The 224,919-nt window shown below is 63.3% G+C and carries 209 protein-coding genes and 3 pseudogenes (1 of these 212 only partly in view); 113 read left to right on the top strand and 99 right to left on the bottom strand.

Annotated elements, in window-relative coordinates; genetic code table 11:
* Both ACIPZ5_RS09960 and ACIPZ5_RS09955 read right to left on the bottom strand, forming a co-directional pair.
* A protein-coding gene (locus tag ACIPZ5_RS09960; RefSeq protein ID WP_343596798.1) for an AraC family transcriptional regulator crosses the window boundary here: on the bottom strand, positions 1-190 show its beginning. The gene continues 629 nt to the left of window position 1, outside the view; the window shows 190 of its 819 coding nt (coding positions 1-190); its start codon is at positions 188-190; the stop codon falls past the left edge of the window.
* Between the two features lie 10 nt (positions 191-200).
* On the bottom strand, positions 201-743 hold the full coding sequence (locus tag ACIPZ5_RS09955) for an XRE family transcriptional regulator (protein ID WP_343596800.1): 543 nt from the start codon (positions 741-743) through the stop codon (positions 201-203).
* 152 nt (positions 744-895) lie between these two features.
* Here ACIPZ5_RS09955 and ACIPZ5_RS09950 point away from each other — a divergent pair, with 152 nt between their 5' ends.
* Together ACIPZ5_RS09950 and ACIPZ5_RS09945 are read left to right on the top strand one after the other, a co-directional pair.
* Entirely contained in the window at positions 896-1,678 is a 783-nt protein-coding gene (locus tag ACIPZ5_RS09950) for an aldolase (protein ID WP_400808160.1), read from the top strand.
* A 32-nt stretch (positions 1,679-1,710) separates the two neighbouring features.
* A complete protein-coding gene (locus ACIPZ5_RS09945; protein WP_400808158.1) occupies positions 1,711-2,604 on the top strand; it encodes a dihydrodipicolinate synthase family protein in 894 nt (297 codons plus the stop codon).
* A 121-nt stretch (positions 2,605-2,725) separates the two neighbouring features.
* Here the strand turns inward: ACIPZ5_RS09945 and ACIPZ5_RS09940 are convergent, their stop codons facing one another.
* From ACIPZ5_RS09940 to ACIPZ5_RS09930, 3 genes are all read right to left on the bottom strand, one after another.
* Positions 2,726-4,144, bottom strand: coding sequence for a short-chain fatty acid transporter (locus tag ACIPZ5_RS09940; protein ID WP_261940256.1), 1,419 nt, complete (start codon positions 4,142-4,144; stop codon positions 2,726-2,728).
* Between the two features lie 148 nt (positions 4,145-4,292).
* Positions 4,293-4,949, bottom strand: coding sequence for a CoA transferase subunit B (locus ACIPZ5_RS09935; RefSeq protein WP_027916751.1), 657 nt, complete (start codon positions 4,947-4,949; stop codon positions 4,293-4,295).
* Positions 4,950-4,984: 35 nt separating this feature from the next.
* Positions 4,985-5,683, bottom strand: coding sequence for a CoA transferase subunit A (locus ACIPZ5_RS09930; protein WP_085676930.1), 699 nt, complete (start codon positions 5,681-5,683; stop codon positions 4,985-4,987).
* Between the two features lie 140 nt (positions 5,684-5,823).
* On the opposite strand from ACIPZ5_RS09930, the gene ACIPZ5_RS09925 reads away from it, so the two are divergent.
* A complete protein-coding gene (locus ACIPZ5_RS09925) occupies positions 5,824-6,729 on the top strand; it encodes a LysR family transcriptional regulator (protein WP_261940257.1) in 906 nt (301 codons plus the stop codon).
* Positions 6,717-7,538 (top strand): aldo/keto reductase, encoded by an 822-nt coding sequence (locus ACIPZ5_RS09920; protein WP_400808154.1) that lies wholly within the window; start codon positions 6,717-6,719, stop codon positions 7,536-7,538. Before ACIPZ5_RS09925 ends, ACIPZ5_RS09920 begins: the two co-directional genes overlap by 13 nt.
* A gap of 111 nt (positions 7,539-7,649) precedes the next feature.
* Here ACIPZ5_RS09920 and ACIPZ5_RS09915 read toward each other — a convergent pair whose 3' ends face one another.
* From ACIPZ5_RS09915 to lexA, 4 genes are read right to left on the bottom strand one after another with little or no spacing between them, the layout of a single operon-like run.
* Complete coding sequence (locus ACIPZ5_RS09915) at positions 7,650-10,730, bottom strand: error-prone DNA polymerase (RefSeq protein ID WP_400808152.1); 3,081 nt, start codon at positions 10,728-10,730, stop codon at positions 7,650-7,652.
* Entirely contained in the window at positions 10,727-12,145 is a 1,419-nt protein-coding gene (locus tag ACIPZ5_RS09910) for a DNA polymerase Y family protein (RefSeq protein WP_343596816.1), read from the bottom strand. The genes ACIPZ5_RS09915 and ACIPZ5_RS09910 overlap by 4 nt, the downstream gene beginning before the upstream one ends.
* Positions 12,146-12,151: 6 nt before the next feature.
* Positions 12,152-12,772, bottom strand: a complete 621-nt coding sequence (imuA, locus tag ACIPZ5_RS09905) for a translesion DNA synthesis-associated protein ImuA (protein WP_313712112.1) — start codon at positions 12,770-12,772, stop codon at positions 12,152-12,154.
* On the bottom strand, positions 12,772-13,389 hold the full coding sequence (gene lexA / locus ACIPZ5_RS09900) for a transcriptional repressor LexA (protein WP_261940262.1): 618 nt from the start codon (positions 13,387-13,389) through the stop codon (positions 12,772-12,774). The genes imuA and lexA overlap by 1 nt, the downstream gene beginning before the upstream one ends.
* 95 nt (positions 13,390-13,484) lie before the next feature.
* Between lexA and ACIPZ5_RS09895 the strand changes: the two genes are divergently transcribed.
* From ACIPZ5_RS09895 to ACIPZ5_RS09885, 3 genes are all read left to right on the top strand, one after another.
* Positions 13,485-14,147: an HAD family hydrolase gene (locus ACIPZ5_RS09895; RefSeq protein WP_400808147.1), complete on the top strand. Its 663-nt coding sequence runs from the start codon at positions 13,485-13,487 to the stop codon at positions 14,145-14,147.
* 167 nt (positions 14,148-14,314) lie between these two features.
* The gene (locus ACIPZ5_RS09890; protein WP_400808144.1) at positions 14,315-15,043 is read left to right on the top strand and encodes a DUF899 domain-containing protein; all 729 of its coding nucleotides are present in this window, start codon (positions 14,315-14,317) and stop codon (positions 15,041-15,043) included.
* Between the two features lie 122 nt (positions 15,044-15,165).
* Complete coding sequence (locus tag ACIPZ5_RS09885) at positions 15,166-16,746, top strand: diguanylate cyclase (protein ID WP_400808142.1); 1,581 nt, start codon at positions 15,166-15,168, stop codon at positions 16,744-16,746.
* On the opposite strand, the gene ureG is transcribed toward ACIPZ5_RS09885, so the two are convergent.
* The 8 genes from ureG to ACIPZ5_RS09845 are packed head-to-tail and all read right to left on the bottom strand — an operon-like array spanning position 16,709 to position 22,271.
* Positions 16,709-17,332, bottom strand: coding sequence for an urease accessory protein UreG (ureG, locus tag ACIPZ5_RS09880; RefSeq protein ID WP_027916761.1), 624 nt, complete (start codon positions 17,330-17,332; stop codon positions 16,709-16,711). The genes ACIPZ5_RS09885 and ureG overlap by 38 nt on opposite strands.
* Before the next feature lie 11 nt (positions 17,333-17,343).
* Complete coding sequence (locus ACIPZ5_RS09875) at positions 17,344-18,018, bottom strand: urease accessory protein UreF (protein WP_261940266.1); 675 nt, start codon at positions 18,016-18,018, stop codon at positions 17,344-17,346.
* On the bottom strand, positions 18,018-18,563 hold the full coding sequence (locus tag ACIPZ5_RS09870) for a HupE/UreJ family protein (protein WP_343596831.1): 546 nt from the start codon (positions 18,561-18,563) through the stop codon (positions 18,018-18,020). The genes ACIPZ5_RS09875 and ACIPZ5_RS09870 overlap by 1 nt, the downstream gene beginning before the upstream one ends.
* A 23-nt stretch (positions 18,564-18,586) precedes the next feature.
* A complete protein-coding gene (gene ureE / locus ACIPZ5_RS09865) occupies positions 18,587-19,078 on the bottom strand; it encodes an urease accessory protein UreE (protein WP_343596833.1) in 492 nt (163 codons plus the stop codon).
* 10 nt (positions 19,079-19,088) lie between these two features.
* Positions 19,089-20,792, bottom strand: a complete 1,704-nt coding sequence (gene ureC, locus ACIPZ5_RS09860; RefSeq protein ID WP_261940269.1) for an urease subunit alpha — start codon at positions 20,790-20,792, stop codon at positions 19,089-19,091.
* Positions 20,789-21,106: an urease subunit beta gene (locus ACIPZ5_RS09855; RefSeq protein WP_261940270.1), complete on the bottom strand. Its 318-nt coding sequence runs from the start codon at positions 21,104-21,106 to the stop codon at positions 20,789-20,791. Before ACIPZ5_RS09855 ends, ureC begins: the two co-directional genes overlap by 4 nt.
* A 19-nt stretch (positions 21,107-21,125) precedes the next feature.
* Complete coding sequence (locus ACIPZ5_RS09850; RefSeq protein WP_027916767.1) at positions 21,126-21,428, bottom strand: urease subunit gamma; 303 nt, start codon at positions 21,426-21,428, stop codon at positions 21,126-21,128.
* A 9-nt stretch (positions 21,429-21,437) separates the two neighbouring features.
* The gene (locus tag ACIPZ5_RS09845) at positions 21,438-22,271 is read right to left on the bottom strand and encodes an urease accessory protein UreD (protein WP_343596838.1); all 834 of its coding nucleotides are present in this window, start codon (positions 22,269-22,271) and stop codon (positions 21,438-21,440) included.
* A gap of 271 nt (positions 22,272-22,542) precedes the next feature.
* On the opposite strand from ACIPZ5_RS09845, the gene ACIPZ5_RS09840 reads away from it, so the two are divergent.
* The 5 genes from ACIPZ5_RS09840 (at position 22,543) to ACIPZ5_RS09820 (ending at position 26,756) form a co-directional block, all read left to right on the top strand.
* Positions 22,543-22,920: a glyoxalase superfamily protein gene (locus ACIPZ5_RS09840; RefSeq protein ID WP_343596840.1), complete on the top strand. Its 378-nt coding sequence runs from the start codon at positions 22,543-22,545 to the stop codon at positions 22,918-22,920.
* Complete coding sequence (locus tag ACIPZ5_RS09835; RefSeq protein WP_400808136.1) at positions 22,917-23,276, top strand: hypothetical protein; 360 nt, start codon at positions 22,917-22,919, stop codon at positions 23,274-23,276. Before ACIPZ5_RS09840 ends, ACIPZ5_RS09835 begins: the two co-directional genes overlap by 4 nt.
* A gap of 265 nt (positions 23,277-23,541) precedes the next feature.
* Positions 23,542-24,561 carry a branched-chain amino acid aminotransferase gene (locus ACIPZ5_RS09830; RefSeq protein ID WP_013972500.1) on the top strand — a complete coding sequence of 340 codons (1,020 nt, stop codon included), beginning with the start codon at positions 23,542-23,544 and terminating at the stop codon, positions 24,559-24,561.
* A 145-nt stretch (positions 24,562-24,706) separates the two neighbouring features.
* Positions 24,707-25,387, top strand: coding sequence for a response regulator transcription factor (locus ACIPZ5_RS09825; protein ID WP_060507416.1), 681 nt, complete (start codon positions 24,707-24,709; stop codon positions 25,385-25,387).
* Positions 25,365-26,756: a HAMP domain-containing sensor histidine kinase gene (locus ACIPZ5_RS09820; protein WP_261940273.1), complete on the top strand. Its 1,392-nt coding sequence runs from the start codon at positions 25,365-25,367 to the stop codon at positions 26,754-26,756. Before ACIPZ5_RS09825 ends, ACIPZ5_RS09820 begins: the two co-directional genes overlap by 23 nt.
* A gap of 34 nt (positions 26,757-26,790) precedes the next feature.
* Here ACIPZ5_RS09820 and cysS read toward each other — a convergent pair whose 3' ends face one another.
* Complete coding sequence (gene cysS, locus ACIPZ5_RS09815; protein WP_261940274.1) at positions 26,791-28,173, bottom strand: cysteine--tRNA ligase; 1,383 nt, start codon at positions 28,171-28,173, stop codon at positions 26,791-26,793.
* Positions 28,174-28,182: 9 nt separating this feature from the next.
* A complete protein-coding gene (locus ACIPZ5_RS09810) occupies positions 28,183-29,886 on the bottom strand; it encodes a glutamine--tRNA ligase/YqeY domain fusion protein (protein ID WP_400808131.1) in 1,704 nt (567 codons plus the stop codon).
* 236 nt (positions 29,887-30,122) lie between these two features.
* Here ACIPZ5_RS09810 and ACIPZ5_RS09805 point away from each other — a divergent pair, with 236 nt between their 5' ends.
* Both ACIPZ5_RS09805 and lpxH read left to right on the top strand, forming a co-directional pair.
* A complete protein-coding gene (locus ACIPZ5_RS09805; protein ID WP_400808128.1) occupies positions 30,123-30,623 on the top strand; it encodes a peptidylprolyl isomerase in 501 nt (166 codons plus the stop codon).
* Positions 30,620-31,342, top strand: coding sequence for a UDP-2,3-diacylglucosamine diphosphatase (gene lpxH / locus ACIPZ5_RS09800; RefSeq protein WP_400808126.1), 723 nt, complete (start codon positions 30,620-30,622; stop codon positions 31,340-31,342). The genes ACIPZ5_RS09805 and lpxH overlap by 4 nt, the downstream gene beginning before the upstream one ends.
* Positions 31,343-31,465: 123 nt before the next feature.
* On the opposite strand, the gene ACIPZ5_RS09795 is transcribed toward lpxH, so the two are convergent.
* On the bottom strand, positions 31,466-33,778 hold the full coding sequence (locus tag ACIPZ5_RS09795) for an acylase (protein ID WP_400808123.1): 2,313 nt from the start codon (positions 33,776-33,778) through the stop codon (positions 31,466-31,468).
* Positions 33,779-33,979: 201 nt separating this feature from the next.
* Between ACIPZ5_RS09795 and ACIPZ5_RS09790 the strand changes: the two genes are divergently transcribed.
* A complete protein-coding gene (locus ACIPZ5_RS09790) occupies positions 33,980-34,354 on the top strand; it encodes a fe2+ zn2+ uptake regulation protein (RefSeq protein WP_343596857.1) in 375 nt (124 codons plus the stop codon).
* Positions 34,355-34,393: 39 nt separating this feature from the next.
* On the opposite strand, the gene ACIPZ5_RS09785 is transcribed toward ACIPZ5_RS09790, so the two are convergent.
* On the bottom strand, positions 34,394-34,582 hold the full coding sequence (locus ACIPZ5_RS09785; RefSeq protein WP_003248064.1) for a hypothetical protein: 189 nt from the start codon (positions 34,580-34,582) through the stop codon (positions 34,394-34,396).
* Between the two features lie 148 nt (positions 34,583-34,730).
* On the opposite strand from ACIPZ5_RS09785, the gene ACIPZ5_RS09780 reads away from it, so the two are divergent.
* The 4 genes from ACIPZ5_RS09780 (at position 34,731) to ACIPZ5_RS09765 (ending at position 37,161) form a co-directional block, all read left to right on the top strand.
* Positions 34,731-35,189: a hypothetical protein gene (locus ACIPZ5_RS09780; protein ID WP_343596859.1), complete on the top strand. Its 459-nt coding sequence runs from the start codon at positions 34,731-34,733 to the stop codon at positions 35,187-35,189.
* A gap of 232 nt (positions 35,190-35,421) precedes the next feature.
* The gene (locus tag ACIPZ5_RS09775; protein ID WP_400808120.1) at positions 35,422-35,802 is read left to right on the top strand and encodes a Mor transcription activator family protein; all 381 of its coding nucleotides are present in this window, start codon (positions 35,422-35,424) and stop codon (positions 35,800-35,802) included.
* Positions 35,803-35,862: 60 nt separating this feature from the next.
* A complete protein-coding gene (locus ACIPZ5_RS09770; RefSeq protein ID WP_400808118.1) occupies positions 35,863-36,531 on the top strand; it encodes a DUF2589 domain-containing protein in 669 nt (222 codons plus the stop codon).
* Positions 36,532-36,591: 60 nt separating this feature from the next.
* Complete coding sequence (locus ACIPZ5_RS09765) at positions 36,592-37,161, top strand: DUF2589 domain-containing protein (protein ID WP_400808115.1); 570 nt, start codon at positions 36,592-36,594, stop codon at positions 37,159-37,161.
* Positions 37,162-37,166: 5 nt separating this feature from the next.
* Here ACIPZ5_RS09765 and ACIPZ5_RS09760 read toward each other — a convergent pair whose 3' ends face one another.
* The 3 genes from ACIPZ5_RS09760 to ACIPZ5_RS09750 are packed head-to-tail and all read right to left on the bottom strand — an operon-like array spanning position 37,167 to position 43,284.
* A complete protein-coding gene (locus tag ACIPZ5_RS09760) occupies positions 37,167-40,841 on the bottom strand; it encodes a translocation/assembly module TamB domain-containing protein (protein WP_400808112.1) in 3,675 nt (1,224 codons plus the stop codon).
* A complete protein-coding gene (locus ACIPZ5_RS09755) occupies positions 40,838-42,580 on the bottom strand; it encodes an autotransporter assembly complex family protein (protein WP_261944322.1) in 1,743 nt (580 codons plus the stop codon). The genes ACIPZ5_RS09760 and ACIPZ5_RS09755 overlap by 4 nt, the downstream gene beginning before the upstream one ends.
* 53 nt (positions 42,581-42,633) lie before the next feature.
* A complete protein-coding gene (locus tag ACIPZ5_RS09750; RefSeq protein WP_343596939.1) occupies positions 42,634-43,284 on the bottom strand; it encodes a GNAT family N-acetyltransferase in 651 nt (216 codons plus the stop codon).
* Between the two features lie 163 nt (positions 43,285-43,447).
* Here ACIPZ5_RS09750 and xthA point away from each other — a divergent pair, with 163 nt between their 5' ends.
* On the top strand, positions 43,448-44,260 hold the full coding sequence (xthA, locus tag ACIPZ5_RS09745) for an exodeoxyribonuclease III (RefSeq protein WP_079227856.1): 813 nt from the start codon (positions 43,448-43,450) through the stop codon (positions 44,258-44,260).
* 115 nt (positions 44,261-44,375) lie between these two features.
* On the opposite strand, the gene ACIPZ5_RS09740 is transcribed toward xthA, so the two are convergent.
* Positions 44,376-45,128 carry an anti-sigma factor family protein gene (locus ACIPZ5_RS09740; protein WP_400808107.1) on the bottom strand — a complete coding sequence of 251 codons (753 nt, stop codon included), beginning with the start codon at positions 45,126-45,128 and terminating at the stop codon, positions 44,376-44,378.
* Complete coding sequence (locus tag ACIPZ5_RS09735; RefSeq protein WP_343596945.1) at positions 45,125-45,646, bottom strand: sigma-70 family RNA polymerase sigma factor; 522 nt, start codon at positions 45,644-45,646, stop codon at positions 45,125-45,127. The genes ACIPZ5_RS09740 and ACIPZ5_RS09735 overlap by 4 nt, the downstream gene beginning before the upstream one ends.
* 130 nt (positions 45,647-45,776) lie before the next feature.
* Here ACIPZ5_RS09735 and ACIPZ5_RS09730 point away from each other — a divergent pair, with 130 nt between their 5' ends.
* The 4 genes from ACIPZ5_RS09730 (at position 45,777) to ACIPZ5_RS09715 (ending at position 49,270) form a co-directional block, all read left to right on the top strand.
* Complete coding sequence (locus ACIPZ5_RS09730; RefSeq protein ID WP_400808105.1) at positions 45,777-46,823, top strand: catalase family peroxidase; 1,047 nt, start codon at positions 45,777-45,779, stop codon at positions 46,821-46,823.
* Positions 46,820-47,353 (top strand): cytochrome b, encoded by a 534-nt coding sequence (locus ACIPZ5_RS09725; protein ID WP_343596949.1) that lies wholly within the window; start codon positions 46,820-46,822, stop codon positions 47,351-47,353. Before ACIPZ5_RS09730 ends, ACIPZ5_RS09725 begins: the two co-directional genes overlap by 4 nt.
* Positions 47,354-47,440: 87 nt before the next feature.
* Positions 47,441-48,646 (top strand): MFS transporter, encoded by a 1,206-nt coding sequence (locus ACIPZ5_RS09720; RefSeq protein ID WP_400808102.1) that lies wholly within the window; start codon positions 47,441-47,443, stop codon positions 48,644-48,646.
* A gap of 78 nt (positions 48,647-48,724) precedes the next feature.
* Positions 48,725-49,270 carry a cupin domain-containing protein gene (locus ACIPZ5_RS09715; RefSeq protein ID WP_054887330.1) on the top strand — a complete coding sequence of 182 codons (546 nt, stop codon included), beginning with the start codon at positions 48,725-48,727 and terminating at the stop codon, positions 49,268-49,270.
* Positions 49,271-49,308: 38 nt separating this feature from the next.
* Here ACIPZ5_RS09715 and ACIPZ5_RS09710 read toward each other — a convergent pair whose 3' ends face one another.
* A complete protein-coding gene (locus ACIPZ5_RS09710) occupies positions 49,309-49,902 on the bottom strand; it encodes a 2-hydroxychromene-2-carboxylate isomerase (RefSeq protein ID WP_400808100.1) in 594 nt (197 codons plus the stop codon).
* Between the two features lie 26 nt (positions 49,903-49,928).
* Positions 49,929-50,660 carry an SDR family oxidoreductase gene (locus ACIPZ5_RS09705; protein WP_261940290.1) on the bottom strand — a complete coding sequence of 244 codons (732 nt, stop codon included), beginning with the start codon at positions 50,658-50,660 and terminating at the stop codon, positions 49,929-49,931.
* A gap of 87 nt (positions 50,661-50,747) precedes the next feature.
* On the opposite strand from ACIPZ5_RS09705, the gene ACIPZ5_RS09700 reads away from it, so the two are divergent.
* Together ACIPZ5_RS09700 and ACIPZ5_RS09695 are read left to right on the top strand one after the other, a co-directional pair.
* Complete coding sequence (locus tag ACIPZ5_RS09700) at positions 50,748-51,311, top strand: TetR/AcrR family transcriptional regulator (RefSeq protein WP_400808098.1); 564 nt, start codon at positions 50,748-50,750, stop codon at positions 51,309-51,311.
* On the top strand, positions 51,298-51,891 hold the full coding sequence (locus tag ACIPZ5_RS09695; protein ID WP_400808095.1) for a DUF4157 domain-containing protein: 594 nt from the start codon (positions 51,298-51,300) through the stop codon (positions 51,889-51,891). The genes ACIPZ5_RS09700 and ACIPZ5_RS09695 overlap by 14 nt, the downstream gene beginning before the upstream one ends.
* Before the next feature lie 61 nt (positions 51,892-51,952).
* On the opposite strand, the gene ACIPZ5_RS09690 is transcribed toward ACIPZ5_RS09695, so the two are convergent.
* Positions 51,953-52,957: a bile acid:sodium symporter family protein gene (locus tag ACIPZ5_RS09690; protein ID WP_261940292.1), complete on the bottom strand. Its 1,005-nt coding sequence runs from the start codon at positions 52,955-52,957 to the stop codon at positions 51,953-51,955.
* Between the two features lie 107 nt (positions 52,958-53,064).
* On the opposite strand from ACIPZ5_RS09690, the gene ampC reads away from it, so the two are divergent.
* From ampC to ACIPZ5_RS09675, 3 genes are all read left to right on the top strand, one after another.
* Positions 53,065-54,201 (top strand): class C beta-lactamase, encoded by a 1,137-nt coding sequence (gene ampC, locus ACIPZ5_RS09685; protein WP_400808092.1) that lies wholly within the window; start codon positions 53,065-53,067, stop codon positions 54,199-54,201.
* A gap of 304 nt (positions 54,202-54,505) precedes the next feature.
* On the top strand, positions 54,506-54,838 hold the full coding sequence (locus ACIPZ5_RS09680; RefSeq protein ID WP_261940294.1) for a hypothetical protein: 333 nt from the start codon (positions 54,506-54,508) through the stop codon (positions 54,836-54,838).
* 89 nt (positions 54,839-54,927) lie between these two features.
* On the top strand, positions 54,928-55,350 hold the full coding sequence (locus ACIPZ5_RS09675) for a group II truncated hemoglobin (protein ID WP_400808088.1): 423 nt from the start codon (positions 54,928-54,930) through the stop codon (positions 55,348-55,350).
* On the opposite strand, the gene ACIPZ5_RS09670 is transcribed toward ACIPZ5_RS09675, so the two are convergent.
* The gene (locus ACIPZ5_RS09670; RefSeq protein ID WP_261940296.1) at positions 55,341-55,643 is read right to left on the bottom strand and encodes a hypothetical protein; all 303 of its coding nucleotides are present in this window, start codon (positions 55,641-55,643) and stop codon (positions 55,341-55,343) included. The genes ACIPZ5_RS09675 and ACIPZ5_RS09670 overlap by 10 nt on opposite strands.
* A 571-nt stretch (positions 55,644-56,214) precedes the next feature.
* On the opposite strand from ACIPZ5_RS09670, the gene ACIPZ5_RS09665 reads away from it, so the two are divergent.
* From ACIPZ5_RS09665 to ACIPZ5_RS09655, 3 genes are read left to right on the top strand one after another with little or no spacing between them, the layout of a single operon-like run.
* Positions 56,215-56,709, top strand: coding sequence for an Hcp family type VI secretion system effector (locus ACIPZ5_RS09665; protein WP_400808085.1), 495 nt, complete (start codon positions 56,215-56,217; stop codon positions 56,707-56,709).
* A 10-nt stretch (positions 56,710-56,719) separates the two neighbouring features.
* On the top strand, positions 56,720-57,565 hold the full coding sequence (locus ACIPZ5_RS09660; protein WP_400808083.1) for an RNase A-like domain-containing protein: 846 nt from the start codon (positions 56,720-56,722) through the stop codon (positions 57,563-57,565).
* Positions 57,566-57,587: 22 nt separating this feature from the next.
* Positions 57,588-57,947: a hypothetical protein gene (locus tag ACIPZ5_RS09655; protein WP_400808080.1), complete on the top strand. Its 360-nt coding sequence runs from the start codon at positions 57,588-57,590 to the stop codon at positions 57,945-57,947.
* Between the two features lie 207 nt (positions 57,948-58,154).
* Here ACIPZ5_RS09655 and ACIPZ5_RS09650 read toward each other — a convergent pair whose 3' ends face one another.
* The 3 genes from ACIPZ5_RS09650 to ACIPZ5_RS09640 all read right to left on the bottom strand — a co-directional run bounded on the left by ACIPZ5_RS09650 (position 58,155) and on the right by ACIPZ5_RS09640 (position 60,026).
* Complete coding sequence (locus ACIPZ5_RS09650; RefSeq protein ID WP_261940297.1) at positions 58,155-58,343, bottom strand: hypothetical protein; 189 nt, start codon at positions 58,341-58,343, stop codon at positions 58,155-58,157.
* Between the two features lie 136 nt (positions 58,344-58,479).
* The gene (locus ACIPZ5_RS09645; RefSeq protein WP_003253898.1) at positions 58,480-58,800 is read right to left on the bottom strand and encodes a YbjQ family protein; all 321 of its coding nucleotides are present in this window, start codon (positions 58,798-58,800) and stop codon (positions 58,480-58,482) included.
* Positions 58,801-59,138: 338 nt separating this feature from the next.
* Positions 59,139-60,026 (bottom strand): EamA family transporter, encoded by an 888-nt coding sequence (locus tag ACIPZ5_RS09640; protein ID WP_400808076.1) that lies wholly within the window; start codon positions 60,024-60,026, stop codon positions 59,139-59,141.
* Positions 60,027-60,259: 233 nt separating this feature from the next.
* Between ACIPZ5_RS09640 and ACIPZ5_RS09635 the strand changes: the two genes are divergently transcribed.
* Positions 60,260-61,657 (top strand): purine-cytosine permease family protein, encoded by a 1,398-nt coding sequence (locus ACIPZ5_RS09635; protein WP_400808073.1) that lies wholly within the window; start codon positions 60,260-60,262, stop codon positions 61,655-61,657.
* Between the two features lie 267 nt (positions 61,658-61,924).
* Here ACIPZ5_RS09635 and ACIPZ5_RS09630 read toward each other — a convergent pair whose 3' ends face one another.
* Together ACIPZ5_RS09630 and ACIPZ5_RS09625 are read right to left on the bottom strand one after the other, a co-directional pair.
* On the bottom strand, positions 61,925-62,680 hold the full coding sequence (locus ACIPZ5_RS09630) for a class II aldolase/adducin family protein (protein ID WP_343596980.1): 756 nt from the start codon (positions 62,678-62,680) through the stop codon (positions 61,925-61,927).
* 63 nt (positions 62,681-62,743) lie between these two features.
* Positions 62,744-63,787, bottom strand: coding sequence for an ABC transporter substrate-binding protein (locus ACIPZ5_RS09625; protein WP_343596982.1), 1,044 nt, complete (start codon positions 63,785-63,787; stop codon positions 62,744-62,746).
* 186 nt (positions 63,788-63,973) lie between these two features.
* On the opposite strand from ACIPZ5_RS09625, the gene ACIPZ5_RS09620 reads away from it, so the two are divergent.
* From ACIPZ5_RS09620 to ACIPZ5_RS09580, 9 genes are all read left to right on the top strand, one after another.
* Positions 63,974-65,926, top strand: a complete 1,953-nt coding sequence (locus tag ACIPZ5_RS09620; RefSeq protein WP_343596984.1) for an FAD-dependent oxidoreductase — start codon at positions 63,974-63,976, stop codon at positions 65,924-65,926.
* Positions 65,927-65,965: 39 nt separating this feature from the next.
* Complete coding sequence (locus ACIPZ5_RS09615; RefSeq protein WP_261940303.1) at positions 65,966-66,568, top strand: helix-turn-helix domain-containing protein; 603 nt, start codon at positions 65,966-65,968, stop codon at positions 66,566-66,568.
* Between the two features lie 82 nt (positions 66,569-66,650).
* Positions 66,651-66,935 (top strand): hypothetical protein, encoded by a 285-nt coding sequence (locus ACIPZ5_RS09610; protein ID WP_400808069.1) that lies wholly within the window; start codon positions 66,651-66,653, stop codon positions 66,933-66,935.
* A 132-nt stretch (positions 66,936-67,067) separates the two neighbouring features.
* Complete coding sequence (yghU, locus tag ACIPZ5_RS09605; RefSeq protein ID WP_400808067.1) at positions 67,068-67,907, top strand: glutathione-dependent disulfide-bond oxidoreductase; 840 nt, start codon at positions 67,068-67,070, stop codon at positions 67,905-67,907.
* 136 nt (positions 67,908-68,043) lie between these two features.
* A complete protein-coding gene (locus tag ACIPZ5_RS09600) occupies positions 68,044-69,747 on the top strand; it encodes an amidase (RefSeq protein ID WP_400808064.1) in 1,704 nt (567 codons plus the stop codon).
* Between the two features lie 184 nt (positions 69,748-69,931).
* Positions 69,932-70,609 carry a PAS domain-containing protein gene (locus tag ACIPZ5_RS09595; RefSeq protein ID WP_343596993.1) on the top strand — a complete coding sequence of 226 codons (678 nt, stop codon included), beginning with the start codon at positions 69,932-69,934 and terminating at the stop codon, positions 70,607-70,609.
* Positions 70,606-71,535, top strand: a complete 930-nt coding sequence (locus tag ACIPZ5_RS09590; protein ID WP_400808060.1) for a pyridoxal-phosphate dependent enzyme — start codon at positions 70,606-70,608, stop codon at positions 71,533-71,535. Before ACIPZ5_RS09595 ends, ACIPZ5_RS09590 begins: the two co-directional genes overlap by 4 nt.
* Before the next feature lie 486 nt (positions 71,536-72,021).
* On the top strand, positions 72,022-73,119 hold the full coding sequence (locus ACIPZ5_RS09585; protein WP_085676983.1) for a carboxynorspermidine decarboxylase: 1,098 nt from the start codon (positions 72,022-72,024) through the stop codon (positions 73,117-73,119).
* A gap of 33 nt (positions 73,120-73,152) precedes the next feature.
* Positions 73,153-74,397: a saccharopine dehydrogenase family protein gene (locus tag ACIPZ5_RS09580; RefSeq protein ID WP_054903974.1), complete on the top strand. Its 1,245-nt coding sequence runs from the start codon at positions 73,153-73,155 to the stop codon at positions 74,395-74,397.
* A 275-nt stretch (positions 74,398-74,672) separates the two neighbouring features.
* Here the strand turns inward: ACIPZ5_RS09580 and ACIPZ5_RS09575 are convergent, their stop codons facing one another.
* Positions 74,673-75,719 carry a class I SAM-dependent methyltransferase gene (locus tag ACIPZ5_RS09575; RefSeq protein ID WP_313712686.1) on the bottom strand — a complete coding sequence of 349 codons (1,047 nt, stop codon included), beginning with the start codon at positions 75,717-75,719 and terminating at the stop codon, positions 74,673-74,675.
* Positions 75,720-76,249: 530 nt separating this feature from the next.
* On the opposite strand from ACIPZ5_RS09575, the gene ACIPZ5_RS09570 reads away from it, so the two are divergent.
* The 9 genes from ACIPZ5_RS09570 (at position 76,250) to ACIPZ5_RS09530 (ending at position 86,538) form a co-directional block, all read left to right on the top strand.
* Entirely contained in the window at positions 76,250-77,578 is a 1,329-nt protein-coding gene (locus tag ACIPZ5_RS09570) for a UDP-glucose dehydrogenase family protein (RefSeq protein WP_400808056.1), read from the top strand.
* Positions 77,575-78,549 (top strand): NAD-dependent epimerase, encoded by a 975-nt coding sequence (locus tag ACIPZ5_RS09565; RefSeq protein WP_343597005.1) that lies wholly within the window; start codon positions 77,575-77,577, stop codon positions 78,547-78,549. Before ACIPZ5_RS09570 ends, ACIPZ5_RS09565 begins: the two co-directional genes overlap by 4 nt.
* A 35-nt stretch (positions 78,550-78,584) precedes the next feature.
* The gene (locus ACIPZ5_RS09560; RefSeq protein WP_400808053.1) at positions 78,585-79,328 is read left to right on the top strand and encodes a glycosyltransferase family 2 protein; all 744 of its coding nucleotides are present in this window, start codon (positions 78,585-78,587) and stop codon (positions 79,326-79,328) included.
* On the top strand, positions 79,325-79,597 hold the full coding sequence (locus ACIPZ5_RS09555; RefSeq protein WP_261940314.1) for a lipid-A-disaccharide synthase N-terminal domain-containing protein: 273 nt from the start codon (positions 79,325-79,327) through the stop codon (positions 79,595-79,597). The genes ACIPZ5_RS09560 and ACIPZ5_RS09555 overlap by 4 nt, the downstream gene beginning before the upstream one ends.
* 3 nt (positions 79,598-79,600) lie before the next feature.
* A complete protein-coding gene (locus ACIPZ5_RS09550; protein WP_400808051.1) occupies positions 79,601-81,157 on the top strand; it encodes an ArnT family glycosyltransferase in 1,557 nt (518 codons plus the stop codon).
* A complete protein-coding gene (locus ACIPZ5_RS09545; RefSeq protein WP_400808048.1) occupies positions 81,154-82,116 on the top strand; it encodes an SdiA-regulated domain-containing protein in 963 nt (320 codons plus the stop codon). Before ACIPZ5_RS09550 ends, ACIPZ5_RS09545 begins: the two co-directional genes overlap by 4 nt.
* A gap of 91 nt (positions 82,117-82,207) precedes the next feature.
* Complete coding sequence (locus tag ACIPZ5_RS09540) at positions 82,208-83,428, top strand: putative DNA modification/repair radical SAM protein (protein ID WP_400808046.1); 1,221 nt, start codon at positions 82,208-82,210, stop codon at positions 83,426-83,428.
* Positions 83,419-84,258, top strand: a complete 840-nt coding sequence (locus ACIPZ5_RS09535; RefSeq protein ID WP_400808044.1) for a TIGR03915 family putative DNA repair protein — start codon at positions 83,419-83,421, stop codon at positions 84,256-84,258. The genes ACIPZ5_RS09540 and ACIPZ5_RS09535 overlap by 10 nt, the downstream gene beginning before the upstream one ends.
* A 123-nt stretch (positions 84,259-84,381) precedes the next feature.
* Positions 84,382-86,538, top strand: coding sequence for a TonB-dependent siderophore receptor (locus tag ACIPZ5_RS09530; protein ID WP_400808041.1), 2,157 nt, complete (start codon positions 84,382-84,384; stop codon positions 86,536-86,538).
* Between the two features lie 7 nt (positions 86,539-86,545).
* Here ACIPZ5_RS09530 and ACIPZ5_RS09525 read toward each other — a convergent pair whose 3' ends face one another.
* Positions 86,546-87,397 (bottom strand): type 1 glutamine amidotransferase domain-containing protein, encoded by an 852-nt coding sequence (locus tag ACIPZ5_RS09525; protein ID WP_400808038.1) that lies wholly within the window; start codon positions 87,395-87,397, stop codon positions 86,546-86,548.
* Between the two features lie 97 nt (positions 87,398-87,494).
* Between ACIPZ5_RS09525 and ACIPZ5_RS09520 the strand changes: the two genes are divergently transcribed.
* Positions 87,495-88,433 (top strand): LysR family transcriptional regulator, encoded by a 939-nt coding sequence (locus ACIPZ5_RS09520; protein WP_400808035.1) that lies wholly within the window; start codon positions 87,495-87,497, stop codon positions 88,431-88,433.
* Here ACIPZ5_RS09520 and ACIPZ5_RS09515 read toward each other — a convergent pair.
* Positions 88,420-89,076, bottom strand: a pseudogene (locus ACIPZ5_RS09515) (OprD family outer membrane porin); the annotation flags it as partial. The gene ACIPZ5_RS09520 and the pseudogene ACIPZ5_RS09515 overlap by 14 nt on opposite strands.
* Here ACIPZ5_RS09515 and ACIPZ5_RS09510 point away from each other — a divergent pair.
* The 4 genes from ACIPZ5_RS09510 (at position 89,069) to ACIPZ5_RS09495 (ending at position 92,909) form a co-directional block, all read left to right on the top strand.
* On the top strand, positions 89,069-89,209 hold the full coding sequence (locus ACIPZ5_RS09510; protein WP_343597159.1) for a hypothetical protein: 141 nt from the start codon (positions 89,069-89,071) through the stop codon (positions 89,207-89,209). The pseudogene ACIPZ5_RS09515 and the gene ACIPZ5_RS09510 overlap by 8 nt on opposite strands.
* A 121-nt stretch (positions 89,210-89,330) precedes the next feature.
* Positions 89,331-91,397: a maltose alpha-D-glucosyltransferase gene (treS, locus tag ACIPZ5_RS09505; RefSeq protein WP_400808032.1), complete on the top strand. Its 2,067-nt coding sequence runs from the start codon at positions 89,331-89,333 to the stop codon at positions 91,395-91,397.
* A gap of 174 nt (positions 91,398-91,571) precedes the next feature.
* Positions 91,572-92,198, top strand: a complete 627-nt coding sequence (locus ACIPZ5_RS09500) for a riboflavin synthase subunit alpha (RefSeq protein WP_400808030.1) — start codon at positions 91,572-91,574, stop codon at positions 92,196-92,198.
* Positions 92,199-92,207: 9 nt separating this feature from the next.
* Complete coding sequence (locus ACIPZ5_RS09495; RefSeq protein WP_400808027.1) at positions 92,208-92,909, top strand: YoaK family protein; 702 nt, start codon at positions 92,208-92,210, stop codon at positions 92,907-92,909.
* Between the two features lie 3 nt (positions 92,910-92,912).
* Here the strand turns inward: ACIPZ5_RS09495 and proP are convergent, their stop codons facing one another.
* The 3 genes from proP to ACIPZ5_RS09480 all read right to left on the bottom strand — a co-directional run bounded on the left by proP (position 92,913) and on the right by ACIPZ5_RS09480 (position 96,150).
* The gene (gene proP, locus ACIPZ5_RS09490) at positions 92,913-94,415 is read right to left on the bottom strand and encodes a glycine betaine/L-proline transporter ProP (RefSeq protein ID WP_261940323.1); all 1,503 of its coding nucleotides are present in this window, start codon (positions 94,413-94,415) and stop codon (positions 92,913-92,915) included.
* A gap of 330 nt (positions 94,416-94,745) precedes the next feature.
* On the bottom strand, positions 94,746-95,720 hold the full coding sequence (hemB, locus tag ACIPZ5_RS09485) for a porphobilinogen synthase (RefSeq protein ID WP_027916845.1): 975 nt from the start codon (positions 95,718-95,720) through the stop codon (positions 94,746-94,748).
* Positions 95,721-95,943: 223 nt separating this feature from the next.
* Entirely contained in the window at positions 95,944-96,150 is a 207-nt protein-coding gene (locus ACIPZ5_RS09480; protein WP_400808024.1) for a hypothetical protein, read from the bottom strand.
* A gap of 112 nt (positions 96,151-96,262) precedes the next feature.
* Here ACIPZ5_RS09480 and ACIPZ5_RS09475 point away from each other — a divergent pair.
* A pseudogene (locus tag ACIPZ5_RS09475) lies at positions 96,263-96,373 on the top strand (TetR/AcrR family transcriptional regulator); the annotation flags it as partial.
* Between the two features lie 27 nt (positions 96,374-96,400).
* Here the strand turns inward: ACIPZ5_RS09475 and ACIPZ5_RS09470 are convergent.
* The 6 genes from ACIPZ5_RS09470 to ACIPZ5_RS09445 all read right to left on the bottom strand — a co-directional run bounded on the left by ACIPZ5_RS09470 (position 96,401) and on the right by ACIPZ5_RS09445 (position 108,488).
* Entirely contained in the window at positions 96,401-100,759 is a 4,359-nt protein-coding gene (locus tag ACIPZ5_RS09470) for a S8 family serine peptidase (RefSeq protein ID WP_400808601.1), read from the bottom strand.
* 1,170 nt (positions 100,760-101,929) lie between these two features.
* A complete protein-coding gene (locus tag ACIPZ5_RS09465) occupies positions 101,930-102,688 on the bottom strand; it encodes a hypothetical protein (RefSeq protein ID WP_343597028.1) in 759 nt (252 codons plus the stop codon).
* Between the two features lie 27 nt (positions 102,689-102,715).
* Positions 102,716-104,134, bottom strand: coding sequence for an HlyD family type I secretion periplasmic adaptor subunit (locus ACIPZ5_RS09460; protein ID WP_343597030.1), 1,419 nt, complete (start codon positions 104,132-104,134; stop codon positions 102,716-102,718).
* Complete coding sequence (locus ACIPZ5_RS09455) at positions 104,131-106,272, bottom strand: type I secretion system permease/ATPase (RefSeq protein WP_343597153.1); 2,142 nt, start codon at positions 106,270-106,272, stop codon at positions 104,131-104,133. Before ACIPZ5_RS09455 ends, ACIPZ5_RS09460 begins: the two co-directional genes overlap by 4 nt.
* A 324-nt stretch (positions 106,273-106,596) precedes the next feature.
* Positions 106,597-107,490: a PA4780 family RIO1-like protein kinase gene (locus tag ACIPZ5_RS09450; protein ID WP_343597032.1), complete on the bottom strand. Its 894-nt coding sequence runs from the start codon at positions 107,488-107,490 to the stop codon at positions 106,597-106,599.
* A gap of 95 nt (positions 107,491-107,585) precedes the next feature.
* Positions 107,586-108,488, bottom strand: coding sequence for a LysR substrate-binding domain-containing protein (locus tag ACIPZ5_RS09445; RefSeq protein WP_343597034.1), 903 nt, complete (start codon positions 108,486-108,488; stop codon positions 107,586-107,588).
* A 105-nt stretch (positions 108,489-108,593) separates the two neighbouring features.
* Between ACIPZ5_RS09445 and ACIPZ5_RS09440 the strand changes: the two genes are divergently transcribed.
* Together ACIPZ5_RS09440 and ACIPZ5_RS09435 are read left to right on the top strand one after the other, a co-directional pair.
* Entirely contained in the window at positions 108,594-110,330 is a 1,737-nt protein-coding gene (locus ACIPZ5_RS09440; protein WP_343597036.1) for an amidohydrolase, read from the top strand.
* 93 nt (positions 110,331-110,423) lie between these two features.
* The gene (locus ACIPZ5_RS09435; protein WP_400808020.1) at positions 110,424-111,170 is read left to right on the top strand and encodes a TorF family putative porin; all 747 of its coding nucleotides are present in this window, start codon (positions 110,424-110,426) and stop codon (positions 111,168-111,170) included.
* A 4-nt stretch (positions 111,171-111,174) separates the two neighbouring features.
* On the opposite strand, the gene ACIPZ5_RS09430 is transcribed toward ACIPZ5_RS09435, so the two are convergent.
* Positions 111,175-111,606, bottom strand: coding sequence for a multidrug/biocide efflux PACE transporter (locus ACIPZ5_RS09430; RefSeq protein ID WP_261940328.1), 432 nt, complete (start codon positions 111,604-111,606; stop codon positions 111,175-111,177).
* A 435-nt stretch (positions 111,607-112,041) separates the two neighbouring features.
* On the opposite strand from ACIPZ5_RS09430, the gene ACIPZ5_RS09425 reads away from it, so the two are divergent.
* Positions 112,042-113,379, top strand: a complete 1,338-nt coding sequence (locus ACIPZ5_RS09425) for a DUF1254 domain-containing protein (RefSeq protein WP_343597040.1) — start codon at positions 112,042-112,044, stop codon at positions 113,377-113,379.
* Positions 113,380-113,421: 42 nt separating this feature from the next.
* The gene (locus tag ACIPZ5_RS09420; RefSeq protein ID WP_261940330.1) at positions 113,422-114,909 is read left to right on the top strand and encodes a DUF1254 domain-containing protein; all 1,488 of its coding nucleotides are present in this window, start codon (positions 113,422-113,424) and stop codon (positions 114,907-114,909) included.
* Here ACIPZ5_RS09420 and ACIPZ5_RS09415 read toward each other — a convergent pair.
* Positions 114,902-115,054 carry a hypothetical protein gene (locus ACIPZ5_RS09415; protein ID WP_343597043.1) on the bottom strand — a complete coding sequence of 51 codons (153 nt, stop codon included), beginning with the start codon at positions 115,052-115,054 and terminating at the stop codon, positions 114,902-114,904. The genes ACIPZ5_RS09420 and ACIPZ5_RS09415 overlap by 8 nt on opposite strands.
* A 184-nt stretch (positions 115,055-115,238) precedes the next feature.
* Positions 115,239-115,610 (bottom strand): MerR family transcriptional regulator, encoded by a 372-nt coding sequence (locus ACIPZ5_RS09410; protein WP_343597045.1) that lies wholly within the window; start codon positions 115,608-115,610, stop codon positions 115,239-115,241.
* Positions 115,611-115,682: 72 nt separating this feature from the next.
* Between ACIPZ5_RS09410 and ACIPZ5_RS09405 the strand changes: the two genes are divergently transcribed.
* The 3 genes from ACIPZ5_RS09405 to chrA all read left to right on the top strand — a co-directional run bounded on the left by ACIPZ5_RS09405 (position 115,683) and on the right by chrA (position 119,173).
* Positions 115,683-116,747, top strand: a complete 1,065-nt coding sequence (locus ACIPZ5_RS09405) for an SDR family oxidoreductase (RefSeq protein ID WP_400808015.1) — start codon at positions 115,683-115,685, stop codon at positions 116,745-116,747.
* A gap of 121 nt (positions 116,748-116,868) precedes the next feature.
* Positions 116,869-117,810 carry a chromate resistance protein ChrB domain-containing protein gene (locus tag ACIPZ5_RS09400; RefSeq protein WP_400808012.1) on the top strand — a complete coding sequence of 314 codons (942 nt, stop codon included), beginning with the start codon at positions 116,869-116,871 and terminating at the stop codon, positions 117,808-117,810.
* Complete coding sequence (chrA, locus tag ACIPZ5_RS09395; protein ID WP_400808009.1) at positions 117,803-119,173, top strand: chromate efflux transporter; 1,371 nt, start codon at positions 117,803-117,805, stop codon at positions 119,171-119,173. The genes ACIPZ5_RS09400 and chrA overlap by 8 nt, the downstream gene beginning before the upstream one ends.
* A 66-nt stretch (positions 119,174-119,239) precedes the next feature.
* Here chrA and hutH read toward each other — a convergent pair whose 3' ends face one another.
* The 4 genes from hutH to ACIPZ5_RS09375 form a co-directional block, all read right to left on the bottom strand.
* Positions 119,240-120,763: a histidine ammonia-lyase gene (hutH, locus tag ACIPZ5_RS09390; protein WP_261940335.1), complete on the bottom strand. Its 1,524-nt coding sequence runs from the start codon at positions 120,761-120,763 to the stop codon at positions 119,240-119,242.
* 12 nt (positions 120,764-120,775) lie between these two features.
* A complete protein-coding gene (locus tag ACIPZ5_RS09385) occupies positions 120,776-121,609 on the bottom strand; it encodes a glycine betaine/L-proline ABC transporter ATP-binding protein (RefSeq protein WP_261940336.1) in 834 nt (277 codons plus the stop codon).
* Entirely contained in the window at positions 121,606-122,457 is an 852-nt protein-coding gene (locus ACIPZ5_RS09380; protein ID WP_400808004.1) for an ABC transporter permease, read from the bottom strand. Before ACIPZ5_RS09380 ends, ACIPZ5_RS09385 begins: the two co-directional genes overlap by 4 nt.
* Before the next feature lie 75 nt (positions 122,458-122,532).
* Positions 122,533-123,501 (bottom strand): ABC transporter substrate-binding protein, encoded by a 969-nt coding sequence (locus tag ACIPZ5_RS09375; RefSeq protein WP_261940337.1) that lies wholly within the window; start codon positions 123,499-123,501, stop codon positions 122,533-122,535.
* Between the two features lie 174 nt (positions 123,502-123,675).
* Between ACIPZ5_RS09375 and ACIPZ5_RS09370 the strand changes: the two genes are divergently transcribed.
* The 3 genes from ACIPZ5_RS09370 (at position 123,676) to ACIPZ5_RS09360 (ending at position 126,136) form a co-directional block, all read left to right on the top strand.
* Positions 123,676-124,590, top strand: a complete 915-nt coding sequence (locus tag ACIPZ5_RS09370; protein ID WP_261940338.1) for a LysR family transcriptional regulator — start codon at positions 123,676-123,678, stop codon at positions 124,588-124,590.
* Positions 124,591-124,790: 200 nt separating this feature from the next.
* Complete coding sequence (locus ACIPZ5_RS09365; RefSeq protein WP_060507494.1) at positions 124,791-125,486, top strand: 3-oxoacid CoA-transferase subunit A; 696 nt, start codon at positions 124,791-124,793, stop codon at positions 125,484-125,486.
* 8 nt (positions 125,487-125,494) lie between these two features.
* Positions 125,495-126,136 (top strand): 3-oxoacid CoA-transferase subunit B, encoded by a 642-nt coding sequence (locus tag ACIPZ5_RS09360; protein ID WP_085677045.1) that lies wholly within the window; start codon positions 125,495-125,497, stop codon positions 126,134-126,136.
* A 122-nt stretch (positions 126,137-126,258) separates the two neighbouring features.
* Here the strand turns inward: ACIPZ5_RS09360 and ACIPZ5_RS09355 are convergent, their stop codons facing one another.
* From ACIPZ5_RS09355 to ACIPZ5_RS09325, 7 genes are all read right to left on the bottom strand, one after another.
* Positions 126,259-126,978 (bottom strand): IclR family transcriptional regulator, encoded by a 720-nt coding sequence (locus ACIPZ5_RS09355; protein WP_261940339.1) that lies wholly within the window; start codon positions 126,976-126,978, stop codon positions 126,259-126,261.
* On the bottom strand, positions 126,978-127,172 hold the full coding sequence (locus ACIPZ5_RS09350) for a hypothetical protein (RefSeq protein WP_400808000.1): 195 nt from the start codon (positions 127,170-127,172) through the stop codon (positions 126,978-126,980). The genes ACIPZ5_RS09355 and ACIPZ5_RS09350 overlap by 1 nt, the downstream gene beginning before the upstream one ends.
* A 34-nt stretch (positions 127,173-127,206) precedes the next feature.
* On the bottom strand, positions 127,207-128,229 hold the full coding sequence (locus ACIPZ5_RS09345; protein ID WP_261940340.1) for an amidohydrolase: 1,023 nt from the start codon (positions 128,227-128,229) through the stop codon (positions 127,207-127,209).
* A gap of 20 nt (positions 128,230-128,249) precedes the next feature.
* On the bottom strand, positions 128,250-129,512 hold the full coding sequence (locus ACIPZ5_RS09340; RefSeq protein WP_261940341.1) for an OprD family porin: 1,263 nt from the start codon (positions 129,510-129,512) through the stop codon (positions 128,250-128,252).
* Between the two features lie 119 nt (positions 129,513-129,631).
* Positions 129,632-130,504 carry an ABC transporter permease gene (locus ACIPZ5_RS09335; protein ID WP_400807995.1) on the bottom strand — a complete coding sequence of 291 codons (873 nt, stop codon included), beginning with the start codon at positions 130,502-130,504 and terminating at the stop codon, positions 129,632-129,634.
* Entirely contained in the window at positions 130,497-131,312 is an 816-nt protein-coding gene (locus tag ACIPZ5_RS09330; RefSeq protein WP_261940343.1) for an ABC transporter ATP-binding protein, read from the bottom strand. The genes ACIPZ5_RS09335 and ACIPZ5_RS09330 overlap by 8 nt, the downstream gene beginning before the upstream one ends.
* Positions 131,312-132,343 carry an ABC transporter substrate-binding protein gene (locus tag ACIPZ5_RS09325; RefSeq protein WP_343597066.1) on the bottom strand — a complete coding sequence of 344 codons (1,032 nt, stop codon included), beginning with the start codon at positions 132,341-132,343 and terminating at the stop codon, positions 131,312-131,314. The genes ACIPZ5_RS09330 and ACIPZ5_RS09325 overlap by 1 nt, the downstream gene beginning before the upstream one ends.
* 205 nt (positions 132,344-132,548) lie before the next feature.
* Here ACIPZ5_RS09325 and ACIPZ5_RS09320 point away from each other — a divergent pair, with 205 nt between their 5' ends.
* Together ACIPZ5_RS09320 and ACIPZ5_RS09315 are read left to right on the top strand one after the other, a co-directional pair.
* Entirely contained in the window at positions 132,549-133,469 is a 921-nt protein-coding gene (locus ACIPZ5_RS09320) for an SMP-30/gluconolactonase/LRE family protein (protein WP_261940345.1), read from the top strand.
* A 45-nt stretch (positions 133,470-133,514) separates the two neighbouring features.
* Positions 133,515-134,849 (top strand): MFS transporter, encoded by a 1,335-nt coding sequence (locus ACIPZ5_RS09315; RefSeq protein ID WP_261940346.1) that lies wholly within the window; start codon positions 133,515-133,517, stop codon positions 134,847-134,849.
* A 4-nt stretch (positions 134,850-134,853) separates the two neighbouring features.
* On the opposite strand, the gene ACIPZ5_RS09310 is transcribed toward ACIPZ5_RS09315, so the two are convergent.
* Positions 134,854-136,035 carry an MFS transporter gene (locus tag ACIPZ5_RS09310; protein WP_400808599.1) on the bottom strand — a complete coding sequence of 394 codons (1,182 nt, stop codon included), beginning with the start codon at positions 136,033-136,035 and terminating at the stop codon, positions 134,854-134,856.
* Between the two features lie 125 nt (positions 136,036-136,160).
* Complete coding sequence (locus tag ACIPZ5_RS09305; protein WP_261940347.1) at positions 136,161-136,838, bottom strand: RraA family protein; 678 nt, start codon at positions 136,836-136,838, stop codon at positions 136,161-136,163.
* Positions 136,839-137,063: 225 nt separating this feature from the next.
* On the opposite strand from ACIPZ5_RS09305, the gene ACIPZ5_RS09300 reads away from it, so the two are divergent.
* Complete coding sequence (locus tag ACIPZ5_RS09300; RefSeq protein ID WP_400807989.1) at positions 137,064-138,041, top strand: hydroxyacid dehydrogenase; 978 nt, start codon at positions 137,064-137,066, stop codon at positions 138,039-138,041.
* An 82-nt stretch (positions 138,042-138,123) separates the two neighbouring features.
* The gene (locus tag ACIPZ5_RS09295; protein ID WP_343597069.1) at positions 138,124-139,458 is read left to right on the top strand and encodes an MFS transporter; all 1,335 of its coding nucleotides are present in this window, start codon (positions 138,124-138,126) and stop codon (positions 139,456-139,458) included.
* 86 nt (positions 139,459-139,544) lie between these two features.
* Here the strand turns inward: ACIPZ5_RS09295 and ACIPZ5_RS09290 are convergent, their stop codons facing one another.
* The 3 genes from ACIPZ5_RS09290 to ACIPZ5_RS09280 all read right to left on the bottom strand — a co-directional run bounded on the left by ACIPZ5_RS09290 (position 139,545) and on the right by ACIPZ5_RS09280 (position 143,059).
* Positions 139,545-140,828, bottom strand: a complete 1,284-nt coding sequence (locus ACIPZ5_RS09290) for an OprD family porin (RefSeq protein WP_400807987.1) — start codon at positions 140,826-140,828, stop codon at positions 139,545-139,547.
* A gap of 72 nt (positions 140,829-140,900) precedes the next feature.
* Complete coding sequence (locus tag ACIPZ5_RS09285; protein ID WP_400807984.1) at positions 140,901-141,224, bottom strand: hypothetical protein; 324 nt, start codon at positions 141,222-141,224, stop codon at positions 140,901-140,903.
* Between the two features lie 65 nt (positions 141,225-141,289).
* Positions 141,290-143,059 (bottom strand): cyanophycinase, encoded by a 1,770-nt coding sequence (locus ACIPZ5_RS09280; RefSeq protein WP_400807982.1) that lies wholly within the window; start codon positions 143,057-143,059, stop codon positions 141,290-141,292.
* A gap of 363 nt (positions 143,060-143,422) precedes the next feature.
* Between ACIPZ5_RS09280 and ACIPZ5_RS09275 the strand changes: the two genes are divergently transcribed.
* The 7 genes from ACIPZ5_RS09275 to ACIPZ5_RS09245 all read left to right on the top strand — a co-directional run bounded on the left by ACIPZ5_RS09275 (position 143,423) and on the right by ACIPZ5_RS09245 (position 149,604).
* Positions 143,423-144,199, top strand: a complete 777-nt coding sequence (locus ACIPZ5_RS09275) for an ABC transporter substrate-binding protein (RefSeq protein WP_261940353.1) — start codon at positions 143,423-143,425, stop codon at positions 144,197-144,199.
* An 11-nt stretch (positions 144,200-144,210) separates the two neighbouring features.
* Positions 144,211-144,900 (top strand): ABC transporter permease, encoded by a 690-nt coding sequence (locus ACIPZ5_RS09270; RefSeq protein WP_343597076.1) that lies wholly within the window; start codon positions 144,211-144,213, stop codon positions 144,898-144,900.
* Positions 144,901-144,910: 10 nt separating this feature from the next.
* Positions 144,911-145,606, top strand: coding sequence for an ABC transporter permease (locus ACIPZ5_RS09265; protein WP_261940355.1), 696 nt, complete (start codon positions 144,911-144,913; stop codon positions 145,604-145,606).
* A 9-nt stretch (positions 145,607-145,615) separates the two neighbouring features.
* Entirely contained in the window at positions 145,616-146,728 is a 1,113-nt protein-coding gene (locus ACIPZ5_RS09260; protein WP_400807978.1) for a succinylglutamate desuccinylase/aspartoacylase family protein, read from the top strand.
* Positions 146,729-146,747: 19 nt separating this feature from the next.
* Positions 146,748-147,515, top strand: coding sequence for an ABC transporter ATP-binding protein (locus ACIPZ5_RS09255; protein ID WP_261940357.1), 768 nt, complete (start codon positions 146,748-146,750; stop codon positions 147,513-147,515).
* A 119-nt stretch (positions 147,516-147,634) separates the two neighbouring features.
* Positions 147,635-148,561 carry a MurR/RpiR family transcriptional regulator gene (locus tag ACIPZ5_RS09250; RefSeq protein ID WP_261940358.1) on the top strand — a complete coding sequence of 309 codons (927 nt, stop codon included), beginning with the start codon at positions 147,635-147,637 and terminating at the stop codon, positions 148,559-148,561.
* 188 nt (positions 148,562-148,749) lie between these two features.
* Positions 148,750-149,604 carry a LysR family transcriptional regulator gene (locus ACIPZ5_RS09245; RefSeq protein WP_261940359.1) on the top strand — a complete coding sequence of 285 codons (855 nt, stop codon included), beginning with the start codon at positions 148,750-148,752 and terminating at the stop codon, positions 149,602-149,604.
* Positions 149,605-149,618: 14 nt separating this feature from the next.
* Here the strand turns inward: ACIPZ5_RS09245 and ACIPZ5_RS09240 are convergent, their stop codons facing one another.
* The 13 genes from ACIPZ5_RS09240 to ACIPZ5_RS09180 all read right to left on the bottom strand — a co-directional run bounded on the left by ACIPZ5_RS09240 (position 149,619) and on the right by ACIPZ5_RS09180 (position 164,202).
* Positions 149,619-150,416 carry a cyclase family protein gene (locus tag ACIPZ5_RS09240; RefSeq protein WP_400807974.1) on the bottom strand — a complete coding sequence of 266 codons (798 nt, stop codon included), beginning with the start codon at positions 150,414-150,416 and terminating at the stop codon, positions 149,619-149,621.
* Positions 150,413-151,399 (bottom strand): NAD-dependent epimerase/dehydratase family protein, encoded by a 987-nt coding sequence (locus ACIPZ5_RS09235; protein WP_400807971.1) that lies wholly within the window; start codon positions 151,397-151,399, stop codon positions 150,413-150,415. Before ACIPZ5_RS09235 ends, ACIPZ5_RS09240 begins: the two co-directional genes overlap by 4 nt.
* Complete coding sequence (locus ACIPZ5_RS09230; protein ID WP_400807968.1) at positions 151,390-152,382, bottom strand: fumarylacetoacetate hydrolase family protein; 993 nt, start codon at positions 152,380-152,382, stop codon at positions 151,390-151,392. Before ACIPZ5_RS09230 ends, ACIPZ5_RS09235 begins: the two co-directional genes overlap by 10 nt.
* On the bottom strand, positions 152,379-152,951 hold the full coding sequence (locus ACIPZ5_RS09225) for a cupin domain-containing protein (protein WP_261940363.1): 573 nt from the start codon (positions 152,949-152,951) through the stop codon (positions 152,379-152,381). Before ACIPZ5_RS09225 ends, ACIPZ5_RS09230 begins: the two co-directional genes overlap by 4 nt.
* 11 nt (positions 152,952-152,962) lie before the next feature.
* Positions 152,963-153,736 carry an SDR family NAD(P)-dependent oxidoreductase gene (locus ACIPZ5_RS09220; protein ID WP_400807966.1) on the bottom strand — a complete coding sequence of 258 codons (774 nt, stop codon included), beginning with the start codon at positions 153,734-153,736 and terminating at the stop codon, positions 152,963-152,965.
* The gene (locus ACIPZ5_RS09215; RefSeq protein ID WP_400807963.1) at positions 153,733-154,923 is read right to left on the bottom strand and encodes an MFS transporter; all 1,191 of its coding nucleotides are present in this window, start codon (positions 154,921-154,923) and stop codon (positions 153,733-153,735) included. Before ACIPZ5_RS09215 ends, ACIPZ5_RS09220 begins: the two co-directional genes overlap by 4 nt.
* Positions 154,913-157,381, bottom strand: coding sequence for an RND family transporter (locus ACIPZ5_RS09210; RefSeq protein WP_400807961.1), 2,469 nt, complete (start codon positions 157,379-157,381; stop codon positions 154,913-154,915). Before ACIPZ5_RS09210 ends, ACIPZ5_RS09215 begins: the two co-directional genes overlap by 11 nt.
* A 3-nt stretch (positions 157,382-157,384) precedes the next feature.
* Positions 157,385-158,446, bottom strand: coding sequence for a WD40/YVTN/BNR-like repeat-containing protein (locus ACIPZ5_RS09205; RefSeq protein WP_400807958.1), 1,062 nt, complete (start codon positions 158,444-158,446; stop codon positions 157,385-157,387).
* 54 nt (positions 158,447-158,500) lie between these two features.
* Complete coding sequence (locus ACIPZ5_RS09200) at positions 158,501-159,868, bottom strand: DUF1329 domain-containing protein (RefSeq protein WP_400807956.1); 1,368 nt, start codon at positions 159,866-159,868, stop codon at positions 158,501-158,503.
* Between the two features lie 14 nt (positions 159,869-159,882).
* Positions 159,883-161,553, bottom strand: a complete 1,671-nt coding sequence (locus tag ACIPZ5_RS09195) for a DUF1302 domain-containing protein (protein WP_343597096.1) — start codon at positions 161,551-161,553, stop codon at positions 159,883-159,885.
* Positions 161,554-161,645: 92 nt separating this feature from the next.
* Positions 161,646-162,770 carry an FAD-dependent oxidoreductase gene (locus ACIPZ5_RS09190; RefSeq protein WP_400807953.1) on the bottom strand — a complete coding sequence of 375 codons (1,125 nt, stop codon included), beginning with the start codon at positions 162,768-162,770 and terminating at the stop codon, positions 161,646-161,648.
* A gap of 139 nt (positions 162,771-162,909) precedes the next feature.
* Positions 162,910-163,248 carry a Rieske (2Fe-2S) protein gene (locus ACIPZ5_RS09185; RefSeq protein WP_400808596.1) on the bottom strand — a complete coding sequence of 113 codons (339 nt, stop codon included), beginning with the start codon at positions 163,246-163,248 and terminating at the stop codon, positions 162,910-162,912.
* 12 nt (positions 163,249-163,260) lie between these two features.
* Positions 163,261-164,202 carry a VOC family protein gene (locus ACIPZ5_RS09180; RefSeq protein ID WP_400807951.1) on the bottom strand — a complete coding sequence of 314 codons (942 nt, stop codon included), beginning with the start codon at positions 164,200-164,202 and terminating at the stop codon, positions 163,261-163,263.
* Positions 164,203-164,477: 275 nt separating this feature from the next.
* Here ACIPZ5_RS09180 and ACIPZ5_RS09175 point away from each other — a divergent pair, with 275 nt between their 5' ends.
* The gene (locus ACIPZ5_RS09175; RefSeq protein WP_400807948.1) at positions 164,478-165,416 is read left to right on the top strand and encodes a LysR family transcriptional regulator; all 939 of its coding nucleotides are present in this window, start codon (positions 164,478-164,480) and stop codon (positions 165,414-165,416) included.
* Positions 165,417-165,596: 180 nt separating this feature from the next.
* Positions 165,597-166,754 carry a S9 family peptidase gene (locus tag ACIPZ5_RS09170; RefSeq protein WP_261940374.1) on the top strand — a complete coding sequence of 386 codons (1,158 nt, stop codon included), beginning with the start codon at positions 165,597-165,599 and terminating at the stop codon, positions 166,752-166,754.
* 126 nt (positions 166,755-166,880) lie between these two features.
* On the opposite strand, the gene ACIPZ5_RS09165 is transcribed toward ACIPZ5_RS09170, so the two are convergent.
* The 4 genes from ACIPZ5_RS09165 to ACIPZ5_RS09150 form a co-directional block, all read right to left on the bottom strand.
* Entirely contained in the window at positions 166,881-168,233 is a 1,353-nt protein-coding gene (locus ACIPZ5_RS09165; protein WP_400807946.1) for a sensor histidine kinase, read from the bottom strand.
* The gene (locus ACIPZ5_RS09160) at positions 168,209-168,874 is read right to left on the bottom strand and encodes a response regulator transcription factor (RefSeq protein ID WP_261940376.1); all 666 of its coding nucleotides are present in this window, start codon (positions 168,872-168,874) and stop codon (positions 168,209-168,211) included. Before ACIPZ5_RS09160 ends, ACIPZ5_RS09165 begins: the two co-directional genes overlap by 25 nt.
* A gap of 74 nt (positions 168,875-168,948) precedes the next feature.
* Positions 168,949-169,359: a hypothetical protein gene (locus ACIPZ5_RS09155; RefSeq protein ID WP_343597106.1), complete on the bottom strand. Its 411-nt coding sequence runs from the start codon at positions 169,357-169,359 to the stop codon at positions 168,949-168,951.
* Positions 169,360-169,375: 16 nt separating this feature from the next.
* Positions 169,376-170,140, bottom strand: coding sequence for a hypothetical protein (locus ACIPZ5_RS09150; RefSeq protein ID WP_343597108.1), 765 nt, complete (start codon positions 170,138-170,140; stop codon positions 169,376-169,378).
* Between the two features lie 279 nt (positions 170,141-170,419).
* Here ACIPZ5_RS09150 and ACIPZ5_RS09145 point away from each other — a divergent pair, with 279 nt between their 5' ends.
* Positions 170,420-171,298 (top strand): LysR family transcriptional regulator, encoded by an 879-nt coding sequence (locus tag ACIPZ5_RS09145; protein WP_400808593.1) that lies wholly within the window; start codon positions 170,420-170,422, stop codon positions 171,296-171,298.
* A gap of 20 nt (positions 171,299-171,318) precedes the next feature.
* On the opposite strand, the gene ACIPZ5_RS09140 is transcribed toward ACIPZ5_RS09145, so the two are convergent.
* Complete coding sequence (locus ACIPZ5_RS09140; protein ID WP_343597110.1) at positions 171,319-171,780, bottom strand: Rid family hydrolase; 462 nt, start codon at positions 171,778-171,780, stop codon at positions 171,319-171,321.
* 264 nt (positions 171,781-172,044) lie between these two features.
* Here ACIPZ5_RS09140 and ACIPZ5_RS09135 point away from each other — a divergent pair, with 264 nt between their 5' ends.
* Positions 172,045-172,731 (top strand): hydrolase, encoded by a 687-nt coding sequence (locus ACIPZ5_RS09135; protein WP_343597112.1) that lies wholly within the window; start codon positions 172,045-172,047, stop codon positions 172,729-172,731.
* Positions 172,732-172,905: 174 nt separating this feature from the next.
* Complete coding sequence (locus ACIPZ5_RS09130; RefSeq protein WP_343597157.1) at positions 172,906-173,292, top strand: AraC family transcriptional regulator; 387 nt, start codon at positions 172,906-172,908, stop codon at positions 173,290-173,292.
* Positions 173,293-173,327: 35 nt separating this feature from the next.
* Here the strand turns inward: ACIPZ5_RS09130 and ACIPZ5_RS09125 are convergent, their stop codons facing one another.
* On the bottom strand, positions 173,328-174,278 hold the full coding sequence (locus ACIPZ5_RS09125) for a GlxA family transcriptional regulator (RefSeq protein ID WP_400807940.1): 951 nt from the start codon (positions 174,276-174,278) through the stop codon (positions 173,328-173,330).
* 106 nt (positions 174,279-174,384) lie between these two features.
* Between ACIPZ5_RS09125 and ACIPZ5_RS09120 the strand changes: the two genes are divergently transcribed.
* Together ACIPZ5_RS09120 and ACIPZ5_RS09115 are read left to right on the top strand one after the other, a co-directional pair.
* The gene (locus ACIPZ5_RS09120; protein WP_343597114.1) at positions 174,385-175,182 is read left to right on the top strand and encodes an SDR family oxidoreductase; all 798 of its coding nucleotides are present in this window, start codon (positions 174,385-174,387) and stop codon (positions 175,180-175,182) included.
* 132 nt (positions 175,183-175,314) lie between these two features.
* Positions 175,315-176,322, top strand: a complete 1,008-nt coding sequence (locus ACIPZ5_RS09115) for a zinc-binding alcohol dehydrogenase family protein (RefSeq protein WP_343597116.1) — start codon at positions 175,315-175,317, stop codon at positions 176,320-176,322.
* A gap of 93 nt (positions 176,323-176,415) precedes the next feature.
* On the opposite strand, the pseudogene ACIPZ5_RS09110 reads toward ACIPZ5_RS09115, so the two are convergent.
* The 6 genes and pseudogenes from ACIPZ5_RS09110 to ACIPZ5_RS09085 form a co-directional block, all read right to left on the bottom strand.
* A pseudogene (locus ACIPZ5_RS09110) lies at positions 176,416-176,520 on the bottom strand (hypothetical protein); the annotation flags it as partial.
* Between the two features lie 34 nt (positions 176,521-176,554).
* Positions 176,555-177,796, bottom strand: coding sequence for a cytosine deaminase (gene codA / locus ACIPZ5_RS09105; RefSeq protein ID WP_400807936.1), 1,242 nt, complete (start codon positions 177,794-177,796; stop codon positions 176,555-176,557).
* Positions 177,797-177,800: 4 nt separating this feature from the next.
* A complete protein-coding gene (locus tag ACIPZ5_RS09100; RefSeq protein WP_400807934.1) occupies positions 177,801-179,018 on the bottom strand; it encodes a PucR family transcriptional regulator in 1,218 nt (405 codons plus the stop codon).
* Positions 179,015-180,280, bottom strand: coding sequence for a cytosine permease (gene codB, locus ACIPZ5_RS09095; protein ID WP_400807932.1), 1,266 nt, complete (start codon positions 180,278-180,280; stop codon positions 179,015-179,017). Before codB ends, ACIPZ5_RS09100 begins: the two co-directional genes overlap by 4 nt.
* A gap of 243 nt (positions 180,281-180,523) precedes the next feature.
* The gene (locus tag ACIPZ5_RS09090) at positions 180,524-181,420 is read right to left on the bottom strand and encodes a DUF2950 domain-containing protein (protein ID WP_400807930.1); all 897 of its coding nucleotides are present in this window, start codon (positions 181,418-181,420) and stop codon (positions 180,524-180,526) included.
* On the bottom strand, positions 181,417-182,892 hold the full coding sequence (locus ACIPZ5_RS09085) for a DUF3300 domain-containing protein (protein WP_400807927.1): 1,476 nt from the start codon (positions 182,890-182,892) through the stop codon (positions 181,417-181,419). The genes ACIPZ5_RS09090 and ACIPZ5_RS09085 overlap by 4 nt, the downstream gene beginning before the upstream one ends.
* A 240-nt stretch (positions 182,893-183,132) precedes the next feature.
* Between ACIPZ5_RS09085 and ACIPZ5_RS09080 the strand changes: the two genes are divergently transcribed.
* Positions 183,133-183,390 (top strand): hypothetical protein, encoded by a 258-nt coding sequence (locus tag ACIPZ5_RS09080; RefSeq protein ID WP_261940391.1) that lies wholly within the window; start codon positions 183,133-183,135, stop codon positions 183,388-183,390.
* 7 nt (positions 183,391-183,397) lie between these two features.
* On the opposite strand, the gene ACIPZ5_RS09075 is transcribed toward ACIPZ5_RS09080, so the two are convergent.
* Both ACIPZ5_RS09075 and ACIPZ5_RS09070 read right to left on the bottom strand, forming a co-directional pair.
* The gene (locus tag ACIPZ5_RS09075) at positions 183,398-184,039 is read right to left on the bottom strand and encodes a VIT1/CCC1 transporter family protein (RefSeq protein ID WP_400807923.1); all 642 of its coding nucleotides are present in this window, start codon (positions 184,037-184,039) and stop codon (positions 183,398-183,400) included.
* A gap of 26 nt (positions 184,040-184,065) precedes the next feature.
* Positions 184,066-184,278: a hypothetical protein gene (locus tag ACIPZ5_RS09070; RefSeq protein ID WP_400807921.1), complete on the bottom strand. Its 213-nt coding sequence runs from the start codon at positions 184,276-184,278 to the stop codon at positions 184,066-184,068.
* A 114-nt stretch (positions 184,279-184,392) separates the two neighbouring features.
* Between ACIPZ5_RS09070 and ACIPZ5_RS09065 the strand changes: the two genes are divergently transcribed.
* The 7 genes from ACIPZ5_RS09065 (at position 184,393) to ACIPZ5_RS09035 (ending at position 191,258) form a co-directional block, all read left to right on the top strand.
* Complete coding sequence (locus ACIPZ5_RS09065; protein WP_400808591.1) at positions 184,393-184,647, top strand: thioesterase family protein; 255 nt, start codon at positions 184,393-184,395, stop codon at positions 184,645-184,647.
* A gap of 221 nt (positions 184,648-184,868) precedes the next feature.
* Complete coding sequence (locus ACIPZ5_RS09060; RefSeq protein ID WP_400807919.1) at positions 184,869-187,853, top strand: T6SS effector BTH_I2691 family protein; 2,985 nt, start codon at positions 184,869-184,871, stop codon at positions 187,851-187,853.
* 3 nt (positions 187,854-187,856) lie between these two features.
* Positions 187,857-188,750 (top strand): hypothetical protein, encoded by an 894-nt coding sequence (locus tag ACIPZ5_RS09055; RefSeq protein ID WP_343597135.1) that lies wholly within the window; start codon positions 187,857-187,859, stop codon positions 188,748-188,750.
* Positions 188,751-188,928: 178 nt separating this feature from the next.
* Positions 188,929-189,180, top strand: a complete 252-nt coding sequence (locus ACIPZ5_RS09050; RefSeq protein WP_343597137.1) for a hypothetical protein — start codon at positions 188,929-188,931, stop codon at positions 189,178-189,180.
* 78 nt (positions 189,181-189,258) lie between these two features.
* Complete coding sequence (locus ACIPZ5_RS09045; protein ID WP_261940399.1) at positions 189,259-189,642, top strand: VOC family protein; 384 nt, start codon at positions 189,259-189,261, stop codon at positions 189,640-189,642.
* Between the two features lie 104 nt (positions 189,643-189,746).
* Entirely contained in the window at positions 189,747-190,466 is a 720-nt protein-coding gene (locus tag ACIPZ5_RS09040) for a TorF family putative porin (protein ID WP_261940400.1), read from the top strand.
* Positions 190,467-190,616: 150 nt separating this feature from the next.
* Positions 190,617-191,258, top strand: a complete 642-nt coding sequence (locus ACIPZ5_RS09035; protein ID WP_400807915.1) for a cupin domain-containing protein — start codon at positions 190,617-190,619, stop codon at positions 191,256-191,258.
* An 878-nt stretch (positions 191,259-192,136) separates the two neighbouring features.
* Here ACIPZ5_RS09035 and ACIPZ5_RS09030 read toward each other — a convergent pair.
* Complete coding sequence (locus ACIPZ5_RS09030) at positions 192,137-193,024, bottom strand: LysR family transcriptional regulator (protein ID WP_261940402.1); 888 nt, start codon at positions 193,022-193,024, stop codon at positions 192,137-192,139.
* Positions 193,025-193,150: 126 nt separating this feature from the next.
* Here ACIPZ5_RS09030 and ACIPZ5_RS09025 point away from each other — a divergent pair, with 126 nt between their 5' ends.
* The 8 genes from ACIPZ5_RS09025 (at position 193,151) to dctM (ending at position 201,779) form a co-directional block, all read left to right on the top strand.
* A complete protein-coding gene (locus tag ACIPZ5_RS09025) occupies positions 193,151-193,990 on the top strand; it encodes a MaoC family dehydratase N-terminal domain-containing protein (RefSeq protein ID WP_400807912.1) in 840 nt (279 codons plus the stop codon).
* A gap of 21 nt (positions 193,991-194,011) precedes the next feature.
* The gene (locus tag ACIPZ5_RS09020; protein ID WP_261940404.1) at positions 194,012-195,175 is read left to right on the top strand and encodes an acyl-CoA dehydrogenase family protein; all 1,164 of its coding nucleotides are present in this window, start codon (positions 194,012-194,014) and stop codon (positions 195,173-195,175) included.
* 10 nt (positions 195,176-195,185) lie between these two features.
* A complete protein-coding gene (locus tag ACIPZ5_RS09015) occupies positions 195,186-196,535 on the top strand; it encodes an MmgE/PrpD family protein (protein WP_400807909.1) in 1,350 nt (449 codons plus the stop codon).
* An 18-nt stretch (positions 196,536-196,553) separates the two neighbouring features.
* Positions 196,554-197,753 (top strand): CaiB/BaiF CoA-transferase family protein, encoded by a 1,200-nt coding sequence (locus ACIPZ5_RS09010; RefSeq protein ID WP_261940406.1) that lies wholly within the window; start codon positions 196,554-196,556, stop codon positions 197,751-197,753.
* Entirely contained in the window at positions 197,750-198,568 is an 819-nt protein-coding gene (locus ACIPZ5_RS09005) for a CoA ester lyase (RefSeq protein ID WP_261940407.1), read from the top strand. The genes ACIPZ5_RS09010 and ACIPZ5_RS09005 overlap by 4 nt, the downstream gene beginning before the upstream one ends.
* Positions 198,569-198,793: 225 nt before the next feature.
* Positions 198,794-199,792, top strand: a complete 999-nt coding sequence (locus ACIPZ5_RS09000) for a TRAP transporter substrate-binding protein (protein ID WP_400807906.1) — start codon at positions 198,794-198,796, stop codon at positions 199,790-199,792.
* 71 nt (positions 199,793-199,863) lie between these two features.
* Positions 199,864-200,496 (top strand): TRAP transporter small permease, encoded by a 633-nt coding sequence (locus ACIPZ5_RS08995; RefSeq protein ID WP_261940409.1) that lies wholly within the window; start codon positions 199,864-199,866, stop codon positions 200,494-200,496.
* Positions 200,496-201,779 carry a C4-dicarboxylate TRAP transporter large permease protein DctM gene (gene dctM / locus ACIPZ5_RS08990; RefSeq protein WP_400807903.1) on the top strand — a complete coding sequence of 428 codons (1,284 nt, stop codon included), beginning with the start codon at positions 200,496-200,498 and terminating at the stop codon, positions 201,777-201,779. The genes ACIPZ5_RS08995 and dctM overlap by 1 nt, the downstream gene beginning before the upstream one ends.
* 217 nt (positions 201,780-201,996) lie before the next feature.
* Here the strand turns inward: dctM and ACIPZ5_RS08985 are convergent, their stop codons facing one another.
* From ACIPZ5_RS08985 to pobA, 3 genes are all read right to left on the bottom strand, one after another.
* Positions 201,997-202,878 (bottom strand): LysR substrate-binding domain-containing protein, encoded by an 882-nt coding sequence (locus ACIPZ5_RS08985; RefSeq protein WP_261940411.1) that lies wholly within the window; start codon positions 202,876-202,878, stop codon positions 201,997-201,999.
* Positions 202,879-202,948: 70 nt separating this feature from the next.
* Positions 202,949-204,751 (bottom strand): gamma-glutamyltransferase, encoded by a 1,803-nt coding sequence (ggt, locus tag ACIPZ5_RS08980; RefSeq protein ID WP_400807901.1) that lies wholly within the window; start codon positions 204,749-204,751, stop codon positions 202,949-202,951.
* Positions 204,752-205,050: 299 nt separating this feature from the next.
* Positions 205,051-206,238, bottom strand: coding sequence for a 4-hydroxybenzoate 3-monooxygenase (pobA, locus tag ACIPZ5_RS08975; protein WP_261940413.1), 1,188 nt, complete (start codon positions 206,236-206,238; stop codon positions 205,051-205,053).
* Positions 206,239-206,367: 129 nt separating this feature from the next.
* Between pobA and ACIPZ5_RS08970 the strand changes: the two genes are divergently transcribed.
* From ACIPZ5_RS08970 to ACIPZ5_RS08960, 3 genes are all read left to right on the top strand, one after another.
* On the top strand, positions 206,368-207,246 hold the full coding sequence (locus tag ACIPZ5_RS08970; RefSeq protein WP_400807898.1) for a helix-turn-helix domain-containing protein: 879 nt from the start codon (positions 206,368-206,370) through the stop codon (positions 207,244-207,246).
* Positions 207,247-207,376: 130 nt separating this feature from the next.
* On the top strand, positions 207,377-207,775 hold the full coding sequence (locus ACIPZ5_RS08965) for a MerR family DNA-binding transcriptional regulator (RefSeq protein ID WP_027920364.1): 399 nt from the start codon (positions 207,377-207,379) through the stop codon (positions 207,773-207,775).
* A gap of 14 nt (positions 207,776-207,789) precedes the next feature.
* On the top strand, positions 207,790-208,689 hold the full coding sequence (locus ACIPZ5_RS08960) for a hydroxymethylglutaryl-CoA lyase (protein ID WP_400807895.1): 900 nt from the start codon (positions 207,790-207,792) through the stop codon (positions 208,687-208,689).
* 532 nt (positions 208,690-209,221) lie between these two features.
* On the opposite strand, the gene ACIPZ5_RS08955 is transcribed toward ACIPZ5_RS08960, so the two are convergent.
* The gene (locus ACIPZ5_RS08955) at positions 209,222-209,740 is read right to left on the bottom strand and encodes an MgtC/SapB family protein (RefSeq protein WP_261940416.1); all 519 of its coding nucleotides are present in this window, start codon (positions 209,738-209,740) and stop codon (positions 209,222-209,224) included.
* A 196-nt stretch (positions 209,741-209,936) separates the two neighbouring features.
* Between ACIPZ5_RS08955 and ACIPZ5_RS08950 the strand changes: the two genes are divergently transcribed.
* From ACIPZ5_RS08950 to ACIPZ5_RS08930, 5 genes are all read left to right on the top strand, one after another.
* Complete coding sequence (locus ACIPZ5_RS08950; RefSeq protein WP_054887438.1) at positions 209,937-210,176, top strand: DUF3203 family protein; 240 nt, start codon at positions 209,937-209,939, stop codon at positions 210,174-210,176.
* A gap of 122 nt (positions 210,177-210,298) precedes the next feature.
* The gene (gene ccoG, locus ACIPZ5_RS08945) at positions 210,299-211,669 is read left to right on the top strand and encodes a cytochrome c oxidase accessory protein CcoG (RefSeq protein ID WP_400807890.1); all 1,371 of its coding nucleotides are present in this window, start codon (positions 210,299-210,301) and stop codon (positions 211,667-211,669) included.
* 39 nt (positions 211,670-211,708) lie between these two features.
* The gene (gene mapR / locus ACIPZ5_RS08940; protein WP_400807887.1) at positions 211,709-213,118 is read left to right on the top strand and encodes a GntR family transcriptional regulator MpaR; all 1,410 of its coding nucleotides are present in this window, start codon (positions 211,709-211,711) and stop codon (positions 213,116-213,118) included.
* A 56-nt stretch (positions 213,119-213,174) separates the two neighbouring features.
* Positions 213,175-214,812, top strand: coding sequence for an ATP-binding protein (locus tag ACIPZ5_RS08935; RefSeq protein WP_400807886.1), 1,638 nt, complete (start codon positions 213,175-213,177; stop codon positions 214,810-214,812).
* A 63-nt stretch (positions 214,813-214,875) separates the two neighbouring features.
* On the top strand, positions 214,876-216,939 hold the full coding sequence (locus tag ACIPZ5_RS08930) for a PAS domain-containing protein (protein ID WP_400807884.1): 2,064 nt from the start codon (positions 214,876-214,878) through the stop codon (positions 216,937-216,939).
* Positions 216,940-216,949: 10 nt separating this feature from the next.
* On the opposite strand, the gene ACIPZ5_RS08925 is transcribed toward ACIPZ5_RS08930, so the two are convergent.
* A complete protein-coding gene (locus tag ACIPZ5_RS08925; protein ID WP_261940422.1) occupies positions 216,950-217,696 on the bottom strand; it encodes an SDR family oxidoreductase in 747 nt (248 codons plus the stop codon).
* A 164-nt stretch (positions 217,697-217,860) separates the two neighbouring features.
* On the opposite strand from ACIPZ5_RS08925, the gene ACIPZ5_RS08920 reads away from it, so the two are divergent.
* The 4 genes from ACIPZ5_RS08920 to ACIPZ5_RS08905 are packed head-to-tail and all read left to right on the top strand — an operon-like array spanning position 217,861 to position 224,379.
* Positions 217,861-220,416: a type VI secretion system Vgr family protein gene (locus tag ACIPZ5_RS08920; RefSeq protein WP_400807882.1), complete on the top strand. Its 2,556-nt coding sequence runs from the start codon at positions 217,861-217,863 to the stop codon at positions 220,414-220,416.
* On the top strand, positions 220,413-222,428 hold the full coding sequence (locus ACIPZ5_RS08915; RefSeq protein ID WP_400807879.1) for a DUF3274 domain-containing protein: 2,016 nt from the start codon (positions 220,413-220,415) through the stop codon (positions 222,426-222,428). Before ACIPZ5_RS08920 ends, ACIPZ5_RS08915 begins: the two co-directional genes overlap by 4 nt.
* Entirely contained in the window at positions 222,425-224,107 is a 1,683-nt protein-coding gene (locus ACIPZ5_RS08910) for a DUF2875 family protein (protein ID WP_400807877.1), read from the top strand. Before ACIPZ5_RS08915 ends, ACIPZ5_RS08910 begins: the two co-directional genes overlap by 4 nt.
* Positions 224,108-224,109: 2 nt before the next feature.
* The gene (locus ACIPZ5_RS08905) at positions 224,110-224,379 is read left to right on the top strand and encodes a PAAR domain-containing protein (protein WP_400807874.1); all 270 of its coding nucleotides are present in this window, start codon (positions 224,110-224,112) and stop codon (positions 224,377-224,379) included.
* Positions 224,380-224,919 lie beyond the last annotated feature (540 nt).

The following is a 224,919-nucleotide window of genomic DNA, read 5'->3' as shown; positions in this document are numbered from 1 at the left end:
CCGTGGTACCGGCCGTCACCTCGAGCTGGCTGGCGCCGCTCAGGTAGGTGCTGCGCCCCCCGGTGATCACGCCGATGGAAAAGCTCTCATGGGAATGGGCGGCGTAGCAGACCTTGCGCCCATCCCCCACGCGCCGGGCTTCGACGAAGGGCAATGCCGGATCCCGCCAGAACCGCGACACCTCGATCATTGCCCTGCCCTCATTCGTCGCTGTGGTGCACCACCACCAGCAGCTGCGCTGGCTGCTCGCCGACCGAGCGCAGGCGGTGCGGTGTCTGGGCGTTGAAATGCAGCGCATCGCCCTGCTCCAGCAACACCCGTTCATTCATGAAATCGACTTCCACCTGGCCGGCATGGACGAACAGAAACTCCTCACCTTCGTGCTCCTTGAAAGTCGGGTCGCTGAATTCGGTCGGCGGCTGGATCAGGAACGGCAACAGGCTGCGCTGCCCGACCTGGTTGGTCAACGCCGCATAGCCAGGCCCGTGACCATCGCCCACCAGCGCCTGGCGCTCGCCCTGGCGCACCAGGCTGTAGCGGCCCTGCCCGGCCTGCTCCTCGGCGAACAATTCCTCGACGTTGACGTTCAGCGCCCGCGCCAGCTTAAGCGCAGCAGCGATCGACGGCGTGTTCAGGCCGCGTTCCACCTTGGACAGGTAGCTCTTGGTCATGCCGGATTTATCGGCCAGCGCCTCCAGCGTGACACCCAGTTTCTTTCTCAACAGTTTCAATCGGTTAGACATGCGACGCGCTTTTCCCGGATCCACAGGCTTGCTTATGACACTTTGTGTCATATAGGATTATTTGTGTCATTCGCTAGCCCGTTGCTCAACCGACCAAAGCTTAGCAACGGGCCAGCGCCGACATCGCTCATCACGCCACAGAGGAATCCCCCATGGCCAAGACCCTGACACAAAGCAAGGACCAACTGGTCCAGCAGGCGCTGACGCAGATGCAAGGCTCGCTTGCCGATAATACGTGGACTGTACGGGAAAAGCTGGCCCTGACCTGCCGAATTCTGTTCGATCACGGCCACGACTCCGGTCTGGCCGGGCAGATCAGCGCACGCGGCCCGCATCCCGGTACCTTCTACACCCAGCAACTGGGGCTGGGTTTCGACGAAATCAGCGCCAGCAATCTGCTGCTGGTCAATGAGGACCTTGAGGTGCTCGAAGGCCAGGGCATGCCCAACCCGGCCAACCGCTTCCACAGCTGGGTGTACCGCGCCCGTGCGGATGTGAACTGCATCATCCACACCCACCCGACCCACGTTGCTGCCCTGTCGATGCTGGAAGTCCCACTGCAGGTTTCGCACATGGACCTGTGCCCGCTCTACGACGATTGCGCATTCCTCGAAGCCTGGCCGGGCGTGCCGGTGGGCAATGAGGAAGGCGAAATCATCAGCGCCGCGCTGGGTGACAAGCGCGCCATCCTGCTCTCGCACCATGGCCAGCTGTCCACCGGCACCAGCATCGAGCAGGCCTGCGTGTACGCCCAGCTGATCGAGCGCGCCGCGCGCCTGCAGCTGCTGGCGATGTCGGCCGGCACCATCAAACCCATCGCCCCGGCACTGGGCCGCGAAGCCCACGACTGGATCGACCGGCCCAAGCGCCATGCCGCTGCCTTCAACTACTTTGCCCGGCAGAGCCTGCGTGTTCACGCCGACTGCCTGAACTGACCCCAGATCGCCTTGCTTGCGGAGCCCGAATCATGACCACCGAATTCCACGGCATCATCGGCTACACCATCACCCCCTTCAGCGCAGGCGGCGAACAGCTCGACCTGCCCGCGCTGGGCAAGTCCATCGAACGCCTGATCGACGGCGGCGTACAGGCCATCGCCCCGTTGGGCAGTACCGGCGAAGGTGCCTATCTCAGCGACAGCGAATGGCAGCAGGTGGCCGAGTACAGCCTCGCCCGCATCGACAAGCGAGTGCCCAGCATCGTCAGCGTCTCCGACCTGACCACGGCCGGCGCCGTGCGCCGCGCCCGCTTTGCCCAGGCCCACGGCGCCGACGCGGTGATGGTACTGCCGGCCGCTTACTGGAAACTCAGCGAAGCCGAGATCCTTCAGCACTATCACACCATCGGTGATGCCATCGATATCCCGATCATGCTCTACAACAACCCTGCCACCAGCGGCACCGACATGTCGGTGGAGCTGATCCTGCGCATCGTCCGCGAAGTGGCCAACGTGACCATGGTCAAGGAGAGCACTGGCGACATCCAGCGCATGCACAAGCTGCAGCTGCTTGGCGAGGGCCAGGTGCCGTTCTACAACGGTTGCAACCCGCTGGCGCTGGAAGCGTTCGTGGCCGGGGCCAAGGGCTGGTGCACGGCGGCGCCGAACCTGATTCCGGCGTTGAACCAGGCGCTGTACCAGGCGGTACTGGAGGGAGACCTGGCGCAGGCCAGGGAACTGTTCTACCGGCAGCTGCCGCTGCTCGACTTCATTCTCAAGGGCGGGTTGCCGGCGACGATCAAGGCAGGCTTGGGGCTTACCGGGTTGCCGGTGGGTGAGCCACGGCGGCCGGTGTTCGGGCTGGATGAGCCAGGGCGCGCGACCTTGGCGGCATTGTTGCAAGGACTCGGCATCAAAGACTGACGTGTTCTCCTGTGGGAGCGGGCTAGCCCGGGAACACCGGCGAAGCCGGTGCCAGGCACTGCAGCGCCTGCTTCGCGGGTCAAGCCCGCTCCCACAGAAGTCAGCCGTCTCAGCCTTTACCTCATGGCATCACCGGCGGCACATACTGCAACGTGGTACCCAGTGCCCACAGCAACACCAGCACCAACGGCACATGCACCAGCAACTGCACGAACGAAAAGCCGATCAGGTCGCGCGCCTTGAGCCCCAGCACGCCCAGCAGCGGCAGCATGTAGAACGGGTTGATCAGGTTCGGCAGCGCCTCGGCGGCGTTGTAGATCTGCACGGCCCAGCCCAGGTGATACTGCAGGTCGTTCGCCACCAGCATCACGTACGGTGCTTCGATGATCCACTTGCCACCGCCAGACGGAATGAAGAAGCCCAGCACCGCCGAGTACACGCCCATCAGCAGCGCGTAGGTGTCATGGGTGGCGATCTGGGTAAAGAACAGCGAAATGTGGTGGGCCAGGGTCTGTTCATCCACACCTTTGACCTGGGTGAGGATCGCGGCGATCGAGCCATACAGCGGGAACTGGATCAATACCCCGGTGGTGGTCGGCACGGCACGCGCCACGGCATCGAGGAAGCTGCGCGGGCGCCAGTGCAGCAAGGCACCGAGCATGATGAACAACAGGTTGTAGGTGTTCAGCCCGGAAATCGCGGTAATCGCCGGTTTGGTGGCGAACTCCTGGTACAGCCAGCCGCCAGCCAGGGCCACCAGCATCAGAATCAGAATCGGGCTGTGCTCCAGCCACTCGCCCGGGCGGGTACGCTTGGGGGCCGGCGGCGCGGTGAAGCTGGGGTCGACGCCACAATCTTCGGCGCTGCGCGCGCTGGTCGGGCCAGGTGCCGTGGCATAGGCGATCACCAGCGAGACGACCACCAGGGCCGCCAGCATCACCCCGGACTGCCAGAGGAAAATGGTCTCGGTAAACGGGATCACGCCGGTGATCGACAGGATCGAAGGCGGCAGGCTGGCCGGGTTGGCTTGCAACTGCGCGGCCGAGGACGACAGGCCCAGCGCCCAGACAGCACCCAGGCCCAGGTAGGCAGCAGCACCGGCGGCGCGATAGTCCATCTTCAGCTCGGTACGACGGGCCAGGGCTCGGACCAGCAGGCCGCCGAACACCAGCGACAGGCCCCAGTTGAGCAGCGAAGCCAGCATCGAGATCAACGCGACCCAGCACACCGCAGAGCGGCCATTGCCGGGGATGCGCGCGAGGCGGTCGATCAGCCGGGCGGCGGGTGGCGAGCTGGCCACCACGTAGCCGCCAATGACCACGAAGGCCATCTGCATGGTGAACGGGATCAGGCTCCAGAAGCCATCGCCAAAGGCCTTGGCTGTGTCGGTCGGTTTGGCACCCATGGCCAGGGCGCCGATGCACACCAGCAGCACGGCCAGGGCGGCGAATACCCAGGAGTCGGGGAACCAGCGCTCGGCCCAGTTGGAACAGCGCAGGGCAAAGCGGGCGGAGCGGCTGTCTTGGATTTCAGCGGCCACAGTTACTTCCTTTTATTGGTTTTATCGGATGTTTCAGCAAAAACGCAAAAAACCTGTGGGAGCGGACTTGCCCGCGAATGCGGCGGTGAATGTACCGGCGCATTCGCGGGCAAGCCCGCTCCCACAGGGATAACTTGTACCTTCTATGTCAGAAGGTCATTTCCTTGACATCGTCCGGCACGATCAGCTTGCCGGCGGTTTTCTCGATGATTTCTTCGACGCTGACCCCCGGCGCGGTCTCGCGCAGGATGAAGGCGCCGTCTTCGATCTCCAGGTAGGCCAGGTCGGTCAGCACCTTGCGGATGCAGCCGGCACCGGTCAGCGGCAGGCTGCAGCGCGGCAGCAGCTTTGACTCGCCATCCTTGGAGGCGTGGGTCATGGTGACGATGATGTTCTCGGCACCGGCCACCAGGTCCATGGCGCCGCCCATGCCCTTGACCAGCTTGCCGGGGATCATCCACGAAGCAATGTTGCCTTCCACGTCCACCTCGAAGGCACCCAGCACGGTAAGGTCGACGTGGCCGCCACGGATCATGGCGAACGATTGCGCCGAGTCGAAGATCGATGCGCCACGGCGGGCGGTGACGGTCTGTTTGCCGGCGTTGATCATGTCGGCATCGAGGGTGCTTTCGGTGGGGAATTCACCCATGCCGAGCAGGCCGTTTTCGGACTGCAGCATCACGTCCATGTCGGCCGGTACATAGTTGGCCACCAGGGTCGGGATGCCGATGCCGAGGTTGACGTAGTAGCCGTCCTTCAGTTCACGGGCGACGCGTTGCGCCATCTGTTCGCGGGTCAGTGCCATGGTCAGGATCTCTTTGTTGTTCTGATGGATGGCGCTCAGGCCTTGACGGTGCGCTTTTCGATACGTTTTTCGAAGGTGCCGACGATCACCCGGTCGACGAAGATGCCCGGGGTATGGATCTCGCTGGGCAGCAGCACGCCAGGCTCGACAATCTCTTCCACTTCGACCACGGTGATCTTGCCGGCAGTGGCCGCCAGCGGGTTGAAGTTCTGCGCGGTGTTGCGGTACACCACGTTGCCGTAGTGGTCGGCCTTCCAGCCCTTGACGATGGCGAAGTCGCCGGTGATGGACTCTTCGAGGATGTACTTGCGGCCTTTGAACTCGCGCACTTCCTTGCCGTCGGCAACCGGGGTGCCGTAGCCAGTGGCGGTGTAGAAGGCCGGGATGCCGGCGCCACCGGCGCGCATCTTCTCGGCCAAGGTGCCTTGCGGGGTCAGTTCGACTTCCAGCTCGCCGCTGAGCAGCTGGCGCTCGAATTCGGCGTTTTCGCCGACGTAGGAGGCAATCATCTTGCGGATCTGCCGGTCTTCCAGCAGCACGCCCAGGCCGAAGCCGTCGACGCCGCAGTTGTTGGAGACCACGGTCAGGCCCTTGACGCCACGGCGCTTGATTTCGGCGATTAGGTTTTCGGGGATGCCGCACAGGCCAAAGCCGCCGGCCAGTACCGTCATGTTGTCGGTCAGGCCTGCCAGGGCCTCTTCATAGGTTGCTACGCGCTTGTCCAGTCCGGCCATGCTGATCCGCCTTTTGTAGTTGTTGAACCGACGAGGCTGTCGGTGAGCGTGTGCAGCCATCTTCACCGCTGGCGACTGATTTGTTAATTTTGTTTTCATCATCGATTGATAACTTTTTCAAAACAGCGATCGAGGCTGTCATGAACGTCAAGCAACTGCGCGCCTTCGTCACCGTCGCCAAGTACCAGAGCTTCGCCCAGGCCGGTGAACAGCTGCATGTGTCACAACCGGCCCTGAGCCTGACCATCAAGGCGCTGGAGGACAACCTTGGGGGTGCCCTGCTCACCCGCACCACCCGTAGCGTCAGCCTGACCGCCGAGGGCGAGGTGCTGCTGCCGCTGGCCCGGCGCCTGCTGGCCGACTGGGACGACACCGAAGAGATGCTGCGCCAGCGCTTCACCCTGCAGTTGGGCCGCGTCTCGGTGGCGGCCATACCGGCCTTTGCCGGCAACCTGCTGCCACATTCGCTCAAGGTGTTCCGCCAGCGTTACCCCAAGGTCAACGTCACGGTGCATGATGTGATCAACGAACAGGTGCTGGAACTGGTGCGCCACCGCCGCGTCGAACTGGGCATCGGCTTCGAGCCGGAAAACACCGAAGGCCTGAATTTCCACCCGCTGTACATGGACCGCTTTGTCGCCGTGGTGCCGGCCGATTCACCGCTGGCCCTGCAAACCGAGGCGACCTGGGCGCAGCTGCTGGCGCAAGACTTCATCGCCTTGCAGCGCCCGTCGGCGGTGCGCCTGCTGCTCGAGCAATACGTCGCGGCACGCCACGGCAAGCTGGCGGTGGCGTTCGAAAGCCACCAGCTGTCGACCATCGGCCGCATGGTCGCCAGCGGCCTGGGCGTCAGTGCGGTACCGGCACTGTGTATCAACCAGATGCAGGAACTTGGCGCACGTTGCGTGACCCTGGTCGAACCTGCCGTGGAACGGCGCATCGGCGTGATCGCCCTGGCCGACCACAAGCTTTCCACCGCAGCCCAGGCGCTGCTCGAGGTACTGCTTTCCACTACCCAGACTCCGGAGGTGACATGCGTTACGTGAAACTGGCAGGTTGCAACGTGCCGGCCATTGGCCAGGGCACCTGGTACATGGGCGAAGACCCGACCCGCAAGGCCGCCGAAGTGAGCGCCCTGCAACAAGGTATCGAACAGGGCCTGACCTTGATCGACACCGCCGAAATGTATGCCGAGGGCGGCGCCGAGCAAGTGGTCGGCCAAGCCATTGCCGGGCGCCGTGACCAGGTGTTCCTGGTCAGCAAGGTCTACCCGCACAACGCCAGCCGCCGTGGCGTGCCTGAAGCCTGCGAACGCAGCCTGAAGCGCCTGGGTACCGAGGTGATCGACCTGTACCTGCTGCACTGGCGTGGTCAGTATCCGCTGGCGGAAACGGTCGAAGCGTTCGAGCGCTTGCGCGAGCAGGGCAAGATCCGCCATTGGGGGGTGTCCAATTTCGATGTCGATGACCTGCGCGAACTGCACAATCCGGCTTGCGCCACCAATCAGGTGCTGTACAACCCGGCGCAGCGCGGCATCGAGTTCGACCTGTTGCCGTGGAGCCGCCAGCGCGGCTTGCCAACCATGGCCTACTGCCCGCTGGCCCAGGCCGGGCGGCTGTTGCAGCACCCGGTACTGAGCGAGATTGCCGAGCGCCATGGGGCGACACCGGCGCAGGTCAGCCTGGCCTGGGTGACGCGGGAGAATGATGTGATTGCCATTCCCAAGGCGGTGTCATCGGAACATGTGCGGTTGAATGCGGCTGCGGGGGCATTGACCTTGACCCTTGAGGACCTGCGGGCGATCGACCGGGCATTCCCGGCGCCGACGCGCAAGCAGCATCTGGCGATGGTCTGATCGACCGAGTTGACCCCTTCGCGGGCAAGCCCGCTCCCACAGGAATTCAATAACCTTCAGGTTCAGTGATCTCTTGTGGGAGCGGGCTTGCCCGCGAAGAGGCCATCAATGTCAGTGAAAATCCCGGCTTTTCACATCCAGCCCCTGCAGCAAGGGGCTGATGTCTTCCAGCCGCCGTGCAATCAGGTGCCGAACCCCGTTCTCCTGCTCCAGCCGCCCACTCACCTTGAGCAGCTGCGACCCCACCAGCGCTCGCCGTTGCCGCTCGGCCAGGTCACGCCAGACCACCACATTGACCATGCCATGTTCATCCTCAAGGGTGACGAAAGTTACCCCGCTGGCGGTCTGCGGCCGTTGCCGCCCCACCACCAGGCCGGCCACGGCAATCGCATCGCCATGCTCGACCCCCGCCAGCTCACTGGAACTGCGACAGCCCAGCGCCCGCAGCCGTGGGCGCAAGAGCCTCAGCGGATGCGGGCCCAAGGTAGTCCCCAAGGTGTGGTAATCGGCAACCAGATCCTCGCCAACCGTTGGCGCGGGCAACGCAACTTCCACCTCCGGCAAAGCCTGCACCTCGGCGAACAGCGGCAACTGCGGCTGCACCGCCGCCACCTGCCAGCGCGCCTGGTGCCGGTCTCGCGCCAGCGCTCGCAGCGCGCCCGCATCGGCCAGCCGGGCGCGGGCACGGCTGTCGAGGCCGGCACGCAAGCACAGGTCTTCGACATCCCGCCAGGGGCGCTGTGCCCTCGCCTGCTCCAACCGGCGGGCATCGGCCTCGCTGAAGCCACGGACCTGGCGCAAGCCAAGGCGCAGGGCCAGTGCGCCTTGGGGGTCAGGTTCCAAGGTGCAGTCCCATTCGCTATGGAACACATCCACGGGGCGGACCTCGATCCCTTGCCGGCGCGCCTCCTGCAGCAACTGGTCCGGGCTGTAGAAGCCCATGGGCCAACTGTTGATCAGCGCACAGGTGAAGATCGCCGGCTCATGGCACTTGAGCCAGCTGCTGGCGTAACACAGCAAGGCGAAGCTGGCCGCGTGGGACTCGGGGAAGCCGTAACTGCCAAAGCCTTTGATCTGCTCGAAGATACGCTCGGCGAACGCCAGCTCGTAACCGTTGCGCAGCATGCCTTCGACCAGCCGCTGGCGATGGGGCTCCAGCCCGCCGTGGCGCTTCCAGGCCGCCATGCTGCGGCGCAGCTGGTCGGCCTCGCCGGGGCTGTAGTCGGCGGCGACCATGGCCAGCTCCATCACCTGTTCCTGGAACAAAGGCACGCCCAGTGTGCGCTCGAAGACTGCCTTGAGCTTTTCCGAGGGGTAGGTCACCGGCTCCTGCTTGAGGCGTCGGCGCAGGTAAGGGTGAACCATGTCCCCCTGGATCGGCCCGGGGCGCACGATGGCAACCTCGATCACCAGGTCATAGAAGGTGTTGGGCCTGAGTCGCGGCAGCATGGCCATCTGTGCCCGCGATTCGATCTGGAATACGCCCATGGTCTCGGCGCGGCTGATCATCGCGTAGGTCGCCGGGTCTTCGCCGGGGATGGTCGCCAGGCTCAGTTGCCGCCCGCGATGCCGCTGCAGCAGGTCGAAACAGCGGCGCAAGGCACTGAGCATGCCCAGTGCCAGCACATCGACCTTGAGCAGGCCGACCATGTCCAGGTCGTCCTTGTCCCACTGGATCACCGTGCGCTCGGCCATGGCGGCGTTTTCCACTGGCACCAGCTGGTCCAGTGGTTGTTCGGATATGACGAAGCCACCCGGGTGCTGGGACAGGTGGCGGGGGAAGCCGATCAGTTCACCGGCCAGGACCAGGATGCGCCGCAGTGACGGGCTGCCCGGTTCGAAACCGGCCTCTGCCAGCCGTTGATCGTCCGGGATACGGTCGCTCCAGCGGCCGCAGCACTTGGCCAGGGCATCCACCTGGTCGGCCGGCAGGCCCAGCACCCTGGCCACATCACGCACCGCCCCGGCAGCATGGTAGGTATTGACCACGGCGGTCAGTGCAGCGCGGTGTCGGCCGTAACGGCGGAACACGTACTGGATCACCTCTTCGCGCCGGTCATGCTCGAAGTCCACGTCGATATCGGGCGGCTCGTTGCGCTCGCGGGACAGGAAGCGCTCGAACAGCAGACGATGCTCCATCGGGTCGAGCTCGGTGATGCCCAGCACGAAGCACACCACCGAGTTGGCGGCAGAGCCACGCCCCTGGCAGAGAATATGCTGGCTGCGGGCAAAGGCGACGATGTCATGCACGGTGAGGAAATAGCGCTCGTAACCGAGTTCCTCGATCAGCGCCAGTTCTTTGTCCAGCACCGCGCGCACCTTGCTGCTCGGCCCTGCCGGCCAGCGCAGGGGCAAACCCCGCTGGCACAATTCGCGCAGCCAGCTGGTGGGCGTCTGGCCCTCGGGCACCAGCTCACGCGGGTACTCGTAGCGCAGTTCCCCCAGATCGAACCGGCAACGCTCGGCGATGACCAGGCTCTCGGCCAGCAGGTCTGCCGGGTACAGTTCGGCCAGTTGCTCCAGAGCACGCAGGTGGCGCTCGCCATTGGCAAACAGATAGCGCCCCGCCTCGGCCACGTTGCAGTGCTGCCGGATCGCGGTCATGCAGTCCTGAAGCGCCCGCCGGCCGCGCACGTGCATGTGCACGTCACCACAGGCTACCGCGCGCAGGCCCAGCTGTGCAGCCAGTTCGCGCAAGCGGGCCAGGCGCCGGTGATCATCGCTGCCGCGGTGCAGGTGTACGCCCAACCACAAGCGATCGGCAAACACGCCATGCAGCCAGCGGCCAGCCGCCTGGTCATCGGGATCATCGGCAATCCATAGCGCCAGCAACCCCTCATGGTGCTGCTGCAGATCGTCAGCGAACAACTGGTAGTCACCCTTTTCGGCCCGCCGTCGGGCACGGGTTATCAGGGCACACAGGTTCTGGTAACCCGTGAGGTCCTGCACCAGCAATACCAGTTTGGGGCCATCCTGCAGACGCACTTCACTGCCGATGATCAAGCGCAACTGCTGCGACTTGGCCGCCTGCCAGGCGCGAACGATACCTGCCAGGGTGCACTCGTCGGTAATCGCCAGGGCCTGGTAGCCCTGCTCGCGGGCGCGGCGGAACAGCTCTTCGGCGCTCGATGCGCCGCGCTGAAAGCTGAAATTGGACAGGCAATGCAGCTCGGCGTAGCCCGGCGCGCTCATGCGAACCAGCCTTGCAGCCACAGCGGGCCGGGTTGAGCCAGGTCTTGATAGGCCCAGCCCCGCAGGCCATCGCGGGTTTCGATGCGGTAGTAGTCGCGGCGCACGTCGCCACCGTCCCACCAGCCCGACTCGATGCGCTCGGCTTGGCCCAGCAGCGTGTGGCCAGCCGCTTCCAATGCCTGCGGCGTGGGCAGCAACCAGCCAGGGCGGCTACCGGGCAAGGCCGGCAGGCTGCCCTGGGCGCCCTGCTCCGCTTGCTGCCAGGCGCATTCGGGGCGATGGTCGGCCTCGGCGCGCAGGCCTTTGACGGCGTCATCACCCAGGCGTGCACGCAGGCGTTCGCGCAGTTGCTCCCAGGGCTGGGCCTGCTTGGCGCGTGGGTCGAACAGTGCTTGGTGCTGGGGCACGAAGGCTGGCAGGTCGTCGGCGACCAGCCGCAGGTTGCGCACCGGTGCCGGGATACGCAGCGGCTCCAGGCGCCCGCGTGCCAGTTCGAAGAGCATGGCGGCATCGCGCTCGGCGGCCAGCAGGCCGACTTGCAAGCGAGTGTCCGGCCCTTCGACGTGCTCCAGGTACAGGCAGAAGCGCTGTACGCCGCAGTCACGCCCGGCGAGGAAGGCGGCCAGGTCATTGAGCATGCGCCGCAGCGGGAACAGCAAGGCCTGGTGCGACTCGACGTCGAAGTTGAGTTCAAGGCGTGTTTCGAAACGGTCCGGCGGCTGGTAGAAATCCAGGCCCATGGAACGCAAGCCGAGCAATTGGTCCAGGTGCAACTGCACCTGGGCAGAAAAACGCCTGGCCAGCGCATCGCGCGGCAAGGCCAGCACCTGCCCTAACTGGCGCAACCCCATGCGGGCAAAGGCTTCGGCTGCCTCCGCCGGCAACCCGACCCGCTCGATTGGCATGCGTGCCAACGCCGTCCGGGTCTGTTCGGCGCAGGTCAGGGCCAGGCCGTCATGGCCGTTGGCAAGCATGCGGGCCGCTACCGGGTTGGTCGCAAGCACGATGCGCTGGCGCAAGCCCAGTGCAGCCAGTTCCTCGCGCAAGCGGGCCTCGAACAATGGCCAAGGGCCGAACAGCTGCAAGCTGGAGCCGACCTCAAGCAACAGGGCACGTGGATAGTGAAGGCTTACCTGGGCACTGAACCGATAGGCCCAGGCCGCCAGCAACTGCTGCAATTGCTCGATGCGGGCCGGGTCAGCCTCGACACAATGAAAGCCATCGGCCAGGGCCCGCGCGGCGGTCAGCGTCTGCCCCGCCCGCAGGCCAAGCGCTGCCGCTGCAGGATTGACGGCTTGCAGCATGCGCCGCTGAACGGGCCCACCGATCAGCACCAGTGGCGTATCGGCGTCGTCACGCTCGCGCAGGATCGAGTCCAGCGCCAGCTGGGGCAGGAGAATGCAGGCCCAGAGCATGGTGCATCAGCCCCGCCCTGGGCAGGCGATGGGCATGGCCGGTGGCATACCGCCACGGCACTTGAGTACGCGCCATTGCGCCGGACGCGTATCCACGGCAATACGCAGCGCGGCGGGCGACGGGTTGTGCGCAGCCTGTTGTGGCCGACAGGCGAAGGCCAATGCCTGCCCGGTCTCGGCGGCCACCTGCAGGCGGCGCAGGGCGCGGTCATCGGCACGCTCCGGCCAGCACAGCACCGCTGCGCAACTGCCGGAGCGCAAGCATTGTTCGGCCGCCCACAGGGCATCGGCCTGCCCGGCATCGACCTGCACCAGCCAGCGCAGGTCCACACCCGCAGCCTGCCAGGCCGGCGCATAGGGAATGAACGGCGGCGCCACCAGCACCACCCGCCCGCCTTCAGCGGTCAGGCGTGACAGCGATGGCCAGAGCAGTTGCAACTCGCCACAGCCTGGGCTGGCCAGCAGCAACTCGCTGAGGGCTGCGGCCGGCCAGCCGCCATCCGGCAGGCGTTGGTCGAGCATCGCATGCCCCGTGGGCTGCAAACCGGCCGGGCGCGCCTGGCCCTGCCGCCCGCGCCAGACCTGGCGTTGGTCGAGCAGCCGATCGAGATCGACCACCGCGCCCATCAGTCACGCCTCAACAGGCCACAGAACACGCCTTCTATGAAGAACTCGCGCTCAGGCCCCACGTCGATCGGCGCATAGGCCGGGTTGCGCGGCAACAGCCGGTAACCACCCGGCTGGCGCTGCAGGCGTTTGATGGTGACCTCGCCGTCCAGGCGCGCGACCACGATCTGGCCATCACGCGCCTCGCCCTGCTGGCGGATGCCGACCAGGTCACCGTCGAATATGCCATCGTCGATCATCGAATCACCGCGCACCTTGAGCAGGTAGTCCGGTGTGCGGCGGAACAGGCTGGGGTCGAGCAGCAATTGCTCGTGAATGCCCAGGTCCGGGCCGATCGGCGCACCGGCTGCCACCTGCCCCAGTACGGGAATTTCGAGGATTTCCGGACGGCGCAGGGGCTCGGCCAGGCGAATGCCCCGCGCCTGGTTGGGCGTGACGTCGATATAGCCGGCCTGGCACAACGCGGTGATGTGCTTGCGCGCAACGCTACGCGAAGCGAAACCGAAGCGGCTGGCGATATCGGCCAGGCTCGGTGGCTGGCCGTGGTCGGCAATGCGCTCGCGAATGAATTCGAGGATTGCACGGCGTTTTGGGGTGAGATTGTCCATGGAGCACATTTGTACTCTTTTTGGCGCACACTGAACAGCCCCCTTTGTCGTCAGGTTTGGTTATCATCCCCGGGCGTTTGTTTTTTTGAATTCCTGGATACCTGATGCTGACTGCCCTGCTGTTCGATCTCGATGGAACCTTGACCGACACCGACACCCTGCATTTGCAGGCCTTCCGCCAACTGCTTCATGACTATGACGGCCGCGAGCTGACCCAGGAACAATTCGATGCCCAGGTCAGCGGCCGGGCCAATGGCGAACTGTTTGCCGATTTGTTTCCACTTGCCGATACCACCGAGCGCCAGGCGCTGGCCGACCGCAAGGAAGCGCTGTTTCGTGAGCTGTCACCCGTGCTGCAGCCCATGCCCGGCCTGCTGCGCCTGATGGACCATGCGCGGGCCTGGGATATCGGCATGTGCGTGGTGACCAATGCGCCGCGGCTGAATGCCGAGCACATGCTCACCGCCATGGGGCTTGGGGAGCGCTTCGAGCATGTGCTGGTGGCCGAGGAGCTGGAGCGGCCCAAGCCGGATCCGCTGCCCTATCTGACCGGGCTGCAGCGCCTGGAGGCGATGGCGGGTGAGGCTTTGGCGTTCGAGGATTCGTTGCCGGGGGTGGCTGCGGCGAGTGGGGCCGGGATCTTTACCGTGGGGGTGGCCACGACCCACACGCCGGAGCGGTTGATGGCTGCCGGGGCGAAACTGGTGGTGAAGGATTTCAATGATCCAGCGCTGTGGGCGTTGATCGAGACCCTGTGCTCGCCTTGAGTTATTGATTGGGGCACAAATCGAGCGCCGCGCGGGCGGCGCTCGATCTCACAGGCGCCACACATCTCCAGCCAGGCCCCCAGACCACTCATCGCCCATCCACCAGGACTGTCGATTCCCTTCCCGTCAAATCGACCACTAGCTGAACCCCCAGCGGAGTCAGCACCATGAGCCCCCCCGATCAGAAACACCCGGTCGCCTCACGCGCCCAATGGCTGGCCGCCCGCCGCCAGCTGTGGCTGCACGAAAAAGCCTTCACCCACCAACGCGATGAGCTGGCTGCCGCCCGCCGCGCCCTGCCCTGGGTCAAGGTCGAACAGCCCTACCGCTTTCAGGGCCCGGACGGCGAGCTGAGCCTGGCCGACCTGTTCGCCGGTCGCAGCCAGCTACTGGTCTATCACTTCATGTTTGCCGAGGGCTGGAGAGAAGGCTGCCCTGGCTGCTCGTTCCTTGCCGATCATTTCGATGGCGCCAACCTGCACCTGGCCCATCACGATGTCTCGCTGGTCGCCGTGTCGCGCGCGCCCTATCGCGAGTTCCAGGCGTTCCGCCAGCGCATGGGCTGGCGCTTCCCCTGGTATTCATCACACGGCAGCGGTTTCAACGAGGACTTCGGCGTCAGCGTCGGCAGCGAAGGCCAACGCCAGTACAACTATGAGCCGTACACCGGCAACGAAGCCGAGCTACCGGGCCTGAGCGCCTTCTACAAAGACCCGGATGGCACGCTCTACCATACCTACTCCACCTACGCCCGCGGCCTGGACATCCTGGTCAACACCTACAACTTCCTCGACATCGCCCCGCTGGGGCGCAACGAGGCCGGGACCATGGACTGGGTCCGGCATCACGATCGCTACCAGGGCCAGCCCGGCAAACCCCATTGCTGCCATGAGTGATCCGCCCGCCAGGTGCCGCCCGCAGGACCACGGCGGCGCTTGGGCAGCAGCCGGGCAGAAACCGGCCATACTTGAGCCCGTCGCCCTTGCCAGACAGGCCCGCCATGCCCAAGCGCTTGCCCATGATCGACCTGCGAACTCTGGTACTCGGTATCGTCGTGCTGGCGTGCCTGGCGACCCTGGGCAATGTGCTGTATGTCGCCTATCGGGTGCAGCTCGACACCCTGGTGCACTTTTCCCTGCAGGCCAACCAGGCCTATGCCAGCAAGGTGGCTTCGAGCATCACCGAATTCCTGCGCTCGGCCCGCAGCCACCTGACCTACAGCGCCAGGCAGCTTGCCGGCGGCCTGGGCGACCCGGCGTTGCTGCATGCCGAAGCCAAACGCCTGCAGGCCCAGGATCTGGATTTCAACTCCATCATCATCGTCAACGCTCAGGGCCGTGTGCTAGAGGCCTACCCCGATACCCGCCAGATTGCCAGCCACCATCGGCATTCGCTGGAAATTCGCCAGGCAGTCGATGCCCGTTTGCCGCGGGTCAGCCACGCCTATACCTCGCGCAGCGGTGACCTTGTGGTGTTCATTTCCGAACCGATCTTCGCCACCGACGGGCAATACCTCGGTATCGTGGGTGGCTCGGTGTTCCTCAAGAAGGAAAGCGCACTGAACGCGGTAATCGCCCAGCATTACCAGCTTGACGGCACCTTCGCCTTCGTCGCCGATGCCAACGAACGCCTGCTCTACCACCCCGACCCAGAGCGCATCGGCACCCTGGCCACCGGCAGCCCGACCATCGAAGCGGCCTTGCGCGGAGAGAGCGGTAACCTGGATGCGCCCAACTACATCGGCATCCCCATGCTCGCCGGCTTCGCCCCGGTGCCTGATGCGCACTGGGCCGTGGTCGCCCAGCAACCCCGTGAGCTGGCCCTGGCGCCCTTGCATGAGTTGATGCGCAAGGTGCTGCTGTACATTCTGCCGGCCAGCCTGATCGGCTTTCTGCTGATGTTGTGGATGTCCTACTGGCTGATCAAGCCACTGCGCCAGCTGGCACATGGCGCCACGCACCTTTCGGCCAAAGAGACCGGCGATGAACTGCGCAACATCGACGCCTGGTACGTGGAGGCCGCTGCCATCCGCCGCGCCCTGCTCACCGCCGAACGGCTGTTGCAGGAAAAATTCGGCAAGCTGCGCCAGGAAGCCCAGAGCGATGCCCTCACCGGCCTGGCCAACCGCCGTGCGCTGCACCTGGTACTGGACACCTTGATGGAGGGCGAACGGGCATTCGCCGTGCTGGCCCTGGACATCGACTTCTTCAAGCGGGTCAACGACACCTACGGCCATGATGCCGGCGATGACGTACTCAAGCACCTGAGCGAACTGCTGCGGCAGAATTCCCGCCAGCATGACCTGCCCTGCCGGGTCGGCGGCGAAGAGTTCACCATGCTGTTGCCGGACACCACCCTGGCCGATGCCCGGCGTATTGCCGAGCGCATCCGTGAGGCGGTCGAACAGGCCGACACGCCCCACTGCGGCACGCTCACCCTGTCGGTCGGCGTGGCCTGCCGCCAGCCCGACACCGAGCTGGCCGAAACCCTGCTCAAACAGGCCGACGAGATGCTGTACAAGGCCAAGCAGAATGGCCGAAACCGCGTCGAGGTGCTGGACTTCAGCCCCTCACACCCAGCATCCCTCGCTCGACGATGAAGTCGATCACCGCCTGCAGGCCTTCGCCCTTTTTCAGGTTGCTGAAGGTCCAGGGGCGCTGCGGGCGCATACGCTGGGTGTCACGCTCCATCACTTCCAGCGAGGCCCCCACGTAGGGCGCCAGGTCGGTCTTGTTGATCACCAGGAAGTCCGACTTGGTGATGCCAGGGCCGCCCTTGCGCGGGATCTTCTCGCCCTCGGCCACGTCGATGACATAGATGGTCAGGTCGGCCAGCTCCGGGCTGAAGGTGGCGCTGAGGTTGTCGCCACCGCTTTCGACGAAGATCACTTCGAGGTTGCCGAACTTGCGCGCCAGCGCTTCGACGGCAGCCAGGTTCATCGAGGCGTCCTCGCGGATGGCAGTGTGCGGGCAGCCACCGGTCTCGACGCCGACGATACGCTCAGGTTCCAGGGCACCGGCCTCGGTGAGGATGCGTTGGTCTTCCTTGGTGTAGATGTCATTGGTCACCACGGCGATCTGGTAATGATCGCGCATGGCCTTGCACAGGCATTCGAGCAGCGCGGTCTTGCCAGAGCCGACCGGGCCACCGACACCGACGCGCAGGGGTTGCTGATAGCTTTGCATGTTGGCAGTCCTCAGGAACGGAATAAACGGGTGTATTGGGTTTCGTGACGCGAAGAAGCGATTGCCAGCAGCGGCAGGCCACCGCCGAGCTGGTCATCGGCCAATGCCAGGGCCTGATCCAGCACGCCGGGCAGTTCTGCGCCCAGGTCGCGCAGCAGGGTCTGCGCCGCCTGCTGGCCGAACGGCACCAGCTTGACCCCGGCCATCACCGCACCCTCGAGCCAGGCGAAGGCGTGCCCAAGGGCAAGTTGAGGCAGCGGAATCTGCCAGTGCACGGCGAGCCAGGCCATGCCGCCGAGCTGGCTGAGTTCGAGGCTGGCGCGCCAGGCCGGGTCCTGGCCCAGCTGCCAGCCATCGAGCAGACGTGCCAAGGCCGAGCCGCGTTGCTGTTCTTCCAGGCGCAGTTCGGCCGTTTCGCGATTGGCCAGCAGGAAGCTGCTCCAGTGTGCGAAGGCTGCCGCATCGCCCAGCTCGCAGGCACGGTACAGGCGCGCCAGCACGGGCCAGTCCAGACACGCCAGGGTGTCATGCAACTGTTCGCGTTGCCAGGCGCTGAAGCTGGCGGTATCACGCACCCAACCCGCCTCGACGGCCCACTCCAACCCTTGCGAGTAGGTGAAGCCACCCACCGGCAGGCCGGGGCTGGCCAGTTGCAGCAGGCGCAGCAGTGCCAGGTCGCTGTTCATCAACCGGCCAGCACCAGGGCGGCACCGGCCAGCATGCCGCCACCGAAGGCTTTCTGCAGGCCGCTGTGGCGGCGCAGCAGGCAGCCGACGCCGAAGCCGACTGCCAGCAGCAGGCCGCTGACGGTGACGAAGCCGGCGCTGAACATCCAGAAGGCGCTCGGCGTGGCCTCGACGCCATGAGCCCAGCCGTGGAACAGGGCAAACACCGGCATGGCCAGGGCCAGCAGCATCTGGCGGCTCGGCAGCAGTACGGCGGCGGCGGCCACCAGCACCGACACGGCAATCAGGGTTTCCATGCCCAGCACATCGCCGAACAGGTGGCCACACACGGCACCGGCGAACATCGAGGCCAGGGTGGCCAGCGGCAAGGTCAGGTTGCGCCGGGTCAGCGCGGCCAGCACACCGGTGCCCAGCAGCATCAGCAGGTGGTCGAGGCCAGTCAGCGGGTGCAGCAGGCCGTCGTGCAACGGGCTGCCGTCGTGACCCGGGTGGGCGAAAGCCGGCAGTGCGACCATCAGCAGGGCAAGGGCGAAAATCTTTTTCATTGTGGGCTCCTTAGATGAGGGATTCAGGAATGGGCTGGCAGGCGTACGAACGGATGGTCGTTGCCGTGGCTGTGGCTGTGGCCGTGTGGTGCGCTCTGGTAGGCACCGGCTTCCGGCTCGAACGGCGCCTGCTCGGTTTCCACCGTCAGGCCCAGGCCGCGCAGCATGTCGTCGAGTACATGGTCGTGCTGGTAGCGAAGCAGGCCCGGCTCGATCTGCAGGGGAACGTGGCGGTTGCCCAGGTGATAGGCGGCGCGGGCCAGCAAGTGCGGGTCGGCACAACGCACGGTCGATACCGTTTCAGGTGCAGCCAGTACGCGGATCACCTGGGTTCCCGAGGCATCGGCGAGCAACTCGCCACCACGCAGCAGGTGGCCACGTTCGAGCATCAGGCCGGCTTCGCGGCCGTCGTCGAGGGTCACGCGCAGGCGGCTCTTGATACGGCTGTCGACGTCCAGGGTCACGCTGCCGGTGACGGTGTCGCAGGCCTCGATCCGGCGGGTCAGGACAATCATCTTCACTCCTTCAGAACAGGAAATAACGCTGGGCCAGCGGCAGTTCGCTGGCCGGTTCGCACACCAGCAATTCGCCGTCGGCGCGCACCTGGTAGGTCTGCGAATCGACTTCGATCACTGGCTGCAAGGTGTTGTGGACCATGTCGGCCTTGCGCACCCGGCGGCAGCCATGTGCCACGCCAATCAGGCTCTGCAGCCCCAGTTCCTGGTGCAGGCCACGGTCCATGGCGGCCTGGGGCAGGAAGGTCATGCGCGTGGCGTGGCGGGCCGCGCCCATGGCGCCGAACATTGGCCGGTAGTGCACCGGCTGCGGGGTCGGGATCGAGCCGTTGATGTCGCCCATCGGCGCTGTGGCGATCATCCCGCCCTTGATCACCAGGGCCGGTTTGACTGCGAAGAAGGCCGGCGACCACAGCACCAGGTCGGCCAGCTTGCCCACCTCGACCGAACCGACTTCATGGGCGATACCATGGGTCAGCGCCGGGTTGATGGTGTACTTGGCGATGTAGCGCTTGACCCGGAAGTTGTCGCTGTAGTCGGTGTCAGGCGCCAGTGGGCCGCGGCGCAGCTTCATCTGGTGCGCCACCTGCCAGGTGCGCAACACCACTTCGCCGACCCGGCCCATGGCCTGGGAATCGGACGAGGTCATGGCAAAGGCGCCCATGTCGTGGAGGATGTCCTCGGCGGCAATGGTCTCGCGGCGGATGCGTGACTCGGCAAAGGCCACGTCCTCGGCAATGCTCGGGTCCAGGTGGTGGCAGACCATGAGCATGTCCAGGTGCTCGTCGACGGTATTGACCGTGTAAGGCAGGGTCGGGTTGGTCGAGGACGGCAACACGTTGGCCTGCCCTGCCGCACGGATGATGTCTGGCGCGTGGCCACCGCCGGCCCCTTCGGTATGGAAGGTGTGGATGGTGCGGTCGCCGATGGCGGCCAGGGTGTCTTCGATGCAGCCCGACTCGTTCAGGGTGTCGGTATGGATCGCCACCTGGATGTCCATCTCTTCGGCCACGCCCAGGCAGCAATCGATGGCGGCCGGGGTCGAACCCCAGTCTTCGTGCAGCTTGAGGCCCACGGCGCCGGCGGCGATCTGCTCGCGCAGCGCTTCGGGGCGCGAGGCGTTGCCCTTGCCCAGCAGGCCGATGTTGATCGGCAGGCAATCGGCGGCCTGGAGCATCCGTGCCAGGTACCAGGGCCCTGGTGTGCAGGTGGTGGCATTGGTGCCGGTGGCCGGGCCGGTACCGCCGCCAATGAAGGTGGTGACGCCGCTGGTCAGCGCTTCTTCCACCTGCTGCGGGCAGATGAAGTGGATATGCGAGTCGATGCCACCGGCGGTGACGATCTTGCCCTCGGCCGCGATCACTTCGGTACCCGGGCCGACCGGTACGTTCACGCCCGGTTGCACGTCGGGGTTGCCGGCCTTGCCGATGACCGCGATGCGCCCGTGCTTGACGCCGATATCGGCTTTGACGATGCCCCAATGATCGATGATCAGGGCATTGGTCAGCACCAGGTCCATGGCCTCGGCAGCGAGCATCTGGCCCTGGCCCATGCCGTCGCGGATGACCTTGCCGCCACCAAACTTGACCTCTTCGCCATAGACGGTGAAGTCCTTCTCGACCTCCACCCACAGCGCGGTGTCAGCCAGGCGCACGCGGTCGCCGACAGTGGGGCCGAACATGTCGGCGTAGGCCCGGCGGGAAATACGGCTCATGCCCTGCCCTCCAGCGCACCCATCACTTTGCCCTGGAAGCCATGTACCTCACGCTTGCCGGCATAGGCCACCAGATGCACGGTACGCGACTGGCCCGGCTCGAAGCGCACGGCAGTACCGGCGGGGATATCGAGGCGAAAACCACGGGTCGGTTCACGCTCGAACACCAGCGCATCGTTGACCTCGTAGAAGTGGTAGTGCGAACCGACCTGCACCGGGCGGTCGCCATGGTTGGCCACGCTGACGCTCACCGTGTCACGGCCGACGTTGAGTTCGATGTCGCCGGCGGCGACCTGAATTTCACCTGGGATCATGCTGGGCTCCTGCTCCAGGTCAGACGATAGGGTCGTGCACGGTCACCAGCTTGGTGCCGTCGGGGAAGGTCGCTTCGACCTGCACGTCATGCAGCATCTCGGCGACGCCCTCCATGACCTGCTCGCGGCCGATCACTTCGCGGCCCAGGCTCATCAGCTCGGCCACCGTGCGGCCATCGCGGGCGCCTTCGAGCACCGCAGCGCTGATCAGCGCCACCGCCTCCGGGTAGTTGAGCTTCAGGCCACGGGCCAGGCGCCGTTCGGCCAGCAGCGCGGCGGTGAACAGCAGCAGTTTGTCTTTCTCTCTCGGGGTCAGCTCCATGGCGCTCTCTCAAGTGGCCCAGATGCGCGGCGGGCACGCGGCCAGGCCGATAACGGCCGGGCGCAGGGCATGCCAGAGGCGCTGCAGGGTGTGTTGCAGGTGTTGGTTGTCGTGATCGAGCAGGCGGATCACCAGCAGCGAGCCGAGCAAGGTCGCGCCTGCGGGGGTGTCGAGTTCATCGAGCAGCGCGCGCACCTGCTCCAGCACAGCCGGGGTCGCGGGCGCCGCACAGAAGGTGGCGACCAGTGGGTGGCCGCCGACCTTGGCCAGTTGCCCGCCTGCGATGCGCAGGCGCTCGTGCAAGCCGGGGTCGCCGGGCAACTCGATGCACAGCCGGCTGTCCAGTGCGCCTTGCTCGAAGCGCTCGTGCATCACTGGCCGGCCCAGGCACAGGGTTTCCCAGGCCAGCAGCCTGGCGCCGGGTTCGAGGGTGAAGCGGCTGTCGAGGCTGGCGCGCGCGCCGTTGAAGAAGATGCTGTCCTGGGGCAGCCATTCCAGGGTGCTGCCGGCCTGCAGGTGGAAGCGCTGGGCCAGCCGCGCGGTGGGGCCGATGCTGCGGTAGAACTTGCTGGCGCCCGGCATGGTCAGCAACGCGTGGCTACCTGGCTCGAGGTGGATGTCCAGCTCCAGGCGGTCGCCAGCGACGATGCCGCCGGGTGGGTGCAGCACATAAACGTGGCACGGTGCACCCTCCGGATAGAACGGGCGCTGCACCAAAAGCGGGCCGAAATGCCGACGCGCACCAAGACGAGTCACGCCATGGCGCTCGACGAAGCGCAACTGCAGGTGGGCGCTCCATCCTGCGTCTTGTTCAGATTGTTCCACCTGCTTTGCCAGTAACATCCTATAGCCCTTGATTTCCGTGGCTTGCCGACTGACCAAGGGCGCTGGTGCCATATAGCGTGACGCTGGCAGGCTGACCACTCGATCAAATTTCGCTGCCTGGATATAGCAGGTTGCGGGCCAACTACGCAGGTGAATGCAGATGAAACCTTCCCGAGGAAGGCTCTGGCATGGGGCATACGGGGTTGCAACGCACATTGCAGGGGCGGCACTTGGCCCTGTTTCGGTGCTGCGCTAAAGTCTGTGCTTTACCGTCGGCCAAGGAACCGCCATGCCCCTCGCCCCTGCCATTCCGGTCCTGCGCATCTTCTCGGTGGACAAAGCCAAGGAGTTCTACCTGGACTTCCTGGGCTTCCAGCTCGACTGGGAACACCGCTTCAGCCCTGACTTGCCGCTGTACGCGCAGATCCACCGTGACGGCCTGATCCTGCACCTGAGCGAACACCATGGTGACGCCTGCCCGGGTTCGACTGTGTTCGCCCGTACCGAGGACCTTCTGGCACTGCAGCGCGAACTGCTGGACAAGCAGTACGGCTATGCCCGCCCCCAGGCCGAGCGCGTCGACTGGGGCTTGCAGATGCAGATTCGCGATCCGTTCGGCAACCTGTTGCGCTTCTGCCAGCAAATCGACAACGAGGCAGACCAGTGAACGCCATGAGCAAGCGCGACCTCGCCCGCCTGGAGCGCGAACTGGTCACTTGCCTGACCGATGCCTGCGAAACCGCCAAGGCGGAGATTGTCGGGTTCAGTTGGCTGACCCATCGGCTGGACCCGGATGATTATCCGGCCAGCCTGCGCATTACCTGGGTATTTGAACGTGAGGCCGATAAAGCAGCGGCGCTGGCCGGTGAGGCCAGGACTCGCATCCTGGCGCTGACAGCGCAGGCGCTCGATGAAGCGGGCGTGACGCTCGATCACGTGGCCTGGCATGTGCGCTTCGACAGTGAAGAGGCCTGCAGTCGCAGTCATGCCGGGGACTGGAACAGGCGCCTGCAGCAACGCTGAAGCTGGATGGGCGCTGTGTTGCCTGGGCCGGCCTCTTCGCGGGCAAGCCCGCTCCCACGGGTGCATCACAGACCTCAAAACTTGCACGGTACCTGTGGGAGCGGGCTTGCCCGCGAAGAGGCCGGCCCAGACAATCGAGAGCTTCCAGATAATGGCCAATTCGTGACTGGCCGTTCCCGATCCGCGATGGATGTATTATCGTGGCGAGGTGCGCATATAACAGCAACCCGAGCGATCGGGTGTTTGCAAGACAATCGAGGGTGTCATGAGTAACGAAAGCATTAACTGGGACAAGCTGGGTTTCGACTACATCAAGACCGACAAGCGCTACCTGTCCGTATGGCGCAATGGTGAGTGGGACAAAGGCACCCTGACCGAAGACAACGTGCTGCACATCAGTGAAGGCTCCACCGCCCTGCACTATGGCCAGCAGTGCTTCGAAGGCCTCAAGGCCTACCGTTGCAAAGACGGCTCGATCAACCTGTTCCGCCCCGACCAGAACGCCGCCCGCATGCAGCGCAGCTGCGCGCGCCTGCTGATGCCGCAGGTGCCGACCGATGTGTTCATCGAAGCGTGCAAGCAAGTGGTCAAGGCCAACGAGAAGTTCGTCCCGCCGCACGGCAAAGGTGCCCTGTACCTGCGCCCGTTCGTGATCGGCACTGGCGACAACATCGGCGTGCGCACCGCCCCCGAGTTCATTTTCTCGATCTTCGCCATCCCGGTCGGCTCGTACTTCAAGGGCGGCATGAAGCCGCACAACTTCCAGATCTCCAGCTTCGACCGTGCCGCCCCTCAGGGCACTGGCGCAGCCAAGGTCGGTGGCAACTACGCAGCCAGCCTGCAACCCGGTGCTGAAGCCAAGAAGGCCAACTTCGCCGACGCCATCTACCTCGATCCGCTGACCCACACCAAGATCGAGGAAGTCGGTTCGGCCAACTTCTTCGGCATCACCGCCAACAACGAATTCGTCACCCCGAAATCGGCCTCTGTATTGCCAGGCATCACCCGCCTGTCGCTGATGGAACTGGCGCAATCGCGCCTGGGCCTGACCGTGATCGAAGGCGACGTCGAGATCAACAAGCTCGACCGCTTCATCGAAGCCGGCGCCTGCGGCACCGCCGCCGTGATCACCCCGATCGGTGGCATCGAGTACAACGGCAAGCTGCATGTATTCCATGACCTGGAAAAAGTCGGCCCGGTCACTCAGAAGCTCTACAACGAGCTGACCGGCATCCAGAGCGGCGACGTCGAAGCGCCTGCCGGCTGGATCGTCAAGGTCGCCTGAGCCGCCGCGCCACGCTGATCGACGGGGCATGCCAGACAATGGCATGCCCCGTTTTGTTTTACCCGGCGTAGATGAATTTTTCTTAAATCGCCGTTTGGCTATTCTTTGGCACAATCAAGTCTCCATTAGACGCCCAGGAACGAGCATGCCACGCGTACTGACCATCGAAGACGACGCCGTCACCGGCCAGGAAATCGTCGCCGAACTCTCCAGCCACGGCCTGGATGTGGATTGGGCCGACAACGGCCGCGAAGGCCTGGCCAAGGCCATCGCCGGCGGTTACGACCTGATCACCGTCGACCGTATGCTGCCCGAGGTCGATGGCCTGACGATCGTCACCACCCTGCGCAACCTAAAAATCGCCACCCCGATCCTGATGATCAGCGCCCTCTCCGACGTGGATGAGCGCGTGCGCGGCCTGCGCGCCGGTGGCGACGATTACCTGACCAAGCCGTTCGCCTCCGACGAGATGGCGGCGCGGGTCGAAGTGCTGCTGCGGCGCAACAGCGTGCCCATGACCCAGACGCGCCTGCAGGTCGCCGACCTGCAGCTCGACCTGATCAGCCACGAGGCCCGCCGCGGCGAGCATACCCTCAACCTGCTGCCCACCGAGTACAAGCTGCTGGAATACCTGATGCGCCACAGTGGCCAGGTGATCACGCGGATGATGATCTTCGAGGAAGTCTGGGGTTACCACTTCGACCCTGGCACCAACTTGATCGACGTGCACATCGGTCGCCTGCGCAAGAAGATCGACTCCCCCGGCCAGTCGCCGCTGATCCGTACGGTACGGGGCTCGGGCTATGCCATTGCTGAACCCGTCTAAGGGTTGGAGTTCTTCAACCAGCCGTCTGTTGGCGCTGTACAGTTTCCTGTTCGTGGCCTGGAGCAGCATCCTCATGGGGGTGCTGTACTTCGAGGTCTCCAGTTACCTGAACAAGCTCACCCGCCATTCCATGCTGCAGCGCCAACACCTGTTCGCGCACATGAGCGGCAAGCAGCTGGACGACGCCCTGGTCGCCAGCCAGGCCTTCGAAGAGCGCAGCTTCGATGCCTATGGCCTGTTCGATGCCCAGCTCAACCCAGTGGGTGGGCGCATCCGTGCGATCCCGCCGGACCTCGGCCTGGACGGCAAGGTGCACGAACTCAAGCGCTGCCTGGACGCCGACGACCCGCACATGCCCCGTGACAGCTGCGATGCCGTGGCAATCAAGGTGCAGGATGGCCGCTGGCTGGTGCTGTTCCGCGACAATGGCTCGCTGTTCGTGGTTACCCGCATCATCCTGCATGCGTTGCTGTGGGGTATCTCGCTCACCCTGATTCCGGGGTTTGCCGGTTGGTACCTGCTGCGCCGCCGCCCGCTCAAGCGCATTCGTGCGATTCAGGCCCAGGCCGAGCTGATTGTCGCCGGCGACCTCACTCACCGTTTGCCGCTGTCGGCACGCCGCGACGAGCTGGACATGCTGGCCGATATCGTCAATGCCATGCTCGACCGCATAGAACGGCTGATGCATGAGGTCAAAGGCGTATGCGACAACATCGCCCACGACCTGCGCACGCCCCTCACCCGCCTGCGGGCGCAGCTGTACCGCATTCGTCAGCACAGCGCGCACGACTCAGCACAAGCGGAGGCGCTGGACCAGGCAATCGGCGAAACCGACACGCTGATGGCGCGTTTCCGCGGTTTGTTGCGAATCAGCGAGCTGGAAGACCGTCAACGTCGCGCCGGTTTCGTTCAGCTCGACCCGCACGATTTGCTGGTGGAACTGCACGACTTCTATCTGCCACTGGCCGAGGACGGCGGCATTCGCCTGAATCTTGACCAGCCTGCGCAATTGCCGGCACTGCATGGTGACCGCGAGCTGCTGTTCGAAGCGCTGGCCAACCTGGTGGGCAATGGCATCAAGTTCACGCCCGAAGGCGGCCGGGTTGCCATCACGGCGACACAGGATGAACTGGGCGTACACATCGCCATCGAAGACAGCGGGCCGGGGATTCCTGAAGAGGAACGGGCTGCGGTGCTCAAGCGCTTCTATCGAAGCGAGGAAGGCCACCGCCACTCCGGGTTCGGGCTGGGGTTGTCGATCGTTGCGGCGATCGTTGACCTGCACGGGTTCGGGCTGGAGATAGGCGAGAGCGAACTGGGCGGGGCGAAACTGGTGTTGCACTGCCCGTTGGCCGGGTTGCCTAGATAACCATTGGGGCTGCCTTGCAGCCCCAATTGCGTGATCAGTCAGCCAGGCGCCAGGTAGTTGCGCCCTTGCTGTCTTCCAGCACCACGCCCATGGCCGTGATCTGGTCGCGGATACGGTCGGACTCAGCCCAGTTCTTGTCTGCACGGGCCTGCAGGCGCGCCTGGATCAAGGCTTCCACTTCAGCCGCATCGACCTTGCCTTCGGCACCGGCACGCAGGAAGTCATCGGCCTCCAGCTGCAACACGCCCAGCACATCACCCAGTTCACGCAGGCGACCAGCCAGGCCTGCCGCCGCATCGACATCGCTGTCACGCAGGCGGTTGATCTCGCGCACCAGGTCGAACAGCACGGCACAGGCTTCCGGGGTGCCGAAGTCGTCGTTCATGGCCTCGCTGAAGCGCTCGACGAACGCTTCGCCACCCTTGGCAGCCACCCGCGGCAGGCCGCGCAGGGCGTGGTAGAAGCGCTCCAGGGCACCCTTGGCATCGCGCAGGCTGTCTTCGGAGTAGTTGATGGCGCTGCGGTAGTGGCTGGCCACCAGCAGGTAACGCACCACCTCCGGGTGATACTTGTCGAGCACGTCGCGGATGGTGAAGAAGTTGTTCAACGACTTAGACATCTTCTCGCCATTGATACGGATCATGCCGCAGTGCATCCAGGCATTGGCGTACTGCTTGCCGGTGGCCGCTTCGCTCTGCGCGATCTCGTTCTCGTGGTGCGGGAACTCCAGGTCGCTGCCGCCACCGTGGATGTCGAAGCTCTCGCCCAGGCAGCAGGTGGACATCACCGAGCACTCGATGTGCCAGCCCGGACGGCCCGGGCCCCACGGCGAATCCCAGTAAGGTTCGCCCGGCTTGACGCCTTTCCACAGGACGAAGTCCAGTGGATCCTGCTTGGCCTCGTCGACCTCGATGCGGGCACCGATGCGCAGGTCTTCGATCTTCTTGCGCGAAAGCTTGCCGTAGCCGACGAACTTGCCGACCCGGTAGTAAACGTCGCCGTTGCCGGGCGCGTAGGCGTAGCCCTTGTCGATCAGAGTCTGGATCATCGCGTGCATGCCGGCGATATGGTCGGTGGCACGCGGCTCCAGGTCCGGCTTGAGGATGTTCAGACGGCGCTCGTCTTCATGCATCGCGTCGATCATGCGCGCGGTCAGGGCGTCGAACGCCTCGCCGTTTTCGTTGGCGCGATTGATGATCTTGTCGTCGATGTCGGTGATGTTGCGCACATAGGTCAGCTCGTAGCCGCTTTTACGCAGCCAACGGGTTACCAGGTCGAACGCCACCATGCTGCGGCCGTGGCCAAGGTGGCAGTAGTCGTACACGGTCATGCCGCACACGTACATGCGCACCTTGTTGCCATCCAGCGGCTTGAAGGCTTCCTTGGTCTTGCTCAGCGTGTTGTAGATGGTAAGCACGGCGGTTCCTTAGCTGCCCCAGGAGTCACGCAGGGTGACAGTGCGGTTGAACACCGGACGACCCGGCTGGCTGTCCTTCAGGTCGGCGCAGAAGTAACCTTCGCGCTCGAACTGGAAGCGGTCCTCAGGCTGAGCTTGGCCCAGCGATGGCTCGGCTCGGCAGCCCGTCAGCACTTGCAGCGAATCCGGGTTGATGTTGTCGAGGAAGCTGCCGCCATCTTCGGTCTTCTCCGGGTTGGCGGAGCGGAACAGGCGGTCGTACAGGCGTACTTCGCACTCGACGCTGCCTTCGGCCGGTACCCAGTGGATCACACCCTTGACCTTGCGGCCTTCCGGGTTCTTGCCCAGGGTGTCCGGGTCGTAGGAGCAGCGCAGTTCGACGATGTTGCCGTCGGCATCCTTGATCGCCTCGTCGGCGCGGATCACGTAGCTGCCGCGCAGGCGCACTTCGCCGGCTGGCTCCAGGCGCTTGTAGCCCTTCGGCGGCTCTTCCATGTAGTCATCGCGGTCGATGTACAGCTCGCGGGCGAACGGCAGCACGCGCACGCCCATGTCTTCCTTCGGGTGGCGTGGCAGTTCAAGCTGCTCGACCTGGCCTTGCGGATAGTTGGTGATGACCACCTTCAGCGGGCGCAGCACGCACATGGCGCGTGGCGCGGTGCGGTCGAGGTCGTCACGGATGCTGAACTCGAGCATCGACATGTCGACCACGCCGTCGGAACGGTTGGTGCCGATCATATCGCAGAAGTTACGGATCGACGCCGGGGTGTAGCCGCGGCGGCGGAAGCCCGACAGGGTCGACATGCGTGGATCGTCCCAGGCGCTGACGTGCTGTTCGTCGACCAGCTGCTTGAGCTTGCGCTTGGAGGTGATGGTGTAGTTCAGGTTCAGGCGGCTGAACTCGTACTGGCGCGGGTGCGCCGGTACCGGCAGGTTGTCGAGGAACCAGTCGTACAGCGGGCGATGGCCTTCGAACTCGAGGGTGCAGATCGAGTGGGTGATGCCTTCGATGGCGTCCGACTGCCCGTGGGTGAAATCGTAGTTCGGGTAAATGCACCACTTGTCACCGGTCTGGTGGTGGTGGGCATGGCGGATGCGGTACAGGATCGGGTCGCGCAGGTTCATGTTCGGCGAGGCCATGTCGATCTTGGCACGCAGCACGCGCTCGCCGTCCTTGAACTCGCCGGCCTTCATGCGCGCGAACAGGTCGAGGTTTTCCTCGACGCCGCGCTCGCGGAACGGGCTGTTCTTGCCAGGCTCGGTCAGGCTGCCGCGGTATTCCTTGGCCTGATCAGGGGTCAGGTCGCAGACATAGGCCTTGCCACGCTTGATCAGCTCAACGGCCCAGTCGTGCAGCTGGTCGAAGTAGTTGGAGGCATAGCGCACCTCGCCGGCCCACTCGAAGCCCAGCCATTTGACGTCGCTCTGGATGGCGTCGATGTATTCCTGGTCTTCCTTGGCCGGGTTGGTGTCGTCGAAGCGCAGGTGGCAGACGCCGCCGAACTCCTTGGCCAGGCCGAAGTTGACGCAGATCGACTTGGCGTGGCCGATGTGCAGGTAGCCGTTGGGCTCCGGCGGAAAACGGGTGACGATGCTGCTGTGCTTGCCCGAGTCCAGATCGGCCTGGATGATCGGCCGCAGGAAGTTCGCAGGGACAGCGGGGGCGCCTTTGGCAGCGGCGTTGGGCGCGTTGTCGGCAGTGGGCTTGCTCATAGGATCCTTGAATGCACGTGTCCGGCCTGGGTAGGCCGATTGAATCAAAGGGCCTATCATAGCCGAAGCAGTCAAGCTGCTGACAGCCGGGCACCGACAAACTGGCGCGATTTATCGCGAACCGTGCAAAATGGTCGCTGTGCGCCATGTGTCGCGGTTGCCCGATCCTGCGTCAGGTGACTAAACGCGCCCTGCGCAGCCAATTTCCCGTATGCCTTGAAAGAGCGAATTTCAGCATGTCCAAAGTCAAACTGACCACCAACCACGGCGACATCGTTCTGCAACTGAACGCCGAAAAAGCGCCGCTGACCACCGAAAACTTCGTTCAGTACGTCAAGGATGGCCACTACAACGGCACCTTGTTCCACCGTGTGATCAAGGGCTTCATGATCCAGGGCGGCGGCTTTGAGCCTGGCATGAGCCAGAAGAAGACCCGCGCCAGCATCCAGAACGAAGCTGACAACGGCCTGAAGAACACCAAGTACAGCATTGCCATGGCCCGTACCATGGAGCCGCACTCCGCTTCGGCCCAGTTCTTCATCAACGCCTCCGACAACGACTTCCTCAACCACAGCGGCAAGAACGTGCAGGGCTGGGGCTACGCCGTGTTCGGCGAAGTGACCGAAGGCCGTGAGATCGTCGACGCGATCGAGAAAGTCGCCACCGGCTCCAAAGCGGGCCACCAGGACGTACCGAAAGACGACGTGATCATCGAGAAAGCCGAGATCATTGAGTGATCCTGCTGATCTCCGATCTGCATTTGCAAGAAGAACGCCCGGACATTACCCGGGCGTTTCTTGATCTGCTCGACGGCCGCGCCCGTCACGCCAAGGCGTTGTACATCCTCGGTGACTTTTTCGAAGCGTGGATCGGCGACGATGCCATGACCCCGTTCCAGCAGTCGATCTGCCAGGCCCTGCGCCAGCTCAGCGACAGCGGCACGGCGATCTACCTGATGCACGGCAACCGCGACTTCCTGATTGGCCAGGAATTCTGCACGGCTGCCGGCTGCACGCTGCTGGCCGACCCGAGCGTGATCGAACTGGGCGGTGAGCAGGTATTGCTGATGCATGGCGACACCCTGTGCACCCGCGACCTGGCCTACATGAAGATGCGCCGCTATTTGCGCAACCCGGTGAGCCTGTGGATCCTCCGGCATCTGCCGCTGGCCACCCGGCAGAAACTGGCGCGCAAACTGCGCAGTGAAAGCCGTGCGCAGACGCGCATGAAGGCCACCGAGATCGTCGACGTCACGCCGGAGGAAGTACCGAAGGTGATGGCAGCGCACGGTGTGCGCACGCTGGTGCATGGCCATACCCACCGGCCGGCGATTCACAAGCTGGTGGTCGATGGCCAACCGGCACGGCGCATCGTGCTGGGGGATTGGGACCGGCGGGGCTGGACCTTGCAGGTCGATGGACAGGGCTTTGCCCTGGAACCGTTCGAGTTTTCCTGACCGCTCAAGTCGCCCCCTTCGCGGGTCAAGCCCGCCCCCACAGAAATCGCACCGCCTGCAGCCTTGGCGGGGTTGCTGTGGGAGCGGGCTTGCCCCGCGAAGAGGCCGGAACAGGCTAGCGCCTCAAGGCCGGCTAGCCACCGCTCCTTTGTCCCGTTCACTGATTACATACTGCCGATACTCAGGGTCCGCCTTGATCTGTGCCTCGGTGAACGGCATCAGCGCCAGCTGTTTGGCGGCAAACGCCTTGGTCTGGTCACTGAAATGCGCCGAGCCGGCTTCGCTGGACTGCGAGAACGCCAGCAACCCACGCGCCTGTGGCCCCTGCTCCGTAAAGCTCACCAACTGCAGATAGCTGGTACCGCTGACCACCAGGCGCTTGCCCGGCCCGTGCGGCACGCTGAACATTGCGTTGTACACCCCCAACTGCTGCGGCCCACCCGGCACCGGCGTGCCATCGGCAGCCTGCTGGATCTGTCCCCAACGGCTACCCTCCTCCACCCCGGCCTTGGCCACTTGCTGCAACGAGGCCAAGGCCGCTTCGCGCAACAGCTTACGCACTTGCGCCTGCTCGACCGCCAGACCGCGCGGGGTATGCTGTGGGTCTGCGGGGTCGAAGGCCACGCGCCAGCTTTGCGGGTGCTTGGCCATGGCCTCGACCATGTTCTGGAAATGCACCAGGCCGACACCACTGTTCAAATCGGCCTTGCCATTCCAGGCGGCGAAGCTGGCGCACACGGCCTGCAGATCCGCCTCGGCCCCTTTGCACCATTGCAGCAGGTCGGGCAGCACCAGACTGGCCAGGTACACGTCGTCATCCAGCACCATGCGCTGCAAGTCATCGACGCCCAGCTTGGCGTTGCCTTGCAGGCGCTCGAGGGCGAAACGCCCGCGCATGCCCAGCGGCTGGTCGCTGCGGCTGATCAACGGCGAGAACCCGGTCAACGGCTGGGCCGGGTTGGACATCCAGGCCGGGTCGTTGGAATTCTGCACAAAGTCGTTGCGCTCCAGGCTCGGCAGCATCCGCGCCGGGAAGATACCCGGTTGTGCGGCTTGGGCATCGACCTTCCACTGGCAGTTGCTGCGCGACCCATCCAGCACTACGAGAGGGCCTTGAGCCGCCGGGTTGCTGCATTCGCTCAGCAGTTGCTGATCGACATAAGGCACCACGGACTGGTTCAGGTACAGCGCCTTGCCTTCGGCATCGACAGCCAGCGTGTTGACCCAAGGGATACCCTGCAACTGCTCGATAGAGCCTTTCAGGGCATCCAGGCTATCGGCACGGTTGATGCGGTACCACTGCTGCAGCACTCGCGTGTTGTCCAGGTTGGCATCGCGCAGGCTATAGGCGGCCTGAGTGTCCCAGTCCAGTCGACCAGGCCACTGCACCACCGGTCCAAAACTGGAGCTGTAGACCTGGCGCTCGACCTGGCTGAGCGTGCCATCCGCAGCCTTGACCGTGACGCTCAGCGTCTGCTTTGCCATGGGCACGGACTTGCCATCCTGCAGGTAGCGGGTCGGGTCCTTCGGGTCCAACTGCAGGCGGTACAGGGTGAAGTGCTTCGAAGTATCCACCGTGTGGGTCCAGGCCAGGTGGCGGTTGAAACCGATGTTCACCACAGGCAGGCCGGGCAAGGCGGCCCCCATCACGTCCAGCTTGCCTGGGATGGTCAGCTGCATCTGGTAGAAACGCATCCCGCCCATCCACGGAAAGTGCGGGTTGGCCAGCAGCAGGCCACGGCCGTTGGCCGAGCGCTGCGCCCCCACTGCCACCGCGTTGCTGCCACGCTCGGAGGCGAAGCGTTGTTGCTGGGCCAGTGCCACGTCAAAGGCCGGGCTTGCCTGCTGGGCTGCCAGCTTGGGGGGCTGCGCGCCCGCCAGCGCTTCGGCGAACTGGCCGACGCCGCCTTCGGCCAACAGACGGCGGGTCAGTTTGACCAGATCCTGGCTGGTGATCGGGCGCACCCACTGGCCATCGCCACATTCCCCGGGCAGGCCCTGGCTGCGCCGCTCGGCCAAGGCGCGGTTGAAACCGCTGGCATATCCCTCCAGCAATGCACGCACCTGCGCTGGCTGGGCCTGCATGAAGCCACTGACTGCCGTCGGCGTGTTGAGCCAGATGAAGAACAGGTCGCTGGCCAGGTTGCCGCGTTGTTCGAGGGTCACGCCCTGGGCGCCGAAATAGCGCGAGCGCTCACCATTGACCGTCAGCACTTCGTTGGCCAGCAGGCACAGGTTGTCCTGGGCATAGGCATAGCCAATGCCATACCCCAGGCCGCGCTCGTCCTTGGCGAGGATATGCGCCACACCAAAACTGGTACGGCGGATCTGCGCACTGGCGTCAGTGCTGGTTTCCCGCGCCTGCACGGCTACGCTGGAGGCGACCAGGACAGCCGCCAGGCTGGCACAGGTGAAGGGACGCGAAATTGGCAACACGGGCACTCCTCGAATTCAGGGGGTCATTCCCGATCAGACGAATGGCTGGATGAAAATTTTACGCGCACTGGCGCCGCCAACCGTCTTTAGAAAACCGGCAGAAAACTTTTTTCAGGCAGATGCTGCAGATTTTCCGCTCTCATTCGTCCTAATCAGTGAGGCACCCATATTTCGGGACAGTCCACGAAAAGGAGCATTCACATGTACGACCCGCAACCCTCATTGCAGACCGGGCGCGCCCCAGGCAAGACGGCCAACGGAGCGGCCGCCTGCGTGGACGAGCGCACCGGCAACGAGCAGATTCGCGAGCTGCTGCGTAATTACGGCCTGCGTACCAGCCTCATTCGCCTGAAGGTAATCGATGCGCTCTACAGCGCCGACCGCAGCGGGCGCAGCATTGGCGTACGCGGCGTGCATGCGCAGCTGGAACAGCTGGACATACCGTTGTCGTTTCTGAGCGTGCGCGAGGTGCTCAAACGGTTGTGCGCGGAGGGCGTGATCATCCTCGGCAACGACAAGTGCTACAGCCTCAAACCGGAAGCGCGCGCCGTGCTTGAACAGCCCTTGCCGCGCTGACTGAAGGCCGGCCTGGCGTGGCCGGCAGGCAGACAGGCGTCAGGGCTTGACCTTGCGCCGCAGAATCCCGTTGATCACGACTACGACCACGGCAATGGCAATGGCCAGCATCTGGAAGGTCTGTTCACTGATCGTGCCTTGCTTCTGCAGATGCGACAGGCCCAGCATGAGGCCCAGCACCACCAGGATGATCAGAAGCGAGTATTTGAGGCGCTGCACGTGTGTCATCGAAAATTCCTTCAACATCGGGGGTATTTGCTCACAACGAGCGGCGACAATCATACAACGCTGATGCCATGCAGCGCTGTATTTCCTGCTTGGTGTGGCAGGTCGGGCCTGAAAGCATTGGGTTTCCCCAACCCATGCTGGAGGCAACATGCGCAATGTCGCACTGTTCATCATGCTGCTTACCCCTTCACTCGTCACGCATGCCCTGGACACCCGCCAGGCGCCGCCCGAACAACTGCTCAAGCTAGGTAGCCAGCTGGCCGACCATGCAGGCAGCAGCCAATGGCAACAATTGTGGCAAAGAAGCCGCGCTGCCGGGCACCTGCAAGCCACGCCGGGGCAGGCCTACTTCACGATCTCCCACCCGCTACTGCCAGAACTGGCTCGGCAGACGTTGGCGCGAGCGGATAAGGTGGAAGCCGTGAACACCACCCTCGCCCGCTATCGGCGCGCCTTCCCTGGCCGGATCATCGGCATGCTTGATGATCAGCCCTTGAACAGCCTTTGCCTGATCATCGACTGGCGCACCCTGCCGCAGGAGCAGGCGAATGAAGCGCATGCCTACCTCGGCGGTGCAAGCCTGTTGAACAGTTATCCTTGCAAATAAGGGGGGCGGGACCTACCCGCAGTCTGGAAAAACAACCCAACGTGAAACCGGGCCTGCAAGGCAGCGCTGAGGTAACGTCCTACATCGCGCGACATCGTTGCCTGCAAGCCCTGCTCACCAAAACTACAACCGCCAGCCCACTTGGCGCCTAGCGACAGTATTCGACGCTCACCGAGAATTCCTCCATGCCAACGACAGGCATCGCGCCCCACCCACCGCGAGGAAGTCTCATATGGAACTGCCAGATCTCACATCCATCGACATTGGCCAGTTACCGCATTCGTTGCAGGCCCTGATCGAATGCATCGGCCTTGAAAACGCCTACCAGCTGACCAGCGCCTACGGCGGCAGGCCCAAGTACATCCCCAAGCACCGAGAGCGCACCAAGCTCGCCGACGTACTCCCGGCAGACGCACTCGACGCCCTGATCAAGCGCTTTGCCGGCGTGGCGCTGGAAATTCCCAAGGCAGATCATTTCCTGCGGCAATTACGCAACCTGCAAATACAGAAAGAAAGCGCCGAAGGCCTGTCTCGCAGCCTGCTCGCAAACAAGTATGGGCTGAGCCTGCGACAGATTGGCAACATTCGTCGCCAGGAACATGACGCTCACTAGCCGTGTAACGCGTGACAATGACCGTATCGAGAACTTCAAGATCAACGCCAGGAAATAGACATGACAGATAATAGCCTTATCGGCTCCGTCATCAATTCGCTGCCAATGGATAAGATGATTGCAGCCCCTTTGCAGGCCATGATCAAGGCACAGGTAAGTGCAAGTAAATCCTACGCCGATTTCCTGATGCAAGTGTGCATCCAAGAGGGTAAGGCAGTCGCCATTCAGTTCGATTACGACGAAACGCTGGTAAATGAACAAGGCGAATACCAGGGTGTAGTCAGCAAAACCATAAAGGTCCCCCTGCTGGCAGCCATCACTCATCCGAACATCTCGATTATCGAGGGTAATGTAGAGTTCGAGCTGACCATCAACCAGTTTGTCGAAGACACGAGTAACAGCTCAAAGGAAGGCAGCCTGAAAGGGAAAGTAGGTTGGGGACCTTTCAGCGTTAGCGTCAAAGGCAGCATCAGCAATCATTCTGAACAAACACGCAAGACCGACACGACTGCCCGCTATAAATTCAATACCAGAATTGCGCGTCAGGAGCCGCCCGAGGCGTTGTTGAAAGTTATTGATTTCCTGGTAGGCGCAAGTACCAAACCGGTCGTGGTCAAAGGGGACGAAGCACCGCGGAGTCTCGACAAGATATCCGACGCTGACGTTCTAAAAGATCACAATACCACCAACGCAAACAATGCCAACCATGCGAATTCACCAGCACCTTAAGCGCTGCGCCATTCCCCCGTCGCCAGCGGCGGGGGCCCTACAGAAAAGAGGAAACATTGAGTGGACAAATCACCCGCCCCCATGACCTCACTTGACCTGCGCGACATCACTCGCGGCCTGCAAGAAGCTGCGGCAGCCACCAATAGCCTGATCGCGCAACAGTATATAAACCTCTTCGACCAGTTTTTCGATTGCGATGATCAGGCGCTGGGGGCTCCCATGAAGGCAAAGATGGTAGAAGTCGCCATGGACGACGCTCACGTCATGCGAGTCCCCCTCTTTGCGCTGGTTTCCCCCAAGGGGCTGGCACTCGAACGCATGCAAGTCGACTTGTCGGTTCGTGTCAAAGGAACCGATGCGTTGCAAGACCTGAAAACAGAAGCGGAAAAAACCCCTGCTGCGAACTTCAAGGTATGCATTGGCGCGCAAGGGCGTCAAGGTGAAGCGCGCGACCCTGACGAAGTGCAGATCCGCATGCAATTCCAGGCATGCGAACCGCCTGAAGCACTGAACCGACTTATCGAGCAATACACCAACATGATCGTTCCGGTACGCTCGCGTCCCGCTCCCCCACCCACACCTCCCTCCAGCGACAGCAATGAATTCATCGAGGCCGCTCCCGTCTGCTGACAGCCTCAGAAATCACGTTTGTAGAAAATGTCCAAAGAACTTGCCAAGCCGCTGGCGGCCTCCAGATACACCTTCTTGCTCAGCTTGTAACGCAGCGCAATGGTGTTGGCTGGCTCGAACACTCCGACCCCGTATCGCAAGCTGAGCTTCTCGGTGAGGTTGCCACTGGCAACCACGCTGGTGCTGTTACCGGAGCCTTCGGTGTCCAGTTGGAAGTCATCGATCCCCAGGCCCGATGCCAGGCTGCCGGTAATCCCGGCACTGCCCGCAAGGCCCAGGCCCAATGCCGCTTCGGCCAGCATGTTGTTGTCCTCACCGGAAGTCCCCAATGGGCGCCCGAGCACCAGATAGGACAACGCCTGCTCCTGACTCATGGCCGGTTCCGAGAACACGCTGGTGGTCGGCTGCTCGGCACTGCCGCTCAGGCGGATACCGGCAATCACATCGTCTACTTTGCGGATGGCCTCGATATCCAGATAGGGCTGGTCGATCGGACCGGCGAACAATAACCGTGCACGGCGAATGGTCAGACGCTGACCGTAGGCACGGTAGCGGCCATCGGCCAGGCTCAGCTCGCCACGGGTGTCCATGTTGTCACCGATGTGCACATGGCCAAGCAAGTTGGCGGTCAGGCCGAAGCCGCTGAACGACAGCGTGTCCTGCCCCACGACCACGTCGATGTCCATGGCCATCGCCATGGGCGGTTTGCCCTCCTCGGTCTGGTGGCCGACGATGACCGTGTCGTCCGAGACCTTCACGGTAGAGGGTGGCAACTCACGCACGACGATCTTGCCTTTGGGCACCAGCACCTTGCCGGTCACCGCCAGTTTGTCGTCGATCAGGCGCAGGTTAAGGTCTGGCGCGACTTCCAGTGTGGCGTAAGGCTCGACGGTCACGGGCAGCTGCTGGCCCTGCAGACGCAGGTCCATACCCAGAGCCTGGCCCCAGGTCAGGTGACCGTTGAGTTGGCCGCGCCCAGCTTGTCCGCTGCGCCAGCTACCATTGAGCTGCACTTGCTCGCCGGCGATCAAGGCCTGCAGCGACAGGTCCTGCAAGCTGACCGGCAACTCGGCACCACTGACCTCGCCGCCGCTGAGCACCACGTTGCCGTTGACCTGCGGCGCCAGCAAGGTGCCGGTCAAGCGCCCGCTGCCATTCAACTGCCCGGCCAAGCGCTCGACCATCGGCAAGAACGGACGGGCGATCGACAGGTCCAGCCCGGCCAGGCGGAAGTCGCCCGCCAACGGTTTGTTCTTGCCCAGCGGATCGAGGCGCGTGTTCAGGCTCAGTTCGCCCAGGCGTTCGCCGCGAAAATCCAGGCGTGTATCGACCCGGCGTGGCGCCAGGGTGCTGTCCAGGCGCAGGATCTGGTAAGGGAAGTCGATCCAGCGGCCCTTGTCGCGAATGCGCAACGTACCGCCGCTGGCATCTACACGAACGTTGCCTTTCGGGCCACTGGCCGGGATATCCAGGTTCACGTCGGCATTGAGCATGCCCTGCCAGGCGAAGTCCTTCGGCAGCCACTGTGCCAGGCTGTCCAGCGGGAACTGCTTGAGGTGATAGCGCAGACGCGGTTCTGGTGCCAAGCGCTGGTCCTCGCCGCACAGGCTGGCCTGGCCGGAGCGCCAGCAGTGGGCGCCGAAATCCACTTGGCCATTGGCCAGTCGCTGCAGGCGGGCCGGCGCCTGCAGCTGCCAGTCCTGGCCCCCGGCCTGGACCCTGCCGCTGGCCAGGCGGCCACGCCAGTCGCCTTTGTTCAACTGGCCATCGAGCCCAATGTCGAGTTTGAGTTGCGGGCCGTCCAGCGCCAAGTTCAGTGCCTGCTGGCGGATGTCGCCCTTGCCATCGGCCTGCAAGGTCCCCAGTACCGTGTCGCCCAGGCGGATGCCGTTGGCCTTGAGGTCGAGCAGCCCACGCTGGGCGCTGTCCAGGCGAGCCTCCAGATCGAGCCGCTGGATGCGGTTATCCTCCTGTGCCAGTTGCTGCCCCAGCAGGGTCAGGGTGCCCTGCGGCGCATTCAGCGTGCCGCTGACATCCAGGCGCCCTTTGGCCTGCCCTTGCAGCCTCGGCCACAGCTGGCCGAGCCGCGGCAGGTCGAGGTCGATACGCCCGGCCAGGCGCTGCTGCAGGCTGCCGCTGCCGTTGATGCGGTTATCGCCCAGTTGCACGGCCAGTGCACCGAGCGTCCAGTTCTGCCCGGCCCCTTGAGCCTCAACCTTGAGCACTGCCGGCTGCCCGCGCAGGCGCCCCTTGAGGTCGAGCTGGGCATCCAGACTGAGCTGCTCGCCTTTCATTTCACCCTTGCTGCGCAGTGGCCCGGCCAGGGTACCGGGCAGCTCGGCGAGCCAGTACGCTGGGTCCAGGGCCGACAACTGCAGGTCGACGTCCCAGGCCAGGGTATCGGCGAAGCGCAGCGCGACGCTGCCCGCCGCCTTGCCCTGCCCGGCCGTCAGCGCCAGCTGCGGCAAGCGTACCTGGCTCAGGTCACCTTCGAACGGGCTGGCCAGGGTGAACGCACCGGCCGGGCCGTCGAGGTCACCGTTGAAGGTACCTTGGTAAGTGCCGTCGTGATATTGGACCTGGGCATTGAAGCGCTTGAGGGTAACCTGCGGCGGTGTTTCCAGCGGGTACAGGCGCAACCACGGAAAATCCTGCCAGTCCAGTTGGGCGTCGGCCTTCAGCGCCTGCTGCCAGTCAGCACTGGCCTGCAACTTGACGCGCTGGGTGTCGCTGGCCGTCAGGTCCAGGGCATCGAGCTTGGCCCCCTTGGCGCCCACCTTGCCGGCCAGCGCCAGTGCGATCGGTGCCTGCTCGGCCGGCAGGCTGGCACTGCCCGACAGTTGATAGCCGTTGAGCAGATCACCCTGGGCATCCAGCACGAGCTGGTTGAGCTGCAAGGTGTCGGGCAACGAAGCCGTTGGTTTGAAGGCATCGGCCCGGATCTGCAATTTTGCTGGCAAATGCTCGGCAAGGGCCTGTACCTCCCCGTTCAGGCGGGCGTCGAGGTAGCCGCTGCTGGTGGCGTCGAGGATGAGCAACTTCTGCAATTCGCCCTTGGTGTTGAGCGCCAGTTGCCAGGCCTTGCCTTCCACGGCAGGCAACTGCACCTGCCCCTGCAGCTGCAGCGGCCAATCACCTTCCGGCTGCAGGTCACCCTGTACATCCACGCTTAAATCGCCACGCTGCAGCTGCAGGCTGTCGATGCGCAGGCCGCCCGCTGTCCAGTGCGCCGCCAGGTGCAGGTCGCCAAGCAACTCGCTGCCATCCAGGCGCAATTGCCCTACCGTTACCTCACCGACTTCGATCGCCACCGGCAAGTGCAACGCCGGCAGTTGCAACGGGCCGCTTTCGGTCGGCTGCTCGCTCGGCGCAAAGGCCATGTCGACCTGCCGGGCATGCAACTGATCGATGCACAGCGTGGCGCGCAGGAGGCAGGCGGGCGACCAGCTCAGCAAAGGCGCCTCGATCTGCACATGATTGCCACCGTCAACCCAGCTCAATCGACTGGCCTGCCAGGTACCCGCCAGGCGACCCTGGAAATCGTCGATGGTCAGCCCAGGCACCCGGCCAAGAGCCCAGCGGCTGCCGCCTTCGGTACCCAGCAACAGGCCCAGGGCCAGGGCCACCAGCAGCACACTGCCAAGCACCCCCAGCAGAATGAATTTCAACACACGCATCACAGCTCGGGCCCCATGGAGAAGTGCAGGCGAATACCACCGTCGTCATCGAGCGCCTTGGCCAGGTCCAGGCGCAGCGGCCCTACCGGCGACACCCAGCGCACACCAAAACCGACCCCGGTCTTGAGGCTGGGCAGCTCCAGGGTGTTGAACGCGTTGCCCTGATCGATGAAGGTTGCCACCCGCCATTTTTCGGCCAGCGAGTACTGGTACTCGACACTGCCCGCGACCAGGTAGCGGCCACCGATGCGGTCGCCGTCACTGTTCTTCGGCGACAGGGTCTGGTAGTCGTAGCCGCGCACGCTCTGATCGCCACCGGCGAAGAAGCGCAGCGACGGCGGAATGTTGTTCTTGTAGCCGTTGGTGGCGCTGCCGCCGAACTGTACCCGCCCGAGGAAGCGGTGATTGTGGCCGAGGGTGGTCAGGCCCTTGAGCAGGACGTTGCCATGTAACAGGTTGGTGTCGGACACCAGCCCTTCCTTGGCCACCTGGGTGTCGAACTGCAAGCGGTAGCCGTTGTGCGGGTCGATGCGGTTGTCACTGCGCAGGTAGGAAAAACTCACGCCAGGCATCAGCAGGTTGCTCAACCCCGAATCATCCCCCAGGCGATACTCTTCGCGCTGGTACTTGAGCGAGATCACCCGCTGCCAGCCGCTTTGCAGCTTGCTGTGCCACTCCGGGCCGACCGTAAGCAGCTTGCTGAGGGTGTCGGTGCCGGCGATTTCTTCGTTCTGGTAGCCGCCGGCGAAGCGCAGCTTGTCGGTCAAGGGTGGATCAAGGGGCACGTCGTACCACAGGCCGACGTTTTGCCGCGGTGCCGACAGTTCGGTTTCCCAGCCATAACTGTGGCCTTGCGGGTTGACCCAATGCCGTGTCCAGTTGGCCTTGCCACGTGGCCCGACGTCGGTCGAGAAGCCCAGGCCGAGGCCCATGGTGCGTGGTTTGCGGGTATCCAGGCGGACGTCCACCGGGATGTCTTCGCCGACCGCCGCAGTGGGCGCGGCATCGACCCGCACCCCTTCGAAGTAGCCGCTCGATTGCAGGTCGTTGTTGAGCCCGGCGATCAGTTCGGAATCGTATGGCGTGCCAGGCTTGAACGAGACCATGCGTTGCAGCAGGTCTTCGTCCAGCGGCGTGTCACCACTGAATTTGACCGCTCCGAGGCGATAACGCGGGCCGCTCTGGTACACCAGTTCGATATCGGCCACGCCTGCCTGAGGGTCGACGGCCAGGCGCTGGCGCGTGAAGTGGCCGCTGAAGAATCCATAGCGCGAAGCCTGGTTCTGGATCAGCCGCTTGGCGTCCTCGTACAGGCCGTGGTTGAGTGGTTCGCCCGCTCGCAGGGCCCGGCTGTCAGGCACGCGAAAAGCCTTCATCTCGCTGGCAGGGCCTTCGATGCGCACGGTCACATTGCGCAGGCGCACCGGCTCGCCGGGGTCGATCCTGATGATCAGTTGGGGGGATTGATCGGCCTTGGCAGGCGGCTTGACCTCGGTGTCGATCTGCGCCTGATAGTAGCCAAGTGCCTGCGCGGCCTTGCGCGCCTGCTCCTGGGCCCCGCGACTGAAACGCAGCAGCGCTTCTTCATCGCGGTCTCCAAGGTTGCCGATATAGCCTTCGACATTGGCCTTGAGCGCCTTGTTGGCTGGTTTTACCTTCACCAGCAACTCGCTCTGGCCCCATGCTGCGAAACTGGCGACCCAGAAAACCAGGCCCCAGGTTAGTCTTCCTGAGTACGTCATGCGGCGCATGCTACCAGAGCCAGGCGCTCAAGTGAGGCGCCTGGCGGCCCACTTCAGGCAATTGATGACATGGATGACACCGGATTGGGATGAAAAAACACCCTTTCGCGGATTGGCCCTACAGCCACCTCACCAATCTCTTCATAGCCCTGGCGCGCGTAAAAGGCCAGGTAATGCTCGTTGCCAGTGTCCAGTACCACGCCTTGAGTATTGGGGTCTTCCGCGCACCAGTCATGAACAGCTTGTAACAATTGTTCGCCATAGTGACAGCCGCGAAACTGCGGATGTACGCCCAGCAGTGGCAGCATGTGCACCTGCCCGGTCGGCAGGCAGCTGGCCAGCGCCGCCTGGTAATCCATGTAACGCCGGGTGCAGCGCTGGCCGGTGCCCAGCAGCATGCGCAAACGCCAGGCCCAGCTGTCGGCCACACCCAGGCGGCGTTGCGGCGGTACGATCAGGGCCAGGGCGATCAGGCGGTCTTCCAGCAACAGGCCGATGGCCGGCAGTTGCAGATAGAAGTGCTGACGCACCCACTCGCGCACCATCACCCGCAGCCGGCGTTCGTAGCCTGGGCGCTGGGCCTCGAAGATATAGGCAAAGGTCGGTTCGTGGCGGTAGGCGTTGTACAACAGCGAACGTGCCTCACGGCTGTAGCCGTCATCGAGGGTACAGATACGCGCCTGGGCGGCAGTGGCTTCGAGCATGGCGGGGTGTCCTCCTGGAAAGGGCATGTCAGTGCCTTGGAGGTGTTCCACTGCGCATCGTTCACCTCCACCAGCACGTTAGCAGTGCCAGAACGAGGCTGCCATGCTGGTGATGAACGCCGATGTCGGCTAGCATCCGGCCTTTTATCAGGATTGTCTTTCCATGAAGATCGTCTGTTTCAACATCAACGGCCTGCGGGCCCGCCCACACCAGCTGGCGGCGCTGATCGAAAAGCACCAGCCGGACGTGATCGGCCTGCAGGAAACCAAGGTCAGCGACGATCAGTTCCCCCTGGCCGATGTCCAGGCCCTGGGCTACCACGTGCACTACCATGGCCAGAAGGGCCACTACGGCGTCGCCCTGCTCTCGCGCCAGGCGCCGCTGAGCCTGTTCAAAGGGTTTGCCACGGATGAAGAAGATGCCCAGCGCCGCTTCATCTGGGGCACCTTCGCCGATGCCGACGGCAACCCGATCACGGTCATGAACGGCTACTTCCCGCAAGGCGAAAGCCGCGACCACCCCACCAAGTTCCCTGCCAAGCAGCGCTTCTACAGCGACCTGCAAGCGCTGCTCGAAGGGCAGTTCAAGAACGACCAGCCGGTACTGGTGATGGGCGACATGAACATCTCGCCCCAGGACTGCGACATCGGTATCGGCCCTGACAATGCCAAGCGCTGGCTGAAGACCGGCAAGTGCAGTTTCCTGCCGGAAGAACGCGAGTGGATGGAACGCCTGAAAGGTTGGGGCTTGGTAGACAGCTTCCGCCACCTGCACCCGGAGGTGGCCGACCGTTTCAGCTGGTTCGACTATCGCAGCCGCGGCTTCGAGGACGAACCCAAGCGCGGGCTGCGCATCGATCTGATCATGGCCTCCCAGGCCCTGGTGCCGCGGATCAAGGCGGCCGGTGTGGACTATGAGCTGCGCGGGATGGAAAAGCCCTCGGACCATGCCCCGATCTGGCTCGAACTGAGCTGACCTGTTCCGACGCTTTCGCGGGCAAGCCCGCTCCCACAGGTATTTCACTTTTCTCGAGGACAGTGAAATACCTGTGGGAGCGGGCTTGCCCGCGAAGATGCACACACGATCCCCGTTAAAGCCCCAGCCGCAATGCCTCCCCTACCCCTGCCCCGCGCCCATCGTCCGCCGCACTGACCAGGGCAAAGTTGTACGCCCCATGCGACCAGTAGCGCGCCTCGAGCTGCCCATCAACTCGCTGCCCCTGGGGCATGCGCTCATAGCGATCCCCTGGCGAACGCAGGAACAGGCTGATGCGCTGGCCGTTGCGATCCTGGAATACCAGCAACGCCGCCGGCCCCTGCTCGTTGCTGAGCAACCGCGCCCCGACCGGCTGAAAACCATACCCCGCCAGGTCCGGCAACTGCCCCACGCGGTTGAAATGCCGGCCCAGCCAATCGCGCAGCTGCGCCGGGTCACTGGCCTGGATATCCAGCGCTTCGCTGCTGGCGAACAACCGATGAGCCTGCACCGCATCGGCCATCGGCAGCTCATTGCTGGCCAAGGTCACCTGGCGTGCCTGCCAGCCCCCCAGCCCGCCTACGCCCAGCGTCAGCAACAACACCGCAGCCGAAGCCAGGCGCCGCAGCCGGCGCTGACGCAGCCGCTGCTGCACCTGGCGCAAGTCGAGCATAGCGGCACCCGGCTGCTCAGCATGGCCGGCCAGTGCTGCGCGCAGGCGCCTGGCGTCTTTGCGCCAGGCCTCGACCCTCACCGCTTGCTGCGGGTTGGCCGCCAACCAAGCCTGCACTTCGGCGCGCCGCGCTGGCTCCAGGCGGTCGTCGATATACGCGTGCAGCTCGTCTTCACCAGGAATCAGGCGTGTCATTTGAGTCTCCGCAAGGCCGGCGGCTGGGGGTTGCCCTCGGTCAGGTCGCGCAAGGCGGCACGGGCACGCGACAGGCGCGACATCACCGTGCCGATAGGAATCGCCAGGGCCGCTGCCGCTTCCTTGTAACTGAGCCCTTCGATGCTGACCAGCAGCAGCAAGGCCCGCTGCTCGGTCGACAGCTGGGCAAAGGCCTGCAAGTCGGCCTGGGCCAGGACGATGTCCTCGGTATTGTCACCCACCGCTTCGTGCGCCCCGGCGCCACGGCCGAACCACGACAGCCAGCGGGCATGCAAGCGCTCGCGGCGCTTACCGTCGAGAAACAGCCGATAAAGAATGGTGAACAGCCAGGCGCGCAGAGCCTCGGCTTCGCGTTGCTGGCCACGGCGGCTCAAGGCGCGCTCGACCGTGGCCTGGACCAGGTCATCGGCGCTGCCGGGCTCACGGGTCAGCCACAGGGCAAAGCGGCGCAGGCGCTGCAGCAACTCACGCCACTGCTGTTCGTCCAGATCGTGCATGGTCAGGTACCGGGCGCTGGGGTTGTCAGTGTATGGGGCAGACGCCTGGCAATAAAATCTATTCCCGCCGATGGAATAAGTTTTTCCCTGCCCCGTCGTACCGGCACCTTCACTGAACCGGATGACGACCATGAACTCACCCTTGCAAGGCCCCGCCAAGGCGCTGCGCCTGGCCGGCATAGGCGCCGTGATGCTGGCGCTGGGCGCCGGCTTCGCCTATGCCGCTGGCTGGATCGGCGGGCCGCAGCTGACCCCGCAACGCATCATCGACACCTTCGAGGCCCAGGCCGGCCACTATCCGGGCTACCGCAAGAACCACGCCAAGGGCCTGTGCGTCAGTGGCTACTTCCAGCCCAGTGGCCAGGCCGCATCCTTGTCGACTGCACGGGCCTTCAGCCAGGCACAGGTGCCGGTGATCGGCCGCTTCGCCATCGGCGGTGCCAACCCGTTCGCCCCGGACACCGGCGTGCCCGTGCGCAGCCTGGCGATCCAGCTGAGCACCGATGACGGCCAGATCTGGCGCACCGGCATGAACAACCCCCCGGTGCTGGCGGTCAGCACCCCGCAAGGCTTCTTCGATCAAGTACTGGCAGGCGCGCCTGACCCGGCCACCGGCAAACCGGACCCGGCAAAGCTGCAGGCATTCTTCGCCGCACACCCGGAAAGCGCGGCGTTTCGCCAGTGGGCGGCGGGCTACAAGCCCAGCGACAGCTTCGCCAGTACCCAGTATCACAGCATCAACGCCTTCCGCCTGATCGATGCCAGCGGCACGGCGCACCCGGTACGCTGGCAGCTCGAGCCGCAAACGCCATTTACCGCCCTGCCCGGCCAGGTCGACGACAAGCAGTTCCTCCAGCACGACCTGCAACAGCGCATGGCCCAAGGGCCGCTACGCTGGACCCTGCGCCTGGTGCTGGCCGACCAGGGCGATGCGGTGGACGACCCGGCCCGGCCATGGCCGGCCGAGCGGCGCAGCGTCGATGCAGGCACCCTGGTGCTCGAACACGTCGACGCCCCCGAACAAGGCGCCTGCCGTGACCTGAATTTCGACCCGTTGATCCTCCCAAGCGGCATACAACCATCCGCCGACCCGATCCTCGCCGCCCGTTCGGCCGCCTATTCGGAATCCTTCAACCGCCGCAGCCGCGAGTCCCTCGGCGCAGGAGCACAGCGATGAAACCCGAAGTCTTTCACCCCTTGGCACGCCTGGTGCACTGGCTGATGGCAATCCTGATCCTCAGCATGCTGTTCATCGGCGTGAGCATGGTCGGCGACCTTTCACCGCGCCACCCGCTGCTGGTCGAACTGCACAAGGCCACGGGCCTGGCATTGCTGGTACTGGTGATCGTACGCATAGGCCTGCGCCTGACCTTGCCTCACCCGCCATTGCCCGCCGACCTGCCCGCGTTGCAGCGCTTCGCCGCAGGCGCCTCGCATCTGCTGCTCTACGGCCTGATGCTGGCCATGCCGCTGCTGGGCTGGGCGATGCTGTCGGCGGGCGGCTACCCACGCCCCCTGCAACTGCCGGCGATCGCCCCACACGACCTGCAATTGTATGCCGTGCTGCGCCAGGCCCATGGCTGGGCCGGCTACGTGTTGTTCGCCACTGTGCTGGTGCATCTGGGAGCGGCGCTGATGCATGCCATGGTGCGCCGGGACGGCGTGTTGCGTAGCATGTGGCCAGGCCCCGTGCGGCGCAGCGAATGACAGGCTGGTGCTCGGGCGGGCTCGACAAACAACAATTATTCTCACTAAGCTCGACAGCTGTATTGTCGACCCGCCCTGGACTGCCCGATGAACGTCGCAAAGGACCCTGCCCTGCTTACCCCTGCCAACACCCTGGATATGCGCCCGCTGCTGCTGGCCAACATGGCTTGCACCCTGTCGATGATGGCCTTCGTCGCACTGATCGGGCCAATCTCGCGCCTGCTGGGCATGGCCACCTGGCAGGCCGGCGCGGCGGTCACCGTGGCCGGCGTGGTCTGGGTGCTGCTGGCGCGCCCGTGGGGGCGGTTGTCCGACCGCCTGGGGCGACGCCGTGTCCTGCTGCTGGGCAGCGCCGGCTTCACCCTGGCCTACTGGCTGCTGTGCCTGTTCGTTGAGGGTGCGTTGCGCTGGTTGCCGGGCGCGGGCCTGGCATTCGTTGGCCTGATGCTGGCACGTGGTTGCATCGGCGCCTTCTACGCCGCCATCCCGGTGGGCTGCAACGCGCTGATCGCTGACCATGTCGAGCCGCAGCGCCGGGCGCGGGCCATGGCTTCGCTGGGCGCGGCGAATGCCGTGGGCCTGGTGGTAGGGCCGGCGCTGGCGGCAGTGCTGGCGCAATACAGCCTCAGCCTGCCGTTTCACGTCATGTCGCTGCTGCCGGCCAGCGCCTTTCTGGTGCTGCTGTTCAAGCTCAAACCGCAGCCCCTGGCACGCAACCAGGCGCCCAGCCCTGTTCGGCTCAGCGACCCGCGCCTGCGCCGGCCGCTGCTGGTGGCGTTCAGCGCCATGCTCAGCGTCACGGTCTCGCAGATCGTCGTCGGCTTCTTCGCCCTCGACCGCCTGCAGCTGGCACCGACCGAAGCCGCCCAAGCTGCCGGCATCGCCCTGACCACCGTCGGGGTGGCGCTGATCCTGGCGCAGGTGCTGCTGCGCCAGCTGGAGTGGCCGCCGTTGAAGATGATCCGCGTCGGCGCCAGCGTGTCGGCGCTGGGTTTCGCCAGTGGCGCGCTGGCGACCACGGCACCCTGGCTGTGGAGTTGCTACTTTGTCGCCGCAGCCGGCATGGGCTTTGTGTTCCCGGCGTTTTCCGCGCTGGCAGCCAATGCCATGCAGGCCTCGGAACAAGGCGCCACCGCCGGCTCGATTGGCGCGGCCCAGGGCATGGGCGCGGTGATCGGCCCGCTGGCCGGGACGCTGGTCTATGCCTTGGATCCACGCCTGCCGTTCCTGGCAGTGGCACTGCTGTTGCTGCTGGTCGGGCTGTGGCCGCTGCCGCGTGATCAACGCGTCTGAAAGCACAGCGCGCAAGCGTGCAGAGTATGTTTTAATGCGTCGCTAATTATTTTAAACACCTCTGATTACAAGGCGGCTATGGACACGGGGACGCGACTCAAACTGGTGCGTGAACGCAACAACCTCTCCCAACGGGAACTGGCCCGCCGCAGCGGGTTGACCAACTCGACGATCTCGCAGATCGAACAGAACCGTGTCAGCCCTTCGGTCAGCTCCCTGAAAAAACTCCTCGAAGGGATCCCCATGACCCTGGCCGAGTTCTTCAGCTTCGACGAGCCGGTGCGCGAAGAGCGCTTCGTGTTCCGCGCCAGCGAGCAGCCGGACCTGGGCCGTAATGGCTTGCGCATGCTGCTGGTCGGTGCCAGCGTCGAGGCCCGGCAGATGCGCATGCTGCGCGAGCTTTACGCCCCGGGTGCCGATTCCGGCGAGCCGATCGTGCATGCCGAAGGCGAAGAATGTGGCCTGGTCACCCGCGGCACCGTGGAACTGTGGGTCGATGGCCAGGTGAGCATCCTCAACTCGGGCGATGGTTACTACATTCCCACTACCCTGCCGCACAGTTTCAAGAACATTGGCCCGGACGAGGCGGAAATCATCAGCGCCAACACCCCGGCCAATTTCTGAGCCAGGTTTGGCCTCGCCAAGGGCGAGGCCATCCCACCTCAACGGCTCAGCGCTTCTGCGACGAAATCCAGGCGATCCTGGCCAAAGAACATCTCCCCGCCTACAAAGCAGGTCGGCGCACCAAATACCCCCCGCGCCACGGCCTCTTCGGTCACTCGCTTGAGTTCGGCCTTGACCTCGCCATCCACCGCCAGGGCCTGAAACGCCGCAGGGTCGAAACCAGCCAGGCTGAGGGTTGCAGCCAGCGTCGCGGCATCACTCAGGTTGCGCTGTTGTTCCCACAGCCCCCTGAACAGCGCCGCCAGCAACGCATCGAACTGCGCGGGTGAACGAAGCTGCATGCCGATCACGCCGCGCATCAGCGTCAAGGTGTTCACCGGAAACCCCGCCGGCATGCCGAAGGGCACGCCATATCGACGTGCATAACGGTCAAGGTCGGTGAACATGTAGCGGCCCTTGGCAGGGATCATCGCCGGCGAAGCGTTGCCGGTGGCCTGGAACACGCCGCCAAGCAGCATTGGCCGGTATACCAGGGTTGCGCCATGCCGGGCACAGAGGGCAGGCAGCTGGGTCCAGGCCAGGTAACTGGCCGGGCTGCCCAGGTCGAAGTAGAACTCCACGGTCTTGCTCATGCGTCACACTCCTTGGTCAGTCAGGCTTACCAGCGCTCCATCCACGGGCGCAGGTCCAGTTCGAAGGTCCAGGCATCACGGGGCTGGGCGTGCAGGAACCAGTAGCTGTCGGCAATGTGCGCCGGGTCGAGAATGCCGTCCTGATCTTTCAGCGCGTAGCGCTCAGGGAAACTGTCGCGGATGAAGGCAGTGTCGATGGCACCATCCACCACCACATGGGCAACATGGATGTTCCGTGGCCCCAACTCCCGCGCCATGCTCTGAGCCAAGGCGCGCAACCCGTGCTTGGCGCCAGCGAACGCGGCGAAGCCGGCAGCGCCGCGGGTGCCAGCGGTGGCGCCGGTGAACAGCAAGGTGCCACGTTCACGGGCGACCATGCGCCGCGCCACGGCCTGGGCCGTGAGGAAGCCGGCGAAACAGGCCATTTCCCAGATCTTGAAGTACTTGCGCGGCGTCTCCTCAAGAATGCTGCAAGGTACATTGGCGCCGATGTTGAAGACAAAGGCCTCGATCGGGCCGATGTCGCGCTCGATGGTTTCGACCAGTTCGGCGACTTCTTCCTCCTTGCGCGCATCCGAGCCGAAGCCATGGGCCTGGCCGCCTGCAGCGCGGATCTCATCGATCAGCGGCTGCAACTTTTCAGCCTGGCGCCGGGTGACACAAGCGACATAGCCCTCTCGGGCGAAGCGCTTGGCGATCGCACCTCCGGTGGCGTCCCCGGCCCCGATCACCAGCACCACTTTTTGTTGTTCTGCCATGCCTGCCTCCATTGGTGAATGATCGTTTAGTAAATGAACGCTATGTTATGATCGCCCCCATCGTCAAGCAGCGCGAAGAGGCCGTGCATGCGCTACTCCACCGAACACAAGCAGCAGACCCGCGACAAGCTGCTGGCCAGCAGTGGCGCGCTGGCCAAGCGCGGCGGCTTCGCCAGCACCGGCGTGGCCGGGTTGATGAAAGCCATCGGCCTGACCGGCGGCGCTTTCTACAACCATTTCCCGTCCAAGGACGACCTGTTCACCGAAGTGGTACGGCAGGAACTGAGCAACAGCCCGCTGGCCCGCCTGGCCAACAAGGGTGCCAGCCGCGAACGCCTGGGCCGCTGCCTGCAGCAGTACCTGAGCCTGGCACACCTGCACAATGCCGAGGGCGGCTGCCCGCTGCCGCCACTGGGAGTGGAAATCGCTCGCGCCGAACAACCTGTGCGCGAAGAGGCCGAGCACTGGCTGGTAGGCTTGCATGCGGCGTGGAGCGAAACCCTGGAAGACCCGGCGCTGGCCTGGGTGCTGATCAGTCAGTGCGTCGGCGCGCTGGTGGTCGGGCGCATGCTGGCCAGTGCAACGGTGCAACAGCAGTTGCTCGATGCCAGCAAGGGCTTTGTCGACAGGGCACTGAATGAAGCGAATTAACCTGCTGTTGGGGCTGCTGCTGGCAGCCCCTGCCCTGGCCGAACAGGCCTGCCCACCTGGGCAGTATCAGGTGTGCCTGATGGGCTGTTTCTGCGCGCCGATCGACCCCGGCCAGGCCGGGCAGATTCTCAAGGACGTCGAGACCGTGGCGTCAAGCAGCCTGGCGTTTGCCTTGCAACAGGCGCGCGACGAGGCCACTGCCAGCGGCAGTCAACCGATCCCTTTGCACATTCGCGCGCAACTGGAGCCCTGGTATGACTTCGCCGTGCTCGATGCTGCGCGCTACCGGGTCGGTGACGAGCAGCAGGTCACGGCGGCCAACGCCATGCTGCAGAACCCGGACGTGAACGCGGTGACGCTGATCGACACCATCATCTTCCGCGATGCCAGTGATGCCGAGGACAACGTCGCGTTGTGGGCCCATGAACTGAAGCATGTGCAGCAGTATCAGCAGCTTGGGGTGAATGAGTTTGCCAGGCGCTATACGCGCAACTACGAAGAGCTGGAGGGGCCGGCCTACAAGATCGAGGCCGAGGTGGGCAAGGCATTGCGCGAGCGCAGTTCCGGGCAAGCGAGATAGCCTGTTCCGGCCTCTTCGCGGGCACGCCCGCGAAGAGGCCGCTGCAGGCAACATGAATCCATCAGGACGAGGCAGTAGCGCCCTCACCCACCTGCTCGCGGCTGGCGTAGCGCTGCGCCAGCACCGCACACACCATCAACTGGATCTGGTGGAACAGCATCAGCGGCAGAATCATCGCGCCAATGCCGCTACCCACGAATAGCACCTGGGCCATCGGCACGCCGGTGGCCAGGCTCTTCTTGGAGCCGGCGAACAGGATGGTGATGCGGTCTTCCAGGCTGAAGCCAAGCACCTTGCCCAGCATACGTGTAGCGAACAGCACCACCGCCAGCAGGATGCCGCAGACGGCGAACAGCCCGGCCAGGTGCTGCGGCGACACGGTGTGCCACAGGCCGGTGACCACGGCCTCGCTGAACGCGGTGTAGACCACCAGCAGGATCGACCCCTGGTCCACGATCTTGAGCCAACGAGCATTTTTCTTCACCCAGGCGCCGATCCAGCGCCGCGCGATCTGCCCGGCCACGAAGGGCACCAGCAACTGCATCGTGATCTTCAACACGGCGTCCAGCCCCGAACCGGTATCGCCACTGGCGCCGAGCAGCATCATCACCAGCAGCGGCGTGAGGAAGATACCGATCAGGCTGGAAGCCGCCGCGCTGCAGATGGCTGCCGGCACGTTGCCGCGGGCCAGTGAGGTGAAGGCGATGGCCGACTGCACGGTAGCGGGCAGCGCGCACAGGTACAGCACGCCGAGGTACAGTTCGTTGCCCACCAGCGGCACGAACAGCGGCTTGAACGCCAGGCCCAGCAGCGGGAACATCACGAAGGTGCAGGAGAACACCAGCAGGTGCAGGCGCCAATGGCCAGCACCGGCGATGATGGCCTCGCGCGACAGCTTGGCACCGTGCAGGAAGAACAGCAGGCCGATCGCCAGGTTGGTCAGCCAGCCGAAATACACCGCGCCGTCGCCCGAGCAAGGCAGCACGGTGGCGATCAGCACCACCCCGAGCAGGCACAGGGTGAAGTTGTCGAACAACATGCGCAAATACTTCATAACAGTTTCCATCTTGTCGTTGTGCAGGGCCAGACGATAAGGTCCTGGGTTTTTTCCTGCTAACGCCGGAACTCCCATCGGTGTCGCTCAACGGACACACCCATGAAAAGGAACCTTGAATGCCGCTTGTAAGCCTTGCTCCCCTGTTGATCCTGTTCGGCATCGCCTCCGCGCAGGCTGCCGAGCCGTTGCAAGCCCAAGTGGACGAGGTCATCCGGCCGCTGATGAAAGAGCAGGACATCGCCGGCATGGCCGTGGCGGTCTACACCCACGGCCAGGCCCACTACTTCAGCTATGGCGTGGCCAGCAAGGCCGACGGCAAGGCGGTGACCGCCGACACGCTGTTCGAGATCGGCTCGCTGAGCAAGACCTACACCGCCACCCTCGCCGCCCTGGCCAGTGCCGAAGGCAAGCTCGACCTCCAGGCCCCTGCCCGGCGTTACCAACCTGCGCTGGCCGGTACGCCCCTGGGCGAGGCCAGCGTGCTGGAGCTCGGGGCCTACAGCGCCGATTGCCTGCCAGTGCAGTTCCCCGATGCAGTACAGACGCCAGAGCAGACGCTGGCGTTCTTCCACAACTGGAAACCGCGCACCGTGCATGGCACTCAGCGCTGCTACTCCAACCCAAGCCTGGGCCTGTTTGGCGACCTCGCGGCGCGCGCACAGCACCAGCCATTTGCAAGGGTCATGACCCAGCACCTGTTACCGCAGATGGGCCTGCTACACACCTACCTGCAGGTGCCGCAAACTGCACAGGCGCTATATGCCCAGGGCTATGACGCGCAAAACCACCCGGTTCGCGTCAGCCCTGGCCCCTATGCCGACGAAGCCTACGGCATCAAGACCAGCGCCAGCGACCTGCTGCGCTATGTGCGCCTGCACATGCAGCCGGCCGAACTGGCACCGGCTCTGCGCAAGGCTACCGCCATCACCCAGGCAGGCTACTTCAAGGTGGGCGCCATGACCCAGGGCCTGGGCTGGGAACGCTACCCTTACCCGGTCGCGCTGGATACGCTGGTCGATGGCAACAGCCCGCGCCTGATTCGGGAACCCCAGGCCACCCAGCGCCTGAACCCGGCGCTCCCGGCCCTGCCCGCAGCCTGGTACAACAAGACCGGGTCCACCAACGGTTTCGGCGCTTACGCCGCCTTCATCCCGTCAGAGGGCAAGGCCATCGTCCTGCTCGCCAACCGCAATTACCCCAACGAAGCCCGTGTCCGCGCGGCCTTCCAGATTATTTCCAGCCTCGACCGATGAGTCACCGCCGAGTGAATTGCCAGACAATATGACAAGAATGTAGTGTCTAAAAATATTCACTACAAAAGCATTGACGCCGCTCATCAGCCTTGTGCATGATGAAGCCGTCTCCCTGATCGGGAGCGGTGGCAAGGGTGTTCCAGACGGCTTGCGCGGTAACGCAGGCCGTCCGTGGAGAGGGAATCTGTCCAAAAGGCAGCGTGAGAAAGCCCCTGTTGCGATGCTGCTGTAGCAGCCTTGGTAGTGCGCTACAACCTGTGGCGCCAACTGTGAAAATCAACAACAAATAGGTGATGGGGGCTTTATGATGAACTTGAACAACAATCCGACTATCGACCAATTGGCCCAGCTGTTCGCAGTACGCAAGGACAGCCTCGACGACCACCTGCTGTGGGTCAGCCAGACCGGCGAGGTGCGCCTCGACCGCCTGCCGCCGAACACGGTCGAAGATGAATTCGAAGCGCACCTGCCCAGCATGCGCGCCCGCTTCAAGGTCTACCGCCGTGGCCAGGGCTACGTCGGCAAGAAGGCCGCCGCCGACACTGAGTTCGTCGGCCGCGTCCTGCAGACCCTGCAACAAGAATGGCCCGCTGCCCGTGAGCGGCAGGCAGTCAAGGTGATCGAACCGCTGAACTGAGGGTTCGCCACCACTTATGGAGCCCGGCCCGCATAGGCCGGGCTTTTTCATGCCTGCTAAAATGCCCGCCCGTGATTGTGGAGCCCAGCATGACTACCCCTGCTTATGGCACAGGCGATGCTTCGTACCAGGCCGCCGGCGGCATCGACGGCCTGCGCCGGCTGGTCGACGACTTCTATCGGCTGATGGACCAGGACCCGGTAGCCGCCCCGGTGCGGCAGATGCACCCGGCCGACCTTGCCGGCTCACGCGACAAGCTGGCGTGCTTCCTCAGTGGTTGGCTGGGTGGGCCACGGCTTTACGCCGAGCGCTATGGCTCGATCGGTATTCCGTCATTCCATGCGCAATGGCCGATCGACGCACAACACGCGGCGATCTGGCTGGCCTGCATGCGTGACGCGATTGCCTTGCAGCCCTGGGAGCCAGCATTCGCCGATTACCTGCTGCGCCAGCTTCAGGTGCCGGCCCAGCGCATCGTCCAGGCTGCCAGCGCCCGCCACCGTCAGGCCTGAAGGCGCCGCTGCGCCACGGGCAACGGCAACGCTCCAGTGGCCAGCGCCCGAGCCCGGTCCACCCCCCACACCAGCGCGCGGGTCATGGTTTCGCCGGGCCGCGCCGGGTAGTACTCCTCCAGCAGCGCCCTGCCATCCTGGCCGTAGAGCCCGAGGAACAGCTGCGTCGCGCCAAGCCGCGACAGGCGCACCTGGATATCCAGCGACGTGCCGTCGCTGAGCACCTCGTCATGGCAGCGGCAATGCAATTGTGCGTCGGCCCACTGCCAATAGGTCTCATCCCTGACTCGCATGGAAAATCAATCCTCTCTTTCCTGAATGCGGCGCCAGAAGACCACAACTGCGCCGCCACCGCGAGTGCAACCCTCGGTTACCATGAGCAGGATCAAGCAACACCAAGAAAAACCGGCCGTTGGTCGTGTTGCTGTTCACTCAAGCACTCGAGTCTAGGCTGGGCTTTCTAGAGAGCTCGATACCAGCCTTCTGGCTTGGAACTTTTTATGCCCTTTCATCAGCAATTGCTCGACATCGGCGATCTCTTCAATTTTTCCGCCCTCAGTACTTTCACCCAGAATGCCCCTATTGATATGGAAAGGTGACCACATGGCGACTTTTCCTACAAGTCCTTGCGAACTGGTCTTACACCACCAATGCAATTTAGACCTCTAGAATGTTGATTCTGGCAGGTTGGTTCAGCTCAATTACCCGAGCGAAATCGCAGAGGTCATCCAGTCGAGTGGCACCTGCAAGTCGGCGGCGCTTATCCAGAAGTTGGAGGATGCCGCGACGCCTCAGGTAGGACACCTGAACGCAAACTCGCCAAAGGTCTTTAGTTCGAGTTTTGATCAATAGCAGGGAACCACTATGTCGTTTGATGCATTTATGAAGGTTGATGGTATTGAGGGTGAGTCACTTGATGAGGGGCACAAAGGTTGGATAGAACTGCTGTCCTATCACTACGACGCCATGCAGACTATCAGTCATACAGCCAGTTCAAGCGGCGGTGCCTCCACAGGAGGTGTTACCCTTGGGGATTTTCAAATCAGCAAGTACATTGACCGTGCAACCCCTAAGCTATTTGAACTTTGCTGCAGGGGCCTTCATATAAAAACAGTAACCATTCGTGTCCATCGTGCAGGAGCTGAAAAATTCAAGTATCTAGACATTGTGCTTGAAGAGGTACTCATTGCACTGGTAAGCGGGCAAGCCGCAGAACAATCTGGCTTGCCCGTCGAAGTGGTAACACTCAATTACGGTCGCATTAGATTCGAATACACTCAGCAACGGCGCGTAGATGGAGGGAGTGCCGGCATCGTCTCTGGTGGCTGGGACAGGACAACCAACAAGCCATTTGCGTAGGAATCGCGTGATGACGGATGATGGTAATTTTCGCGTAGTTCTTAATTTTGCCCAGATGGCCGCAGTACTCTCCCATGAGTCTCTCACGCCTGCAGAAATGGCGTCCAATCGCATATTTGGCAGCTTTCGACTCGTTGGCGGAATTATTGAGCTTGCTGGTGCGGGCGTATTGTGTGCGCTACCAGAACCAACCATGATTTCAAAGGCGGGTTGCATCGCTATGGGCGTACACGCATCTGATCAACTTTCAGCTGCATCCACGCAGATTATGACAGGTAAAGAAACTTACAGTTACGCGTTCAAAGCTGGAGCTGCAGTCGCAGAAGCAGTTGGTGCATCACGATCAACCGGCCAGGTTATTGGCCTTGCTACCGAATTTGCAGTACCGTTATCCACTGCATCTATCTACAATGCATTTCGGGTTTCCTCAGTACGCGCCGGCAGAATAAGTATTGCTACAAGCGAAAAGCCACTCCACGCACCAAACCGAAGCATCGGCGGTCATACTGAGAAACATCATTTTCAAAAAGACATTGCGGCATTGCAGTGGCGACTAAAGAAAGTAAGATCGGCCAGTGTAATGTCTACATTCGAAAAAATGGATATTGCAGAACGTGCGGTTAGCCAAGCACTGAAGGCCAATCGGCTTCGTATATTAATGTTCTCCAAAACCAAGTTTATTCGCAACAGCAATCGCCTGGTATTGGACTTTGACACCAAACAGGTTGTAGGATGGGGTATTCATCGATCAGCCCAGAGCACGCCAGTCAGCATGACAAAAGTAAGGGTTGTGGTAGAATTCGTCGAATACAACTACATGCCAAGATACATTCTTACTGCATTTCCCATACCATGAGGCAGCTTCAATGCGTGGCTTTATGCAACTAGTAGACTTCATGAAGGAACTGGGCGATGGCATACTCGATTATCTGCCCGAAGACCAGCGAACGGAGCAACTCAGCGTCGAAGGTGTAATTGAAAAATGGATGGCTAAAAAATCGTATTTCTCGGCGCTCGCTTTAAAAAAAGACATTGCAACCTACATTGAACTTCAGAAGTCTGGGAACTTCACCGTGGATGAGATATTGTCATGGTACGATCTCTCTTTTATACCTGAAAGATTCGGTGTTGAAGAAAATATATTCTTCACCGGCATCCTTGGGATGATTGACTCACACATCGCCAAAAAGAAAAAGGCTCTTCTCACCCGTTTTTTCGGGTGGCTAGGTTACCGATGAAGTCCTGCACCAGAAAATGTACTGATCACGCCAATGGAATAGAGCCGAACGGTTGAGCGCACTGCGCGAATGAGTAAATTGACATAAAATCCGACACCCGCTAACGAGCACCGGATTTTAAGTAGGCCGACTTGAACTCAAATGCTTGAGCGAACAGTATCTTCACCGTCGGGCGGGGCTGTGTGAGCAGGTTCACTTTTACGAGGCTTACTTTCTGGCTGGCACCCGTGGCGTGAAGCGGCCCTTCTTGCTGCGCTGCAGGTGTGCAGGCTTGAGGTCTTCCGATTCATCCAGGGTCATGTGGGCAAAGCCCAGGCGAAACGCCGCCTGTCCACAACGCACCTGGCTGTTGATCGGGAATGAATCGTTCATGTCTTCGAAAAAGGACTCGCTCATGCCCTGTCTCCGTTCAGTGGCGACCGCGTCGATCAGCAAAGGGCTGACCTGAAAAACGCGACCTGTGCCAGTGAGACTAGCCGGTCACAAGCGGACTGCTCGGACAAAACCGGCAGACCCGACCAGTGGCATTTGGCTACTTCAGCCGCACGGCAGTACCGGTAGCGAACACCACGACCATGCCACCTTGCACTGACGGCATGCTGATCTCGAAGTCCACGCCCACCACTGCATCGGCTTGCAACTGCCGTGCCCGCGCCTTGAGCTCCTCGGTGGCCTGCTCGCGGGCCTCGCGCAGGGCGCTTTCCAGGGTCTGCGAACGGCCACCGAAGAAGTCCCGAAAACGTGTGAAGAAATCGCGCACGAAGTTGATGCCTTGCACCGATTCGGAGCTGACCACGCCAAGGTACTCGGCGATCGGGCGGCCTTCGAGCTGGCTGGTGGTAGAGATGATCATGTTGAGCTCCTTGGCCTTGCAAAAAACGCCAAGTCTAACAAACGCCGAAATCTAATCGCCGGCAAACCAGCGCCCACAAATGATTCACGGTTTTTCAGGTGTATGCAGTAGCTGTGGGAGACTCTGTCATGCTCAACGTCTAAAAGCTGGCGCGATCCTTATGGGAGCCGCGCTTGCCGGCGATGGGCCGCGAAGCGGCCCCGGCAATTGATGCAGCGACCTTGAAATCGTGGGGCCGCCTTGCGGCCCATCGCCGGCAAGCGCGGCTCCCACAGGTACAGCGCACGCCTGGAAGCTAGTGATAATCCTGTGGACTTGCCGGCGACAGGGCCTTCAGCTCATTGCGCGCTGGCCGCCCGCAACCGCTGCCCAAGCTTCGGCCCGAATACGTTGACCAGCAAGCCGAGCATCACCAGCAATGCGCCCCAGCCCTGCACCGCTGTCAGCCGCTCACCCAGCAACCAGGCCGACGAGCTCAGGCCGATCACCGGCACCAGCAGCGAAAACGGCGCCACCTTGCCCGCCGGGTGGCGCGACAGCAGTTTGCTCCACAGGCTGTATCCGAGCATGGTGGCGACGAACGCCAGGTACGCCAGCGCCAGCACCGAGCTCCAACCAATATTGGCCAGCGAATGGCCGATCCGCTCCGGCCCTTCCAGCCACCACGACAGGGCCAGGAACGGCAGCGGTGGAATCAGCCCGCCCCAGATCACCAGCGCCACCAGGTCCACCGAGCCAAAGCGGCGGGTGATGATGTTGCCCATGCCCCACATGGCTCCGCCACACAAGGTCAGCATCAGCGCCACCAACGGTACATGGCCGCTGTCTTCACTGCCGATCAGTGCCAGGCCGCTGGCGGCCACCAGCAACCCCAGCACGCTGGCCAGGCGCAGGCGTTCACCCAGGAACAGGGCGGCAAAGCCGAGGGTGAAGAACGCTTGCGACTGCAACACCAGCGATGCGAGCCCCGGTGGCATGCCGCTGTACATGGCCTGAAAGAGGAAGGCGAACTGGCCCAGGGAGATGGTCGCGCCATAGGCGATCAGCCAGCGCCACGGCAGCTTCGGCCGCCTGACCAGAAGGACGGCCGGAAACGCCACCAGCAGAAAGCGCAATGCCCCCAGCAGCATCGGCGGCAGGCCATCGAGGCCGACCTTGATGACCACGAAATTGACTCCCCAGGCGACAATCACCACCAGGGCGATCAGCAGGTCCTTGAGCGGCATTGCAGCTTCCTTCTTCAGGCGTTCTAGACATATTTCGTAACAGCATAAGGCCATTTTTCCGCCAGGGACCAGCACAGTTGCAACCAACCCTTGCGCAACAGATTGGCTGTTATGCTGTGCAGTCTTCATTTGACCTTACTTGTATAGACATGCTCATATGACGCAGACGCCATCCGCGCACCGCGTCGGCAATGGCCCTCTCCCTGAAAAAAAACAATGAAGTGGAGCCCTCAATGTCTCGCAAATCCGTGCTCGAACGGCGCTCTATCGACTACATTCCCGAAGCCGAACGCCATGGCCGGCTGTACAGCCAGTTCACCCTCTGGCTCGGCGCCAACCTGCAGATTACCGCCATCGTCACGGGCGCCTTGGCCGTGGTGCTCGGCGGCGACGTGTTCTGGTCGCTGATCGGTCTGTTGCTGGGCCAGTTGATCGGCGGCGCGGTGATGGCCCTGCATGCGGCCCAGGGCCCGCGCCTGGGCCTGCCGCAGATGATCTCCAGCCGCGTACAGTTCGGTGTCTATGGCGCGGCCATCCCGATGGTGCTGGTGTGCCTGATGTACCTGGGCTTCACGGCCACCGGCACGGTGCTGTCCGGGCAGGCCATCGGCCAGTTGCTGAGCGTCAGCGACAGTACCGGCATTCTCATCTTCGCCTCGGTGATCGTGCTCGCCACCCTCGCCGGCTACCGGGTAATCCACTGGATCGGCCGGGTCGCCAGCGTGCTGGGGATCATTGCCTTCGTCTACCTGTTCAGCCGCATCCTGATGCTGGCCGACATAGGCCAGTTACTGGAAAACCGCCACTTCAGCTGGGCCACCTTCCTGCTTTCAGTATCGCTGGCCGCGTCCTGGCAGATCGCCTTCGGCCCCTACGTGGCGGATTATTCACGCTACCTGCCGAGCAACACCTCGCCGGTGAAAACCTTCCTGGCCGCTGGCCTGGGCTCGGTCATCGGCGCACAGGCGTCGATGATCCTCGGGGTGTTCGCCGCAGCGATCGCTGGCGGGCAGTTCAGCGGGCGTGAAGTGGCCTACATCGTCGGCCTCGGCGGAGCCGGCACCACCGCTGCCCTGCTGTACTTCAGCATCGCCTTCGGCAAGGTGACCATCTCGACGCTCAACTCCTACGGCAGCTTCATGTGCATCGCCACCATCATCAGTGGCTTTCGTGGCCACCTGGCGATCAGCCGCATGCAACGCCTGGTGTTCGTGCTGGCCATCGTCGGCGCCGCCACCTTGGTGGCCCTGCTCGGCCAGCACTCCTTCCTCAGTGCGTTCAAGTCGTTCATCCTGTTCCTGCTGACCTTCTTCGTGCCCTGGAGTGCGGTCAACCTGGTCGATTACTACTTCATCACCAAAGAGCGCTACGACATCCCTGCCCTGGCCGACCCGGAGGGCCGCTATGGCCGCTGGAACTGGCCTGGCATCAGCGTCTACACCGTAGGCGTGCTGGTGCAGATGCCATTCATCGACACCAAACTGTACACCGGCCCCATGGTCGCGCACCTGGGTGGCGTGGATGTGTCGTGGCTGATCGGGCTGGTGGTGCCGAGCGTGCTGTACTACTGCGTGGCGCGTCGGCGTGCCGCCGAGGCACCGGCCAGCATGATCGTGCCGCAAGCGCGCTGAACACATGACTGATTCAGCGGGGAGCCCGCTCTCATAGAACTGCATATAACTCATTGAGTTAGCAGAGACACTGTGGGAGCGGGTTCACCCGCGAAGAGGCCGGCACAAGCAGCACAAGACAGTTGCTCCCACAGGGGATGCCGACCGCTTGCGAACTCAATTCCCTACGCGACAGCGCAGCCCAAAGGGCTGGGTGATCTCCCACAGGCACACCATGCGTTCAAGGCCTGTGGTTTACCTGTGGGGGGGCGCAAAAAGTCCGGCAAGTCAGTCGCGATAATCGGGGGCAATCCGCTCCAGCATCCGCAGCAAAGCCCCCCAGGCCAGCTGCAGAGCATCCGGGTCACTCAGTTCCCCCTGCTTCAAACCCCGCATAGGCTCATTGAACTGCCGCTCGGTATGCGCGCACACCGCTTCCGACGGCAGCACCAGCTGCCCGGCACTCTGCGCCGCCAACTGGATCTCGCAGGCCTTCTCCAGGTAATACATGCGCAAGAACGCCTCGGCCACCGAGCGCCCGGTGGTCAGCAGGCCATGATTGCGCAGGATCATCACCGGTTTGTCGCCCAGGTCCGCCACCAGGCGTTGCTGCTCGTCAAGGTCGAGGGCGATGCCTTCGTAGGCGTGGTAGGCGACCTTGCCATGGAACTCCATCGACATCTGGTTGACCGGCAGCAACCCGCACTCCAGCGCCGCCACCGCGCAACCGGCGCGAGTATGGGTGTGCAGCACGCACTGGGCATCTTCGCGCGCAGCGTGGATGGCGCTGTGGATGACGAACCCGGCCGGGTTGACCGGGTACTCGGTGGGCTCCACCGGCCGCCCCTGCAGGTCGATCTTCACCAGGCTCGAGGCGGTGATTTCGTCGAACAGCAGGCCGTACGGGTTGATCAGGAAATGATGCTCGGGGCCCGGCAGGCGCAGCGAGATGTGGGTAAAGATCAGGTCCGACATGCGGAAGTGGGCAATCAGGCGGTAGCAGGCGGCCAGTTGCTGGCGCAGGGTCTGTTCCGTGGTGGTCATTGTTGTTCTTCCTGTTGGAATTGGGGCCGCTGTGCGGCCCCGATAAGCTACATCATTGCAACATCATTTGGTTGCCCAGGCATTGAAGCGCTGTTCCAGCTCCTCGCCATGGTCGACCCAGAACTCCACATTCATTGCCAAGGCGCCCTGCAGGTTCTGCGGCGAGGTCGGCACCCAACTGGCCAGCGACGGGTCGAGCCTGGCCGCTGCCTGGGTATTGGTCGGCCCATAGGGGATCTGCTCGACATAACGCACCTGGGTATCTGGCTGGTTGGCATAGCTGATCAGCCGCTTGGCCTGGTCGACATGTTTCGAGCCCTTGATGATCGCCCAGTAGTCCATGCCATACAGGCTACCGGGCCAGACCACCGCCAGCGGGCTGCCTTGCTGCGCGGCCACGGCGATGCGGCCGCTGTAGGTCGAGGTCATCACCACATCACCCGCCGTCAGCCACTGGGCCGGCTGCGCGCCGGCGTCCCACCACTGGATGTAGGGCTTGAGTTCAGTGAGCTTGGCAAAGGCACGCTCGACACCCGCCGGGGTCGACAGGACCTTGTACACGTCTTCAACCTTGACCCCGTCCGCCAGCAAGGCGAACTCCAGGTTGTACACCGCGCGCTTGCGCAGGCCGCGCTTGCCCGGGTACTTCTGCACGTTCCAGAAATCGGCCCACGAGGTCGGCGCCTGGGCCAGCTTGTCGCGGTCGTAGGCAATCGCCACGCTCCACACCAGCGCCGCCGAGCCGCAGTCCTGGGCGGCAGCGGGGATCAGTTCGGCGGCATGCCCCAGGCGCTGCCAGTCGAGGTGCTCGTAGATGCCCTCGTCGCAGCCGCGCATCAGGTCCGGCCCCTCGATCTGCACCACGTCCCAGTCGACATTCCCGGTATCGGCCATCACCTGGATACGCGCCATCTCGCCGTTGTATTCGCTCTGGATCAACTTGCTGCCGTCCTGGGCGCTGAAAGGCTGGAAGATCGCCACGTCCTGGGCTTTCTGACCGGCGCCGCCATAGCCGACCACGACCATCTGCGGCGCCGCTTGCGCACTGCCCAGGCCAAGGGCCAGCAGCGCTGCGCAAAGGCCGGTACTGCGAGGAAATGCCTGCATCGAGTTGCCTCCTGTCGGTACCTTCCAGCCAGCACGAAGGCCCGTTTGTTGTTGTAGTGAGGTCACGCGCCACTGCCGTGGCTGGGAAAAAGCTAGTCGGGCACCAGTAAAAAAACAAGTTGATTTTTTACTTTTGCTACACTTTCATGAGAAAAACAAGAACAACACCGCACCGGAGCCGCCCGCATGACGACTGCCTTCGCCCACCTGTTCGAACCCCTGCAGATCCGCGGCAAACGCCTGAAGAACCGCATCATGTCGACCGGCCACGACACCTGCCTACCCACCGACAATCTGGTCAACGACAAGCTCATCGCCTACCAGCGCGCCCGTGCCGCCGGCGGTGCCGGCCTGATCGTGCTGCAGGTGGCCGGGGTGCATGACAGTGCCCGCTACACCTCGCACGTGCTGATGGCCACCGACGACGCCTGCATCGACGGCTACAGGCGCCTGGCCGAGGCCTGCCACGCCCATGGCACCGTGGTGCTGTCGCAGCTGTTTCACCCGGGGCGGGAGATCATGGAATCGGCGGACGGCCTGCTGGCGGTGGCCTACTCGGCCTCGTCGGTGCCCAACGAGCGCTTCCGGGTGATGCCGCGCGCGCTGGACCAGGCGATGATCGACGAAATCGTCCAGGGCTATGCCAGTGCCGCCCGGCGCCTGCACCAGGCCGGCCTGGACGGTGTCGAGGTGGTGGCCAGCCATGGCTACCTGCCGGCGCAGTTCATCAACCCGCGGGTCAACCAGCGCAATGACGGCTACAACGGCGAGCTGGAACAGCGCCTGCGTTTTCTGCGCGAAGTGCTGGCCGCGGTCAGGGCGGCCACTGACGAGCAGTTCATCGTCGGCCTGCGCATCAGCGCCGACGAGCGCGACAGCGAGGGCCTGAGCGAAGACGAATCACTCGCCGCCGCGCAGGCCCTGCAAGATCAGGTCGACTACCTGCACATCGTCGCCGGCACTTCGGCGTCGCTGGGCGGCGCCGTGCATATCGTGCCGCCCATGGCCATCGCCCCGGCTTACCTGGCGCGTGAGGCCGGGACGTTCAAACAGCACTTGAACATCCCGCTGTTCGTCACCGGGCGCATCAACCAGCCGCAGGAAGCCGAGCTGATCCTGGCGCGTGGCCAGGCCGATGTGTGTGGCATGACCCGCGCGCTGATCTGCGACCCGCAAATGCCGGCCAAGACCGAGGGCGGCCGTGTCGAAGACGTGCGCGCCTGCATCGCCTGCAACCAGGCCTGCATCGGCCACTTCCACCGGGGGCTACCGATCTCCTGTATCCAGCACCCGGAAACCGGCCGCGAATTGCAGTACGAAACCCCGGTTCCCATTACCGTGCGCAAGCGCATCCTGGTTGCCGGTGGCGGCCCGGCCGGGATGAAGGCTGCGGCCGTTGCCGCCGCCCGTGGTCATGACGTCACGCTGTACGAGGCAAGTACACAACTGGGCGGCCAGATACAGCTCGCGCAGTTGCTGCCCAGGCGCAGCGAATTCGGTGGTGCCAGCACCAACCTGCAGCGGGAGATGGAACTGGCAGGCGTACGCGTAGTACGTAATACGCGAGTCGACCGTGCCCTGGTCGAGCGCGAACGCCCCGACCTGGTAATTGCCGCTACTGGCGCCACGCCCTATTGGCCAGCGTTCGAACGCAGCGGCGAGCTGCAGGTAGTGGATGCCTGGCAGGTGTTGCGCAACGAAGTCAGCCTGGGCCGCTCGGTGCTGGTGATCGACTGGCGCAGCGACTGGATCGGCCCCGGCATCGCCGAGCGCCTGGTCCGCGATGGCCACCAGGTGCAACTGGCCGTCAACGGCACCCACTGCGGCGAAAGCCTGCCGCTGTACGTGCGCGACCAGCTGGCCGGCGAGCTACACCGCCTGGGTATCCCGATCACGCCTTATGCCCGCCTGTACGGCAGCGACGATAACACCGTGTACCTGCAGCACACCGCCAGCGGGGAGCCGATGATCTTCGAAGGCATCGACAGCCTGGTGCTGTGCCTCGGCCATCAACCCCAAGACACCCTGGCAGCGGAACTGGCCGGCCTGGTGGAGGTAAGGCGCATCGGCGACTGCCTGGCGCCACGCACTGTCGAAGAGGCCATCCATGATGGCCTGACAGTTGCCTGGGCACTCTGAGCCAGTCAATACTGCGGCTTTCCCGATGGACCGAAGCGCATGAGCCAGCAGCCCCAGATCCCGCCTGCCGCCGAAGATGGCGGCGCCGCGCCGCAATTCCTCGGCGGCCGCATTCGCGGCCTGCGCAAGCGCCGCGGCATGACCCTGGCGGAGCTGGCGGCGCACAGCGAGCTGACCGCCGGCTACATCAGCCAGCTGGAGCGCAACCTGTCGTACCCGTCGATCCCGGCACTGTTCAACATCGCCCGCAGCCTCGGCGTGACCATCCAGTGGTTCTTCGCCAGCGAAGCCACCACCGCACCCGAAGACCAGGGTTACGTGGTGCGGCGCAACAGCCGGCTGAGCGTGCATTACGAGGATGGCATCGTCGACCAGCTGCTCACCCCGCAACCCAACCGTCAGCTGGAGATGCTGCACTCGCGCTTTCCACCGGGCACCTACAGCCAGCAGAGCTACAGCCATGAGGGTGACGAAGCGGGCTATGTACTGTCGGGCAGTTTCGAGCTGTGGGTGGGGGAGCGCCACTTCCTGCTGGGCGAAGGCGACAGCTTCAGTTTCTCCAGCCAGGAGCCGCACCGCTATGGCAACCCTGGCGAGGTGGATGCCGTGGTGATCTGGGTGATCACCCCGCCAACATTTTGAAAAGATCTGCCAGCTGGCCCCGTAACATCGTTGACTGCAATTACGGTCTACTGTGTCTTTCGGACTTCCCAGGAGCACAACGATGAACAATATCCTGATCATTGGCACCGGCATCGCCGGCCCATGGAGCGCGCTAAGCGCGATCCGGCAACTGAACCTGCAAGGCCAGAGGGATGCCCAGCTAACGTTGCTGACCCCCCAGACCGGACTGCAACAGCCGTTCGATCACAGCAACCTGTGCCTGGTACAAGGCACCACCTCGCATGTCGACGCCGCCGGCCGGCGCGTTCACTACCGCACCCCGTCCGGCACCCGCTGCAGCCTGCCGTATGACCGGCTGATCGCCGCGCAGCTGTGGCCCAGGTAATCAGCACGGCCTGGGTATCATGCAGCTGACGCTGGCGCCCAATGCATTTGCGCTTTTCTCCGAACCCGTGGCATAGATGCAGGTCCACGCCCTGACGTGATCGCTTTCGCGCTTTTCAAGGAGAACCTCTGCATGAGCAAGCCCCCTTATGTCCCGCCCAAGGTCTGGCGCAACGATGCCGCGTCCGGCGGCCAGTTCGCCAGCATCAACCGGCCGATCGCCGGGCCTACCCATGACAAGGACCTGCCGGTCGGCAAGCACCCGCTGCAGCTGTACTCCCTGGCCACCCCCAACGGTGTCAAGGTCACCATACTCCTCGAAGAACTGCTCGCCCTGGGCCACCGCGGCGCCGAGTACGATGCCTGGCTGATCCGCATCGGTGACGGCGACCAGTTCTCCAGCGGCTTCGTCGAGGTCAACCCCAACTCGAAGATCCCCGCCCTGCTCGACCGCAGCGTCGAGCCACCGGTGCGGGTGTTCGAATCCGGCTCGATCCTGCTGCACCTGGCGGAAAAGTTCGGCGCCTTGCTGCCCAAGACCCCGGCCGCACGCACCGAAAGCCTGAACTGGCTGTTCTGGCAGATGGGCTCTGCGCCCTACCTGGGCGGCGGTTTCGGCCACTTCTATGTGTATGCGCCAGAGAAGTTCGAGTACGCCATCAACCGCTTCACCATGGAAGCCAAGCGCCAGCTCGACGTGCTGGAACGGCGCCTGGCGGTCAGCCGCTACCTCGGCGGTGACGAATACAGCATCGCCGACATCGCCGTGTGGCCATGGTACGGCCAACTGGTGCGGGGCAACCTGTATGGCGCAGCCGAGTTCCTGGCAGTGGATGAGTACCCGCACGTGCAGCGCTGGGCCGAGGAAATTGCCCAACGCCCGGCGGTACAGCGCGGCACCCGGGTCAACCGCACGTGGGGCGATGAGGCCAGCCAGGTGCCCGAGCGGCATTCAGCGGCCGACCTGGACTGAGGGCAACGGGGCCGCTGCGCGGCCCCGACAATGCCCCGTTGCAAAAAACCATTTCTGCGGCGCAAACCTCCCTCCCCTGATCCCTTCTTGTACACTCCTCGCATTAGCCCCAACCTGCACAAATTTTGGTGAAAGCATGATCGAGGTAACCGAGGTTTCCATTGCCGAGCTGCGCGACGCGCTCGAAACCGGCCGCACCACGGCAGTCGAGCTGGTCAAGGCCTACCTGGCACGCATCGACGCCTACGACGGCGCCGACACCGCCACCGCGTTGAACGCCGTGGTAGTGCGCAACCCTGAAGCGCTCAAGGAAGCCGAGGCCTCCGACGCCCGCCGCGCCAAGGGCCAGACCCTGAGCCCGCTGGACGGCATTCCCTACACTGCCAAGGACAGCTACCTGGTCAAGGGCCTGACTGCCGCGTCCGGCAGCCCGGCGTTCAAGGACCTGGTCGCCCAGCGCGACGCTTTCACCATCGAGCGCCTGCGCGCCGCCGGTGCCGTGTGCCTGGGCAAGACCAACATGCCCCCAATGGCCAATGGCGGCATGCAGCGTGGCGTCTACGGCCGCGCCGAAAGCCCGTACAACGCCAAGTACCTGACCGCACCGTTCGCCTCCGGCTCGTCGAATGGTGCCGGCACCGCCACCGCAGCCAGCTTCAGCGCCTTCGGCCTGGCCGAGGAAACCTGGTCGAGCGGCCGCGGCCCGGCTTCGAACAACGGCCTGTGCGCCTACACCCCGTCGCGTGGCGTGATCTCGGTACGCGGCAACTGGCCGCTGACGCCGACCATGGACGTGGTGGTGCCGTACGCCCGGACCATGGCCGACCTGCTGGAAATTCTCGACGTGGTGGTCGCCGACGATGCCGACAAACGCGGCGACCTGTGGCGCCTGCAGCCTTGGGTACCAATCCCGGCCGCCTCCTCGGTGCGCCCGGCGTCCTACCTGGACCTGGCCGTCGACGCCAGTGCGCTCAAGGGCAAGCGTTTTGGCGTACCGCGCATGTACATCAACAAGGACGAAGCCGCCGGCACCTCCGAAAAGCCAGGCATCGGCGGCCCGACCGGCCAGCGCATCATTACCCGTGACAGCGTCATCGCCCTGTGGCAGCAGGCTCGCGAGGCCCTGGAAGCAGCTGGCGCCGAAGTGCTGGAAGTCGACTTCCCGCTGGTGTCCAACTGCGAAGGCGACCGCCCTGGCGCGCCGACCGTCTACAACCGCGGCATCGTCAGCAAGGAATTCCTGCATGACGAACTGTGGGAGCTGTCGGGCTGGGGCTTCGACGACTTCCTGCGTGCCAACGGTGACCCGAAACTCAACCGCCTGGCCGATGTCGACGGCCCGCAGATCTTCCCGCACGACCCGGGCACCCTGCCCAACCGTGAGGACGACCTGGCCGCTGGCATGGATGAATACGTCAACATGGCCAAGCGCGGCCTGAAGACCTGGGACCAGATCGAGACCCTGCCCGACGGCCTGCGCGGGCTGGAAAAGACCCGCAAGATGGACCTCGAAGACTGGATGGACGCGCAAGGCCTGGACGCCGTGCTGTTCCCGACCGTGGCCGATGTCGGCCCGGCCGATGCCGATGTCAACCCGGCGTCGGCGGACATCGCCTGGAGCAACGGCATCTGGGTGGCCAACGGCAACCTGGCCATCCGTCACCTGGGCGTGCCGACCGTGACCGTGCCGATGGGTGTGATGGCCGATATCGGCATGCCGGTGGGGCTGACCTTTGCCGGCAAGGCGTATAGCGACAATGCGCTGCTGAGCTACGGCGCGGCCTTCGAAGCCACCGGCTCACGCCGGATGATTCCGCCACGCACGCCAGCACTTGGCTAATAAAGACAGGGGCCGCTTTGCGGCCCCTTCGCGGGTGAACCCGCTCCCACAGGTACTGCACAGGCCCTGAAGGCAGTGAAATCCTGTGGGAGCGGGTTCACCCGCGAATGGGCCTGGAAAAGCAAATCGCAATATTCAACTTAATGTGTAAAAATTGACAATAAGTTGAATTTTGTGATCTCCCATGTCTCCGGCCGAAGAACGCCAGCTCACCCTCACCGTCCTCAAGGCCGCCATCCAGGCCCTGGGTAGCGTTGCCGCACGCAACATGGAAATCCTCCTGCACGATCTCGACCATCCGGAGCACTCCGTGGTGGCGATCGTCAATGGCCACCTCTCAGGCCGTGTGGTCGGCAGCCCGATTCTCGCTGCCCCGGAGCAGGACCAAGGTTTCAAGGCCCTGCTGCAGGCCAGTGCCGATCAGCAAGGCGCCGACCCCGTGGTAGTGCCCGACTACCCCACCACCCTCAAGGGCCGCACCCTGCGCAGCGCCACGGCGATCTTCCGCGACAGCAGCGGCCACCCGTTCGCCAGCCTGTGCGTCAATACCGATGTCAGCGGCCTGGACGCCGCCATGGACTTTCTTCGCCAGTTGCAGCCACTGGGCGCTATGCCAGCCGAGGCGCATGGCAGCGAGCCTGCCGACATGACGCTGCTGATGGGCGAGATCATCGAAGGCGCGCTGCAGCGAAGTGGCCAAGGGCGGATGAACAAACAGGCCAAGGTCGAGGCCGTGCGGGCGATGCAGGAACGTGGGCTGTTCATCGTCAAGGGCGGCGTGGAAAAAGCCGCTGCCGCCCTTGGCGTGACCCGTTACACCATTTACAACTACCTTGAGCAACTGCGCGGAGCGAGCCAATGACCCTGCACATTCACACCCCCCTGATCGAGTCCCGCCCGCTGTCGCTGGCCGCCGGCGGTGCCGTGTGGCTGAAACTCGACGCCCTGCAGCCCTGCGGCTCGTTCAAGCTGCGCGGCGTTGGCCATGCCTGCGAAGTCCACCACGCCCGAGGTGCACGCCATTTCGTCTCGTCCTCCGGCGGCAATGCCGGGTTGGCCGTGGCCTATGCCGGGCGCAAGCTGGGGGTACCGGTGACCGTTGTCGTGCCCGAAACCACCACCGAGCGGGCCAAAGAGCTGCTGCGCCTGGAAGAGGCCAAGGTCGTGGTGCATGGCAGTTCCTGGCAGGAGGCCAACGAACTGGCGCAGACCCTGGTCGGCGAAGGCGATGCCTTCATCCACCCGTTCGACGACCCATTGCTGTGGGCCGGGCACGCCAGCCTGGTCGATGAAGTGGCGGCAGCCGGGGTCAAGCCGGATGCCGTGGTGTTGTCGGTGGGCGGCGGTGGTTTGCTCAGCGGTGTGGTCGAAGGGCTGCAGCGCAATGGCTGGGGCGATGTGCCGGTGCTGGCCGTGGAGACCACAGGCGCCGCTTCGCTGCATGCGGCCATGCAGGCCGGGCATACCGTGGAACTCGAACGCATCGCTTCGGTGGCCAGTTCGCTGGGCGCCAAACGCGTGGCCGAACAGGCGCTGGCCTGCACCCGGCAGCATCCTGTGCAGAGCCACCTGGTCAGTGACCGGGCGGCACTGGAGGCCTGCGAGCGGTTTCTGCTGGACCATCGGGTGCTGGTGGAGCCGGCGTGTGGGGCGGCGTTGGCGCTGGCGTATGAGCCTGCTGCATTGGCCGGTTACCAGAATGTGCTGGTGGTGGTTTGTGGGGGGGCTACTGCCACGCTGGAGCAGATTCAAGAGTGGTTGAGGGTGGTCGATCAAAGGGTGGAATGAACGACGGCATGGCTGCTGGGTTCGTCGGGGCATCTTTAGCGCCTGTGAGATCGAGCGCCGCCTGCGCGGCGCATCGCGGATAAATCCGCTCCTACATTTGTTTCGGGCCAATTGATCCTGGGAGATTTGCGCGCGAACGCCTTGGCGCATGGCTCGATATCGCGTCGTACGAACAAGTCGGTCGCGCGCGCCTGTTACAGGCGTTACTGGCCCGAAACAAATGTAGGAGCGGATTTATCCGCGATGCGCCGCGCGGGCGGCGCTCGCTCTCACAGGCGCTGAAAATGCCATGGCAAGCACATGCCATTGGTCAACCTGTCATCAAGCTGTTCATTCCCCCCTGTACAACTGAACCCGCCACTGCCGAATCATTTCACCTGCAACCACTACCGCGCAGACGAAATACACCATCCGCCCTTTCGATCTGCGGCAAGTGAAGGCACAATGCGGGTCTTTTTTTTGGCCGGCCTGGCCGGGGGCCTTTAAATGATCAAGACGCCGTACTACCTCATCGACAAAACCAAGCTGCTGAGCAACATGGAGAAGATCGCCTACGTGCGCGAAAACTCCGGTGCCAAGGCGCTGCTCGCCCTCAAGTGCTTCGCCACCTGGTCGGTGTTCGACCTGATGCAGCAGTACATGGACGGCACCACCTCGTCCTCGCTGTTCGAGCTCAAGCTCGGCCGCCAGAAGTTCGCTGGCGAGACCCATGCCTACAGCGTGGCCTGGGCCGATGACGAGATCGAGGAAATGCTCGAGAACTGCGACAAGATCATCTTCAACTCGATCGGCCAGCTGCAGCGCTTCGCCGAACAGTCCGAAGGCAAGGTCCGTGGCCTGCGCGTCAACCCGCAGGTCAGCAGCTCCGACTACCTGCTGGCCGACCCGGCCCGCCCGTTCAGCCGCCTCGGCGAATGGGACCCGGCCAAGATCGAACAGGTGATCGAACAGATCTCCGGCTTCATGTTCCACAACAACTGCGAGAACGGTGACTTCGGCCTGTTCGACAAGATGCTGTCGCACATCGAAGAGCGCTTCGGCCACCTGCTGCACAAGGTCGAGTGGGTCAGCCTCGGTGGCGGTATCCACTTCACCGGCGAAGGCTATGCGCTGGACGCCTTCTGCGCGCGCCTGAAAGCCTTCTCGGAAAAATACGGCGTGCAGGTCTACCTGGAGCCCGGCGAAGCCGCCATCACCAACAGCGCCTCGCTGGAAGTGACCGTGCTCGACACCCTGTACAACGGCAAGCACCTGGCCGTGGTCGACAGCTCGATCGAAGCTCACCTGCTCGACCTGCTGATCTACCGCCTCAACGCCAAGATGGCCCCCAACGACGGCGAGCACACCTACATGGTCTGCGGCAAGTCGTGCCTGGCGGGTGACATCTTCGGCGAATACCAATTCGATCGCCCGCTGGCCATCGGCGACCGCCTGTCGTTCATCGACACGGCCGGCTACACCATGGTCAAGAAAAACTGGTTCAACGGTTTGAAGATGCCGTCCATCGTGGTCAAGCAGCTCGACGGCAGCGTCGAGGTGGTCCGCGATTTCGGTTTCGAAGACTACGTTTCCAGCCTGTCGTAAGACCGGCTTTCCAAGTAAGGAGCAACAGGTAAATTGAAGAAGAACGTTCTTATCATTGGTGCAGGAGGTGTCGCCAAGGTGGTGGCCCACAAGTGCGCGCAGCATAACGACGAACTGGGTCGTATCGCTATCGCGTCACGGAACATCTCCAAATGCCAGGCCATCATCGACAGCGTCAAGGCCAAGGGTAGCCTCAAGGTACCCGCCGACATCCAGGCCTTCTCGCTCAATGCCCTCGATGTCGAGGCGACCAAGGCACTGATCCGCGAGACCGAGTCGCAGATCGTGATCAACGTCGGTTCCGCCTTCCTCAACATGTCGGTGCTGCGTGCCTGCATCGATACCGGTGTCGCCTATCTGGACACCGCCATCCACGAAGAGCCGGGCAAGATCTGCGAGACCCCGCCGTGGTACGGCAACTACGAGTGGAAACACCTCGAAGAGTGCCAACAAAAGAACATTACCGCCATTCTCGGCGTCGGTTTCGACCCGGGTGTGGTGAACAGCTACGCAAAACTTGCGCAGCAGCAATACTTCGACAGCATTGATTCGATCGACATTCTCGACGTCAATGCTGGTTCGCACGGCAAGTACTTTGCCACCAACTTTGACCCGGAAATCAACTTCCGTGAATTTACCGGGCAAGTGTGGAGCTGGCAGAACAGCCAGTGGACCAGCAATACCATGTTCGAAGTCAAGCGCACCGACGACCTGCCGGTAGTCGGCTCGCAGAACCTGTACCTGACCGGCCACGACGAAGTTCATTCGATTTCGAAGAACCTCAATGTGCCGAACGTACGCTTCTGGATGAGCTTCGGCGAACACTACATCAATGTGTTCACCGTGCTGAAGAACCTCGGCCTGCTCTCCGAGCAACCGGTGAAAACTGCCGAAGGCCTGGAAGTGGTACCGCTGAAAGTGGTCAAGGCCGTGCTGCCTGACCCGGCCTCGCTGGCCCCGGGCTACACCGGCAAGACCTGCATCGGTGACCTGGTCAAGGGCACCAAGAACGGCCAGCCACGCGAAGTGTTCATCTACAACGTGGCCGACCACGAAGAAGCCTACGCCGAGACCGACAGCCAAGGCATTTCCTACACCGCCGGTGTACCACCAGTGGCTGCGGCCCTGCTGGTTGCCCGTGGCGAGTGGGATGCCAAGCGCATGGTCAACGTCGAGGAGCTGCCAGCCGAGCCGTTCCTCAAGGCGCTGGACGTAATGGGCCTGCCGACCCGCGTCAAAGATGAAAAGGGTGATCGTCCCTGGGACGCTGAAGCCTAAGCAGTAACCAGAAGGGGCGCCAACACGGCGCCCCTTCTGCATTTGCAGGCCCGGCCTCTTCGCGGGGCAAGCCCGCTCCCACAGGGATTGCGCATGCCTTGAGGTAAGCATTGAACCTGTGGGAGCGGGCTTGCCCCGCGAAGAGGCCGGCACAAGCAGCACAAGACAGTTGCTCCCACAAGACCTGCACAGCCCTTGAAGGCGATGCTATCCCTGTGGGAGCGGGTTTATCGAGGCGTCGAACCGCCGCGAAGAGGCCAGTACAGAAATACACTCTATTTCCTGGCCTCCAGGATCAGGTTGAACGGCGTCTGCGTCGCCCGCCGGAACTGCGTGAATCCGGCCTCCTCGAACACCGCCCGCAGGCGCGCCTCCCCGGCTTGAGCGCCCAATCCCAGCCCCACTTCCTGGGACAACGAGTTAGGCGTGCAGATGAACGTCGACGCCGCATAGAACAAGCGCCCGACCGGCGTCAGGTTGCCCTCCAGCGAATCCTCGGCATAAGGCTCCACCAGCATCACTGTGCCGTCAGCTTTCAACGCCCGGTAGGCATGCTTCGCCGCACCCACCGGGTCGCCCATGTCATGCAGGCAATCAAAGAAGCACACCAGGTCATGATCATGCCCCGGGTAGTCCTTGGCCGACGCCTGCTGGAAGCTCACCCGCCCCGCCAGCCCGGCCTCGCGCGCGCGTTCGCTGGCCGTGGCAATGGACGGTGCGTGATAGTCGTAGCCTGTGAAGCTAGACGCTGGAAACGCCTGCGCCAGGACCAGGGTCGAGGCGCCATGGCCACAACCGACATCGGCTACTTTGGCCCCGGCCTGCAGCTTGGCCACCACGCCTTCGAGTGCCGGCAACCAGTCCGCGACCAGGAAGGTGCGGTAACCGGGCCGGAAGAAACGCTCGGTGCCACTGAACATGCACGGGTGATGGTCACCCCAGGCCAGCCCGCCGTCGCCGCGCATCGCCGCCACCAGCTTGTCCTTGTCATGGAACAGTGCGGCGATGACCGCCGCGCCACCGGCCATGTAGGCCGGCGAGTCTTCCAACGCCAGGGTCATGGCCTGCTCCTCGGGCAGAACGAACGTGCCCTTGTCATGCACCATGTAGCCAGAGGCCGCCTGAGCATTGAGCCATTCACGCACCAGCCGTGGGTGGCAACCGGTCTTTGCTGCCAGCGCCTCGGGGCTGGTCGGCTGGCTGTCGGCCATGGCCCGGTACAGGCCAAGCTCATCGCCGAGGATCACATTGGCCAGGGTCGCTGCAGCGCCCATGTCACCAACCAGCTTGCCCATGAATTCATGAAGCCTTGCCTCGTCCATGACCTGCCCTCCTCTGCAAGAAGGCCACCGTCGACGAAGAAGTCCGGTTCGAGGGGAGCGGTGGTCAGTGGGATGAATGGATGTATATCCGTTAACAGTCTAGCCCCTCGGCAAATTTCGCGTGCGTTCAAACAACCTATTGGCATTCACTGCCATACAACTGATATCGCTTAGTGCAACTTATCCTAAGAAAACCCACGCACATTCTGGCACTTCGCAAGTTGCTGTCTATGCTATCGCTCTGTGCCAACCCTTCCCGGGGTTTCGAACACGTCATGTTTTGACCCTCCCAACTTCCAGGCCTGCGCCAGGCGTTTTTTTGTGCGCGCAGAACATGCGTTTGCCTTTTATTTGCAACGCAAACGTGTGCGGGTGCAGGCGACCTTCTACATCGGGCTCAAGTAACAAAATTTACACAAAAATGTGACATTTTTTTTCAGCTTTTTCGCCAAGGATCTCTGCGGCCAAAACTCAGGCACCTGCGCAAGCAGGGGGTACTGCCCGTACAGGTTCACACCATGGAGCTTTGAATGAAGGTTACGGTTTTCGGTACCGGCTATGTCGGCCTTACCCAGGCGGTATGCCTGGCTCAGGTGGGCCACTCGGTGCTATGCATGGATATCAACGCCGAGCGGGTGGCGGCGCTCAGCGAAGGGCATTGCCCGATCTTCGAGCCCGGCCTAGCGCCGCTGCTGGAGAAAAACCTGGCCTGCGGCCGCTTGCGTTTCACTACCGACGCCCGTGAAGCAGTGCAACACGCCAGATTGCACTTCATCGCCGTTGGCACCCCGCCTCAGGCCGATGGCAGCGCCGACATGCGCTTTGTGTTCAACGTGGTCGACAGCATTCTCGAACACGCCGATGGCCCGAAAGTCATCGTCAACAAATCCACCTCGCCGGTCGGCACGGTAGACCGCATCAAGGCACGCATCGGCCAGGCCGTGGCCGACGCAGAAAGCTACCAGGTCATCAGCAACCCCGAATTCCTCAAGGAAGGTTCGGCAGTGGATGACTGCATGCGCCCGGACCGCATCATCATCGGCGGCGCCCTGCCGGCAGAGGTCGAACTGCTGCGCGAGCTGTACCAGCCGTTCAGCCGCAACCGCGAGAAAATCATGGTCATGGACGCGCGCAGCGCCGAACTGACCAAGTACGCCGCCAACAGCATGCTGGCGACCAAGATTTCGTTCATCAACGAAATCGCCAACCTGGCCGAGCACCTGGGTGCCGACATCGAAATGGTCCGCCGCGGCATCGGCTCGGACCCGCGCATCGGCTACGACTTCATCTACCCCGGCTGCGGTTTTGGCGGCTCCTGCTTCCCCAAGGACTTACAGGCGCTGCGCAAGACAGCCGAGGCCGAAGGCTTCGAGCCACTGCTGCTGGGCGCCGTGGAGGCGGTCAACCAGCGGCAGAAGAGCCGGCTGTTCAGCAAGATCCAGCGCCACTACCCAGGCGGCCTGCGCGGCAAGGTGTTCGCCGTGTGGGGGCTTTCGTTCAAACCCAACACCGATGACATCCGCGAAGCCTCCAGCCTGGTATTGCTCGAAGCGCTGTGGGCCGCTGGCGCCAGGGTGCAGGCCCACGACCCGCAAGCCATGGACGAGATCCAGCGGCACTACGGCACGCGCCCCGATCTGCAGCTGGTACCGTGCAAGGACGACGCCCTGGTGGGTGCCGATGCCCTGGTGATCGTCACCGAGTGGCAAGACTACCGCGTGCTGAACCTGGACAGTGTGCCGCAGCTACTGGCTGACCGCGTGGTGTTCGACGGCCGCAACCTGTTCGAACCCGAGCACATGGCCGCAGCCGGTCTCACGTATTACGCCATCGGCCGTGGCCAGGTGAAACAACCATGACCGTCCTGATCACCGGCGCGGCCGGATTCATCGGTTTCCACCTGGCGCGCCGCCTGTGCGAAGCGGGCATCGAAGTGGTGGGCATCGACAATCTCAATGCCTACTACAGCGTCGAGCTCAAACTCGCGCGCCTGCAGCAGTTGCTCGCCTACCCCAACTTTCGCTTCCAGACGGTCGACATCGCCAACGCTGCCGATATGCAGCAACTGTTTGCCGGGCAGGCGTTCAGCGAGGTGATCCACCTGGCAGCGCAGGCGGGTGTGCGCTACTCGCTGGACAACCCCGCCGTCTATGGGCAATCCAACCTGACCGGTTTTCTCAACCTCCTCGAAGCCTGCCGTCAGCACCCACCGCGTCACCTGATCTATGCCTCCAGCAGCTCGGTGTACGGCGCCAATACCAAGCAGCCGTTCAGCATCGATGACCCTGTCGAGCAACCGATTTCGCTGTATGCCGCCAGCAAGCGCGCCAACGAGCTGATGGCGCACAGCTACGCGCACCTGTACCAGCTGCCGATCACCGGCCTGCGCTTCTTCACCGTCTATGGCCCGTGGGGCCGCCCCGACATGGCGCTGTTCAAGTTCACCCGGGCGATGCTCGACGGCAAGCCGATCGAGATCTACAACCACGGCCAGATGGCGCGCGACTTCACCTACATCGACGACATCGTCGAAAGCATCGTGCGCCTGCGCCAGAAGCCGCCACGGGCTGATGCCGGGCAACCACCCTGCCAGCTGTTCAACATCGGTCGCGGCCAGCCGGTGCGCCTGCTGGCATTTGTCGAGTGCCTGGAGAACGCGCTGGGCATCAAGGCCCAACGCGAGTACCTGCCCTTGCAGGCAGGTGACGTGCTGGAAACCTGGGCGGATGTGGACTCACTGACGCGCTGGATCGACTTTTCGCCGAGCACTCCGCTGGAGCACGGCGTCGCCGCGTTCGTTGGCTGGTACCGGGACTTCTACCGGGTTTGAACCACGCAATCACTACAAGAACACAGGTAGCCTCGATGACTGATTCACTTGACCTCTCGGTACTGATCCCCGCCAAGAATGAGGTCGACAACCTGCCGGCATTGCTGGCGGAAATCCGCACGGCACTGGTCGCTGAACACTATGAAGTGCTGGTGGTCGACGACGGCAGCACGGACCAGACGCTCAACATGCTGCGCCAGCTCAAACAGCAAGGCTTTACCCAGTTACGCATCCTGCGCCACGACCGCTCGCTGGGTCAGAGCACCTCCATCTGGCACGCTGCCCAAGCTGCCCGCGGCCGTTGGCTGGCCACCCTTGACGGCGACGGCCAGAACGACCCGGCCGACATCCCCGGCATGCTCGCCCTGGTGCGTGGCAACGAAGACCTCGGCGGCGGCATCAAGCTGGTGGCCGGGCACCGCGTCAACCGCCGCGATACCGCCAGCAAGCGCTGGGCCTCGCGCTTTGCCAACGGCCTGCGCAGCCGCCTGCTCAAGGACGCCACCCCGGACACCGGCTGCGGCCTGAAGCTGATCGAGCGCGACGCCTTCCTGCGCCTGCCCTATTTCGACCACATGCACCGCTACATCCCGGCGCTGATCCTGCGCCACAAGGGCCGCATGCTGGTGCACCCGGTGAACCATCGCCCGCGCCATGCCGGGGTGTCCAAGTACGGCAACCTGGACCGTGCCCTGGTCGGCATCCTCGACCTGGTCGGGGTCTGGTGGCTGATCCGCCGCACGCGCCTCGACACCCAACCACAGGAGCTCGAAGGATGACCCGCGAAACCCTCTGGCTGATCATCGGCTTCGCCGGTCAGGTCGTGTTCACCGGCCGCTTCGTCCTGCAGTGGCTGTACAGCGAATTCAAGCGGCGCAGCGTGATCCCGGTGGGTTTCTGGTACCTGAGCATGCTCGGCAGCGCCCTGTTGCTGATCTACGCCATCTACCGCGAGGACCCGGTGTTCATCATCGGCCAGTCGTTCGGCCTGGTGGTCTACCTGCGCAACCTGCAATTGATTGCCCGAAACAAAGAGCAGAAGGAATAGCCCTTGCCAAGGTTCAAGACGCTTGGGGCCGAACGCCTGGCCCTGGTTTTACTCGCGGTGCTGCTGGTCGGTGCCGGTATCGGCTGGCGCCAGCCGATGAACGTCGATGAGGAACGCTTCCTCGGCGTGGCCCTGGAAATGCTCCAGAGCGGCAACTGGTTCATCCCCCACCGCGCGGCGGAAATCTACGGCGACAAGCCACCGTTGTTCATGTGGACCGTGGCCCTGTTCAGCTACCTGACGGGTTCGCCGAAAATCGCCCTCTACCTGCCAGGGCTGATGTCCGCGGCGACCATCACCCTGGTGCTGCATGACCTGGGGCGGCGCCTGTGGACCCGGCGCATCGGCGTGATTGCCGCGCTGCTGTTCCTGGCGACCTACCAGAGCTACAGCATCCTGCGTACCGGGCAGATCGACAGTTTCCTGTGCCTGTGGGTGGCGCTGGGCCTCTACGGCATGGTCCGCCATCTGCTGCTGGGGCCGGCCTGGGGTTGGTTCTACCTGGCCTGCGCGGCCATGGGCCTTGGCATCATCAGCAAGGGCGTGGGCTTTGTCCCGGCGCTGATGCTGCTGCCCTACGCCTGGGCCGTGCGCAAGGGCTGGCGCGGGGTGGTGGCCTACCCGGGCCAGGGTGGGCGCTGGAGCCTGGGTTTCGTCTGGCTGCTGGCAGGCTGCGCGGTGTGGCTGCTGCCGCTGCTGATGTCGATCGCCCACGGCGGTGGTGCGGCGGAACTGGCCTACCTGAAGGAGATTCTCCTGCGCCAGACCGCCAACCGTTATGCCAATGCCTGGGATCATCGCGAGCCCTTCTGGTATTTCTTCGTCAAGGTCATCCCGCAGTACTGGCTGCCACTGATCCTGGCCTTGCCATGGCTGGTCCCGGCCTGGCGCCGGCAACTGCAAAAGCGTGATGGGCGCTTCCTGCTGCTGCTTGGCTGGGTCGCCCTGGTGCTGCTGTTCTTCAGCCTCAGCAGCGGCAAGCGCAAGCTCTACATTTTCCCGGCCCTGCCCGGGCTGGTGCTGGCCATCGCCCCGCTGGTGCCCTGGCTGCTCAAACGCTGGTTGCAGCGCCGTCCCGGCTGGAGCAAAGCATTCACCGCCATTGCCCTGGCCTGGTTCTGCCTGTGGTTCGCACGCGGTTTCGTCGAGCCCCTGAAGGAAGGCCGCAACCCGCACGAAACCTTGATGAGCGAAGCCGCACGCGCCACCGGCGGCGCCGAGCTGGTACTGGTCAACTGGCGCGAAGGGCACTGGCTGTTTGCCCGTCAACCCATCGTCCATTTCGGTTTCGCCAACCAGTCCAAGCCCGAGACGGCGGTGTACTGGTTACGCCAAAACCCCACGGCCTTTGCCCTGATTCCGGCAACGGAACTGGGCCGTTGCTTCAACGCCGACAAGGCTCACCGGCTGGGCGATACCTCGCGCGCCGAGTGGTATGTGGTCGGCGCCGATGCCGACAACGGCCAATGCCAGCCGGCGCTACCACCACAGGTCTACCACTTCGCCTGGAACAATAGGGCCGGGAATCTGCAAACCGCAGCACAGGGACTCGCACAATGACTACCCAGACCTTGCCAGCCCCACGCCGGCACCTGTGGAGACGTTTGAACCGCTGGGGCCAGATCAGCGCACTGGTGGTGCTGTTGGCCATGGCCCTGGTGGGCATCGAAGCCGCGCGCTCGTTCTGGCCGCAGCAACTCTTCGCGCACCTGAGCAACCGCTGGACCGGTGACACCGCGCCCGGGCAGAACGTCTGGCTGCCGGCCTTCAAGCTGAGGATCGACGCCAAGGTGGTGGAGCCAAGCCTGACCAACCTGTCCGGCATCACTTATGACTACGACCGCGACCGGCTGCTGGCGATCACCAATGGTGTGCCCATGGAGCTGCTGGAGCTGAGCAAGGACGGCGACCTCCTGGCGCGCTACCCACTGGTGGACTTCGAAGATACCGAAGGCCTGGCGTACCTGGGCAATGGCCGCCTGGCCATCAGCGACGAGCAGATGCAACGGCTGGACGTGATCACCCTGCCCGACCACCCGCAGCCGATTCACGCCAGCGAGGCACAGTGGATCACCCTCGACATCAACCCGACCCACCGCAACAAGGGCTTCGAGGGGGTGACCTACGACCGCCAGCACGATCGCCTGTTCGCCATCAAGGAGCGCGACCCGCGGCAGCTGTTCACCATCACCGGCATGCTCACGGCGCTCAGCGGCGGCCCCCTGCAGTTGACGGTCAGCGACCGCCGCGACTGGGTCAAGCGCAGCGTGTACGCCACCGACCTGTCCGACGGCTACTACGACCCGCGCACCGGTCACCTGCTGGTGCTCAGCGACCAGTCGAAGAACATCACCGAGCTCGATGGCGATGGCCGCTTCGTCAGCATCCGTTCGTTGCGTGCCTGGCTCGGTGGGTTGCAGCATGACGCCCCGCAGCCCGAAGGCATGACCATGGACAGCGCCGGCAACCTCTATGTCGTCAGCGAGCCGAACCTGTTCTACCGCTTCAGCAAGCCCTGAAGTCAGGCCTGTCGACCTTTCGCCTCGGGGCGCTTGCAAAAGCACAAGTCTCGAAATACTGTATGAATAATCAGTATTTCGAGACAGCCCCATGCAGCTCATCGCCAAACTCGGCATTCTCGCCGATGCCGCCAAGTACGATGCCTCATGCGCCAGCAGTGGCGCACCGAAACGCAGCTCGCGCGGCAGCGATGGCCTGGGCGCGACCGATGGCATGGGCATCTGCCACAGCTACACCCCCGATGGCCGCTGTGTGTCGCTGCTCAAGGTGCTGCTGACCAACTTCTGCCTGTATGACTGCCAGTACTGCGTCAACCGCCGTTCCAGCAACGTGCCGCGGGCCCGTTTCAGCCCCGAGGAAGTGGTGCGCCTGACCCTGGACTTCTACCGGCGCAACTGCATCAGTGGCCTGTTCCTAAGCTCCGGCATCATCCGCTCGGCCGACTACACCATGGAGCAGCTGATCCGCGTGGCGCGCCTGCTGCGGGAAGAACACAACTTCCGTGGCTACATCCATCTCAAGACCATACCCGACGCCGACCCGCTGCTGATCGAAGAGGCCGGGCGCCTGGCCGACCGCCTCAGCGTCAACATCGAGTTGCCCACCGATGCCAGCCTCAAGCGCCTGGCCCCGGAAAAGCAGGCACATACCATCCGCCAGGCCATGGGCGTGATCCACCAGGGCCAGCAGGCCGTGGCCGGTGAACCGAAAGCGCCGCGTTTCACCCCGGCCGGGCAAAGCACCCAGGTGATCGTCGGCGCCGATGCCACCGACGACAGCACCCTGCTGCGCAACGCCGAGTCGCTATATCAGGGTTATGGGCTCAAACGCGTGTACTACTCGGCCTTCAGCCCGATCCCCGACAGCCCTGGCAGCGTGCCCCTGGCCGCCCCGCCACTGCTGCGCGAACACCGCCTGTACCAGGCCGACTTCCTGCTGCGTGGCTATGGCTACAAGGCCGGTGAGCTGCTCGGCGAGGCCGGCAACCTGGCACTGGACATCGACCCCAAGCTGGCCTGGGCACTGGCCAACCGCGAGGTGTTTCCGCTGGATGTGAACCGCGCCGAGCCGGCGCTGCTGGCGCGCATCCCCGGCATCGGCCTGCGCAGCGTGCAACGGCTGGTGGCACTGCGCCGCGAGCGACGCGTGCGCTACGACGACCTGATCCAGCTGCGCTGCGTGCTGGACAAGGCACGGCCGTTCATCATCACCAGCGATTACCGCCCCGCCGATGGCGAGTTGCGCAGCGGCTTGCTCAGGGCGCGCCTGCGCGAACCTCAGGCGCCGCAGCAAATGGGGCTGTGGGGGTGATTGCGCTCGATTGCGATGACCAGTTCGGCACTTGGCGCAACCAGGCCCGTACCTTGCTCGGCCACGGTATCGACCCCGCCGACGTGACCTGGGCGCAAGGCCCTATCCAGGACCTGCTGGCCCTGCCCACACCCTTGCCCGAAGGCCCTGGCCCATTCCGCGCCAAGGTGCCCGCCACGCTGCTGACGCAACTGGAGCAAGCCGCACGCTACCGCGGCGAGCAACGCTGGAACCTGCTGTATGAAGTGCTCTGGCGCGTGGCCCACGGCGACCGTACGGCCATGCTGGCGGGTGACCGCCTGGGCAGCGAATTGCAGCGGCGTATCAAGCAGGTCAGCCGCGAGGCGCACCATCTGCATGCGTTCGTACGTTTCGTGCCGCTGCCCGAGGCGCTGGCCGAGCAGTTGCAGCTGGACCTGGTGGCTTACCACGAACCCGCCCACGACATCCTGGAGAGCGCCAGCACGCACTTCGCCGACCGCCTCGGGCGCCAGCGCTGGCTGATCGCGACGCCACAGGACGGCATCCGCTTCGATGGCCAGGCTTTCGAATATCAGCGCCGTTGCCCTGACGATTGGCGGCAATGGGCACAAAATGCCGAAGACCCCGGTGCCGAACTGTGGCGTACCTATTACCGGCATACCTTCAACCCGGCCCGGCTCAACCCCGACGCGCTGCGCCTGCACATGCCGGGGCGGTTCTGGCGACACCTGCCGGAGGGGATGCTGATTCCGCAGCTGGAAGGCCTGGCGCGGCAAGGCAAGCAACGCGACGGGCAGGCGCTGGAGGTGGCCAGCCAGCGTGGCAAGCGGATTACCCGTTCCGGGTGATTTGTGAAAATTTTGTAATGGATTTGGCATACCACCTTCCCAAGGCGCGACACATCCTGACAAACTGATTGCTAACGATTCTCATATTTACTTGCATTAGCAATCATCAGGAGCCCACCCGTCATGTTGTCGCCCCTCGCGCACACGCGCCCCCTGCCCGCCCGCAACCTGCTCGCCATGGCCATCTGCATGGCCGTTGTCACGCCAGCCGTAGCCGAAGATACCCCCACCACACTGGAACTGGGCGCCACCGAAATCAGCTCGGACGCGTTGGGCAGCACCACCGAGGGCTCGGGCTCCTACACCACCGGCTCCATGTCCACCGCAACCAAGCTGCCACTGAGCATGCGTGAAACGCCCCAGGCGGTGACCGTCATCACCCGCCAGCGCATGGACGACCAGGCCATGACCAGCATCAATGACGTGGTCAAGGCCACGCCCGGCCTGTTCCTCGACTACTCCAGCGGCCCGGGCCGGCAGAGCTACTCCTCGCGCGGTTTCAACATCGACAACCTGATGTACGACGGCATCCCCAGCGGCTATACCGGCTGGGTGGTCGGCGCCCAGCCGAACCTGGCGATGTTCGACCGGGTCGAGGTGGTGCGCGGCGCCACCGGCCTGGTCACCGGTGCCGGCAACCCGTCGGCAGCCATCAACCTGGTGCGCAAGCGCCCACTGGCCGAGCAGAAGGTCACCCTGACCGGCGCCGCCGGTAGCTGGGACGACTACCGCGGCGAGATCGATGCCTCCAGCCCGCTAAATGACAGCGGCACCCTGCGCGGACGCGTGGTGGCGTCCTACCGCGACGCCAACAGCTTTGTCGATGATGTCGAGGAAGACCATGGCCTGTTCTATGCGGTGACCGAGGCGGATCTCTCCGATGACACCAGCCTGATGCTTGGTTTCTCGCACCAGAAGGACAAGACCAACTACTTCTGGGGCGCCATGCCCACCGCCCTCGACGGCCACCACATGGGCTTCTCGCGCTCCTACAACCCGGGCACCGACTGGGAGAACAAGGACCAGGAGATCAACACCCTGTTCGCCGAATTGCGCCATCGCCTGGCCAATGACTGGACGCTGCAGCTCAACGCCAACTATGCGCAACAGGATGCGACCTTCACCGGGTCCTACCAGTCGCGCTGGGCTGGCCTGCAGGCACCGCTGCAACGCACGGTCTACCAGTCCAGGCATCAGGAAAACCAGGCCGGCCTGGACGGCTTCGTCAGCGGCCCGTTCGAGCTGCTCGGGCGCACCCACGAACTGGTGGTAGGTGCCAGTAAGCGCATCTACGACATGGACACCCGCAACTACAGCCCGTACGACATGTACTGGCCGCTCAATGGCGGTAAACCGAACTTCGTACACACCGACAACCAGCGTGAAGTCACCACCCAGGATGGCGTGTACCTGACCACCCGGCTGAACCTGGCCGACCCGCTCAAGCTCATCCTCGGCGGGCGCCTGGACTGGTACGACTATGACAACCGTGATGGCGACGGCGATTACAAGGTCACCCGCAACGTCACCAAGTATGCCGGCCTGATCTACGACCTGGACGACCACCACTCGGTGTACGTGAGCTACAGCGACATCTTCACCCCGCAAAGCTCCAAGGACACCTCCGGCACCCCGGTGAAACCGATCGTGGGCAAGAACTATGAGGTCGGCATCAAGGGCGAATACTTCGACGGCGCGCTCAATGCCAGCATCGCGCTGTTCCGCATCGACCAGGAAAACCGTGCCACCCAGGTGTTCGTCGCGAACTGCCCGCAGACTTCCTGCTACGAAGCTTCGGGCGAAGTGCGCAGCCAGGGCATCGACATGGAACTGCAAGGCGCGCTGACGCCAAACTGGCAGATCGGTGGCGGCTATACCTATGCCCGCGCGCACACCATCAAGGACGCCGCCAACCCCGCCAATGTCAACCAGCGCTTCGATACCGACACCCCGGAGCACATGTTCAAGCTGAACACCGTGTACCACTTCCAGGGCCCGCTGGAGAAGCTGCGGGTCGGTGGCAACATTTCCTGGCAGAGCCGCATCTACAACGACTTCACCGTGGCCGATGGCAGTGAGTACAGGCTGGCCCAGGGTGCCTATGCGGTCACCGACCTGATGGCCGGCTACCGGGTCAGTCAGCATCTCGACCTGCAACTCAACGCCAACAACGTGTTCGACCGCAAGTACTATTCGGCCGTCGCCAGTTCGGTGGACTACGGTGGCGATACCTGGGGGGCGCCACGTAATCTGATGATGACGGCCAAATACAGCTTCTAGCGTTGCCTCAGTCGGCCTGCTGATGCTCAGCCAGCTTCTCCAGCAACGCCTTGGCCAGTGCCTTGTCGGAGAACGGGTTCTGCCCGGTGATCAGTTCACGATCCACCAGCACATGAGGCTGCCAGGCTTGGGCGTAGGTCATGTGACCGCCCGCTCCGGCCATGGCCTTGGCCGGATAGAACTGCAGGCGCTGCGGCTTGAGCGAAGCTTCGAACACCTGCTCTTCCGGGTCGGAGAAGATGGTCATCCGATAACCCTGGTAAACCCAGTCATCGGCCGCCGGCTGCTCGCCACGCGTCAGGGCGGCCCGGTAGCTGGCTGGGTCGCGTTGCGCCGACAGCAGCGCGATGGGCCCGTGGCAGATAGCGGCGGTAGGCTTGCCGGCCTGATGGAAGTGCCGCAGTAAAGCCCCGACATCAGGGTTGTTGGCCAGGTCGATCAGTGGTGCATGGCCACCGGGAATGAACAAACCGGCATAGCGGTCAAGGTCACCGGCCAGCACCTGCTTCACCGACAAGGTGTCGTTGATGCCCGGCAGGCCCTTCACGACCTGCTCGATGCGCCGCATTTCCGTGGCGTCGCCAGCAAAGTACTGGGGATCGATCGAGCGCACGTCCACGCTTGGCGCATTACCCTTGGGCGTGACCAGCACCAGCTTGTAGCCAGCCTTGAGCAACTGGTCGGCGGGCACACCGAATTCATTGAGGTAGTAACCCGTCGGGTAGCGCTTGCCATCCTGCAACATCAAACTGTTTTCACTGGACAGCAGCACCAGCACTTCGCCTTTCGGCGCGGCATGGGCAGCGGCGGTAAGCAATGCGCCAGTCACCGCCAGCACCAGCGAGGTCGTCTTGTTCATCAGGTTTTACCTATCGAGTCATGAGGGAACTGGGCCCATCCTAATCAGGCAGCTATGATTCGATAATTCGAAAGCTTTTATTTCTGTGATCCATAAAATGAATATCGCTAGCAAGGATCTCAACCTGCTGTACCTGTTCCACGTGCTGTATCAGGAACGCAACGCCACACTGGCGGCCGCGCGCATGGCCCTGAGCCAGCCAGCCTTGAGCCACAAGCTCAACAAGTTGCGGCACCAGTTTGGCGACCCGCTATTTGTGCGCGCCCCACGTGGCCTGGCGGCAACCCCACGTGCCCATGAACTGGCTCCCGAAGTGCAGCGCCTGGTCGAAGGCCTGGCCGCCTTCTATGAACGGTGCGACGGCCAGGACTTTCTCGCCCGCCCTGCCCGCCTGCACGTGTACAGCACCGATTTCATGGAGCAGACCCTGCTGCCCAGGCTCTTGCCAGTCCTGCGCCGCCAAGCGCCAAACCTGGTGTTGATCACCCACAACACCCGCGGCCAGTTGCCGCGCGAAGCCCTGGAAAAGGGGACCTGCGACCTGGCCATCGCAGGCTTCTACACCGACCTGCCAGACACCTTCCATCAGCAACGCCTGCTCAGCGAGGATTTCGTGGTGCTGGCATCGCGCAGCAACCCGCGCCTGACGCAGGGGCTCGACCTTGAGGCCTTCCTGGCCTGCGACCACCTGCTGACCACGCTCACCGGCGACCTCGATTGCTTGGTGGACCGCGCCCTGCGCGCTGCTGGCCACAGTCGACGGATAGTGGCCGGCTTGTCGAGTTTCCTCGCGCCGACACGGCTCGTTCGCGGCACCGACCTGCTGCTCACCTGCCTGCGCTCGGTCGCCGAAGAAGCCGCCGAACGTGACACAGATTTGTGCATGTACGCCTTGCCCCTGGCCCTGCCCAAGGTCGAAGTGATGCAAATCTGGCATGAGCGGACCCATGCCGATCCGTTGCGGCAGTGGTTTCGTCAACAACTGCAGGCCGCTGCACGGACTGACGCCAACCCGGCTGCCATCACCAGAGCCTGACGGTATAGTCCACATTGACCCGCAGTTCGTTGTCATCGCGGTGGCTCGCCCCCGCCGCGAAGTCATTGCGATACCAGGCATGGCGCAGGCGCAGCGTCACGCCTTTGAACGTGCCCTGCTGCACGGCGTACGACAGCTCCACATCCTTCTCGTTCTCGCTCAGCCCACTGCCACCCAGATGCGCCAGTTCGATGTTGTCGCCACGCACGTAGCGCAGCATGCCCTTGAGCCCCGGCACGCCGAACGGCGCGAAGTCCTGGTCGAACTTGACCTGCCAACTGCGCTCTCTGGGGTTGATGAACTCCGAGCTGAGCGTACCTTCGGTGATCACCAGCGGCTCGGTGCCGTACAGGTACGGCATGGCGGTGTCGCCGTCCAGGCGCATGTAGCCGGCCCCGAGGCTGTGACTGGCCCAGGCGTAGGTCAGCATCAGCGCGGTGTTGCGGTTGTCGACCTTGCCGGCCTTGGCTGCGCCGTCCTCACCGGCGACGAACAGGCGAAAATCGCTTTTCAGGCGGCCCGCACCCAGCGCGCGGTCGTCGACGAAGCCGAAGTAGTCCTTGCGGTACATCTGGTCCAGTTCGGCATGGTAGTAGCGCAACGTCAACGCGTCGGACCAGGCGTAGTCGCCCCCCATGAATGTGGAGTGCCTGAACCTGGAGTATGTGGCCAAGGCAATGAGTATCGAGCAGGCGGTGGCGAAGCACCTGCCAGCGCTGCAGCGGTTCGCCGGGCGGATCGACCAGCTGTTGCGTGAGCGCCAGGAAGATACTTGATCGCAGGCCAGGCCTCTTCGCGGGTTTACCCGCTAAGAGGACGACACACGCTTCAGCCGAACGATCGGCCGACAATGCCGTCATAACTTGGGCCGGTGCCGCCACGCAAAGAGGACGCGAAATGACCCAGCCCGATCCGTCATACGTCAAATGGCTTGAAGACCGCTCGATGCTCAAGGCCTCGCAGGAGCGGGCTCGCCTGTACTCCGGCCAGTCGCGCCTGTGGCAGAACCCCTACGCCGAAGCCCAGCCACGCCGCGCCACCGAGATTGCCTCGGTGTGGCTGACCGTCTACCCCGACGCAATCATCGCCCCCGAAGGCAGCTCGGTACTGGCGGCGTTGGGCCATGAAGCGCTGTGGAAGCGCCTGTCGGAGATCGGCGTGCAAGGTATGCACACCGGCCCGATCAAGCAATCCGGCGGCGTGCGCGGGCGTGACTTCACGCCCAGCATCGACGGCAACTTCGACCGCATCAGCTTCGATATCGACCCGCTGTACGGCTCCGAGCAGGAACTGGTTCAGATGAGCCGCATGGCCGCCGCGCACAATGCCGTGACCATCGACGACCTGATCCCCTCGCATACCGGCAAGGGCGCCGACTTCCGCCTGGCCGAGCTGGCCCACGGCGCCTACCCAGGGCTCTACCACATGGTCGAGATCCGCGAGGAAGACTGGCCGCTGCTGCCCGAAGTGCCTGCGGGCCGGGATGCGGTCAACCTCGCGCCGGCACTGTGCGACGAGCTGAAGCAACGCCACTACATCGTCGGCCAGTTGCAGCGGGTGATCTTCTTCGAACCCGGGGTCAAGGAAACCGACTGGAGCGCCACCGCGCCGATCACCGGGGTCGACGGCAAGACCCGGCGCTGGGTGTACCTGCACTACTTCAAGGAAGGCCAGCCGTCACTGAACTGGCTCGACCCCAGTTTTGCGGCCCAACAGATGATCATCGGCGACGCCCTGCACGCGCTGGACTGCCTGGGCGCCCGCGGCCTGCGCCTGGATGCCAACGGCTTTCTCGGCGTGGAGACCCGCGCCAGCGACAGCGCCTGGTCCGAAAGCCACCCGCTGTCGATCGTCGGCAACCAGCTGATTGGCGGCATGATCCGCAAGGCTGGCGGCTTCAGCTTCCAGGAACTGAACCTGACCCTCGACGACATCGCACAGATGTCCAAGGGCGGCGCCGACCTGTCCTACGACTTCATTACCCGCCCCGCCTGCCAGCATGCCCTGCTGACCGGTGACACCGAATTCCTGCGCCTGATGCTCAAGGAAATGCACGCCTTCGGCATCGACCCGGCGTCGTTGATCCACGCCCTGCAGAACCACGACGAACTGACCGTCGAGCTGGTGCACTTCTGGACCCTGCACGCCCACGACATGTACCTGTACAAGGGCCAGACCTTGCCCGGCGGCATCCTCCGTGAACACATCCGCGAGGACATCTATGAACGCCTGTCGGGTGAGCATGCGCCTTACAACCTGCGCTTCGTCACCAACGGCATCGCCTGCACCACGGCCAGCCTGATCACCGCGGCGCTGGGCATTCGCGACCTTGAACGGATCAGCCCGGCGGACATCGCGCTGATCCAGAAGGTGCACCTGCTGCTGGTGATGTACAACGCCATGCAACCGGGCGTGGTCGCGCTGTCCGGCTGGGACATGGTCGGCGCCCTGCCGCTGCCGGCCGAGGCGGTGGCCGAGCGCATGGTCGATGGCGATACCCGCTGGATCCACCGGGGTGGCTACGACCTGGCCGGGCTCGCCCCAGAGGCAGAAGCATCGGTGCGTGGCATGCCGCGAGCCCGCGCGTTGTATGGCAGCCTCGACAGCCAGCTGGATAACCCCGCGTCGTTCGCCAGCCAGGTGAAGAAACTGCTTGCCGTGCGCCAGGCCTACGGCATCGCCACCAGCCGCCAGGTGCTGGTCCCCGACGTCCGCAGCCCGGGGTTGCTGGTGATGGTGCATGAACTGCCATCCGGGCGTGGCATCCAGATCAGTGCCTTGAACTTCGGCCAGGAGGTGATTGCCGAGGAGCTGCAATTGACCGGCTTCACCCCAGGGCCGGTGGTGGACATGATCAATGAAACCGTCGAGGGCGACCTGACCGAGGATGGACGCTTGATGGTCAACCTCGAACCTTATGAAGCCCTTTGCCTGAGGATCGTCAACAGCAGTGGGCATGTCTGAAACCTGTATCGGCCTGTTCGCGGGCAAGCCCGCTCCCACAGGATTTTCACTTGCCTTGAAGGCTGCGCCGTACCTGTGGGAGCAGGTTTACCCGCGAACAGGCCGGTCTTGCAATTAATGCTCCACGGGCATAGTTTCCTGATGTTTTCCCTCTTTGTGCCCAGGAGCAACTCCATGTACACCGGCATCGTCCAGGCCGTCCGCCCTCTGCTTGATGTGACCAGCTACCCGGGCCACAACCAGTTCACCATCGACCTCACCGCCGAACTGCTCGATGATTTGAAGATCGGCGCCAGCGTCAGTGTCGAAGGCACCTGCCTGTCGGTCACCGAAATCCAAGGCAGCCAGGTGAAGTTCGACGCCATGACCGCCACCCTCGAACGCACCAACCTGCGTAACTTCAAGGCCGGCCAAGGCGTGAACATCGAGCGCTCGGCGAAGATGAACGCCGAAGTCGGCGGCCACCTGATGGCCGGCCATATCGCCACCACTGCCGAGATCGTCGAGCTGTCGATCAAGGAAACCGGCGCCTTCATCACCTTCCGCATGCCACCTGAATGGGGCAAGTACGTATTCCCGCGCGGCTTCATCGGGGTCAACGGCTGCAGCCTGACCGTCGCCGATGTCGAGGACAACGTGGTGACCATCAACCTGATCCCGGAAACCCTGCGCCAGACCACCTTCGCCAGCTACAGGCCCGGCGAGCTGCTGAACATCGAAGTGGACCACCAGACCATGGTCCTGGTGGACGTGGTGGAGCGCACGATCAAAAGTACGCTTGCCCGCGAAATGCCGCGCTAAAGCCTGCGCATGCTGCCCAACGCCCTCCCCGCGCGCACCGCCAGGCGCCTGCGCCTGCAGGTTTTGCGTGGCCGCGTCGGCCTTGGCCTGGTCGCCGGGCTATCGGTGCTGGCCGGCATGACCGACGCCATCGGCCTGCTGGCGCTGGGTGATTTCGTCTCGTTCATGAGCGGCAACACCACGCGCCTGGCGGTGGCCATCAGCCAGGCAGACCTGGCCCTGGTGCTGCGCCTGAGCGGCGCGGTGCTGGGCTTCGTCGCTGGCAACGCGCTGGGCGTGCTGCTGGCCCGCGGCTTTCACCGCCGGGCCTGGCCGGTGCTGCTGGTGGTGGCCGGGCTGCTGGCCTGCGCCGCGAGCTGGCCGTTCGCCGCAACGTTCCCGGCGCTGCTGGCCGCCACCCTGGCCATGGGCATGATCAATGCCGTGGTGGAACAGGTGAACGGCCTGCCCATCGGCCTGACCTACGTCACCGGCGCCCTGTCGCGCTTCGGCCGCGGCCTGGGGCGCTGGCTGCTGGGCGAACAGCGCAACGGCTGGCGGGTGCAACTGGTGCCTTGGGCCGGCATGCTGCTGGGCGCCGCCCTCGGTGCCTGGTTGCAACAGCATCTGGGGTTGCAGGCCATGGCGGGCAGTAGTGCCCTGGCCTGCCTGCTGGCGCTGGTGTCGCGGTTCATCCCACGTTCGTGGCAGCGCGGCTACATGCCGCGCTGAGCCTCACTCGATGCGCGGGTGCTGTTGCACCAGCAACTGGCGCTTGGCCTCGAGCTCGGCGATCTGCGCGTCGATGTCTTCGATCTTCTGCTCGATGTTGTCGTGGTGCTCCTGCAGCAGTTCGCGCGCTTCTTCGATGTCCGACGCCGCCGGCGCTGCGCCACGCAGCGGCTTGTTGGCGGTTTCCTTCATGGTCAGGCCGGTGACCAGGCCGACCACGGCAATCACCATCAGGTAGTACGCCGGCATGTACAGGTTGCCGCTGCTCTCCACCAGCCAGGCCGCGAGGGTCGGTGTCAGGCCGGCAATCAGCACCGAGATGTTGAAGGCACTGGCCAGGGCGCTGTAGCGGATGTGCGTGGGGAACATCGCCGGCAAGGTCGAGGCCATCACGCCGATGAAGAAGTTCAGCAGCACGGCGATGATCAGCAGGCCGGAGAAGATCAGCCCGAGCGCGCCGCTGTTGATCAGCATGAACGCCGGGATGGCCAGGGCGAACAGCCCGACGCTGCCTACCACGATGAACGGGCGCCGGCCGAATTTATCGCTCATCAGGCCAATGATGGGTTGCACGAACAGCATGCCGACCATGATCGCGATGATGATCAGCACGCCGTGATCTTCGCTGTAGTGCAGGTTGTGTGACAGGTAGCTGGGCATGTAGGTGAGCAGCATGTAGTAGGTGACGTTGGTGGCGATCACCACACCGATACAGGTCACCAGGCTGCGCCAGTGCTGGGTCGCGACCTCCTTGAACGACACCTTGGGCCCCGAGGCCAGGCCTTCGCGGTCACCCTGCTCGAGCTTGTCCACATGCTGCTGGAACGCCGGGGTTTCCTCCAGCGCATGGCGCAGGTAGAGGCCGATGATGCCCAGCGGCAAGGCCAGGAAGAACGGCAAGCGCCAGCCCCAATCCAGGAACTTCTCATCACCGAGCAGGGTGGAAATCAGCACCACCACCCCCGCCCCCAGCACAAAGCCGGCAATCGAGCCAAAGTCCAGCCAACTGCCAAGAAAGCCACGCTTGCGGTCCGGGGCGTACTCGGCGACGAAGATCGACGCCCCGGTGTACTCCCCGCCCACCGAGAAGCCCTGGGCCATCTTCGCCAGCAACAGCAGGATGGGCGCCCAGATACCGATCGAGGCGTAGGACGGTATCAGGCCGATGGCAAAGGTGCTGAGCGACATGATCACGATGGTCGCGGCAAGGATCTTCTGCCGCCCGAAGCGGTCGCCCAGGGCACCGAAGAACAGCCCGCCCAGCGGGCGGATAAGGAAGGGTACCGAGAAGGTGGCCAGCGCCGCGATCATCTGCACGCTGGGGTCGGCATTGGGGAAGAACACCTTGCCCAGGGCGAAGGCGACGAAGCCATACACGCCGAAGTCGAACCACTCCATGGCGTTGCCCAGTGCAGCGGCGGTGATCGCCTTGCGCATCTTGGCATCGTCGACGATGGTGATGTCTTTCAAGCCGATTGGCTGGACGTTTTTCTTGCGAGATTTCATGCCTGTATCCCTGTCGCTGAAGGCTCTAAGGGATCAGATACAAAGGGACACTAAATAATTCAGCGCTTACTTGTTTTTTCTTGTTAACGCGATCCCTGAGGAGCAGGCTTGCCCGCGAACACGGGCGAAGCCCGTTCCATCGATCGCGGTGTCTTCTTCGCGGGTAAACCCGCTCTCATAGAACTGCACATAACTCATTGAATTAGCAGGGACACTGTGGGAGTGGCTTTAGCCGCGAACACCGGCGCAGCCGGTGCCATGTACCGCGTTGGATTCTTCGCGGCTGAAGCCGCTCCCACAGGGCTGGGTGATCTCCCACAGCAAAAACGATCAGATCCCTTCGCGCGCCAGGTCCATGGCGAAGTAGGTCAGGATCAGGTCGGCACCGGCACGCTTGATCGCGCCAATGCTTTCACGCACCACCCGGCCCTCGTCGATGGCACCGGCCAGGCCGCCGAACTTGATCATCGCGTACTCGCCGCTCACCTGATACGCCGCCAGCGGCAGGCGCGAGGCGGCGCGGATGTCGGCGATCACATCGAGGTAGGCACCGGCCGGCTTGACCATCAGCACATCGGCCCCTTCCTGCTCGTCGAGCAGCGACTCGCGCACCGCTTCACGGCGGTTCATCGGGTTCATCTGGTAGCTCTTGCGGTCGCCCTTGAGCGCAGTACCGCCAGCTTCACGGAACGGGCCATACAGCGACGAAGCAAACTTGGTGGAATAGGCCATGATCGCAGTGTCGTGGAAGCCGGCACCGTCCAGCGCGCTACGAATGGCCTGCACCTGGCCGTCCATCGCCGCCGACGGGGCGATGAAGTCGGCGCCGGCGGCGGCGGCGATCACCGCCTGCTTGCCCAGGTTGGCCAGGGTGGCGTCGTTGTCCACGCCATGGTCGTGCAGCACGCCACAGTGGCCGTGGCTGGTGTATTCGCAGAAGCAGGTGTCGGACATCACCACCATTTCCGGCACGGTGTCCTTGCAGATGCGCGACATGCGCGCGACCAGGCCGTTCTCGTTCCAAGTGTCGCTGCCGGTGGCGTCCAGGTTGTGCGAAACGCCGAAGGTCATCACCGACTTGATACCGGCACGGGCATAGCGCTCGATTTCCTGTGCCAGCAATTTCTCCGGAATGCGGTTGACGCCCGGCATGCTGGTGATTGGCACGAAGTCATCGATGCCTTCCTCGACGAAGATCGGCAGGATCAGGTCTTCCAGGCGGAACTCGGTTTCCTGGAAGATCGTGCGCAGGGATTCGTTCTGGCGCAGACGGCGGGGACGAACGGAAGGGAAACGGTTGGACATGACAGCTCCAGGGCATTTTTAACGGCGTATACCTTATGCCTGTCGCGCGCCAGTGAAAAGGCCAGATGGCGAGATTCTGTCTTGCGTCAAAGGCAATAGCCTTTTTTTGCCTGTGCCGGCCTCTTCGCGGGTAAACCCGCTCCCACAGGTACAGCACCCGTCTTGAGCTTGTGGTGATCGTGTGGGAGCGGGTTTACCCGCGAAAAGGCCAGTACAGGAGAACTCAATCCACCAGCCGCGACGCCCCCACCTCGGCCGCCTGTCGGTCCAGCCCATGGGCCTCGAGAATCCGCGCAATCTCACCACTGCCATGCAACGCCCGGATGTTGGCATCCAGCGCCTTGCCCAGTTCGGTATTGCTCAGCATGTAGGGAATCGCCGTATGCCCCGGCTGCTCGGTCGCCTTCAGCCGCGGATCGGGCGCCGACACCTCTCGCGCCTTGATAGGCCCCCTTCCGCTGCGAGGCCACCGTTACCGCATGGCTGTCGATGCCCGCCTCGATGCGCCCGGACGCCAGGTCCTGGGCCAGGACCGCTGGTACCGGATGCGTTTCATACCGGAGTACCTGCGCACCTTTACCGGCGAGGAGCCGGCAGCACATGAGCTGGAACGCTTTTATCAGCGCAACGACTTTGTGCCGCCCTGCGCGTAAAGTGAACATTGGTTGGCTTGAGCTAGCTCATGCTGCTACGGCGATGGTCGATTCCCAGCGTTGCGGGGGCGCCTCGGCTAGCAGCTTGCTGCTGGCGGCCTCCGGGGCGAATGCCGCCATGGCGTCAACCAGGTTGGCAAGGTTGGGCAGCGCTGCGGGTGCCATGGCGGGCAAGCTCGCCGCTGCAGGTGGGGCGAAGATGAAGTCTTCGACCGTTACCTGGGCCAGCTCCAGTGCATCCAGGTACAGCAGTTTCACCGTGTTGTCCTGCCCCGCCACCGTCACACCGTGTATCTGGGCAAACCCGTTCAACTCGAAGCGCTCGTCCTTGGTGAGCTGCAAGTCTTCGTAGCGGCTGATGCCGGTCTGGCTCAGGTCGATCTTGTCGATACCGTGCCGGAAACCACGCACCGTGTTCTTGTAGTCAGTCACACCCTCCTGCTTGCCCACCACGAAGACACTGGGAGCAACACTTGCCGGGCCATAGATCGTGCCTTTCAGCGATGCGACAAACTGCCCCGAGGCATCTGACGTCAGTGACACACCTTCTGCCCCGCCACTGAGCAGTACGGTAGCGTCAGCAGGCCCTGGCGTCTGCCCTTCGGGGCTGCCATCGAAATATCCCGGCGCAGCAATCAGCGTGTCCAGGAAGCGGAAGTTGCTCGGCTGCAGTTCGGCAATGCCTCGATCGGCGAAGCGCAGCGTCTGCCCATTACCCAGATCGACCACGGCGGAAGTACCTTCCTGTCTCAGTTGCAAGTCGGTAAAGGCCTTGCTGCCAAAACCGATCAGGTCGACGACCTCTCGGGCCTGCTCGAACTGTTCGACCTCATCACGACCAGAGGCACGTTTGTGAATGACATAGCGATCAGTGCCGCTGCCGCCTTTGAGCAGGTTGTAACCACGTCCGCCATCGAGCCATGCACCGTCCACACCGGCAATGAGCGTGTCGTCTCCATCACCACCGATCAGGTTGTGCACCGCACCCGGGGCAATGGAGAGTGCGGTCCCGCCAATGCTGGCGATGCCACTGACCAGATCGACCGAAATACTGCGACTCAAAGCAGCGGCATTGAGGGTATTACGCCCCCCAGCGGTGCCGTTGACCACGTCGTCCAGCACAGCGCGCGCAGCATTCTGGGTCACGGCATCGGCGTAGTCATTGGTGTAGTAATAGACATCGTTGGCATTGCTGGGGCTGCCCACGACACGCAGTGCCCAGCGATCAAGCGTCAGCGGCAGCCCGTTGCTGGCATTGCTGACTTCCAGACGCCATTCGCCTGCGGAACGCTCACCGCGATGATGGGTCGACATGAATCCGTACTTGAACTCGCCTGAGCGTGAATTGCCCAAGTCATCATCACCCGAGCCCGGCGCCTTGCCGGCGCGGTCCAAGAGCACGCTGCGCGTTCCACCGGGAGACACCAGCGTGACGGTCATGTCGCCGAGCCGCCCGACCTGTGAGTGAATATCCACTTCGACATGCTCGACCAGGACCCCGGCCGCCATGTTCAAAGCGAACGTGCTGACCTCACCTGGTGCAATCAACTGCGCAAGCGCTTCGCTGTCGGCCGCCAGCTGCTGCTCATTGGCCTTGCTTGCCTGGCCAGCCCACGACTCGGCCAGGCGCACGGCGGCGCGAGCGTCGATCATGCCGAACCCGTAGTCGTGACTGGCACGCATGCCACCGCCATTCCAGTTGAGCCCGGCATTGTCGCGCCAAGCGGTAGCTGGGTCATCGACCTTGCGTGCGGACAGCGCCAGGATCTGCTGCACATCCCGGTAGCCAAGCGCCGGGTTGGCCTGCAGCATCAACGCCACCACACCTGAGACGATGGGCGCGGCAAAACTGGTGCCCTGAGTCGTGGCATAGGCACTGCCGACCTTGGCGCCACGCTCGGCCTCCAGGTTGATACCGCTGGACAGCACGTGGCTACCCGGTGCCGCCACCAGCAGGCTTGAACCGGGGTTGGAAAACGGCGCGCTGGCCACCTGCAGCACCGAAAGGTCTGCCTTGGCATTGACGGCTGCCACTTCGATGGCATGACGGCTGTTGTTGATCAGCGAACCTTGCGCACTGCCACCGTGCTCGCGCTGGTTGCCGCCCGAGGTGACAATGACGGTCCCCAGCCCGCCGCGCCCGTTGGTGGCGGCCAGCGTTGCGCTGAACGCCAGGGCCAGGGACGTGTCGACCCTGCCCTCGGGCACGTTGCCGATGGCGAAGTCGGTCCTGAAGCCCCAGCTGTGGTTGGCGATGTCGTAATTGACCATCTGCCCGAGGTTAGTCAGGTCATCGCCTTTGTTGGCCAGGTAGTGCCCACCGAGTTTCGCGTCGTAGGCAATGCCGATGCCGCCTTGATCATTGCGCGCGCCGACCATGACCCCCGCCACTTGCGTCGCATGGTTGGACGCGAGGGCTGGCAGTGTGCCCTTGCTGCGCTGAGTCTGCAGCCAGATGGGGTCGATGTTGGCTTGCAGGTCCGGGTGCTGGATGTCGAAGATCTCCGGCGCAACGGCAAATTCGCCCCCTGGCTCGAACTGGCCGATCCTCACGCCCTTGCCCGAGAAGTCACGCCACACCGGCTGAACGTCGATCTCATTGAGGTACCACTGGCGCGCTGCCAACGGGTCGACAGGCGACTGCTGGTGACGCAAGGTCACCGTGGCGCGCAAGGGGGCCGATGCGCCGCTGGCGAACTCTGTCACGCCCAGCGATGGGTTGCCGGCAGCATCGACAAGGTCGTAACGAAAGGTCACATCCGCATCATGGCCGGGCAACGGCGTGACTTCGACATCACCCTGCTCATTGAGCCGAACGGTCGCGCCTTTGCCGTCGCCGACCGAGGCGATCCGCAGCGGGCCAGTGCTATTGAGTAGCTGGTCATTGGCCAGCAGCACCGAGGCAGGAATGACCAGTGCAGCTGGCGTGGTGGTGAATGCCGCCAACTGTTCCGGGGCAAGCGTATCGCCAATCGGCAGTGCGCCGGGGCCCTGCAGGTCGACCGCCGCGATATCGGCGAAACTGAGTTTCTGAACATTGCTCAGGGTGAGGCTACCATCGCGCCCAGCCTGCCGATCGCTTACTTGATAGCCCGTCGCCGTGCGGGCAATCAGGTACTCATCGTGATTGCCATGCAAGGTGACGAGGTTGACCCCGCCTGCGCCGTCGATGGTGGCATTGCCGCGCCCAGCCTCGATGACGTCATCCGCCGCACCGCCCATGATCTGGTCTGCACCACCACCGGCATGAATGATGCTGCCAGCGGCCGAGGCCTGAATCCGATCGCCATTGGGGCCGGCATAAATCACTGCCTTGCCGGTACCACCGATGATGGTGTTACGACCCGTGCCCCCGACCAGCACATCATTGCCGCCGCCACCGATCAGCAGGCTGTTACCCGATCCGCCCTTGATGAAAACACCGCGCTGCCCGCCACTTACGATGACGTCCTTGCCACGCCCGCCCTGGGCAATGTTCAGCCCGGCTTCGGCCATGTTCAGGCCGACACCCTGCTCGCCGACGATCAGTGCAGTGTCACGCCCGCCGTTGCCACGGATGTTCGCCAACTGGTCAGTGGCGCTGATCACCAGCACATCGTCACCGGCGCCGCCCACATAGGTGTTGCTACCGGCGCCGCCAACCAGCCAGCTACCGCCCGGGGCGGCCTTGAGCACATCGTCTCCCGCCCCGCCCTGCACGGTATCCACGCCCAGCACGGCGGCATCGAGCTCGGTGCCTTGCGGGCTGTTGCTGATATAGGCACGGCGCGAGGTCGATCCGCTGATGGAGGTCAGCAAGGTGGCACCGTCTTGCTGCTCCACAAGATTGGCCACTGTGTCGGCGAGGTACTTCACTGCCAGCACTTCCCGTTCCACGCCATTGGCCATGAAAGCGCCGCGGGAGATGACTTCGTTACCGTGACGCACCTCGTTCACTGGCTGGACCTGACGCAGGTCGATCTGCGTGATGCCGTGTTCCGGCAATGTCTTGAGTTCACCGGCATCGGTTCGGCCATCATGGTTGGCATCGACCCACAGCTTCAACTGTGCCCATGCCGCATCTTCGGGGGTAATCAAACCATCGGCATTGGCATCGACGCTGGCCAGCGCGGCGAAACCATCCTTGAATGGCGCCTCACCCGGGGCGCCATTGCTGCCCGGCTGGCCGCCGAAGTATTCAGAGAACAGCTGGCGGATGCTGACGACCTGGCCACTGCCGTCGTCGTGCACCAGCATCCCGGTCTGCCGGTCGGCCCAGCCTGTACGCCGCAGCTGGCCGCTGTTGTCGACATCGAACAGCACTGCGTCCTCGATGCCGGTCAGCCCTGCGCCTTGGCCGCTAAGGTCGAACAGCAGCGGGTCGACGAAGGTGTTGACCGTGGTCATGGCGGCCAGGCCGTTCAGGACGGCGGCGTTGCGCAAGCTGAAGTCGGGCTGGTCAGCGCCATCCTGGTAGAACTGCGCCAAGTGCTGGTTGGGGCGCACGTTGGGGTCTACCTGCAGTTCACCGGGGCGGATGCCGCCCGTGGCCAGGCTGCCCAATTGGGCAGAGGTGAAGTCGGTGTTGTTCAGGGTGTTGTCGGTGAAAGCGATGCTGTGGGTCAGGCGGCGGTTGACGTAGCCGGCGGAGACGTCGTTGCGGATGTCGTCCTGGCCTTGCAGGTCGCGGCGGGATTCGGTGGTTGGGGTGATTTCGATCTGGATAGGTTGGGAAGGTGCGGGTTCATCTGATCGAATAAGGTCGGAAATCAAGCCGTAGATTCCATTTGCCGTGACGGCACCTACGCCCAGCACAACCGCCCCTAGTCCTCCAGGTGAATCGATCCTCGCTTTCCAAGATGCTGCTCTAGCACGTAAATCCTCAGGCGCCATCGCTGCAGAAAATGCAACGCTCGCATCAGTTCGAATCGCTAACAAGAGTTCCGAGCCAGGACTGCCTGCTGCGTCAAGTACACCTTCCCAATAGGTCTGCCGATTGTCGGGATGAAGCAGATCAAAAATGGTATTCAGCGTCCAAGCATCTTTTGACCTCCCTAAGTCTTTGAAAACATCAGAATGAAAATTCCAGACTTCCAAATGATTGATTTCAACACCGATGGTTCCTGCTTTGACCTTCTCACTCAGCAGACCCAAATAGGCCTCGGCCATTTTAAATCGCACGCGCTCGACATCTTCCTCCTGCATAGGACGGCCGGCCCCCTGCTCCGTGCGCTTCATGAAGTCGATTGCCGCAATACCTGCTATTGAGTTTCCCTTTGCCACACCATTCGCGAGGGTAGCATAACGATCACCTTTGCTTTCCAAATAATCATACATTGCGCCCACCCCCTGAGACTCAAAGAGTTCACGCGCACGCTTTACATCTTCCTGAAGCAAGCCAGACATATATCACCTCATATTTTATTATTGAACACCACAAATACCTGCAGCAAAGCCAACACCTGCCATCGGGAGAAAAATCATGATAAAAAATAAAACCCTCAGCACGTTCCACACGACAATCAACGCATACATACCCAAGGACCTCTTCATGCAGCCTCCTTAGCCAATCAAACATCACTCACTCTTCTTGCTGCTGACAAGAAACTCTTCCAGCGCACGCCGCACCTCAAACCAACGTACAAAACTTTCCGGCGACATGGTAACTTTCACCCTCAAGCCCCCACTCATCACAAAGGTCAGTTCACAAGCATAAAAATCTGGCTCCTGCTTTTGCCAGTTGCAAATGGTCACCGATGTAACCACCCCTAACTCTTCGCTCCAATATAATTTTCTGCTTCGCCTACCCCAAGAATAATCTTCCCCCGCGACTCTATAGAGGCCTAGCGAATTGTCGTATGTAAAAACTGAAGCCTCCTGAGATGAAAACTTACCCAATAAATGGTCTCGCACTTGCTTCAGGTCATTTTTACTCGACTCAACCGGACTAACCGCCACCAACAAGCCCTCATCATTCAAAAGCCGCTCATAAATTCGGAGATTTTCTGCGGGTTCCAACGCCGGCCAAGTCATCGCAAGGACAATCAATTTGATATTACTATCGCAGTCACGCTTTTCCACATAATACGAACCCTTTGTACGTTCTTCTTCATACTCGGGCCAAAACGGAAAATAGAGCCGGGGAAACTCATAAACCTCGCCCGCCATTACCCCGCAGGCAACAGGAGGTGGCTCATAAGATTGCAGCGGCCTCGTATAAATAGAATATAACGCCGAAGAATATAGAGCGACCCGCATCACCAAGAACAAACCAGCACACACCCTCAACGTTTGCCAAGTCACAACATACAGCCGAACCGCATAACTCTTCAGCATTTGCGCCCCCAAGAAAACAGCCCTTAATCAACGCTCCCCGAAACTTTCCTTAACATGCCGCTGCAACGGGCTCAGGAAATAACTAATCACCCTGCGCTTATCAATAATCAGCTCTGCACGCACCGCCATACCCGGAGCAAGCGGCACATCTTTATCACCCACCCGCAAACTACTTAACCCCAACTGAATCCGAGCGTTATAAACCCACCCCCGCCGTTCATCCTCAACGGCGTCATTGGAAACACTCTGAACAATCCCCGGCACAACGCCATACTTGGTGAACGTGAACGTCTCCACTTTCACTTCCACCGCCTGCCCCGCTCGAACAAAGCCGATATCCTTGTTCTCGACCTGCACTTCCACTTCAACCGGCTGATCACTCGGCACAATCACCATCAATGTCTGCGCAGGCGTCACGACGCCGCCCTGGGTATGAATGGCCAACTGCTGGACCGTGCCGTCGACCGGGGAAGTCAGTGCCCTGAGCCGGTGGCGTTGTTCGGCCTTGTACAGTTCCTGGCTCAGGGTCGCGATCTGCCGCTCGGCTTCGGCATACAGGTCGAGCATGGCCCGGCGCAGTTGGGCGATGACGCCTTCGCGGCGATGCTGGGCCGCCAGGCGTGCCGCCCTTAGTTCGTCGATGCGTGAACGTTGAATGGCCAGCTCGCGCTCCTGCTCCAGGCGGGCCTGTTCCTTTTCCAGGTAGGTGTGCTTGGCAACCGCCGACTCGCTGAACAGTTGCTGGTAGTCCGCCGTGAGCTGGCGGGTAATCACCAGCAATTGCTGCAGCGCGTCGGCGCGGGCTTGCGCCGAGTGCATCTGCGCGCCGCGCTGGGCGATTTCGGCATCCGCCTGTTGCAACGAAGTACGCAGCTCTTGGTACTGCCCTTCCAGCCAGCGCTGTGCGGCTGCTTGCTGTTGCGCCGTGGCCTGGGGAATACGTGGTGCCAGGGAGGCTGGCGCGGCGTTGCCATCGAGCGCTTCCAGCAAGGTGGCAGCGCGTGCCAGATCGATCCGGGCGGCCAGCAGCTCGCTGTTCAGGCGCTTGATGTCGGCGGCGGTCAACTGCCCTTCGAGTTCGATGAGCAGGTCGCCTTTGGCAACGGTCTGGCCGTCCACCACGTGAATCGCCTGCACCACCGCGACCTCGCTGGCCTGGATCAGCTTGCTCCTGCCACTGGGCACGATTCTGCCCTCGGCACTGGCGACTACATCGATTTCGCCTACGCAGGCCCACAGCAAGGCCAGCGCGATGAGTGCCAGCAGGCTCCATTGGAGGCGGCGCGGCAACGGATGCACCGGGGTTTCCTGCAAGGCCAGCGCTGCAGGCAGGAACGCCAGCTCATCGGGTTCCCGTGGTTCCCCTTGCATGGCGCGGCGCCGCCTCCAGGCGTTACGCCATGCCTCGCGGTAGCGCTCCAACAGGTCGAGCACAGGCGCACTCATGCTGCTGCCCCTTGCTGCAACCGATGCAGGTAGGCATAGGCGCCTTGCGGGTTGTCCAACAGCTCATCGTGAGCGCCCTGCTCGATGATCTGCCCTCGCTCCATGACCACGATGCGGTCGGCATGGCGCACGGCGGAAAGGCGGTGGGCAATGATGATGACGGTACGCCGGGCGCAGATGCGCGCCATGTTCTGCTGGATGATCCGTTCGGACTCGTAATCCAGCGCGCTGGTAGCTTCATCCAGGATGAGAATGCGCGGGTTACCCATCAACGCTCGGGCGATCGCGATCCGTTGCCGCTGGCCACCCGACAGGCTGGCGCCGTGCTCGCCCACCAGCGTCTCATAGCCGTCAGGCAGCTCCAGGATGAACTCATGTGCGCCTGCCAGCGTGGCTGCTGCAATGACCTCCTCAAGGGCGGCGGCAGGGTTGGCCAGTGCAATGTTTTCGCGCACGGTGCGCCGGAACAGCATGTTCTCTTGCAGCACCACGCCGATCTGCCGACGCAGCGACGTGACATCGGCCAGTGCCAGGTCGGCCCCATCGAGCAGCACCCGCCCTCTCTCCGGCGAGTACAGCCGCTGGATCAAGCGGGTCAAGGTGCTCTTGCCGGAACCTGACTTGCCGACGATGCCGATCACCTCACCAGGGCTGATCTTCAGGCTGACGTCGCGCAGGATCTCGTTGCCGCCCGGGCGATAGCGGAAACACACCTGATCAAGCTCGATCCGCCCTTTCAGCACAGGCAACTGCGCGCCGTGGCTGACCTCGGTACGGTTGTTGAGAATGTCCCCCAGCCGCTGGATCGAGATACCGGTCTGCTGAAAGCTGGTCCACAACTGCGCCAAGCGCATGATCGGCTGGGCCACACGGCCCGCTAGCATGTTGAAGGCGATCAGTTCGCCAACCGTCAGTTCCCCCTCGATGACCAGTCGCGCACCTAGCCACAAGGTGGCGACCGTGACCAGTTTGCCGATGAAGGCAACGCTTTCATTGGCGATGTTGGAGAGGTTCTGGGTCTTGAAACTGGCGGCAACATAGGCCGCCAGCTGCTGGTTCCACCTACGCGTGACTTGCGGCTCTACAGCCATGGCTTTCAACGTGTCGATGCCATTGACCGCTTCTACCAGGAACGCTTGGTTTTCCGCGCCACGTTGAAAGCTCTGGTCGATCCGGGTACGCAGCAAGGGGGTGACCAGCAGGGATACCAGCAAGTAGAGCGGCAATGAAGCGATGACCAATAGCGTCAGCCAGCCGCTGTACAGCCACATGACCACAATGAATACTGCGACGAACAACACATCCAACAGTAGCGTGATGCTGTTGCTGGTGAGGAAACTGCGGATGTTTTCCAACTCCCGCACGCGAGCAACCGAATCTCCCACTCGCCGCGCCTGAAAATACGCGAGCGGAAGTTCAATCAAGTGCTGAAACAACTTGGCACCGAGTTCGACATCGATGCGCGAAGCGGTATGCGCCGACACATAGGCACGCAAACCACTGAGCAGACTTTCGAACAGCAATACGGTCAACAGGCCCAGCGCAATCACATCCAGCGTAGTCAGGCCCCGGTGGACCAGCACTTTGTCCATCACTACCTGGAAAAACAGCGGCGTCAACAGGGCAAGGACCTGGATGATGAATGAGACCAGCAATACTTCGCCGAGCAACTTTCTGTGTTTGACCACTGCCGGGATGAACCAGGTCAGGTCAAACCGTTCGAGGCCTCGAGGCAAAGGCGCGTCCGAGCGAACCAGAATCAGTTCCCCGGCCCAGCGCTGCTCCAACTCAAGCAGCGTCCAGGTTTGCGGCGCACCAACCTGCGGATCCTGCACCAGCACCTGCTCGCCCTCAGCTCGGGCGATGATGAAATAGCCGCCTTGCCTATCCGCAGCAATGGCCGGCAGCGGCATGTGCGCCAGACGCTTCGGGTCAGTGCGCCGATGTTTGGCCTTCAGGCGAAGGCGCTGGAATGCCTGCAGTATCTGGGCAATTGAAAATGGCCTGCCATCGGTTGCGAACTCATGACTCAGTTGTTCGGCAGAAACCGCTACATCGTGATACCGCGCCAGCATGACCAGGCAGGCCAGACCGCTGTCACTCGCCTGGTGATCAGCAACTTCAGATAGATCGGACACCTGTCCACCCCATGTGCGACTTGAACATGGGCAGATACTAGCGCTTGGCAATAGGGTAATAGTCCTACATAGGACAGACTTATCCTGTAGGAATATATCCAACAGCAACCTACTAATGTAGGAGCATTCCGAGAAGAGCGAATTTACGCGTAGGAATTTATTACCTGCAACGTAGGAATATATGCAGGAACATTAGATCTGAAGCCGATATTACTGGCGCTTACTTAATTTACATGCCAGCTCCTTCAGAGCCCCACCCTACCCAGATAATGGTGGAACCCCGAAGAGAGCGAAATGCTTTGCAGTGCAGGTGCGGTCAGACCGCTACTGCATCCACGGCGGCGTCGGCTCTTCAGCCTTGGCCGGCCCATGCTCTGCCTCATCCCGCGCCGCACGGCGGCGGGCTTCATCGCGCAGGGTGGCGTCGATCTCGCGCATCACCCCGGCGACGTCGGCGGCGTGGTCGTCTTCCTCGAACTGCCCGCTCAGCGGGCTGTCCGGGCGCAGCTCACCGGCTTCGTACAACCCCCACATCTCATCGGCGTAGCGGGTGGCCTTGAGCTCCGGGGCAAAGCGCCCGAAATAATGCGCCATGTTCGCCACGTCCCGCTGCAGCATGCTGAACGCATGGTTGTTGCCCGCCGCATCCACCGCCTGGGGCAGGTCGATGATCACCGGGCCATCCGGGCCAAGCAGCACGTTGAATTCGGACAGGTCGCCATGCACCAGGCCGGCGCAGAGCATCAACACAATCTGGCGGATGACGAAGGCATGGTATTCAAGCGCCTCCTCGGCCTCCAGGTGCACGTCGTTCAGGCGTGGCGCAGCATCGCCGTCGGCGTCGGTGACCAGTTCCATCAGCAGCACGCCGTCCTGGAAGTCGTACGGCTTGGGCACCCGCACGCCGGCAGCGGCCAGGCGGAACAGCGCAGCCACTTCGGCGTTCTGCCAGGCGTCTTCGGCTTCTTTGCGGCCGTACTTGCTGCCCTTGGCCATGGCCCTGGCCTGGCGGCTGTTGCGGACCTTGCGGCCCTCCTGATATTCGGCGGCCTGGCGGAAGCTGCGCTTGTTGGCCTCCTTGTAGACCTTGGCGCAGCGTACCTGGGCACCGCAGCGCACCACGTAGACGGCCGCTTCCTTGCCGCTCATCAAAGGCCGTATGACTTCGTCGACCAGGCCGTCTTCGATCAGTGGTTCGATTCGTTTTGGTGTCTTCATCAGGCTGCGTTCGGGGTCCTGGCTGGGGGGTAGACATCCTCTCACAGGCTGGGGCGACTTGCTCGTTTGTCTGCAAGGGCCCGATCAGCTGAACATCACTGCTGCAAATAGCCCTGCAGGTAGTCGACGAACGCCAGCACCTTGCCGCTGGCGCGCCGGTGGCTGGGGTAGACCGCGAGGATGTCTTCACCGAAGGCATCGGGCTCGATCACGCAGTGCTCCATCACCCGCACCAGCCGCCCTTCCTGCAGATAACCGCGTACGCTCCACTCCGGCGTGTGCAGGATGCCGTGCCCCGCCAGCGCATTGCGCAGCAGCAAGTCGTAGTTGTCACTTTCCAGCCGGGCCTTCTGCGGGTACGGCAGGCGCATGCGCACGCCGTCACACTGCAGCCACCAGAACCTCGCATCCAGCGCCGGGTGAATGTACTTGAGCCACTGGTGCTGGCCGATGCTGTGCGCGGTCACCGGCAGCGGGTTGCGCTCGAGGTAATCGGGGCTGGCACACAGAAAGATGCGGTTGTGGCCGATGACCCGGGCAATCAGGCCCGGCAGGTCGCTGTGGCCTTCACGCAGCGCCAGGTCGTAACCGGCTTCGATCAGGTCGACAAAGGCGTCGGACAACTCCACGCGCAGCTGGATCTGCGGGTATTCGCGCATGAAGCCGGCACAGGCATCGGCCAGGAACGCCCGGCCGAACGCCAGCGGCGCAGTCAGGCGCAGGGTGCCGGACAGCCCCTGCAACTGGCTGATCTCTTCACCGGCCTCATGCAGGCTCTTCAACACCTGCCGGGCGGTTTCCAGGTAAAGCCGGCCGGCTTCGGTCAGCACGATGCGCCGGGTGCTGCGCTCGAACAACTGGCTGCCCAGCTCACGCTCCAGGTGGGTGACGGCCTTGGTCAGGGCCGAGGGTGTCTTGCCCAGCGCCTCGGCCGCGCGGCTGAAACTGCCATGGTCGGCAGTGGCGACGAACATCGAAATCGCACCCAAGGTGTCCATGTGGTTTTTCCTGAATGGCAAAAGGCTTTTTAGCGTTCTGGCGATTCTATGCCAGGCCCGCGCTGGTTAGGCTCGCGTTACACCAATAAATACAAGAGGCTACACATGTCGAGATGTCTTCCTGGGTTGCTGGCGCTGGCCGTGGCTTTTTCCTCCGGGCAGGTACTGGCCGCCGCCGACCTGGTACTGGTCAACGGCAAGATATTCACCGCCGAGCGCACTAACCCGCAGGTGCAGGCCATCGCCATCGAAGGCGGCAAACTGGTGGCGGTGGGCACCGATGCCCAGGCCCGCGCACTCGCCGACGCACACACCCAGGTGATTGACCTGCAAGGCAAACGGGTCACGCCGGGCCTGATCGATACCCACTCCCACGCGATCTTCGGCGGCCTGCAGCTCAGTGGTGCCGACATGGGCGGCGAGGCAGTGCCGCTGGACGACTTCGAAGCCCGCCTGCGCGCCTGGCGTGATGACGGGCGCGCCCGCAATGGCGATGTGCTGCAAGTGCTCGGTGTCAGTTCGAACTACTGGGCCCAGGCCAAGGCACTGAATGAGCGCTTCAGCCAGGGCGAGTGGGCCACCACGCCCATCGTGTTCATCGGCGAGGACTACCACACCGCCTGGGCCAACCAGGCCATGCTCAAGCGCGCCGGTATCGACAAGGCGCTGCTGGGCAGCCTGAGCCCGCAGGAAAAAGACACCATCGGCAGCTTCGACGATGGCCAGCCCAGTGGCTTCCTGGTCGACGCCGGCTGGGACCGGGTCGCCAGCGTACTGCCCAAGGCCGATGCCGCCACCCTGCTCAAGGGGGCACAGGCTGCCGTGCAGTACAACAACAGCCTGGGCATCACCGCCTGGATGGACCCGGCAGCCAACAGCATGCCTGGCGAGGCGATCTTCGCCATCAAGCCCACCGACCATACCGTGGGCGTGCTGCCAGCCTACAAGGCCCTCGCCGAGCAGGGCGGGCTGAACGCGCACGTTGCCGCGCTGCTGGTGGTCAACCCGAAAAGCACCCCTGCCGACCTGCAGACCATCGACAACGTGCGCAAGCAGTTCGCCGGTGTGCCGAACCTGACCCTGCCGGGCATCAAGGTGTTCGCCGACGGCGTGCTCGAATACCCGGCGCAGTCGGCCGCCCTGCTCAAGCCGTACCACAACACCCACAAACCGGGTGAACTGCTGATCGACCCGCAGCATTTCGGCGCGCTGGTCAGCGCCGCCGACCAGCGCGGCTGGCTGGTGCACATCCACGCCATCGGCGACCGCGCGGTGCGTGAATCACTCAACGGCATCGAGCAGGCACGCAAGGCCGGCAACAGTGGCATCCACCACTCGATCACTCACCTGCAACTGGTCAACCCCCAGGACTTCGCCCGTTTCAAGGCCCTCGACGTGATTGCCTCGATGCAACTGCTGTGGGCCGCCGGCGACGACTACACCGTCGACATGGTCAAGCCCTACGTCGACGCCACGGCATTCCGTTACCAGTACCCCGCCCATTCGCTGCACAAACAGGGCGCGACCATTGCCGGCGCCAGCGACTGGCCGGTGTCGTCACCCAGCCCCTGGCTGGCCATCGCCCAGGCGGCAACGCGCAAAGGCGCGCAAGGCGTGCTCAATGCCGACGAGCGTCTCGACCGCCAGACCATGCTCTATGCCTACACCGCCAATGCCGCCAAGGCCCTGGGCCTGGAGCAGCAGATCGGCTCGCTGAGCCCGGGCAAGCAGGCCGACTTCGTCATCCTCGACCGTGACGTGCTCGCAGTGAACGACCAGCAGCTGGGCGAGACCCAAGTGCTGGCCACCTACTTCGGCGGCCGCCAGGTGTACGCCCGCTAAGCCGCTGCGCCTCTCTATACCTGCACGGCATGCCCCCAGGCATGCCGCCTTTTCTATCTGCCACAACAACCACAACACAAGATAGGGACACCGATGAAACACGCTACCCTGGCAGCCGTGTGCGCACTCGCCTGCGCCGCGCTCGCCCCCGCCGCGATTGCCATGCCGATCAACGATGACTTCGCGGTCGACATCGACCTGGCCGCGACCAGCGACTACCGCAGCCGTGGCATCTCGCAAACCCAAGGCGATCCGGCTTTGCAGGCCGATGTCATGCTAAGTCACATCAGCGGCCTGTACCTCGGTGCCTGGACATCGAACGTCGACTTCGGCTTTGCCAGCAAGACTCGCCAGGAGGTCGACTACTACGCAGGCTGGGCCTGGCAGATGAGTGAGCAGGTCAACCTCGACCTCGGCTATCTCAGGTACACCTACCCCAAGGAGAGCCAATACAACCTGTCCGAGTTCTACGCCATCCTCGATGTACAGGGGTTCAAACTGGCGGCGTACTACTCCAGCGATGCCAACACGCAATACGGCAAGGATCAGGACAGCCTCTACACCTGGGTGGGCTACCACAGGGTGCTGCCCATGGAAGTCGGCCTGGAACTGCGCTACGGCCGCGTGGACTTCAAGGACCCGAGCTACTGGTCGCATAACGGCCAGTCACGCGACGCCTACCGCGAATGGGAGGCCAGGTTGACCCGCGATTTCCTCGGGCTCACCTGGCGCCTCAGCTACCTGGACACCAACCTGTCGCAGGCAGAATGCGCCAGCAGCTACGGCTTCGACGATGTCTGCAGCGCCACCGTGGTAGCCGCTGTCAGCAAGCACTTCTGAAGCCTCAGGCAACGGCCCGGCGCTGCAGGAGGTAATGCCGGGCCCGGTCGAACGCCCAGTTGTACAGCACGGTGTAAGGCAGGATGATCACGAAGAAGCCCAGCTCGACCATGAACGCCTGCAGCAGCGAGATCTCCAGCATCCAGGCCGCCACCGGCAGGCACCAGACCACCAGCCCGGCCTCGAAGCCCAGGCCATGAACGAAGCGCGCCAGTGCTTTCCAGTGGATGCGCGGGGTCACCACGAAGCGGTCGACCAGCGCGTTGTAGACCATGTTCCAGAGCATTGCGATCACCGACAGGGTGACAGCAAGCGTACCAGCCGTAGCCAGCGACTTGCCCATGATCCACGAGAGCAAGGGCGCGCAGAGCAGCACGGCGAAGAATTCATAGCCGACGGCATGGACCATGCGTTCGGTGAGAGAGACCTTTTTCATAACAGATTCCATCAAGTGGTTACGTCGTGGCTCACATTTTCTTTGATGGAACTGATACTCGCGACATAGCACCCATCGCTTTAATCAATACATAAAGGCATATCACTGCCGCGAACATGCGATCAAGCGTTCATTTTCTCGAGGGTTGGCGTGAAATGATTATGCCGTGCCAAGTGCCTTGAGACATCACCGGGCTAGACTTCGAATCGGTCTGGGAACGAAACGCTGAGTGTGGACGTGCCCCTGCCGTTCGCCGTAGTTCGCTGGCGCGTTCCCTTTGCTTCCTTACATGCAAGGACGACAACCATGCGAACGGCACAAACAGGCTTTTGCACAGCCTTCCTCGTCTTGTCACTCAGCGCACCCCTGGCTCAAGCCGCCGAACAACCCCAGCCAGCCGCCCCTCAGCTCACGCAACCCAGCACCGACGCACTCATGCATCCGGCCTATGTGAAAACCATTGCGCGCATGGCCTACCTCTGGGGCTGGCCGATGGTCAACATGATCAACCGCTACGAGCGCATCACCCAGGCCCCTCACCCGGGGCTGCTGGGCGGCATCCTGCCGGCGGCGCCGCGCGGCCAGCTGGGTATGCTGCACGATTACATCACCCCGGCCGAAACCTTTGTCACCTGCCCCAACCAGGATGTGGTGTACGGCCTTGGCTTCTTCTCCCTGGACGACGAGCCCGTGATTGCCCAGGTGCCAGACTTTGGCGAGCGCTTCTGGGTGTACGCCATGTACGACCAACGTACCGATCAGTTCGGTGAACTGGGCAAGCCCTATGCCAGCAAGCCTGGCTTCTACCTGCTGGTGGGCCCGAACTGGCAAGGCGAAAAGCCCGCCGGCGTGGAGGCGATCATCCGCAGCCCCACCGCGCTGGCCAACACCATACCGCGCGTGTTCATGGACGACACCGATGCCGACCGCGCAGCCGTCCAGCAACAGCTCAACCAGATCGTCTTCTACCCGCTCAAGGATTTTGACGGCAAGATGAAGACGATCGACTGGAAGAAAGCCCCCGACATCCCGGTGCCCCATGCAGACAGCGCCAGCCAGGGCGAAACCAAGTGGGTCATCCCGGAAAAATTCTTCGATCAGCTCCCGCAGGTGCTCGACACCGTCGCGCCGATGCCGGGGGAAGAAGCCCTGTATGCCCAGTTCCGCCAACTCATGGCCATTGCCGCAAAAGACCCGGCCATCAAGAAACTGCTGGTCGAGGAAGCCAAGCTGGCCGACAAGGAGCTGATCGCGCCCTTCTTCCAGTGGAAACATAACGGCCGCCCAGCGGGCAATGGCTGGAACCGCTCGACCAACAACGCCCAATGGGGTGTGGACTATTTCAACCGCGCCGGCACCGCCAAGTCGAACATGTTCGACAACCGCCCCAACGAAACCCAGTACTTCTACACCGACTTCGATGGCAACGGTGCTCAACTCAATGGCGCCCACAGCTACGAGGTCACCTTCGCCAAAGGCGAAGAACCGCCCGTGCAGGGCTTCTGGTCGCTGACGCTGTACAACCAGCACCACCTGTTCAGCGCCAATGCGCTTGATCGTTACTCACTGGGCACCAAGAACAAAGACCTCAAGCGCAATGCCGATGGCTCGCTGACGCTCTACATTGGCCCGGCATCCCCCGGCAAGGACAAAGAGAGCAACTGGCTGCCATCACCCAAAGAATCCATCTCGCTGTATATCCGCGCCTACTGGGGCAAAGCGCCGATCCTGGACGCCAGCTGGAAGCCGCCGGTAATCAAGAAGATCAAGTAAATGTCGCGTTGCGACGCCAACCCTTGTTCAGGAGGCTGTGCGATGAGTTCCATGCAACGGTTATTCACCCTGTCCACCCTGGCGGCTGCGCTGGCCATTCTGCCGATGGCACAAGCGCAGGATCAGGCACCGGCCTCGCCGCTGATCAAGCAGATCAACAACGGCAACTGGCTTGAGCCCAAAGAGGCCGAAAGCCTGCGTGATGAGCTGTATTACCAGCGCGCAATCCATGCCTACATGACCATGCTGCCGGCACTCAATACCATTGGCATGAAGGACGGTTCGGAGAAAGCCTTCGGTGCCGGCTACAACGTGTTGCCGATCTGGAAGCAACGCATGGACGCTCGGACCATGGTGCCGACGCCCAACGCCGACGTGATCTACTCCATGAGCTATCTGGACCTGAAGCAGACCGGCCCGCTGGTGGTGAAGGCGCCTGCCAATGTCATCGGCATGTTCACCGACTTCTTCCAGCGCACCTTGACCGATGTCGGCGCCGTCGGCCCCGACCGCGCACGCGGCGGGCTCTATTTGCTGCTGCCTCCGGATTACCAAGGGCCGGTGCCGCGCGGTTACTTCGCGGTCAAGTCGCGCACGTACAACGTTTTCCTGTTCTTCCGTACCGTCATGGCCAAAGGCGACGGCAAACCTGACCCGGCTCCAGCGGTGGCAAATGCCGAAACCACGCGCGTCTACCCGCTGTTCACGGTCGAGAAAGACGTCAAGCCGATGCAGTTCCCCGACGCCAGCGGCAAGGCGCTGAACATGATGTACCCGGTTGACAACACTTACTGGACCAAGCTCAAGGCCTTCGTCGACTACGAGCCTGTCGAAGCCATCGACCCCGAGCTGCGCGGTGTGCTGGCCTCGATCGGCATCATCAAGGGCGAACCCTTCAAGCCCACGGCGCGGCAGGACGAGCTGCTGAAGAAGGCCGTCGAAACCGCGCCCAAGATGATCCTGGCCAACCGCCAACTGGGCCGTGAAGACAAGCGCAACCTTTATTACACGGATCGCCAGTACGAAAACACCTGGGCGGGCGGCACCAACGACTGGATGCAGGACAGTTACCTGGACGTCAACCAGCGCGCCAACTTCTTCCAGTTTGCCTACTCTTCGGCACCGGCCATGGTGATGCACACCACCGGGGCGGGTTCGAAGTACCCCTTCACCGGGCGCGACAAGGACGGGAAGTTCCTCGAAGGCAGCAGCACCTACAAACTGCGCCTGCCGCCGAACCCTCCCGCTGCGTTGTTCTGGGCAGTGACCGCGTACAACATCACCGACGGCACCATGCCCGAGACCAAGCAGCTGTTGCCCTCCACCAATGGCTACTATGACATTCCCAAGCAGGCGGACGGCTCTCTGGAGATCTGGTTTGGCCCGGAAAAACCAGCAGATGTGGCGGACGCCGCCTTCATCCAGACCCTCCCAGGGCGCAACTTCCTCGTGGCCTTGCGCTTGTACGGGACTGAAGACGCCTTCTATGACCAGACCTGGAAGCCGGACGATGTCGTGAAAGTCAGGTAGGCAGCCAGGTGTTGATACCGAGCGCAATCAGCCCTGCCAGCTGCGTTTCAAACGCGCCGAAGCCGTTTCCTGCGGCCGGCGCGCGCCCCAGGTGGAAGATCACCCAGCCTAAGGGCTGCACTGTCGCGGAGCGAACAATGGTCATGTGGGGCTTGTCCCGCGAATGGGGCTACGCGGTGCATGGCACCGGCTTTGCCGGTGTTCGCGGGGCAAGCCCGCTCCCACAAGGATCGCGCCACATTCTAGAAATTGAGCAAGACAGTTGCTGCCACAGAACCCCCGATAATGCTCGGGGCGCTCGGGCGGCCTCACCGTCCATGGGCAGGACGTCAAGCAAGCGTCAGCCCGAGGGCAATGGCGCTGGCTTCAAGCTTCGCACGCTCCCCCTCCAGAAACACATAGGTAGCCTGCAGCGCGGAAATCTTCGTCTGGATTTCGGCCATCTTGTTGGCGACCAGGGCTGCGCCTTGCGCGCAATTGATCCTATTTCCCCGCCTGGCCGCAAGGATGTCGCCGATTTCAGCGAGTGAGAAACCTACGCCCTGGGCACTTTGAATGAACGCCAGATCGGCAACGGTCTGCTCACTGTAGCTGCGGTAGTTGTTAGCCTGGCGCTGGGCGGTGATAAGCCCGAGCTGTTCGTAATAACGCAGGGCGTGGCGGCCAACCCCACTGCGACGTTCCAACGCTCCAATATTCACACGCAAACCCCTTGACTGTAGAGCACGCTCTACACCTTAGCCTGCGCCGATCATCCATACAAGGAATCAGGCATGAGCGTGGAATGCTTCGTTACAGGCGGCAGTGGATTCGTCGGGCAACATCTGTTGGCACACCTCACTACGGCAGGTCACAAGACCTGGGTGCTGATGCGCAGCCCCGAAAACATCGAGCGCCTCAGGGAACAGGTAGGCCAGCTGGGCGGCAACCCTGCCTTGGTCCACGCCGTTGAAGGCGATATCAGCAGGGACGGACTTGGGCTCAGCGACGCAGGCAGGCAGTGCGTGTCTACGGTCTCCGTGGTTTTTCACCTTGCGGCGCAATTCTCCTGGGGGCTGACAATGGAGCGCGCCCGCGCCGTGAATGTACAAGGGGCGCTGAACGTGGCCAGGCTTGCCGCGAGCCAGCGCATCCGCTTGCTGATGGTGGGCGGCTTCATGCTGCAAAACCTGGGTCACCTGGCCAGCATCGGGGTGGATAACGATTGCCCTGAAAACACCAAATGGCCTGCGGTCTACGGCCGTGTCGGTGGCTATGAAGGCAGCAAGCTCGAGGCTCATTTTGCCGTCATCCGCTACATGCAGCAGGTGGGTGCGGATTACACCATCGTTCATCCTGCCACGGTATGTGGGCACAGCCAGAGCGGGCACATCCTGAAGGGACAGCCGCTGGCCGAACTCATCCGCAATCTGGCCCAAGGCCGGTTCAAGGCAATCCCCGGTTCGGCCAGGCACTGGTTGCCATTGGTCAGCGTCGATTACCTGGTGAGGATGATCACCTGCGTCGCGTTCGACCCCACCATGGCAAACCGTCAGGTCCTTGCGCTTTATGAAGACACGCCGAATTTGCAGGGGATGCTTGAGCAGATGGCAAAAACGCTGCAGGTCAAGGCGCCCCGCCGCCATGTGTCGATTGCACTGCTGCGATGGTTCCTGATGATTCCCGGCCTGGCGAGCCGGCTGGCGATCAGCGCCGAGTCACTGGACTTCATCCAGACGCAACGCTTCGACATGACCGATAGCAAGCAGCTGGAACGCAAATATCAGTTCAGCCACCCCGACATGGTGCGTACGCTGGAAATGACGGTGCGCTACGCCAACGGCCACTTGGGCAACTGAGAAATGCCAATCAGGCACCCGTGCATGACGCAGCTCTCTGTGCAGCAGGTTCACTGCCTGTTGCTTTTTGCCGCACTCACTCTAATGTAGAGATAGGTACATTTTATGTAATAGGCACTACATGATTAGCTGGTCACTGCTGATTCTCGGGCTGCCGACAGCCAACGCTACCGAGCGCATGCGCGCTTGGCGGGCCCTGAAAGCCTCGGGTGCTGCCGTGCTGCGCGATGGTGTGTACCTGTTGCCGGAACAAAATGCCGGACGCGAAACGTTCGAAGCCGTGGAGCGAGATGTGCTGGCTGTCAACGGCACGGCCTATCTGCTGTCAGTGCCTGAGCATGAAGAGCGTTTCAGCGGGCTGTTCGACAGGCGCGATGAGTACGCCAGGCTGCTGGAAGACATCGCAGGCTGCCGGGCCAAGCTATCCGCAGACAATGCGCTGCAGACAGCAAGGCAGGTGCGCAAGCTCAGAAAGGCTTACAGCCAGTTGGCAGCGATCGATTTCTTTCCTGGAATGCTCAAAACCCAAGCCGACGCGGCGCTGCAGGAGGTTGAATTCGCTATTGGCCGGGCACTGTCTTGCGATGAACCAAGCGCACACGACAAGGTGATCAACCGGTTGCAGCGCAGCGACTATCAGGGCCGCCGCTGGGCAACGCGAAAGCGCCCTTGGGTGGATCGGTTGGCATGTGCCTGGCTGATTCGCCGCTTCATCGATAACGACGCGCAGTTCATTTGGCTGGACAGTCCCGACGACTGCCCGAGCGATGCGCTCGGTTTCGATTTTGATGGCGCGCAGTTCAGCCATGTCGGCCACAAGGTGTCGTTTGAAACCCTCATCGAAAGCTTTGCCGTTGAGCAGCCAGGCCTGTCTCGATTGGCTGCTGTCGTTCATTACCTGGATGTCGGTGGAAACCTGCCCTGCGAGGCGCCTGGCATCGAGCGCATCCTGGCTGGCATGAGAGAAAGCATGGGTGACGACGATCAACTGACCACGGTCGCCGGCAGCGTCTTCGATGGCCTGCTGGCGGCATTCGCGAGCGAGGAAAATGCAAATGGTTGAGACCGCCTGCCCCGTTGGCGAACAGCCTCCAACTCAGGCAGTTCCGCGGCCGATTGGCTTGTTCGAAGCTTTTCTGTTCTGGCTCAAGCTTGGCTTCATCAGCTTTGGCGGCCCCGCCGGGCAAATAGCGATCATGCACCAAGAGCTGGTTGAACGGCGGCACTGGATCAGTGAGAAGCGGTTCCTGCACGCGCTGAACTACTGCATGTTGCTGCCAGGCCCCGAAGCACAACAACTGGCCACCTACATCGGTTGGCTCATGCATCGCGCCTGGGGTGGAGTGATTGCCGGGGTGCTGTTCGTACTGCCCTCACTGTTCATCCTGATTGGTTTGTCCTGGGTGTACATTGCCTTCGGCGAGGTGCCGGTGATCGCGGGAATTTTCTACGGCATCAAGCCAGCGGTCACGGCGATAGTCATTCATGCAGCCCATCGTATTGGCTCGCGCGCACTGAAGAACGGCTGGCTGTGGGCCATGGCCGCAGCCTCGTTCGTGGCAATTTTCGCCCTCAAGGCGCCATTTCCGCTGATCGTGCTGGTTGCCGGAATTGTCGGCTACATGGGCGGGCGCTTCGCGCCCGGCAAATTCATGATGGGTGGCGGCCATGGGGCTCCCAGGAACAGCTACGGTCCGGCCCTGATCGACGACGATACGCCAACGCCTGAGCATGCGCGTTTTCGGGTGGGGCGTTTGCTGCGACTGGTACTGGTTGGCGCAGTACTCTGGACCTTGCCGATGGGCCTGCTGATGCTGACGTTTGGTTGGGACGGCACCCTGACACAGATGGGCTGGTTCTTCACCAAGGCCGCACTGATGACCTTCGGCGGTGCCTACGCTGTGCTGCCGTATGTTTATCAAGGCGCTGTCGGGCATTACGGCTGGCTGACGCCTACCCAGATGATCGATGGCCTTGCCTTGGGAGAAACCACGCCAGGGCCGCTGATCATGGTGGTTGCCTTCGTCGGCTTCATCGGAGGCTACGTGCAACCGATGTTCGGTGCGCAACACCCCTTCCTTGCCGGCGCAGTCGCGGCGAGCCTGGTCACCTGGTTCACCTTTCTGCCGTCGTTCCTGTTCATCCTTGCCGGTGGTCCGCTGGTGGAGTCGACACACAACGAGATGAAATTCACCGCACCGCTGACAGGGGTCACCGCCGCAGTCGTGGGCGTGATCCTGAACCTGGCCTTGTTCTTTGGCTACCACGTGCTTTGGCCGAAGGGTTTCAGCGGGGCGTTCGAGTGGCCTTGCGCACTGATCGCGGTGGCTGCAGCGATTGCCTTGTTCCGCTTCAAACGGGGTGTGATCCAGGTGCTGTTTGCCTGCGCATTGGCCGGCCTGGTCGTTCATATGTTGCGTGGTTGAAGCCAACTGCCGGCCGACAGCATCGGCCGGTGTTTCATCACCCCATTGCCGGTTGGCGGGCAGCTGTCACAGCAAGTCGGGGAATGCGGCGCCAAGCAGGCCAGGGTCCTTCAGGATCGATGCACTGCTGACGATGTCCGGGGCCAGCCAGCGGTCCTGGGCATAGGCCGGAACCCGTTCGCGCAACAACCGCCAGGCAATCTGGGTGCCTGCACCAAAGCGCTGCTCCTTGAGGAACTCGAAGGCCTGGGCCGCCAACAGGTATTCGATGGCGAGGATCTGCGTACAGTTCTCCAGCGCGCGGTGCAGCTTCAACCCGGCATTGGTGCCCATGCTCAGATGGTCCTCCTGCAGACCGGAGGTGACGTAGTTGTCGATAACGGCCGGCTGAGCCAGCTGACGGTTTTCTGCACACAGCGAAGCGGCCACATACTGGACAATCATCATGCCCGAGTTGACTCCCGGCTGGCTGACCAGGAAGGCCGGCAAGCCGCTGACCAACGGGTTGATCAGGCGATCGAGCCGACGCTCGGCAATCGCCCCGATCTCGGCCACCGCAATCGCCAGCAAGTCGGCCGCCATGGCCACGGACTGGCCGTGCGGGTTGGCCTGGGACACCACCCGATAGGACTCGGGTGTACCCAGCAACATCGGGTTGTCGGTGGTGGAGTTGAGTTCGGTTTCGATCTGCCGCGCAGCGTGTGCCAGCTGGTCCCGCGCCGCGCCATGAACCTGCGGGATCGAGCGAATGCTCAAGGCGTCCTGGGTGCGAATGCCGTGGCTGCTGGCAATGATTTCGCTGCCGTCGAGCAGGCGCCGCAGGTTACTGCCCACACGCTGCATGCCGGGGTGCGGTTTCATCGCGATGATTTCAGGGTCGAAGGCGTCGAGCTGGCCACGCAGGGCCTCGAAGCTCATGGCGCCTATGACGTCCGCCCATTGGCTCAAGCGCGTGGCGTCGTCCAGCGACAGGCAGCTCAGGCCGGTCATGCAAGGGGTACCGTTGACCAGGCACAGACCATCCTTGGCCCCCAGCCTGAGCGGTGCCAGGCCAACCTCGTCCAAGGCTTGCTGCGCCGGGACGATCCGGCCGCGGTAGCTGACCTCGCCGACGCCCAAAAGGCTGATACTGATATGCGCCATGTGGGTCAGGTACCCCACCGAACCCTGCTGCGGGACCTGCGGGGTGATGTGCTGGTTGAGCAGGGTCAGCAGCGCCTCGACCACCTTGCGCTGAAGGCCGGAGCGGCCCTGGCAGAAATTGATGATCGCCGCGCACATGATCGCCCGGGTCTGTTCATCGGACAGCGCTGCGCCTACGCCGCAGGCATGGCTGAGCAACGTGTTGTGCGACAGCTGGCTGAGTTGTTCGTCCTGCAACGAGACATTGCACAAGGCGCCAAGCCCGGTGTTGACGCCATAGGCGCGCTCACCGCTGGAAACGATGCGCTGGACAATCGCCTGGGCATTCTCGATGCGCGCCCAGGCCGATGGGGCCAGCTCAAGCTTCGCCCCATGCCGCGCCACGGCCACCACGTCCTGCCAGCGAACGGGCGCGTCGGCGATGATGATTCTTTCGGCAAACGACATACACGCGGTTCCTTAAAGCGAAGCTACGCGGCGCTGCACGAAACGATCTACGTATTCGTCCGCAGGCTGGTAGAGGATTTCTTTCGGCGTGCCGACCTGGATCAGGCGACCGTCCTTGAGAATGGCAATTCGGTTGCCGATACGCACGGCTTCGTCCAGGTCGTGCGTGATGAAGACGATGGTCTTGTGCAGGGTCTTCTGCAGTTCCAGCAACTGGTCCTGCATTTCGGCGCGAATCAGCGGGTCGAGGGCACTGAAGGCTTCGTCCATCAGGATGATGTCGGTGTCGGCAGCCAAGGCACGGGCCAGGCCCACGCGCTGTCGCATACCACCCGACAACTGGTGCGGGTAGGATCTTTCGTAGCCCTTCAGGCCCACGGTATTGATCCAGTGCTGGGCTCGCTCGGCACACGTGGCCTTGCTCTCGCCACGGACTTTCAGGCCATAGGCAACGTTGTCCAGCACGGTGCGGTGCGGCAACAGGCCGAAGCTCTGGAACACCATGCTGATCTTGTGCCGGCGAAATTCGCGCAGGGCCTGCATGTCGTATTGCAGGATGTCTTCGCCATCGACCAGGATCTCGCCGCTGGTCGGGTCGATCAGGCGGTTGAAGTGACGCACCAGGGTCGACTTGCCCGAGCCCGACAGCCCCATGATCACGAAGATCTCACCGCTGCCGATGGACAACGACAGATCGTTGACCCCGACCACGCAGCCGGTTTCTGCCAGGACCTGATCCTTGGCTTTGTTCTGGCGGATCAGTTGCAGGGCATCTTCGGCGCGCGCACCGAAGATCTTGAACACATGCTTGACTTCGATCTTGTTCATCATCTGCTTCGCGCTCATTTGCCCACCCCATGCCGTGACCGGCCATAGGCCTGGGTAATGCGGTCGATCACAACCGCCAGAATCACAATGGCCAGGCCCGCTTCGAGGCCGCGGCCCACGTTCAGGGTCTGAATGCCGACCAGCACGTCTTCACCCAGCCCCCGGGCGCCGATCATCGACGCGATGACCACCATCGACAGGGCCATCATGGTGGTCTGGTTGATGCCGGCCATGATGCTCGGCAACGCCAGTGGCAGTTGCACGCCGAACAGTTGCTGCAGGCGATTGGCACCGAAGGCATTGATTGCCTCCATGACCTCGCCATCCACCTGGCGAATGCCCAGGTCGGTCAGGCGAATCAGCGGCGGCGCGGCATAGATGACGGTGGCAAAGATCGCCGGCACCTTGCCCAGGCCGAACAGCATCAGTACCGGAATCAGGTACACGAAGCTGGGCATGGTCTGCATGATGTCGAGCAGCGGCATCAACACCGCCCGCAGGCGATCGTTGCGCGCCGACAGGATGCCCAGTGGAATGCCGACCAGGACCGATATCAGGGTGGCCACCAGCATCAGCGCCAAGGTCTGCATCAGCTTGTCCCACAGGCCTACCGCGCCGACCAGGAACAGCAGGCCGACGATCACCGCCGTGGTCGCGACTTTACGGGTAGCATGCCAGGCAACCCCCGCGACAATGGCCAGCATCAGCCACCAGGGTGTGGCGCGCAGCAGGCCTTCGAGGTTGACGATGGCCCACAACAGGGTGTCGGAGATGTGCCGGAACACGTCACCGTAGTTGCTTACCAGCGCATCGACCCAACCATTGACCCAGTCGGAAATGGAAAACGTGAAGTTTTTGGGAAACATGGAATTCTCTCGAGCAAGTGCAGGAAGCGGACGGTCGTGTGGCGTGTCCGGCAGGCGCCGGGCGCGCCCGCACGCTCAGAGTGCCGCGTCGACCTTTTTGGCTGCGTCTTCGCTGACCCAGCTGTGCCAGACTTCGGGGTGTTCCTTGAGGAACAACCTGGCCAGGTCCGGTGATTCGATGCGCTCTTTGCTCATGCGCGCCAGGTTCTGGTTCAGCAGATCGATCGGCAGGTTGACCTTTTCCAGCACTGCCACCAGTTCCGGCGCCTGCTCGTGGAAGGCCTTCGACACACCCACCTTGATGGCCACGGATTTATCCACGCCTGGCTGCTCGTCCAGCTTGACCAGGTCGGCCTGGCCCATCAGCGGCGTCGGCGACCAGTAATAGAACAGGATCGGCTCGCCACGCTTGTAGCTCGACAGAACGGCGGCATCCAGTGCCGGGCCGGTACCCGGGCGGAAGTTGGTGTAGGTGTTCTCCAGGCCGTAGCGCTTGAGCATCTCGCTGTTGTCCAGCTCGCAGGTCCAGCCAGCCGGGCAATTGTAGAAACGCCCCTTGTCCGGTTCTTCCGGGTCCTTGAATACCTGGGCGTATTGCCCCAGGTCGGCGATGCGCTTGAGGTTCGGCGCCTTGGCTTCGAGTTTGCGCTTGGCATCGCCTTCGATCACATAACGTGGCACATACCAGCCTTCAACCGCGCCAACCACGGGCGAGCCGACGCCGACGACCTTGCCGGCCGCCGCAGCCTTGTTCCAGACCTCGCTGCGCCCTACCCATTCTTCGGCAAACACCTGGATATCATTGCTGCTCAGGGCGTTTTCCATGGAGATGGAGTTACCCGGCAGGCTATCGGTCTCGCAGCCATAACCATTCTTCAGCACGAACTGCATCACATCAGTGAGCAGCATCCCGCTTTCCCAGTTCAAACCAGCGAATTTCACCGGTTTGCCCGATTCGCACCAACCGGCCGCCTGGCTGACGCCGGCGGTCGCCAGCAGGCCGATTGAAAGTGTCGTGGTCAGCAGAGCCTTTGTAATTGTCATTGTGACGCTCCCAAACAAGAACATTGATTGCAGTATTCGAGGGCATCCGGCCCAAAGAGGGACGCCAGGCTGGCTGGCGCGCCTTGCCTTGGTGAGCACTGCGCAGGAGAAATATTTCACAATGTAAAAAAAGGATAAAATAATAAGTCCTGATGCATCACAACGGAAAAACCTATGAAGTTCACATTGCGCCAACTTCGCTATGCGCTCGCAGCGGCCAAGCACGGCAACCTGACCACGGCGGCCATGGAGCTTCATGTTTCCCAACCCTCCATCTCGGCGGCCATCACCGAACTGGAGGAGGTGCTGGGGCAATCGATTTTCATCCGCCAACGTGGCCTGGGCATCTCGCTGACCCCCTTCGGCCGTACCGTCATGGTCCAGGCCCGGCGCGTGCTGGCAGAGGCGCAGACCTTCGCCGAGATCCATGCCAATGCAGGCGAGTGTGTGGGCGAACTGGTGGTCGGGTGTTTCGAGGACCTTGCGCCCTATTGCCTCCCACAAATCGTGCGACGGCTGCAAGCGTCCTACCCAAAAGTCACTGTCGATATGCGCGATGGCAGCTTCGAGTATGTTGGCAAGCGGCTGAGTGAGGGGGCGATAGAGCTGGCGATCACCTACGATCTGGGTTTGCCGCCGAACACTCAATGCACTCAGCTGTGCCAGCTGACCGCTCAGGTCTTGCTGGCGGCCGACCACCCGTTGGCCAAGGCGTCGCGCGTCAGCCTCAAGGCGCTTTCCGAATACACCTTGGTGGTCACCGATCAGGTTCACAGCTGGCAGCATGTGCTGGACCTGTTCAGCTTCTATGACCTTGCACCCGCCGCTGTGCACCGTGTGCGCACATTCGAACTGCAGCGCAGCCTGGTCGCCAATGGGTTTGGCGTGGCGTTGATCTACACCCGGCCATTTGGTGACCGCAGTTATGACGGCCAAGCGCTGGTCTGTCGCCCGACCGAAGAGAAACTGCCCACCCACAGCATCGTGCTGGCGCAAGACCTGCGCTATCCGCTGACGCCGTCGGCCGAGGCGTTCAAGGAACTGGCGGTGGCCTGGTTTGCGGAAAGACCGTCGTTTGCATCCGAGTGAGCGGCCATGACCTGAGCCGCTCATAAATCGCACAACAGTTCGGTAATCGCACAAATTCCGCTCGGGCCCCTCTACTGTTGCCCAGTCTTGCGGCACGCTATAGGCAAGTCAGCACATAACTCAAAGCGCTGAATGGCCCCACCGCGTCAGCACGCGGCCAGGTCGACAATCCATACTCCAGGAAGAACCAGGAGCTCGCTGTGATCAATAAAACGTTTGAGTCCATCGCCAGCGCGGTGGAAGGGATTACCGACGGTTCGACCATCATGGTCGGCGGCTTCGGCACTGCCGGCATGCCATCTGAGCTCATTGATGGGCTGATCGCCACCGGTGCCCGCGACCTGACCATCATCAGCAACAACGCCGGCAACGGCGAGATCGGCCTGGCCGCTCTGCTGATGGCCGGTAGCGTGCGCAAGGTAATCTGCTCCTTCCCGCGTCAGTCTGACTCCTACGTCTTCGACGAACTGTACCGGGCCGGCAAGATCGAACTGGAAGTCGTACCGCAAGGCAACCTGGCCGAGCGTATCCGCGCCGCAGGTTCGGGCATCGGTGCGTTCTTCTCGCCGACCGGCTACGGCACCCTGCTGGCCGAAGGCAAGGAAACCCGTGAGATCGATGGCCGCCAGTACGTGCTGGAAATGCCGCTGCACGCCGACTTCGCGCTGATCAAGGCGCACAAGGGTGACCGCTGGGGCAACCTGGTCTACCGCAAGGCCGCGCGCAACTTCGGCCCGATCATGGCCATGGCCGCCAAGACCGCCATCGCCCAGGTCGACCAGATCGTCGAACTCGGTGAGCTGGACCCGGAACACATCATCACCCCGGGTATCTTCGTCCAGCGCGTGGTCGCCGTTTCCGGCGCTGCCGCTTCTTCGATCGCCAACGCTGTCTGAGGCCTGCCATGACCATCACCAAAAAGCTCTCCCGCACCGAGATGGCCCAGCGCGTGGCCGCGGACATCCAGGAAGGCGCATACGTCAACCTGGGCATCGGCGCACCAACCCTGGTGGCCAACTACCTGGGCGACAAGGAAGTGTTCCTGCACAGCGAGAACGGCCTGCTGGGCATGGGCCCAAGCCCCGCGCCAGGCGAGGAAGACGATGACCTGATCAACGCCGGCAAGCAACACGTGACCCTGCTCACCGGCGGTGCCTACTTCCACCACGCCGACTCGTTCTCGATGATGCGTGGCGGCCATCTGGACATCGCCGTACTGGGCGCCTTCCAGGTATCGGTCAAGGGCGACCTGGCCAACTGGCACACCGGCGCCGAAGGTTCGATCCCCGCCGTGGGCGGCGCGATGGACCTGGCCACTGGCGCCCGCCAGGTGTTCGTGATGATGGACCACCTGACCAAGTCCGGCGAAAGCAAGCTGGTGCCCGAGTGCACCTACCCGCTGACCGGCATCGGTTGCGTCAGCCGTATCTACACCGACCTGGCCGTGCTGGAAGTCACCGCCGATGGCCTGAAAGTGGTTGAGATCTGCGCTGATATCGACTTCGACGAATTGCAGAAGCTCAGTGGCGTACCGCTGATCAAGTGATCCGCGTTACCGGACCGAACGGCGCACGGGTACCACGATCATTGCGCTGAGCGGTCCGGGTTTACCGACGCCAGCGGCCGCAAGGCCGCTATCGCGCCCCGCCCCCCCCGACTTGCTGGTGGTTATAGCTTCTCAAGCGCCGGCAAGCCCTCTGCGGCCTTGCAGCCAAGGCTGCGCATCAGGTCACGCGTAGCCTCGAAGAAAATGTCGTTGAAGGCCTCGGCACATTCCGGGGTGAGCCGGCTGGAAGGGCCGGAGAGCACCAGTGCACCGACCAGTTCATCGCCAGCACCATACACGGGAAAGGCCACCGATGCGGCATGCGGGTCTGTGGCCCCCATCGAGAAAAACGGCCGGCGCATGGCGATACCGTTCGCATAAGGCGCGCGCAAAGCCTGGGCGCCAGCGGCGTCGTCCATCGGTCGCATGTCACCAGGTTGAACGTGCATGCGCAGGCGATGAGGTGAGTTGACTCGATACTGGCACATCCGGTAAGCGCCGTGGCGTACGTAGAACGAAGCGGTCTCGCCAGTACGCTCTGCCAACAGATGCAGCCGGGGCATCACATGACGCTCCAGATCGATGCCTTCCTCATAGACCGCATTGAGCCGCATGACCTCGCTGGCCAGTTGGTAGCGCCCGTCTGCCATGCGATTGACAAAACCATGATTCTCCAGCGAGACCATCAGACGCATGATGGTACTTTTGATCAGTCCGGTACGCTCGACAAGCTCCACAAGGGTCAAAGACGTGTCCCCTACCTGGAACGCAGAGAGCACTGTCAGCACGCGATCAGCCGAAGCCACGCCATTCACCGCAGGACGCGGCCGAACATTAACCATCAGTAGGTCCTCTCCTTTGAATTGCCCAAGTCTTTGTCAGGGCCCAGAAAATCATTATCTGCCAATGCCCTGGCAACCGCCATCATGCCAGCAATAGCCGATGCGGCACCATCATCGTTGAAGGTGAAGTGTCTTGAGCAGAAGTGCAGCCGGCCAGCCATCACGCCGACCGGCCAGGAACAGGGCTTGCTCAAGTGGTGATGCTGCGCTCACCCGGCGCCATGCTCGTCATCCCTCGATCCTGTAGGTTTCCCGGGCAGTACCGCTGAACAGGCGATCCTTGTCAGCCTCGGCGAAGTCTGCTACCACACGCTTGAACGCGTTCCACAGCACACCGTAGCCAAACATGCCCTTGTCGACCGGGAAGTTGCTTTCGAACAGGCAGCGCTGTGCACCAAAGCAGTCTATCGCCTGCAGCAGGTACGGCCGCCACACAGCAGCCAGCGCGGCCGAGCCTGGTGGCCGGGAGGCGACATGGTGATCGAAACCTGCCACTTTCATCCCCAGCCCTCCCAGCTTCAAGCGAACGTTGGCACATTGCGCCAGTTGGCGAAGGTCAGCCGACCAGCGCGCGAACACCGCATCGCGCTGGCCGGCATACGGCCCTGCACCCAGCGGCCCGCCGAGATGGTCGACAACGATGAGCAGCTCCGGAAACGTGCGGGCTACCTCAAGCACCTCACCCAACTGGGTATGGTAGGCCCAGATATCCAGCACCAACCCACGCCGCTGAAGCTGGACGAGCCCTCGGTGGAATGCCGGCTCCAGCAGAATGCCCGGCGGTGGCGGCCGGGGGTTGGAGATCAGCCGCGGGTCCGCATGCCAGGCCGTGGTATTGCGAATCCCGCGCAGACGCGGGCCAGCGCGCTGGAGCATCTCGTCGAGCACCGGCGCCACGGCGTCGCCCAGCAGCAGGTTGGCACCACCGACGATGGCCGCGCACAACCGCAGCTCCCCCAGCACGCCGCTGGCACTGTACGCCGCCACACCGTTGGCATACTCGACCTCGCCCACCGCCTGAAACGGCTCCGGGCGGTCGACGGCAAGCATCGAACGGCATTGGACATACACCGAGGCGACCAGCCGATGGCCGCAGGCGATGTCGGCCAGATAATCCTCGGCGAGATAGCGCTGGCCGGGCCGGTCCCACAGGTGATGGTGGGCATCAATGATGGCGCGGTTGGGGTCCAGGGGCGCTTCACTCACCTGGGCGAGCCACTGTGGTCGGACCGGGGCGTGGGGAGCATGCATGGTCGGCTCCTGCTGCTGGCTCAAAACAAGGCCACGGTGTAGTTGACGATCACCCGGTTCTGATCGCCATTGCGGGTCGCTTCACTGTGGGACTTGCCGTTGCGCCAGGCCACGCCCAGCCCCTTGAAGGTACCGCTCTGGATCACGTAGTCCAAGGAAAAGTCCCGCTCCCACTCAGACTGTTCGCTGCCACCGGCAGTCTGAATGTGCTCACCGTTGAGGTACATCACCGAGGCCTTGAGCCCAGGCACACCCAACGCCGTGAAGTCGTAGCCATACTGCGCAAAGCCAGTGCGCTCGCCAGCACGGGTGAAGCTCAGCAGCATCTTGTCGGTCCACAGGTACAGGCTGCTGCCACCGGCGCCCTTGTCGATCGACCCCTGGTTGATCTGCACGAAGTTGCTGTCGTCGGAAACGCGCTGGTAGCCCAGCATGAGCGAGTGGCCACCCAGGCGATAGGTGAACGCCGCGCTCCACAGGTCGCTGTCGATCTCACCGTCCCCATCGGCGGTATAACCGCCGACCGTATAGCCCCGCGCCCTTCCCGAAGCGCTGCCGTTGGCACCGTCCGAGCGGGTGCGGAAGTAACGCAGGTCGGTGGTCAGCGAACTGTCGTCAGTAAGTGCCAAGGTGTGATTGAGGCCGGCGAAATGCTGCTGGTAGTAGTCTTGCAACTCTCCAACGTAGTACTGCAGCACGAGCGCATCGGTGGCACGGTAATCGGCACCGGCAAAATAGAAACGGTCGCTTTCCTGGGTGCCGCCACTCACGGCCATGCCGGTCAGGTCGGTGGAAGCCCGGCCACGCGCGCGGTCCAGCGCACCGCCGACCAGCATGAGGTTGTCGAACTCCTTTGACTGCAACTGCACGCCCTGGAAGGTCTGCGGCAACAACCGACCATCCGAGGCCACCAACACAGGCATTTTCGGCATCAACTGGCCAACCCGCAGCTCGCTCTTGCTCGCTTTCAGCTTCAGGGTCGCGCCGGCACTGCCCCACTGATCCACCGCACGCTCGCCATCGGAAGGGATCATGGTGCTGCCTGCGTGCCGACCACGGCCACTGTCCAGGGTCACGCCCAGCATGGCCATCGCATCCACACCGACGCCGATTACTCCGCCGGTATACCCCGAGCGCAGGTCAAGCAAGAAGCCTTGGGCCCATTCCTCGGTCCTGGAAGGCTGAGCGGCACCGTCGCGGTTGTCACTGTTGAAATAGAAGTTGCGCATCGCCAGGTTGGCATGGCTGTCGGCAAGAAACGCCGCTTGCGCTGGCAGCGCCACGAGGCCACCCGTCGCAGCCAGTGCAAAACCACAAAAGGAAGGTAAGGATTTCAAGGCAAAAGCTCCCTGGGCACCCGCGCACGGGTGCCGGTTTTCTTGTTATTGGAATCGACGCAGAATCAGCCCTGCATGCCCCATCGGCGCACCGTGACCAGCTCGATGCTACGGAACACCAGGCCCTCGACGACCAGGCCAATGACGATGACCATCAGCAAGCCGGCAAACACGTTTGGCGTTTCCAGCGCATTGCGATGCTGGAACACATACCAACCCAGGCCACCAGAGTTACCCGAGACGCCGAACACCAGTTCGGCGGCAATCAAGGTACGCCAGGCGAACGCCCAGCCGATCTTCAGGCCAGCCAGGATCGATGGCACCGCAGCAGGGATAAGGATGCGCGTGACCAGGCGCAGGCCTCGCAACCCGTAATTGCGCCCAGCCATGCGCTGGGTCTGGCTGACCGACTGGAAGCCCGAGTAGGTGTTGAGCGATACCGCCCACAGTACCGAATGCACGATCACCAACATCAGGCTCTGGATGCCCAGGCCAAACCACAGCATGGCCAGGGGCAGGATGGCGATGGCCGGTAGCGGGTTGAACATCGCCGTCAAGGTTGCCAGCACATCGGTGCCGAGCCGGGTGGAAACCGCCAGGGAGGTGAGTACCGCCGCCAGGCCGATAGCCAGTGCATAGCTCATCAACAGCACCTTGAGCGAGCTCAACACCGCCAGTGGCAGCACGCCGTTGAGCAAGTCCTGAGTCATGGCCTGCACCGTCTCGCTAAAGGCCGGAAACATCAGCGGGTTGTCCAGGTAACGGGCATAGACCTCCCAGACCACGGCCAGCACCACCAGCACCAGGGCCCGGCGCACCCCGGTGTGCGCAAAAAGCCTTTCGAGAAGGCCCAGCCGCCGGGCGACATCACCCACCTGCCCGGGTGGCGCCGGGGCGTACTCGACATCGGCACGTGGCTGGATTGCAGGCTTATTCATGGGCAGTCTCACTGTGGCCGAAGAGCATGTGGCTGATGCGCTGGTGCAGCTGGCCAAAAGCCTTGCTGCCCTGATCGGAGAAGCCGAAAGCGCTGGCATCGAGTTCGGCGCGTACCTGCCCCGGGTGTGGGGTAAGCACGAGAATGCGCGTACCCAGTACGATCGCCTCGTCGATCGAGTGGGTGACGAACATCAACGTGAACGGCGCCTGATCCCACAATTCCAGCAACTCTTCCTGCATGCGCCGACGGGTCAGCGCATCCAGCGCCGCGAATGGCTCGTCCATCAGCAGCATCGCTGGCTCCATCGCCAACGCGCGGGCGATGGCTACGCGCTGCTTCATCCCGCCCGACAACTGATGCGGATAGGCGTCCTTGAACTTGTCCAGGCCAACCTTTGCGGCTGCGCGCGCGGCCCGCTCGGCAATTTCATCGCGCGGGAAGCGCGCGGTGACTTGCAGAGGGAACATGATGTTGGCAATCACCGTTTTCCAAGGCATCAGTTGGTCGAACTCCTGAAACACCATCATGCGATCCGGGCCAGGTTCGCGGACCACGTGCCCATCCAGGCAGATCTGGCCAGCCACCGGCTCGACGAACCCGGCGACGCTCTTGAGCAGGCTCGACTTGCCGCAGCCCGACGGCCCCAGCAAGACGAAGCGATCATTGCGCTGCACGTCGAACGAGACCTGATGGGTCGCAGTGATCAGCTGATCACGCGTCTTGTACTGCAGGGTGACGTTGTCCACGCACAGCAGCGCGCGTGCGCTGGCCTGTGTGGGCAAGGCGATGGGAGACAGCAGGCTCATCAGCTACCCTCCCCGTCAGCCACAGGGGCGAAGAACACCGCACGCCAATCGTCGGGGGCCTTCTTCAACGCCCCGGAACGCACCATGAAATCGGCCAGAGCCATGACCCCGCTCGGCTGCACTGACCACTCACCACTGACCTGGCGCAACATGGCCTCGACCTGATCGAGCGAGAGGCTTGAGGGCTCGCTGGCCAGGAACAATTGCGCCGCCTTGCGCGGTTCCTTGCGGATGTATGTGTTGGCCTCATCGATTGCCGCCACCACGGCAGCACTCAACTGCGGGTTGTTGTCGACGAAGCGGCCGGTACTGGCCAGCACGCCACTTGTCATGCGCCTATCAAGCGCCGAGGAGAAATCGAACAGCTTGCTTACCCGGGGGTCCTGGGCCAACTGGTAGCTGTAGGGATTGGGACCGATGTAGCCCTTGATGCCGGCTTTGTTTAGCAGGCTGGACGTCGCGTCAGGGTGCGGCAGGCTGACCATCAAGCGGTCCAGCTTGTGGATCTGCTCAGGACCGAACTGGCGCTCGGCGACCATTTGCAGCAGCAGGGCCTGCTGGCCGCTGGGCGAGCTGACCGCGATCTTGTCATCGTCCTTGAAGTCGGCCAGCGACTTGATCGCCGGGTCATTCACGAACAAGCCGTTGTCCCCCGCCACCAAGGCGCACAGGGCCCTCACATCCAGCGAGCGCCGGGTCTTCTCCCAGGCAATCAAGGTCCCGGACAAGCCATAACCGCCAATATCCACATTGCCGCTGATGAGCGCGTCATTGATCGCCGGCGCACCACTGATGCGCTTGATCTCGAAGGACGCCTCCGGTTGACCATGGGCCTTGGCCTGCTGAACGAACAATCCCAGTTTGTCGGCGACCGTGACCGGCAAATAGGCATAACCGTACTGGATGGCCAGGACCACGCGGCCTTGCTCGGCCTGCACCGTGGCACTGGCAGCAGCAAGACCAAGGGCAATCGAGAGGGTTGCAAGGGATCGATGAGGGCGGCACAGCTTGCGCCATGAGCGGTTGTGCATAGCAAACTCCATTTGTTGTTATTTTGGAACGCCATTTCCTTTATAGAAGCTCACAAATACTAGCCTTTCGTCAAGACGTAAAAAAACAAGGGGAGAAATTGGTCGCGTTTCGCCATTTTATGATTTATTTTGCAATGACGTTGCATTAAACAAAACAACAAACAACGCCCGGGCGCCCACGCGCCCTTTGCCGCCAGGAGCACCCATGAGCTTTTTCGCTGCCCCGCCGACCGTCGAAACCACCCTCTTCACGCGCCTGCCCGAGCACTTGCGCCACCCGCGCCCAACGGCCTGGGCCAACGCCAACCGCCAGGGACGCGCAATCGACTCATTCCTCGAAGGCCCGTCGTTCGACCGCCAGGGGCGCCTGTATGTGACCGACATTCCCAACGGGCGCATCTTCCGCATCTCGCCCCAAGGCGAATGGGAACTGGTCTGTGAGTACGATGGCTGGCCCAACGGCCTGAAGATTCACCAGGACGGGCGCATATTCATCACCGACTACAAGCGCGGGATCATGCTGCTAGACCCGCAGACCGGCGCCATCGAGCCGCTGCTGGACTCAGCCGGTTCCGAAGGTTTCAAGGGCGTCAACGACCTGGTGTTCGCGCCGAACGGTGACCTGTACTTCACCGACCAGGGCCAGACTGGCCTGCAGGACGCCACGGGCCGGGTATACAAACTGGACGCCAAGGGCAACCTGACCTGTCTGCTGGGAACCATTCCCAGCCCCAATGGCATCGTCTACGACCCTCACCTCAATCACCTGCTGGTGGCCGTGACCCGCGCGCAGCAGATCTGGCGCATCCCGCTGGGCAACGGCTCGATCGTCGGCAAGGTGGGCGTTTTCGCGCAGTTGCATGGCGGCCTGGGCGGGCCCGACGGCCTGGCCCTCGATGCGCAGAGCAACTTGTACATCGCCCATACCGGCTTCGGCTCGGTGTGGAAGCTGTCGAAAGTCGCCGAACCGCTGCAACGCATCGTCTCCTGCGCCGGTATCAGCAACACCAACCTGGCCTTCGGTGGCGATGACGGACAGACCCTTTTCATTACCGAATCCGAGACCGGCAGCATTCTGCAGGTCCGCACCGCCACACCTGGGTTGCAGATGTATTCCCACAGCTGAATCCGCGCCTGTCAGCGCACACAACAACTACAAAAGAGTGACGACATGAACCACGATTCCCCTGCAGCCCAGGCGCCGCTCAGCGACGCCGAGGGCGACCGCCTGATGCGCCGCGTGTTGTGGCGCCTGGTGCCGTTCATCTTCATCTGCTACGTGATCAGCTACCTCGACCGCACAAACGTCGGCTTCGCCGCCATCAGCATGAACCAGGACCTGGGGCTGACCGCGACGATGTTCGGCTGGGCGGCCGGCCTGTTCTTCTTCGGCTACTTCATGTTCGAGATCCCCAGCAACCTGCTGATGCAGCGCTTTGGCGCACGGGTGTGGATTGCCCGGATCATGATCACCTGGGGGCTGATTTCCATGGCCACCGCCTTCGCCACCGGCCCCATCAGCTTCAGCATCGCACGTTTCCTGCTGGGGCTTGCCGAAGCGGGCTTCACGCCAGGGGTGTACCTGTACTTCACCTACTGGTTCCCCGGCAAATGGCGAGCGAAAGCTACCGCAGCGTTCCTGCTGGGCATCCCGGTCGCCAACATCGTCGGCTCGCCGCTGTCGGGCTGGCTGATGGAACAGCACGGTGTCTGGGGCCTGAAGAACTGGCAACTGCTACTGGTTACCGAATCGATGCCCGCCGTGTTGCTCGGCATTGCCTGCCTGTTCGTCCTGGTCGATACCCCGAACAAGGCGAAGTGGCTGAACCCACGGGAAAAGGCCTGGCTGACCCAGCGCCTGTCCCAGGAGCAGCAGGCCATCGGCGCTTCCCACGGCAACACCCTGCGCGCCGCATTGACCAACCCCAAGGTGTTCACCCTGGCGGCCATCAATTTCTGCTGTATCGTCGGCTCCGTCGGTATCGGTTTGTGGCTGCCGCAAATCATCAAGAGCCTGGGTATTTCCAGTGGCGCGGTCGGCCTGGTGGTAGCGCTGCCCTACCTGATCGGCGCCGTGGCCATGACGCTATGGGCACGCCTTGCCAACCGCAGCCGCCAGCGCCTGCCCTACGTGGTCAGCGCGCTGGCCTTCGCCGCCGTGGCCCTGGTGAGTGCCGCAATGATCGACCAGCCGTTACTGAAGATCGCCAGCCTGTGCCTGGCCGTGGCCGGCATTCTGTCGTTCCAGGCCACATTCTGGGCGATTCCCTCGACCATCCTCACCGGCCGCGCAGCAGCGGGCGGGCTGGCAATGATCGTGTCGATCGGCAACCTCGGTGGCTTCACCGGGCCGTTCCTGATAGGCCTGATCAAGGACGCCACGCACAGCTTCACCCTGCCGTTCTTCGCCGTAGCGTCGATCCTGCTGATCGGGACCTGCCTGATGCTCTGGCTGGGTGATCCAGCCAAGCAACACACGCCCCAGGGCCAGGGCCAGGCTGCCTGAGCGGTCAGGTGCGACGCCGAAAGCCGTACTGCCCCAGCAACCCCAGCAACAGCACCCCACCGGCGATCCCCAGGGTCGCCGGTGCCCCCCAGCGGGCAGCGACCAGCCCGGCGATCATCCCACCCAGGGCTTCGAAGCCAAAGCGCATGGCGATGTAGAAGGCGATGACCCGCCCCCGCAGGTGGCTTGGTGCACCGCTCTGCAATTGCATGTTGGTGCTGACGTTGCTCAGGGTGATGCCGAAGCCCAGCAGCGCCAGCGCCAGCAGCGCCACCGGCAGCATACCGGCCAACCACAGCCCGACCAGGGCGACCGCGCACAGCAGCGCCCCGGCATCGGTAAACTGACGCAGGCGCGGCAATGCGCCGCCGACCGCCAGCACCAGGGTCGCCACGAAGGCACCAGCGCCCGCCGCCCCCCACAACCAACCCAGCACGCGCGCATCACCGGCAAACACCGCCTTGGCCAGGATCGGCAACAGCGCTGCGTAGCAGGACGCCAGCAGGTTGACCATGACCACATTGACCAGCAACTGGCGCACATTGCGTGTCTGCCACATGTATGCCAGCCCCTCACGAAACACCTGGGCAGTCGAGCCGCTGGCCTTGGGGCTGGCGCTACCGCGCACCTTCAGCAAGCCGAACAGCAATGCCAGGAAGGCTACGGCCGTCAGTGCAAAACAGGCCGCCTCGCCGGCCAACGCGATCAGTGCCCCGGCCAATGGCGGGCCGACGAAACGTGCACCGTTGATCAGCATGGCATTGAGCACCAGCGCGTTGGGCAGGTCGGCCGGGTCATCGACAAAACTGCCGATCAGCGCTTGGCGCAAAGGGGTTTCCAGGGCGTTGAGCAAACCCAGCAGCAAGGCCATGCCGGCGATCACCGGGCCATCGACCCAGCCCAGCCAGGTAGAAAGCGCCAATACCAACGACTGCAGTGTCAGCATCACTTGCACGATGATCAGCAATCGACGTTGGTCATGCCGGTCGATCCATGCACCGGCCAGTGGGCCGATAAGCAGTTGCGGAGCCAGCGAAAGAAAGGTGATCAGCCCCAGCAGCACGGCCGAACCTGTGAGATGGTAGGCCAGCCAGGCCAACGCCACCTGCTGCACCCACTTGCCCAGCGTGGAAACGCCCTGGCCGGTGAAATAGATCTGGAAATTGCGGTGGGCGAGCGCCCGGATGGCCGAGGGCCATTGTTTACGGTGCGACGACGGTGAATCGGTCAAGTCTGCGAATCCTCAATAGACCCGCGCCAGCCCAATGCCTGCTGCGCCCCCCATCGCAAGGGGCGCAGCAGGTTACTGGGTCAGCCTGGCAGCAGGCAGCCTTTCTTCTTCAAGGACTCAATGACCCAGGAGCGGTCGTTGGTACCTTGGGCAATGTGCTCCATCTGAGCGGTTTCGGCAGCATGCTTGGCCGTAGCACGGGCATAGACCTCGGCAACCTGGTCGTACGGTACGCAAAGCAGGCCGTCTTCATCGCCGATCACCAGGTCGCCCGGCTCGATCACCATACCATCAATGGCAATCGGCACGTTGATCTCGCCTGGGCCGTCCTTGTACGGACCACGGTGCGACACACCGGCGGCGAACAGTGGGAACTCGCCAGCGCCGATGTTGGCCGCATCACGGATGGCGCCATTGATGACGATGCCTGCCACACCGCGCTTGACTGCATAGGCCACCATCATTTCGCCGATCAGGGCGTTGGTCAGGTCACCGCCCGCATCGACCACGATCACATCGCCTGGCTGAGCGATGTCGAGGGCGTAGTGCAGCATGAGGTTGTCACCGGGACGAGCCTTGACGGTGAGGGCCGGGCCGCAAAGCCCCCCCTCACGGTGCATGGGGCGCAGCCGGGCACCGCCCGCCGTCATGCGGTTCATCGAGTCGCTGACGTTGGCGACCGGAACCTCACGGTAGCGTGCAACCCACTCTTCGCCAATTTTGCGCGTGCGCTCAAGCACTTGGAAGCCAATGCTCATGTGACATACCTCTATTGATGTTATTCGATGTCATCGGCGGCCGCCGAATCTGTTTTTTAGAATGTCATTGCATTATTCCTTTTTCAATCGCTTTTTTTGACAGAAATACAGACACACTCGGCCGCTCAATTTATTTTGTTGCAACGCCATTTCATTATGATAGGGTTGATCCCATCGCCGCTCATGAGCTGCAGCGACTGCCCTGACAATAAAAAGGTGTTCACGATGTCCCGTACCATTCTGATTACCGGCCCCGAACTTGCCGCCGAGGCCATGCAACTTGCCGCCGACCAGGGCATCAGGGTGGTCCCCACCACGCCCTACCTGCCGGCAGAAGAGCTGGTAGCCATCATTCGCGCGGAACAGCCCGATGCCATCGTGGTTCGCCAGGGCAGCCTGACCCGCGCCATGATCGAGGCCTGCACGAAGCTGAAGCTGATCACCAAGCACGGTGTCGGCTTCAACACCATCGATATCCAGGCTGCCGCCGAGCACGGGATACCGGTGTCGATCGCAGTGGGTGCCAACGCACAGTCAGTGGCCGAGCATGCCTTTGCCCTGATGTTCAGCGTCGCCCGCCAGACCGCCCTGCTCGATGCACGCATGCGTGAAGGCCACTGGGACAAGGCTTCGTCCATTGGCATCGAGCTGTCCGGCAAGACCTTGGGCCTGGTTGGCCTGGGCTCGATCGGCAGCATTCTGATGGACCTGGTGGCGCCGCTGCGCATGAAGGTCAAGGTGTTCGACCCTTACCTCAAGCAAATGCCGGCGCACGCCCATGTCGAACGTGAGGAAGATTTCGATCGCCTGCTGGCCGAAAGCGATATCATCAGCCTGCACTGCCCGCTGACCGAGACCAATCACGGCCTGATCGGAGCTGACCAGCTCGCACGCATGCGTTCGGGCGCCATCCTGATCAACACTGCCCGCGGCGAGCTGATCGACACTGACGCCCTGGTACAGGCACTCAGCGAGCGCCGCATTGCCGGTGCAGGCCTGGACACCTTCAGCCCCGAGCCGCCACCCGCCGACAGCCCGCTGTGGGGCTTGCCGACCCTGGTCGCCACACCACACGTCGGCGCCAACACCACCGAAGCCCGCGACCGTGTAGCGCTGGTCTGTGTGAGGCAGGTGCTGGATATCCTGGCGGGCAATGCCCTTGATCCGCGTTGCGTGGTCAACCGCCACCTGATCGACAGTTGATTGCTGCCTTCTCGCGCCGCTTCGCAAGAGGCGGCGTCTTTCACTACGCGTCACTCCAGAAAAAAAACAATTGGAGAGCCTCATGACTTCAGTGACATCCTCGCCGGACGACCTCGAACGCAGCACCATGCGCCGTGTTGCCTGGCGCTTGCTGCCTTTTCTGATCGTCTGCTACCTGATCGCGATCATTGATCGCGGCAACATCGGCATGGCCTCGCTGCAGATGAACCAGGACCTGGAACTCTCGGCCAAGGTCTTCGGTTTCGCCAGCAGCCTGTTCTTCTTCTCCTACTTCCTGGTTGAAGTGCCCAGCAACCTGGCCATGCAGCGGTACGGCGCGCGGATCTGGATCGCCCGCATCATGATCACCTGGGGCCTGATTTCCGCCGGCACGGCGTTCGTCCAGGGCGCCAACTCGCTGTATGTCATGCGCTTTCTGCTCGGTGCCGCCGAAGCCGGGTTCTTCCCGGGCGTGCTGCTCTACCTCACCTACTGGTTGCCGTCGGCCTACCGCGCACGCATGGTGGCGCTGTTCATGGTGGCAATCCCGGCCGCCAACTTCATCGGCTCGCCACTGTCGGGCCTGCTGCTGAGTCTGGATGGCTGGATGGGCATGCGCGGCTGGCACTGGCTGTTCATCCTCGAAGGCATCCCGGCAGTGCTGCTGGGTATCGCCTGCCTGTTCGTGCTGACCGACCGCCCCGAACAGGCCAAGTGGCTGAACGACGAGCAACGCGGCTGGCTTACCCAGCAGCTGGCCAGCGAGGCCGCCAAGAAGACTGCCATCGGCCATATCTCGCTGTGGAAACTGCTGCGCCACAAGGATATCTGGGTACTCGCGCTGATCTACTCGGGCGCTTCCGCCGCGGGCAGCACCATGAGCGTCTGGGCGCCGCAGTTGCTGAAAACCTTCGGCCTCAGCGCGCTGGAGATCGGCCTGGTCAATGCAATCCCGTATGGCATCGCCTCGGTCGCGATGATCATCTGGGGGCGTAGCTCCGACCGCACCGGCGAGCGCCGCTGGCACACTGCGATGACCATGCTGCTGATCGCCGCAGGCCTGCTGATGACCCTGTTCACGTCCTCGCTGCCGGCTACGGTGATGATGCTGACCCTGGTGCTGGTGGGCGCCTATTCGATGAAGGGCCCGTTCTGGGCACTGGTCTCCGGCTGGCTGTCGTCGTCCACCGCTGCCGCCGGGCTGGCCGCCGTGGGCGCCATGGCCAACCTTATCGGTGGCGGCCTGATGGTCAACGTCTACGGTGCCATCCACGACGCTACCAACAGCTACGCCCTGGCATTGATGCCCCTGGCCGCACTGTGCACCCTGGCCGGCATGGGTGTACTGGTAATCGGCCGCAAGCGCCAGCACGAGCAGGCTGAAGCAGCTGCCACTGCAGGCGCCAAGCAAGCCTGAGCCTCAGCGCTTTGATGCCCACCTTCCGCTGGGAACGTGGGCATCGTCTTTTCAATCCTTGGGGCCTGCATCCATCGCCCCTAGGATTACAGCAAGCTCAGCGGGTACTCCACGATCAGCCGCACTTCATCCAGGTCGCTATCGAATGAAGTGGAACGGTGGGTGGCCTGGCGCAGGCGGAACGAAAGGTCCTTGGCCATACCGGCCTGGATGACATAGCGGGCTTCCAGATCGCGCTCCCAGTGCTTCTCGTCATCTCCCGCCCACCCCGCGAACGGGCCGTTCGGGTCCACCCGGGTACCGTCGATCTGATCGCCCTTCACATACCTCGCCATGAGCGTCAGCCCCGGTACGCCGAAGGCCACCATGTTCAGGTCGTAACGCAGCTGCCAGGAGCGCTCGTTGGGGGCGTTGAAGTCCGAGTACTGGACCGAGTTGGCCAGCCAGATCGAATCACCGCCGATGTAGTCGAAAAAGTCATCGCCGCTGATCTTCTGATACGCCACGCTGAACTTGTGCGGACCATGACTGTAAGCACCCTTGAGCGAATACGCCGTATTGTCCAGTTGCCCCGCCAACGCAGCGCCCTGATCGCGGGTCTTGTAAGCGACCAGGTCGAAGCTCACGGACTGGGTTTCAGCCAAGGGTAGTGTGTAGTAGACGTTGGCGAAATACTGGCGCCAGAGCGCTTCGGCTTCGCTGGCGTAGGCCGCAAGGCTGAGCCTGTCGGTGACGTGGTAGGTGGCACCGATGAAATCGACGCTGCGCGCTTCCACGCCTGCGTATTCGCTGGTCAGAGCACCATCGGCGTTGCTCGAGTCACGTCGGTTGATCGAAGTGAAGTGCCCTCCTTCCACGGACAGCTGCTCGTACTCCTGGCTGGCCAGGTGAACGCCGGTCGCGGTCTCCGGCAGCAGACGCGAATCGCTGGTGGCAAACACCGGGGCGGTGGTGCGTTGCTCGCCATACTTCAAGGTAGTGGACGACACCCGCAGCTTCACGGCACCGCCCAATTCGCCGGTGCTGTCTTCTATACGACCATCGCTATCCACCGGCAGGATCCCGTTGCCGACGCTCCCGCGTCCACCATCGAGCTTGATGCCGCCATATGCATGCACATCGAAACCCAAGCCCAGCGTGCCCGCGGTAAAACCCGACGCATATTGCGCCTGGATACCTTGGTCCCATTCATTCCGGGTGTTGCGCTTGGCATTGCGATAGTCGCGGTGCATCCAGAAGTTGCGGTTGAGCAGGTTCAGCGTGCTGTCTTCGATCAAGCCTTTCGAGGCCTGCTGTTCGCCAGCACCTGCCCACGGGGCGTGAGTCGAGGCGAGGGCCACTGCGATCAGGGTCGCTTTCACGGCGTTCATTGCTTGCTCCATTGTTCTTGTTATGGGGATACGTGGCGGCTTGCACCGCCAGTCAGGACAGGCGCATCGGCCCTATGCCAATCGCTCCAGTGAAAATTCGGGTGGGTACGTCCCCTTGCTGATGACCGCCTCCAGGCACAAGGTGGTCGCCGACTCTGCCCAGCAAACGAAATAGCCCTTGGCTTTGGATTGCTTGAGCTTGAACAGCCACTTCAACTCGGCGTCGTCGTGCAGGCACTTCATGCTCGCCGGCAACTGGATGATCGAATAGAAGCCCGCCTTGGTTTGCGTGCGCTCCAGAACCTGGAACGCCGACTGGGCGATGGCGAAGGCTTTCGGGCTTTGCGGTTGCAGCAATTTTTCCAGGGCGAACGATTCCAACCTGCTGATCTTCATACAGGGCTCTTGTGTGGATTGACGGAGGGTCGATGTGCGCCCGGCCAGGCGCGGCCAGGTTCAACTTACAGCGGTTGCAACCCGACGACCTTGGCCAGTACCTGCGCCACTTCAGCCCGGGTTACCGGGGCTTGCGGGCTGAAGCGGCCTTGCTCGGCCTGCAGCCAGCCCTCCCCCACTGTCAGGGTGGCAGCATCGGCATAGGCCTTGTCCAGGCCACCGATGTCCGACAACGCCGCGGTTCTGCTCAGGTGGATGCCCTGATAACGCTCTACCAGCGCCTGGCAGGCCAGCGCCCATTCCTTGCGGCTGACGAGCTGGTTGACAGAGAAGGGTTCGCTGCTGCTCATCCAGCCGTTGGACAGCACCACGTCGAGTTGATCATGCAGCGGGTGTTCGGCGCCGACATCGGGCAACGCGGGCAACCGGTCCCGCCTGGGCTCGGCGGCCAGCGTCATCTGCAAGGCATTGGCCAGCTCCAGACGGGTGATGGGCCGCCCTGGTTCGAAGGCGTTGCCGGCGTTCAGGGTCATCAACCCCCTGAAACTGATGGCGCGAATCGCATCGCCGCGGCTGCCCGAGCCGGCGTCGGTCGGCGCACTGGTTGCGGGCTCGCCGAGGGTGGCATTGACCGGGCGGATATCCAGGCGCACGCCACCCACGCTGTAGTGGGTCAGCGCATCGTGCATCTGGCTATAGGCGCTGAAGTCAGCCGTCTTGCTGAACTCGAAACGGTAGCCGTAGTGGTAGCCGTTGAGCGGGTTGTAGCGGGTCATCAGGCCCAGCTGCCGCGAGGCGGTGTTATCCGCCAGACCATAGATCACGGCCCGGTCGATGGCCGATACGCCCGAAAGGTCGGTAATCAGCTGGTTGCCTGACAGGTATTCGCTACCGGCCTTGATGGCTGCCTTGCCTGGGGCGGGCTGCACCTTGCCGCTGGCAAGGTCATAGCGATCGCCATGGCTGAGCATGGCCAAGCGCACATTGCTTAGCCGTGTGCCATACAGGCCGAAGGATTTCTCTGCCTGGCTGGCGTCCATCACGGTCAGATAGCCCTCGCCCAGCACTTGTACCTGCCCTTCAGGGTTGACCCACATGGCGGTGTTGGTGTCCAGGCCGAACCCGCGGGTGAGCTTGTCCCCGGTGAGGTACGCTGCCATGCGCGCGACACGCCCGGTGCTGGTTTCCTCGATCTGATCGAGGTGCTGATCGATCACACCGCCTTTGAACAGGCCGGCACCCTCGAGCAACGCCGTGCCGCGCTGGTCTGCTTTGCTGGCCACGCCGAAGTCCAGGGTATCCATCACGACGCCAAAGGCGGTTGGCATCCGTGCCCCCAGAACGCTGGCACCGGCACTGGTGCCGCCGACCACGCCACCGCGGTCATAGACGCTGCGCACAGCCTGCATCAGCAGCGACGGGGAGCCATCGGCGTTGAACAGGGCGCGGGCGATCCGGGCCTGGTCGCCACCGACGAACCAAACGCCGCTGGCACCGCGCAGCGGCTCGACCACTGCGGCATCGTTCATGGTTCGTTGGTAGTTGAGCTTGTCGACCCCCACGATGCTGATGCGCTTCGCGGCAACCCCGAGGGCAACCAGTTCCGCCATGAAGCGATCGCTCGAGCTCAGGCTGCCGCTGGCCGTTGGAACGATGACGATGCGGGCGTCCTGACGACCACCGGCGAGTTCGATGAACTTGTCATAGACCGGAAGGTTGCTGGCACGCAGCATGCCGCCCACGGCCAGCAAGTTGCCTTCAGCCAGAGCGGCCGGACTGGCACAGGAAATCATCAGGGCGGCGATCATTGCCCCCGTGTTCAACGGCTTGTTCATGGATTGTTGCTCTTGTTATGGAAATTCGTGCGAGCCGGCTAGCGGCGCGTGATGGAATTATCTTTTCCAAATGATATTTTTTGAAAATTTATATATCAGAGCAAGCGTGTCTTCAAGCGGTGCGCGCTAACGTGCCCCCGACGGGTGCCAGGACAAAAAACGTGAGAACGGCCGGCAAGGCTCGAGCTAGAGGCCTCTGGGCCAGCAGGGGCAAACGCGATATAGATAATTTATTTTCACGAATGTAGATTTCTGAAAAAAATAATGTCATAAATCTGCGCACCAACGGCCCAGGTAACGCCATCGCCCCCGCCCAGGCGACCTGCGCGCACACCCAATCCGCCCCAGCTAGGAGTCAACAAGATGAACAAGATCGTACTTCTCGGCGCGCTGGCACTCAGCGCCGTCAGTGGCATCACCGCCGCCAGCGACGATACCCTGCGCATCGGTATCGAAGCGGCCTATCCGCCCTTCGCCTTCAAGACCCCCGAAGGCAAGATCAGCGGTTTCGACTATGACATTGGCAATGCCCTGTGCGCAGAAATGAAGGTCAGATGCGAGTGGGTCGAGCAAGAGTTCGACGGGCTGATCCCTTCGCTGAAGGTGCGCAAGATCGATGCGGTACTGTCATCGATGTCGATTACCGAGGACCGTTTGAAGTCGGTGGACTTCAGCAACAAGTACTATCAGACGCCTGGCAAGCTGGCGATGAAGGCCGGCAGCGTGGTGAACGATCCGTTGGTGGACCTCAAGGGCAAGAAGGTGGGCGTACAGCGCGCATCGACCTACGACCGCTTCGCCTCTGACCAGTTCGAACCCGCCGGCATCGAAGTGGTGCGCTACGCCTCGCAGAACGAAGCCTTCCTCGACCTTGCCGCCGGCCGCCTGGACGCGACACTGGCAGACATCGTGAACACCAGCGAAGGCTTCATCAAGACCCCCATCAGCAAGGGCTTCGCCTTGGTCGGCCCCGACTTCAACGACCCGCGTTACTTCGGCAAGGGGGCAGGCATTGCCGTGCGCAAGGGTGACAGCGAACACGCCGCCCGCCTCAACGCAGCCATCGACGCGGTTCGCGCCAACGGTACCTATCAGCAGGTACAGGCGAAGTACTTTGCGTTCGACATCTACGGCAAGTAAGAGGCCCGACCATGCTCCACGGCTACGGCCCGACCATTCTCCAGGGGGCTTGGCTAACGCTGAGCCTGGCCCTGATTTCCATGACAGTGGCGATCGCCCTCGGCTTGCTGGGCGCGGCATGTCGCCTGTCGCCCTTGAAGTGGCTGGCAGTGCTTGGCGAAGGCTACGCCACGGTCATCCGCGGCATACCTGACCTGGTGCTGATCCTGCTGATCTTCTACGGCGGCCAGGACCTGATCAATCGTGTCGCGCCGCTGCTCGGCCACCCTCGCTACATCGATATCAACCCGTTCATCGCAGGGGTCTGCACGATGGGCTTCATCTTCGGTGCCTATCTTTCGGAAACGTTCCGCGGTGCCTTCATGGCCATTCCCAGAGGGCAGGCCGAAGCTGGCGCGGCCTATGGGATGACAGGCATGCAGGTCTTCAGGCGAGTGCTGCTGCCGCAGATGGTGCGCTTCGCCCTGCCCGGCTTCACCAACAATTGGCTGGTGCTGACCAAGGCAACGGCACTGATATCGCTGATTGGCCTGCAGGACATGATGTTCAAGGCCAAGAGCGCGGCCGACGCTACCCACGAACCATTCACCTTCTTCCTGACCGTTGCCGCGTTGTACCTGACGCTCACCAGCGTATCGCTGCTCATCCTGCGCCTGGTGGAAAAGCGCTACAGCGTCGGCACCCGTCTGGCCGAACTTTGAGGACGCTCCCGTGCTGGATTTCAAGCTGATCGCCGACAGCCTGCCGCTCTTTGCAGGCGGTGTGCTGGTGACCTTCAAACTGCTGCTGATTGCCCTCGCCGCGGGCCTGGCGCTGGCCATCCCGCTGGCGATGTTGCGCGTATCACGCAAGCCGTGGCTCAGCGCCCCGGCATGGCTGTACACCTACGTCATTCGTGGCACCCCCATGTTGGTACAGCTGTTTCTCATCTACTACGGCCTGGCGCAGTTCGAGGCAGTGCGCGCCAGCGTGCTGTGGCCATACCTTTCCAGCGCCACCTTCTGCGCCTGCCTGGCGTTCGCCATCAACACCAGTGCCTACAGTGCCGAGATTCTCGCCGGCAGCCTGAGGGCCACGCCGCCTGGCGAGATCGAAGCGGCCCATGCCATGGGCATGCCACGCATCACCCTGTACCGCCGGATCCTGCTGCCGTCATCACTGCGCCGTGCACTGCCGCAGTACAGCAATGAAGTCGTCATGATGCTGCACACAACCTCGCTCGCCTCGATCGTCACCTTGGTCGACATCACCGGTGTGGCCAGGACCGTCAGCTCGCGTTATTACATGCCGTTCGAGGCCTTCGTCACTGCCGGGCTGTTCTACCTGTGCCTGACCTTGATCCTGGTGCGCCTGTTCAAACTGGCAGAAGGCCGCTGGCTGGCCCACCTGGCCCCGCGCAAGAACTGAGAGATCTACATGGAACATATTCAACACACCCTGCCCTGGAGCAGCGCTGGCATGGAACGTCGGGTCTCGGTGTTCCGCTTTGGCAGCGGCCCGCGCAAGGCTTACATTCAGGCAGCCCTGCATGCCGATGAACTACCCGGCATGCGCGTCGCAGCGGAGCTCAAGCAGCGCCTGCTCGAACTGGAACGCCAAGGCCGCCTGGCAGGCGTGATCGAGCTGGTGCCGGTAGCCAACCCGATCGGCCTGGGGCAGGTTTTTCAGGCCACTCACCAGGGGCGCTTCGACCTGGCCAGCGGGCACAACTTCAACCGCGACTTTGCTGCTTTGGCAGCACTGATCTCACCACAGCTCGAAGGCCGCCTGGGTGACGATGCGCGGCACAACATCGCGCTGATTCGCCGCCTGATGCGTGAGGCCATCAGCGCGATGCCGCCAGCGGTCTCGGCACTCGAAGGCCTGCGCCGGACACTGCTGCTACAGGCCTGCGACGCAGACGTGGTGCTCGACCTGCATTGCGACTTTGAGTCGGTCGTGCTGCTGTACGCCCTGCCCCAGCTGTGGCCAGCCCTCAAACCGCTGGCTGCGCGCCTGGGCGCAGGCGCGGTGTTGCTGGCCGAGGACAGCGGCGGCAGCTCGTTCGATGAAGCCTGTGCCCTGCCCTGGCTGCGCCTGGCAGAACAGTTCGGGCACGCCCGCATCCCACTGGCCTGTGTCGCCACCACGGTCGAACTGCGCGGCATGGCCGATACCGACCGCCCCCAGGTGCAGCACAGTGCCGAAGCCATATTGGGCTTTCTGGCCGATCAGGGCCTGCTCAGCGGCGATTGGCCCGCCGCACCTTCGACATGCTGTGACGCCACCCCGTTCTCCGGCGCGCAGTACGCCTGTGCGCCGCACCCGGGCGTGGTGAGTTTCCTGCAACCCCTGGGCAAGCGGGTCGATGCAGGCGACCCATTGTTCGAGGTGATCGACCCTATCAGCGACCAGCACTCTGTGGTACACGCCACCACCGCCGGGGTTCTCTACGCCCGCGAGCGCTTGCGCTACGCCCAGCCCGGCCTGTGGCTGGCCAAGGTCGCCGGCGCACACCCGGTGCGCCACGGCCGCCTGCTTACCGACTGACAACAAGAGAGCCCCTGCCATGTACACCTTGCAAATCGAAGACCTGCACAAACGCTACGGTACCCACGACGTGCTCAAGGGCGTTTCCCTGAAAGCCAAGGCCGGTGATGTCACCAGCATCATCGGCTCCAGCGGCTCGGGCAAGAGCACCTTCCTGCGCTGCATCAACCTGCTGGAAGAACCGCACGGCGGGCGCATCCTGCTCAACAACGAGGAGTTGCAACTGGCGCCGCACAGGTCCCGTGGCACGCTCAGCGCCACGGACAGCAGGCAACTGCAACGCATGCGCTCACGCCTGTCGATGGTCTTCCAGCATTTCAACCTGTGGTCACATATGACGGCGCTGGAAAACGTCATGGAAGCGCCGGTGCACGTGCTGGGTGTGGGCAGGAAAGAAGCCCGCGAACGGGCCGAGCACTATCTGGCGAAAGTCGGGGTTGGCCATCGCCAAGCCGCCTACCCTGGCCACATGAGCGGTGGAGAGCAACAGCGTGTGGCGATCGCCCGCGCCCTGGCCATGGAGCCGGAGGTCATGCTGTTCGACGAACCGACTTCGGCGCTGGACCCGGAGCTGGTGGGCGAGGTGCTCAAGGTCATGCGCGACCTTGCCCAGGAAGGTCGCACCATGGTGGTGGTCACCCACGAGATGGGGTTTGCCCGGGAAGTGTCCAACCAGTTGCTGTTCCTTCACCAGGGCCGCGTGGAGGAAAGCGGCTGCCCGCGTGAACTGTTGGCCCGGCCCAGCTCAGAGCGCCTGCAGCAGTTTCTGGCCGGCAGCCTGAAGTAGGTTGTGGCATGCCGCCCTGCAGGGCGCTACATTGGCGCCCTGCTTGGGATACACTGCGGTCTTTGCCTGGACCGCCTCGACCAGGCGCGTACGCCCATTCCTCCAACGTGCCGACCCCAATGCCAACATCTGCCAAGAACCTGACCATCTACGCTGCCCCGGTGATGCGCAAGCTGGCGGAGGCCGCCCCCCACCTGCAACCTTCGCTGCGCAAGGTGGCAGACTTCATCCTGCGTCACCCTTTGAAAGCGGCGACGCTGACCATCGAGGAGATGGCCGTTGAAACCTGCACCTCGGCGGCCGCCGTCAACCGCCTGGCCAAAGCCATCGACATGGGCGGCTATACCGGGCTGAAAGCCGAACTGGTGAGTACCCTGCAACAGATGGTGTCGCCGGTGGACAAGCTGCGCAATGAACTGGCACAACGCCCGGACGGCACCTTTGGCCTGCACGAGCAGATTCAGATCGCCACCGGCAACCTGCACACCACCGGCAGCAACAACACCGCCGACACCTTCGAAGCGTTTGTCCGTTGCCTGACCCAGGCCCGCAAGATCTACATACTCGGCTTTGGCAACAGCGCATACATGGCCGGCCTGGCGGCAGCCAACCTGGTGCCATTCTGCGCCGATGCCACGGCGGTGAGCATGGAAGGTGGCAACGAGAACGCCGCTTACCGCCTGGCGTCCATCACCAGACAGGATGTATTGCTGTCGATTTCTCTGCCGCGCTACTCGCTCGACACGCTGCAACTGTCGCGCTTTGCCAGCGAACGCGGGGCAACCGTGCTGGCGATAACCGATTCGCCCGCCTCCCCCTTGGCCAGCATCGCCGAGCATGCGCTGTTTGCCCCGGCCGACCACCCTGTGCTGATCAGCTCCAACGGCGCCGTGCTGGCCGTTATCGAAGCACTGGTCGCCGGGGTGATGGCCCGCAACACCGAAGCGGTGCAATTGGCGTCCGAGTTGACCGAAAGCGTAATGTCCTACCTGCACATGCCAGGCAAAGACAAGCCCGTGCGAAAACCGGCCAAACGACGCAGCTGAGGCAAGCATCGCTGTACGATCGATTGCAGATAATGGGCGGCTGCGTCACTCAGCCTTGAATGCTTGCGCAATCCGGTGCGGATGCTTTGTAACCCAGGGCGACGCACACCTGCCTCGGCTCATGCTTGCCTCGCACGTTGACAGGATCGATACTCATGGTACTGCGTCCATAGCATTTATCGATACCCATGCGCTACTCACCCGAAGCCCTCGTCGCCTTCGTCGAGGCCGCCGCCCTTGGTTCGTTCTCCGCGGCCGCACGCAAGCTGCGCAAGAGCCAGTCGACCATCAGCATCGCCATCGCCAACTTCGAGGCCGACATCGGTTGCCCGCTGTTCGACCGTGCAGGCCGCCACCCCACGCTCAATGCTGCCGGCCATCAGGTGCTGAACCATGTCGAGGCGATCCTCGATGCCAGCGCCAAGCTGGACGCTCTGGCCGTGCGCCTGGCTGATCAGGTCGAACCGCTGGTGTCGGTGGTGATGTCCGACAGTTACAGCGTCACCTTTCAGGGCGCGGCGATGGGCCGCTTCGCCGAGCATTACCCGCACACCGAACTGCGCTGCGGCCCCTCCGAAGACGCCGACGTGATCGACCTGGTGCAGCAAGGCCTGGCGCACATCGGCATCCTCGCCGCGCAGAGCCGTTACCCGGCGGATGTCAGCGTGGCGCGCCTGCCCGAGCAGGCGGAGTTCTGCCTCTATGTCAGCAGTGAACACCCGCTGGCGAAGCTGCCGGCGCTGCAGCCTGAACATCTGGAGAACGAACGCCAGCTGTACATCAAGACCTACGCCCCGAGCCTGCCCCATGGCCACGGCCAGGCCTGGTCGGCACCGGACTACCTGACCTTGCTGGAGTTCGCCGTGCGCGGCTTCGGCTGGGCCGAACTGCCCAGGGCGCTGGTGGCGCGCTTCGGCAGTGGCCTGGTGGAGTTGCCGATGGCGGGCTACCCGCGGCGGGTGGCCATGGATGTGGCCTGGTCACGCCAGCGGGCGCTGGGGCCCGCCGGGCAGTGGCTGGTGGGGCAGCTGCTGGGGCGCTAGCCGTTGCTCGAAGACTACGGCGCCGCACCCTCGTCGAAGATCGCTACCGCCCGCACAAAACCGGCAGAGGCATGGCGGATCTTGTACGGGAAACAACTGACCAGGAACCCGTTTGAAGGCAGCTGTTCGAGGTTGGCCAGCTTCTCCATCTGCCCGTAACCGATATCACGCCCGGCCTTGTGCCCCTCCCAGATGAGCGAGGCATCGCCCGTTTCAGTGAAGCGTGCGCGGGTGTACTTGAACGGCGCGTCCCAGCTCCACGCGTCGGTGCCGACCACCCTCACCCCGCGCTCCAGCAAGTACAACGTTGCCTCGCGCCCCATGCCGACGCCGGCCTCCAGGTAGCCGGGCTGGCCGAACAGGCTGCCGGCCCGGGTGTTCACCAGCACGATATCCAGCGGCTGCAATGCATGGCCGATGCGCGCAAGCTCGGCCTCGACCTCGGCGGCCGTGACCACGTGGCCATCCGGCAGATCGCGAAAGTCCAGCTTCACACCCAGCTGCAGGCACCATTCCAGTGGCAGTTCGTCGATACCGAAGGCCGGCCTGCCACCGTCGGTGGTCGACGCATAGTGCCACGGCGCATCCATGTGGGTACCGCTGTGGGTGGTGATCTGCAGGCGTTCCGCTGCCCAGGACTCTTCGCCTGGCAGGTCTTCCTTGCGCAGCCCGGGAAACATGGCCGCCATTTCCGGCCAGCCCTGCTGGTGGTCCATATAGTCGATTTTCGGCAGCAACGGCGGTGGATCGGTGTAAGGGTTGTTGTCCAGGGTCACGGACAAGTCCAGCAAGCGACGTTTGTTCAGGCTCATGCGAGAAATCCTTTGTGAATGGCCACGTTGCGGCTGCGGCGCGTTGGCAGGTCGAGGGCATTGCGTAACAGTCCGGCGACCGAACCGTCATGGCAAAAGCCCAGTTCGCGCGCCAGTCGGCTGCGCAGTGAGGGATAGCGGCCGAACAGGGCTTCGAGTTGCGGGTCGGGGTCAAAGGCAATGCGCGCGAGGTTGGCCTCGCCAAAACGCTCTGCCAGGCCGGCGAGTACCTGGGCGATGGACAAGTGCAACACCGGCAGTTGCCAAACGCGCTGGCTGCCAGGGGCGTCCAGTTCTGCCGCGTGCAGCAGGTTGTCCACGCAGCAGCGCGCGGACATCCACCAGGCACACGCGTCGGCTGAAACCGGGCAGGTGTAGGCCTCCCCTGCCGCATAGGCATGCAGCAAGTCGCTCATGAACGCCGAGCGCAAACCGTTGGGTTCGTGCGGCCGGGCGACGATGCCGGGTAACCGCACTGCACGGCCATCGACCTCACCGCGTCGGGCCAGGTCCTGCAAGGCGATTTCCACCATGCGCTTGTGCGCCGCGTAGGACAGCTGCGGTGAAGCCGGCTGGTCTTCGTCCATGCGTGTCGGTAGCTCGCCGCCATACACCGCGACACTGCTGGCGTATACCAGCACAGGCGGGCAAAGGGGGTTGCGCAACTGGTTGAGCAGCTCCAGGCTGGCGTGCAGATTCACCTGATAACCCAGCTCATACTGCGCCTCGGCCGCACCACCGGGCACACTGACCAGGTGAAACACCACATCGACACCATCGGCCAGCACCCGGCGCAGCAAGGCGGTGTCGGTCACACTGCCGTGATGGCGGCGCAGCCGCGCATCCTCGGGCAAGCCGTCCAGCGCCTGGTCCAGCACCAGCAACGCCTCGATTCGCCGCCCGCGCACTTCACCCCTCTGCAACAGGCGCTGCACCAGCTGGCGACCGACGAATCCGTTGGCGCCGGTGACCATTACGCGCATGACCAACCTCCCCGCACGACGCGCTGATCGATGGCACCGAACAGGACCTGGTCCTCGCCCCCCCGGGCCTCCATCCGCACACGGTCGCCAAAGCGCATGAAGGCGGTGCGCGGTGCACCTGAGGCAATGGTCTCGATGGCGCGACGCTCAGCGATACAGGCCGACCCTACGCTGCGATCAGCATTGGAAACGGTACCCGAGCCGACCAGCGTGCCGGCGCTCAAGCGCCGCGTCAGCGCGGCATGGGCGATCAACTGATGGAAACCGAAGTGCATGGCGCCGCCATGGGGATGGCCAAACCACTCACCGTTCCACGCCACGTGCAGCGGCAGGTGCACCCGGCCATCGCGCCAGGCGTCACCAAGCTCATCCGGGGTCACCGCGACCGGCGCGAAGCTGGTGGCAGGCTTGGCCTGAAGGAAGCCGAAACCGGTCTTCATTTCCCGCGGTGCCAGGGCGCGCAGGCTGACGTCGTTGAGTTGCAGCACCAGGCGCACATGCTGCAAGGCCTGTTCCGCCGGGCAACCCATGGGCACGTCATCGAGCAGCACGGCAAACTCGCCCTCGAAGTCGATACCATGCGCTTCGCTGGGCAACGGGATGTCCGCACGAGCGCCGAGAAAGTCGTCACTGGCCCCTTGGTAGATCAGTGGTGTGTGCTCGACCCCCTCGATCGGTTCGAGGTTGAAGGCTTTCTGCATCAAAGCGCCATGACTGAGGAAGCAGGAGCCGTCCAGCCACTGACTGGCGCGCGGCAGGGGCGCGGCCAGCCGTGTCGGGTCAAGGTCGAAGGCGTCGGCCACCGCGTTGTCGTTAAGCCGCTGATACAGCGCCTGCAAGCGGGCTTCGACCTGGGGCCAGTTTTCCAGCGCAAGCTGCAAGGTGGCAGCGATGCTGCTGGCATCGGCGGCCCGCCCAAGGTCACGGGCCACTACCAAAAGGCGGCCGTCGCGGCTGCCATCGTCAAGCGACGCGAGCTTCATGCCAGCAACTCCTTGAGGTCGTCTGCATAGCGGCCGTCGAGCAGGATGAAGACCATTCGCGCCATCTGCTCGCTGCGATTGCTCCAGGCGTGGTTGGTGCCGCGCTGGACCACAATGTCGCCGCGTTTGAGCTGCACCTCTCCGTCGTCCAGCACCAGCCAGACTTCGCCCTCGGTGACGATGCCGTAGTCCAGTGTCTGGGTACGGTGCATCAGTTTATGCCGCGAATCGGCCTTGCCCGTCCCGGCACTGGCCTCGCCGATCTCGGCGAAGGCTGCCGCTGCCGCTTCGGCGCTGACCTGGTTCTGCACACTGTCCGGCGGGATGTCGACCACGCGGATCACACTGCCCAGCGGACCAGGGCTCAGTTGCAACGGCTGGGCCGTAGGGTCGTCGCCGTTGTCCAGCAGCGCCGGGCTGGCGTTGCTGTTCCATACCTCGTAGAACAGGGTGCCGGGCACCGCCTTGAGCGGGAAGTTGTTCGGTGTCGGGCCACAACTGGCCACCACCGCCTGGCCTTGGGCATCGTGGCCAGTGACCACACGTTTGAATGCAGGAAGCGCTTGCATGTTGTCTCCTTTCAATTGCCGTCGCCGATGGTCGTGCCACCGTCGACAATAAGATTCTGTCCGCTGATGAAGGCGCCACCCGGCGCCGCCAGCAGCAACGCCAGGGCCGCCACTTCTTCGGGGCGCCCGACCCGGCGCAGCGGCGTCAGGGCCAGGCGGCGCTGCAGGACCTCGGGGTTGTCGGTCAACGGGCGAGCGAATTCGGTGTCGATGACCCCAGGGCTGATGGCATTGACACGGATGTTCGCCGGCCCCCACTCCACTGCCAGGTTGCGCGCCAGCTGCGCCAGCCCGGCTTTCGACAGCCCGTACAGGCCCAGGGCCTTGTTGCCGCGCACGCCGGCGATGCTGGCCATCAGCACCACGCTGCCACCACCACCGTCGGCCATGGCCGGCAGCAAGGCATTGGTCAGCCACACGGCACTGCGCAGGTTGACGCTGAAGGTCAGCTCCCAGTCGGCATCGCCAGCGCTGGCCAGGGGCCCGAGGTGTGGCGCGACACCGGAGTTGCACACCAGCGCATCCAGCCGCCCGAAGTGCGCCAGGCAGCGGTCTGCCAGATGCTGCACGGCCACGGCGTCGCGCAGGTCGGCGATGAGGGCGATGGCCTCGATCCCCTCCTGCGCCAGTTGTGCCAGGGCCAGTGCACAGTCCTCGGCACTCTCGCTGCTGATGGCGATACGCGCACCGGCGCGCCCGTATTCACGCGCAATGGCCAGGCCGATGCCACGGGTGGCGCCGGTAATGAGGGCGGTCTTGCCCCTCAGAGAGAACAGTTCGCTCATCGGGCACCTACCACCGCCACCGCACGACCACGGCGCATCAGTAGCAGGCACGTCGGCGCCAGCAGCAGTTGGCCGAGGGCGACCAGCAGCAACGCGTGAGGCAATTGCGCCGCCACGCCAGCCGTCAGCGCCAACACCAGCAAGGGGCTGATGAACTCACCCGCGAAAATGGCCGCAGTGAACCCGCCCGTGGCGCGGCCACGCTGGTCGAAGCCGACCTGTTGCATCACCCGGGTGATCAGCGTCGGCAGCAGCAGGCCAACACCCACGCCATTGGCCAGCACCGCCAGCACCACCAGGGCGTGGCTGCTCGCCAGCGCCATCAGGCCACCCCCCGCCCCGGCCGTGGCGAACCCCAGGGCCAGTAGCCAACTCGCCGGCAGACGCGTCAGCAGGCGAAAGGCCAGGGCGCCGGCCAGCACGCCAAGCTGGTTGGCGCCCATGGCCAGGCCCACTTGCCCGGGCGCATCGACCTGCAACAACTGCAGCACGTAACCGGCCTGCACCGGAACGATGAACAGGCTGATGCCGGCCAGCACGGTGAGCAGGTACAAGGGTGCCAGGGCGGGCCATGGAAACCGCGCAGCTGCCGTCGCTGCAGGCGCAACAGGGCAGGCACGAGGCTCCCACAGCAACATGGCCATCAGCGGCAAGCACAGCATGCCTACGGCGTAGAGGGCGAACGGCAGGCGCCAGCCGCTTTCGCCCAGGGCGCCGCCCAGCCCCATGAACACCGCCGCCGACAACGAGGTGACCACCATCTGCAAAGCGAACAACCGCTCCCGGCGCCGGCCATCGAAGTAGTCGCCCATCAGCGTGGTGCAGCAGGTCATGATGCCGGCTTCTGCCAGGCCGATACCGGCGCGGCTGGCAACGATCAGCCCCAGCGAGTCCAGCCACAGCGGTAACAGCCCGCACAGGCTGTACAGCAGCATGCTCGCCAGCAGCAACGGACGCCGCCCGATACGGTCAGCGAGAACACCCGCCAGCGGCGCCAGCAAGGCGATCACCAGCGCCGGCAGTGTCAACGCCACCGGCACCAGCACAGCAACGCCCGGTGTCTCGGCGAAATGCGCCTGCATGCGTGGCAGCACCGGTGCAATCAGCACCGCGCCCAGCACGGGCAGGCAGCTGCCAAACAGCAGCAGCCCGGCCTGGGCGCTGCCAACAGTGCGTTCAGCGACCATGGCTGATCTCCTTGAGCGAGCGAAAGCGGGCGTCTTGTTCGAGCTGACGCTGCGTGGGTTCGAGCGCCGGGGCCTGCTGCTCACAGGTCTGGCGTTGCGGCAAGAGGAAGTAGGCCAGTGCCGGCAACAGGATCAGCGCACCGACCATGTTCCAGACGAACATGAACGCCAGCAGCACGCCCATGTCGGCCTGGAACTTGATCGGCGAGAAGATCCAGGTGCCAACGCCAATGGCCAGGGTAATACCGGTCAGCATCACCACCTTGCCGGTAAAGAGCAGCGCCCGGTAATAGGCCTCGGACAGGCTCGCGCCCTGACGCAGCTGGGCCAGCACGATGCTCATCACATACAGGGCATAATCGACGCCGATGCCAACGCCCAGAGCGATCACCGGCAGGGTCGCCACCTTCACACCAATGCCCAGGGCGACCATCAGCGCTTCGCAGAGGACCGAGGTGAGCATCAACGGCAGTACCGCGCAGAGCACCGCACGCCAGGAGCGGAAGGTCACCAGGCACAGCAGGATCACGGCACCATAGACCCACCAGAGCATGTCGCGGTTGGCCTGTTTCACCACCTGGTTGGTGGCCGCCTCGATGCCCGCACTGCCGGCTGCCATGAGAAAGCTGGCCTGCTCGCTGTCGTTGGCCTGGGCGAACGCCTGAACGCTGTCCACCACTCGCTGCAGGGTGTCGGCTTTGTGGTCGGTGAGGTAGGCGTAGAGCGTCAGCAGGCTGCAATCGTCGTTGTACAGCCCGCGCGGGGCGTTGGCAGTGACCATGTTCAGGGTCGCCTGGTTGTCGACCAGTTCGTACCACTTCGGGCTGCCTTCGGACAGGCCGACCAACACCCGGCGGTTGAGCAGCGCCAGCGAGTTGGTCGTGTCCACACCTGGCAGGCCGCGCAGTTGCCAGTCCAGCTCATCCACGCGCTTCAACGTCGGGTAGGCCGAGCAGCCACCGGGCGCGGTGCGCACCATCACCGCGAACACGTCGCTACTGGCACCGTAGTGCCGGGTGACGAAGGCATTGTCGCGGTTGTAGCGCGAATCGGCGCGCAGCTCAGGGGCACCGGCGTCGAGATCACCGACCTTCAGGTGCAGGCTCACGGCGTAGCCGCCAGCGGCCATCAGCGCAGCCACGGCGATGCACCGGGCCGCCCAGCGACGCTGGGTGAAGAGGTCGAGGAAACGCCACAGCGCATGCTTGCGCGCCCCGCTCGCCTGTGCCTCTTCGTCACCCAGGCTGCGCCGTGCGGCGCGGGAGCTGACGCCGACATAGGACAGCAGTACCGGCAACAGGATCAGGTTGGTGAAGATCAGCACCGCCACGCCCAGGCTGGCGATGACCGCCAGGTCCTGAATGACCTGGATCTGGATGATCATCAGCACGGCAAAGCCGACGGCATCGCACAGCAGCGCGGTCAGTCCGGCCAGGAATAGCCGGCGGAAGGTGAAGCGCGCCGCCACCAGGCGATGCATGCCACGGCCGATGTCCTGCATGATGCCGTTCATCTTCTGCGCACCGTGGCTCATGCCGATGGCGAACACCAGGAACGGCACCAACACCGAGTACGGGTCAAGCGCGTAGCCCAGCAGCGGCAGCAGCCCGAGCTGCCAGACCACCGCCACCAGCGAGCACACTACCACCAGCGCAGTGCTGCGCACGCAGCGGGTGTAGCCGTAGAGCACCACGGCGGTGATCGCGATGGCGGCGGCGAAGAACAGCAGGATCTGCCGCAGGCCGTCGATCAGGTCGCCGACCACCTTGGCAAAGCCGGTGATATGGATCTCCACGCCCTGGGCCTGGAAGCGCTGGCGCAGGTTCTCCAGTTCGTGGGCGAAGGCCGTGTAATCCAGGGCCTGGCCGTCCGGGGTGTGATCCAGCAGCGGTACGTAGATGATGCTGGAACGCTGGTCGAACGCCACCAACTGACCGATTTCGTTGGAGCGCTCGATGTTGCGCTTGAGCGCTGCCAGGCTCGCCTCCCCACCGTCGTAGCCGTCTGGGATCACCGGCCCGCCTTCCAGGCCCTCCTCGGTCACGCCGGTCCAGCGGGTGGACGGGGTCCACAGCGACTTCATCGCCGCCCGGTCGACACCTGGCAGCAGATACACCGCATCGTTGAGCTGCTGGAGGCTGTGCAAGTAGTCCTTGTCGTAAAGGCTGCCACGTGGGTTGGCCACGGCGATGCGCACGGCGTTGCCCAGGCCGGCCAGTTCCTGGCGGTGCTGCAGATAGTGGTGGATGAACGGGTGATCACGGGGGATCATGTTCTCGAAGCTGGCATTGAGGGTCAGGCGCGTGGCCTGCCAGCCGAGCAGCAAGGTCGCTGCCAGGCACAGCAGCAGGACCAGTGCACGATGGTTGAACAGCGCACGCTCCAGCAGCGAGCCGGACGTGCTGTCGAAGTCATCGAGACGGCCGCTGGACGGCACAGGTGAATTCATGGCGTGCATGGCTCAGTCCGTCGTGGTGGTAATGGAAGAAGTGTCCAGGCGGCGTGCTCCGGCCATGCCGACAGCAACGATGGCGCCGTCGGCAGCCGTGGTCGCCGCCGTCAGTGGCAGGCCGTCGGAGACCACCAAGGGCTGCGCGGCAAAGCGGTCGAGGCGGCTGCGCAGCAGCATCCCGGCCTGGTTGGCGAACAGCAGCTGGCCACCGGTGGCGCGCATGCCGTTGAGCGACGCCGGAACCGGGTTGGCCAGCGCCTGGAAGCTGTCGCCGCCGTCATCGGAGGCGAACAGCGAACCGCGTAAACCACCCACCAGCAGCCGGCCACCGGGCAGCACGGTGGCGGCGAAATAACTGCCGTCGTAAGGCCCTTGCAGCGCCTCGAAGTGGCCACCGCCATCAGCCGAACGCAACAGCAGGCCCTGCTCGCCGGCGACGTATAACCTTGAGCCCTGACGCGCCAGCGCATACAGATGCAGGCCTCGGTCATTGGCCAGTAGCCCCATGCTGGAAGCCCAGGTACGGCCGCCATCCTGGGTATGCAGGGCCAAACCATAGGCGCCGACGACCATGCCGTGCTGCGCATCGGCGAAGTTCAGCGCCAGCAGCGGCTTGTCCGCGCCATCGGCCTGCAAGCGTTGCGCCGCAGACACCCTGCGCGGGTCTGCTGCCGCCTCGGCCGCCTGTAGTTCCAAGGCCGCGGCGCGCTTGCCATCGAGCTGCAAGGTCCAGTGCTCGCCAGCATCCTCGCTCTGCAGCACCACGCCGGCATGGCCGACCGCCCACCCCTTGCGCGCATCGATGAACTGCACGGCGGTCAGGCTGACACTGACCGGTACGCCCGTGGCCTGGCGCCAGTTTGCACCGTTGTCGTCGGAGAGCAGCACCACGCCGCGCTCGCCTACCGCCACCAGGCGCGCACCGGCCCGCGTCACATCCTGCAGCACCGCATGCAGGGCCTGCGGGCCCTGCACCGCCGGCTGCGAAAGCACATCCACAGCATCCCCGGCGAAGGCCGGGGGCAGCCCGCAACAGGCTGCCAGCAGCAAGCCATAGAGCATCTTGTTCATCGCACGCAACCTTTTGTTCTTGTTGTCGGTAAAGCCTGGGCACGAGGCGCCTGCTCAGCGCACACCCTCGCCTGCCATGGCGTCAGCGGTGAACACTGAGGCCTTGTACGGCGGCACGATGCGGTATTGCTCGCTTTTGCCGGCGAACAGGTCACCGGCGAACCAGGCGCCAGAGAGCAGGTCGTAGAAACCGTTGGTGAGGGTCACCACACCCGGCAGGTCCGGCAGCACCACGGGCGAGGTCCAGACCACCTTGGCCAACTGGTCGCGGGCGTCGTAGCGCTCACCCAGCACGGCGGCCCAGGTGTCCTCGTCGAGGTAGTAGGTGCTGCGCGGCATCACATGGCGCTGGCCCTGCTTCAGGGTCGCCTCGACCACCCACACGCGGTGCAACTCCCAACGGATCGACGCGGGGTTGAGGTGGTGCGGGTCGAGGAGCGCCTCGGCGCTGGCGGCGGTGAACACCTTGTTGGCGTTGTAGGGGATATACATTTCCTTCTTGCCCACCAGCTTCCAGTCGAAGCGGTCCAGGCGCCCGTTGAACACGTACAACTCATCGAAACTCATGACCCCGGCAGTGGCCGGCGTCGGCGTGTCGCAGCATGCGTTGGGCAGGCGGCGCACGCGACGCTGGCCCGGCAGGTAGGTCCACACGGCGGCTTTGTCGGCGTTGAGGTTTTCCAGGCCGGTGATGGCCTCGCCGGCGCGCAGTGGCGGGCCGTCGTTGGTCATGCGAATGGACCAGAACACACCCTTCTCGCCACTGCCGCCGGGGAGGTACCAGGGCATCTGCAGGTCGGCGCGCGAATCGTTGGTCAGTACATGCTTGCCGTCGGCGGTGGTCAGGTACTGGTTGAAGCTGGCGTGCCATGAGGCGCCACGCCAGCGCAGCAGGTGGTTCCACATGGCTTCCACGCCATTGGCCGGAATCGGGAATGGAATGCCCCCTGCCGCGCCTTCGGGCATGGGGCCGGCAGGGCCGTCCACCAGCTTGCCGCTGGTGGCGTTGGCGAACGTGGCGTCGTAGACCGATTGCGGTGCAGCAGCACTGCGGTGGGTCGGGTACACGTCAAGCCGGTAACTCTCCGGGTACTTCCTGAGCATCGCCTGAATGCCCGGGGTCAGCTTGTCGGCGTATTGCGCCAGGTTCTGCGCGGTAATGGTCAGCAGCGGTTTGTCGCTGGCGAACGGATCGCCACGCTTGCCGCCGTCCTTGTAGGCCGGGTCGGCCTTGGTGTAACCACCGTTCCAGGCCGGGATGCTGCCGTCGGCGTTGCCCGCGCGCTCGCCACCGAGCGGCGTCAGGGTGGTCTTGAGGGTGGCCGCCTGTTCGGCGGTCACCGCGGCACCGGCGCCGTGGGCGAACAGCAGCGAGGCACTCAGGGCAGTGAACAGGGAAACGACTTTATTGTTGTGTCTCATCGGGTAGTCCTCGGTCAGAAGGTGCGGCTGACAGTGAAGGCGATGAAGTCGCGGTCTTTGAGCGACTGTTCGAAGGTGTAGTGGTTGTCGGTGTCGAGGAAGGTGTTCTCGGGGCCGTAGTAGTGCGTGTAGGTCAGGCCCAGGCTCCAGGTATTGAGGTAATTGCCCTTCAGGCCGATGTTCAGGTCGCCGCCGTGATCGCTGCCAAAACCGGTGCCCAGGGCCATCGATGCGCCGTTGGTGTAGCTCGCGCCGAGCGGTACCGAAAGGTCGAGGCCGGGCAGGATCTGCCGGTACATCGGCTCGAACACCAGGCGCAGGCTGGTGGCGTCGCGGTCGGCGTTGGGGTCGACGGCATCAGCGTTCTTGCTGACACTCATCACCCGGTTCCAGGCAATCTCGCCGAGGAAGCTCGACTCGGCAGCGATGAAGTTCGGCTCCAGGCTGGCCAGCCAGGAGAAGTTGGCGTGCAGGGTGCGGCCAGTGGCGTACAGCGGGTCGTTGTCGTTGTCGATCGCCTCGCCCACGGCCAGCGCATGCTGGTTGGTGGAGGCCAGCGGCTGGTTCCAGCGCGCGGACAACTCGCCAGCGAGGTTGAAGTTGCCAAGGGTGGTGGAGAAACTGGCGCCGAGCGCCTCGATGCCTTCGGGGTACACCCAGTAGAACTCGCCAGCCTTGCCACTGACCGGGTCGAGGTTGGCGAAGTTCGGGCGTACGTTGAGCTGCGGCGATTTGTCGTGGAAGCGAATGGCATACACGCCCCAGTCGACAGTCTCGGTACGCCAGCGCACCTGCAGCCCACCCTGCCCCGAATCTTTGGCTTCCTTGTCATTGCCGTGGAAAAACGCCAGCGGCTGGCCACCGGGGAACACGGGTGAGCCGACGAACATGCGCTCGGCGCCATCACCGAAGAAGTCGTCCGTGGAGAAGTAGCTGCCCGCTGCCGGCAAGCGGTTGGCCTCCCATTCGAACTGGTAGTAGGCCCCCACCGAGACATCCGGGGTCAGCTGCAACTGCCCGGAGATCTGCTGCACCGGGCGGATCAGCTCCTTGAACTGGGTATTGGGCACCGACAGGCCCTTGACCACGTCCACCGGCGCCATGCCCCCGGCAATGCCGTTCATGCCATAGAACAGGCTTTCGCCCCACTGCATGGCGTATTGGCCCAGGCGCCCGGACAGCGGCAGGTTGCCGATCTCGGTCTTGCCGAAGATGAAGGCGTCGAGCAGCTCGCCCTTGCGCCCATGCAGCGTGCGGGTGTCGTCGGTGAATTCGTCGTAGTCGACCGAATAGCTGTTGGCGCGGCTGGGGTCGTGGTTGTCGGTACCCTGGTTGTAGACATCGTCGTACCAGGCCGCACCACTGACCCGCGCACCGATGTTGTGGTAGGTGATGTCCAGCTCCGACAGCAGGTCCAGCCGGTTGGAGATCAGGCCCTTGTCGAAGTTGCGGTCGCCGTCGTCCAGGTTCAGCGCGGTCTGGCCCTCGGTCAGCTTGCTGCTGGCGTCCTGGGTGCGCCAGGCGGCGCTGTATTTCAGGGTGTTGTCCCAGCGCACCCGCAGGTCGGGGTTGCCGGTGGCGAATTCGAAGGCCTGGGCCTGGCTGGTGGCCAGCGTGAACAGCACCAGGCTGAGGGGCTTGAGCACCGGCAATGGCCGTGCGGGTGCACCTTTGCGAGTCAACATCGGGTTTCCTCTTTCTTGTTCTTGTTTTTGTGCGTCGGTGTTGGCGTATGACCTGGCGCACCGGCAAGGCAGGGCGCCGCGGATACGGGGAATCAGAGCGGCCGCGCGGTGACCTCCAGCATCTGCTTGACCAGACCGATACGGTCGAAGGACCGGTCGCGCTGGATTTCCTTCTCGCCGGCCAGCAGCGACATCTCGCTGATGTACTTGCAGCGCTCGAAACGCCTGTCCATGAAGCGCCGCAATTGAGCATCCAGGCTGTCGCCAGCGGTAAGCTCTTCGGCCAGCACCACCGCGTCTTCGATGGCCATGCCCGCGCCCTGCCCCAGGTGCGGCGTGGTGGCATGTGCGGCATCGCCAATCAGCAGGACACGGCCGCGATACCAGGGCTCATCGACGAACACGGCCTCCAGCGGCTTGTAGACCACTTCGGCGTGGTCGACGATTTGCGAGCGCAGCTCACCGATCAGCCCACCAAAACCGGCCAGGCGCTGACGCAGGCCGTCGGCCAGGGTGGCGGGCTCCATCCAGGGATTGCCTGGCTCGTGGGAGGTGGTGAACAGGTACATCAGGTCATCGGCCAGCGGCACCAGGCCGGCGTTGCCCGAAGGCCCCTGGTAGTTGGCCAGGTGGTCGATGCCAGCAGCCCGCGGGAAGTTGTAGCGCCATACCGACTGCCCGGTGAAGCGCGGCTGATAACGGTCGCCGAACAACAGGCCGCGCACCTTCGAAAACAGCCCGTCGGCGCCGACTACCAGCCCATAGCGGCCGTGGCTACCGTCGCTGAACAGCACATCCACTGCGCTGTCGTCCTGCTCGAAGCGTTCCACCGAGGTGCCCAGGCGCACCTGGGTACCCAGTTCGATGGCGGTTTCGCTCAGCACCTTGTGCAGGGCACGGCGTGAAATGCCGACATTTGCCGGATAATGCGGGCCGGCCAGGCGCTGCCCGGGAATGCGCGCCAACTGCTGGCCCTCGGTGGTGTAGATGGCCACGTCCTCGAAGGCATAGGCCGCGTCGAGATAGGCATCGAGCAGGCCCAGGCGATGCATCTCGCGCACCACGTTGCTCTGCTGGATGATACCGACGCCGTAGACGGTCCACTCGGTCTTCAGCTCGACCAGGTCGACGGCGATGCCCTTGCGGCGCAGGGCAATGGCAGCGCATAGCCCGCCAATCCCGCCGCCCACGATCAGCACGGTGTTCACAGTATTCATGGCATGTCTCACGTCTTGTTCTTGTTGTCCGCCTCGGCATGCGCGGCGGCCGTTTCCTGTGCCTGCGCACAGCTTCCCGGCTGCGCCGGGCTTTGACCAATCGCGTCGCGGGATGCGACCTATCGCGCGGCGCGATGGCTCAGCGATCGAACTGCGACAGCGGCAATAGCAGCCAGCCGTCCGCTTCCTGGTAATCCAGCGCCTGCAGCGCCTGACCACGGCAGGGGCCATGGACACAGGTGCCGTCCTCGGGCCTGAAACGCGCGCCATGGGCATAGCAGATGACCCACTGGCCATCGGCACTCAGAAAGCGATCCTTGCGGTACTCCAGCGGCACCTGCAGGTGCGGGCAGCGGTTGCGGTAGACACGTACCCGGCCCCCGTGGCGGAGCACGAACAGGCTGTCCGCGCCCTGGCCATGCGGGTCGAAACCCCGTGCCTGCCCTTCCACCACTTCGTCCAGCCGGCACAGCACCAAGCCGCTCACCGATCAAGCCGACTTCGCAGGTGGTCCCCCCGGTGCCCATTTCTCCCGTGAGGTGAAGAGGAACAACTGCGAGTTGTCCGCTGACATGGGCGCCTCACGTGCGGCCCAGGCGTCATCGTGCTTGTCCATGTCGGCGTCGTACTCGATATGGCAGCCCAACGGGCTGTTGAAGTACCAGAACCAGTTGGACCCCAGCAGGTGCCGGCCTGGGCCCCAGAAGCTGGTCCAGCCCCGTTGCTGGAAGCGCGTGCCGGCCAGCAGTACCTCGGTGCCGCTGCCCATGTGGAAGGTGAAGTGCTCGCAACCCTGCATGTGTGGCGGGGTCTGGATCATGAACAGGCAATGGTGGTCGTCCATGCCGGCCGCGCGCATGAACGGGCCGACGCCGCTGAAGCTGTCGGTGGTGACGAAGCCCAGGCGATCTCGGTAGAACGCTTCGCCCTTGGCCGCGTCAGGCACGAAATACACCACGTGCGATAACGTGCGCGGCCGTGCCGGCATGTCCGGGGTGATGCCCAGCTGGTTTAGCGGGCGTTGCGGCGCGTTGCCGGGCGCATTGGTCAGGTCGGCAGGCGCCTCGAAGGCACGCCGGCAAGTGACCTGGAAGGCGATGGCAAAGCCCAGGTCGTCGAAGCAGTGCAGTGCACCGTCGGCATCGCGGCGCACTTCGCGATCCCGGCCCAGTTCATCGGCGATGGCCGCAAGATCGCCCGCCGAAGCGACACCGTAGACAGTTTCGCGCAGCGACGGGGTTGGCCCCAAAGCCGACGGCAGGCTGCTGTCGTCGCCGCGACGGATGATGATCGCGGTACCGTCCAGGGCTTCGAAACGGCCACCGTCAGCATCCAGCCTGGTGGCCGTCAGGCCGTAGTCACGCAGGCAATCGGCACAGGCCTGGATATCGTCGACGCCGAACACCAGCGCATCGAGACCAAGAATGTTCATGGCTACCACTCCATTGAAATTGTTATTCGGCGAGGCAGGGTCACCGGTCGTGGGTCGGGGCGGCGCAGCGGCCGTTCGACTGGAGCGCAGATTGCTCGGCGCCGGGGTGGCATGACCAATCGCGAGTCAGGATGCGAGGCATCGACATTCGCGATACCTGTGTGCCGGCCCATGGCGCCTGGCGTTGGCTCTCGCCGTGGAGCACGGGTCTTGACGTATCGACAATGCAGCGGGAAGGTATCGCGAAAACAACTACAAGAACCGAGAGCTATCACATGCGCTTTCACCACCTGGATCTGAACCTGCTGGTCGCCCTGGACGTTCTGCTCGAGGAGCAGAACATCACCCGCGCCGCCGAACGCCTGCACATGACCCAATCGGCCACCAGCGGCGTGCTCGGCCGTTTACGCACGTTTTTCGAGGATGAGCTGCTGGTGCAGGTCGGCCGCAAGATGCAGCCCACGCCCTATGCCCTGGAGCTGGCAACGCCGGTGCGCGAGGTGCTGCTGACCATCCGTTCCTCGATCACCGCCAAGCCGGTGTTCGAACCGGCCAGCAGCAAGCGCCACTTCCGCCTGGTGGCCTCGGACTACCTGATCAGCGTGCTGTTCGCCCAGGTCATCCAGAACATCCACCAGCAGGCGCCGCACATCACCTTCGAAATGATCAGCCCAGGCGACAGCAGCGCCGAGCTGCTGATGCGCGGCGAGGTCGACATGATGATCGTGCCCGAACGCTACCTCATCGACGGCCACCCGGCGCAGCTGCTGTTCGAGGAAGATCATGTCTGCGTGGTCTGGCGCGACAACCCCGAAGTCGGCGAGCAGCTGACTCTGGAGCAGTACATGCAGATGGGGCATATCTCGGTAGGTTTTGGTCGCAACCGGCATTTGAGCATCGAGGACTGGTTCATGAACCAGTACGGCTTCAACCGACGCCTGGAAGTGATCACCAATGACTTCAACACCCTGCCCCAGCTGCTGGTGGGCACTGCGCGAATCGCCACCATGCACCGCCGCCTGGCCGAGCTGTACGCCGGCTACCTGCCCCTGCGCATCCTGCCGCCGCCGGTAAAGATCCCGGTCATGCGCGAATTCATGCTCTGGCACCGCAGCATGGATGGCGACCCCATGCACCGCTGGCTGCGCGAGCGCATCAGCGACTTCATCCAGCGCGCCGAGCAGGAACCGGCGCCACTTCGCGCCAGCGCCTGAGCCTCAGCCATCGCCCCGGCCTGCGCCAGCGCGGCCGGGCATCGCGTTTGGCGATACCTCGCATCCCCGATCACGATTGGCCTCGCCCTGCCCCGTCTGCGTACCTTGCCTTCGAACCCCGCCCTGCGTGCCTGCCGCAATCATGGGCGCCGGACCAACGACCGCAGAAGGACAACAAGAATGTTCCGTTACTTCCCCACCAACTACGTCTGGAACCTCTCGGTGGACCTGGCCATCGAAATGGGCGCCCGCATGGGCGAGATCGAAGAAATGTGTGCCCCGTTGCAGGAAGCCTCCAGGCAGCCCGACGCCGCTGGCACCCAGGCATTTCGGGAAACCTGGTCGACCATGGCCGACAAGCTCTGCGTGCTGGCCGAGGAAGACCAAGCCGCTGGCCGGCGCCTTTCTGCCGGCGAGAAATACAACCGCGCCGCTACCTACTACCTCACCTGCGAACGCCTGCAGGCCCACGGCGCGCCGGGCCGCGCGGCGCTGTACCAGCGTTTCCTGGAGACCTTCGCGCGGGGTATCGACCTGGCCAGGGAAAATTGCGAGCGGGTCGAGATCCCCTATGAGGGCAAGCACCTCTCGGGCTTGCTGGTACGGGCAGAAGGCGTGAGTGGCCCGGCGCCACTGCTGGTGCAGGTCAACGGCCTGGATTCGACCAAGGAAATGAAATACCGCGTCGGCCTACCCGCCTGGCTGGCCAAACGCGGTGTGTCATCGCTGATCCTCGACCAGCCTGGCACCGGCGAAGCGCTGCGCCTGCAGGGCCTGACTGCCCGCTACGACAGCGAGCACTGGGCCAGCCGCGTGGTTGACTGGCTGGAGACCCGCGCCGATGTCGACCCCAAGCGCATTGGCATGGAGGGGGTGTCCTTGGGGGGTTACTACTGCCCGCGCGCGGTGGCCTTCGAACCGCGCTTCGCCTGCGGCGTGGTGTGGGGCGCCAACCACGACTGGCGCGATGTGCAGAAACGCCGCCTGGAGAAAGAAGGCAACTTCCCCGTGCCGCACTACTGGGCGCACGTGCAATGGGTCTGGGGGGCGAAGGATATGGACGCGTTCATGCGCATCGCCGAGAACGTGCACCTCGACGGCGTGCTCGATCGCATCCGCGTGCCATTCCTGGTCACCCATGGCGAGAAAGACTCGCAGATCCCGCTCAAATGGGCGCACCGTACCTATGAGCAACTGGTCAACAGCCCCAAGCGCGAGCTGAAGATCTTCACCGACCGCGAAGGCGGCGTGCAGCATTCCAGTTTCGACAACAGCATCAATGCCGGCCATTACATCGCCGACTGGGTAGCCGAGACCCTTGGCGGTCATACCGCCTGAGCTCCCCCGGCCGGCACGGCCGACCCGCCACCAGACGGCGCCCCAGGGCGCCGCTTGGCATTTGCGTGTACGCCGAATCAGGTATCGATGGCGGTGCATCGACAGCGAACGCACGCCAGCGAAGCGTCAATCGGCATCAGCCGGCCACTGCAGGCACACGCGCCAGCCCAACTGCGTTGCATCATCAGCGTAACCCACCGCCACCTCCCCGCCAGAGCGCTGGACGATGGTACGCACAATCGACAGCCCCAGGCCGGAGCCTTCCCCGACCTGTTGATTGCCCCGATAGAACGGATCGAATACACGCTCCCAGTCTTGCGCAGGAACACCAGGGCCATCATCACGCACACACAGTCTGAGCCCTTCGGCACTCTGCACCGCCTGCACATCGACATGCCCCCCCACCGGTGCGTGCCGGATGGCGTTCTCGACCAGGTTCTTGATCACGGTCCGCAGCTCCACTTCCTGCATCGGCAACAGCGCATCGTCACCTTCCAGGCCAATGTCCAGCTGCTTCTGCTCTGCCAACGGCATCAAGTCCTCCAGCACCAGGCGGCAAGTTTCATGCAGCGACACTGAACCTGGTGACGCCTCGGCCAGTTGCGCGCTGGCCAGTGCCAGCAGCTGCTCGACCAGCTTGCGACTCCTGCCGATACCACGGCGCAGCCTGGCCACGTGCAGCCTGGCGCGCTCCGACATGTCTTCGTGCTCAAGGCCCTCCGCCTGCAGCGACAGCGCGGTGAGGGGGGTACGCAGCTCATGGGCCGCATCGGCTACGAAGCGCTTCTGGCCTTCAAGGGTGCGCGAAACGCGCCCGAGCAGCCGGTTTATCGCCTGTACGAACGGGCGTATTTCGGTCGCCAGCAGGCGCTCATCGATCGGGCGCAGGTCCTGATCGTCGCGGGTATCGAGCATGGCCGCCAAGGTCGAGACCGGCCTGAACAGCTCGCGGATCAGGTTGGCCACCACCAGCAGCAAAATCGGGAAGAGGATGGCAAATGGCAGCAATGCACGCCAAGCACTTTTGCGCGCATCACGATTACGGCTGTCGATTTCCTGCACCACGGCAAAGCGCCTGCCAGAAGTGTCAGTACTGACCAGCACGCGAAAAGGTTCGTTGCCCACCACCAGCGTCGACAGGCCATTGGCCACCGAGCCCGGAATCGGCAGTGGCAGCTGGCTGTCATCGGCATGGCTGACTGACTGGCCATCGGCCAGGTACTGGATGACGATACGGGTTTCTTCATCATCCGCGGCCCCAGGCTGCGCGCTGCCTGAGTAATGAAATGCCAGGCCCTGGCGCAGGTACAACGCGGCCACCTGGTGCAAGCTCTTGTCTTGCAGGTCGAGCGCTTCATCGTACGCGGTGAAGTAGCTGAAGGCCCCACTCACGGTCGCTACCAGCAGGATCGCGACCGACAGCGCCACCGACAGGCGCAGTTGCAGCGACTGCTTCAGGCGTGTTTTGAGACCATCCATCCCAGCCCCCTGATATTGCGAATCACATCCTTGCCCAACTTGCGGCGCAGCCCGTGGATGATGAACTCCACGGCATTGCTTTCTACCTCGTTGCCCCACCCGTAGATGCGGTCTTCCAGTTCGCTGCGCGAGAGAATGGCCCCGGGGCGCACCAGCAACGCCTGGAGCAAGGCAAATTCACGGTTGGAAAGCTGCACGGGTTGCTGATCGAGCACGCGTGCGCATTTGCTGACCGGGTCCAGGCTCAGCGTTCCATTGCCCAGTTCAGGGGCCGCGCGCCCGCCCTTGCGGCGCATGACCGCGCGCATCCTGGCGAGCAGTTCAGCCATCTCGAAGGGTTTTTGCAAAAAGTCATCCGCCCCGCCGTCCAGCCCGCACACCCGGTCATCGAGCCCCGCGCGTGCGGTGATGATCAGCAGCGGCACCGGGTTGTCCGCTGCTCGCAGATTTTGCAGCACCTGCAGGCCACCCTGCCCGGGCAGCCCGAGGTCGAGCAGTACCTGGTCGTAGGGCTGGGTACGCAGGGCCGCTTCGGCCGCCAGACCGTCAGCGACCCAATCCACGGCGTAGCCCGCCTCGCCCAGTGCGTCCTGCAGCGCCTGGGCGATCATGCTGTCATCCTCGACCAGTAATACCCGCATGGCCTTCCCCGCTATCAACCTGTGCAGGCAACAATAGCCCGAGCGGCCGGTGACCGATAGGCTATCGCCGCGTTTCAGCCCTGCCCCTGCAGGGTATCGAACGCCTTCAGCAGGTCGGCCATGGCCGCCTTGCATTGGCCTTGTTGAGGCTGGCTGGCCCGCAGCGCATCCAGGGCGTGGTCGATTGCCTTATCCAGCACATGCCAGTCGCTGGCGGCACGCGGCTTGATCCCGGCCTCGGCATCGTCCCAGGTCTTTTCCAGGTCCCTGATACGTGCCTTGGCCGCGGGCAGGTCCTGGGCATCCACCTTGGCGGCGACATCCACGGCAATGGCCCGGAATGCGCTGAGGTCGCCCAGCTTGGTCGGGGCATGGACGCCAGCGGCCTGTGGCGGTTCATCCGGCTTGGAACAGCCCTGGGTTACCAGCAATGCGCTGGCGACACAGGCAATGGCAAGGGTTTTGAGCAGAGCGTTGGAAATCATGGGTGCTACCTCGTTATCAAGGGGTAAGTCGCTTGGTTTGGCTGGCAGCGAACTGGGCAACGCAGACCAGGATGAAAATGACGCAAAGGAAGATCGCGCTGGTCCAGGTCGCCCCCATGCCGAGGCCACCGTAATCACGGGATTGGGTAAGCAGGTCACCCAGCGAGGCGCCGAGCGGGCGGGTCAGGATGTAGGCCACCCAGAACACCAGCACCGTGCTGGCACCCAGGCGCCAGGCAAGCAGGCAGCCAGCGATCAGGACGGCGAAGATCACGCAACCGAAACTGAAGCCAAGCCCCAGTGCCTCGGTCGCCAGATCACCACCGGCAGTACCCAGGGCGAAGGTGCACAGGACGGTGGCCCAATAGAAGGCTTCGCGGCGGGCAGTGACGATTTCGCGAATCGACAGGTTGCGCTCCACGGCGTACCAGACCGCGAAATTGACCACCAGCAACGCTGAGAAAAATGCCGTGCTGGCATACAGGCTGATGTCCAGTTCGTCAGTCAGGATGTCGGTTATCTGGGTGCCCAGGATGCTGACCAGCACCACACAGAGCCAGTAGATCCAGGGTTCGCAGCTGCGCTTGCGCATTTGCAGGGTCAACGCGCCGGCCAGCAGCACTGCCATCACCGCACTGGTGATGGCAAGGCCCCAGCCGACGTCGACAGCGAGAAAGTCGGCGAAGGTCTCGCCGACCGTGGTGGACATGATCTTGATGATCCAGAAGGACAGTGTCACTTCCGGTACCTTGTTGAGCCAACCTCTGCTGGCAGTCTTCATGGGTGTACCTCCTCCGGCCCCGTCAGGGGTTTTGCCGCGGAGGTTACGGATGAAGACTTAGATGAGCCTGAGGGGCATGCCGTCGGCCTGCATCGGTTTGAGGAAGCGGCGGCCAGCGCCGCCTTGGCTCACCTGGTCCCTTCTCGTATGATCGGCCCATCCCGATCTGGAACGTGTCATGTGAAGTCGTTACCTGAAAACGCTGCAACTGGCCCGGCTGCCGGCAAAAACATCAAATGGGACGTGAGCGAGGCAGCCAACCAGCTGTCCTGGGACGACTTGCGCATCATCAAGACGCTCAGTGACTGCGGCAACCGCGCGGCCACGGCCAAGAAACTCGGCATCAACGTCTCCACCGTGTCCCGGCGGGTCTCGCAGTTGGAGAAAACACTGGGCGTGGCCCTGTTCGATCACCGCAAGTCAGGCTATCTGCTCACCATCGAGGGCGCGGAATTGCGTGCATTGGCCGAGCGCGTGGAGCTGGACATCGTCAGCGTGACGCGGCGCGTCTCACGGGCTGGCCAGGGGCCTCTGGGCAAGCTTCGCATCACCACCAGCGACTCCCTGCTCCTGTACTTCCTCACCCCCATCATCGCCGATTTCAAAGCCCTGAACGAAGGGATCACCATCGAAGTACTGGTAGGCAACGAATCACTGAGCCTGGCCCGAGATGAGTCGGATATCGCGGTTCGAGCGACCAAGAAACCCGCCGAGAGCCTGGTGGGTCGCAAGCTGGCTACCATCGCCTGGGCCGCTTACGGCAGCAGCAACCACCTGACGCCGACTCCGCTGTTTACGGAGGGCCAGGCATGGGTTTCCTATTCCGCCGCGCTACGAGGGCTGAAAGCGACGAGCTACGTCGAGAGCAGGGTCGCAGCCGAGTGCATCGCGTACCGCACCGATTCGGTCGCAGCAGCAAGCGCCGCCATCGCAGCGGGCCTGGGGGTGGGTTTTCTGCCCTGCATGCTGGGCGATATCACACCTGGGCTGGAACGCGTCGGCCCGGTAGTGCCGGAGCTTCAGGATGAGCTGTGGCTGCTGACGCACCAGGACATCCGCAAATCGTGGCGGGTCAAGGCATTCATGACGTTCTGTGCAGCCGCCGTTGCCAACCAGAAGGCTTTGATCGAGGGCCAGCTGGAACTCCCGGTCACGTAGCACGAAACCGGGAGTGCAGGTCACTCGGCCCGTGAGCCAAGCACTGCCTTGCAGGCGATTTCAATCAGCTGAGGGCGCTGGGCAAGCCTGGAGACGCCAATGATGTTACTGGCGCATTGGGGCCGCTCGGTGCCGTACGCGGCCTTGCGCACCTTGCCGACCACGGCGAAGGCCGCGTCCATGTCCAGCACGTAGAGCGTCTCTTCCACCACGTCTTCAAGCGTTGCTCCATACAGTGCGAGCAGCTTGGCGATATTGTCGTAGGCGACGCGCATCTGCTCGCCCATCGAAGAGAAATCGCAGGGTATCCCTTCTCGATCCAAGGGCGCAGGCGCAACCAGGTTGCCCTCCTGGTCATGATTGAACTGGCCTGACACATAGATCTCGTTGCCTACCCGCCGAGCCTGCGGATACCCGTAAGTCTTCTCCCACGGAACGCCCCAATAGGCGGTCTGTTCATTGTGCGGTTGTGAAGCTGTCATCGCATTCTCCTGGCGCAAACCGGATCCGGTAGATCCGCGTTAGCGTGCGAATGCTAGCAGCAGGATGAGCAATCCGTCGGCGCATGAATGCGCCTTCAGGAGCGCAAAAGTGCGCCACCGCTTCGCCCTGCGATTGGCTATCTTGTACTCGGGCTCAAGCAACGGACATTGCCGAGGACGTCAACCGGAACCTCGGCACAGCCTGTAAAACCCAGGCGCCGCGACTTGTGCGATGACCATCATCCAGCAGAAAGGGAAACAACAATGAGCAATCCAAAAACTGAAGTCCTGACCCCGCACAACAGCCAACTGATCTTCATCGATCAGCAGCCACAGATGGCCTTCGGCGTTCAAAGCATTGATCGCCAGACACTGAAGAACAACACCGTAGGCCTGGCCAAAGCCGCCAAGATCTTCAATGTCCCCACCACCATCACGACGGTCGAGACTGAAAGCTTCTCGGGGCATACCTACCCTGAGCTGCTCGCCGTCTTCCCCGAGGCGCCCCTGCTGGAGCGCACCTCCATGAACTCCTGGGATGACCAGAAGGTTCGAGATGCGCTGAAGAAAAACGGTCGCAACAAGATCATTGTTTCCGGCCTGTGGACCGAGGTCTGCAACACCACCTTCGCCCTCTCGGCCATGAACGATGCCGGCTATGAAATCTACATGGTTGCCGATGCCTCCGGCGGCACCACCAAGGAAGCCCACGACTACGCCATGCAGCGCATGATCCAGGCTGGCGTCATCCCGGTGACGTGGCAGCAAGTGCTGCTGGAATGGCAACGCGACTGGAAAAACCGCGACACCTACGACGCCGTCATGGAGCTGGTCAAGGAACATTCCGGTGCCTACGGCATGGGTGTCGACTACGCCTACACCATGGTGCACAAGGCGCCAGAGCGCGTGCAGCACGGCCCGACCCTGGCCCCGGTCGCTGCCCCTGTCTGACCCTTGCCAGCCCCTGCCCCCAGGGGCTGTTCACTGACCCGCTGATGGGTACGCCGGCTGGCTGAGCCAGGCCTTCGAATCGAGCGTTATCGTCTGCAGCCTGCGCCAAGGCTGCAGCGGCCTGCGCTGCCTGCTTGAAACGTGCGTGCCCACTTCATTGATAAATGGATTTGTATGAACAGTGACCACTGCACGGTGCTGGCGACTGTCGCACTGAAAACGACCGGACGGCTGAAACCTTGGCAGCTCAAGACTGCCAAGCAGTTGATGCTGGATAACCTGGACACCGGCATCACCGTTACCGAGCTTGCCCAGGCTTGCGCGCTGTCGCGCAGCCATTTCACACGCATGTTCAGGGAAACCGAACAGGTGCCCCCGCAGCAGTGGATGCGTGAGCAGCGGCTGAAGCGAAGCAAGGAGTTGCTGGGTAGCTCCGGGATGTTGCTGGCCGAGATTGCCCTGGAATGCGGCTTCTGCGACCAGTCCCACTTTTGCAGAACATTCGTGAAAGCCGAGGGTATGTCACCGCAGGCATGGCAGCGATTGGGAGCCTGCAGTTGACTACCCAGCCCAGCCTCCCAGCTACGCCCAACCCATCAGCCAGCCACTACCCGTCGTGCGTCCCTGCGCACCGCCTGCGGCGGCACGCCAAACCCACGCATGAACGCCTCGCGCATATGCCGACGGTCGCGAAAGCCAGTCTCCCTGGCCACCACATCCAGGCTGTGTCGGCTCTGCTCGATCATGACCCGGGCGGCCTCAAGGCGCAGGCTTTCCACGGCCTTGGCCGGCGACTGGCCGGTTTCGGCGGTAAACACGCGGGTGAATTGTCGGGGGCTCAGGTGCACCACTTCCGCCAGTTCCTCCACGCTCAGTGAGCGACTGAGGTGTTTGCGCGCGTAGTCCAGCGCGTGCTGGATACGGTCCGACTTGGGCGACATCGACAGCAGCTCGGAGTGCTGGGATTGCCCGCCGGAGCGGCGCTGGTGCATGACCATCTTATGGGCCACCGATCTGGCCAGCTCGGCGCCCAGGTCCTTTTCCACCATGCCCAGGGCCATGTCCAGGGCAGCGGTCATGCCGGCGGAAGTCCAGATCGGGCCATCGACGATGAATATCCGATCTTCCTCCACGTCTACCTGCGGGTACAGCTCACGCAGCTTTGCGGCATAGGCCCAGTGCGTGGTGGCGCGCCGGCCATCCAGCACGCCGGCCTGGGCCAGCACGAAACAGCCCGTGCACAGGCCCGCGGTGCGACGGGCGCCGTCGACGAAACCGCGGACACTGGCCAGCACGGCTTCACTCGGGGGCGACAGTGGCGTCAGCGTGCCGGTGACCATCCAGGTGTCTGCAAGGCCGGGCGCACCCAGGGGCAGCGTGTCGATGTGCATGCCCAGGGAGGAGCGCACAGTACCGCCCTCGATGGAGAAATTCTGGATCCTGTACACCGCTTCGCCCGCCGAGATGTTGGCGAATTCGAACACGGTCTGCGTCGCCAGGGACATGACCTGGAAGCCTTCGGTAAGCAGATACCCGACCCGATGCATGGTGAAGCTCCTGCGCTGTATGTCCTGAAAACTTACCATATGCGTCATTCAAGACACAAAGCACTTTCTGCATCATGGCAACACACCCAAGCAATGGAGCATCACCATGACGCAGCAATTCAAAGGCACCGCGCTCATCACGGGCGCTTCCACCGGTATCGGTTCGATCTACGCAGAGCGCCTGGCCCGTCGCGGCTATGACCTGGTGCTGGTGGCTCGCAACCGGGAACGCCTGAACGCGCTCGCCGGCCGGCTCACCAGCGAAACCCGGCAGAACGTCGAAGTGTTCCCGGCCGACCTGGGCAATGCCGACGATCTGGCCAAGGTCGAGCGCAAGCTGCGCGAAGACGCCAGCATCAGCCTGCTGGTGAACAACGCCGGTATCGGTACCCACACCACCTTGCTGGAGAGCGACGTGGAGCGCATGGCCGAGATGATCAACCTCAACGTCACCGCCCTCACCCGCCTCACCTATGCCGCGGTGCCCGGCTTCGTCGCGCGTCGCCAGGGGGCAGTGATCAACATTTCATCCGTCGTCAGCCTGGCGCCAGAGCTGCTCAACGGCGTGTACGGCGCCAGCAAGGCCTACGTCACGGCATTTACCCAATCCCTGAACAAGGAATTGGCCGACCAAGGCGTACGGGTTCAGGCGGTGTTGCCTGGGGCCACTGCCACCGATTTCTGGCAGATTGGCGGCTTGCCGGTGGAGAACCTCGACCCCGGCATCGTGATGTCCGCCCAGGACCTGGTGGACGGCGCGCTGCAGGACTTCGACAACGGTGTGCTGATCTCGCTGCCGTCGGTGCACGACCTGCAAGCCTTCGACCACTACCAGGCCAGCCGGCAGGCCTTGTTCGGCCAGCTGTCCAACAACCAGCTCGCACCACGCTACAGCACCAAGTGATTGACGCCCGTCGGTGGCGCTTCACGGTATTTTCACTGCCGAAGTGAAAGTGTTGCGCCATTCTGGCTGTTTATCGTTTCAATCGAAACGAATAGCCTGAGCCCACTTTTCGAATTGCCAAGAGGTAACGCCATGAAGGCTGTCGTTTACACCCAACCCGGTTTGCCGATCCAGGACCCACAGTCGCTGTACGACGCTGAACTGCCCAAGCCGAAACCCGGCGCCCGGGACCTGCTGGTCGAAGTCAGGGCCATCGCCGTCAACCCGGTCGATACCAAGATCCGCGCCAGCCGCGGTGGTGAACAACCCCAGGTGCTGGGCTGGGATGCCGTGGGTATCGTCCGCGAGGTCGGCGATCAGGTGACGTTGTTCCAACCGGGCGATGAAGTGTTCTACGCCGGGGCCATCGACCGCCCTGGCAGCTACAGCGAATTCCACGTGGTCGACGAACGCATCGTCGGGCACAAGCCCCGCAGCCTGGACAACGCCAGCGCCGCCGCCCTGCCCCTGACCTCCATCACCGCCTGGGAACTGCTGTTCGACCGCCTGGGAATCGAGGAAAACGGCGGCAAGGGCCAGTCACTTCTGGTGGTCGGTGCCGCCGGCGGGGTGGGCTCGATCCTGGTCCAGCTCGCCAGCAAGCTCACCCAGCTGACAGTCATCGGAACAGCCTCCCGCCCCGAAACCCAGAAGTGGGTCAAGGAGCTGGGCGCCCATCACGTCATCGACCACCGTGAATCGCTCCCGCTTCAGCTCCAAGCGCTCAAGCTCGATGCGGTGGACTACGTGATCAGCCTGACCCACACCGACAGCTACCTGCCGCAACTGGTGGAAGTGCTGCGCCCACAAGGCAAGCTGGCGTTGATCGACGACCCCGCGCAACTGGATGTGATGCCGCTCAAGCGCAAGTCGCTTTCGCTGCACTGGGAGCTGATGTTCACCCGTTCGCTGTACAAGACCGAAGACATGATCAAGCAACACCAGCTGCTCGAGCGTGTGGCGCAACTGGTCGATGATGGCGTGCTCAAGACGACCCTGGGCGAGCACTACGGCACCATCAACGCCGAACACCTCAAGCGCGCCCATGCCACGCTCGAAAGTGGCAAGGCGCGCGGCAAGATTGTGCTGGAAGGCTTCTGATCTGCAGCCTGGGGCCATCCTTACAGGATTGGCCCCAGCGATCATCGCCGTAAACCTGCCAGTTCGGCCGGGCTCAGCGCAGGATGCAGCCCCTCATACATCCAGCGCCCGAGCCCTCAGCTCGGTGTTGAGAATGCGGTCGTTCTCGCTGTAATCCACCGGGCACTCGATCACATGCACGCCAGGGTCGGAAATGCAGAACGCGCCGGTTGCTTGGCGCTTGCCAGCGCAGTCAGGCAAAGCGTTCGACCTGTGCAGGCGTGCGGCGCATCAGCACCTTGCCGTTGCGCACCGACACCAGCGCATGGCCCTGGCTGCGGACCATCTCGTAGTCATCCGGAGCCGACAGCAGCAGCAGGTTGGCCGGCCGCCCGACCTCGATGCCATAGCGCTCGCCAAGGTTGAGGGTGCGGGCGCTGTTGTCGGTGATCAGGTCCAGGCTGCGTTGCAGGTCTTCGTAGCCGAGCATGTGGCAAATGTGCAGCCCGGCTTCGAGAATGCGCAGGATGTTGCCGTTGCCCAGCGGGTACCACGGGTCGACGATGGAATCCTGGCCGAAGCACACGTTCATCCCGGCGCGGTCGATTTCGGCCACGCGGGTCAGCCCGCGGCGCTTGGGGTAACTGTCGAAGCGCCCTTGCAGGTGGATGCTTTCGGTGGGGCACGAGACGAAGTTGATCCCCGACATCTTCAGCAAGCGGAACAGCTTGTAGCAGTAAGCGTTGTCGTAGGAACCCATGGCCACGGTGTGGCTGGCCGTGACCCGCGCGCCCATGCCGCGCACCCGTGCCTCTTCAGCCAGCACTTCGAGGAAACGCGACTGCGGGTCGTCGGTTTCATCGCAATGCACGTCCACCAGGCAGCCCGTGCGCTCGGCCAGGTCCATGAGGAACTTGATCGACGCCACGCCCTGTTCACGGGTGTTCTCGAAATGCGGAATGCCGCCGACCACATCGGCGCCAATGGCCACTGCTTCGGTCATCAGTGCCCGGCCATTGGCGTACGACTCGATGCCCTCCTGGGGGAAGGCGACGATCTGCAGGTCGACCAGATGGCGCACCTCTTCGCGTACCTCGACCATGGCCTTGAGCGCGGTGAGCTTGGGGTCGGTGACGTCGACGTGGGTACGCACGTGCTGGATGCCATGGTCCACCAGCATGCCAATGGTCTTCGTGGCGCGGGTCTTGATGTCGTCGTGGGTGGTGATTTCCTTGCGCTCGGCCCAGCGTTCGATGCCTTCGAACAAGGTGCCGCTCATGTTCCACTTCGGCTCACCGGCGGTGAGGGTGGCGTCGAGGTGGATGTGCGGCTCGACGAACGGCGCCACCACCAGGTTCTGCTGGGCGTCCAGGTCATCCGGGCTGGCCAGGGCGGTGACGTCGGCCTGTGGCGTGATGGCGGCGATGCGCTCGCCGTCCAGCGCGATGCGGAACAGGCCGGTCTTGCCACGCAGGCGGGCGTTGATGATGTTCATGGCGTTACTCCTTGGCTTGATCTTCGTTCATGCGCCAAACCAGCATGGCGACGGAAGCGTTCATGCGAAACAGCGGGTCGTCGACGGACTGCCCGCTCAGTTGTTCGATGCGTTGAATGCGCTGGTTGATAGTATTGCGGTGCAGGCCCAGGCGCTGGGCCGCCTTGAACCCGTTGCCGTTTTCCTTGAGCAGGGCATCGAGGGTGTGCACCAGCACGTGGGGCTGCTTGCGCCCGGGGGTGATCAGCGGGCTGAGGGTCTGGGCGACGAATTCGTCGATCAGCGACCGCTCGGTGATACCTTGCAGCAGGCGTAGCACACCCAGCTCGCTGAAGTCGCAGAAGCCGTTGGCCGGGTGCAGCTGCTGCGCCACCTCAAGGGCCTGGCGCGCCTCGCTGAGCGCCTGACGGTAATGCCCGCAATCGCCGGCCAGGCTCGACAGGCCCATGTACAGGGCCAGCTCCCCGGCTACTGCGCTCAACTGCCGGTGCAACGCGGCCAGGGTCACCGGCAGGTCGGCGCCATCGGCCAGCAACAGCACCTGCAGGTCACCCGGCAACTGCGCCGTCACCGTCCCCGGCCGCTCGCGGCACCAGGCTTCGAGCTGGTCTTCCAGTGCCTGCCGGATAGCTTGCCAGAGGCGCTCGCCCTGGGCCAGGCCATGGCGCTCGAACAACTGCTCAACATGCAACAGGCGCAGCGCCACCACCCGGCGCGGCTCATCCAGGGCCAGCTCAAGGTGCGCCGCACGCTGGCGGGCGATGGCCAGGCTTGGATAGTCGCCACTGAGCAACTGGCCGAGGATGTCGTTGCGCGACCGACGCACCTGGCTCATCTGGACCAGGGCCGTGCCGATCAGGTGGGTCACCACCACCATCTTCAGGGCGTAAGGCTGCTCGATCAGCGGCAGCCCCAGTTGCTCGGCGCGGGCGACCACGGCGGGCGGGATGGCCTGGATGAAGGAGCCGCCGGTGAGGATCACCATCCCGGCAATCCCCACGGCCTCGCCGTCTTCGACCAGGCTCAGCAGGTTGGCCTCGCCACGCGGGTGGTTGATGCCGGTGACGAACACCAGTTCACCGCCCATCACCCACTCGGCGATGCCTTCGTTCTCCGCCACGTAGGGCCAGCGCACCCGCCGCTGCAGGTTGCGCGCCCCAGCACGCACGGTCATTTCCTGCAGGCCCGGCAGGTGCAGGATCTCGTCCAGCGCCAGGCTCACGGCTCGATGCCCGCCTGGCCCAGCGCGCGGCGCCGGCCACTGAGTTCGAGCATGGCGATGTAGCACAGGGCCGAGGCGCCAATGCCCACCAGCGGCGCGACCCAAGGCGAGGCGTAGGCCAGCACCGCACCCAGCGCGTAGGCGCCCAGCCCCATGAGGTTGTAGCGCGGCAACTGTACCGAAGCCAGGGCTGGGTATTTGCCACGGTGGCGGTACCAGAAGTCGGCCATGATCACCCCACCCACCGGCGGAATGATCGAGCCCAGCAGCACCAGGAACGGGATCAGCATTTCATACATGCCACCGATCGCCAGCACGACGCCCACCGCCGCCGCCACCAGCGTGGCAGTGCGTCGACGCTCGCTGCGCAGCAGGTGGCAGGCGGCTGCCGAGACGTTGTAGATGGTCGGCCCCTGGATGGTCCAGAGGTTCAGGCAGAGCATCACCACCGCCGCGAACGACAGGCCTTGGAGCATCATCACTTCGACGATGTCGGCCTGCTGGTAGACCATCGCGCACCAGGCCCCGGCCACCACCATCAGGCCGTTGCCGAGCAGGAAGGCGACGATGCTGGCTACCACCGCCACCCGCCCGCTGCGCGACAGGCGGGTCCAGTTGGTGGCCTGGGTGGCGCCGCTGGCGAAGGTGCCGAAGACCATGGTCACTGCGGCCGAGAAGGTCATGGTTTCATGCGGCACCACCGCTGCCAGGCCTGTAAAGCCACCGGCATCGGCGGTAGCGATGTACATCGATATCAGCAGCAGCACGAACATCAGCGGCACCGACACCCGCGACAGCAGGTCCAGGCCCTTGAAGCCAATGATCGCGGTGATGCTGAAGCCCAGGCCGAACAGCACCATCAACGGTACCGTGTAGCCGCCCGCCAGGCCCAGCAGCTTGACCAGCACGATCGCCACGGTCGCGGTGCCCCAGGCGTACCAGCCCAGTTCGGCGAAGCCCAGGATGAAGTCGGACAGCCGGCTGCCCGCCTCGCCGAAACAGAAGCGCCCCATCAGCACGGTGTTCAGCCCGCTGCGCGAGGCGATGAAGGCCAACGCCGCGGCATACAGCGCCAGCAGCGTGTTGCCGATGGCGGCAACCCACAGCATGTCGACAAAGGTGAAAGCCATGCCCAGCTTGCCGCCAGCGAACATGGTGCCGGTGAAGAAGGTAAAGCTGAACAGCACCATGGCAATGGGCAGCAGCCCCTTGCGCGATGATTGGGGGGCTTCGCAAAGCGGGAATTCGGTAGGTGAGCTCATGGCACGGTGCTCCGGGTTGTCGTTGCGACAGCAGGGAGCAATATGCGGGCCGCTTTTACCAACCGCGGAAAACGGGAAATTTGCAGGCAATCGGCACAACCATCCCTGTTCAATCTGCACACCATTATGCCGATTCAGCGAAACAAACCTGTGCTTCAAGACCTGTTTTGAGGCGGGTACGCACCAAAGCGGAACAGCGCTGGGTAGTTTTCACCCAGCCCGCTGCTGCGCGTGCTCCTGCCATCATTCGCTGGCGTTGACGTCCACCTCTTTCCAGCTGTCATCCGGGTCGAAGCGCTTCATGGCTTTGGCAATCTTGTCGCCCTGCGGCCCCAGGTCCTTCTCGAACACCTGCCCGTCATGGCTGATCATGAAGCTCATCACCCCGGTGTCGTTGTACTTCGCCGGCCAAGCGACCAAGGCGAAACCTCGGCTCATCTGGTTACCGATCAGGTAGCTGTAGGCGCCGCCCGGTGCTGACGGGCCCTGGCCATCGAGGATGCGGAAGTGGTAGCCGTACCAGGCGTCACCCACCACGTCCTTGCCGAACAACGGCCCCAGCGGGCTGATCTCGCCGCCCTCTTCATCCGCCCAGAACAGGCCGTCGTGCTTGCCGGGGGTGCTGAAGATCTGCTGGGCGTATTCCAGCGCGCCGTTACCGTTGCGGTCTTGTGAGGCGTAGTCCATCTGCGCGTCGTGATAGGCAAGCACCGACTGCAAGGCCGCCAGTTCGTTGCGGCCGATGCGCCGGGCGCGGATTTCGGCGCTGCCGGCCTTGAGGTCGAAGCGCCAGCCGTTGGCGGCCTTGGTCAGCGGGATGGGCAAGGTCCAGTGTTCGGGGCCCACCGCCAGGATGGCCTTGTTGTCGCCCTGCTGGTCGATCTGATGCTGGGCCTTGTACTGCTCCAGGAAGGCATCGACGTCACTGCGCTGCACGCCTTCGCGTGGAATGTAGGTGCGCCAGTCATCCCCCAGCAACTGCGCCAGGCGCGCTTCGTCGGCGTGCTCGACGCCCAGCGCCTGGACGAACGATTCAACCGCCTTCTCCGGGGTCGGGAATGCTTCCTGCGCAGCGGCCAGGTTGGCCCAGGCCATGCCCACGCCGATCAGCCATGCAGCAAAAATGCTCTTGTTGTTCATCGACGGCCACCTCCCCCACCGCGACGTGCCGGCGCACTGGGCCGGGATATCTGATGCCCGACCGCACGCGAGGCGCTGGGCCGTTGGGCGAACGACTGACTGGTGCGGCCGCGGCTGGCCTGCGCCGTGGTACGCGACGGTGACCGCACGCCGTCGAAGGCATTGTTGCGGGCCCGGCCTGCCGTGTTGCCCGGGCGGTTCTGCGCAACCTGACGGGCCTGGCCCTCACCCTGCCGGCGCTGATTGACCTGGTTGCGCGCCTGCGGGTTGTCGCGGGTGTTGTCGCGCGTGGTGCGTGGTTCTGTGCGGCGATCAGCAGGGCGCGCGTTGTTGTTGGCACCTTGCATGCGGTTGCCCACGCCGCCTTCGGCCCGGGCCTGGCGTGCACTGTCGCGGGCTTCGCGGTTGCTGGTGGCCGGGCGCTCGATGCCCGCCCGGTCCATCGAGCTGCGGGCGCGATCACGGGCCTGGGCACGCTGGGCATCATCGCCACGGAACGCGGCGCGCTGGTTGGCCCCGTCTAGCTGGCGGCCATATTGTTGACGGCTGCGGTTGTCACGGTAAGGCACACCATCGCGGTGCACGGGGTTGTGCTGCCACTTGTTCTGGTTGTTGGTGATGCGGTTGTTGCCGTTGATGTTGTTGTAGCGATTGACGTCTATATCAACATCGCCGTTGTTCCAGTCGCAATCGCCCCACACCGAATCAATGATCGCCACGCCAGCGCCGAACGCCAGCCCGGCCATCAGCGCGGTGCCCGCGTAGTACATCGGCGACGGCGGGTAGTACACCGGCGGAGAGGCAGGATAGGCCCAGGTGCCGTAGGTGGTGGTCGGGTTGTAGGTGGGCACGTACACCACCTGCGGGTCGGCCGGCTGAATGATGATGGTGCTGGTCGACGAGCTGCTGGCGGGCGCCTGCTGCGACCCGCCCGAGTTGGCCGTAGCCGGCGCCGCTGCAGGCGCGGCCTGCACCGTGACGTTCTGGTACTGGTTGCTGGTCAGGTTGCCGGCCGCCTGGGCCTGGTGGCGCAGGCGCTGGACACCGGCCATCACGTCATCGGGTTGTGCCAGGAAGGCATCACCCAGGCGCTGGACCCAGACGGGGTCCTGACCGAGCACCACCAGCACCTGCGGGAACGCCACCAACGATTGCACGCTCGGGTCCCAGGTCTGGTTCGCCACCTGCTTGACCGCTTCATCGCCCTGGGCCTTGGGATTGGCCTTTGACCAGGCCACCGCTTCGGTCACCTCCCCTGGGTAGGTCGACGCCATCAGCACCTGGGCCAGCAGCGGATCGGGATACAAGGCGATCGGCGCGAGCATCTGGTCGAGCTGCTCCTGGTTGAACACTGCCTGCTTGGCTTCGGCAGGTGCCGGGTCAGGGGCCGGCAGGTCTTCTGCCAGTGCCAGGCTGGTAACTCCGTTAAGGCACAACACTATCGACATGACGCATAACAATGGCATGCGCATCGCAGTTCCCCATCTGGCCATACCGCGTGAAGAAAGTGCATTGCAACCCGGGCAGTCGCTGCCGTGCGGTAAGGGTAGCAAAGGCACCATTTCCGACCACTGATGTGCAGTGGTTTTCAACGCACTAATGGCAACTACGCTTACTGCCTTTAAATCTAAATCGCCTATCGAAACGGAACTGTACTTAATCTGCCCTGAACGCTTTGCGCCAATAAACTCCACTCAGCAGGAGGCCTGACCATGGCAACTTCAAGAGCCTGTCGTTTTTGCGTGGCCGTACTGTTGTGCGCCACCACATTGCAGGGTTGGGCGGCGGTTACCGACCGCGCCGAACGGCGCCAGCAAGCCCGCGAAGTGCGCCAGGAAACCCGCCAAGGCGCGCGTCAGACCAAACAGGACTGCCGCCACGCCGACCAGAAGAGCAACGCCGGTTGCCGTCAGGACAAACGCCACACCAAACAGCAAGGCCGTGAACGTGCCAGGGACATCAAGTACTGACCCTGCATCAGTCACCCAGGGCGATGATGGCCAGGATCAGCGCGACCCCAACCAGCGTCATGATCACGCCAGTGAGTACCCCGCGCCCTCCCGAGTAACGCGCCAACAGCCAGCCGGCCAGGAACAGCATGGCCAAGGCGACCAGGTTCGAGACCCGAATGGCGGTGCCTGTGTGGGCGATCAGCAGAAACGGTATGACCAGCGGGAACGTCGCCAGCACCACCAGCAGAAAGGTCGCCAGTGCCGCCTTGAAGTCCTGCAGGCCGAGCCGCGCGGGCATTGGTTGCTGGCCGTTGCGCATCAGGTGGACCCTGAGCAACTCCAGGCCATTCTCATCCACCACTTCGCCAATGCGCGCCGGCAGTGCGTCGGCAATCAGCTGGCGCCCTTCGCGCCCGTTCTCGTCAGCCAGCAGCCGGGCCAGCAAGGTGCGGCTGCGGGTACGTTCGGTCCAGGTGCGCAGCAGGTAGATCACCGCATCGGCCAAGCCCCAGGCCAGGTTGCAGCCAAAAGCCGCAATCAGCATCAGGCGGGCGTCGTCCCGTCCGGCCGTGGCCACGCTCAGCGAGCCGGTGAAGGTGGTGGCCATCAACAGGCCGAACATCACTTCGGTAATCCGATCGATGGGTTCCAGTGCACGTTCACTCATACGCGGCCCCTTGGGGTTGGTCTGAACTAACGGATGCCCTGTTTCAAACGCGCGTGTTGCGCATTCCAGTACTTCAGCGTTTGCGTCGGCAACAGATGAGGCGCATCGACCCGCTCTGCCAGTTTGCTGGCAAAGTTTTGTGCTGCGTCCTGAGTGGGAAAGGTGAACGTCATGCCACGGGCATGCACCAGCCAGCCTGGCCGTCCCTGTACGCTGGCCTGTTCGATAAGGAAGTTCATGTTGCGCTCCTGCGGGCAGGTAAAGCGCCACGGCGATGTTTTTCCAGCGTAGCGCAACTGTGCCGACGCTCAACTAACCAATCATTATCAGGCGCCTGATGAAATTCACTTTGCATCTACCGCTGGGGACACCCTTACCTGACGCCGGCGCAGCGCACTGTCGGGACTCAGGTGAATGTCAGCCATGTCGCGCCAACGCCTGTGGGGATGCAGCTCACTGCCACGGTTGAATTGGTTGCGGTGGAGGGTCGGTCGTTGCTGTCCAATGTCGAGTGCCGCGATGAGGCGGGGATCATCGGCAGCGGCACGCATCAGCGTGCGATCATCGATTTGGACAACCAGCGGCTGCAGGACAAGGCAAAGCCATAGGCGAAAACTCCTACGACGTTTTAGGAAGAGCTCAACTCCTCTGAGAATAGATTCCTCGTTAGTGTTCAGGCGCAGCTTTGACGCACCTGATCGCTGACCACCCGTTGGCCGGCATACCCATGCGGCCGCGGATGAACGAGGAAATTTCATGCTCAAGGAAATGAATGTAGGCAACAGGAAAAAGTTACGGCAAATGCCCCTTCGACAGGGGGTAGGCGCTCATGAGTAACGCCACCGTGAGCCGCGCCGCATCTGCGCCGGCCTGCAGCGCACGGGTGCCGATCCTGCCCGTGCGCTATGCCATCGTGCCCCGTACCGCAGATGCCCCGCCCTGTCGCTACGCTGACTCCGGCTTCAACCTGGAGCAAGGCTTCACCCCGCTGCAGCACTCCGCCTATACCCTGCGCGCCCTGCGTCCAGGCTACGTCTACGTGTTCATGAAAGGCACCCAGGGCGAAAAGCTGGTCATTCACGAATACGACGGTGAAGGCCTGTACAAGGAGTTGCGTTACCGCAGCCTGGAGCACTACCACCGCCGCGACCGCTACTTGTCCAGCCGGCCGATGGGCTGGGTCTGGGCCGACACCTGCGAGACCCGCGCCAAGGAAGTCTGGATCGCCTACAGCCCGCACCTGTGGACCAATGCCGTAACGGCACGCATCACCGGTTCGCTGGCCATGCGCAAACGGCACATGAGCCAGCTGGACATGGCCGAACTGATTGCCGGCAACAAAGCGCCGTCCACCCAGGCTCATGTGCTGCCGGTCAGCGCCCTGCAGACCTGGGTCGAAGACTTCAAGCCGGATGCTCAACGCATGTCGCTGAGCTGGAGCAGCCAGCCTCGTCCCTCGGCGTTGCTCGCCGGCAGCCTGCATGCCGTTGCCCGCCACTACCCCTACACGCAACCGAAGATCCCCGCTGTAGTGGTGTTAAGCGACGCCGAAGGCCTGGCCCTGGACCTGAGCCTGTCAGTGTCGGCCTACCAGCACCAGATGCGCGACCTGATGCCTTCCCAACAGCTGCCCCATACCAGGCCGGCGCAAGGTACCGAGCAGGCCGACGTGCCGATGTGCTACCAGCTCGATGCCGAACGCCTCAGCCCCAAGAGCCGCGACTTCCACCATCGCAACCTGGTCGCCACCCTGCTGAACAAGACGCTGGAAAGCATGTACCCGGCCGACAACCCTTCGCTGGGCACGGCGGCATTGAGGATACGCCCGGACAGCCGACCGAGGCCGCCTTACGAGGAACGTTTCCGGGTGCTCACCCACCCAGACTATTCCGAGCAGGGCCATCGGCTGGGGCAGCGCATCGATTCGGCCAAGTACCTTAAGTTTCTGGAGGAACGCGACGAGCTGGAGTACCGCATCAGCCAGATGCGTGAGTTGGCCTTGCAAGCCAGCAACGATCACGACGCCTGGCTGGCCACCGCCGAAGCCGGTCACATCGATGATCCGTACAGCCTGGCCGCCGCGCTGGCCTGCTATGACCGTGACGAACTCAGTTCCGCCCGCGGGCTGGAAATGTCCCTGGCCCTGCTGATTCACCCCATGAGCCAGCCCGTGCCCGGTACCGAAGAGCAGGACCTGCGCTTCAAGCGCCTGGAGCGCTGGCTGGATCAGCACGACAGCCCGCTGTATGTGGCGCTGGCGCCTTTCAATCCGTTCCGCGACAAGGCCGACTCGATCGGCACCCTGCTCGGCGGCAGTGACAACGTTATCCAAGGTTTGGCAGGCCGCTTTCCCGCTTCTGCCGGCATCACTGACCTCACCGCCCAGTCAGTGAGCACCGTAGTGCTCAAGCGCATGCGCGGGAAGACGCGTTGGGATGCCAGCAACACCTTGCGCCAGCAGGTGCAGGCCGCAGCGCGCGAAGCCAATGCCACGAAAGCGTTAGGGCTGCTGGCTGCGCGATACAACATCACCGACAAGCTGATCCTCGAGAATCCCTTCAGCCAAGAAGTGGAGAAATACCTGAAGAGCGGGATGGCGCAGGTTGAAGAAATGAAGCAGTTGCGCATCACGGGCAGCAGGAAGGTCTCGCTGGAACTGACCACTCTCTCGCGCGTTAAACCGAAACTGATCGGGATACTTACATCAAGCGTAGGCACCGTTTTGAATGCAGGGATGCTGTGGTTCAACATATTTGCGTTGAAAGCGGCATACAACAATTTACAAACTAGTGATGCGTCGGAGTACACCACGGGGTTCTCCGCCTCGATTTTTGGGGTCATTGGTGCAGCGGCAGCGACATGGGTCAGTGTGCGGGCAACGCAGAAAGTGCTAATGCTGAAATTGAGCTCAGCTGCACCTGGGTTGGCGTTCGAAAATGGGCTATTCAAATTTCTGGGCAGCAAATTATTCGCACGAATTTCAGGCTACCCCGCGATATTCCTAGGGTTCTATTCTGATCGCGAGAAATCAATACGCCAAGCAGAAAATGGTGACACCATCGCGTCACAGTACACACGCAAAGGTGGAACTGCTGTCGCTTTAGGGTCCGCATTAATTCTTGAGGGAAGTTTGGCGCTTTCCGGCTCTATAAGTTTTATTCCTTTTGCAGGCTGGGCAGCAGCAGGTGTTGTGCTTATAGGTGGCATCATCTTGATCGCTGGACTCTATCTCCATGCAAAAGCGAGCGCGCGGATTCATACACCACTTGAACTATGGGCTGCAAGGAGCATTTTCGGCACGAGAAATAATGACGGAGAGATTCGAGAACAGGTAAGTCTAGACCTTACAGGAAGACTCCCAGCGTACGAGAACATCACCAAAGAGATCAGCGAATGGCAAAAAGCCTACTACCAGCCTGTATTGCTTAAAACCACACAAGCGGAATCATTACAACTAAAGAATCTCTCGAGTGAATGGAGGCAAAACGACATTTGGTCGCCTGCTCTCTGGGCCACTTTGGTTCATACAAGCGCACGCTCCCCCAAACCAACCGCAGAATTTACTGTACTGCTCCCAGAGTTCATCGTCGGCCAGAGTGAGTGGTCGGGCTCACTGACCGCGTACGATGCTGAAAAAAACATTATCAACCTTCCGTTTAACCCTCACTGCCATGATACGGCACTCGGGCTAGTGCTCAATTTCACCTCTGAAATAGCACACGGAGACATTGCAAAGCTGCTCATAAGTTACTCCCCAAACCAAGGCATTGACGACAGCGTTCGCGCAACGGCCGAGTTCACACTTGAGAGGTAAGCAATGTCAATAGCCTGGCTATTCAACCCTACTCACGACACACAATTCGCTCCCCGCATAGGAGATCAAGTAACCTCCATTACGCCCACAAACCTGTGCTTACACAACCCCTGGGTGAGTGACTCTGTGTTTATGGGAAAAATCTATACCGCCATGACCGCCGCATTGACACTAATCATTTACCCAGAACTTCTATTCACGGACACAGGAAGAATACTAAGTAGAGATAGCGAGCTACTCGCACTAGATATTTTAACCCCTTTTTTGTTCACCCCGTTCCTCGCCTACAGAATATACCTCATAAAAAACCTCTCAAGCATTTACTTCAATCGCATCTCCAAAAAAATCTATTATCAGCGAGTCAAGAAACTCATATCTTTCGACTGGAGCAACACCCGAGGTGGTCTTTACGTACGCAGAGAATTTGGTGGCGTATCCTTCAGCACCAGTTACGCCTTGGCATTCGGTCCGCGCAGGGAAGACGGTAGCTTACACCTGAAAGACTGTTTCTGGATCGACAGCAACGAGCCAACCGACTTCCAGACCCGTTATGTCGCAGAAGTCTGGGAATACCTCCGCCATTTCATGGATCACGGCCCAGACAATCTCCCACCTCCCGACGAACCCAACTGGTGGCATAAACCTCTGCACGCGATATGCCTCACCCCCGCAGAAGCCTGGCGTCACTATGCTCCCTGGCGAACTGGCGAACCGGGTGAAATGCAGGGCAAGAAAAACTGGCAGCTGCCATTCTGGGCCGTCTTGTTCCCATACAACCTTTCCGTTGCCATCTGCTGGTTTTTCATCTGCCGACTCTTCAACGTAAGGGCCGCACCTGGTCCCGCTGAAGCTCTGGACACCGGTCCGGCGATGCAAGAAAAGGGCAGACGCCGATAAACCGCGCTGGATTCAGGGGCCGCTAAGCGGCCCAGTTCCTACCAGGATCCGGGAATCCTTCTGAGGACTTGCAGCAACCTCAATAGTCACTATCGACACCACCAATTTCTACCCATCGCCATCAACCCATAACCTAGCTCCATCGATTCCCACCGCCCGAATCCTGGAGCTTCCCCCGATGAACACCACGGCCCGCCTGCTGCTCGCTGCCCTCACCGCCTCCATCATCGCCGTGCTCACCGGTTGCGCCAGCCACCCCGAACTGCGCCCCTACACAGACGAAGAAACCCGCCAGCTGCAACTCGAGTCGATCCAGCGCCAGGGCCTGTCACTGGACGAATACGAGCTGCGCAAGCGCGTCATCGAGCGCTCCGCCAGCCAGCAGGTGGTCACCGAAACTGCCGAGGCCCAGCATGCAATCAAAGGCTGAGTTGAAAGACCGGCTCGGCGCACTATCATGGCCCAGGCCGGGCTGACCACCGTCAGTCCCCGTCACTGAGGCTGGCCAATGATCGATCACCTGGACCATCTGGTCCTCACCACCACCGACATCGATGCCTGCACCGACTTCTACACCCGTGTGCTGGGCATGCAGCTGGAAACCTTCGCCAGCAACCGCCTGGCGCTGCGCTACGGCAATCAGAAAATCAACCTCCATGTACGCGGCCACGAGTTCGAGCCCAAGGCGCATCTGCCGGTGCCGGGCGCCCTCGACCTGTGCTTCATCAGCACGATTGGGCTGGAGCAGGTGATCGCTCACCTGCACAAGGTGCAATGGCCGATCATCGAAGGCCCGGTCGCACGCACTGGCGCAACCGGCCCGATCCGCTCGATCTACGTTCGCGACCCTGACCTCAACCTGATCGAAATCGCCGAGCAGCTCGCTACCTGAACGGCCCTCGACCAATGGTCGTGTACACATGGCTGCCGGTAGCCCCAGGCGCTCGACACAGGTATCCTCGGCCGCTCAAGAGCAAGCCTTCCAGGACGGTGACCATGACCAGGCCCCTTCTGTTGCTGACTGCGGCCCTCCTCTCGAGCCCGGCACTGCACGCGCAACAGATCCAGCGCCAACTGGGCGATTTCGACTTCAAGCTCGGCACCACCCCCTCGCGCAGCATGGCCCAGGGGTTGATCTCGCCGAGTGCGGTAGGCGCCTTCCACGGTGGCCTCGACCTCAGCCACCCCAGCGGCTGGTACCTCGGCCAGTACGCGCCGAGCATGGGTGTGACGCCCAACTCCACCCTGCGCCTGGACAGCTACACCGGCTACAAGCATCACTTCGACAGCACCCTGGGCTACGAAGTGGGCCTGATCCACTACAGCCAGCCGAACATCGCCGGCCCCGACAGCTACGCCCTGTACGGCGGCATCTCGGTGCTTGGCAGCCGCTTTGGCGGCGCCTGGCGCGACAACCCGGGCAACCGCACCGGCACCCTGTTCGCCGACTTCGGCCACTTGCCGTTGTTCGATGTCGACCTGACCGTCAAGCTCGCCCACCACCGCCTGGGCACCCCGTTCACCATCGGCGACGGCAGCCAGATCAGCGGGTTTTCCGACTGGTCGCTGGAGTTCTCGCGGCCCTGGCTGGGTATCGACCTCAACCTGATCTACAGCAACTCCGACCTCAGCGGCAGCGGCTGCGACGCCTATGCCGGCATCAATACCTATTGTGAAAGCATGGTCACGCTCAAGGCCCAGCGCAGTTTCTACTGACGTGGCCTGCCGGCTGCAGCCAGCGCGACAATGAGCGGCTTGATGGGCTGCTTCGTCGTCGCCGGTTGAGCACGGGGGCTTTATCGATACCTGACAACAGCTGATCATGGAGGGCGGGTACAGCCAACCCTCCAATACCAGGAAACCGCCATGCTCCCGGACCGCCTGAACGCCGACCTGACCCTGCCCGCCATCATGCACGCCGCCAATCTGCCTTGGCTGGCCAGCCCACTGCCCGGCGTCGAGCGCCGCCCACTGTTCCGCATCGGCGGCGAAAAGGCCCGCGCCACCAGCCTGGTACGTTATGCCCCCGGCAGCCACTTCAACGCCCACGAGCATCCTGGCGGCGAAGAATTTGTGGTACTGGAAGGTGTGTTCGAGGATGAGCGCGGCCAGTACCCGGCGGGCAGCTATGTACGCAATCCACCTGGTAGCGCGCACGCGCCAAGGTCTGGCGAGGGCTGCACGATCTTCGTCCGTCTGCAGCAGTTTCATCCTGATGATGACCAGCAGTTCGCCGCAACCTTATCGACGCAGGGCGACCAGTTGCTGTTTTCGAATGCACATGAACAGGTGCATCTGAAGCACCTGCAACCCGGTGCTTCTGTCTACCTGGACAACCGGCGCGGACTGGAATGCCTGCTTCTGCAAGGCAGCCTGGCCAGCGCGGACTTCAGCCTTCAGCCCCTGAGCTGGATGCGCCTGCCGGCAGGCACGCCCTTGCAAGCCAGCGCCGGCGCTCAGGGTGCTCGTCTCTGGATCAAGGACGCACCACTTACCCTGGGACTCTGATCAAGTACTGTACGCCTCGCCAACAGCCACTCACGAAACGCCTGCAACTTCGCCAACCCTGCTTTTGCTCTTGCTCTTGCTCTTGCTCTTGCTCTTGCTCTTGCTCTTGCTCTTGCTCTTGCTCTTGCTCTGGCTTTGGCTTTGGCTTCTAAGCGCGCGATAGTTCAGGCGACGCAAAGTGCGACTTCAGGAGGCCGAACGCAGGCGTCTGGAGGGCCAGGGTGCGCAGCACCCCTTCGGCGCAGCCGAAGGCGCGAGATGTAGACTTGCGCAGCAAGTCGTAGGCCGCGCGGGCCCGGAAGGCGCCGGAGTGAGGGGACCCCGGAGCGCAGCGTAGGGGCCGGATGATGGGAGCCAGCGTTTTTTGGTTACTTTTTGTCGCGTTTGACAAAAAGTGACCCGCCGTAAGGGCGGAAAGGTGACTGTGCGTCGCCATCGCAAATGAATGCACTCGGAATAATCAAAACTACCGCATTCGAGCTTTTGGCTTTTGGCTTTTGGCTTTTGGCTTTTGGAAGTGGGCTTTCAAATCAGGTCCACATTCATTCGCCGTGGTGGCGCTGAATCACCTTTTCGCCTTTACGGCGACCTACTTTTTGACTGGGCAAAAAGTAGGCAAAAACCCCCGCTCCCATCATCCGGCCCCTACGCTTCGCTCCGGGGTCCCCTCACTCCGGTCTTGCTCCCGGGAGGACCGCGCTGCAGGCCCCATCCTGGGGCCCAGCGCTTGACGGGCATCCATGCCCGTCACCTCCCTCCGCAAGACCTGCGTTCGGCCTCCTGAAGTCGCAATTTGCGTCGCCTGAACTACCGCGCGCTTAGAAGCCAAAGCAAGAGCAAGAGCAAGAGCAAGCAAGAAACGGCCAGCGCCGCTGATATCAAGCTTCTGGCATCAACGTCGCAATCAACGCCCGCACCGTCCCCGGCAATGCCTCCAGTTCTCGCACCAGAATGCTCCGCTCGCGCACCGCCCACGGCTCATCCAGGCTGATGGTCTCCAGTTCCATGGTCTGGCTGTGCCGCAGCGCTGCCGACTCGGGGATGATGCCGATGCCCACTCCCGCCTCCACCAACCGGCAGATCGCCTCGAAGCTGGACAACTGGATGCGCAGCGACAGGTTCAGGCCCATGCGCTCCACATGGTCGCGCAGGAAGCTCAGCAAGGTGCTGCCGTCGTGCAGGCCGATATGCTGGAAGGCCAGGGTCTGCTTCAAGGACACCATCTTGCGGCCTGCCAGTTCATGGCCCGCCGGCACGATCAGCACCAGGCGGTCGGTGCTGAAGTGCATCACCTGCAAGCCGCTGGCTTCCACGGGGCCAGCAATGATGCCCATGTCGCTGCTGCCATCGAGCACACCGCGCACGATGTCCCGCGACAGCCGCTCCTGCAGGTCGACGGTCACCCCGGGGCGCTTGGCCATGAAACCGGCCAGCACTTCGGGCAGGAACTCGGTGACGGCAGTGGTGTTGGCGAAGATGCGGATATGCCCGGCCAGGTCGGTACCGAACTGGGTGAACTCGGCTTTCAGGTAATCGACCTGGCGCATGATCAGGCGGGCATGCATCAGCAACTTGTGGCCCGCCGGGGTCAGCTCGACACCACGACTGTCACGGTACAGCAGACGGGTGTCGAGCTGGGCCTCCAGCGCCTTGATCCGCGCACTGGCCGCAGCCGGTGAAAGAAACGCCCGACGCGCTCCCTGGGTCAGGCTGGGTGATTCGCCGATATGGATGAAAAGCCTCAGGTCTGCCAGGTCGAAATGCATGGGGAGGTCCAGTCGTGGCGATGGCGTTCAGCATACATGAACGCTGCTTTACACAAATGCAAATTCACAGAATGCCGGGTGCCTCGCATGATCGGCCCATAACAACAAATGCAGAGGCCCATGGTTATGACTGCTTCCCCCCCGCCCATCGACTACAGCGCCTGGATCGGCCGCAGCGAAGAGGCCGTCGATGAGCTCAGCCGCAACCTCATCAAGCGCATCGCCGCCACCTTTGGTGAAACTGCACCCGCCGTCGGCCAACCGCTGCCACCGCTGTGGATGTGGTGCTTCTTTCAGGAGCCGCTGGCCGAAGCGCAGCTTGGCGCGGACGGCCACCCGGCACGCGGCGGTTTTCTGCCGCCGGCCGACAACCGCAACCGCATGTGGGCCGGCGGCCGGGTCGCGTTCATCGCCCCGCTCAAGGTCGGCGCCGAGGCCCATCGCCTGTCGACCATCCTGCACATCGAGGAGAAGCACGGCCGTACCGGCGCCTTGCTGTTCGTCACCGTGCGCCACGACTACTCGCAGCACGGCCAGCTGTGCGTGCGTGAAGAACAGGACATCGTCTACCGCGAGCCCAACCCGCCCAAGCTCGACAGCGCTCCGGCCGAGGCACCGGCCGACTGGCGCGAGGCGGTGACCCCCACGCCGACCCTGCTGTTCCGCTACTCCGCCGTGACCTTCAATGGCCACCGCATCCACTACGACTTCCCCTACGTCAGCGACACCGAGGGCTACGCCGGCCTGGTGGTGCACGGCCCGATGATCGCCACCTTGAACCTGCGTGCGTTCATCCGCGCCAACCCCGGCAAGCACGTGCGCCACTTTGCCTACCGCGGCGTGCGCCCGCTGACCGTGCCAACCCCGTTCGAAGTGGCCGGGCGCATCAGCGCACCGGGCCAGGCCCAGCTGTGGGCCGGCAATGCCGACGGCGTGGCGCAGAGCGCCGACGTGCTTTTCGACTGATACCAGACAGGGAACACCCGCATGCATACGTACGACAGCGATGACCTCAATGCCATCCGCGAAGGCGTGCGCGCCTTGTGCGCCGAGTTCGACGCCAGCTACTGGCGCAAGATCGATGAACAGAAAGGCTTCCCGCAAGCCTTCGTCAAGGCCATGACCGACGCCGGCTGGCTGTCGGCGATGATCCCCGAAGCGTATGGCGGCTCTGGCCTGGGCCTGGCCGAGGCCTCGGTGATCCTCGAGCAAGTGAACGCCTGCGGCGGCAACTCCGGCACCGTGCACGGGCAGATGTACAACATGTTCACCCTGCTGCGCCACGGCAGCGAGGAGCAAAAGCGCCACTACCTGCCCAAGCTTGCCAGCGGCGAACTGCGCCTGCAGTCGATGGGCGTGACCGAGCCCACCACCGGCACCGACACCACCAAGATCAAGACCACCGCCGTGCGCCAGGGCGATAAATACCTGATCAATGGCCAGAAGGTATGGATCTCGCGCATCCAGCACTCGGACCTGATGATCCTGCTGGCGCGCACCACGCCCTTGCCAGAGGTGAAGAAAAAGTCCGAAGGCATGTCGATCTTCCTGGTCGACCTGCGCGAAGCCATCGGCAACGGCCTGACCGTGCAGCCGATCGCCAACATGGTCAACCACGAGACCAACGAGCTGTTCTTCGACAACCTCGAACTACCGGCCAGCAGCCTGATCGGCGAGGAAGGCAAAGGCTTCAAGTACATCCTCGACGGCCTCAATGCCGAGCGCACACTGATCGCCGCCGAGTGCATCGGCGATGGCCGCTGGTTCATCGAAAAGGCCAGCGCCTATGCCCGTGACCGCGTGGTGTTTGGCCGCCCGATCGGGCAGAACCAAGGCGTGCAGTTCCCCATCGCCGAGGCCCATATCGAGCTCGAGGCCGCCGACCTGATGCGCTGGCGCGCCTGTGCCGAGTACGACAGCGGGCAAAACGCCGGGGCCAGCGCCAACATGGCCAAGTACCTGGCGGCCAAGGCCTCGTGGGAAGCGGCCAATGCCTGCCTGCAGACCCACGGTGGCTTCGGCTTTGCCTGCGAATACGACGTCGAGCGCAAGTTCCGTGAAACCCGCCTGTACCAGGTGGCGCCGATCTCCACCAACCTGATCCTGTCCTACGTGGCCGAGCACCTGCTCGAGCTGCCGCGCAGCTTCTGAGGGCCTGAACATGCAGCATACCCAAGCCCTGGCGGCCTTCCTCGCCGACCTGCATTACGCACAGGTCCCAGGCCCCGTGCTGGACCGCACCGAAGACCTGTTCCTCGACTGGCTCGGCTCGGCCCTGGCCAGCCAGGGCGCGCACCCGATCCCGCTGTTCGAGCGCTATGCCGCGCGCATGGGCCCCGCTCAAGGCAGCGCTCGCGTGCTGACCAGTGGGCGTACCTCGTCACCCTACTTCGCCGCGCTGGTCAATGGCGCGGCCTCGCACCTGGTCGAACAGGACGACCTGCACAACAGCTCGGTGCTGCACCCGGCCACGGTGGTGTTCTCCGCCGTGCTGGCAGCGGCACAGGACCTTGGCAAGTCCGGCCAGGACCTGTTGCTGGCCGCCGTCGCCGGGTACGAAGCGGGCATCCGCATCGGTGAATTCCTTGGCCGTTCGCACTATCGCATCTTCCATACCACTGCCACCGTCGGCACCCTCGCTGCCGCCGTGGGCGTCGGCAAGCTGCTGGGCTTCGACAAGGAGCAGTTCATCAACCTGCTCGGCAGCGCTGGCACCCAGGCCGCCGGGCTCTGGGAATTCCTGCGCGATGCCGCAGATTCCAAACAGCTGCACACGGCCAAGGCGGCGGCTGATGGCCTGCTCGCCGCCTACCTGACCGCCGACGGCCTGACCGGCGCACGCAATATCCTCGAAGGCGACCAGGGGCTGGCCGCCGGGATGTCCAGCGATGCCGACCCGGCGCGCCTGAGCGACCGTTTGGGTACACGCTGGGCGCTGGTGGAAACCTCGTTCAAGTACCACGCCTCATGTCGCCACACCCACCCCGCCGCCGACGCGTTGCTGCAACTGATGCAGCGCGAAGGCCTGAATCATGAGCAGATAGCCAAGGTGATCACCCGCGTGCACCAGGGCGCCATCGATGTGCTCGGCAGGGTCACCACGCCCACTACCGTGCACCAGGCCAAGTTCTCCATGGGCACCGTGCTCGGCCTGATCGCCGTGCATGGCAGCGCACAACTCATCGAATTCCGCGACCTGGCGTTGACCGACCCACGGGTCGCTGCCTTGCGCGACAAGGTGCAGATGCAACTGGACCCTGAAGTGGACGCCGCCTACCCGGCTCGCTGGCTGGGCCGGGTCGAGGTCACCTGCAACGACGGCCGCCGCTTCAGCGCCGCCATCGACGAGCCCAAGGGCGACCCCGGCAACACCCTCTCGCGCCCGGAGCTGGAAGCCAAGTTCCAGCGCCTGCTGGCCTATTCCGGCGCCCGCAGCCCGGCTCAGGGCCAGGCCCTGATCGAGCAGGTCTGGCAGTTGCGCGATGCGCGCTCGCTGGCCGCACTGCACTGATGATGAACAGGTGAACCCATGACGCAAACCGCACCCCGCCCGCTGGACGGCATCACCGTCGTCAGCCTGGAACATGCCATCGCCGCGCCCTTCTGCACCCGCCAGCTGGCCGACCTGGGCGCCCGCGTGATCAAGGTCGAACGGCCTGGCAGCGGCGACTTCGCCCGTGGCTACGACCAGCGTGTCGACGGCCTGGCCTCACACTTCGTGTGGACCAACCGCTCCAAGGAAAGCCTCACCCTCGACCTCAAGCAGCAGGCCGCCGACGGCATCCTCGATGCCCTGCTGGCCAAGGCCGACGTGCTGGTGCAAAACCTCGCACCCGGCGCAGCCGCACGCATGGGCCTGTCGTTCGAAAGCCTGCATCTGCGTTTCCCGCGGTTGATCGTCTGCGACATCTCAGGCTACGGCGCGGGCGGCCCTTATGAAAAGAAGAAGGCCTACGACCTGCTGATCCAGAGCGAGGGCGGCTTTCTCTCGGTGACCGGCGGCCCCGGTGACGAGGAAATGGCCAAGGCCGGCTGCTCGATCGCCGACATCGCCGCCGGCATGTATGCCTACACCGGTGTGCTGTCGGCGCTGCTGCTGCGCGACAAGACCGGCCTGGGCAGCCGCATCGATGTGTCGATGCTGGAGAGCCTGGTGGAGTGGATGGGCTACCCGATGTACTACGCCTACAACGGTGCACCGCCGCCACCGCGCGCCGGCGCCTCGCACTCGACCATCTACCCGTACGGGCCTTTCCCTACCGGGGGTGGCGGCACGATCATGCTAGGCCTGCAGAACGAACGGGAATGGGCGCTGTTCTGCGAGAAGGTGCTGCTCGACCCGGCGCTGGCCAGCGACGACCGCTTCAGCGCCAACTTCAAGCGCTCGGAAAACCGCGAGGTGCTGCGCCAGATCATCGTCGAACGCTTTGCCGCCTTGTCGCTCGACGAGGTGGTGGCGCGCCTGGACCACGCGCAGATCGCCAACGCCCGGGTCAACGACATGCACGGTGTGTGGCAGCACCCGCAGTTGCAAGCCCGCGACAGCTGGCGCGAAGTGGACAGCCCAGCCGGCAAGTTGCCTTCGCTGCTGCCGCCGGGGCGCAATGCCGCCTTCACCCCGCGCATGGGCGCCGTGCCGGCGCTGGGGCAGCACACCGAGGGCATCCTCGCGGAACTGGGCCTGAGCGCCGAACAGCGCGCCAGCCTGGCCGCAGGAGGCGTTGTATGAACGTGGTGCGCTCCGCCCTGTTCGTGCCTGGCAGCCGGCCCGAGCGATTCGCCAAGGCCCTGGCGGCAGGTGCCGATGTGGTGATCGTCGATTTCGAGGATGCCGTCGAGGAGGCGCTGAAGCAGCAGGCCCGCGACAACCTGGCGGCTTTTCTGCTGGCCACGCCACAAGCGTCGGTATGGGTGCGGGTCAACGCGCCGCAGCACCCGCAGCACGCCGCCGACCTGGCCTTTTGCGCGCAGCAGCCTGCGGTCGCCGGGCTGCTGTTGCCCAAGGTGGAGAACGCCGCCCAAGTGGCGGTCGCCTGGCACGCTGGGAAGCCGGTGTGGCCCATCATCGAGAGTGCCAAGGGCTTGCTGGCGCTGGCGCAGATTGCAGCGGCAGAAGGCGTCGAGCGCTTGTCGTTCGGCAGCCTCGACCTGGCGCTGGACCTGGGCTTGAACACAGAGAGCGAGGCGGCCCGGCAGTTTCTCGACCAGGCGCGCATGGCAGTGCAACTGCATTCACGGGGGGCCGACCTGCTGCCGCCGCTGGATGGCGTGTTCCCGGCCATCGCCGATGCCGAGGGGCTGCAGCGGGCCATGCGGCATGCCTACGACATGGGGTATGGCGGGGCGTTGTGCATTCATCCGCGGCAGGTGGCAGTGATACATGCAGCGCTGACGCCCAGTGCCGAAGAGCTGGCCTGGGCGCGGCGGGTGCTGGCGGCCAGTGAGGCGGCCAATGGCGCCGGGGCCTTCCAGCTCGAGGGGCAGATGGTCGATGCGCCGGTGGTGTTGCGGGCGCAGCGGTTGCTGGCTGGGCATCTCGGCTGAACATTCTGGCCTCTTCGCAGTTAAACCCGCTCCCACAGGGACCGCGCAGCACTCGAAAGCTAGGCAGTACCTGTGGGAGCGGGTTCACCCGCGAAGGGGCCGGTACAGGTGACAGTGTTAAGCAAACCCGAACGCTGGGTTACACAAATGCTGATTCTCCACACGCAGCCCGTTGGTCCATCTTTACCCCACTCCTCCTACAACAATAAATCAGAGGTGACACCGATGTTGAAGCTGACCCAGGCGCTGTTCTGCGCCGCCGCAGTGTCCATGGCCGGCCTGGCCCAGGCCGCCGACCCGATTGTCATCAAGTTCGCCCACGTGGTGGCCGACAGCACGCCCAAGGGCCAGGGCGCACTGATGTTCCAGAAACGGGTCGCCGCCGACCCGCAGCTCAAGGACAAGGTCAAGGTCGAGGTCTACCCCAACTCTTCGCTGTTCGGCGATGGCAAGGAAATGGAAGCCCTGCTGCTGGGTGACGTGCAGATGCTGGCGCCGTCACTGGCCAAGTTCGAGCACTACAACAAGCAGGTGCAGATCTTCGACCTGCCGTTCCTGTTCAACGACCTGGCCGCCGTCGACCGCTTCCAGCAAGGCCCGCAAGGCAAGGCGCTGCTGACTTCGATGGAAGACAAGGGCATCCGTGGCCTGGCCTACTGGCACAACGGCCTCAAGCAACTGTCGGCGAACAAGAAGGTGATCCTGCCCAAGGACGCCCGCGGCCTGAAGTTCCGCGTGCAGGCCTCCAGCGTGCTCGAAGAGCAGTTCAAGGCGATCCGCGCCAACCCGCGCAAGATGAGCTTCGCCGAGGTTTACCAAGGCCTGCAGACCGGCACCGTCAACGGCACCGAGAACACCTGGTCGAACTACGAGAGCCAGAAGGTCAACGAGGTGCAGCCGTTCTTTACCGAGACCAACCACGGCCTGATCGACTACATGGTGATCACCAATGCCAAGTTCTGGAACAGCCTGCCGCAAGATGTGCGCAGCGAGTTGCAGAAGATCATGGACGACGTCACCGTCGAGGTGAACAAGCAAGCCGAAGCCCTCAACCAGACCTCCCGGCAGAAGATCATCGACGCCAAGACCAGCGAGATCGACTCGCTGACCGCCGAGCAGCGCGCGCAATGGCGTGATGCCATGCGACCGGTGTGGGAGAAATTCTCCGACCAGATCGGCGCCGACCTGATCAAGGCCGCCGACGACGCCAACAAGGCCTCCTGATCCTTCATGCGCCCCTGCCCTGGCCACCCGCTCCACGGGTGGCCTGCCCTCTCTCTGTCTGGAGAATTCCTATGCAATCGCTCAGGCGTGTCTGGGAGCACTTCGAGGAAGGCATGATCGCCTTTCTCCTGGCGGCCATGACCTTGGTGACCTTCCTCTACGTGGCACTGAACAACCTCTACACGATGTTCTACACGCTCAGTGACCACTGGGCATTCGCCAGCGACCTGCTGCTGGGCATCGGCGACCACCTGATGGCCTATGCCCAGGACATGACCTGGAGCATCGCCCTGACCAAGGCAATGTTCGGCTGGCTGATCTTCTTCGGCATCGCGTACGGCGTGCGCACCGCCGGCCACCTCGGCGTCGACGTGCTGGTGCGGCGCACACGCAAGCCGGTGCAACGGCTGCTGGCGATGATCGCCTGCGCCTGCTGCCTGGCCTATGCCGGGCTGTTCCTGGTGGCGAGCATCAAGTGGGTCAGCGCGGTGCTGGTGGCCGGCATCGGCGCCGAAGACCTCGACCGCTATGGCATCAAGGTCGGCCATATCGCGCTGATCGTGCCGCTGGGCTTCGCCCTGGTGATCATCCGCTACCTGGAAATCCTCTACCGCCTGTTCACCCACCGCCAGTATGGCCTGGGCCTGGCCGACGAGGCCGCCGAAGCCAGCAAGCTGGCCAACCCCGGTGAGGAGCACCACTGATGACGGTTATCTGCCTGTTCCTGCTGCTGTTCGTGTTGATGTTCCTCGGTGTGCCGATCGCCATCTCCCTGGGTTTGTCGGGGGCGCTGTCGATCCTGATGTTCAGCCAGGATTCGCTGAGCTCGCTGGCGATCAAGCTGTTCGAGACCTCCGACAGCTACACCTTCCTGGCCATTCCGTTCTTCCTGCTGTCGGGCGCGTTCATGACCACCGGTGGCGTGGCCCAGCGCCTGATCGACTTCGCCAACGCCTGCGTCGGGCATATCCGTGGCGGCCTGGCCATTGCTGCGGTGCTGGCGTGCATGCTGTTCGCCGCGCTGTCGGGCTCGTCGCCGGCCACCGTCGCCGCCGTCGGCTCGATTGCCGTGGCCGGCATGGTGCGCTCAGGCTACCCACGCGAATTCGGCGCCGGGATCATCTGCAACGCCGGTACCCTGGGCATCCTGATCCCGCCGTCGATCGTCATGGTGGTGTACTCGGCGGCCACCGAGACCTCGGTCGGCAAGCTGTTCATGGCCGGCGTGGTGCCAGGGATCCTGCTCGGCGTGTTCCTGATGATCACCATCTACATCGTCGCCCGTATCAAGAAGCTGCCGGCCCAGCCACGGGCCAGCTTCGCCGAATGGCTGGGCACCGCCCGGCGTGCGTTCTGGGGCCTGTTGCTGCTGGTGATCATCCTCGGTGGCATCTACAGCGGCATGTTCACCCCCACCGAAGCGGCTGCCGTGGCGGCGGTGTACTCGGCGTTCATCGCGCTGTTCGTGTACAAGGACATGCGCCTGCGTGACTGCCCGAAAGTGCTGCTGGAGTCGGGCCGGCTGACCATCATGCTGCTGTTCATCATTGCCAACGCCATGCTCTTCGCCCATGTGCTGACCACCGAACAGATCCCCCAGCAGATCACCCAGTGGGTGATGTCCGAGGGGCTGACGCCGATCGGCTTCCTGATCATGGTCAACATCGTGCTGCTGGTGGCTGGCAGCTTCATGGAGCCGTCGGCGATCATCCTGATCTTGGCGCCGATCTTCTTCCCGATCGCCATGAAGCTGGGCATCGACCCCATTCACCTGGGCATCGTGATGGTGGTGAACATGGAGATCGGCCTGGTGCACCCTCCGGTGGGGCTGAACCTGTTCGTCACCTCGGCGGTGACCGGGCTGACCCTGGGACAGACGATCCGCGCGGCGTTGCCGTGGCTGTCGATCCTGCTGCTGTTCCTGGTACTGGTGACCTATGTGCCGTTCATTTCGCTGGCGTTGCCGGAGTGGCTCGGCATGCCTTGATCGCAAAGCCGCCACAGGATCATCACCAGTTTCCAGGCATGCGCTGTACCTGTGGAAGCCGCGCTTGCCGGCGATGGGCCGCAAAGCGGCCCCACGATTTCAAGGCTTTTGCATAAATTGCCGGGGCCGCTTTGCGGCCCATCGCCGGCAAGCGCGGCTCTCACAAGGATCGCGCCAGCTTTAAGAAATGGCGCAAGACAGTTGCCACAATAAACCGTTATATGCCTCCGCCCTCAAGCAACTGCGACATCACCCCGGCCAGGTCCTTGACCATCACATCCGCCGTCGGCTTGTGCACGATGACGATCTCGTAGCTGTCCACCTCCGGCAAGCCCTGCGCCTGCCCCAGCACCCGGTGCTCGCCGGTCGCCGCCCGGGGCGGCAACAGGCTGATGCCCATGCCGTCGGCCACCGCCGCCTGGATACCGCTCAGGCTGGAACTGGTGAAGCTGATGCGCCAGCGCCGGCCCATGCCTTCGATGGCACTGATCATGTCTTCGCGGTACAACCCACGCGGTGGGAAGGTCACCAACGGGATCGGGTCGAGCTCGAATGCTGGCATGCGCGCACTGTCGATCCACTGCAGGCGCTCGGGCCAGCAGGCTACGCCCTCGCGGCTGTTGCGCCGCTGTTTGAGCAGCACCAGGTCGAGCTCACCGTTGTCGTAGGCCTGGCTGAGGTCGCGGCACAGGCCGCTGGTGACTTCAAGCTTGACCTGCGGGTGCAGGCGGCTGAATGCCGACAGCGCATTGGTGGTGCGCCCGCCGACGAAGTCCTCGGGCACGCCCAGGCGCACGGTGACCCCGACCATGGCCCCGGCCAGGGCTTCGAGCATCTGGTCGTTCAGCGCCAGCATGTGCCGGGCGTAACCGAGCAGGGTCTGCCCGGCGTCGGTCGGCAGCACGTCGCGGTTGCCGCGCACCAGCAGGCGATGGCCGACCATGTCTTCGAGGCGGCGCACCTTCTGGCTGATGGTCGACTGGGTGGAGTGCAGGCGCGCGGCGGCCGTGGTGAAGCTGCCGCAATCGGCCACCACGACAATGGCGCGCAACAGGTCGAGGTCGAACAGGGCTCTATTCGATTTAACGCTGATGGACATCTTGGTATTCAACGCCTGAATGACAAGACTGACTTCTACCATGCGAACCCTGGCCCGGCAATGCGACGGGCTAGTCGCCGAGCGCCACCCCTTCGCGCCGTGGGTCGGCGCCACCGGCCCAACCCTCGGGGGTGCGCTGGATGATCTGCAAGCCACTGGTCATGGTCATTGGCGTGACCTCATGGCCCCAGGCAGCCAGCTGGCGCTTCAGCGCCGGGCTGACCAGCCCGGCCTCCACTTCGGTGCCGGCATTGCGGCTGCCGAAATTAGGCAGGTTGGCTGCCTGTTGCGGGTCGAGATGCCAGTCCAGCAGGCCGATCAACGCCTTGTTCACGTAGCCGATGATCTGCGAGCCACCGGGGGAGCCGAGGCTCGCCACCAGCTCGCCGGAGGCACGCGAAAACACCAGGGTTGGCGCCATCGCCGACAGCGGGCGTTTGCCCGGCTGCACCCGGTTGGCCACGGGCTTGCCGTTTTCCGCCGGCAGGAAAGAAAAGTCGGTCAGGTGGTTGTTCAGCAAAAAACCGCCGACCATCAGGTGCGAACCGAACGCCGATTCCACCGACGTGGTCATGGCCAGGGCCTGGCCGCTGTCGTCGATGGCTGACAGGTGCGAAGTGGAAATCCGCAGCGGCGAGCGGTCCGGCGCCAGCGCCAGGTTGGCACCCTGCGGGGTGCCCGGGCGGGCGTGCTTCATGCTGAACTCGCCGACTCGCTTGGCGCGCTCGGCGAGGTAGGCCGGCTCGAGCAACGCCTTGACCGGCACCGGCACGTAATCGCTGTCGGCGAGGTACAGGGCGCGGTCGGCGTAGGCCAGGCGCTCGGCTTCGGCCATCAGGTGCACGGCCTGCGGCGCGGGTTCGAGCCCTGCCACGGAGGGCACCTGGTGCGGCGGCAAGCGGGCCAGGTCACGTTGCGCCGAGGTGTGCTGCAGGGCGTCGAGAATACCCAGGGTCTGCAACACGGTCACCCCGCCGGACGACGGTGGCGGCATGCCGCAGATGTTCCAGGCCTTGTACGGGCCACAGACCGGTTCGCGCACCTTGGCCCGGTAACCCTGCAAATCCTCGAGTGACAACTGCCCGGCATTGGCGTGGTGACGCACTTCAGCCACCATGGCTTCGGCAATCTCGCCCTTGTAGAAAGCATCGACGCCCTGCTGCGCAATGCGTTCGAAGGTCTGTGCGAGCGCAGGGTTGCGCAGGGTCGTACCAACGGCCAGCGGCTCGCCACGCTCGTCCAGAAAGTAACGCGCCATGGTCGGCGAGCGGGCGATGAAAGGGTCACCCGCGACCAGCGTGTGCAGCCGTTCGGACACGGCGAACCCATTGCGCGCCAGGGCGATGGCCGGCGCGAACAGGTCCTTCCATGGCAGCTTGCCGTGCTGATCATGGGCCAGTTTCAGCGCCCGCAGCACGCCCGGCACCCCTACCGAGCGCCCGCCGATCTGCGCTGCGCGAAACGGCGTGGGCGATCCGTCTGCTTGCAGGAACAACCTTTCCGTCACCCCGGCCGGTGCGGCTTCGCGGCCGTCGAAGGCCTGCACGCGCTGGCCATCCCAGTAGAGAATGAAAGCGCCGCCGCCAATGCCGCTGGACTGCGGTTCGACCAGGGTCAGCACCATCTGCATGGCGATCGCCGCATCGATGGCGCTGCCACCGGCACGCAACATCGCCCGCCCGGCCTCGCTGGCCAACGGGTTGGCGGCCGCCACCATGTGCCGGCTGGCGTGCACCGGCTGCAGGGCGCTGCGGTAGCCGGACTCCAGCTCCGGTGGTGTGGGGAGTATCTGGTCGGCCCAGGTGCTGGCACTGGCGGTGACCAGGCACAGGGCGGTGATGAGGGTTTTCAGCAATGAAGGGGGGCGGGGCATTGGCTTGCGTCCTTTCGGGTGTTCGCCGAAAGATTTTCGGCGCCTGTGAGATCGAGCGCCGACCGCGCGGCGCATCGCGGATGAATCCGCTCCTGCATCTGTTGCAACGTGCCGAACATGTTACGCCATGGTTGCCAGCCCTGGCGCATGGCTCGAGCCCTGCACACGAGGCTGACAACCATGGCCTCGCAGGCATGGCCACGTTGCAACAGATGTAGGAGCGGATTCATCCGCGATGCGCCGCGCGGGCGGCGCTCGATCTCACAGGCGACAACCCCCTGTCGGCATACCCCTGCGCCTCAAGCCACCTCTTCGTAAGGCAACCCCACATAGTTCTCGGCAATGTTCACCAGCCCCGCCGGCGATGTCAGGAAGTACTCGCGGTCAGCCTCCTGCATCTTCTGGTCCCAGGCATCCTTGTGCTCGCCAAAGTCATGCAGCAGCTGAGTCATGAACCAGCTGAAACGCTCACCCTTCCAGACCCGGCGCAAGGCCAGCGGCGAGTACTGCTCCAGCAGATCGGTGCGCCCCTCGCGGTACACCTTGACCAGGATCCGATACAGGTAGTTGACGTCGGAGGCCGCCAGGTTCAAGCCCTTGGCACCGGTCGGCGGGACGATATGCGCGGCATCGCCGACCAGGAACAGGTGGCCGTACTGCATCGGCTCGACCACCAGGCTGCGCAGAGGTGCGATGCTCTTTTCCAGCGCAGGCCCGGTGACCAGCTGCTGCGCCACATCTTCGGGCAGGCGCGCCTTGAGCTCGTTCCAGAAACGCTCGTCGGACCAGTCTTCCACCCGTTCATCCAGCGGTACCTGCAGGTAATAGCGGCTGCGCGTCTGCGAGCGCTGGCTGCACAGCGAGAAACCACGCGCATGGTGGGCGTAGATCAGCTCGTGGTTGACCGGCGGGGTATCGGACAGCATGCCCAGCCAGCCGAACGGGTAGACCCGCTCGTACTCCTTGAGTACGCCTTCGGGGATGCTCTTGCGTGATACGCCGTGGAAGCCGTCGCAGCCGGCGATGTAGTCGCAGTCCAGGCGGTGGGCCTGGCCGTCCTTTTCAAAGGTCACGTAGGGCCGTTCGCCCTTGAGTTCGTGCGGCTGCACGTTGCTGGCGGAGTAGATGATCGGCGCACCGCTGGCTTCGCGGGCCTGCATCAGGTCACGGGTGACTTCGGTCTGGCCGTAGACCATCACCGTCTTGCCGCCGGTGAGGCCTTTCAGGTCCAGGCGCTGGCGACGCCCCGCGACCAGCAGCTCGACGCCTTCATGGACCAGCCCTTCACGGTCCATGCGCTCGGCGACGCCGGCTTCGCGCAGCAGGTCGACGGTGCCTTGTTCAAGCACCCCGGCGCGGATGCGGCCGAGTACGTATTCGGGGGTCTGGCGTTCGAGGATGACGGTGTCGATGCCCGCCTTGTGCAGCAACTGGCCGAGCAGCAGGCCGGACGGACCGGCGCCGATGATTGCAACCTGAGTGTTCATTGTTTTTATCTCGTTATTGGGTTTAGCCCTTGCATTTTTACTGGCAATAACCGCCAATTAGCTGTGATATCCAATGCAAAAAATGCACTTTTACAAAAACCGTTCGATTAACGGACAGATAATCACGACATGAGATCCACTCTTCCCGGCGTCCCGCTGTTCCAGTTATATGGCGAAAACCAGCACTGGCCCGGCACCGATCTGCTGCATTGCGAGTCGATCCCGGCACGCAGCCGCCTGCACCACTGGGAGATCAAGCCACACCAGCACGCCGAGCTGTTCCAGTTGCTGTATGTGCAGCGCGGCGAGGCCCAAGTGGAAATCGAGGGCGTGCGCAGCACCATTGGTGAGGCCGCCATACAGGTGGTGCCGCCGCTGACCGTGCACGGCTTTCGCTTCAGCGCCGATATCCAGGGCCATGTACTGACCTTCGGCACCGCGCTGGTGGCTGACCTCGAACAGCGTCTGGGCACGCCGCTGAGGGTGCTGGCGAAAGCGGCGTGTTACCCACTGGGCAAAGACCGCATGCATCTGCGCGGGCTGATCGAAACGCTGCAGCAGGAATACCAGGGCAACGCACCTGCGCGGGCGACCATGCTGGAAGCGCTGGTGACCGCGCTGATGGTGTGGATCAGCCGCCGCCAGCAACTGGGGCAGGCTCCGCGCAACCGGGACGAGCGTGACCGGCAGTTGCTCGGGCAGTACCTGCGGTTGGTCGAGGCGCACTATCGCGAACACCTTTCGGTAGAAGACTTCGCCGCACGCCTGAACATCCCCAGCCTGCAGCTCAACCAGCTGTGCCGGGCACTCAGCGGGCAGACCGCGCTGCAGGTGATCCACCAGCGCCTGCTGCTGGAAGCACGGCGCAACCTCATCTATACGCGCATGAGCATCGGCCAGCTGTCGGACAGCCTGGGCTTCAGCGACCCGACCTACTTCGCCCGCTTCTTCAAGCGCCTGAGCGGGCAGACGCCCAATGCTTACCGACGTGCGGTGCAGCCGGACTGATCTGTTTGGCTGCGCCGGCCCTTTCGCGGCGGTTCGACGCCTCGAAAGGGCCATCAGCAGCGCCACAGCTGCTTGACGTATACGTCAACCTGCCCTCAGGATACTGGCATACCCCACGCCGAGCCCTAGCATGAGCAGCCAGACCTACAGCATCTCAGACCTCTCCCGCGAACTGGACATCACCACCCGCGCCATCCGCTTCTACGAGGAACAGGGCCTGCTGAGCCCCGAGCGGCGTGGCCTGGAGCGCATCTATTCGGCCCGTGACAAGGTCAGCCTGAAGCTCATCCTGCGTGGCAAGCGCATCGGCTTCTCGCTGGCCGAATGCCGTGAGCTGATCGAGCTGTACGATCCCAGCAGCGGCAACCTCAAGCAGCTCCACAGCATGCTGGCGAAGATCGCCGAGCGCCGCGCCCAGCTTGAACAGCAGATGCTCGACATCCACCAGATGCAGCTGGAACTGGACACCGCCCAGGAGCGCTGCGAACAGGCCCTGGCCGCCACCCTGAACAACAAAGACAAACGCTGACAGGAACCCCCACCATGCCCATGCCCGCAACAGTCCGCCTGGTCGAAGTCGGCCCCCGCGACGGCCTGCAGAACGAAGCCCAGCCCATCAGCGTCGCCGACAAGGTGCGCCTGGTCGACGACCTGACTGAGGCCGGGCTGCGCTACATCGAGGTCGGCAGCTTCGTTTCACCCAAATGGGTGCCGCAGATGGCAGGTTCGGCCGACGTGTTCGCCGGCATCCAGCAGCGTGCCGGTGTTACCTATGCCGCACTGGCGCCCAACCTGCGTGGTTTCGAGGACGCCCTGGCGGCCGGGGTGAAGGAAGTGGCGGTGTTTGCCGCCGCGTCCGAAGCCTTCTCCCAGCGCAATATCAACTGCTCGATCAGCGAAAGCCTGCAGCGCTTCGAGCCGATCATGGAAGCCGCGCGCAGCCACGGCGTGCGGGTGCGCGGTTACGTTTCCTGTGTGCTGGGCTGCCCTTATGAAGGCAAGGTCAGCGCCGAGCAGGTAGCACCGGTAGCCAAGGCCCTGCACGAGATGGGTTGCTATGAGGTATCGCTGGGCGACACCATCGGCACCGGCACGGCCGGTGATACCCGTCGGCTGTTCGAGGTGGTGTCGGCCGTGGTACCGCGCGAGCAACTGGCCGGCCACTTCCACGACACCTATGGCCAGGCCCTGGCCAACGTCTATGCCAGCCTGCTCGAAGGCATCAGTGTGTTCGACAGCTCGGTCGCCGGCCTTGGCGGCTGCCCTTACGCCAAGGGCGCGACCGGCAACATCGCCACCGAGGACGTGCTGTACCTGCTGCAGGGGCTGGGCATCGAGACCGGCATCGACCTCGACCGGCTGATCGCCGCCGGGCAGCGCATCAGCGCTGTGCTGGGCCGGGCCAACGGTTCGCGGGTGGCACGTGCACGCAGTGCACAATGAGTTTCATGCAGGTGTCACATGAGTGTGGGTGAGTGTTACCTCCCCCACAGCTTCCAGCAAAAAATCGGGTAACAGGGAAACAAATCGACAGAATTTCAGGCCACCCGATTTTGCCATCATCAGTCAAACCCTTGATTTTAAAGGATTTTCAAAAGTTGGCACGGCACCTGCTATATGTTTGGTACAACAACAAGAAAAACGCGACAACCAATAAAAACAACATGTAACGGCTCTGACATAACAAGAACAACACGGCAGAGGCGCAGCAAGCAGATTTTTTTGGAGTCGACAGGCTTTTCAGGGGTTCGCCCCGCGGACTGACACAGAACAATAAAACTACCTGTAGGTAGCGGCAGTCAGGCTCGGATCCACCGGATGAAAGCAGGTCAGCGCTCAAAAAAATACGTTTGCTCTTGACCCCGGATGGGGGTCGCACGCGACACCAAGGCTAGCCTACAAAAACAATAAAAGGCCGGCCTCAATAATAAAAAAAGAGCAGGCAACAACGCTTTGAGGGGAGCTTCGGCTCCCCTCAGTGCTTCCTGCCCTCCTCCTCTTTCTGCTTCTCCTCGTCCTGCCTTTCGACCTTCTCCACCAGCAGCGGCATCGTGCCCAACACCAGTAGCGCCAGCACCGTGCTGATCAGTGCCGTGGCTTCTCGCCCCATGCCTGCAGCGGTACCGATGGCAGCGGTCATCCACAGCCCCGCAGCGGTGGTCAGGCCTTTTACATGGCTGGTGTCCTGGCCGTTACCCTTGAGGATGGTGCCCGCACCGAGAAAGCCGATACCAGCGACGATACCCTGGGTCACACGGCTCAGGGCTTGTTGATCGGCACCGGCCATGCTCGGTGCCAGCACGAACAATGCCGCGCCCAGGGACACCAGCATGTGTGTGCGAACCCCGGCGGACTTGCCTTTGTGTTCGCGCTCGAAACCCAGCACGGCGCCCAGCACCGCAGCCATCAGCAGGCGTACGAGAATCTGGATGACCTCGCGTTCATTGGTGATGTCGGCGAATTCGGCCTGGATGGTTTGCCAGATGATTTCCATGAATCAGGTTCCGTGCTGAAGAGATGCTCTGCCTGCACCGGCCTCTTCGCGGGCTTGCCCGCGAAGAGGCCGGTGCAGACACCTCAAAAGGTTGACCCTCGTACGAGCAGCAAAGTGCCCACCCGGCACGCCGATGCAGCAACCTCCCTGCACCTGTGGTCACAACCTGTAACCACCGCCCCCGGAGGACACCACCATGCCCATCGAAGTCGAAGAAAGCACTCAACGCTGCACCCTGATCGGCGACAAGCTGCGCATCGAAGGCAAAGGCCCGGAAATCGAGATCGTCACCGATGAACAGCTGCGCATGTCCGTGGCCATCCTCGCTGGCGAGCGCTTCCCGATCACCGAAGCCGAAGCCGACGCGCTGACTGTGGCAGGTGCGGTGGATAGCCGCAGGCACCTCAAGGCCAGCACACCAGGCTCGGTGATCTAAGGCTTGCGACACAATTGGAAGCAATCTGATATGGTTTTTATCGTCTGACCTGAGCCTGTGCTGAAAACAGTTCGGGGGTCATAGTGCTCGTGCCTGATCGAGGCCAGAAGAGCACCGACGCCATGACCGACCGTATCCATGCCCTCCAGATTGCCGCCAATGGCATCCACACCCGCAGCTTCAGTGGCCTGTACCGCACGCTGCGCATCGCCTTTGCGGGCGCGCTGTTCGTGCTGTTCTTCGGCACCGCCTGGCTTGACTGGAACGGTCGCCAGGCGGTGCTCTGGGACCTGGCCGACAGCAAGTTCCACATCTTTGGCGCAACCTTCTGGCCGCAGGACTTCATCCTGCTCTCGGCGCTGCTGATCATCTGTGCCTTCGGCCTGTTCGCCATCACCGTCTATGCAGGCCGGGTATGGTGCGGTTACAGCTGCCCGCAAAGCACCTGGACCTGGCTGTTCATGTGGTGCGAAAAGGTCACCGAAGGCGACCGCAACCAGCGCATCAAGCTGGCCGCCGCGCCGTGGAGCCTGAACAAACTGGGCCGGCGCACGCTCAAGCACAGCCTGTGGCTCGCCATCGGCGTGCTCACCGGGCTGACCTTCGTCGGTTACTTCACGCCGATCCGCCCACTGGCCCATGAACTGTTCACCCTGCAACTGGGTGGCGCGGCACTGTTCTGGGTGCTGTTCTTCACCGCCGCCACCTATATCAATGCCGGCTGGCTGCGCGAGGCGGTGTGCCTGCACATGTGCCCCTATGCGCGCTTTCAGAGCGTGATGTTCGACAAGGACACCCTGGCCGTGGCCTACGACCCGCACCGCGGTGAGTCCCGCGGCCCGCGCAAGAAAGGCAGCGATGCCCGCGCCCAGGGCCTGGGTGACTGCATCGACTGCACCCTGTGCGTGCAGGTCTGCCCCACCGGCATCGATATCCGCGACGGCCTGCAGATGGCCTGCATCGGTTGTGCGGCCTGTATCGATGCCTGCGACAACGTCATGGACAAGATGGGTTACCCACGCGGCCTGATCGGCTACAAGTCCGAGCACAGCCTGCAAGGCGGCACCACCCATTGGCTGCGCCCGCGCCTGCTGGGCTACGTCGCTGCCCTGGTGCTGATGGTCGGCGCCCTGGTGGCCGCCCTGCAGTTGCGCCCGATGGTGTCGCTGGACATGATCAAGGACCGTGGCCTGTTCCGCGAGAACGCCCAAGGTCAGATCGAGAACATCTACCTGCTCAAGGTCATCAACAAGACCACACAGCCCCAGCGTTACCGCCTGCGCCTGCTCGATGCCGAGGGCTTCGAACTGCACGGCAACACCGAGTTCAGTATCCCGGCCGGAGAAATGAGCGAGCTGCCGGTTTCGGTGGCGATGCTGGCCGCGCGCCCGGCCAGCAGCTCACAGGAACTGGCCTTCGAAATCCGCGACAGCGACCAGCCTGCCGTGCGCAGCGTGGCGCGCAGCCGCTTCGTGGCGCCACTGAACCGCTGATCCCTTACACTGACTGTTCACCCTGCCTGCCGAGCCCCCATGAAACGCTACGAACGCTTTGCCGACGACATTGCCGAACTGATCCGCTCCGGGGTGCTCGGCCCAGGCCAGCGCGTACCTTCTGTACGCTACGCCAGCCAGACCCACGGCGTCAGCCCGTCCACGGTGTTCCAGGCATACTACCTGCTCGAACGCCGCGGGCTGATCCGCGCACGGCCGCGCTCGGGCTACTTCGTCAACGCCCATGCCCCGCGCCAGTTCAGCGAACCGCAGGCGCTGGAACCGCTCAGCGAATCGACCGAGGTGGACGTCAGCGGCCTGGTGTTCTCGATCCTCGATTCGATCAAGGACCCGAGCACCGTGCCGTTCGGCTCGGCCTTCCCCAGCCCTGAACTGTTCCCGTTGCAGCGCCTGTCACGCTCGCTGGCCATTGCCAGCCGGGCCATGGACCCGCGCATGGTGGTCACCGACCTGTCGCCGGGCAACCCGCAGCTGCGTCGGCAGATCGCCCTGCGCTACATGGTCGGCGGGTTGATGCTGCCGATGGAGGAGCTGCTGATCACCAATGGCGCGCTGGAAGCCCTGAACCTGTGTTTGCAGGCCGTCACCGAACCCGGCGACCTGGTGGCCATCGAGGCGCCGGCCTTCTATGCCTGCCTGCAGGTGCTGGAGCGGCTCAAGCTCAAGGCCGTGGAGATCCCGGTGCACCCGCGTGAGGGCATGGACCTGGCAGTACTGGCCCAGACGCTGGAAAAGCACCCGGTCAAGGCCGTGTGGTGCATGACCAACTTCCAGAACCCGGTGGGCGCGAGCATGCCCGAGGCCAAGAAGCAGGCCCTGGTCGAGCTGCTGCGCCGTCATCAGGTGCCGTTGATCGAGGACGATGTCTACGCCGAGCTGTATTACGCGCAACAGGCCCCGAAACCGGCCAAGGCCTTCGACACGCAAGGCCTGGTGATGCACTGCGGCTCGTTCGCCAAGAGCCTGGCACCGGGCTACCGCATCGGCTGGGTAGCCGCCGGGCGCTTCGCGCAGAAAATCGAACGGCTGAAACTGATGACCTCGCTGTGCGCCTCGATGCCGGCCCAGGCGGCCATTGCCGACTACCTGCAACACGGTGGCTACGACCGCCACCTGCGCAAGCTGCGCTACGCCCTCGAGGGGCAGCAGGCCAACATGCTGGCGGCCATCGCCCGCCATTTTCCGGCGCAGACCCGCGTCAGCCAGCCCTCCGGCGGCTACTTCCTGTGGCTGGAACTGCCCGAACAGATGGACGCCCTCAAGCTGTTCCACATGGCATTGGCCCAAGGCATCAGCATTGCGCCAGGGCCGATCTTTTCGCCAACCCGGCGCTTCGGCAACTGCATTCGCCTGAACTACGGCACACCGTGGAACGAGGGCGCCGAACGCGCCATGGAAACTCTGGGCCGGATCATCCGCTCGTTCTGAAGGAAGGCCTGACGAAGTGCGGCTATAGTTGGGCGACTCACACGCAGGATGCTTCCATGCCAGCTGATGATGTGTCGCCCTCCCCGCCCTCCCCGCTACAGATGCAGGAACTGGCCCAACGCATCGACCAGGCCCAGGCCAACAACAGGTTGCTGGGCGAATTGGTCGACCACAGCCAGGCCAACGTGTTCGCAGCCGATCGCAACTTCCGGCTGCTGGCGATCAACCGCACCGCCCAGGAAACCTTCAAACGCCTGCGCGGCTTCGTGCCGCAGGTGGGCGACTACATTCCACAGTTCATCGCCAACCAGCCCGACATCGTAAAATGGCTGGAGCCGGTGTGGCCACGCGTGCTTGCCGGCGAGGCGTTCACCGACATCATCACCCTCGGCCCGGCCGACGCCCTGCGCCACTACGAAATCAGCTACAACGCCTTACGCGACGCCCAACAGCGGATCCAGGGCGGATACCTGTTCGCCTACGACATCAGCGAGCGCATCGCCGAACAAGAGCGCGTGCGCAAAATTGAAGAGGCCCTGCGCCAATCGCAAAAGATGGAAGCCGTCGGTCAGTTGACCGGTGGCATCGCCCACGACTTCAACAACCTGCTCGGCGGTATATCCGGCGCCCTGGAAATGGCCGAGCAGCGCCAGGCCGAACGGCACTACCACGACACCACCCGGTTGCTTGGCATCGCCCGGCACAACACCCAGCGCGCCGCCGCGCTGGTGCAGCGCCTGCTGGCCTTCTCGCGCCAGCAGACACTGGTGCCACAGGCCGTGGACGTGCAGCAGCTGGTGGCAGGCATGCGCGAGCTGATTGCCAGTTCGCTCGATGCGCGTATCACCTTCCTTGACCAGACCCAGAGCGGCCAATGGCTGGTGCAGATCGACCCGCACCAACTGGAAAACGCACTGCTGAACCTGTGCATCAATGCCCGCGACGCCATGCCGCTGGGCGGCACACTGTGCATCGCCAGTGAAAACGCCCAACTCGATGAGCAGCAGGCACGCACGCTGGACCTGCCCGGCGGCGCCTACCTGCATGTCAGTGTCTGCGACAACGGTGTCGGCATGCCTGACGAGGTGCTGCAGAGAGCCTTCGAGCCCTTCTATACCACCAAGCCGCTAGGCCACGGCTCGGGCCTTGGGCTGTCGATCGTGTATGGTTTCGTGCGCCAGTCCGGCGGGCAACTGCGCATTGTCAGCGAGCCGGGGCAAGGCGCCTGCGTTCACCTCTACTTGCCACGGGCTTCCTGCGACACCGCCGAACACGCCAGCATGCAGCCACAAGCGCCAGGCGAGCAGCCCCGCGCAGCCCCACAGGTGGTGATGCTGGTGGAAGACCAGGACACCCTGCGGCTGCTGATCAGCGAGGTGCTCGAGGATCAAGGGCACCAGGTACATGCCTTCAGCGATGGCCGCTGCGCACTGGAGGCGCTGCACGCAGGCGTGCGCCCGCACCTGCTGATCACCGATATCGGCCTACCGGGCGGCATCGACGGCTACCAGATAGCAGCAGCCTGCCAGAAGCAGCCCGGCACCGTTGCGGTGCTGTACATCACCGGCTATGCCAGCAACCGGGTCGACATCAGCCCTGGCAGGCACTGCGCCGTGCTGTACAAACCGTTCGAGCTCGCGGCCCTCAACCAGCACGTCGCCCAGTTGCTGGAAAATCGGCGCTTGCCGCCGTAGCCCGCTATGCGCCCGCGTTGCGTACAGGTAAAGTCTGACGATTCGCTTTTGTCGGACATCGCCATGCCCCACCGCGAGCTGCTCGCCCTGCGCCAGGAAATCGAAACCCTGCGCCAGCGTAATGCGCAGCTGGAGACACAGCTGCTGCAACACGAAGTTCAAGACCAGAACATCTATCGATTCCTGTTCGACACCATGGACGAAGGCTTCTGCATCATCGAGTTCTTCGACGGGCCCCATGGCCCGCTCAGCGATTATGTGCATGTCCTCGCCAACGCCGCCTATGCCAAGCATGCCGGCATCCCCAACGTGGTCGGGCAGACGCTGCGCGAAATGGTGCCCGACGAAGCTGACGACTGGGTCGCCCGCTACGGCGCGGTATTGCGCACGGGCGAGCCGCTGCAGTTCGAACAGGAGCTGGTCGCCACCGGCCATGTGCTGTCGGTGACCACCTTCCGCGTGGAGCCGCCGGAGCGCCGCCAGGTCGCGGTTCTGTTCAAGGACGTCACCGAGCGGCGCAAGGCCGAGCAGGCCCTGCAACAACTCAACGAACAGCTCGAGCAGCGGGTCAGCGCGGCCCTGGCCGAGCGCCGCCTGTTTGCCGAGCTGATCGACCATAGCGTGGTCAATGTGCATTTGATCGATAGCGACATGCGCTGGCTAGCCGTCAATCGCCAGGCCAAGCATGACTTCCATGCCTTGTACGGCCACACACCCGAAGTCGGTGAACACCTGCCAACAGTGGTGAACCAATGTCAGCTCACAGGCGATACGCTGATCATGCCAATGTGGCACCGGGCGCTGGCAGGCGAACAGTTCACCGAAATCGGTGCGTTCGGCTCACGCCACTACGAGCTGCGTTTCAACGCCTTGCGCGACCAGGACGGCAGCGTGCAAGGCGCCTATCTGTTTGCCTACGACATCACCGAGCGGGTCCAGGAGCAGCAGCGCCTGGCCAAGGCCGAGCAGGCGCTGCGCCAGGCGCAGAAGATGGAGGCCGTGGGCCAGCTCAGCGGCGGCATCGCCCACGACTTCAATAACCTGCTGGGCGGCATCATCAACGCCCAGGAGCTGATGCAGCAACGCCTCGGCCAGCAGCGTTACACAGAGCTTGAGCCTTTGCTGGAACTGTCCAGTGGCTCGGCGCAACGGGCTTCAGCGCTGGTGCATCGGTTGCTGGCCTTCTCGCGCCAGCAGACCTTGCAGCCGCGCTCGACCGAGGTGGCGGCCCTGGTCAACGACATGGAAGAGCTGGTGCGCCGCAGCATCGGCCCTTCCATCACCTTGCGCAGCCGCTTCATCGACCGTTTGTGGCCGACCTTCATCGACCCGCCGCAGCTGGAAAGCGCCTTGCTCAACCTGTGCATCAATGCACGTGACGCCATGCCCGGCGGCGGTACGATCGATATCGAGGGCGACAACATCAGCCTCGACAGCGAGCAGGCACGCCCGCTCGAAATCGCCGCAGGGGACTATGTGCGGCTGAGCGTGGCCGACACCGGTTGTGGCATGAGCGCCGCCGTGGCGGCACGGGCCATCGACCCGTTCTTCTCAACAAAACCCATGGGCCAGGGCACCGGCCTGGGGTTGTCGATGACCTACGGTTTCGTGCGCCAGTCGGGTGGCCAGCTACGCTTGCTCACCTCGCCCGGCGAGGGCACACGGGTCGAGCTGTACCTGCCGCGGTACCACGAGCAGCCCGCTGTGGCCCCCAAGCCGTCTGCGCGCAAGCCGTTGGCAAGCAGCTCGGGCGGGCAACGCATCGTGCTGGTGGAGGACCAGGCGGCGCTGCGCCTGGTGGTCGCCGAAGTGCTGGAAGAACTGGGCTATCAGGTCCAGGCCTTCGAGAATGGCGCTACAGCGCTGGCGCACATGCAGCAGTGCGAGCAACCTGACCTGTTGCTGAGCGATATCGGCCTGCCCGGCGGCCTCAATGGCCGCCAGTTGGCAGAGCGGTGCCGGCAACTGCATCCGCAGCTGAAGGTGCTGTTCATTACCGGCTACGACGAGAGTGCGGCGCTCAGCGATGGCCAGCTGCTGCAAGGTACCAGCGTGCTGACCAAGCCGTTCGAGCTTGAAGCGCTGGCCGAACGGGTACGCCAGCTGCTGGCGGATGAGCTGCCCTGACGGGCAGCGCTCAGCGCCCGCCGCCCAGTTCGATGAAGCTGCCGGTGGAGTACGAGGCCTTGTCCGACAGCAGCCAGAGGATCGCCTCGGCCACTTCCTCGGCGCGGCCGCCGCGCCCCATGGGCAAGCCGGGCTCGAGCTTGGTCACGCGGTCGGGGTCACCGGAGAGGGCGTGGAAACCGGTATGGATGTAACCCGGTCGCACGCCGTTGACCCGCACGCCCTCGCCCGCCACTTCCTTGGCCAGGCCGAGGGTGAAGGTATCCAGCGCGCCTTTGGAGGCGGCGTAGTCGACGTACTCGTTGGGTGAGCCCAGGCGTGCGGCGAGCGAGGACACATTGACGATCGCGCCACCTTGCCCGCCGTGGCGGCGAGCCATGCGCAGCAGGGCGTGCTTGGCGCAAAGCATGGGGCCGACGACGTTGGTCTTCATCACCTTCAGCAGGCGGAACTCGGACATGTCTTCGACGCGGCTTTGCTGGCCAATGGTGCCGGCGTTGTTGACCAGTGCGGTCACCGGGCCGAGCTCCTGGTCGACGCGGTGGAACAACTGGATCACCTCGTCTTCGACACTGGCGTCGGCGCGCACGGTGATGGCTTCGGCACCGAGGGCGCGGACCTGGGCGAGGATGTGCTCGGCGGCCTGGTCGTCGGCGTGGTAGTTGATGCAGATGCGGTAGCCCTCGCGGGCGGCCTGCAAGGCGGTGGCGGCGCCGATGCCACGGCTGGCACCGGTGATGACGATGACTTTCTCCATAGAGCGGCCGATCATTCAGGGACGGAGGTTCGACAATAGGTGAAAAACCCTGGCAATGGAATGACCGTCACGTCTTGACAAACTATGTCGCGCCCCAATCGGGCCGATGCTGCCAAAACCTGTGCTACCTTCCGCGACTTGTTTTGCGCAGGGATATTACGTCGATGGAATTGACGAGCATTTTTACGCCACAGAACCGCCGCCTGATCAGGCTCACCACCCCGATCCAGGATGACCAGGCGTTGTTGCTGGAGCACTTCAGCGGTATAGAAGGGTTGTCCACGCTGTTCAGCTTCGAGCTGTCGCTGATCAGCCAGGACGCCAGGCTCGAACTCAAGTCATTGATGGGCCAGCCCGCCCTTCTGGAGATCGAGCTTGCCGACGGCGGCGTGCGCCCTATCCATGGCCACATCACCCGCTTCAACCTCCTGGGCAGCGACGGCGGCCTGGCGCGTTACAGCGCGACACTCAGCCCCTGGCTGTGGATGCTGTCACGACGCGTTGATTCGCGGATCTTCCAAGAGCAGACCATCGAAACGGTCATCCGCACGGTGTTCGAGCACTACGGCGGGTTGCGCCAATTCGAGTTTCACCTGCTCAGGCCGCTCAAGTCCCACAGCTACATCACCCAGTACCGCGAAACCGACCTGAATTTCGTGCTGCGCTTGCTGGAGCAGGACGGCCTGTTCTTCTACTTCGATCACAGCAAGGACGGGCACAGCCTGATCATCACGGATCGGTCCCAGGGCCTGGAAGCGCTGCCCGAACAACCGCAGATCCGCTACCACAGCGCCTTCGTCACCGAGACCAGTGACTCGATCACACAGTGGCGCAGCCACCGGGGCTTGCAACCTGGCAAGATGGCCATCCAGACCTTCGATTACAAGCAACCGAGAAATCCCTTGTCCATCGAGATGGGCAGCCTCAATGAACAGGGCGACGTCGCGTCCTACGAGGTCTACGATTTTCTCGGTGCCTACAGCCATGGCCAGCGCGACGGCGGCGAGTCGCTGGTCCGTCGCCACCTGGAGATCATTGAAGCTCAGGCCAAGACCTTCAGCGGCAGCAGCAACTGCCGGGCCATGCGGCCGGGCTACAGCTTCGAACTCACCCAGCACTTCGACCATGAACGCGGCGCAGCGGACGCTCGCCAGTTCCTGCTGGTGTCGGTCGAGCACCAGGGCCGCAACAACTACTTTTCCGATGAGCCCGCAGGTTACGACAACCAGTTTGTCTGCATTCGCCAGAACATCCCTTACCGCCACCCAATCACCGTACCGCGCCCCACCATCAACGGGCCGCTGAGCGCAATCGTGGTCGGGCCGGAAGGCGAGGAAGTGTTCACTGACGAGCTGGCGCGGGTGCAGGTCCGGTTCCACTGGCAGCGCGGCGAGAGCCTGCCCCAGGGCACCACCTGGGTGCGGGTGGCGATGCCCAGCGCTGGCAGTGGCTTCGGTCATCAGTTCTTGCCGCGTATCGGCCAGGAAGTGCTGGTGACCTTTCTGGCCGGCGATATCGACCGCCCCGTGGTCACCTCTGTGCTGTACAACGCCGAGCAGACGCCGCCGCGATTCAGCAAGGCCTCAGGCTTGCCAGGCAACCGCGCGCTCTCCGGCATCCAGACCCAGGAGCACAAGGGCCGTGGTTTCAACGAGCTGTTGTTCGATGACACGCCGGGCGCCTTGCGTGCCCGCGTCGGTACCACGCACCACGCCACCGCACTCAACCTGGGCAAGCTCACCGAGCCGCGGACCGACGGCCAGGCCAAGGCCCGTGGCAACGGTGCCGAGCTGCGCACCGACGCCGCGATTGCCCTGCGCGCCGCCCAAGGCCTGCTGCTGACCACCTATGCACGCCACGACGCCACGGGGGCGCAGCTGGACCGCGAAGAACTGCTCAAGCTGCTGGCCGAGTGCGGGGAGCTGTTCAAGAGCCTTGGGCAAACCGCCGCCGCACGCGGGGGTGCAGCGGTGGACAGCGAGGGCATCGATGCCTTGAGCCAGGCCCTGAAGCAGTGGCCAGCGCCCGACAGCGACAGCCCGGGCGACCCCGTAATGGCCGTTGCGTCAGAAGCGGGTATCGCCAGTGCCACACCGCGCTCGCAAACCCACTACGCCGGCGCGAATCACGACACCACCGCCCAGGACCATTTGCAAATGACCAGCGGCGCCGCCATGCGCCTGCAAGCTGGCAAGGGCATCAGTGCCTTCGCCCAGGACGAGGGCATCAGCGCGATCGCCAACCGCGGCAAAGTGCTGGTGCAGGCCCAGGAAGACGACATCACCGTCAATGCCCAAAAAAACCTGCACCTGTCGGCCGCTGAAGGCGAGGTCGTCGTCACTGCACCCACCATCCGTTTAGTGGCCGACGATGGCAGTTACATCAAGATCGGTGGCGGCGTCGAAATCGGCAGCCAGGGCAAGGTGATCGTCCACGCCAGTGAGCATGACTGGGTCGGACCTAAAACCGACAGCGCCCAGGTGCCGGCATTCACCCGCGACCCGGCGGCGCAACGCCTGGCCTTCCACTACCCGGGGCACGCCGACGACAGCGTTCGAATGGCCGTTGACCACGCCTACCAGATCACGCTCGAAGACGGCAGCACCGTGCAAGGCCTGACTGACGCCAGCGGGCTTACCGAACGCGTCGAGCGCGAAGCGATGCACCAGGCACAAGTGGCTGCCTTGCGCAGCACCAGCAGCAAAGGAGGCAGCCAATGAGTGGCGATCAAATTACCGTGGCTGAAAGCGTCACACGGCTGGTACCCAACTTCAGTACCGAACGCAAAATGGAGGTGCCCGCCGACCTGCCAGGAGTGGTGATCTTCTTGCACGGGGTGAATGACCCGGGGGCTTCATACGAATCGGTGGAGACGGGGTTGTGCCAGGGGGTGAATGAACGTCTGGATCGGCCTGATCTGAAGGCGGGACGATATGGGGCTGCCTACAGAGCTGCGGACAAACGCCCAGTTAAAGAGCGCAGTGAAGATGACATTGCCAAGCTGGACGATCCAGACACGTACCTCTATCGACGAGACACGGCCGACCCGAAAACACGCAGCCTGATGATCCCGTTTTACTGGGGCTATCGTGCTGAGCCTGGCGAGATCAAGCGCGATAAAAACGACGACCCGACCAAACTGCGCGGCCAATACCAGGACGTGTTCGAAAACCGTCTGGACCGGCACTTCGCCAAAGGCGGCGGGTTCTTCGCCAATGCCACCAACAACCTGCTGGAGATGTACAGCCCAGGCTTTGCCAAGGCTATCCGGCATCTCGCACAACCCATGCTCTCCAACACCCAGTACATGGGTAAAGGGCCACATCGGCGTTACTTTGTGCTCGCAGCAACGCGATTGGCCATGTTGGTCAGTGAGATCCGCCGTGTATCGCCCGATGAAACCATCACCATCATGGGCCACAGTCAAGGCACCTTGATTACCCTGCTTGCGCAAGCCCTGTTGATCGACAAGGGCCAACGCTGTGCCGACACCGTCATCATGGTGGACACGCCCTACAGTGTGCTGCCCAAAACCACCCCCAAAGGCCATGACACGCTCGCCACACTGATCAACATCGCCACCGCAGTCACCCAGGCACCCCACGCCCAGCCGCCGCTGTCCGCACTCAGGGACAGCAAGACCTACGGCGGTCGCACGGGCCCCAGGTGGTCCCCCATACAGGGCTCGCGCAGGGACACGGTCGGCAACTTCACTGTTTTTCCCGAGCGTGATAATCGCGGCAAGGTTTACCTGTACTTCTGCCCGGACGACACCACCGTCGCCCTGGACGACGTGCATGGCATCGGTACCTATGGGGTGCCCAATACTTTGCCGGACGGCAAACCGGCGATGGCGGCGTTGCAGTCCGTGCGGTTTTACCAGCGCCTGTGGACCAAGCGTCATCGCGACGGTAAGCCGGTACTGGTCGGCGACGCCATACAACACACGGTGCTGCGTGCCAAAGGGGAACCCCGCTACCCTGGCGGGTGGTCAGGCGGCGCCGTGGCCTCGCAAGCGCCAATAGCAAAAGGTCAGGAAGTGCTGATCAATGCCGAACCTTTAAGCCCACCCTACGCTCCAGATTTGTTTGGCGGCGAGGTAGAACAGGGCACACCCACCCAGGCAGGCAAGGACAGCCCCGATGACGTGAGTATCCGCTCCGCACTGGGCAATCCGAAAGCCCGCTTCAAATGGTTCAAGGTGCGTACCAGCCCTCATCGCGTGGACTCGCATGCAGAACTGGCCCGGTTGAACGCTGGCAAAGAGCCCGGTGATCAAACTTCAGCCATAAGCCAAGTACCCGTGTATCGAGGCTCAGAGGTGAAAGAGTACGTCATTTTTCGTGAAGAAACGCCCAATGATATCCAGGAGCGGATGCGCGAAGATAAGAAAGAAAGGGAGCCTAACAGCTACCACTCGGCCGTTTTGCGCAGCCCGGAAAACCAGCGCTGGGTAACGGCGATGGACATTGCTATTGGCCAGGCGCACAGCCTTGATGACCCAGATATGCGGGAGGTGTTGGTTGCAATTGCGGATTGGAAGGTGGATGAAGAAACCCTCCTGAGAATCACAGAACTACCGGCTTGGCCGCGACTGAGTGAGGAGACTCAAGAATTGGTGATTGCCAGTAGTGAGTACTATGAATTAGGTCTGTTCCCACCTTCAGGCCTGGTCTCACTTTCGCCGCCGCCTCTAGTGGCCAACTCACCTGACAAAGGAGTTGACCGATGAAGGACCACCCATCTCCCTCTAAATCAAGGCCCAACTTGAAACCTTATCAGATGATCGCCGGGCTGCTAATTGTGCTTTGGCTTAGCTTCATCTGGGTAGTCCAACTCAAAGCACAGGAAGCTGACATGGTACTTCGCGACATGAAACCCGTCATGGCCTGGGGCGTTGCCGCTATTGTCGGCCCGCTACTGATGATCTTCGGCATTCATTGGTGGGGCAATGCCCTAGCAAGTGAGAAGGCTGAGTTTGCCAATTATCGCAACCAGATAGAGCTCAGAAACGCCGAACAACAGGCCACCCAAATCCGCACCTACGCCCTGGAAATTCGGGGTGTCGGACTTGGAGTTTATACAGATGGTCAGTCCAAAATCTGGCAGTTCATCAAAAATAAAAACGACAATTTCGCTTCGATCTACTCGCAGGATGCGAAAGATTACGATCCTTCACTAGACACTAGGAGAAGCTCCGCAAACATCAAGGTCCGTATCGCATTCAAAAATTCGGCAGGTGAAGCAGTGTCCTACTGGCCGATTCCGGTGTTTGCGCTGGGGCCGCCCGACCCTTATGCAAAAGGTTACAAGGCAGCTGGCCTGATCAATACAGGCCGTAATGCTGCGACCTTGGGCCTTACCCAGTTTCTGTGGCAAGACGATGAAAGCACGGCCTATGCACAAGGGATGATCGAGCGACTGTTCAAGTTTTTTGAAGACAACCCCAAAGTGCCACAGGCCTTGATCGCGAGCCGAGACGGTGACGTGACGCGAGACCCCTATCGCAAACCCGGCACTCCGGGGTTGCAAAATGGCCATGTGGTTCCAACGATTTACGAAAGCATGACCGGCCTGCTGGTCACGCGCTCGGACCGGGTGGACCGCTACATTCGCCCCTTCGTCACCCGTGACGCCGAGGACAATCAGGACAAAAAAACTGACTTTGGCAAGTTGTGGGCATTTTATTGGGACCGGAGCAAGGCATTTATAGAATGGTACAAAGCCGCCGAACATGCCAAGGGCGCTAAAGCGCCGATACTCTCCTACACGATGTCCAGCGCCTACTGGCAATCGCAACTACCTAACTTGTGGAAAACCATCGACAACCGCGGCCCAGGCCATTTCGAACCGTCCCCCTGGCTGCCCGTGCGTTGGGCCGAGCACCAGTTGAAGGAGTTCGACGCAGCACCCGTGCTGGGTTACCTGCACCGTCCGGTCAAGGTTCCCATGCAGGACGAATACGGCAAACGCCTCAAACCCGCGTTGCAGGCCAAGGCTTTGCAAGCGGGTTGGCTCAAGGCCCTCGACACCCTGCCCAACGGGCAAAAGCCGGTACGCGTGTTCTACGACACCACTAACAACGCTGAAGCAGAAATCGCTCTGACCAACGCCCTGCACAGCCTCAATACCGATGGCCAAGGCCTGGACGTGGGCAATGTCGACGAGGGCTACGATATCGGTCGACGCCTGGGCAATACCGGCGTCAGCGGCGCGCTGGTGGAGATCAACCTGGCCACCATCGCCAGCTACCTCGACGGCGGTGCCAGTGCCGTGGTGTACGCCGGCAGCGACGGCAGCCTCACCGTGCAGATGATCAGCCCGCCAGATGAGACACGCAAGGCGAAGAACCAGCAGAACCGTGGCGCTGACCCTTTCAAGTATGGCCTCCCAAGTATCGGACGATCCTAGGCATGAACCCTCCCATCTGTCGGGGCGACCCCACCAGCAGCGGGGGCAGCGTGCTGTCATGCCAGCTGGCTGGCACCCACACTGTCAACGGTAAAACGCCGGCGGTGCTGGGCGACAAGGCCAGTTGCCCGCTCCACCAAGGGGTTTTCGCTTTCATCGAAGGGCACCCCAACCGGCGCCTGAACGGTAAGCCGGTGGTGCTGCAAGGCCATCGGTTGGCATGCGGGTGTCACGGCGTGGCCAGCCATGCGATGAATGTGAGCGTCGTCTAGGTAACGGGCCAGGCCGACGTTCATCGGCACATTGAAACTATGCTATCCGGCGAAGGGAAGTTGTGGCCCCGCGAAAACGGCCACCTGGAGATCAAGCAACGAACACTACGGCATGTCGAATAACACACCTCGGGCAGCGCTTCCTGCTGATGACAGCAGGGATAGGTGTCTGGTTGCCGCTCGGTGCGGTAGTCATTTTCTACCTTCCACTGAGCAACGAAAAATCGCTTTCGAGTGGCATGGCATTTGGCGCTGTATGCTTGATAGCAGCGCAGTTTGAACTGGCTGCAATCGTCCTTTTGCTGATTTTTGCCGGATGGGCCAGGCCATGGAGGTTTAAAACACCTACGTACGACACCTTCATTGTGCATAGCTGCGCTGCAGGGCTGATCGTATTGGGTTCCGCTATGTTCTTTCTCGAGGCGCTTGACGCTTCATCTTGCTCTTGCTCTTGCTCTTGCTCTTGCTCTTGCTCTTGCTCTTGCTCTTGCTCTTGCTCTTGCTCTTGCTCTTGCTCTTGCTCTTGCTCTTGCTCTTGCT

This window comes from Pseudomonas sp. NPDC089428 (assembly GCF_044749325.1).
GTDB lineage: Bacteria > Pseudomonadota > Gammaproteobacteria > Pseudomonadales > Pseudomonadaceae > Aquipseudomonas.
The sequence above is the reverse complement of the archived record's forward strand: the minus strand, read 5'-3'. Positions and strand labels throughout refer to the sequence as shown.

Bases quoted from the DNA above. Each gene is read 5' to 3' on its own strand.
- ACIPZ5_RS09955 (WP_343596800.1), bottom strand. From the start codon at position 743: ATGTCTAACCGATTGAAACTGTTGAGAAAGAAACTGGGTGTCACGCTG.
- ACIPZ5_RS09950 (WP_400808160.1), top strand. From the start codon at position 896: ATGGCCAAGACCCTGACACAAAGCAAGGACCAACTGGTCCAGCAGGCG.
- ACIPZ5_RS09945 (WP_400808158.1), top strand. From the start codon at position 1,711: ATGACCACCGAATTCCACGGCATCATCGGCTACACCATCACCCCCTTC.
- ACIPZ5_RS09935 (WP_027916751.1), bottom strand. From the start codon at position 4,949: ATGGCACTGACCCGCGAACAGATGGCGCAACGCGTCGCCCGTGAACTG.
- ACIPZ5_RS09930 (WP_085676930.1), bottom strand. From the start codon at position 5,683: ATGGCCGGACTGGACAAGCGCGTAGCAACCTATGAAGAGGCCCTGGCA.
- ACIPZ5_RS09925 (WP_261940257.1), top strand. From the start codon at position 5,824: ATGAACGTCAAGCAACTGCGCGCCTTCGTCACCGTCGCCAAGTACCAG.
- ACIPZ5_RS09920 (WP_400808154.1), top strand. From the start codon at position 6,717: ATGCGTTACGTGAAACTGGCAGGTTGCAACGTGCCGGCCATTGGCCAG.
- ACIPZ5_RS09915 (WP_400808152.1), bottom strand. From the start codon at position 10,730: ATGAGCGCGCCGGGCTACGCCGAGCTGCATTGCCTGTCCAATTTCAGC.
- ACIPZ5_RS09910 (WP_343596816.1), bottom strand. From the start codon at position 12,145: ATGCTCTGGGCCTGCATTCTCCTGCCCCAGCTGGCGCTGGACTCGATC.
- imuA (WP_313712112.1), bottom strand. From the start codon at position 12,772: ATGGGCGCGGTGGTCGATCTCGATCGGCTGCTCGACCAACGCCAGGTC.
- lexA (WP_261940262.1), bottom strand. From the start codon at position 13,389: ATGTGCTCCATGGACAATCTCACCCCAAAACGCCGTGCAATCCTCGAA.
- ACIPZ5_RS09895 (WP_400808147.1), top strand. From the start codon at position 13,485: ATGCTGACTGCCCTGCTGTTCGATCTCGATGGAACCTTGACCGACACC.
- ACIPZ5_RS09890 (WP_400808144.1), top strand. From the start codon at position 14,315: ATGAGCCCCCCCGATCAGAAACACCCGGTCGCCTCACGCGCCCAATGG.
- ACIPZ5_RS09885 (WP_400808142.1), top strand. From the start codon at position 15,166: ATGATCGACCTGCGAACTCTGGTACTCGGTATCGTCGTGCTGGCGTGC.
- ureG (WP_027916761.1), bottom strand. From the start codon at position 17,332: ATGCAAAGCTATCAGCAACCCCTGCGCGTCGGTGTCGGTGGCCCGGTC.
- ACIPZ5_RS09875 (WP_261940266.1), bottom strand. From the start codon at position 18,018: ATGAACAGCGACCTGGCACTGCTGCGCCTGCTGCAACTGGCCAGCCCC.
- ACIPZ5_RS09870 (WP_343596831.1), bottom strand. From the start codon at position 18,563: ATGAAAAAGATTTTCGCCCTTGCCCTGCTGATGGTCGCACTGCCGGCT.
- ureE (WP_343596833.1), bottom strand. From the start codon at position 19,078: ATGATTGTCCTGACCCGCCGGATCGAGGCCTGCGACACCGTCACCGGC.
- ureC (WP_261940269.1), bottom strand. From the start codon at position 20,792: ATGAGCCGTATTTCCCGCCGGGCCTACGCCGACATGTTCGGCCCCACT.
- ACIPZ5_RS09855 (WP_261940270.1), bottom strand. From the start codon at position 21,106: ATGATCCCAGGTGAAATTCAGGTCGCCGCCGGCGACATCGAACTCAAC.
- ACIPZ5_RS09850 (WP_027916767.1), bottom strand. From the start codon at position 21,428: ATGGAGCTGACCCCGAGAGAGAAAGACAAACTGCTGCTGTTCACCGCC.
- ACIPZ5_RS09845 (WP_343596838.1), bottom strand. From the start codon at position 22,271: ATGTTACTGGCAAAGCAGGTGGAACAATCTGAACAAGACGCAGGATGG.
- ACIPZ5_RS09840 (WP_343596840.1), top strand. From the start codon at position 22,543: ATGCCCCTCGCCCCTGCCATTCCGGTCCTGCGCATCTTCTCGGTGGAC.
- ACIPZ5_RS09830 (WP_013972500.1), top strand. From the start codon at position 23,542: ATGAGTAACGAAAGCATTAACTGGGACAAGCTGGGTTTCGACTACATC.
- ACIPZ5_RS09825 (WP_060507416.1), top strand. From the start codon at position 24,707: ATGCCACGCGTACTGACCATCGAAGACGACGCCGTCACCGGCCAGGAA.
- ACIPZ5_RS09820 (WP_261940273.1), top strand. From the start codon at position 25,365: ATGCCATTGCTGAACCCGTCTAAGGGTTGGAGTTCTTCAACCAGCCGT.
- ACIPZ5_RS09810 (WP_400808131.1), bottom strand. From the start codon at position 29,886: ATGAGCAAGCCCACTGCCGACAACGCGCCCAACGCCGCTGCCAAAGGC.
- ACIPZ5_RS09805 (WP_400808128.1), top strand. From the start codon at position 30,123: ATGTCCAAAGTCAAACTGACCACCAACCACGGCGACATCGTTCTGCAA.
- ACIPZ5_RS09790 (WP_343596857.1), top strand. From the start codon at position 33,980: ATGTACGACCCGCAACCCTCATTGCAGACCGGGCGCGCCCCAGGCAAG.
- ACIPZ5_RS09785 (WP_003248064.1), bottom strand. From the start codon at position 34,582: ATGACACACGTGCAGCGCCTCAAATACTCGCTTCTGATCATCCTGGTG.
- ACIPZ5_RS09780 (WP_343596859.1), top strand. From the start codon at position 34,731: ATGCGCAATGTCGCACTGTTCATCATGCTGCTTACCCCTTCACTCGTC.
- ACIPZ5_RS09775 (WP_400808120.1), top strand. From the start codon at position 35,422: ATGGAACTGCCAGATCTCACATCCATCGACATTGGCCAGTTACCGCAT.
- ACIPZ5_RS09770 (WP_400808118.1), top strand. From the start codon at position 35,863: ATGACAGATAATAGCCTTATCGGCTCCGTCATCAATTCGCTGCCAATG.
- ACIPZ5_RS09755 (WP_261944322.1), bottom strand. From the start codon at position 42,580: ATGACGTACTCAGGAAGACTAACCTGGGGCCTGGTTTTCTGGGTCGCC.
- ACIPZ5_RS09750 (WP_343596939.1), bottom strand. From the start codon at position 43,284: ATGCTCGAAGCCACTGCCGCCCAGGCGCGTATCTGTACCCTCGATGAC.
- xthA (WP_079227856.1), top strand. From the start codon at position 43,448: ATGAAGATCGTCTGTTTCAACATCAACGGCCTGCGGGCCCGCCCACAC.
- ACIPZ5_RS09740 (WP_400808107.1), bottom strand. From the start codon at position 45,128: ATGACACGCCTGATTCCTGGTGAAGACGAGCTGCACGCGTATATCGAC.
- ACIPZ5_RS09735 (WP_343596945.1), bottom strand. From the start codon at position 45,646: ATGCACGATCTGGACGAACAGCAGTGGCGTGAGTTGCTGCAGCGCCTG.
- ACIPZ5_RS09730 (WP_400808105.1), top strand. From the start codon at position 45,777: ATGAACTCACCCTTGCAAGGCCCCGCCAAGGCGCTGCGCCTGGCCGGC.
- ACIPZ5_RS09725 (WP_343596949.1), top strand. From the start codon at position 46,820: ATGAAACCCGAAGTCTTTCACCCCTTGGCACGCCTGGTGCACTGGCTG.
- ACIPZ5_RS09720 (WP_400808102.1), top strand. From the start codon at position 47,441: ATGAACGTCGCAAAGGACCCTGCCCTGCTTACCCCTGCCAACACCCTG.
- ACIPZ5_RS09715 (WP_054887330.1), top strand. From the start codon at position 48,725: ATGGACACGGGGACGCGACTCAAACTGGTGCGTGAACGCAACAACCTC.
- ACIPZ5_RS09710 (WP_400808100.1), bottom strand. From the start codon at position 49,902: ATGAGCAAGACCGTGGAGTTCTACTTCGACCTGGGCAGCCCGGCCAGT.
- ACIPZ5_RS09705 (WP_261940290.1), bottom strand. From the start codon at position 50,660: ATGGCAGAACAACAAAAAGTGGTGCTGGTGATCGGGGCCGGGGACGCC.
- ACIPZ5_RS09700 (WP_400808098.1), top strand. From the start codon at position 50,748: ATGCGCTACTCCACCGAACACAAGCAGCAGACCCGCGACAAGCTGCTG.
- ACIPZ5_RS09695 (WP_400808095.1), top strand. From the start codon at position 51,298: ATGAAGCGAATTAACCTGCTGTTGGGGCTGCTGCTGGCAGCCCCTGCC.
- ACIPZ5_RS09690 (WP_261940292.1), bottom strand. From the start codon at position 52,957: ATGGAAACTGTTATGAAGTATTTGCGCATGTTGTTCGACAACTTCACC.
- ampC (WP_400808092.1), top strand. From the start codon at position 53,065: ATGCCGCTTGTAAGCCTTGCTCCCCTGTTGATCCTGTTCGGCATCGCC.
- ACIPZ5_RS09680 (WP_261940294.1), top strand. From the start codon at position 54,506: ATGATGAACTTGAACAACAATCCGACTATCGACCAATTGGCCCAGCTG.
- ACIPZ5_RS09675 (WP_400808088.1), top strand. From the start codon at position 54,928: ATGACTACCCCTGCTTATGGCACAGGCGATGCTTCGTACCAGGCCGCC.
- ACIPZ5_RS09670 (WP_261940296.1), bottom strand. From the start codon at position 55,643: ATGCGAGTCAGGGATGAGACCTATTGGCAGTGGGCCGACGCACAATTG.
- ACIPZ5_RS09665 (WP_400808085.1), top strand. From the start codon at position 56,215: ATGTCGTTTGATGCATTTATGAAGGTTGATGGTATTGAGGGTGAGTCA.
- ACIPZ5_RS09660 (WP_400808083.1), top strand. From the start codon at position 56,720: ATGACGGATGATGGTAATTTTCGCGTAGTTCTTAATTTTGCCCAGATG.
- ACIPZ5_RS09655 (WP_400808080.1), top strand. From the start codon at position 57,588: ATGCAACTAGTAGACTTCATGAAGGAACTGGGCGATGGCATACTCGAT.
- ACIPZ5_RS09650 (WP_261940297.1), bottom strand. From the start codon at position 58,343: ATGAGCGAGTCCTTTTTCGAAGACATGAACGATTCATTCCCGATCAAC.
- ACIPZ5_RS09645 (WP_003253898.1), bottom strand. From the start codon at position 58,800: ATGATCATCTCTACCACCAGCCAGCTCGAAGGCCGCCCGATCGCCGAG.
- ACIPZ5_RS09640 (WP_400808076.1), bottom strand. From the start codon at position 60,026: ATGCCGCTCAAGGACCTGCTGATCGCCCTGGTGGTGATTGTCGCCTGG.
- ACIPZ5_RS09635 (WP_400808073.1), top strand. From the start codon at position 60,260: ATGTCTCGCAAATCCGTGCTCGAACGGCGCTCTATCGACTACATTCCC.
- ACIPZ5_RS09630 (WP_343596980.1), bottom strand. From the start codon at position 62,680: ATGACCACCACGGAACAGACCCTGCGCCAGCAACTGGCCGCCTGCTAC.
- ACIPZ5_RS09625 (WP_343596982.1), bottom strand. From the start codon at position 63,787: ATGCAGGCATTTCCTCGCAGTACCGGCCTTTGCGCAGCGCTGCTGGCC.
- ACIPZ5_RS09620 (WP_343596984.1), top strand. From the start codon at position 63,974: ATGACGACTGCCTTCGCCCACCTGTTCGAACCCCTGCAGATCCGCGGC.
- ACIPZ5_RS09615 (WP_261940303.1), top strand. From the start codon at position 65,966: ATGAGCCAGCAGCCCCAGATCCCGCCTGCCGCCGAAGATGGCGGCGCC.
- ACIPZ5_RS09610 (WP_400808069.1), top strand. From the start codon at position 66,651: ATGAACAATATCCTGATCATTGGCACCGGCATCGCCGGCCCATGGAGC.
- yghU (WP_400808067.1), top strand. From the start codon at position 67,068: ATGAGCAAGCCCCCTTATGTCCCGCCCAAGGTCTGGCGCAACGATGCC.
- ACIPZ5_RS09600 (WP_400808064.1), top strand. From the start codon at position 68,044: ATGATCGAGGTAACCGAGGTTTCCATTGCCGAGCTGCGCGACGCGCTC.
- ACIPZ5_RS09595 (WP_343596993.1), top strand. From the start codon at position 69,932: ATGTCTCCGGCCGAAGAACGCCAGCTCACCCTCACCGTCCTCAAGGCC.
- ACIPZ5_RS09590 (WP_400808060.1), top strand. From the start codon at position 70,606: ATGACCCTGCACATTCACACCCCCCTGATCGAGTCCCGCCCGCTGTCG.
- ACIPZ5_RS09585 (WP_085676983.1), top strand. From the start codon at position 72,022: ATGATCAAGACGCCGTACTACCTCATCGACAAAACCAAGCTGCTGAGC.
- ACIPZ5_RS09575 (WP_313712686.1), bottom strand. From the start codon at position 75,719: ATGGACGAGGCAAGGCTTCATGAATTCATGGGCAAGCTGGTTGGTGAC.
- ACIPZ5_RS09570 (WP_400808056.1), top strand. From the start codon at position 76,250: ATGAAGGTTACGGTTTTCGGTACCGGCTATGTCGGCCTTACCCAGGCG.
- ACIPZ5_RS09565 (WP_343597005.1), top strand. From the start codon at position 77,575: ATGACCGTCCTGATCACCGGCGCGGCCGGATTCATCGGTTTCCACCTG.
- ACIPZ5_RS09560 (WP_400808053.1), top strand. From the start codon at position 78,585: ATGACTGATTCACTTGACCTCTCGGTACTGATCCCCGCCAAGAATGAG.
- ACIPZ5_RS09555 (WP_261940314.1), top strand. From the start codon at position 79,325: ATGACCCGCGAAACCCTCTGGCTGATCATCGGCTTCGCCGGTCAGGTC.
- ACIPZ5_RS09545 (WP_400808048.1), top strand. From the start codon at position 81,154: ATGACTACCCAGACCTTGCCAGCCCCACGCCGGCACCTGTGGAGACGT.
- ACIPZ5_RS09540 (WP_400808046.1), top strand. From the start codon at position 82,208: ATGCAGCTCATCGCCAAACTCGGCATTCTCGCCGATGCCGCCAAGTAC.
- ACIPZ5_RS09530 (WP_400808041.1), top strand. From the start codon at position 84,382: ATGTTGTCGCCCCTCGCGCACACGCGCCCCCTGCCCGCCCGCAACCTG.
- ACIPZ5_RS09525 (WP_400808038.1), bottom strand. From the start codon at position 87,397: ATGAACAAGACGACCTCGCTGGTGCTGGCGGTGACTGGCGCATTGCTT.
- ACIPZ5_RS09520 (WP_400808035.1), top strand. From the start codon at position 87,495: ATGAATATCGCTAGCAAGGATCTCAACCTGCTGTACCTGTTCCACGTG.
- ACIPZ5_RS09510 (WP_343597159.1), top strand. From the start codon at position 89,069: ATGAATGTGGAGTGCCTGAACCTGGAGTATGTGGCCAAGGCAATGAGT.
- treS (WP_400808032.1), top strand. From the start codon at position 89,331: ATGACCCAGCCCGATCCGTCATACGTCAAATGGCTTGAAGACCGCTCG.
- ACIPZ5_RS09500 (WP_400808030.1), top strand. From the start codon at position 91,572: ATGTACACCGGCATCGTCCAGGCCGTCCGCCCTCTGCTTGATGTGACC.
- ACIPZ5_RS09495 (WP_400808027.1), top strand. From the start codon at position 92,208: ATGCTGCCCAACGCCCTCCCCGCGCGCACCGCCAGGCGCCTGCGCCTG.
- proP (WP_261940323.1), bottom strand. From the start codon at position 94,415: ATGAAATCTCGCAAGAAAAACGTCCAGCCAATCGGCTTGAAAGACATC.
- hemB (WP_027916845.1), bottom strand. From the start codon at position 95,720: ATGTCCAACCGTTTCCCTTCCGTTCGTCCCCGCCGTCTGCGCCAGAAC.
- ACIPZ5_RS09470 (WP_400808601.1), bottom strand. From the start codon at position 100,759: ATGACCACGGTCAACACCTTCGTCGACCCGCTGCTGTTCGACCTTAGC.
- ACIPZ5_RS09465 (WP_343597028.1), bottom strand. From the start codon at position 102,688: ATGCTGAAGAGTTATGCGGTTCGGCTGTATGTTGTGACTTGGCAAACG.
- ACIPZ5_RS09460 (WP_343597030.1), bottom strand. From the start codon at position 104,134: ATGAGTGCGCCTGTGCTCGACCTGTTGGAGCGCTACCGCGAGGCATGG.
- ACIPZ5_RS09450 (WP_343597032.1), bottom strand. From the start codon at position 107,490: ATGAAGACACCAAAACGAATCGAACCACTGATCGAAGACGGCCTGGTC.
- ACIPZ5_RS09445 (WP_343597034.1), bottom strand. From the start codon at position 108,488: ATGGACACCTTGGGTGCGATTTCGATGTTCGTCGCCACTGCCGACCAT.
- ACIPZ5_RS09440 (WP_343597036.1), top strand. From the start codon at position 108,594: ATGTCGAGATGTCTTCCTGGGTTGCTGGCGCTGGCCGTGGCTTTTTCC.
- ACIPZ5_RS09435 (WP_400808020.1), top strand. From the start codon at position 110,424: ATGAAACACGCTACCCTGGCAGCCGTGTGCGCACTCGCCTGCGCCGCG.
- ACIPZ5_RS09430 (WP_261940328.1), bottom strand. From the start codon at position 111,606: ATGAAAAAGGTCTCTCTCACCGAACGCATGGTCCATGCCGTCGGCTAT.
- ACIPZ5_RS09425 (WP_343597040.1), top strand. From the start codon at position 112,042: ATGCATCCGGCCTATGTGAAAACCATTGCGCGCATGGCCTACCTCTGG.
- ACIPZ5_RS09420 (WP_261940330.1), top strand. From the start codon at position 113,422: ATGAGTTCCATGCAACGGTTATTCACCCTGTCCACCCTGGCGGCTGCG.
- ACIPZ5_RS09415 (WP_343597043.1), bottom strand. From the start codon at position 115,054: ATGACCATTGTTCGCTCCGCGACAGTGCAGCCCTTAGGCTGGGTGATC.
- ACIPZ5_RS09405 (WP_400808015.1), top strand. From the start codon at position 115,683: ATGAGCGTGGAATGCTTCGTTACAGGCGGCAGTGGATTCGTCGGGCAA.
- ACIPZ5_RS09400 (WP_400808012.1), top strand. From the start codon at position 116,869: ATGATTAGCTGGTCACTGCTGATTCTCGGGCTGCCGACAGCCAACGCT.
- chrA (WP_400808009.1), top strand. From the start codon at position 117,803: ATGGTTGAGACCGCCTGCCCCGTTGGCGAACAGCCTCCAACTCAGGCA.
- hutH (WP_261940335.1), bottom strand. From the start codon at position 120,763: ATGTCGTTTGCCGAAAGAATCATCATCGCCGACGCGCCCGTTCGCTGG.
- ACIPZ5_RS09385 (WP_261940336.1), bottom strand. From the start codon at position 121,609: ATGAGCGCGAAGCAGATGATGAACAAGATCGAAGTCAAGCATGTGTTC.
- ACIPZ5_RS09380 (WP_400808004.1), bottom strand. From the start codon at position 122,457: ATGTTTCCCAAAAACTTCACGTTTTCCATTTCCGACTGGGTCAATGGT.
- ACIPZ5_RS09375 (WP_261940337.1), bottom strand. From the start codon at position 123,501: ATGACAATTACAAAGGCTCTGCTGACCACGACACTTTCAATCGGCCTG.
- ACIPZ5_RS09370 (WP_261940338.1), top strand. From the start codon at position 123,676: ATGAAGTTCACATTGCGCCAACTTCGCTATGCGCTCGCAGCGGCCAAG.
- ACIPZ5_RS09360 (WP_085677045.1), top strand. From the start codon at position 125,495: ATGACCATCACCAAAAAGCTCTCCCGCACCGAGATGGCCCAGCGCGTG.
- ACIPZ5_RS09355 (WP_261940339.1), bottom strand. From the start codon at position 126,978: ATGGTTAATGTTCGGCCGCGTCCTGCGGTGAATGGCGTGGCTTCGGCT.
- ACIPZ5_RS09345 (WP_261940340.1), bottom strand. From the start codon at position 128,229: ATGCATGCTCCCCACGCCCCGGTCCGACCACAGTGGCTCGCCCAGGTG.
- ACIPZ5_RS09335 (WP_400807995.1), bottom strand. From the start codon at position 130,504: ATGAATAAGCCTGCAATCCAGCCACGTGCCGATGTCGAGTACGCCCCG.
- ACIPZ5_RS09330 (WP_261940343.1), bottom strand. From the start codon at position 131,312: ATGAGCCTGCTGTCTCCCATCGCCTTGCCCACACAGGCCAGCGCACGC.
- ACIPZ5_RS09325 (WP_343597066.1), bottom strand. From the start codon at position 132,343: ATGCACAACCGCTCATGGCGCAAGCTGTGCCGCCCTCATCGATCCCTT.
- ACIPZ5_RS09320 (WP_261940345.1), top strand. From the start codon at position 132,549: ATGAGCTTTTTCGCTGCCCCGCCGACCGTCGAAACCACCCTCTTCACG.
- ACIPZ5_RS09315 (WP_261940346.1), top strand. From the start codon at position 133,515: ATGAACCACGATTCCCCTGCAGCCCAGGCGCCGCTCAGCGACGCCGAG.
- ACIPZ5_RS09305 (WP_261940347.1), bottom strand. From the start codon at position 136,838: ATGAGCATTGGCTTCCAAGTGCTTGAGCGCACGCGCAAAATTGGCGAA.
- ACIPZ5_RS09300 (WP_400807989.1), top strand. From the start codon at position 137,064: ATGTCCCGTACCATTCTGATTACCGGCCCCGAACTTGCCGCCGAGGCC.
- ACIPZ5_RS09295 (WP_343597069.1), top strand. From the start codon at position 138,124: ATGACTTCAGTGACATCCTCGCCGGACGACCTCGAACGCAGCACCATG.
- ACIPZ5_RS09290 (WP_400807987.1), bottom strand. From the start codon at position 140,828: ATGAACGCCGTGAAAGCGACCCTGATCGCAGTGGCCCTCGCCTCGACT.
- ACIPZ5_RS09285 (WP_400807984.1), bottom strand. From the start codon at position 141,224: ATGAAGATCAGCAGGTTGGAATCGTTCGCCCTGGAAAAATTGCTGCAA.
- ACIPZ5_RS09280 (WP_400807982.1), bottom strand. From the start codon at position 143,059: ATGAACAAGCCGTTGAACACGGGGGCAATGATCGCCGCCCTGATGATT.
- ACIPZ5_RS09275 (WP_261940353.1), top strand. From the start codon at position 143,423: ATGAACAAGATCGTACTTCTCGGCGCGCTGGCACTCAGCGCCGTCAGT.
- ACIPZ5_RS09270 (WP_343597076.1), top strand. From the start codon at position 144,211: ATGCTCCACGGCTACGGCCCGACCATTCTCCAGGGGGCTTGGCTAACG.
- ACIPZ5_RS09260 (WP_400807978.1), top strand. From the start codon at position 145,616: ATGGAACATATTCAACACACCCTGCCCTGGAGCAGCGCTGGCATGGAA.
- ACIPZ5_RS09255 (WP_261940357.1), top strand. From the start codon at position 146,748: ATGTACACCTTGCAAATCGAAGACCTGCACAAACGCTACGGTACCCAC.
- ACIPZ5_RS09250 (WP_261940358.1), top strand. From the start codon at position 147,635: ATGCCAACATCTGCCAAGAACCTGACCATCTACGCTGCCCCGGTGATG.
- ACIPZ5_RS09245 (WP_261940359.1), top strand. From the start codon at position 148,750: ATGCGCTACTCACCCGAAGCCCTCGTCGCCTTCGTCGAGGCCGCCGCC.
- ACIPZ5_RS09240 (WP_400807974.1), bottom strand. From the start codon at position 150,416: ATGAGCCTGAACAAACGTCGCTTGCTGGACTTGTCCGTGACCCTGGAC.
- ACIPZ5_RS09235 (WP_400807971.1), bottom strand. From the start codon at position 151,399: ATGCGCGTAATGGTCACCGGCGCCAACGGATTCGTCGGTCGCCAGCTG.
- ACIPZ5_RS09230 (WP_400807968.1), bottom strand. From the start codon at position 152,382: ATGAAGCTCGCGTCGCTTGACGATGGCAGCCGCGACGGCCGCCTTTTG.
- ACIPZ5_RS09225 (WP_261940363.1), bottom strand. From the start codon at position 152,951: ATGCAAGCGCTTCCTGCATTCAAACGTGTGGTCACTGGCCACGATGCC.
- ACIPZ5_RS09220 (WP_400807966.1), bottom strand. From the start codon at position 153,736: ATGAGCGAACTGTTCTCTCTGAGGGGCAAGACCGCCCTCATTACCGGC.
- ACIPZ5_RS09215 (WP_400807963.1), bottom strand. From the start codon at position 154,923: ATGGTCGCTGAACGCACTGTTGGCAGCGCCCAGGCCGGGCTGCTGCTG.
- ACIPZ5_RS09210 (WP_400807961.1), bottom strand. From the start codon at position 157,381: ATGCACGCCATGAATTCACCTGTGCCGTCCAGCGGCCGTCTCGATGAC.
- ACIPZ5_RS09205 (WP_400807958.1), bottom strand. From the start codon at position 158,446: ATGAACAAGATGCTCTATGGCTTGCTGCTGGCAGCCTGTTGCGGGCTG.
- ACIPZ5_RS09200 (WP_400807956.1), bottom strand. From the start codon at position 159,868: ATGAGACACAACAATAAAGTCGTTTCCCTGTTCACTGCCCTGAGTGCC.
- ACIPZ5_RS09195 (WP_343597096.1), bottom strand. From the start codon at position 161,553: ATGTTGACTCGCAAAGGTGCACCCGCACGGCCATTGCCGGTGCTCAAG.
- ACIPZ5_RS09190 (WP_400807953.1), bottom strand. From the start codon at position 162,770: ATGAATACTGTGAACACCGTGCTGATCGTGGGCGGCGGGATTGGCGGG.
- ACIPZ5_RS09180 (WP_400807951.1), bottom strand. From the start codon at position 164,202: ATGAACATTCTTGGTCTCGATGCGCTGGTGTTCGGCGTCGACGATATC.
- ACIPZ5_RS09175 (WP_400807948.1), top strand. From the start codon at position 164,478: ATGCGCTTTCACCACCTGGATCTGAACCTGCTGGTCGCCCTGGACGTT.
- ACIPZ5_RS09170 (WP_261940374.1), top strand. From the start codon at position 165,597: ATGTTCCGTTACTTCCCCACCAACTACGTCTGGAACCTCTCGGTGGAC.
- ACIPZ5_RS09165 (WP_400807946.1), bottom strand. From the start codon at position 168,233: ATGGATGGTCTCAAAACACGCCTGAAGCAGTCGCTGCAACTGCGCCTG.
- ACIPZ5_RS09160 (WP_261940376.1), bottom strand. From the start codon at position 168,874: ATGCGGGTATTACTGGTCGAGGATGACAGCATGATCGCCCAGGCGCTG.
- ACIPZ5_RS09155 (WP_343597106.1), bottom strand. From the start codon at position 169,359: ATGATTTCCAACGCTCTGCTCAAAACCCTTGCCATTGCCTGTGTCGCC.
- ACIPZ5_RS09150 (WP_343597108.1), bottom strand. From the start codon at position 170,140: ATGAAGACTGCCAGCAGAGGTTGGCTCAACAAGGTACCGGAAGTGACA.
- ACIPZ5_RS09140 (WP_343597110.1), bottom strand. From the start codon at position 171,780: ATGACAGCTTCACAACCGCACAATGAACAGACCGCCTATTGGGGCGTT.
- ACIPZ5_RS09135 (WP_343597112.1), top strand. From the start codon at position 172,045: ATGAGCAATCCAAAAACTGAAGTCCTGACCCCGCACAACAGCCAACTG.
- ACIPZ5_RS09130 (WP_343597157.1), top strand. From the start codon at position 172,906: ATGAACAGTGACCACTGCACGGTGCTGGCGACTGTCGCACTGAAAACG.
- ACIPZ5_RS09125 (WP_400807940.1), bottom strand. From the start codon at position 174,278: ATGCATCGGGTCGGGTATCTGCTTACCGAAGGCTTCCAGGTCATGTCC.
- ACIPZ5_RS09120 (WP_343597114.1), top strand. From the start codon at position 174,385: ATGACGCAGCAATTCAAAGGCACCGCGCTCATCACGGGCGCTTCCACC.
- ACIPZ5_RS09115 (WP_343597116.1), top strand. From the start codon at position 175,315: ATGAAGGCTGTCGTTTACACCCAACCCGGTTTGCCGATCCAGGACCCA.
- codA (WP_400807936.1), bottom strand. From the start codon at position 177,796: ATGAACATCATCAACGCCCGCCTGCGTGGCAAGACCGGCCTGTTCCGC.
- codB (WP_400807932.1), bottom strand. From the start codon at position 180,280: ATGAGCTCACCTACCGAATTCCCGCTTTGCGAAGCCCCCCAATCATCG.
- ACIPZ5_RS09090 (WP_400807930.1), bottom strand. From the start codon at position 181,420: ATGAACAACAAGAGCATTTTTGCTGCATGGCTGATCGGCGTGGGCATG.
- ACIPZ5_RS09085 (WP_400807927.1), bottom strand. From the start codon at position 182,892: ATGCGCATGCCATTGTTATGCGTCATGTCGATAGTGTTGTGCCTTAAC.
- ACIPZ5_RS09080 (WP_261940391.1), top strand. From the start codon at position 183,133: ATGGCAACTTCAAGAGCCTGTCGTTTTTGCGTGGCCGTACTGTTGTGC.
- ACIPZ5_RS09075 (WP_400807923.1), bottom strand. From the start codon at position 184,039: ATGAGTGAACGTGCACTGGAACCCATCGATCGGATTACCGAAGTGATG.
- ACIPZ5_RS09070 (WP_400807921.1), bottom strand. From the start codon at position 184,278: ATGAACTTCCTTATCGAACAGGCCAGCGTACAGGGACGGCCAGGCTGG.
- ACIPZ5_RS09060 (WP_400807919.1), top strand. From the start codon at position 184,869: ATGAGTAACGCCACCGTGAGCCGCGCCGCATCTGCGCCGGCCTGCAGC.
- ACIPZ5_RS09055 (WP_343597135.1), top strand. From the start codon at position 187,857: ATGTCAATAGCCTGGCTATTCAACCCTACTCACGACACACAATTCGCT.
- ACIPZ5_RS09050 (WP_343597137.1), top strand. From the start codon at position 188,929: ATGAACACCACGGCCCGCCTGCTGCTCGCTGCCCTCACCGCCTCCATC.
- ACIPZ5_RS09045 (WP_261940399.1), top strand. From the start codon at position 189,259: ATGATCGATCACCTGGACCATCTGGTCCTCACCACCACCGACATCGAT.
- ACIPZ5_RS09040 (WP_261940400.1), top strand. From the start codon at position 189,747: ATGACCAGGCCCCTTCTGTTGCTGACTGCGGCCCTCCTCTCGAGCCCG.
- ACIPZ5_RS09035 (WP_400807915.1), top strand. From the start codon at position 190,617: ATGCTCCCGGACCGCCTGAACGCCGACCTGACCCTGCCCGCCATCATG.
- ACIPZ5_RS09030 (WP_261940402.1), bottom strand. From the start codon at position 193,024: ATGCATTTCGACCTGGCAGACCTGAGGCTTTTCATCCATATCGGCGAA.
- ACIPZ5_RS09025 (WP_400807912.1), top strand. From the start codon at position 193,151: ATGACTGCTTCCCCCCCGCCCATCGACTACAGCGCCTGGATCGGCCGC.
- ACIPZ5_RS09020 (WP_261940404.1), top strand. From the start codon at position 194,012: ATGCATACGTACGACAGCGATGACCTCAATGCCATCCGCGAAGGCGTG.
- ACIPZ5_RS09015 (WP_400807909.1), top strand. From the start codon at position 195,186: ATGCAGCATACCCAAGCCCTGGCGGCCTTCCTCGCCGACCTGCATTAC.
- ACIPZ5_RS09010 (WP_261940406.1), top strand. From the start codon at position 196,554: ATGACGCAAACCGCACCCCGCCCGCTGGACGGCATCACCGTCGTCAGC.
- ACIPZ5_RS09005 (WP_261940407.1), top strand. From the start codon at position 197,750: ATGAACGTGGTGCGCTCCGCCCTGTTCGTGCCTGGCAGCCGGCCCGAG.
- ACIPZ5_RS09000 (WP_400807906.1), top strand. From the start codon at position 198,794: ATGTTGAAGCTGACCCAGGCGCTGTTCTGCGCCGCCGCAGTGTCCATG.
- ACIPZ5_RS08995 (WP_261940409.1), top strand. From the start codon at position 199,864: ATGCAATCGCTCAGGCGTGTCTGGGAGCACTTCGAGGAAGGCATGATC.
- dctM (WP_400807903.1), top strand. From the start codon at position 200,496: ATGACGGTTATCTGCCTGTTCCTGCTGCTGTTCGTGTTGATGTTCCTC.
- ACIPZ5_RS08985 (WP_261940411.1), bottom strand. From the start codon at position 202,878: ATGTCCATCAGCGTTAAATCGAATAGAGCCCTGTTCGACCTCGACCTG.
- ggt (WP_400807901.1), bottom strand. From the start codon at position 204,751: ATGCCCCGCCCCCCTTCATTGCTGAAAACCCTCATCACCGCCCTGTGC.
- pobA (WP_261940413.1), bottom strand. From the start codon at position 206,238: ATGAACACTCAGGTTGCAATCATCGGCGCCGGTCCGTCCGGCCTGCTG.
- ACIPZ5_RS08970 (WP_400807898.1), top strand. From the start codon at position 206,368: ATGAGATCCACTCTTCCCGGCGTCCCGCTGTTCCAGTTATATGGCGAA.
- ACIPZ5_RS08965 (WP_027920364.1), top strand. From the start codon at position 207,377: ATGAGCAGCCAGACCTACAGCATCTCAGACCTCTCCCGCGAACTGGAC.
- ACIPZ5_RS08960 (WP_400807895.1), top strand. From the start codon at position 207,790: ATGCCCATGCCCGCAACAGTCCGCCTGGTCGAAGTCGGCCCCCGCGAC.
- ACIPZ5_RS08955 (WP_261940416.1), bottom strand. From the start codon at position 209,740: ATGGAAATCATCTGGCAAACCATCCAGGCCGAATTCGCCGACATCACC.
- ACIPZ5_RS08950 (WP_054887438.1), top strand. From the start codon at position 209,937: ATGCCCATCGAAGTCGAAGAAAGCACTCAACGCTGCACCCTGATCGGC.
- ccoG (WP_400807890.1), top strand. From the start codon at position 210,299: ATGACCGACCGTATCCATGCCCTCCAGATTGCCGCCAATGGCATCCAC.
- mapR (WP_400807887.1), top strand. From the start codon at position 211,709: ATGAAACGCTACGAACGCTTTGCCGACGACATTGCCGAACTGATCCGC.
- ACIPZ5_RS08935 (WP_400807886.1), top strand. From the start codon at position 213,175: ATGCCAGCTGATGATGTGTCGCCCTCCCCGCCCTCCCCGCTACAGATG.
- ACIPZ5_RS08930 (WP_400807884.1), top strand. From the start codon at position 214,876: ATGCCCCACCGCGAGCTGCTCGCCCTGCGCCAGGAAATCGAAACCCTG.
- ACIPZ5_RS08925 (WP_261940422.1), bottom strand. From the start codon at position 217,696: ATGGAGAAAGTCATCGTCATCACCGGTGCCAGCCGTGGCATCGGCGCC.
- ACIPZ5_RS08920 (WP_400807882.1), top strand. From the start codon at position 217,861: ATGGAATTGACGAGCATTTTTACGCCACAGAACCGCCGCCTGATCAGG.
- ACIPZ5_RS08915 (WP_400807879.1), top strand. From the start codon at position 220,413: ATGAGTGGCGATCAAATTACCGTGGCTGAAAGCGTCACACGGCTGGTA.
- ACIPZ5_RS08910 (WP_400807877.1), top strand. From the start codon at position 222,425: ATGAAGGACCACCCATCTCCCTCTAAATCAAGGCCCAACTTGAAACCT.
- ACIPZ5_RS08905 (WP_400807874.1), top strand. From the start codon at position 224,110: ATGAACCCTCCCATCTGTCGGGGCGACCCCACCAGCAGCGGGGGCAGC.